Raw genomic sequence first — 195,787 nt, 5'->3', positions numbered from 1 at the left:
GTTCTTATAACCCTGATGAGTGAGCCCATGACTAGTAAGACTGCGAAAGTGCTAGCTTGTGCAGATGTTGCATTGGTACCGGAGTGGTGCAAAAGAAAATTTTCACTGTGTCGCAGTTTCTATCAACTACGTATTAGATCCAACCATTGATAATGAACGTGTTCTAAACATCCTATCCTGTTATTATTCATCTTTTAAAGTGGAAAGTTCTAGTTATGTCCCAAACTCTTAACCCGCAAAAAAATTGCCCCAGAGATCGTAAGCAAAAACTTACGACCAAAGAGGCAACCTTCTCCTTTACAGCCTATTTATCATTCAACATTGATAAATAATTTTCCTTCAGCTGTTTTACGTGATTCATTACCGAAGTCATCAACAACTTTCACTTCGATAACAGCACCCTCTGCAACAACATTATTAGTCGCTGTATAATAGCCGACATAATGTCCATCAGACATCTCCATCATCGGAAGTTCCGTTGCATTAGATACTTGTGCAACCGCATTTGTAAGTGGCATATGGATAAAGAATGTAGCTCTTTGGCCAGGCTCACTATCAAACTCGATTCGCACACTCTCGCCTGCTTCCAGGTTTTTATCCTCGGTAGGCGTCAGGTTTTCAACCGTTGGTGCAACAAAGTCTACATCAATCGTTATAGTCTCTGTCTGAACGTTTCCTGCAAGGTCCTGGGCGATTACTTCAATCTGGTTTTCGCCGTTATCAAGCAGAATTCGTTTTGAATACGTACCATCGTCGGCAACAGTCGCTTCTCGACCATTCACATCAACAAAGTCAAGATTAGCATCGGAAACTGTACCTTCAACAGTAACTGTTTCACGATTGGTTTTATCCCCATCTTCTGGGCTATCAATGGTTAATTCAGGACTCATTGTATCCAGGGTTACTGTAACAGTCTCAGATTCACCTGCTACACCACCATTCATCATGGACAATGCTTTAAATTCATTTTCGCCTTCTGAAAGTTCAGTTGGAATGGCAAACTGACCATCTTCACCAATTTCAGCAGTCCCAATTTCTTCTCCATTATTTAACAATTGAACCGTAGTTGTAGGAGATGCAGTCCCCTCAACCGTCATGTCTGGTTCACTTGTGATTGAATCTTCGCTAGGTGAAGTAATAACTGGATCATTTACTTCATAGCTTACTCGTGAACGAATCATATAGTTACCTTCAGAAGCAGGAGATGGTGACCAAGCTCCAGCTACATACTGATAACTTCGTTCTGCGTTCGTTCCGTTTTCATCTGTAGCCAATCCAGGTGCGTTTGGATTTGGATCTTTTTGGATATAAACCATATAGAAATCGTCTTCAACAATAATGTTATGCTCACGTAAATCAACTACAGTCCATTCATTTAAATCTCTTATTGCTTCAGCATCAACTGGACCTGCAATCTTTTCTCCAGGTGTTCCATCGGGACCAGATGAATCCCATACTTCAACCGCAAATTCCGTACCACCTGGTGTTGGCCAATCAGTACCATGGAATTGGAAAACACCATCTGTTACTACAGCTGAATCTTTTTCTTCAGGTAAAGACATTTTTACTGCCCACCCATTACCGGCATCATAAAATGCACGAGCATTCTCGGCAGTACCATCGTCATAACCGATTTCTCCACCAGGATACGTATAAAATGGTTCAAGAGCGATGTCTTGTTCAACATCTTCGTCAAGGTTTACTTCCACTTCCTGACTATAATAGTCTCTTGCCATTACTTTTAACGTGTAGGTTCCTTCATATCCTGTGATAGAGTAATTACCATTTTCATCAGTCTCAACAGGTGTAACGTTAGCATCCTCTACCAATAACATAGTAGCGCCTTCAATTGGGGCACCTGTTGCTTCATCAGTAATTGTCCCACTCACTGTCGCTTGAGGAATTTCATCAAGCGTGAAATCAGCTTGTGCCGTTCCATCCGCTTCAAGTGTTACAGATTGTTCCTCAGACTCAAATCCATATGATTCAGCTTTCAACGTAAAAGTTCCTGCTGCATGGCTTAAGGAATATTCACCAGTTGCTGGATCAGTCATTACCGAACGACCGCTTTCCAATACACTTACTTGCGCGCTCATCGGTAATAAGTTAGGATTAATTATGTCCTCTTCGGCAGGAGGATTATCTTTTGGTAAATCTGGCTTAATTTTAGCTGGATTTACCTTTTCTTTCATTCCAGCTTTTTCATCTGCTTTGATTACTCCTAGGCCATTATTACCCCGAACTCCGTTATTGTTTCCTTTTTTCCCTAAAGATGCTTCACTGCTTTGTGACGTATCAGATAATGCTACATCATCAATATACCAGCCTTCTCTTGTTACACTGCCATCTGTTGTAACATTAAATCCAAGATAAACTCGTTGGCCGCTATATTCTGATAAATCAACTTCAGTACTTTTCCAGCCATCTGTTTCACCCTTTACTTCCAACAGCTGTGTCCACTCTTCTTGATCAGTCGAGACAAAGATATGACCGAAATCGTAAGCTGTTCCTGAAGCATACATCTCTAAATTGTGCCATTGATTAAATTGCAAATATGCATTTCCTTCTGGTAAATCAACTGGCGGCATTACAAGCGTTGCGTTCATATTGTTTTCATATTCACCATCAAGGTTTGTTGCATATACATTTTCTCCTGATGCTGCGTTTCCAGGTCCAGAGGTTGGTGCTCCCCATTCCCAGCTGTTCATTTCACCAAAAGATGTCCAGCCTATAGGATTAGCTTCAAAGTCTTCTGAGTAACCTATAGAAATTCCTGGTTTCACTTCAATATAATATTCTTCACTGACAACTTCATTTTCACCAAAGTCGTTTATTGTCCATTGATAAGTCAGTGAATCCTCAGCAATTTGTCCACCTGGAATGGTGGCTACAAATTCGCCTTCTTTATAATCACCAGAAACACGTCCGGCTTCGACAGTTTGCCATTCTCCATTTGTATCCAGGTAATCTAATTCAACCGATGCAACGCTGATATTATCACTAACTTGTACATTCAAATCAAGGTCCATGCCAGCGTAAGTTTCTGCTGGTGCAGTGTGATCGAATGTAGGTGCTTCATTATCTTCACCTGGTTTGGTCACTTGACCTTCGATTGTACCGATTCCATTCTGTAATGCTGATACTGCATCATACGCATTTACCAAACCATGACCAAATCCATTATTCGGGGATTCAGGATATACATCATCCGTTAATGGGATTGCAGTATCCATTAGAATTTGTTCCATTTCATCAACTGTAATACTGCTATCTACTTGACGTAACAGCGCTGCTACAGCTGATACTGCAGGACCTGACATTGATGTTCCATTCCAGCCACCTTCATATTGGCCACCTGGAACGGATGAACGGATGTTAACTCCAGGAGCTGAAATATCTGGTTTAATCTCATCATATGGTGAAGGTCCTTCTAATGAAAAACTAGCTAAATTATCATCGATATCTGTTGCCCCTGTTGCGAATGATTCAGGATAGTTTGCTGGTGTTGCAATTGATCCTGGCCCACCCGGGTTAAATAAAGTAGTGTTACCAGCAGAAAATTCAGGGAAGATTTCCGCTGCACGCCAATTTATAACAACATCGCGGTACCATTCATCAAGTCCTGGTCCACCGCCCCATGAGTTATTAACAACATCTGGCGCCATATCAACACGGGCATTTCCTTCTGAATCTGTTGGTGCTAAGATCCACTCTGCGGCAGCTAATAAGTCAGCATCTGTTCCACCTGCTGCAGTGAATGCTTTAACAGAAATAAACTGTGCTCCAGGTGCAACTCCAACTTGGTTAGATCCATCTGGTTCACCACCAACCATTGTTCCAATTGTGTGTGTACCATGTCCTTGATCATCGAATGGTTCTGATTGCCCTGCTGTAGCATCGAACCAGTTAAAGTTATGATCAACTTCACCAGTAGCTGCATCATAGCCGCGATATTTTTCCTTAAGAGCAGGATGATCCCACTGAACACCTGTATCAATACTTGCTACAACTGTTCCAGAACCATCAATCCCCATGTCCCAAACCTGAGGAGCTCCAACACGCTCAACATTCCACTCTATATTAGCAGTTTCAGACTGTGGAGCATTTTTTGCTTCTTTTGTAACCGGTGTTAACAGTTCACGGGTTTCATTCGGTAATATTTTATCAACTTCAGCAAAGCTAGCTACCTTTTTCGCTACTTCTTTCGTAGCTGTAACAGCCATCCCGTTAACTATATAATACGACCTAATATTTTCAGCATTTCCCTTATCTGCTTCCTGCTGAAGATATTGCTTTACTTTTGACTGTGATTCAAGAGAGGTAGATTTTAATTCAGATACTACAGCAGAACGTTGTACAAATTCAGCTTTTTTTGCTGTCATATTTGCAGATTCAGCACTTTTTCTTGCTTCTTTAGCAATTTTCTTCGTGTCTGCTTTTTCATTAAACTTAATTAAAAACGTCACTTTTTCATCATTCTTAAATTGATCTAATAAACGATTATTGACCTTTGCTTTTGCAGCAGTTTGCGTATCTTTTGCCGAATGATGTATGTTACCATTCGTCTTTGCATAAGACATTCCGGGAACTACCAACGAAAACACCATTAATAGGGCTGCCGCAATACTAAAAGCTCTTGTTTGACGCTTTTTGCTTAGCAATTTAATTCCTCCTCCTGATTTTTTATACCGTAATAAAACAAAAAAACTCCCCCTCGCCTCCTTTACTAAAAAAATTTAGTGCAGGTCTCAGCTGTAGTGGAGCTGTTTTGTAATTCTTTTGTTGTTATTGTAACTGTACTGTAATAATTATGAAAAATCTGTCATATTTTGTCGGCAAATATCATGAAATTAGGATTTGATTACTAAGTACCATGTTCGATGAATTTTTGTTAGATAAAAGAACTATATTTTAATGATTATTTATTTCAAAAAAGTACCCTGGACAACCCTTGCGTGTATAGAGATATTAAGTCGATGGAAATATTTCCTAATTCTGTAAAAATAAATGCGTAAATTAACCTAGATTACTAAGGATTTGACAAGATATCTTCACCTGAGTGTCATATAAGCATTACTTTATTCATAGTATATTGCTAATATTAATCCCATCTGAATACAAAGTCACTTTCCTAGTAAGTACAAACAGTTACTTTCGGCCTATGATTTAGAATACAATACTTTCTTAACTGCAAAAAAATCCCAACCCATAATAATGGATTGAGATTTAATAACCAACTACAATTTTAGTCTTCCAGTGGATTAAGGCTTTCTTCACCAGTAAGATCAGCAATCATCGTTACAAGCAATTCTATTTCTTCATCAATGTCTCTTAAACTTGAAGTTTCCACAGGTGAATGCATGTAACGTAATGGTAACGATACTAATGAGACAGGCACACCAGGACCTGTCAAACGCATTCTGTCTGCATCTGTCCCAGTCATACGTGGTGTCAACTCGTATTGCACTGCCATATTTAATTTTCTGGCTGTTTTTTCAAGCAATCTATTAATTTTAATATTGATTGGTGCACCTTTTGCAAATACTGGACCACCGTCAAGAGTTATGTCTCCATGCTTATTTTTATTGACACCAGGATAATCAGTCGAGAATGTTACATCACAAGCAATAGCCATTGTAGGTTCAACACCGGCAGCGGCAAAATAAGCACCACCCATGTTTGTCTCCTCATTTACAGTGCTTGCTGCATATACACCCACACTGCACCCTCTTTCTGAAAGTCGCTTTAATACTTCAGCAACAATGAATGAACCAGTACGGTTATCCAATCCACGTCCGGCCACGTAACGATCCATCAATATTTCCGGCTCTGTTTTATAGACAGCCAAATCACCAATCTGAACAAATTTTGCAGCTTCATTTTTCGTTTTATAACCACAATCAATAAACAGATCCTCTAAGCTAAAGTCATCTTTTAATCCACCATGGTGCTGTGCATTAACACCAATAACGCCTGTTACTTCTTCGTTGAATCCAAGTACAGTAACCTTCATTCCAACAGCGGCCTTTGGGTTTATCCCGCCCATTTTATCAAAATGTAGAAATCCATCTTCGTCAATTCGATTAATGACTAATGCTATTTCATCGCAATGACCTGCAAGCAAAACTTTAAATGAAGCATTTGGATTAATTACTCCAATAGCATTTCCAGCGTTATCAGTTCTAATCTCATCCGCAAATTCTTTTACATAATTAATCCACTTTTTTTGTATTGCCATCTCATTACTTGATGGGGATGGCGTATGTAATAACTCCAACAAAAAATCCCTGTTTGCTTGTTCCATTTAAACTACCTCCTTAAAGTCTTTCACACCAATCATAACAAAAAAACATGTATAAGAGCACTTTTGTTTACGCTATAGGAAATATTGGGTACACTTTTATAAGAGACAGACAAAGGAGTGTAACGTCAATGAATTTAAATCATTGGTATGAAAAAGGTATGACACCAGATACATATATTGAGTCAATGGAAAAAAATAAACAAAATTTATTACATATTTATGATCATTTCACACCGCCAGCAGACACAAAATTCTTCCAAAAACTGGCTGAAATGAACATCCGTGTAATTGTATTGACGGAGGACTGGTGTGGCGATGCTATGTTAAATATCCCAATCTTAATTCGTATTGCAGAACAGGCTAATATTCCAGTGAAAATGCTTTTACGAGATGATAATCTGGAGTTAATGGATCAATACTTAACAAATGGAAAAGCGCGTTCTATTCCTATCTTTATTTTTATTGATGAAACTGGCAATGAAGTTGCAAAATGGGGACCTAGGTCTAAAGCAATTCAGCAATATTTGGATGATGCACGTGATAATCTTCCACCGAAAGAAGCAGATGATTATGAGGAGAAATCAAAAGAAATGTATCTGTTTATGACCAAGTCATTCCGTGACAATAAAGATATTTGGCAGGATGTATATACAAGCCTTAAACACAAGTTAGAACAAGTCTAACCTGTAAAACTCACCTCCTATCGGTGAGTTTTTTTATCGTGTATATAATATTAATACCTTTGCCCATACTAGTATGTAAAATAATTAATGGATTAAGGTGCAATATATAATGAGTATTGAATACTTTAAACATATCTATTTCAGACTACCTGTTATTGTTAGGCTTCTAATATCTATATTTGTGGTAATGACTTTTTTTGGGGTTATTATTCACCTTGTTGAACCGTCTGCTTTCCCATCTGTATTTGATGGAATTTGGTGGGCTTTTATTACAGGAGCGACGGTTGGTTACGGTGATTTTGTACCATTAACAGCTCTTGGAAAAGTTATTGCAATACTGCTTATTCTTTCTGGTGGTGGGCTTCTTACATTTTACATAATGACTTTATCAGCTGGAACCATTCAGCATGAGCAGGATTTATCAAAAGGAAAAGTAAAATTTAAAGGTGAAGATCACATTGTAATAGTTGGGTGGAATGAACGAACTAGACAACTAGTAAATATGATCGAGACGAAGGATTCTAAAGAGGAAATTGTCCTGATTGACAGAACTCTTGATCATCTTCCATATCAGCATTATCCTATTCACTTTATCCACGGGGATCCAAGTGAAGATTCAACATTAATACAAGCTAATATTCAGGAGGCCAAGTCAGTTATTTTAACTGCCGACATCACGAAAAAAGAACGCCAGGCTGACATTACAACTATTTTGGCAATAGTTGCAATTCGTGGAAATAATCAACATGTATCAATTAACGCAGAAGTTCTCTCTATTTCACAAATTGAAAACGCAATTCGTGCTGGAGCGAACACTATTATCAGGTCAAACGATTTCATGAGTACTTTATTTTATCATGAGCTTTATCACCTTAAAAACACAAGACCATTTGAAACAGTACTGAATGTCTTAAACAACCAGCAATTTTCACACTTAGCCCTTCCGGAACAACTGGAAAATTCCACATTTAAAAATGGAATAGTTTTTTACTTGGACAAAAAAGAGCTTTTGTTTGGTTTTATACGCGATGACGATTGGGTGATCAACCCTCCAAAAGATACGACATTAAATAAAGGGGATATCCTTCTGACATTAACTTCCTGGTAAGAGAAGTCGCTCTACCTTTTTCATGATTTCTTTTCCAGTTGCAACATAGTCATCAGGTACATCGGCATCCGCGTTTACTGGCGTCTGGAACTGGTCAAATGCACCACGTAACGCCCCGCCAGCTCCTTCTTCATCAAACCCTCGTTGATACTGATGTGCGAGTAAAAATGGCTGATCAACTCGCACTGTTACACCAGGATAATCAAGAGATCCCGCCACAGCATAGAATGGTATCCTTAAAAAATAATAAATACCATCATCGTCAATTTTCATATCAAAATACCCTTTATCATAGTCCCAGTTTGAACCAATCACAAACCCCTCAGGCTTTAATCGTTCTTCCAAAACATACAATGGATATATTTTATTTTCAACTTCTGAATTTATCGGAACCATTTGCTCACTCCTCAGTAAATTTCTATTATTTTTTGCTTGGAATCGAAATTTATGCTAAAATATTTTATTGTGTGAAAAGAATCGAATAGAGTATAGGAGTTGTTCAGCATGTCAGACAAGTTTGAGACTGGTCAGATATTAGAAGGAAAAGTTACAGGAATTCAGCCATATGGTGCATTTGTTGCATTAGACGAAGAAATCCAAGGGTTAGTGCATATTTCTGAGGTAACACATGGGTATGTTAAAGATATTAATGATCATTTAACAACCGGGGACGAAGTAAAAGTGAAAGTTTTGAATGTAGATGAAGAAAATAATAAATTTTCGTTATCTATTCGTGCTACAGAAGAACCACCTAAGAACCGTCCAAAGCCTCAAAAGAATCAAGCACCAAAGCAACAAGATAACGATAACGCTGGATTCAATACATTAAAAGATAAACTGGAAGAATGGATTGAACAGTCAGAAGGATCTTATAATAAAAAATAATGATTGAAAAAAGAGGCTTTCTCAAGTATGTTTTGACATAGTCAACAATACTTGGAAATGCCTCTTTTTTGTTTTAAGTATCTGTACGTGGTTCTGGGCGATCAGCAAAAGCTTCATCTGGTTTGAATAATAATGACAATGTTACCAGACCACTTATGCCAACTAAAGTATAAATAACTCGTGCAAATGCTCCACTCTGTTCACCACCACCAAAAACTGCAGCGACTAAGTCAAATTGAAATAATCCGATAAGTCCCCAATTTATTGCACCAATTATTGTTAATGCTAAACATGCTCGTTGTATACCACTCATTTCAACAAACCTCCTTTACTGATGTACTATTCACTAGTTTTTCACTTTTATTAAAATATATACAAGCTCATTCTTGATTTCACAATATCACTTCGGTAAAGTAAAAAATGAAAGCTTATTGAAGGAGGAAAACATGACACATATTAATTTTTCATACAGTAAAGCACTAGATTTCTTCAGTCAAAACGAAATTAATTATTTGCAAGAGTATGTAACGTCAGCTCACAACGCATTACATAATAAAACTGGACCAGGAAATGACTTTTTAGGGTGGACTGATTTACCTGAAACATATGACAAAGAGGAATTTTCCCGAATTAAGTCAGCAGCAGACCAAATAAAACAAGACACTGATATATTACTTGTCATCGGGATTGGTGGATCGTATCTTGGTGCACGTGCAGCGATTGAAATGCTTAACCATTCCTTTCAAAACCTTCTATCTGAGGATAAACGGCAGGCACCCCAGGTTATTTTTGTTGGCCACCATATGAGTTCAACTTATATGGCGGAGTTATTCGATTTACTTGAAGGCAAAGATGTATCGATTAATATCATTTCTAAAAGTGGAACGACAACTGAACCTGCTATCGCATTTCGGATTTTTAAACAATTTCTAGAGGAAAAATACGGTCAAGATGCAGCCAAAAAGCGAATTTATGCAACAACTGATAAAGCGAAAGGCGCATTAAAAACAGTTGCCGATGAAGAAGGCTACGAATCTTTTGTTATTCCAGATGATGTTGGGGGCCGTTATTCTGTTCTAACTGCAGTTGGATTGTTACCTATCGCAGTTAGTGGCGTATCGATTGACGAAATGATGCAAGGTGCACAAGCATCCATGAGCGATTTAGCAGAGCCATCACTCGCGGAAAACCCAGCATATCAGTACGCCGCAGTCCGAAATGTACTATATAATAAAGGTAAAACAGTTGAAATGCTTGTCAATTATGAACCACACCTCCAATATGTTTCTGAATGGTGGAAACAATTGTTTGGTGAAAGTGAAGGTAAAGATCAAAAAGGTATTTTTCCAGCATCAGCCAACTTTACGACAGACCTTCACTCGATGGGACAATACATCCAGGACGGAAGACGTGACCTTTTCGAGACAGTCTTACATGTCAATAAGTCCAAACAAGATATAACACTGGAATCAGATGAAGCAAATTCGGATGGGCTTAATTATCTTGCTGGTAACACAATTCACGACATCAATGAGAAAGCATTTCAAGGAACATTACTGGCACATACTGACGGGAATGTCCCCAACCTTATTATTGAGTTACCAGAACTTGATGCATACACATTCGGTTACATGGTTTACTTTTTCGAGAAAGCATGTGCAATTAGTGGTTATCTGTTAGGGGTTAATCCGTTTGATCAGCCTGGTGTAGAGGCTTATAAGAAAAATATGTTCGCACTACTTGGCAAACCAGGATATGAGGAAGAGAAAACTAAATTAGAGAAACGATTGTAACTAGTTAGGCTGTAATGTTTTGGGGACAAACAGTAGGATAGAGCGTTGAATTGCTGAGCAATTTAATGCTCTTTCTTTGTTTCACATGTGTTATTGCTGAATAGACGGGAATTTGCTCACTCTTCTGTCGATTCTGCACCTTCTTCTGGTGATTCCGTTCCCTCTTCTGGTGATTCAGCACCTTCTTCTGGCGATTCAGCACTCTCTTCTGTTGATTCTTCCATTTGCCTTCTTCCTCCCTGCCTCGTAATTATGAAATGAAACAAATAATGTTATATATTTCATTCATTGGAAAAAATTAAAGTTTTTTTGTCATTTTATGTTTATATTTCTATGCAGGGGGTAATACTAAAAATGTAAGACTTTCTCGTATTCCCCCTGTAAGCAAGGCGTATAAGCGCTTTGCTTTTTTTTTGTGTTTAATCCGATATAATTGAGTTATTGATTAGTAGGAGGTTTTACAATGGGAATATTTGAAAAAGTTCACGACCGTAAAAATACACGTTCAGTAAAATGGGATATGCTGAAGCCTGTATTCCAGACAGAAGATGTCCTGCCAATGTGGGTAGCTGATATGGATTTCCAAGCCCCACAAGCTGTAAACGATGCATTAAAAGATCGTGCTGATCACGGTATTTACGGATACACCATTATTGACGACGATGTGAAAGACTCAATCATAAACTGGGTTACGAAGCGACATGATTGGGAAATCCACTCAGACTGGCTTTCATTCAGCCCGGGTGTCGTAACAAGCTTGCATATGGCGATTCAGGCATTTACTGAGCCAAATGATAAGGTTTTGATCCAAACACCTGTATACACACCATTTTACAGTGTAATAGAGACACATAACAGAGAAGTTGTTAAAAACCCACTTCGACAGAAAGATAATTATTACCATATTGATTTCGATGACTTTGAAAATAAATTAAAGCAAGGGGTTAAGGCATTTGTTTTATGCTCCCCACATAATCCTGTAGGTCGTGTTTGGACAAAAGAAGAGTTACAGGAAATGGCACGACTTTGCCTGAAATATGATGTATTAATTTTATCAGATGAAATCCATGGGGATCTCATTTACCCGAACGAGAGGCATATTCCGATAGCATCACTTTCTGATGAAATCGCCGACCAAACAATTACTTGCATGTCTCCATCAAAGACGTTTAATCTTGCCGGACTGCAAGCATCGTATGTTATCACTACAGATAAGGAAAAGAGAGATACACTAAACAAACAGTTGAACAGTCAAGGGCATCATATGCTAAATACAATGGGTAATACAGCAATGGAGGCTGCTTACTTACATGGTGAAGAATGGCTAGATGAACTAAGGACTGTACTAAAGGAACATCAGGAATATGTAACAAAACAGTTTGAGGAAAATACCGATGTTCTTAAAGTCATCCGTTCAGAAGGTACTTATTTACTTTGGATTGATTGCAGTGCCATGAAAATGGACAGCGAACAACTAAAGAAATTCATGATTGAAAATGCCAAAGTTGGACTTAATACAGGTACTGATTATGGCGAAGAAGGAAAACCATTCATGCGCATGAACATCGCATGTCCTAGAGAAACGTTGGAAGAAGGAGTTAAACGGATAATAAATGCAGTGTATAAATTATAAAAAAATTGCTCTCTCGACTAATGTTGAGAGAGTAATTTTTTATTACAATTAGCCAAAAACACTAATAAACTTTTATTCCTCTTGCTTTTCATTAAACTTAGTAGGGTCTGTCGGAGCCTCTTTTGTCTCATTGGGCTCTTTTAATATTTTGCCACATGCTATCCTTGCACCGGAATTTCCACCAGGCTGACTTACCCCATCATCCTGCCCTTCATGAATAATTAAGGATGTCCCTTCGCCTTTAAGAATAGATTTTTTCCCTTCCATAATTGTTGCACCAGCAAGCATTAATTCAGCTTTAACAAGCCCACCAGAATCTGCTTCAATATTTGGTAAATCACCTAAATGAGATCCTTCTGGATGCATTAATCCGTGCTCTTTCCCATCTGGATTGAGGTGGTTTCCAGCACTAATAAATTCAGGTCCCTCACATTTAGGATACTCATGTACGTGAATTCCATGATACCCAGGCGCTAACCCCTCAAGCTTAAGTTTTACTTGTACACCCTCAGGCCTTTCCAATAACTTTGCTGTACCGATCATATCCCCAGATGCGTTGTACATGTCAACGGTTCTTACCGTTTCTTCATTTGATTGACATGAAGCTAGAATAAGTAATAATACTATGATGAAAACCCTCATGAACGCTACTCCTTTACAGACGCTTTACTAAAAGTATCTGCAATTAAGCAAAAATTAAACGAGCCTATTTTAATAAGCTCGTTACTCTTTATCGTCGAAAGACTTTTCCTGATATTGTTCATTAAACTTTTTCTCTTCTTTTTTAGACACTTTGTAGAAAAAGTACATAACCACTGCCGCACCAATCATAAAAATGACTAGCTGTATAATAGCAGGAATATATTCAGTTTTATCTTCTGGAAAATATAAAAATTCCATCATTGCTGCTCACATCCTTAAATTATAGTATATCACTTTTAAATACCCAGCTAAATAGAAAAAACCTTAATGATTGCTCAAGCGACTAATATTTTGGCACAATAGAGTAAAGGGAGGCTAGTAAAATGACAACAATTACTGTTGGAGATACAGTACGTGCTAATTATAATTCAGGAAAATACATAGGAGAAGTAATGGAAGATCGTGGCAAACGATTTTTAATTAAAGTTCTTGCAGTTGAGAAACATCCAATGCAAGGCGACCTTCATAATCCTGGTCAAGTGGATGGCGTATTTTTTCATGAGCGAAAGGCTCTGGCGCATTATGAAAAAATGAATGTAGTTAAATCAGCTGTACATCCATTTGAAGGAGAAGTACCTGATTACAATCAATCATTACATGAAGCAATTGATAATCAAAAGCAAAAGCTTGCCTTAAAAGATTCAGAGTTCAATCAAAAGGCACTGGAATGGATAAAAGGATTGGAAGAAAAATATTATACCAAAAGCTATTATAAATAGCAGGCAGTCTCACAACTATTGTGAGACTGTTTTTATTACGCAGTAGGGACTTTCAGGTTTTTCTTTTTCTTCTCTGGTTGCCCATAAATTTTCCTTGTTATTTTGGGAGCATAATTAAACAGAACCATCCCTAAAAATGCTGTTATTACGATATAAACACCGCTGAAAATTTTAATCGATCCAACAGCAACTCCTGCAATAACAACTGAAAATTCTCCTCTTGCACACAGGGATAAGCCCGCGCGTAATGCTACACGCTTTGACAAACCATATAACTTTCCGCCAACAATCCCGACTGTTATTTTAGCTACAATTGACCATATAATCAGCACAATTAGCAGTACTGGCATTGGAACGCCTTGACCTAAATCAACTGTTGTTCCAAAATAGACAAAGAATGTTGGTAATACAAGATTCTTAATTGGGGATACCGTACCTTCAATACGATCAATTTTACCAATTTCGGCTAGCATAACACCGGCTAAGAATGCACCCAGCACTTCGGATAGACCCAAATATAATGCCAATCCACCATAGGAAACTGCGATCCCCACTAATAAAGCAAATTTGAAATCTTCATCATCGATACGCTGCAGAAACTTTTCAAAATGCTTGAATAACGTTTTTCCTAAGATAATTGCTACAAGTGACAAACCAACAATTTTCCCTAACAGTATTGCAAAATCCAGACCACCAAAAGCGTCTCCTGAACTCATTGCGATTAAAATGGCGACTACTATTGGCGCTACTAAGTCTTCAAAAATTAATATACCTAAAATATACTCCGTCTCTGAGTTTGCCATCCTACCCTTATCATCAAGCAGTTTCGCTGTGATCGATGAACTTGTCGCATATGTAATACCACCAATGAGAAATGCTGTGAACCAGTCCATGCCAAAGCCAAATGCAATTACAGTAGATACACCAAGGCTTAGAATTACATCCAAAAGACCTGAACTCCATATTTTCTTAGCTATTCCGCCTAATCGTTTTGTACTGAATTCCAACCCAAGTACAAAGAACAATAAAACGATGGCAATTTCACTGGAGAAATGTAATATTTCATTTCCTTCCAAAAATCCAGCGAACGAAACACCTAATAAAATATACAATATTACGTTAGGAAACCTTATTCTGAATCCGATAAACCCTAATACAAATATACCGAGTAATACTATCCCGGCACCTAATAGTGTTGGAAGATCAGTGAACAAAACTCATCATTCCTCACCCTTACATAGCTTTGATAAGGTGGAAATCTGATCTTCTTTTCCAACCGACATCAAGATATCCCCTGGTATTAATGTTGTGTCTGCTTCAGGTATCGCAGTAACATCATCACCATGAACAATTCCAATTATAGTTGCACCACTTTTATTACGAACATCTGATTCTTCAATTGTCTTATGTGCAAGTGAGGATGCCTCTTCTAAAGTTATATAATCAATAATAATCTGGCGTTTAAACATACGCATCTTATCAATACCAACAGGCTGATAGGTTGCACCAAGTAATTGAGCAGCAATTTCTCTCGTTTCATCCGGTGTAAGATCCATAGCAAAATCTGCTTCATCACTATCAGCGTCATCAAAGAAATATAGCTCTCTTTTACCTGTATGGTGGACAATAATTACCAGCATGTCATCTTCTGCAGTCTTCATTGAAATTTTTTGACCAATTCCAGGAAGCTGGGAAACAGAAATGTTCATTTAAGTCACCTCTTCTTAATTGTTATAATTATGTGGCTAATCGCCAGATTCAGTGGCGAAAGTTGTAGTTGCACTTATACTTATTTTTGAAAATTCCATATATTCCATCAGTGTAAAATAAAAAGCTAGAGAATAGAATCCCTAGCTCGATTAATTATTCACCTAAATGTTCTTTAAGTACTTCTGTTACACCTTTAATTGCTTCGTCTTCATCGCTTCCTGTTGCAGAGATTTTCACTTCTGCTCCTTTAGGAATTCCCAATGACATAACACCCATAATCGATTTAAGGTTAACACTTTTTTCATTATATGAAATTTCAACCTCTGATTCATATTGTCCAGCCTTATTTACTAATAGTGTAGCTGGACGTGCATGTACACCAGTATCTGCTGTAATTGTAAATGATTGTTCTTGCATTATAACTCATCCTTCCAACAATAATATCCTTTATTATGTATCTCCATTTTATGAAATACTTAATTACATTATATACAATTATTATCTCGATTGAAACAAAAAAGCAATAATTACCGATTTATTTCACTTATTTGTTTTTGTATATCCATTATGATAACGTTACTTTTGTATCATTATCTAATATAGGAGGAAACATTCACATGAGTGTGCATATTGGAGCAAATAAAGGCGATATTGCTGATAAGATTTTATTACCTGGTGATCCCTTACGAGCAAAGTTTATTGCAGATACGTTCCTAGAAGACGTGACACAATATAATAATGTGCGAGGAATGTATGGATATACAGGAACTTACAAGGGTGAGCGTATATCTGTTCAAGGAACAGGAATGGGTGTACCATCCATCTCAATCTACGTAAACGAATTAATCCAAAGTTATGATGTTCAAAAATTAATTCGAGTAGGTACGTGTGGCGCCATTCAAAAAGATGTTCAAGTCCGGGACGTAATTCTAGCTCAGGGAGCAACAACTGATTCGCAAATGAATCGGATGATATTTAATGGTATTGATTATGCACCATTAGCTGATTTTGATTTACTAAAGAATGCATATGATGTAGGTATTAATAAAGGCATGAATTTACGTGTAGGAAATGTATTTACCAGCGATACATTTTATCGTGACAACGCACAAGAGTTAAATGAATTATTGGCTAAGTATAAAGTGCTCGCAATCGAAATGGAAACAACAGCATTATATACACTTGCCGCCAAGTTTAATCGCCAAGCCCTTTCGGTTCTGACAGTTTCTGACCACATACTTACTGGCGAGGAAACTTCTTCAGAGGAGCGACAAACAACATTTAATGAAATGATGGAAATAGCACTTGATGCAGCGATAAAAGAATAACTGAACACAGCCTTTCAATTATGAGAGGCTGTTTTTTAACTTTATATGTTAACCAATATAAATTATAGTTGACAATGGAAGTCTATTTTTATATTATCTATATTGAAGGGAGCGATCGAAGTGAAAAGTTTACGTCCTATTGATCTAACATTCGGTGCAGTATTCGTATGTCTAATGGCTGTGGGAGCAAACATATCGGTGTGGTTTCCGATGCTAGCAGTTCCAATTGGAGGCGCGTCTGTACCATTATCACTCCAAACATTCTTTGCAATTCTTGCAGGACTAATGCTCGGAAAAAAATTAGGCAGTATCTCCATGATTACATATATTTTGGTTGGTGTGGCCGGAGTACCAGTCTTTGCAAAGATGTCTGCAGGCCCCATGGCGCTTGTCTCCCCTACTGGTGGTTTCATAATTTCATTTGTATTCATAGCATTTTTTGTAGGTTTCATTGCAGAGTTCAGCAGAAAACCATCCATTCCAGTGTATACGGTAGCAGCTCTTGTTGGATTAATAATTAATTATGGAATAGGTGTAAGCTATATGTATGTTGCAATGAATACATGGCTTGAACTACAGATTTCTTATCCAGTAGCATGGATTGGTATGATTCCGTTTCTCGTAAAAGACACTGCTCTGGCATGTTTATCTGCTGTATTTATGGTAAGTTTGGCTAAGCGGGTTCCATCAAGATGGACTTCCGTTGCAAGGACATAATACGTGAAAGTTTGGCAAGGATATTCCTTATGGAGTATCCTTTTTAATTAAATGAAATGTTTCTACATATGTGATAAAATTACAAATTATAGTCTTTAAAACTTTACCACAACCGATTCATGACTAATAAAGTTAAAGCAACAGAGAGGATGTTCACACATTCATGGGTTTCTTTGCAAATTTTCCATTATGGGCAGCATTGTCTGCAATTGTTTTTGCACAGGGGGTAAAAGTCCCTATTCGCTTCTTTGTGACAAAAGAATTCAAACCTGGTTTAGCCTTTAGCAATGGTGGTATGCCCAGTAGTCACTCAGCAGCAGTAGCAGCATTAACCACCGGTGTTGGAATTTCAGAAGGAGTTCCCTCCACTATGTTTGCTATAGCATGTGTCTTCAGTATTATTATTATGTTCGATGCCTCAGGAGTACGCAGGCAAGCAGGAGAACAAGCGATTGTTTTAAATCAGCTAGTTAAGGACTTTCAATATTTTATGGACGGGGCAAAGGACTGGAGTAAAAAGGAAGATTATGAAAAGCGTAAGGAGTTAAAAGAGTTGCTGGGACATCAGCCAATCGAAGTGTTTTTCGGTGGCTTATCAGGGATCGCAATTGCATTTATAATTTATCAATTATATTAAGACTTTTTTATAAAATTTTATCCCTCACAGCTAATTTTTAGAATAAAGTGAGCATAACCCAGCGCAGGAAATACACGAAGACTCCTGCGGGAGGAAAAGCTTCGGCGAGAGCCCGCGTGCGATGCAAGCGGGCTCTCGACAGCCGCCCTAAGGTGCGCGAAGTTTATTCCAGAGCGGTGTCATAGCACTCAAGTATTTTTCCGCATTAAGTCACCATTTATATCAACTAATTCTTAAGATTCAGTGCTTGGGCCTATTTTAATAAACGTCCACAATAGAGCATTAGTTTGCCGAGCAATTTGCTTCATAAAGTCATAGTGAAATAAAGAGTTATTGCAATCGTTATGTAGATTGAATGCTTTCCATGCCTAGCGTGGCGTATGAGGTTTCAGAAAGGAGCGATTACGCCATCAATACATATAAAGACGATAGTAAATTCATATAAAAAAGCAGTTCAATTAAGAGTACAAATTGCGTTTTTGTATACCGTAACTGAACCACTTTATAAAGGGGAAACTTCTTTTTTGATTTTAACTTTTGGTTATTTGATTCCTGAATACCTGTAATGCTTCATTTTCATTTAATTTGTTCAATTCTTTTTCTGTTAACTTACCATCGCCACGTTCAATGATGTATACCTCTACTTGCTTTTTACCCCACTCTGAATATACATCTTCCACTGTTTCATAATAAAGATCGATTTTATTTCCGTTAATGGCTCCACCTTTATCAGCAACAACACCATATCCATAACCTGGGATAAACATAACAGTACCAATCGGATAAACACTTAAATCAGCAGCAATAGTAGAGTATAAGTCTCGTTTAACGGTTACACCAGAATACGTTACTCCATATTGCGGATGATCAGGAGTCTTCCCAGTTGATTCTACACCAGCAGTATAACCAGTTGCTACAACAGTACTACTAGGAAACTGCTTTTCAATGAATTCCTCACTATATTCTTTCAGTGTTTTTGGGCCTTCTACTTGCTCGCTTGAAATATATCTTTTCTGCTGTTTAGCAACATTTAGTTTCTTCTCTTTTAATGCAGTCTGCCTATTTTTGGCTGTACCATTTGCATCTTTATAAGAAACTTCAGCTCCATCTGCAACCCACGCATGTACATCTGTGATTGTGATATTTGAAATAGACGATAATGTTACAAAAAACGCTCCCAGGAATAATAGAAACATACTAGTTCTGCGAAAAATTTTAGTTTTAGTCACTAATAACACCTTTCTGGTAGCATGCTAATTTAATATAACAGTTTTAGGCACGATATACCCTACCTCAGCAAACTGCATCCTCAAATAGCTACCTATCTTGACAGTGTTACCAAAAAACAAGTTATTATACACATAAACTAATGAAAAATAATGAATTCTATTAAATATTCAAAAAAGTAGAAAGCATTTTTTTTAGAACTCCCATTGAGTGTATTATGTGTGATAAAATAAATTGTAAGATTATTAGCTAAATGAAAAGGAGCATCATATTTGGAAGCTTACCACAAACTCACACTGGCAAAAGAAACGATTAACCATGTAATTTTAGGACAAGAAGACGTTATAGATTTACTGTTTACAGCACTCTTGAGTAATGGACATGTCATACTCGAAAGTATTCCAGGATCGGGTAAAACTAAATTAGCAAAAGCATTCGCTAAAATCTTTGACGGCGAATTCAACCGTATTCAGTTTACACCTGACGTGCTACCTAGTGATGTAACGGGGATCAGATTCTTCAATCCAAAAACACAGGAGTTTGAATTGTTAACAGGTCCTGTCAAAACAAACATTTTATTGGCTGACGAAATCAACCGAGCAACACCTAGAACACAATCAAGCTTGCTTGAAGTCATGGAGGAGCACCAAACGACAATCGATGGTACAACAATAAAAATCCCTTCACCTTTTTTTGTTATTGCTACTCAGAATCCCATTGAGTCCAATCATGGAACATTCCCATTACCTGAAGCTCAACTTGATCGCTTTTCATTGAAAATTACTCTGGATTATCCAACGTTTGAACAAGAAAAGGAAATTTTATCAAATCAACGCCTAAGTGACCCAATAGAAGAAGTCACGTCAATTCTGTCAATAGATGAGATTATTTTATTACAGCAAGAAGTACGACATGTTGATGTTTCAAATGTTGTAATGGATTACTTATTGCAACTCGTCCATAAAACTAGGGAGCATAAGGATATTGAACTTGGTGTCAGTTCACGAGCTGCATTAGCTTTAATGCGTGCCGGACAAGCTCGCGCATTTATAGACGGTCGTGATTTTGTCACCCCTCAGGATATCAAATCTATTGCAAGATATGTTTTCGAACATCGTATTATACTATCCATGGAAGGTGCAATACGTAATGAAAAAACAGAAGTCGTGCGAGAATTAATTCAGTCTATTGAGGTACCTGTTGAAGCGAGGACAACAAGATAATGCAATGGAAAATAGTAAAAACAACAGAAAACGAGGTTTACCACCAACTAACATTAGCATTTCTCCTTTTGCTGACAATCGTCAGTCTATACCTTGATAGACCTCTCGTATTTTTGTTGGTTGGTATAATCGCTATTTATTATCTTGGATTGCATTTATATAATCGTCAGATTGGGAAAAATTTAACTCTGGAGATTCCCGAGCAATTCAAGAAGGCATTTCCCAGTGAAACATTAAACCTATCAATTAAGATAAAAAATAACTCACTGCTCCCTTATTTAAATGGATATATATCCTTTAAAATGAAAGATCACGTTTTGAATGAGGATTATTTGCAAACAACCTGGAGGGGCTTAAATTATTACCAAATCCCTGTTTCACTCCCTGGGAAAAGTGAAGTATCATTAACAATCCCATTTAAGACTGTAAAGCGCGGTGTTGGTCGTCTTAAAGAATTCAATTTTACATTTTCCCACCTGCTAAGTTTTGAACAATTGATGCTATATCCTATAGGAAAGAATTTTAATGAACTGATTGTCTTTCCTGAATTACAAGAAGTAAGTAAGCTGCGAGAAATACGGAACCAAAACCCTGGTACGAGTGTTACAATTCATTCTCCATATGAAGACGTCCTGCAGCCTTTGGGAACAAGAGATTATGTAACTTCTGATCCGTTTCAGCGAATTCATTGGAAAGCAAGTGCCAAGACACAAAAGCTGCAAACAAAAATATACGAACGAAACCGTTACATCGCCTGGACGATTATAATTAACATATCCGAAAGAAGTTCGTTGGGTAATTTATACACAAGTCCAAAACTGGAAAAGATCTTATCTGAAGCAGCGTACATAACCCGTAATATTATAAAAGACGGTCATGAAGTAGAAATCTATCTGAACAGTGATAGTCTTGTTCATTTACCTGAGGATCATGACATCCGACACTTGAAGAAAATTTTGGAACTGCTGACTCGTGTTGGTAATGGAAGTTTGATAATTCCAGTAAAAAATATTTTGTATCGTCTGCACCAGTCCCAAACAAAATCGCGGCTGATAATAATGATTGGAGAAAATGATGAATCGAATAACTACTATATTAATAAGCTAATCAGCCAAGGTAATCACCTATTCCAAGTTAATGATTCTCATATTATTCCAGTTACAAAAGGAAATGATATGTATGGATAATAACAATCGTATAGTCAAGTTCATGCAATTATTTTCGGAATCAATAATGTTTTACTTTATACTAATTCCTATTTTCACTTTTACCCAAGACCCATATCCATTTTGGAGCTATCTGCTTATTACAGGGCTAACTTTAATTTCACTTGATATTTCCCTGCGGATGATAAAAAACTACGCAGTTTATGTACCGGTTATAGCATTAGCTTTTTCGTTCATGAATTATATTTTTAGTTATCCAATGCTTACAATAGCACTTTGGCTAGGATTTATTACTTGGCGATATGCTCATACTGAAAGGAATGGTCCATCCGACAATCAGTTCACAATCCTAACTTTAACGTTCGTTATGTTTTTTCTTGAATTCATGTTTATTAATCATCCCAACCTTATATGGTTTGGTATTTTACAATTCATTATTATTCTTTGTGGGTATTGGCTGAAGCTGATGAACAATATGGAAAAACATAGTAAACTAAAGACAATTTTAACGTTTAGCACCTTCGGAATACTCCTTTTAGCTGGAGGTATAATTACTTATGGCCTTTATCCATTAACCAAAGGGCTTATCAGCTTTATTTTGTCAGGCGTTGGTTTCTTGTTCCAATATATCGTGTTCGGTATTGTTAATATGGCGAACTTTTTAGGTCTTGACTTTCGATTTTTGCTCAATCTTGTGGATGAAAAAACCTTTGATCAAGCGACAAGCAGTTTCAAAGAAAATATGGATGAATTGGACGAAATGGCTAATACTGACAGTTCCTACGATGGCGGGATGGAGATTATTAATTGGTGGACTATTATAATTGCACTAGCCTTACTTATTCTTATCGCAATTTTTCTTTTCAGGAAAAAAGTTGTTCAAGAAAATGTCCCTGATGGAAAGCAGAGCAGCATCTCAATCGTTACTCCGCTTATGTCCTCCCCCGATAGTAACAATGGCTTACGGAAGTACTTCTCATCCTGGAAAACAGTAAATCCTTTGAGAAGAAAAGTACTCAAGCTTGAACAGAGAGCATATACGAATGGATTGGGGAGACAGCCTTCGGAAACAATTGAGGAATGGTTTTCCCGTCTGCATATAAATCCTTCTTATCTTGATTTATATCAAAAGATCAGATATGGAGATAAGAATCTAACTCATAAAGAAAAAGAGAGATTTATTCACCTACTGGATGAATTAATGAGCAAGATTTGAAAACTTGGCTTATCGCCACTCCTTAGTATAGATAAGCCTTAGTTGCACTAGTGTAGAAATATTCTTCTAACTGATAAAAAAAGCGTTAACCCATTGAAGATATAGGGTTAACGCTTTTTTTACTATACACTAAAACATTTGATAGCCACTCTTACGTAAAAATCGAATAACAATTCCTGATACGATTGTCCCCAGAAAACCAGCTCCCAGAATACTAATATCAGCAGCTGTTATATCCATTAATTTAGAAAATGCTATTGAAAAAGAGCCACCTGGATCTTTAAAATATTCAAGTGATGACATATCATCAACTATCATCAAAACAATAACCGGATAAATAAGTGCCATTAACCAAGTTCGTCTTAACAACATATTTAAAATAAAGGCCAGTCCAAAAAATATCACAAAGAACAATAATATAGAAACTACAAACTGTATCACTGTTGTATCTCCCTTCACACTTTCCATACAAAAACTATTTTATAACAAACAAGCAGAAAAGCAAAGGCATCACATTTGCCTTTGCTTGGCAGTAGAAAAGTATAGATACTTTCCTACTGCATAAGTGCAACTACTGCTTTGCGATAAGCCAAGTTTTTCATTTGTTCTTCTAATCTAGTAAAATATATTAAATTTTCCTTTTCTTATTAATAACCCTGGCCCTCCCAATTTTAAGAGATAACGGTTATCAATGACTTTTTTCATAACGGTTGCACTCCAGCCGAATATTTTGCGCTGGTTTAGCACAACTCCAATAGCATCCGTATGACCAAGTGAAGCTACTGTCCCAAGAATTTTCGGCTCAAAAGCTTCTAGTTCATCTTTTCCTTGAACTAAGGACTTTACATTATGTGCAACAATTCCAGATTCCTGAATTGCTATTTGTGCTGTTGGAGGATATGGCCTTCCAGTTTCTTCGTTCATAATTAGTGCACAATCACCAATAACAAATACATCATCATAATCTGGTGCACGCATATCCGGACGTACTTCTGCTTTTCCACGATTTGTCTGAAACCCTGAAGCTTCAACAATTGAATTAGCACGAACTCCGGCAGCCCAAACTGTAGTCTGGGTCGGGATTTCTTCGAGTTTATCATCCTTCTGGTAAACAATACTGTCTGGCTTACATTCTTTTAACATTGCACCAGTGATAAATTCAACACCTCGTGACTCCAAGGAGTTCATAGCATATTCTACAAGCTGTGGATCAAACCCTGGTAATACAGATGGTGATCCTTCTACATTAATGACGCGTACAAGTGCTTTGTCTATATCGTATTCATTACAAAGCTCTGGAATACGGTTTGCTAATTCACCAACAAATTCAATCCCTGTAAATCCCCCACCTCCAACAACAATATTGAGACGGCCTTGATTCTTTTCTTTTTCATTATGATACATTGCGAAATTATACTCAATATGTTCTTTTATTAGTCGGGCACTGTTTATGTTTCCAATCGTAAATGCATGTTCTTCTAGTCCTGGAATTCCGAAAGTTGCTGCTTCAAAACCAAGACCAAGCACCAGAATATCATAATCTAACACACTATTTTCCAATTTCACTTTTTTTTCATCAGGCTTAATAGAAACAACTGTATCTTCTATAAAATTGACTTTACTCATATTAACAACATCTTTAACCGGAATTCGTGTACGATCATGATGCAAAGTTCCAGCTGCGTTTTCATGCAACCAAGTTGATTGGTAATGATAGTCATTTTTATTTACAAGCGTAATAGTAGCTTCATTAATATTTAGTGACTTCTGCAATTTTACAGTAGTCATCATTCCCCCATAACCTGCACCTAATATGACGATATTTGGCTTGTTCATCTCTCATCACTTCCATTTGAATTATTTCGATACGTATGTGACTTATTTCACGTAAATAGACATTAGAAAACTTGGCTTGTGGCCAAGTGCAAATAGTTTATTTCATTTATATAACTTTTGTTACACGATTGTAATATAAAATATCTATTGATTATATTAGATGTTTTTTCGACAATTTTCAACCTTTATTTTTTATTTATAAAAATTGTATTTTTCAAACTATGTTAAAGTATCCTTGCTTGTGTGCATCAATACACATATAATAATTGTTTATGATAATATAGGAATGGTACACATACACGAAAAAGATAAATGGGGGATTTCCATGTCAGATAAAGTATATGACGTAACAATTATCGGCGCTGGACCTACTGGCTTATTTACTGCCTTTTATGGTGGGATGAGACAAGCTAGTGTTAAGATAATTGAAAGCTTACCACATACTGGCGGGCAATTAACTGCCCTGTATCCAGAGAAATATATATATGATGTTGCAGGTTTTCCGAAGATCCGTGCACAAGACCTGGTAGACAACCTTGAGGAACAGGCAAATATGTTTGATCCAACAATTGTTCTTGAACAGTCCATAAATGAAATTGAACGTATGGAAGATGACACATTCAAGCTGATTTCAGATAAGGAAGTCCATTATACCAAAACAATCATTATCACAGCAGGCAATGGTGCATTCCAGCCACGTCGCCTAAACGTTGGAGATTGTGATCAATTTGAAGGCGTCAATTTGCATTACCATGTAAAAGATATGAATCAATATAAAGATCAAAACGTCATGCTGCTGGGTGGTGGCGACTCAGCTGTCGATTGGGCATTAATGCTTGAACCAATAGCTAAAAAAGTAAGTTTGGTGCACCGTCGTGACAAATTTAGAGCACACGAACATAGTGTAGAAAAATTAATGGATTCAAATGTTGATATTTTGACACCTTTTGTTCCAACAGCTATTACAGGTACTGAAAAAATTGACAAAGTTACATTGGAAGAAGTAAAAGGTGATAAATCAATAGACATTGATGTCGACTCCGTTCTATGTAACTATGGATTTGTATCAACACTTGGTCCAATTAAAGATTGGGGATTGGAAATAGAGAAGAACAGTATCGTTGTTAACTCGAAAATGGAAACCAATATTCCAGGGATATATGGTGCCGGAGATATTACTACTTATCCAGGCAAAGTAAAACTAATCGCCACTGGATTCGGTGAAGGTCCAACAGCCATAAACAATGCAAAACAATATATCGATCCGAAAGCCCGAATTCAGCCAAAGCACTCAACAAGTATGTTTTAAATAATAAGCCTAAACACCTTATGAACGTGTTTAGGCTTATTTTTTTGAAAATCCTGAAGATGATCAACCATCATCCTGGAGTGAATGCTACCCTCCATTTTGGGAAGACTTTATTTTCGCTCACCGGACACAGGAGCCTCTATTTCGGTTAAAAAGTGCCTTTTGAGGGATACGCGGACACAGGAGCACTTATTTAACATATATCCAAATGAAATAGGGCTACTTTTAGCAAATAAGGTACCTGGTGTCCGCTTAAACCTTAATATTGCTTGTTTTCCATAAAATAAGGTCCCTCATGTCCGCTAAAGTTGTTTCAGGCATTTCCTCGCTATTCTTTTGCTTTCGTTCAACAATGACAATAGTAGTTACCAAGCGATTATCTACTACAAGACGATTAAATCCTATATATATATGAAAACGGCAGTCATTTTTATCTTATGGTCATATGACATTTGATGTTGTTTGTATTATTTTTTTCAAAAATAATACTTTGTGTAACTATATTCGATTCTCAATCCTAATAAGTGGCAACATAATATCGACAATTTTGTGGAAATTTAAAAATACTGAGGTAATCGCTGAGGTGGGGTGCATTTCATGATGCATTGATTTAATTAAGGAAGTCTATTCTTAGAAAACTAGGCAATTGCCTTAGTTACACTTTTGCAGCAAGAAAAATAGTTATACTTATCTAATAAAAAAAACCAAAGCGCCTTATTTCCTGCGCTTTGGCTTTTTAATTAGCACTTCTCTGGTGAACCTTCCCGTTCTTTTGCTTTAAATGAAGATCCACAGCCGCATGATACCATTGCATTCGGATTGTCGATACTAAATCCGCCGCCCATCATGTTTTGCTTAAAATCTATCGTTGTTCCTTCTATAATAGGTATATCCTGTTTATAAATTACAACAGGGATGCCATTAATATCGTCAACCATATCAAGTTCCTCATTAACTTCATAATCAAAGCCTATTGAGTATGATAGTCCACTGCATCCGCCACCTTTAATTCCGAATCGCAGACGGACACCCTCTTCTTCTTCTTTCATCATTTCTTTCACCTGGATTGCTGCTTGATCTGTAACCGTAATAGCCATCTTAATTCCCTCCTCATTAATTCAGACGGATCAATATAATATGTTACCTACCAGTATACAAACTACAAGGAAACTATTCAAATATTATCGGCTAAAAAATAAGTTCCAGTTGCGATTACATCTGCTCCACCAGTCATCCAGACGGAACCTTTATCATCCCATTTAATAATTAAATCGCCACCTGCCAGATGAACAGTAATGTCCTCGTTTCGCTGTACACTTCCATTTAAGACGGCAGCTACTACTGAGGCGCATGCCCCCGTTCCACATGCTTGTGTTACACCAGAGCCACGTTCCCAAACCTGAAAATTAAGCTCTCTTGGAGAAATCACTTCAATAAATTCTACATTTACTCCATCTGGAAAGCGTTGGTCCTTCTCTATTACCGGTCCGAGTTCATACAATGGCGTTGTATCTATAGAGTTTACGAAAAATACTGCATGCGGATTTCCCATTGATACTGCGGTTACATCCAATTTTTCATCTCCAACAGTAAATGGCTCAGCAACAACCTGAGGGGCATCTTCACCCATCATCGGAATCGCCTGTCGTCGTAATATTGGCTCACCCATATTAATCGTGACTTCCTGTACCAGACCTGCTTCCACATTCACTTCGGCTTTAACTGTATTGGCACGTGTTTCAATTTGAAATTTCTCACGCTGGATAATCCCATTCTCATATGCATACTTTGCTACACAGCGTAATCCATTCCCACAGCTCTGTCCTTCTGAGCCATCCTTGTTAAAAATCCGCATGCCAACATCCGCAGCATCACTCGGCTGGATCAGAATCACGCCATCTGAGCCAATCCCTGTATAAACATCTGATACACTTTTCGCAAGACCTGATAGTTGCTCCTCCGCAATAGTAAACTTAAATAAATCAATATAAATATAATTATTTCCTAGACCATGCATTTTCGTAAAAGGGATTTCCATGTCAAAACAAACCTCATTCCATTTATGGTTGAAGAACTGCTCCATTTTTATCTAATTCACTATATATCGTCTTAAGTCTTGGAATGCCTTCAGCAACCAATTCATCATTCACAAATACAATTGGATAAAATAAATCTTCTTCAAAAATTCGTTCAACAAATTGCTGATGTTTCTCGACATCAGGAGGCTGATTTATGTCAATATATTCATATTCAATGACATCATCAATATACTTTCTCCCTATTGCAGCCTGCAGCCATTCATATGTGTCCAAAGACCCAGGTGCTCCAACACAGCTTGCGCAAATCTGTTCTGCTCCGTAAACCGATATCAAGATACTTTTTCCCATTGCGAAACCTCCACATCTTAGTTACTTATATTTTACAAAATCTTTAATAAAAGATAAAATAAAAATATCTACTATACACAAATGAAATTTTGGATAGATTTTTTTCCTAATCCGTTTTATAATGATATCAGAAAGGAGAAGATGGATAATGCAAGAGCAAGTACAGGAAGTTTTAAACAAATTACGCCCATTTTTACTACGTGATGGTGGAGATGTGGAGCTAATTGATGTTGATAACGAGGGCATTGTACTTCTTCGTCTTATGGGTGCTTGCGGTAACTGCCCAAGTTCTACAATCACGTTGAAAGCTGGAATTGAACGTGCTTTAATGGCAGAGGTCCCAGGTGTTACAGAAATCGAACAAGTATTTTAAAATATAACTTATTAAAAGCAGACTGAGGATAGTCTGCTTTTTTATGAATTTTTCACAGGTGTTATTGGGCCTTCTCCATTAAAGGTTGCTAGAAGGTTATCCATGCAAAGATGAAGCATTTTAGTCCGCGTTTCTACACTTGCTGATCCGATATGGGGCAAACAAACAACATTGTTCAGCTTCACAAGTGGGTGATTTGCGTCAATCGGTTCTTCCTCAAATACATCCAGGCCGGCAGCATGAATCGTATTCTCATTTAGAGCATGATACAGAGCCTTTTCATCCACTACTCCTCCACGTGACACGTTGATAAAGATAGCAGATGTTTTCATTTTCTGGAAAGCGTCCTTATTGAACAGCTTTCTTGTCTCAGTTGTTAAGGGAATAACTGAAACAACAAAATCAGCCTCACGAAGCAATTCGTCAAAGTCCATATAGGTAGCTCCAAGGTCGTTTTCAGCACTAGGCTTTCGTGAACGATTGTGGTACATAATTGGCATGCCAAACCCTTTTGCACGTCTGGCAATAGATTCACCAATTCTTCCCATTCCAACGATTCCAACTTTCTTCCCATGGATATCAGAGCCTGCCATTAAGTATGGCGACCAATGATTCCACTTGCCTTCACGAATATAATCATTTGCTTCTACAATTCTGCGTGACGTAGCAGTTAATAAAGAAAAAGCTAAATCGGCAGTTGTTTCGGTTAACACATCAGGTGTATTTGTAACGATAACATTCCTTTCCTGAGCCGCTTCTAAATCAATATTGTCATAACCCACAGCCATATTTGCAACAACTCTTAACTGTGGGGCATTCTCAAATAATTCACGATCCATTTTTTCAGTAAGCAAGCATAACACACCATCAGCTTCCTTTACCTCTTCTAAGAGCACATCTCTTGGAACAGGAATATCCTCTTCCTCCCACATACGAAAGTCAAGGGAATCCTGATAAGGCACTAAAATCTCATCCGGAATTTTCCGTGTTACATAAATAATTGGCTTTTTCATAATTATCCGCTCCTATATCAAGCTTATAGCCAGTGTAACATAGGAATTTGTAATTCTTTACTATCAATACCTAAATGGTCAAAAAGATTACCTAACCGCTCCTCGTATATAGACTGATTTTCTAGCATTTCATCCAACTCATCATAGCGTTGCTCATACTGTTGTTTTGTGAAACCTCGTTCGATAATATCAAACAAATGAATTGGATACAGTAATCGTGCGTACAATAAACGCCAGCTGAAAATAGAGAGTGTCCGTACCTGTTTATATTCATCCAGAAAATCTTTAATCCCATTCATTGGATCTTCATGCTTCAGTAATTTAAACCTGATATATTCCGCTAAATCACGAACAGGGTGGTCATATACGAGGTCAGTAGTCCATATGGTTGATTCAATCTCTCCATGGTATCTTCTGAAGGCAATAGTACCTTGATCAACTTCATGAAACCGTGATTCATACTCACTCTCCTGCATATACTGGATTGCATTTTCACTTACTCCAATTATATATGGTAAAGCATCTACTAAAAGTCTGTGGTATTCATTAGGATATTCAGCTGAATCCACCTCAATCTGCTTTTCAAAAGCGGTTAACTTATCAATCCATAATTGTTTCCATTGACCATAGCTTGAAATAGTCTGTGGCTCATATTGATACCGTGAACCAATTTGATGAAATTGAGCTAGAGATACTCCATGTACCACACTGCTGTCAACAGGATTATCTTCCAATTGAAATACCATGTGATTCTCATTTTGGTATTCTGTGTACCACTCGCCCTTCCTATTTGGAACGGGAATAGCTGTTTGGGTGTAATTATTTTCATATAGATAATAAGCAAGTGCTGCCTGCTCCATATGTATAATTTCCCTCTGTTCAGCAGAAATGGTAAAATAAAATAAGTTATTATGTTTGAGTCCTTCTACCCCATTCCAAACAGTTCTTTCATTTGCTTGAATCCCATAATATGTTGCGAGTAAATCCCTCATGTTGGTCTCCCCTTTCATGACTATTATTAGTGTATGTTTGAAAAAGAAATATCTTAACAAATTTCCGGAAGAAAAGGTGATATTAAATGGATGAAAATACGAATCAGAGTGAACTGGAACAAAAAGCAAGAGAATGGTTAACAGAACGTGGTGTTACATTAGAAGATATTGCGGAGCTGGTGTATTACCTGCAATCAAAATATCATGATGAATTGAGCATGGATGATTGCTTGCATAACGTGGATCGTGTATTAACAAAAAGAGAAGTGCAGAATGCTGTTTTAACAGGAATACAACTGGATAAGCTTGCTGAGCAGAATATGCTTGCCCAGCCACTTCAAACAACAATTGAAACCGATGAAAGCTTATATGGAATCGATGAGATTGTGGCATTTTCCATTGTTAACGTATATGGTTCCATTGGTTTTACGAATTATGGTTATATTGATAAACAAAAACCAGGCATTTTAAAACGATTGAATGATAAATCGACAGGGGAATGCCATACATTTTTAGATGATATCGTAGGGGCAATTGCCGCTGCAGCATCAAGTCGCCTAGCGCATGCCACTGGTGATGACCAGCTAATTGATGATTAACAAACAATAGCCCAGCATTTGCTGGGCTATTGTTTGTTATAAGTGTGTTTAAATGTGGTCAATCCATTCGGTTAAATTATGTACATAATAGGTTGGTTTTTTAACAAGCAGTGGATAATCTTTATATGGAGTTACACCTGTAAATACCATTAATGTATCCATACCAGCATTTATACCAGCGAGAATATCAGTATGATAATTATCACCAACCATAAGTGTTTCGTCTTTAGAAAAACCAAGTGTACTTAATGCTTGTTCCATGATAATTTCTTCAGGTTTTCCGATAAAGATCGGCTCTTTACCAGTACTAACAGTCACAACTGATGTTAGAGCCCCATTTCCTGGCTCAAGTCCTCGCTCGGTGGGAATTGCCACATCACTATTTGTTGAAATGAACGCAGCACCCCCACGAACTGCAATACATGCTTTAGACAGCTTGTCATAGTTAATTTCATGATCAATCCCGAAAACGACAAAATCACAATCCTTATCTGTAACAATATGACCTTCCCGCTGTAAAGCATCATACAGTCCTTCTTCTCCAATTACGAAACAGCGTGCATTATGCTTTTTTTGCTTAATAAATTTCGCTGTAGCCATACTCGATGTAAAAACATGTTCAGGAGTTGAACGGATATCCATACTTTGTAATTTATCGGATATTTGTAACTGCGTCCTAGAGGAATTATTCGTCAAAAATAAATACGGAATACCAAATTGATCAAGCTTGGAAACAAAATCAGCAGCTTCGTCAAACCGTTCATTACCCCGATACATCGTACCATCCAAATCGATTAAATATCCTTTATATCTTCTCATCTATCTAATACCTCTTCACTATTCTTTTGCAAATGCATTTGCAACGCCTAACTCATTATCCAAGTAATTTCTGATGTAAGAACTGAACTGATTTAACTTGTCCTTATTTTCCTGAATTGTTCGATCCAATAACGCATGATCTACTTCAATATAATCTTTTACTACGATTTTCCGTAATTGAATTACTTCCTTAAAGCCTGCCTCATCATTTTCAGGCATCACTTTCTCATCTACAAGAATATCGATGATGTCTTCATAACTTCCTGGGTCACGCATAATAAACCCATCGATCATCATATTCCCAACATCAAGTATCGATTCAATTACCATATGTACAGTACGTTCCAAGTATAACTTTTCCATAAATGTTTCATACTTATGGCGGGAAACTTCGTTAAGTAATTTTTCCATATATATAAGTGTCTCTTCAATTTTTTTTCGTTCAACAAAATACATGAATTCACCCTCCCAAAATACTGCTACATACAACTATACCATATTTAAAATGATTGAATAACCAATACATGTTATAGTATTAGTAAACCTGGCATTCGTTAAAGGGATTCTTATGAAAGCGTATCTTGCTTTCATAGAACCCCTTATACTCTGGAGTGCAAGCCTTAATATAGATAAGCCTTAGTTGCACTTATGCAGTGAGAAAGTATTTAATACTTTCTTAACTGCGAAAAAATACTAAAATTGTTCGAGGTGAAATAACATGGGAGATAAGTTTGATTACCTGAAAGATGAAACAGTAACAAAAGAGGTTCGCTACATAAGCTTTATGGGGAAATTACAACGCTATGACTTTGCCTTCATGCAACATGAAGAGAACCCAAAAAAACATATCGTCATTTATTTACAGAAAAACCGTTTTGCTCTACTTGGAAAAGACGACCTTTACAAAAAGGGGGAAATTGAGCATATATTTCATGAGACTCAAATGGAGGCAGATGAGATTCGGGAGTTTTTGGAAGAAATTTTATAATTTATAACCACTGTTTGCTCAACGAATTGGAATGCTTCTATTGGATTGTAAGATAAAACAACGTATTCTAAACAGATAAGTGAGAGTCGTAAGCACTCTTGCTTGCATTGTTTAGTTTCCACTACCATCCTTTTATAGTTTAAAGCCAGTTATTAGAAAACTCGGCTAATCATCAAGCCTTTATGACATAATTCTTAGTTACAAATTAGAGAACTACATACGTAGCAAACAAATACATTGCCCCAGTAATTAAAGCAGTGTAGAGAAATGTCTTTCGTGTATAGACTTCCCAAGCATTGCTAAATGATTAGTATTCTCCCTGTCAGCTTAATCGTAAAATATTCAAGAATTTTCTTATGCTTCTTAGCTTCTTTATTAACCTATGGATCATCATAATTCATAGTTATCACTCTTTTCAAGATTGAATTAAAATTAACAGTGACAGTGCTGATTATTTTATATAAAAAAGTCATACATATAGACAGCAACTCACTTTAACTACCATATTTTCTCTTAATATGCTGTCTTTTTCTCTATCATCCTTTACTTTAATTAGGGTTTTCTTCACTATTCAGACCATAATCCGGATTTTCAACACGAACCCAGAGCCCATGAAAACCTACAATAAATAAGATTCCAAAAGGTATTAAGCATGCTGTTATTACAAAAAGGGCAGTGTTATAACCTTGGAAAACCTGTAGCGAACTTGAAAATCCATAGGATCCGCCTGCAGTAAAGATAACCAAGAGAAAGGCCACAGTCCAATACACTTTCCCGAATAGTGTTTTCCTCCATCTAGCTGAAAGTACTCCTTCCGCAACAACATACCGAAAATGATGTGTAAGTATTAGACATAAAACATAGACACCTATTAGAACAAGTAATAACCATAAAGGTTCACCTACTACGCGCCAACACGTGATAAGGAAAAGAATGCAGTTGTGTCATAAACAAAGATGCCTGTCAAAGCATGCCACCTGTAATCAAGAAGTTTTTGCTTTAAATACCCAAAAAAACTCTTAAGACAAGTAATGCTATTATTAATCCCCATATTAGAAAATATATGGTCGACCAGTGGGGTATTGCTACAACTCCAAAACCAACTATCCCAGGATTAAGTGGACTCTTATATACATTTCTAGCCAATTGATCAGTTGCAGTCTCTTCTTCACTTATTTTCAAGTTTCTCTCACCCTTTTTTAATCTAAAAATAATTTACTTTTTATATAGGTTCATACCAATTTTTATCCTCCATCTGGTAACGGCTCACATTGTAACGCCATAATTATCCATAGACTTATAAGAATAGCTATAGAAAAAAATGAAATTTAAATCGTCCTCCATAATTTATACTTTACTGTTCAAAATACCCCCCTTTGAAGAACCCCATATTTTCACCTTAATAAACATAATACACCCTCAGCAGAAACTTCTTGAAGGTGTATTTATAGAATCGTTATGTCTTTTAACGTTGCATCACTATAACAAGGTTTAACTTTCCCCTAATTTAGGATGACTCTTTCCCTTCTTTTTCCCATATGGTATTAAGATGATTTTTACGTAATAATGGTATAGCAAAACCTAACACAAGAGCTGTATATGGAATGCCTCCTGAACCGGATATCCACTCAAATGTCTCTATAGGTATATAGAAACAATAAATAAAAATCATCATAATCATATAGAACCTTCGCCAATTTTTTTCTGATTTAGACAAAAACGACATCCCCTTTCAACTAGCAAAAATAATATAAAAATGATTATTACATTACTTTTATTCCTCTAATTCAAGACCATGTTCATCTGCCGATTCAAGGAATTTATTATCGGCTTTCTTACCCAATTCCATCGCATCTTTTAATATTCTATTTGACTCTTCAATGATATCCTTCGTTTCCTGTTGGCTAACTGACTGATTTCCCATTTTCTTTACTGCTTGAAACTTTAATTGAATCCCTTCATGCCACAATTTAAATTGTTCCAAACGCATCTGATGCAATTCTTTCACTATATCCGTTTTAGGGTCTTGCGAATTAATATATTCTTCAACCTCTTTTACAATAGGCATAGCCTTTTCTTTTTGTAACTGATATGCCTCTGTCGGCGTTGAGGTATTTAATGACTTTTTTATTATTTTATCTAACTCTTGACCTTTACTGTTTACATTATTCAGATAGCTATTATGATATTCAACTAACTCTTTTGCTGTCTCAGATGCACATGCAGTGAGCAAGAGTATGATGAATAAACCTGTAATGAAAAAGATCTTTTTCATTTTCAATTACAAAACTCCCATTCACGTTATAAATATTATGGTTATTAATCTAATGGCACTGTACGCCTTCCATCCCATATCACATTTATAAAATCAATTTTCGGCCCTGCAGATTCCTGATAAATATTCTCTTTAATACCTTCCATATACCCGTCATAGGAAAAGGCTTCCATATCATTCGCTGCTCTTACATAAATTCTATGGTCTCGGATATACAGTTTTGCTCCTTCCAGAACACCGTCATTTTCCAGGATTGTTTCTTTAACTTCATCGATTACCTTAGACTCAATGTTCTCATACTGCAGTAAGTCCTCCAACTTTTCTCGTACGACAGACCTGTTCAACTCATCCTTCAAAACTTGATCAAAGGCTTCTATGTGTATTTCATTTGCTGTCCAACCATTATAGGAACTGTTTGAGGTTAAAGCATCTGCTCTGACACCAACTTTTTCCTCGATATCTTCAAAAAAGGCCTGCAACGCTCCTTCCAATGTTTCATCTTCATAATCATAGATAATTTGACGTACCTCTTCGTACAAAACACTGGAACCTGCAAGACTCGCTTGCTGAACAGTTGTTGCAGAACTTTCTTTAACAGCTAAAGCTCCCCCTAAATTCACAACCAATATTAAAAGAATCATAATAATGCCCAACATTCCCAGAACGAACAGTGCAATGTTTCCTTCCTCATTTTGAAGGGTTTTTTTCATCATTTAATCACCCTACCATGTGCTGCTGTAGAATATGGAATAGAAGGAATTTGATTACCAAAAAGTTCCTCAGGTAAAAAAACTAAGTTAATTCTGACCTTCACACTTGCCAAAAAATCCCTGCCACCTTCACTTGATCCATTAATAGAAACCGTCTGTAAGTAATTGCCTGTGGAAGATAAAATTTCAGAAGCAGCCTGTTGTGCTTCATTCGAATTTTGAGTAACGGAATAGACCGTAGCATACTCATTTGCTGCTGACTGGGCGATTAGGACACCATTCACTCCTACGATAAACTGCCAGATTATCATTAGTAACAGTAAAGCTAACGGTAGAATACCCAAAAATTCAATTGTAGCTGAACCATTTTCATCTCTGAATTTTTTCTTCCACAGTTTCATCATCTTACACTCTCCTACCTATATGTATATAGATCGAACCTAAAGTTTCGGATGTCGAAGGTCCTTTTTCATAGAATCCATTTAATGATGCAAAATGATAGAAGTATAATAACAAGTGGAGAGAATACTAACCTTAATATCATCTGAGCGGCAAATGATCTTGTGATATCCTAAAACTATCTTTATATGTATTTGCTTGAATTCTATCGGTTTTGGCTACAACTTTTTATATTATCTGGGTTAGTCATTTTGATACTCTTAAATGATTGCAGCAATAATAATTTTCAAATTTGTCTGTATATGTTTCCCAAGTGTATTTTAATGATTCTTCAAGGTACTCTCCTAACCTAGAAATATTATTGCAGGTAATATTCATCCCTGCAATCCAGTGGTATCCTTACTGTCTACTTCTAGTACATCCTCCGATTCACGCCATTTAATAATCAGTGAAGTTAGATACACTATTACAAAAGGAAACACTATTATATTTAAGGCTATTTGCGATATGATTTGTGCGGAATAGGAGGATGTAATATTAAATATTTGTGCGGATAGCGTCACACCTATTACAGCTTCCAACAATCCAGTGAATAAAATAAGTACCATGGTTTTAAATAAATGCTTTTTACCAATCCTCATTCCTTCCTTCAAAGACTTCCAAGTAGACTTTTCGTCAAACATGCTTAGGTATGTAACTGGAAAGAATAAAGATAACAAGATCAATCCAGGAATTAAAAACAACATAAATCCTATTGTTGAGAAAAAAGATAGCAAACAAGCAAATATAAATACGGTAAACCCATTGGCCAGAAATTGATATAATGCATCTTTCAGACTATCTTCTTTTCCGACATATTCGTTATACACATAACGGATATATGGTATCTGAGCATATAAAAAAAACAGTACAGTTAAAAAACCATAATATATATCCGCATAAGAATAATTCACCAAATAGCTTGGTGTTATCGCATAAATATAATTGGTTACGAAGGAATGAAGCAGCAATAATGGGAATGTAGTTGTTATCATCAACATAAACATTTTCTCAAACTTGCCTGTATATAGTTGCCATGTATATTTTAATGGGTTTTCCATAGTTATCTCCTTCTAACTTATAACAATGATATGTAAGTATCGAATCTTTAATATCTATTCTTCTCAAGGATAACGTAATAGCTTTATATCCTGTTCAATGCGGACATCTATATCCCGAATTAGAGCATTATACCACTTATCATAAAGTGCATTGTCCGAGTCATAATCATTTCCCACCACAATGTTTTTGGTCAATTCATTGAGCGACCTTTCTAACCCAACTTCCGAAACTTCACTTCTCATTTCCTTTAACATTCTATTTTGAATGAGTGATCCATATTTTTTTAGATTATTACGGTTTTCGTAAATAACATCAAAATCCTTACGAAAATCATACCTTGGTTTTAATTGTTTGTATTGTATTAGGTTAAAGGAGGGAATAAGCTTTTTTAATCTTTCTATTTCCTCATCCGTAAAGTATCCGTTCTCTTTAATACAATCGAGAAGTTGTTTTGACTCCTCCCATAATTCAATCAGTTCATCTTGAAGCTTTAACATTGAATCCATAATATCGTAAGCACGTTGATAATTTATTTGTTTCTCGTTATCTAAAACGCCATCATCTAATATTGACTTTAAGTATTCTTTCATTTTACTGTGGAGTTGAAAGTTTAGACCCGCCCTAAAACTACCATAATCCTCTATATTGTTCGCAGTTAACGCATAATACGTATGAGCATTTAGTGCATTAATAGCTTCATCTTTATTGAATTTGTTAGGTGATATTATTGAAAAGCCTTTTTGCTCAGAGCCCCATTTTTTTGTGTAGAAAACATAATAAAACAATATATTATTTGTCTTATATGCCTGACCGTTTACATTCTCATTCTCAAACATTTTCTTGTTTTTCTTTGCCCATTTTAAAAGTTTTTCTTTATTAACTTCCATTATTAACCCCTCGCTTAAATAATATAATTAATGAATAACTGATTTTTAATAAAAGAATAGAGTAATTACTCTATTCTTTTATTAAAACCATCCAGTCACAGTATCCCAAGCTTTCTTCGCTGTATCTTTAACCGCATCTGCAGCCTTTGTAACTTTATCCCAGTTTTTTGCAACAAGTTTAACCCCTTTTGACACAGCATAGAGTCCAGCACCAGCGGCCATTATTCCTGCCCCTATTGCCTGGCCACCTGGTATCGCTAGGGCCACTCCTCCAGCACTCATAAGAGTTTCCCCTATGTTTGCACCAATATCTGCCCCTGCAGAAACTTTATCTGTTCCTGACGCACTGTCATTTAAAGACGCGAAGTCCGCAATACTATCCCCAGTTTTATAAGCAGAAACAAACGTATTCACAGCTGATAAACCAGCATTAAATTTAGACAATGCCCCCATACTTTTCCATGTACCTTTAATAGCTGATATGTCGGTGTTTTTAAGTAATTTAGAGCTAGAGTCCTTAAATAATACTTTATACTTGTCAATTTTAGAAGTATTCGAAAGAACATCTCTTCCACTAGAATTATTTTGGATGTCTCCAAAGTTCTTCGCCATACCCTGAATGGCTTTCACGGAATCATACGAATCATATGCCTTAAATCCCGCATCGGCGGCATTTACTATGTCATTGTTTCCCAATACTAATTTCGTGCTGTTAAGCAAAAAGTTGGAAGTAAACTTTCCTGGCCGGAAAGGAGCACCATCAAGACCAGATTTTTTGTCTAACCCATTATTAATAAAATTGGCAGAAGAGTTTAATACATCATTCGTTAAATAATGGGTTACTTTGTATGCACCTGTGTCATAAAAAGGTTGATCTCCTGATGTGCCATTACCATCGGTTCCTTCTCCTGACCAGGAATCAGCCTTTGTTCCATCACTATTGAAGCCATCTTCCGACCACGACTCACCTTTTGTTCCGTCACCATTGAACCCGCCTTCTGACCAGGGGTTCCCCGTGGTGCCACCACCATTGTAACCCTCTTCTGACCAGGGATTTCCTGTGGTTCCATCACCGTTGAAGCCGTCCTCTGACCAACCTTCTATATACCATGGTATACTGGTCCATTCATAGCCCAGCCAGTCAGAACCTTCAGTAACTGATCCATCAGTACCCTTACCATCCCAGGTACTGCCATTCCATTCCAGGTCAGAGCCATCCCAAGAATTTCCTTCCCAGGTATCACCCTCCCATGTATCACCTTCCCACGTATTACCCTCCCACGTGTCTCCTGACCATGAGCTCACAGCATAGACGGTGGGGGTAATTACAGGAAAGAAGGCGATGAATATTATTGTTAACAAAACTAATAGTTTCTTTATCCATCTACCAATTTCCATCACCCCGTTATTCTATTAAAATGTACACTGGGTGTTAATTCTGAGTTTGTTTATTAAACTTTTCGTTGATAGATTTCTTAGTCTTTTTTATATTTTCCGTACTTATGTTCTTTAGGTTTTCTTCGATTTCACCATCCAATTGTTTTACCATATCATTTACTTTATGAGCCCTTTTTTGTAATTTTTGCTCTTGTTCAAAAGTTACTATTCCCGCTTCTTCTGCCAAATTTATTGTAGCTAATAAATGATTTCCCTGTGATAGGGACCTAAAATGCCAATTGTTGGATAGTTCCATAATATCAAAACCGTTATTAACACTCATTGCATCTAAGTCTTGCAATGCATCTTCTTTCCATTCCTTCCACAACTCTAAAACTTCTTCCGCACGGTCGAATTCTTCTTCTAATTCATTTTGATCATTCGCAGTTGTATAAACGCCATTTGACGCTTCAGCCATTTTTTGTAATTGTTCCTGTGCTTTTCCATCTGCCTGGTAACCAATTATATTAATAACTGGTTTCGCGTTTGAATTGGAAAGGGATTTAGCAACTTTTACCGGGTCTCCATCACAAGTGCTTACACCATCACTAACCAAATAAATTAAGTTTGAATTATTCTTAGCTTCAAATTGTTTCAGCGCTTCTTTGGATTGCTTGAGTGCTGCAGCTATTGGTGTCCAGCCCTTAGGAGAAAATTTGTTCAAAGCTTGTTGAATTTTATTGGCATTATATGGTGCGAACCCGTATACCTGCTCAATTGCGCTACATGACATATCTTTATCTGCATCGGAACCAGACCCTTTATGACCATAAACTCGCAACGATACGTTAGCTTTCTCAGGAATGTTCTTAAGAAAGTTATTTATAGTTTCCTTTGCGAGTTCCATACGGGTTTTGCCAACGGTAGTAACTGCAGCCATGCTTCCACTCGAGTCAAGAATAACTTCGATATTATAATTTTCTTTAAAGTGGTAACGTGAGTCAGGTAAATCCGGATTTCCAAATGAAGAAAATTCCCATTTTTTAATCATATCTTTAGGATTCGGCAAATCCTCTGCAACTAGCCAATACATATAGGCTAAATATTTTTTCAACTCTTTTTCAGATGCATTTTCACTCATAGGCGGTAACTTTTTTAATTGTTTTTTGACTTCTTTTTCATTGTCATAGACACTCTTATTGGCAAACATTCCTGGCTGTTGAGATATAAATCCAGATATGTTCGTTGGAATTGGCTTCACCTGTTCCAGAATATCATTGTTATCTGTTTTAGCATCATCTTGTGATGTCAAATCATTATTATCGCCAGTATTTTCTTTATCAGATGTTATTGATTCTTCTTGCTCAGTTGCTTTCTCTTCCTCATTCAACGCTTGGTTTTCTTCTTCATTTTCATTGCAACCTGAAATAACTATTAGGACAGCGATGATTGAAAATACATAGCAAAACTTCTTTAACATGAATTAAAGTCCCCTTACTTATCGATTATATTTTGATCATCTATTAATATCCTCAGTTACCGCCGCTGCCAATTTTATTAATTAGATCACTAAATTTTTGAACGAGTGTAGTCCCAAAATCTCCACCACTAAATGCCTGTGAAACAACACCAACAATTATAACTATTACAGCCGCTATTCCAATCCATTCCAACGTCTGTGAACCTCTTTCATCCTTTTTTAAAGTCTCAAACCCGTTCATTGCCTTTACATAAATTTTTTGAATAAAGTTCATTTAAATCCCTCCTAATTTTTAAAATAAATTAAAAATACTATTTTCACCCATTAACATATTCATGATCATTAATCCAGCAATCATCAATATGGATACGGGTGCGATTAAAAATGTGGTCACTAATGTTACTTTTGGAGATGCTTTAGCTGCCAATTCCTTCACTTGTTCCTGTCGTATTTGCCTCAAGTCATCCGCTTGTATCTTAAACGTCTTAGCTATCGGTATTCCTAGGTCCATCCCTTGTATTAATGCTTTGATTAATGATTGGAATTCCTCATTGTCATTCCGCTGTAATAGTTCACGATATGCTTTCTCCCGAGGAACACCAAGATGAATTTCCTGATTAAATCGAGAAAATTCCTCTCGAATTGGACCATCGAAATATCGAATCACCTCCCTTAATGCATGGTCTAAACTAACCCCTGCTTGTAGGCTGGTACTTACCGTATCCATGAAGTCAGGTAAGTCCATTCTGATTAGTTGTTGACGCTTTTTTGCTTCCCTTCTTACTAGAATTATAGGTATAAAGTAACCAATAACTGGGTTAAATATAATCATATATTGCGAGAATGGCAGCCCAATAATCATTGCTAATATGCCGGTAAAAAAACCTGCAATAAATAAAAATATTTTCAAGCCTTGGAAACGGGCAACAGTTAACTGTAATGGATTACCGGACCTTCTCAGCCATTCTTTCACCATATGGTTTTCACTAAAAAAGTTAATACGCTGACCTAAATCAGCAAAGTCATCTGCATAATTTGTAACTCGACTGAAAATCTCTGCTCTTCTGTTTTTTTTCTTCACCTTTTTTTCAAATGGATCAACATGCGTTACCTCAGAAATATGGTCCAATGCAACACGTTTTTCCTGAATGAAAGACCAGAAATGTTTCATCCCGATAAGGCAACAGAACCAAAAAGCTATGATTGATAATATTATTAATGCATCCATATACTACACCTTTATATTCGTAATTTTTCGTATCAGGAAAAATGATAAAACAATCGATACTATAAATATTATTAATATTATTAATCCAAATCCGGAAAACAATGGATCAATAAAGCCATCAATCACATTATTCATAACAAGCAACAAGAATACAGGCAGTGCAGGAACAATAAACGAAATATATTTTTCTTCCGAGGTCATTGTCTTGATTACTTGATCTAATACTTTTCTTTCTTCAAATGTATCTGCCATTGTGTCAAGCGTTAATGCTAAGTTCCCACCGGTTTGCTTTTGTATTAGAAGTGTTGCAATAAACAGATTAAATTCACGTGACTTATTTCTCTTTTGTACGGAAAGAAATGCAGCTTCCATCGTGACACCCAGCTTCAGCTCATTGGAGATGCGTTTGAATTCATCTCCCGCTGGTGCTACAATTTCTCTTGCTGCTATGTCAATCCCCTGATTGATTGTTAACCCGGACCGTGCAGCATTTCCAAGAATCCTGCAAATTTCCCCAAGTTGTTCATTAAATCGTTTTTCATAATTATTTTTTCTAAAATAAAATAGTAAGTAATTTGCTATTAGAAGTAATAGTATTGGCAGTAACATTGCTACGTGGAATGGCATCCCGAATATGGAAAAAAACATTACAAGTAATGTAATATAGCCAGCAACCAATATTCCTAAATACTCCGAAGGCAACAATTTCAAATTTGCATTTTGCAGTTTATTCCGTAATGCTTGAGAGGATTCCTGTTCATCAAAACGATCCCCCCATTTACTAATAAAGCTTTTCCGCTCTTCTTCTGGGTACCACTGTCTTACTATTTGTTTCCATTCTTTCTTTTGGGAGCGATAACCTAAGTAAAAATACACAAACAGTAAAAGTGACAAAACTGCTAAACTATAAAGTATAGACACCGCTATGTTCATAGTCCACTTCCTCCTTTGGGGTGAAGAAATCCCTCTCCAATTCTATTCCAAAGATCTTAAGATGTGGTAAACATTTTGGGATTATCCCTGTTGGTGTATAATCACCCCTTATATTTCCATCACTGTCTACACCTGTTCGTTGAAATCTGAATATGTCCCTTACTTCTATTTTGTTACCTTCTATTTTTTCAAGTTCTGATATGTTCGTGATCTTACGAGTTCCGTCAGTTAAGCGTTGAACCTGGACGATATAATCCAATGCTCCGACAATATAATCGCGAATGATATGTGTAGGTAAATCCATTCCTGCCATAACTACCATCCCTTCTACACGATTAATTGCATCTATTGGAGTGTTTGAGTGAACAGTTGTTAACGATCCTTCGTGACCAGTATTCATTGCTTGGAGCATGTCAAATGCCTCTGCTCCACGAACCTCTCCAACAATAATCCGGTCGGGCCTCATCCGTAACGAGTTTTTGACCAAGTTCCGAATGGTTATTTCCCCACTGCCTTCAACGTTTGGGGGGCGGGATTCCATTCCAACAACATTGGATCTGTCAAGTTTAAGTTCTGCAGAATCTTCAATTGTTATTACCCTTTCACCATGTGGGATTGATTTTGCCAAAGCATTTAGCAAAGTAGTTTTACCACTTCCTGTTCCACCAGAGATTAATACATTTAATTTCGTTTCTACTAATACCTTCAAGAAGATAGACATTTTATTTGTGAACGTATTGTATGTTTCTAGATCATCCATAGTAAATGGGGTTTTTCTGAACTTACGAATGGATATTATCGTACCCGCTAGGCTAATTGGTGAAATTATTGCGTTCACACGACTACCATCAGGCAATCTAGCATCAACCATTGGAGAGCTTTCATCAATTCTTCGACCAAGTGGGGCAACAACCCGGTCAACAATGTGACGCACATGGGATTCATCCTTAAAAGAAACGTTCGTCCGCTCAAGTCTACCGTTTCGTTCAACATAAACTTCTCTTGGGCTATTTACCAGAATTTCGGTAATGGAATCATCCTTTAAAAGGGGTTCCAACGGTCCGAATCCAATACTTTCATCAATAAGATTGGAAAGAAGTTTTTCTTTATCCTGTCTTGGTATGACTACTTTTTCCTCAGCCATAAACTGACTAACATATCGTTCAATTTTCAAACGTTTGTCTGACTCTTTTAAACTAGTAATTTGTTCCAGGTTAACTTCAGTTAAAAGTCTGGTTTTATAGTGTTCTACCAATTCATCTATATATCCGGAATTGGCGACAAAGCTAGCATCAATATCATTACGTGCATTGGCTTCTCCTTTATTTTGAAAAAGAGACATGATACCACCTCACCTGTTTATTATTTCAACATCGAATTTACCCATTTATGTATATCTTTAGCAACAGGAGTCAATTTCTTCTCTTGTGCCTCCTTACGCAGTGTTTCACCTTGATTAATATATGACTGAACATTTTTAATATCCTTTCTAATTTCTGCAGCAATTGTGTAGGATACAAAACGGTCCATATCTTTCTTCGTCAATTCCTTATCTTTACCTTTAAAGTTCATTACAAGTTCAAGTCGATCATCTGTTATAATTCCTAATCTATGAAACAGATTTTCAACACCTTTTAAGACCCTAATAGCTACTGTATCAATATCCATTACATAATAGATTCGGTATGCCTCTTCCAAAACGGTAAAAACCCGCTCATCAATCCAATTGGGTAAATCAACAATAATAAAATCATAGCTACGTTTACTGGCTCGTAAAAGTTTTATAATAAATTCATCATTGATTTTCTCGGCCATCTCGGCGTCTCTTGGACTTACCAGCACATTTAAGTCGGAGTGTTCTTCCTTTTCAGCAATGTTTCGCAAATGTGGTTCATTTAATTCATCAATTACTGGAAGCAAGTCGATTATTGATCGATTACTGTCTATGCCCAAAAATGTCTCAGCACCACCAAATTGTAAATTTAAGTCGATAAATAATACTTTTGCTGTTGACTCTAATTTTAACGTCTGCGCAAATGTAGTACTTAATAGTGACTTTCCTGTTCCCCCGCTTCCGCTATAAAAGGCAAATATCTTACCTCCACCGCGTTTGAAGCTCTCAGTTTCATCAGCCTTTTCAATTCGTTGTTTCACTTCTCTTGCTAATATTTCAAGATGTTCTTGAAATATCAACTCCTCACCGGGAAATACATAATAATCAGAAATGCCCAGCCTTATTAATCCTCGCAGCAATTCAAAATCCTCTTCATCATTTAAACATATGATGGATGCATTAGGAGAGTCTGATAACACAACCTGTGCATCATCGACGGCTGAATTATTACTATTTAACAAAATGACAATTTGTGCGTTGTATTTTTTTAAATCTGTAGCAGTTATAAAATGCACCTGAAATGATTCATTTATATGTTCACCTAAAGCCGAAATCAATTCTTCATTCTTTCCAATAACATAAATATCATTTACTTTAGCCATCCTCTTCCTCCAAATACTGAAATAAATACACTATTCTTTTCTTATTCTTTATTATCCTTTTTTTCTTTTTCTGCATTTTCTTTCTTTTCTTTATCCTTCTCCGGTACTTCCTCTATTACTTGTTTGTTTTCAGCCTCAGCTTCTTCTTTATCTGCTTGCTTTTGCATTTGGCCAACATTTGATTTCACAATTCTTAGGCTATCGGCATAATTTTGCATATGTATGAGTTCCGGTACCTTTTCAAAAGGAATCTCTAACTGCACGCCAGAAAATTCCTTTTTTTGGGTCGCCACCCTGGCAACTTTTACGTCTTTCATGAAAACCTCAGTTAGCGGCTCTTCTCCAAAGCTGTTTGAAATGATAATATCCACACGATCCAGCGCAAATAACTCTTGGTCAAAAAAAATCTTTTCGGAAGAATTCAACAATGTTATCAACCGATTATCTGTTTCCGTGATTGTTGAAGTTTTTTTCAATATACTTTTAGTAATAATTTCTCCAGATGACAGTGGTACAACTGACACTATATTTTTCAATGATTCAATATTCGTAATATGTTCATCACGTAAATATTTCTTTGGTATCTCGTCTGTAGTAATATCTTCTGGCTTAATCATTGATCTTGAAGGAATATCGTTGTTAGCAACATAAACCTCCACAATGGTTCCAAGGTTACTGTTTAAGGCTTGAACTTTTTTTAATACAAGAAATCCAGAAACTAATGCTAATACAAGTGCGATCAGAAAAAATATAATTGCCTTCCGTTTCGATTCAAGCATTTATTGACCCTCTTTCTCTCTTCAATATATACGATTAAACATAAGTAATATATACAATACATCATTACATAAATACCAATTGTGTCAATATTGTTACAAATAATAAGCGTTACTACTGAGTAATTAATGCCTACAAAATTAGTAAAAATTTCCAACATTTAATAAACGATTAAACGAGTAATAAGTATAATTACCTAAGAAAATCAATTAAATGTAAATAAATGTTAATTAATTAGGTACTATTATTTATTTTTTCAAATTATTAAATAATTGTCCTTTATCTTAAATTCAAAATATTTTCATAGTCGAAATTAACCATTTATATTGGATGAAATTAACATGATATTTTTGTGCTAGTTGTAGAAATTAATAAAGAAAGGATGATGTTGCGTGTCAAAAAGAGATAAGAAGAAGTATAGTAATTTTTCAAATGTAAATAGTCAGAATAACTTAATACCTGAAGAGTTTCCTGAAGGACCTTTTGGATCGGCTATTAATGATGAGGAACCAGTTTTTAGTAAGTCGACACCCTGGGAAAAGGGTCAACGCCGTCAAAGTGCGTTTGTTTATCCTGATAAAGAGCGCCATGATGATTTGCCAAGACAAGCGTCTGGTGCGCATCCTATTCATGATGAACCAGGCGATGTTCACCCAGAAGAAGAAAAGCAGTAGTTCAAAGAGAACTACTGCTTTTCTTAATCAATTTTTTTTATAATAAAATAAGCACAGCCAAAATTACAATACTCGTACAAATAGTCATCCAACGTACTTATTTTTGTATCAAATGCTGCTTTTGAGTTTTGGTCATCATAAAAGCCCTTAAGTCGGAGTTGCTCATATCCCCAGTCCCCAACAATAAAGTCGTATTTTGATAATATGTCAGAAAATCGTTCATTAAATTTTTCCTCTTGGTAAGCATCTTTTATATTTTCTATAATTTCGTATTTTTTTCCTTGAATTTCAATCAATTAAGTCACCCCTCTTGTGCTGACTATAGTTTATCACATCAAAGCAATTAACAACCACCAATTTTCACAATAATTTAATGAATGAATTCATCACAATACAACAAACTAAGGTCATGTGAAATTACTTTAGGAGGAAAATTATGAACAAGACACTTTTTCTATCATTATTAATTGTAACTGTCACACTTGCCGGATGTGCAAATACAGACAATGCAACAGAAGATGAACAACAGCAAATAGTGGATGAGCTTGATCCTTCTCAGGAAAACCAACCAGATAACCCTGCTGGAGATAACAAATTAGGGTATGTTCGATACACGAAAGATCAATTGAACAATGATCCTGAAAAATATAATTCTGTCACCATCGATCGAACAAAAATGGCCAATATGATTACTCGGATCATATTGCGTAATGATGGATTTGAAGAAGTCGCTACTTTAGTTACTGATGAAGAAGTTCTTATCGCGTATTCTAAAAATGAGGAAATGGATTCCACCAAAGCTGCGGATATGGCTAAAAAATCAGCTGTTTCTGCAATGCCTGGGTACTTCGAGGTTTATGTATCTGATAATGAGTTACTGATGCAGGATATTCAAAGTCTCCATAATTCAAGTGTTCAGGAAAATGATTATGACAATACGATCAACCGGATAATTAATGAAATGAAGAAATCACCACAGGGTATGGAAGAATAAACAACTACTGATCTCTATAGTGGAGAACTGAGGAGGTGAACCGTCTATGTCAGTAAAACTTTATACGCTACTAGTTCCAATTTTAATTATTGGATTATATTATGGAGGACAAGAGGTACTGGCGAAAGAGCAGTTATACGATGAACGTATGGCATTATACAAAAAAACCGAGGCGTTAACACAAGTACCCTGGTATTATATAGCAGCAATTGATCAATATGAACGAAACAGCAAGAAAGACGAAGCCGATGAAAAGGTAGTATCAATAACAATCCCAAATGAACTCTGGTATGGTCTTGGAAATAGTTCCTTGATTCAAGATGAAGATATTATACAATTTTTTCACGGTGATGGAAAAGATGGAAATGGCGATAATAAAGCTGATCCAAAACAGTCTGAGGACGTTCTCTTTACAATGGCAAATATAATTTTGGAATACGGACCAGCTAAAGATGAAGTGAAAATTGCTCTTTGGAATTACTATAAACGAGACCTTACTGTTAAAACTATTATGAATACAGCTAAAGTATTTCGAAAATTCAAGAGCATTAACCTGACAGACCGTGATTTTCCTGTTTCATTAAACCACAACTACAGTTACCGAAGTACATGGGGAAACAGACGGGGTTTTGGTGGCTTACGAATCCACGAAGGCACTGATATTTTTGCTGGATACGGAACCCCTGTTAAATCCACCACATACGGAGTTGTCGAATTAAAAGGTTGGAATCTATATGGTGGGTGGAGAATCGGGATTCGTGATATATATAATATTTATCACTACTATGGTCATTTAAGCGGTTATGAGGATGATATTAAGGTAGGACAGGTAGTGCAACCTGGAGATGTTCTTGGAAGTGTTGGATCGACTGGATATGGCCCACCTGGAACCTCAGGTAAATTCCCACCACATTTGCACTACGGAATGTATAAAGATAATGGACATAGCGAGTGGTCATTTGATCCATATCCATACTTACGTAAATGGGAAAAAATGGCGAAAGATAAAGACTAAGATAAGTTGTAAGATTAGAAAACTTGTCTTATCCCCAATCCTAAGTTTCACTTGAGCAGTAAGAAAGGATTTATACTTTCTTAACTGCATAAAAAAGAGCCTCTACCAAACAAGGTACAGGCTCTTAATAAATTTATATACTTATTGTTTGGATTTCTTCACAGCGTTTGTGATACTAGCTGCTAATCCTCCCCAAATAATTACCATACCAAGGATCATAACGAATATTGCTCCACCACTCATTTAGTTACCCCTCCCCAGTTTTCTTTGATTCTTCTTCTGCAGCTTCTGATGATTTCCATTTCGTTAATGCTAACAGGACACCTATTACCAATGCACCAGCAGCAACGAACCATCCTCCAAACAAGATAAACGTATCTGAATAGTTTCCATAGTTACCAGATTCCGTTTCAAATAGTTTCAGCAGATTCTGCTTAAACAAGCCGTACATTGTATATCCTAGCACTAATGGTGTAATAACACTTAAACTTAGTGTCCACCACCAGCCAAGCTTAATATCTGAAATTTCATTTGCATGTTCCTTGAAATCTCCTAGTTTACGCAAGAACCACGCTATTACTACTACTTCAACAAGACCAACGAAAGCTACACCAAACTGGTTAATAAAGTAATCAGCAGCATCCAGGAAGCTTAACCCGCCCTGTGTTGCAAATAATAATGAGATAACTGCGGCAGTTCCGCCACCGAATAATACTGCCTTTGAACGTGATATTTTGAATTTATCCACCAAACCAGCGACGTAAGTCTCAGTAATTGACATAAGTGACGATAAGCCGGCAAGCACCAGCGAAGCGAAGAACAAGAATCCGAATAACTCATTTAGTGCAGGGAATTCATTAATGATTGCCGGGAATACGACAAAAGCCAACCCAACCCCACCAGAAACAACTTCATCTACTGGTACTCCTTGTTGACTCGCCATAAAACCTAAGATTCCAAATACTCCAATACCAGCAAGTAATTCAAAACTAGAGTTTCCGAAACCAACAATGAAAGCATTATTTGTTAAATCAGTTTTCTTCGGTAAATAACTTGAGTACGTGATCATAATCGCGAATGCAATAGATAAACTGAAGAATATTTGCCCGTAAGCAGCTACCCAAACATCAGGATTCCCAATTTTACTAAAATCAGGTGCAAAGAATGCCTCAAGACCATCAATTGCTCCAGGTAAAGTAATTGCACGGATTACAATAATAAGAAAAATAATTACCAATGCTGGTATAAAAATCCGGTTTGCAGTTTCAATACCCTTTTTAACACCCTTGAACAGGATACCTAGTACAACTGCCCAAACAATGATTAAAGGAATTAGCACTCCTGGAACAAAACTGCCTGTCTGACCAGGGTCAACAGTTAAGTTCAAATAATCGGTAAATAAGAATGCCTCTGTGTCTGAACCCCAATTCAAATTAAATGAGAATATTGAATAAGATATTGCCCAGGCAATAATAACAGAGTAATAGGTCGATATGACGAAGGCAACTAATACTGCCCACCAACCAATAAATTCTGATCCTTTACTCATTTTCTTATAGGTTAACGGTGCAGACCCACGGTATTTGTGACCCATAGTAAATTCCATAATTAAAATTGGAATACCTGCTGTTAATAATGCAATTAGGTATGGAATAAAAAACGCACCACCACCACTTTCATACGCTGTTGCTGGGAATCGCCATATATTACCCAGACCAATTGCGGATCCAACAGCAGCAAAGATAAAACCTGCTCTTGTCCCCCATTGAGAACGATTTTCCATTTGAAGACCTCCCCTTTTTCTTCCTTATTACATCCTAAGTATATGTATGAGAGTAACAAGGAATGTTTACAATCTTTATTTTATTCTGATATTGATGTTTGTATTATAACGGTACTTTTTGACTATGTCAAAGTAATATTGAAATTTTCTGTATTCACTTTATTTTCGTTAAATAAAATTCTCTATAAATATGAAGAAATAGGCCATCACGAAAGTTATTTATACTTATCATAATGACCTATTTTTCCTGGATTTTCTATTTTGTTTTGTTGAAAAACTGAATAACGAATCCAACCAAAACTACTACAATTAATGCAGCTAACAGAGCAAAAACTACTTGATTGGTTATACCAATTATTAAGTAACCAATTGCTGAAGCAAATGCTGCGATAAGAGCATATGGAAGCTGTGTCAAAACGTGATCAATATGGTTACTGCCTGCACCTGTGGATGATAATATGGTTGTATCTGATATTGGTGTACAGTGATCACCAAAGACAGACCCTGCCAATACAGCAGATAGAGCTGGAAGCAACATTGAAACGTCTGTTATAACTGCTACTTCCGCTGCAATTGGCAGCATAATCCCAAATGTTCCCCACGATGTACCTGTTGCTAATGCCATCAGGCCTGCAATAATAAAGAACAACAGTGGCAAAAATGCTGAACTGATTGAAGCATCGCTAACAATCTGTGCTAGATATTGACCTGTTTCAAGGGTCCCAATTACAGAACCAATCATCCAGGCAAGCAGCAATATATAAATGGCAGGAAGCATTGTTTTGATACCCTCGAACAGAATTTTTTCCCAATTAGCTTTTGGTTGTCCTTGCTGGAGATGGAATACTAAGGCGGTTAATACTGACGCAATTCCTCCCAAAAATAATGAAAGGTTAACATTCGTATTTGCAAAAGTTGTTAAAATCGTAACCTTAGCTCCACTTGCATTCATACCTGTTAAAACCATTGCCGTAACAGTAGCAACAATTAAAACACCAATCGGAACTAATAAATGGTAAATTCTTCCCTGTTGATGTGGTTCGAAAGCATCACTAAGATCTCCCGGTACATTACTTTCACCGGGTTTAAGCAACTTCCCTTCCGTTTTAGCCCGATCTTCATGTTTACGCATTGCTCCTATATCCATTTTAAGAAATGCAACTAAAAAGACGAGCAATATTGCGGTAAACGCATAAAAGTTAAGTGGGATCATTGTAATAAATGCTTCAAGGGGTTGAATATTGGTTATTTCGTTTGTGGCAAGCAGCCCTCCAATAATACCAATAATATAAGCGCCCCAGCTTGATATTGGTGAAATTACGGTCACCGGTGCTGATGTCGAATCAATAAAGTATGCAAGCTTTGCCCGAGAAATTTTATGCCGGTCTGTTAATGGTCTCGCAATTTGCCCTACAGCCAGACTATTAAAGTAATCATCTATAAAAATAATTAGCCCCATAATTGCTGTCATTACTTGAGCACCATTACGTGTCCTAACCCTATTAATCATCCAGTCTCCAAAGGCTCTGCTTCCTCCTGACGCTGTCAAAAACGCTGTCAGCATCCCTAGAAGCAATAAAAAGCTCAATAAGTAAATATTACCAATGTTAATCGAGCCATCCGAAATAAAAATATTATAAAAAATTATACCTATTTCCTGAATAGAATCGACTACTGCAAAATCATGAATAAATAAAGCTCCGACAATTATTCCTGCCCCTAAAGACACCAATACCTTTCTCGTTAGTAATACAAGTACTAACATAATAACTGCTGGAATTATTGAAAAAATTGTTCCTTCCATGTTCTTTCCTCCATTTCTTTGATGAAGTGCATGATGAAAGAGATTCGATGTGAGTATATTAGCTTATCACCAGAAATTACTAGTGAAAGCTCTCGTTATACTGTTATATCTTCTAAAGGTAAGGCTATTTACATAGCTTTTGTTGCTTTTTAATCTTCACAGTTGATATAAACTACGACACAGACTAAGGGTAACCGGTCTTGTAGTATTTAATGCGGCTCCCTGACCACGCAGTGCGCAGCACGAGGAGGCTCGACAGCCGCCCGCGGAAAGCGTAGTGTATTTCCGGAGTGGAGTCATAGCACTAAAATTTTTTCAACATTGTGTCGCAGTCTATATCAACTACGTAATGATTTCATTGCTTTGATAAAACAACAGTCTTTTAGAAAACAGCCTAAAGTAAAAAAAAGACACAAAAAAGCAATGATAGAAAATAACCTACCATTGCTTATACAGTATACGTTATCCTCCATTTCGATCAGTAGTTCTCCATGCACTAAGTATTAGCATGGCAGTATATCTTTTATTCAAAAACATACCAGCAATAATGACTTGACTATCATTACACTTCGGCAAAAAACCCTTTCATCAGCCTTCATTGATGGTCAACCTCCAACTGACTACTCATGTTTTCTGCACCTCTACCTCACCGATCTGATAAGGTTAGCCATATTAAATTTTCTTAACACATTATAGCAAATTATTCATCTTCTAGCAATGAGTCCTTATCTATGGAAATTGATGGATCTCCATCGCCACTACCACTGAAAAATTCTGGTACATCACCCATAACAACTCTTGAATCAATATAAATTTTTGTTGAAACTCTTGTAAGGTCAGTAGTGAATGGGATAACTATTTGTACGTCTGCCTCTACAATAATATAAATTGTTACTAACGCGCCATTTATTCCAAGGTCTTTTATATCACGGACAACATCCGTTTGTACATTACCAACAAGTTCCAGATTAACAGGTATTTTCGGGCCCAAGTTGGCAAGTACAGAATTACCAGTAGCCTGACCAAGGGGTATCTCCACTACGGTCGGATCTTTTTTTGGAAGATTTTCTGCACCGCCATCATACTCGATAGGATCATTCAATGATTCCTCATATCTTGGCTGCCTTCCTTCATTCATACTAATAAAGAACTCTTCTACACGATCTGTTGACACCCTATTTATTTCACTAACTACTGCTGAATTCCAGCCATATGTAGTTATATTCCCTTCATTATCCTCAGTCATTGAAATAAGGTCTTCAAAATTATAATTTTCTGCAAATCGTACAGCAGTATTTATAGCTCGGGTAGCAAATTCGGTTGTTTTTACCTCGGCTATTCTCATCAAAGTTGGTTTAATCCCTTTATCTATTACCCATATACTAATCGATGTCATGAAAACAAATAATATCAAAGTAATTATAAAAATATTTTTCACGGGAGGTGGTGTCCGTGGATTCCTTTTTCTCCTGATGATGGGCTGCCTCAACATAAAAACCCCCTTATAAAACAACTTATGCTTGTTTAAAGGAGGTTAGAATTCAATATTTTGCAATTATGATTCCAGATTACACGACGTAATTGTCACATTAAGTATTGTTGCTAAATCAATTTCATATGGTTCAACTTCCATGCCATTTTCCTTAAAGACTCGAATAATAGGGCGATCACATAGATGGTTATTCTGCTGCGAAACAATACCATTTCTGCCATCACTTAATTTAACAGTCAGTCCATTCGGATATACAGCTACACTTTTCTTAAATGCTTCAACTATCTCTTTATCAAATAACTTTATTGCACCAGCATATAACACTTCTAAGCCTTCGTGCGGCAGCTTCGCATCCCGATATACTCGATTACTTGTAACAGCATCGAAAACGTCAGCGACACCGATAAGTTTAGCATACTTATGCAATTGGTCTCCCTCAATACCACGCGGATAGCCTGATCCATCCAAACGTTCATGATGTTGGTATGCGCAATGGGCTACTAATAATGGTAGATCAAGTTGCTTTCTTAAAAAATCGTATCCTAGCTGTGTATGGCTTTTAATAATTTCAAATTCATCACTATCAAGCTTGTCAGGTTTCTGCAATATATCCTGATCGATAAATACTTTACCAACATCATGCAGCATTGCACCAGTACCAATTTCGGATAACTCTTTTTTGGACAGACCTAATTCAATCCCTATTGCAATCGAGTAAATAGTTACATTTATGGAATGCTGAAAAATATAATCATCTGTCACAAAGATATCAGCAAGTAATGATACAGTATCTGAATTGTTTTGTATCTCTTCCATAATCTGCTGAACTATATCTGTCAGTTTTTTTCCTTGTTTATTCAATATATGTGAGTTATTCATATATCCATCCTGTCTCATTTTAGAGAAAGTTTCTTTTATAGTATTGGATGCCTCCATCCGTAGTTTTTCTGAAATTGGCGATTCAATATGAATATCATCTGTTAATTCATCTTTTATGTAAACATATGTTATACCTAGGTTAATAAGTCGCCTGATAACTCTCTCTGTTAAACCTAGACCTTTTTGTATTAATACCTGACCATTATCATTATATATGGTTTGTGCAAGAGTGGTGCCAGGTTGAATAGATTTCGTGCTTACAAGTCTCATAATGTGCTCCCTACTTCACCTTGTCCGACATTTTTCGTTATAATTCGACAAACATCCATTAAAATAATATCAAATAATATCTAAAAATGCTATAAAAAGTTTAGAAAACTTGGCATTTGCCAAGCCTTTAGGCGAATGCCTTAGTTGCACTTATGCAGTAAGAAAGGATTTATGCTTTTTTAACTTCATAAATAAAATGCCTTCCGCTTTGGAAGACATGTCGTTATGATATTTTGTCTAGTGCTTCTTTCCCTATCATCCCTGATTCCCATCCGTATACTTTTGAGGCATCGGTAATCTTTTCCAGTGGCGCATTTAATAATTCATCAATGGTTTTGACACCTACTGCACGCCCCGCTATTACTTTTCTATCCGCCAGCACATTGTTTAATAAATCTACATCCAGTGCGCCGCACATGATGTATCCTACCTCATTGGAGATCATTAATAAATTTGTTTTAGGTAATTCTACCGTAATCGCAGTAAAAAACATACCGTTCACTTCCAAAGGATTTACAGTAATCATTTAACGTTTATTCCTCCCTCATAATGTACACAATATCTTATGCACTGGGGAGGTTATTTGTCACACAAAATCATTTCGCAGCGTCTGTGCTAATAAATCACGAAGAAATTCAGGTAAAAAATATTTCTTTGTTTTCGATTTGGCTACTTCTGGCAGCAAACGTCCAAACGTAAACGTATCTGCTGTTGCAACTGTATAGGATTTATTTTGATCTAGGGCCTCACCATTCCAGGTAACCTGTTCAACGTATTCATGTCCATCTTCCCGATAAAATGTATCTACTTTCAAACCAGAATAGATCATTCTTCCAATTACCTCACCCCGGAAACCGAATCCTTTCAATTTAAGCTCCGTTAATTCTTTTGTAAAGGAGGCCCGAACTACCTCAAGCAGTTCATCTCCCTTTAATTCTACAACACACGGATTTATCGGATGTGGGCATATCCGATGAATATCCTTGTAGGTAATGTTACCGGCTGGCAATTGGTCTAGCAGCACACCTGCATTTAGCATCGCAACATCCGCTTTAGTCCATTCACGTAATGTGTCAGTTAGTTTTTGCATCACATGTGTATGTCTGAACCACTTTATTTCAACTGGGTTATCAAGATGAACCACTGTTTCACCAAGGATTTTATCAGCTTTCTCTGTCAGTTCAATTAAGGTCTGTTCCGTGTGTAGATCCTTCGCCATATGTGTTGTATCTTTTGTATATGCTTCCTTGTTTACCAGTTTTTGAAGTGAATGATCCCATGTTAAGATAACTTCACCAACAAATGTACAATGTTTACCAGCAGCAGTTATGATTGTATTGTTAATCATTTCTCCAGTACGCAGTAAATGATGTGTATGACCACCAATAATAATATCAATATCATCGAACCTGCGTGCAATTTCCTGATCTTCCGTAATGCCAAGATGAGATAACAAAATGATGACATCAGTAGATTCTTTTAATTTTGTTATATGCTCTTCCAATGCTTGAAGAGGTATAGATATATGCCAATCAAGCAGCTCATAAAATGCATTAAATGGAGCAGTCAATCCAATAATACCAATCCGAACACCATTAACTGACTTAATTTCTACAGTTGGCTGCAGCCAATTTGGTTCAGTGCCAGTAAGACTTTGCATGTTCGCACAAACTACCTGAAAATTAGCATCATCATATAAATGGTGCAAATCATCATGGGCCAAAGTTATGCCTTCATTATTGCCGATTGTAGCTAGGTCATAACCTACATCGTTCATTAAGCTTACATTTGCCTTCCCCATAAAGGCTTCTGCAATCGGATTTACACGATCTACATGATCTCCTATATCGATTAACCAGCATGAGTTTCCTTCAGCTGTTTTCCGTTCCTTTTCTTCTTTCAGATATCCGGCAACACGGGACCAATTTTCAAAGTAACTATGTAAATCGTTTGTATAATAAAAATAAAGTTTCTCCTGCATGTTATATACTCCTTACATTATTCCATCAATAATAAGCCGAATTCCTATTACAATTAAGATAATCCTTAAAAACCATTCAAGTATATTACCATTAATTTTCTGATTTATTTTAGCACCAATTGTACCGCCTATCCATGCACCGGGAATAAAAAAGAATACATACTCCCAAGCAACATGGCCTAAAGCAATGTGCGTGCTTGCACTAATAATACTAATGAATAATATCATAAACATTGATGTCGCTGTGGCTATATGCACGGGTAATCCAAATAAAAGAATCATCGCCGGGACCATTATTGAGCCACCACCTATACCAAACATGCCTGATAATATACCAACCCCTAAAGAAATTATAAACGCTGGCCAAATAGATACATTGTATTGATATGTATCACCTGATTTAGATTTAGGCTGTTTTCGCTTTATTAGAAATGATAGTGATAAAGTGATCATCAATAATCCGAAATAGAGGGTGAATTTATCCGAATCGACAAACTGATTTAGCCATGACCCAAAAATACCACCAGGAATACTCCCAGTCAAAAGCAGCAATCCTAATCGATAATCAACCCTTCTCTCCTTATAATAGGAGATTGTGGATGAAAACGCAGTAAATACCATGGCAATTAATGATATACCAACAATCATCTGCGGGGTTGCCCACGCAAATGAATCAAAATTCTGATACATGATTAACAGGCTGGGGATTAAAATGATTCCACCGCCCAGTCCAATAAGACTTCCAATAAATGCTGATATAACAGCAATTAAAACACAAATAATATAAACCAAATACTACCCCCTCAATCTTGTTCGCTTCTACCACAATAGTAGCACTGATTAAGGATGAAATACATCATAATGCTGTTGATTTCTGTTGGAATATCTACTTATCATTAATGTCTTCCTTCTACTACTATTATCGAACCTAAAGTGAAATAGGTGTCATATGAAAAGTTTATTTTGATGCCACTTTTTGGCTACGACATACGATTGTAGTTGTAGAAGTGGTATAAGTGGACCTAAGAAAACAAAATACGTTTTCATGACAATGTTATATTAAGGTGCAGTTAATAAAATATATACTTTATATCTGCATAAGTGCAACTAAGGTGTTTAATCTATAAAGATAGTTCTATCTCTTCGGATTAATACTCCCTTTACTCAATATGAAAAATCTATTCCCCGTTATAAAGAATAGCCCATTTCTTGAAGAATCGATATCAATATACTGGCAATTATTCCAACCGAACAGAGTATCTTCGCAAAAAGTAACATTTCTTATACAAGTTCAATTAATTTCTTATTCCTATCACAAGATTTATATAAATTTATTTACACCAGAATATTCTATTCCCATATCTATACTTTAAATTTGAATATCTGTCATCTTTTTCTTTTATAGCTTCAAAAGAAAGTAAAACTACAACGTTAAGGAATTTTTAATATTATAAGCCTAATTTCTCAATTTAACGTTAAAAAAGTAAGCTTTATTCGTTGCACCATTAAGTTTGTTTTGCTGAAGATCTTTATTCACAATCCACGAATTATAAGCTTATGATATCCTCTATCACGGACCACCATTTAAGAAAAAATTTAGATTTTCTTTAGAGAGAGTTTATAATTTTATTTTATGCTAATTTAAGACAAAACATATATTAAAAAGGAGGATGTATTAGATGAAAACAAAAACTTCTGTACTCATCATTGGCGGTGGATTAAGTGGATTGTCAGCTGCATTGTTTTTAGCCTATCGCAATATAGACTGTATTGTTATTGAAAAGCATCAAACGACTACCATTCAATATAAGTTCAGCGGGATTTCTGCACGGTCAATGGAGTTGTACCGTAATGTAGGAATCGAATACGCCATTAGAAAGCAACGTCCAAGAAGAGAATCCAATATTGTAGTCATGGCAAAAAATCTAGCCGATGAGGATCACAAAATCATGGAAATTGAACAGGCCGATACTAGCCAGATTAGTCCAACACGCCATGCAGAATGTGAACAGGACCGATTAGAACCGATTTTAAAGAAAAAAGCAGAAAAACTGGGAGCGGATATCAGATTTAATACAGAGGTTACGGATATTAGACAGGGTATGGGTAAGGTTAAAGTATTGATTAAAAATCAATCTACTGAGCAAACTTCGGAGATCCATGCTTCCTATGTCATTGCAGCAGATGGAACAAATGGCAAAACGAGAGAAAAATTAGGTGTAAGTCGACAAGGACCTGGTATCCTTCAAAATTGGTTAAATGTCATTTTTGACACAGATGCACTACCAGCAATAAATGGTTGCTATTTCACTGCCTCAATTCTTGAGGACATTAATGGTACCTTGGTACCTAGAGAAGGAATAAAACGCTGGTCGATGTCAGTTCAGTATTTTCCTCAAGAGGGAGAAAAACCAAGTGACTATACAGATGAACGATGTAAGGAATTAATTAAAAGAGGATTAGGAAAAGATGATGTAAACTTAAACATTGTAAATATAAAACCTTGGGATGCGGCAGCTTTTATATCCGACAAGTTTGTGTATGAAAGGGTCTTTTTTATTGGTGATACTGCTCATGTCATCCCTCCAACAGGTGGATTTAGTGGAAATACTGGAATTCATGATGCTTATAATCTTGCTTGGAAGCTTGAGTCTGTTATTAAAGGAATAGCAGGAGCAGAATTATTAAACACGTATGGACAAGAACGACAACCAATTGCCTATCAAACCATGCAACAAGCCTTAGCGCGACTTCAAGCCTGGTTTAAAGACCCAAGTAACAAACTGCCCCCTGTAGAGAAAATCATTCCCGACAATAATGTGGTATTTGGATACCGTTATCAAAACGGTTGTCTTATCCATAAAACCGGGCAAACCAATCAGGAAGTATTTGAGGATGTAAATAATCCTACAGTTCGACCTGGAGGGCGTGCACCTCACCTAAATTTAGAGAATAACGGTCAAATTGTTTCAACAATTGACTTATTTTTGGATCAGTGGGTTGTTCTTACTGGGGTAGATGGTGAAAAATGGGAAAATACAATCCAGCAATCCAAATGGGCTAAGCAAGTGAGATGCTATAGAATTGGTCAAAACGGAGAATTGAAGGATTATAGTAATAGTTTTAGAAAGAAATATGACGTTGGTATGGAAGGAGCAGTGCTAATACGTCCCGATGGCTTTATTGCCTGGAGATCAAAGGAGATGACAGAACACCCAAATGAACTTATCCACGAGGTATTTAATCGATTGTTATTTGTACATTAATTCGGTGATTAATGTACAATAAACAATAACAATAATCATTTAAATTAGCTTACTGAGTGACTTTCTCGAAAACAAGTGCCCCTTATAGTATTATCTAAAAATAGGATATAAAGGGAAATGACAAGTAATTCATTTAACTCTGGAGGACTTGCTTTAGATGCTATTTATATATTATTCCTTAAACCTGATCACCATTTTCAATAAACTGAGCTAAAAAGTGTATCTCAAAATTCTGGTTCTGCACGAACGAAAAAAGCCTTGATATGACAAAGTCATATCAAGGCTTTCTACAGTTTAGCCGATTGAACCTTCCATTTCAAATTTGATTAGGCGGTTCATTTCTACGGCATATTCCATTGGAAGTTCTTTTGTAAATGGCTCGATAAAGCCCATTACAATCATCTCGGTAGCTTCTTCTTCACCAAGTCCTCTACTCATAAGGTAGAACAACTGCTCTTCAGAAACTTTGGAAACTTTTGCTTCGTGTTCCAAGGAAATATTGTCATTATTAATTTCGTTATATGGAATTGTATCGGATGTTGATTCGTTATCCATAATTAACGTATCACACTCAATGTTAGAACGTGCACCGGATGCTTTTCGTCCAAAATTAACAATACCCCGATACGATACTTTACCACCTTGTTTTGAAATTGACTTCGAAACGATAGTGGAAGAAGTATTCGGTGCAAGGTGATGCATTTTAGCACCAGCATCCTGGTGCTGGCCACGGCCTGCAATTGCAATTGAAAGTGTATTACCACGTGCACCTTCACCTTTTAAGATGATAGATGGATATTTCATTGTCAACTTAGAACCGATGTTACCATCAATCCATTCCATTGTTGCATTTGCATCAGCAGTGGCACGTTTAGTAACCAAGTTATAAACGTTATTTGCCCAGTTCTGAATTGTTGTATAACGGCAATATGCATCTTTATGAACAAAGATTTCAACGACCGCACTGTGCAGTGAATTCGTTGTATAAACTGGTGCTGTACAACCTTCAACATAGTGTACAGATGAACCTTCATCAGCGATGATAAGTGTACGTTCAAACTGTCCCATATTTTCCGAGTTTATACGGAAATATGCTTGTAGAGGTGTTGTCGTTTGCACACCCTTTGGAACATAGATGAACGATCCGCCAGACCATACTGCTGAATTTAATGCGGAAAATTTGTTATCTGACGCTGGAATAACCTTTCCAAAATATTGTCTGAAAAGATCTTCGTTTTCCTTGAGCGCAGTATCCGTATCCTTAAATATGATACCCATATCAGATAAGTCTTGTTTTAAGCTGTGGTATACTACCTCAGATTCATACTGTGCAGATACACCAGCAAGATATTTTTGTTCAGCTTCAGGAATACCTAATTTATCAAATGTCTGTTTGATTTCATCAGGTACTTCATCCCATGATTTCTCTGTTCTTTCGGATGGCTTAACATAGTAGATAATCTCATCAAAGTTCAATTCAGAAAGATCTCCACCCCATTGTGGCATTGGCATCTTATAGAATTGATTCAATGCTTTCAAACGATAATCCAGCATCCATTGAGGTTCTTCTTTCATTCTTGAGATTTCTTCAACTACCTCTTGCGTAAGTCCTTTTCCAGAGCGGAAAACCGAAACGTCTTTATCATGAAAGCCATATTTATACTCTTCCATTTCTGGCATTTGCTTTGCCATGTAAAAAACCTCCTTCAGGTGTTTTGGGACGTACTAGTACCGATACGGCATTGCGTATAACCGGCAATAACTCCATCATCCGTTAGCTACCTACTATTCTTGAACACCTTTTTCCATTGCTTTCCAAGCAAGAGTTGCACATTTAATTCTTGCTGGAAATTTTGAAACACCTTGCAATGCTTCAATATCACCAAGGTCTGTATCACCTAAATCCATCTCTTCACCAAGCATCATTTGTGAGAAAGCTTTCGACATTTCCAACGCGTCTTCAAGTCTTTTTCCTTTAACTGCTTGGGTCATCATTGATGCAGATGACATACTGATTGAACAACCTTCACCATCAAACTTGGCATCTTGAACAACTCCATTTTCTACTTGCAATTGCAGCTGAATCCGATCACCACATGTTGGGTTATTCATATCAACAGTTAGCGCGTCACCTTCAACTGAACCCCGATTTCTTGGATTCTTATAGTGATCCATGATTACCTGTCTATATAATGTATCAAGGTTGTTAAAAGACATCACCAAAATACTCCTTTGTTTTCAAAAGTCCATCGACTAAGCGATCAATATCTTCTTCTGTATTATACAAATAAAAGCTGGCACGTGCTGTTGCTACTACCTCAAGCCATTTCATCAGTGGCTGTGCACAATGATGTCCTGCACGAACAGCTATTCCTTCTGCATCAAGTACAGTGGCTGTATCGTGTGGGTGTACATCGTCTAAATTAAATGTAACTAATGCTGCACGTTTTTCAGGACCATATATAGTAATACCATCAATAGATCTTAAATTTTTGAGAGCATAATCAGCTAACTTTTGTTCATGTGCTGTTATATTCTCTAATCCAACATCATTCAAAAAGTCAATGGCTGCACCTAATCCGATTGCACCAGCAATGATAGGCGTTCCACCTTCAAACTTCCAAGGCAATTCTTTCCATGTTGAATCGTAGAGATTAACAAAGTCTATCATCTCTCCACCGAATTCGACTGGCTCCATATCTTCAAGAAGTTCTCTCTTACCAAACAATACCCCGATACCAGTTGGCCCACACATTTTATGACCAGAGAACGCATAAAAATCACAATCCAATTCCTTCACGTCAACTTTCATGTGTGGTGCACCCTGCGCACCATCAACTACAGTAACTGCACCATTTTGATGAGCAATTTGTGCAACTTCTTTAACCGGGTTAACAGTTCCAAGTACATTGGATACATGTGTAACAGCAACTACTTTTGTATTACCTGTTATTGTCTCACGTACATCGTCCAATGTAAACGTTCCATTAGGTTGTAATGGTATATATTTTAGTGTTGCACCTGTAGCTTTAGCTGCTTGTTGCCAAGGTATTATATTACTGTGATGTTCCATTGGAGTGATTACAATTTCATCTCCAGCTTTCAAATTGGCACGTGCATAACTGTAGGCAACTGTGTTGATTGATGTAGTTGTACCACGTGTGAAAATAACTTCTGCAGTACTATTTGCATTAATAAAGCGTCGTACCTTTTCACGAGCACCTTCATATTTGTCAGTAGCCCGTGTACCCAGTGTATGAACACCGCGATGCACATTGGAATTATCCTGTCGATAATAGGCATCAACGGCTTCTATCACCTGCAACGGTTTTTGCGATGTTGCAGATGAGTCTAAATATACTAAAGGATGTCCATTAACTTCCTGATCTAAAATAGGAAATTGCTGCCTTATGGCTTTTACATCCATTAGTATACCTTCCTTTCAATTACTTGTGTCAACTGTTCCTTAACTGAAGCAATTGGCAGCCTATTTACTACTGGAGCAAGGAAACCGTGAATGATTAAACGCTCTGCTTCTTTCTGTGTAATTCCACGGCTCATCAAATAGTATAATTGAAGCGGGTCAACACGACCAACAGACGCTGCGTGACCTGCTGTAACATCGTCTTCATCGATTAGAAGAATTGGGTTAGCATCACCACGTGCTTTTTCACTTAGCATCAAGACGCGTGATTCCTGTTCAGCATTTGATTTTGAAGCACCATGTTCAATTTTTCCAATACCATTAAATATAGATGTTGCACTGTCCTTCATAACACCATGTTGTAAAATATGTCCCTCAGATTCTTTACCAAAGTGAACAATGTTTGCTGTGAAGTTCTGTATTTGCTTTCCGCGACCAACTGAAACAGTTTTCGCATTTGATTCAGAATTGTCACCAACTAAATGTGTAACGTTTTCCGAAACAGTATTCCCATCATTCATTTGACCTAAAGCCCAGTCAATTTTTGCATCACGATATGCGACACCACGACGGTTAATATAAGAAGTTGTTCCAGCAGCAAAATTGTCAACCGCTCCAAACGAAACCTGCGCATTGTTATGCGCAATAACTTCCGTAACGATGTTTGCCACAGTTTCTTCTTCTTTATTTTGTGATACATAATTCTCAACATATGTTAAAGAACTATTATCATCAGCAACTACCAATACATGATTAAACATTGCCGCTTCAGGATCTTCCTGCCAAAAAATCACTTGCAATGGTTCTTCCAGCTGTACATTTTTAGGTACATATACGAATACGCCACCGTTCATCAATGCTGTATGAAGTGCGGTCAAACGATGTTCATCAACAGAAACAGCGTCCTTCATATAATAACGTTTAACCAAATCTTCATGCTCACGAAGTGCCGTAAAGATATCAGTAAATATAACGCCTTTACTTTTCAGTTCTTCATTTAACGAAGCATATGCAACCGTATGATTGCGCTGTATTACAAGGTTTTCCTGTTTATTTTCTTTATCAAGAAAATCCTGGATATCTGCTGGTAAATTATCTAATGACGAAATCTCCTCACCTTTAGCTGCATCATGTTTGAATTTACTGAAATTCCATCTGCCTATTTTCGTTTTATCAGGCTTAGGCATTTCCAGTGTATCAGCTTGTTCTAAAGCTTGAAGGCGTAATGATTTCATCCATTCCGGTTCATTATTATCTTGTGAAAACTGGCTGATATAATCTTTATCGTATGGTAGCTTTGTCTCAACAGTCATATTACCCCTCCTAACTTTTACGCTTTTTGCTCAAGAGATTCGTCTTCGATGCCTAGTTCTTCTTTGATCCAGTCATAACCTTCAGCTTCAAGACGTTTTGCTAGTTCAGGTCCACCTGATTTAACAACACGGCCTTGCATCATAACATGAACTTTATCTGGTGTGATGTAATTAAGTAAACGCTGATAGTGTGTAATAATTAAGCAACCAAAATTATCGTCTCGTAGTTTATTAATTCCTTTGGACACTACTTTTAATGCATCAATATCCAAACCTGAATCAATTTCATCTAAAATTGCAATTTCTGGTTTAATAAGCATTAATTGAAGAATTTCATTACGCTTTTTCTCACCGCCTGAGAAGCCTTCATTTAAATAACGCTGTGCCATGTTTTTGTCGATTTCAAGAAAGTCTAATGCATTATCCATTTCTTTAATAAACTTCATTAAAGAAATCTCATCGCCTTCTTCACGGCGAGCATTTATAGATGAACGAAGAAAATCAGATGTTGTTACACCACTAATTTCACTAGGATATTGCATTCCAAGGAAAAGACCTGCACGTGCGCGCTCATCTACTTCCATTTCCAATACGTCCTCACCGTCTAAGTATACATTTCCTTCAGTGATTTCGAATTTTGGATGACCCATGATAGCTGATGCAAGTGTTGATTTACCAGTACCATTTGGCCCCATTACTGCATGGAACTCGCCACCCTTTATCGTAAGGTTTACACCTTTTAATATTTGGTTACCTTCAATTGAAACATGAAGATTTTTAATTTCTAGTGTTGATCCTGCCATGTCGATACCTCCAATTACTATTTTGTGCTTATTTCTTTCAAATGGATATTACATCCATTCTCAATTTATTCTCATTATAATCTTAAAGCATTTCGAATTTATTATCAACTCATTCATACTAATAAAAACGTGTATTTCTAGCTGATTAAATATGTTTGGTTTTGAGAAAAATTGTGAATTTCTTCACTCTATTATATGCAATAACTGAGAATGTACTTTCTAATTTAATTTCTAATTATTATTTTTTTAAGAAAAAATGCTGGTACCCCACACTAGGATACCAGCACAATTAATATTATTAATTATGAATGTGACTATCAATTTCAGCTACCATATGTTTACATTGTTCATACTCTTGTTGTCGTCTTTTTTCAACAGCAATGCGATTTTCTAAATTTCTTTCATACTCCGCATAACACATCTTATGGGTTTGCTGCATTCCCTTTTCCATCTCTGGAGTATAACTCATCTTAATCCCACTATAAATAGTGAATCATCCTTTCGATTTGATTACAATATTAAGACTATCATAGGGACGATACCCAACACAAAGTGCATTTAAACGTTTAAAATCGTAATGAATAATATATGGAAGTGTTAAAAATGGATAGCAACTTTTACTTTAAACATAGAGCAAATTACTGCTGTTTACTATGAATTACTCAAAATTCGCTACAAAATTACTTAGCTTCTCCATCTACTGGAACTACTGCACCATCAAACTTTTCTAGAATAAAGTTCTGGATTTTCTCAGAGTGTAGTACATCAACTAATGTGTTTAATGATTCACTACCTTTATTTCCTGTTTTAACTGCAACAACATTTACATATGGCGATTCTTCACCTTCTAAAATCAAGGCGTCTTCCAATGGATTCAAGTCTGCTCCAATTGCATAATTGGTATTAATCGCCACTAAAGTGTTTTCTTCTGACTCATATAGTTCTGGTAAGAATGCTGCATCATAATCATAGGAGAATTTTAAATCTTTTGGGTTCTCTACAATATCTTCCGTAGTAGCCTCTACTTTGTCTACTTTTTCAGAAAGCTTAATAAGCCCTTCCTTTTCTAACAAGGATAGTACTCGTCCATGATCAGCGACAGATCGGCTCATAAGTACTTCAGTTCCTTTGGCAACTTCGTCAACACTGTTAATTGTTTTCGAATATATTCCAATTGGCTCAATGTGAATTCCACCAATATGTGTAAAATCATATCCAATATCTGCAATTTGCTTATTTAAATAAGGAATATGTTGGAAATAATTTGCGTCAAGTTCACCACTTGAAAGGTCTTCATTTGGTAAAACATAGTCAGTATACTCTTCAATCTTTAATGTTATTCCTTTTTCCTTAAGAATAGGCTTAGCTTTCTCTAATATTTGTGCGTGCGGAGTACTGGATGCCCCAACCTTAATAACATTATCATCTGAACTGGACTCATCACCGCCACAAGCTGCTAACGTTACTACAAAAAATATAGTTACAAATACCAAGATCTTTTTCATTTTATCTCTCTCCTTTATCTTTTATCTAATTTGTTAGTAATAAAATCCCCAATGAATTGAAAAATAAATACAATGATTACGATTAATACGGTACAAACAAACACGACATCAAACATACGTCGCTGGAATCCAAAAAAATATGCATAATTTCCTAAACCACCAGCCCCTATAACACCAGCCATTGCAGTATAGCCAATCAAGGCAATTGCAGTGACAGTAAGTCCTGATACAAGTGCTGGCATTGATTCTGGAAGTAATACACGAAAAATAATTGTGCGAGTCTTTGCACCCATAGATTTCGCTGCTTCAATCACTCCCTTATCAACTTCCTTCAATGCAATCTCTACAAGTCGACCATAAAATGGAGCCGCACCAATGATTAAAGCTGGTAATGCTGCATTTGGTCCCCGAATGGTTCCAATCAGAAAGTCAGTAAATGGGAACAAAAGTAATATTAAAATTATAAATGGAATCGCTCTAAATACGTTTACGATTGATGCCACGATTAAATTAAGAAGTTTATTCTGCCAAATACCCCCTTTCATCGTCAGATAAAGTAGTAACCCTAATAGTATTCCGAAAATAAATGTTCCAAATAATGAAAGGATGGTCATGTAAAAGGTTTCGTACGTGGCAACCCATAAATCTTCCATATTCAAATTTGGGAAAAGATTAGTTAGCATCGCGAACCACCTCCACTTCAACTGAGGTCTCATTTGTTATAAAGTCTATAGCTTTATTGATTTCACTCAACTCACCATCAGCCTGAACAAATAGTGTTCCATACGCACCACGCTGCGTTTGGGTGATCTTACCTTGCAGAATGTTAATATCAATTGCAAATCTCTTAGCAACTTGACTAATTAATGCCTGGTTTGTTGTCTCACCAATGAAATGAAGCCGAATAAGCTTACCACTATCATAAGTATCAATTAAATGGGCAACTCCATCATCTTCATCATTGGTTCCCATAACCTGCTCAACGAATTTCTTTGTAACAGGCTTCTCAGGTCGTAAAAAAACATCCAGAACATCGCCTTGTTCAACGATTCTTCCTTCTTCCATTACTGCTACCTGATTACATATTTTGCGAATCACATGCATTTCATGAGTAATTAGAATAACTGTTAAACCAAGCTTTTTATTGATATCAACTAACAAATCTAATATCGAGTTGGTCGTTTCCGGATCAAGTGCTGAAGTTGCTTCATCACACAGCAATACTTTTGGATTATTTGCAAGTGACCTCGCTATCCCAACACGCTGCTTCTGCCCACCACTTAACTGAGAGGGATAAGCACTTTCTCTTCCTGCAAGTCCAACTAATTCGATTAATTCTTGAACACGTTCTTCACGTTCAATTTTTGATACGCCTGCAATCTCCAATGGAAATGCAATGTTATCTTTTACGGTCCGTGACCACAATAAATTAAAATGTTGAAAAATCATGCCTATTTCCTGACGTGCCACTCGAAGTTGTTTTGAATTTAATGCAGTAATTTCCTGCTGATCAATGACGATTTTCCCACCAGTAGGTTCTTCCAGCCGATTGAGCAATCGTACAAATGTACTTTTACCCGCACCACTGTAGCCAATGACACCAAAAATCTCACCTTCATTTATATCAAGGGTTAAATCATCCACTGCTGTAATGTTGCTTTTATTTGATTTAAAAATTTTATTTAAACCCTCTATTGAAATCACAAGTATTCCTCCTTTGCCATCCACTATTATGTCCTACTTAATAAGAAAAACGCCTTTCTGTAAGAGAACAGAAAGACGTAATATATGTAGTCTTTACGTTCCCTTATCTGTCAAAGCAGCTGCTTTGCAGGAGTTGGCACCTTTCAAATAAAAAAACATTTGAGGTTGCCGCGGTTTCATAGGGCCAGCCCCTCCACCGCTCAAGATAAGAGATATAAACTATTTAATTAAAATTCGATAATCCAGATAATAGCACGCATATTATCATGTGTCAATAAAATTATTTATCTGAAAATAAAGCTGGTTCGTAGTCCATTAAGTAGCTATATATATTGGCAATTGATTTAAATGCGTAAATTTTTTCCTTGATCTCGTTACCATCCTTAATTAAAAGACATGGTACACTTTCAATTTGATTATCCTGCATAAACTCCGGGTGCAGCGAGGCATTCATGTCATAAAAAATATCCTGTTTATGAACCGATTCAATCTTATCAAGCATTGATTTTGCCAACGCGCATGTACCACAAAATGGTGTATAAATATATAATAAATAATGATCTTGTTCTAATTGTTCCTCATTAATCTGTTGCAATACTACCACCCTAAATCAAGAATATGGGATTAACCTCGATTCGTTTGCCTACCAATGCCGTTGCAAGAATATTTTCAGGGGTTGTTGCTACTTCACGAAACTCACTGCTCACATAAATGTGTTCAGCATGCGGAAGCTCACGCGTTAACTGTTTGCGCAGTTTTATCCCTGAACTATCCTCATCAACTAAAATAAAAACATCCCTATTATCCAAATCATACGTTTCCAAAAGCTCGTCAAATCGTTCAACACCGAGTGTCCCATTCGTGCAAATTACTTCAACATCATCTGTTATCACCCGTTTGACCTGCTTTTTATCAGTTAGTCCCTCAACAATGATAACTTTTTCTACGTCATTTGTCATCATTACATGCACTCCTTACATTAAATTAACTGAATGCATTAATCATATATTTTACTACTTTTTTCAACCCACATCCAATAATTAATATTATTGCATTACGAATTATTCATATTAGATAGTTTATGCTTAAACCGAATTATTAAGTATGAATATAGATTTTTTAAAAGATATAAAGTGCGACACAACACCAAGAGCCTACTACGCAAAGGACGTGCGAGTGCAGACGTTCATCCATCTTTCCAGGATATTGTGAACATATCTAGTGCAGGTAAATACTAGGAAGTGTTGCATTAACTTACCTGTTAAGACTCATTGATCGGAAAAACAACTATTTCTGAAAACAGCCAAAAAAAAGTAACGGGTTCACTTGTGAGGTGCAAAACAGTAAATCTCAAGTGAAATCTCAGCTATAATCTCATAGTTTTCACTAGACAGACTGGTGTCCACGGATTTGGCGGATCCTCATTCCGTTATTTCCTTAAAAACGCCTATTTTGGTCGTGTTATGTAATCCTCATTCCGCTATTTACCCTTTTCAGCCATATTTTTCAAAGTTATTAGGTAAATAACGGAACCAGAAACCGATTCAACCTTCTAAGACGGCTTTTTCACCCATTTAGCGGAACCACGATTCACTTTACCGGTTTGTGTGATTCACATTCCGCTTAATTCACACCATAAATCACATTAAAATCACGTACACTACAATTTCGTTGTGAATTACATTATAGCAATAAAAAAGACCGACTTCACAAGATCGATCGCAGTGTGCAGTCAGCCTTATTAATAGGATTAATCTTCCTCGATTATTTCCTGATATTGCTCAGCAGATAGTAAATTATTTAGTTCTGAATCGTCAGATGGCTCCAAAACAACCATCCATGCTTTTTCATATGGTGATTCATTAACAAATTCAGGGCTATCCTCTAATTCTTCATTGATTTCTACAACTTTTCCGCTGATTGGGGCGTACAACTCGGAAACCGTTTTAACAGATTCAACGCTGCCGAATGGCTCATCTACTTCAACCTCTTCACCTACTTCGGGAAGTTCAACAAATACAATATCCCCTAATTCGGATTGTGCAAATTCTGTAATCCCAATACGTACATTACCATCTTCTTCTTTTACCCATTCGTGTTCTTCTGAATATAATAAGTCTTTTGGTAAGCTCATCTAAATCCCTCCGTTAATTAATTGCAATATTACTATACTAGGTATATGGACTTTTTTCTAGCATTTTTACTTTTATTAAAGCCAACTTTCAGTGAAGGTTTCTTCCTTGAATCCAACAATCACTTTTTTTCCGTCGGTTGTAATTGGTCGCTTAATTAGCATACCATCAGATGCCAGAATATCAGCCATTTCTTCAGTAGTCGCATCTTTAATTTTATCCTTAATATTTAATTCACGATATTTCTTGCCGCTCGTATTAAAAAACTTTTTGGGTGGTAATCCACTCTTTGCAATTAGGCTCTGAAGCTGATCACTTGATGGTGGCTCGTCCACAATATGTATGCTAGTATAGTCGATTTCATGCTCGTCTAACCATTTCTTCGCCTTTTTACAAGTTCCGCAATTTGGATACCAATAAAACGTTAATCCCACTTCATCCCTCCTAACAATTTCAGATGTTAATTTTATTATAGCAAATATAATGAAGGTCGGTCGATGAAATTGTGAAATTTCAAAGACTTCCTACAAAAGATTTATATGATTGGCTAATGTGCTATAATACTGGCAGATTAGTTAATAAGGGGAATAATCGATGCATTATATAAACGCTTTACCGGTATACTCTATCCTCCTATCCCTTGTCATTTTCATTTCTATAAGATTCATAATTTTAAGGAAAACCGATCGAAAAATTGTCCTATACCAAGAATTCATTTACAGTTTGTGGATTATTTATATGGAAAGTTTACTTTATCTGACAGTGTTTCCTTCTACAGATGCTACTCGAAGTGATTGGGTTGGCATAAATCTGATACCATTTAACACGATTGAAAATTATTTATTTTTATTCTTCCAAGGCGAGATATCCGTTGCTTCTGTTAATCTATTAGGAAATACTGTTGTATTTGTTCCAATGGGAATATTGCTTGTATTAGTAAACAGCAAAATTAGTTTTAAAAAGATGTTTCTAATAGGTATTGGAACATCTTTAACTATTGAAGTAACACAACTTGTTCTTTCTTTACTCAATGTCCTTTCAAGAAGTTTCGACGTTGATGATCTTATATTAAACACAACCGGCGTTATTATAGGATTTGCACTTATGAAAATTGGATTATTTTTTATTAGGTTGAAAAAGTAAGGCTCTTTTAATAACTTTTTACTTATTCTAACAGTTAATTATTTCTACGACAGAAACTAGAGTAACCTATGTAGTACTAAGTGTGGCTCTCTGACTACGCAGCTGGAATCGTTAAAATCTTGTTTTAATCCATCTTTCCAGGATATTGTGACCATACCCAGCAGAGGAAATACACGGTGACTCCTTCGGGAACAACAATCTCTTAAGAAACTGCCAAATGTAAAACCACCCTCACAATAAATGTAGAGGGTGGTTAATTATTTTTAGACTAGATATTTTTCTTCTTCAATTATCTTAGCAGCAATTTCACGTTTTTTCCCAATCACATCTGTTGGCGTGTGACGAGTCAGCTTACGTAATGATGAAAGCATCATACGGAGAGTATCGCCTGATTCAACAGCAATTAGAGTTTCTTTTGCATCTGCCTCAATGCGATTAAATGCTTCCTGCACATATACTTGTGTGTAAAGAAGTTTTTGTTTATTCTTTTCTTCTCCAGACTTAGTAATAGCTTTTTCTGTACGAAGAATTGCTGATTCCATGTTATATACTTCAGCTGTCATATCGGCAAGATTTACAAGAATCTCCTGTTCATTTTCAAGCTTTTTCCCATATTTCTGAGCTGCCAGCCCAGCACCAAGCAATACCATTTTCTTCGCATTTTTCAATAGATATTTTTCCTGTTCTAACGTTTTATCGCCAACTTCTTCAGGCATCATCATCATTAGTTCTTCCTGAAGACTCTGCGCTTGTTGAAGTAATGGCAATTCACCTTTCATTGCTTTTTTCAGCAATGTTCCAGGAACGATTAACCGGTTAATTTCATTTGTTCCTTCAAAAATACGGTTAATTCTTGAGTCACGGTATGCACGCGCAACTTCATATTCTTCCATAAAGCCATACCCACCGTGTAGTTGAACAGCTTCATCTGTTACATAATCAAGACATTCGGTTGCAGTGTATTTATTCATGGAGCACTCGATTTGATATTCTGCAATTGCCTTAGCAACTTCACGGCCATCTTTTAATTCCTCATCCGACAAAGCACCCATACGTTGTTCAAATAATCCTACTGTACGATATACAGCACTTTCGTTCGCATAGGTTCTTGTTGCCATTGTTGCTAATTTTTCCTGTGTTAGGCTGAAACTTGAAATTGGCGTATTAAACTGCTTACGTTCATTCACATATTTTGTTGCAACCTCAAGTGCACGTTTTGATCCACCTACACCACCAATTGCAAGCTTATAGCGGCCAACGTTCAGGATGTTAAATGCAATAACATGACCACGGCCTTTTTCCCCTAATAGGTTTTCAACTGGTACTTCTGCATCTTCCAGAATCAATGTACGAGTTGACGAGCTCTTAATACCCATTTTCTTTTCTTCTGGTCCAGTTGATACTCCAGGGAATTCACGTTCAACAATAAATGCTGAGAAATGTTCGCCATCAATTTTTGCATAAACAATGAAAACATCCGCAAATGCTGAGTTAGTGATCCACTGTTTCTCACCATTTAAAATATAGTGTGTACCTGCGTCATTTAATTTTGCAGTTGTTTTTGCTCCCATTGCATCTGAACCAGAGCTTGGTTCGGTTAATGCATAAGCAGCCAATAATTCACCTGTGGCAAGTTTTGGCAAGTATTTTTCTTTTTGCTCATCATTACCGAAGAATACAATTGGCAATGAACCGATACCAACATGAGCTCCGTGTGTTACCGAGAATCCACCAGCACGTGAGAACTTCTCGGTAATTAGTGATGAACTGATTTTGTCTAGTGCAAGACCTCCATATTCTTCTGGAACATCAGAACCAAGCAATCCTAGTTCCCCAGCCTTTTTCAATAAATCTACTGAATGTTCAAATTCATGGTTTTCCAGATTATCAATTTTCGGTACGACTTCGCCTAATACGAAGTCTTCTGTTGTCTTTGCAATCATTTTATGTTCTTCAGTAAAATCCTCTGGTGTGATGACATCTTCACCTGTTAAATCTTCTGTTAAAAATGCTCCACCCTTAAAAATTTTCTCTTTTGTTTCACTCATTAGAATCGTTCCTTTCCATTATTGGATGGCGCCATAATTTGTGCGCCCTTATTGCTTACTTCTGATAGATAAAATTATGAAGTCCGGCGAATCTGCAGCGAACTACGGCATTGCTAGCAATTTTATAGTAGTTCAAATACTCCAGCAGCGCCCATTCCACCACCGATACACATTGTTACGACACCATATTGTACGTTGCGGCGTTTCATTTCATGAATAAGACTTAACGTCAATTTTGTACCTGTCATGCCAAGCGGATGGCCCAGCGCAATTGCTCCACCGTTTACATTTACAATGTTCGGGTCTAGATCAAGTGCCTGGATTACTCGAACAGATTGTGATGCGAATGCTTCATTTAACTCGAATAATCCGATATCAGATAGCTCAAGACCAGCTATTTTCAAAGCTTTTGGTACTGCTTCAACAGGACCAACACCCATAATTTCCGGTTCTACTCCTGCTACTGCGAACGAACGGAACTTAGCAAGCGGCTTTAACCCTTCTGAATTTGCTTTATCACGGTCCATCAGAAGTACGGAACCAGCCCCATCACTCATTTGCGAAGAGTTACCTGCTGTAACAGAACCTGTTACGTTAAACGCTGGGCGAAGTTTTCCCAATACTTCCTTAGTTGTTCCAGGACGGACCCCTTCGTCCATTTCAAACATGAATTTCTTTTCTTCAATTTTATTCTTTTCGCCAACAACTCGATTTGTCACTTCTACCGGGACAATTTCATCCTTAAATTTACCTTCTTGTATTGCCTTGCCAGCACGTTCATGACTTTGTACAGCAAAAGCATCCTGGTCTTCACGGGAAATACCAAAGCGATTTGCTACTTCTTCTGCCGTGTGACCCATTCCCATATAATATCCTGGTGCATCCTGGACAAGCTTTGTGTTTGGCTTAATAACATGACCACCCATTGGGATCAGGCTCATTGATTCTGCACCACCAGCAATGATCGAGTCACTTGCACCAACCATAATACGTTCTGCTGCATATGCAATACTTTGTAAACCTGATGAACAATAGCGGTTGATTGTAATTCCTGGCACATCATTTCTTAGTCCTGCCAGACCAGCGATGTTACGAGCCATATTCATACCCTGTTCTGCTTCTGGCATCGCACATCCAATAATCACATCATCAATATTTCCGTCGTAATTCCCTGCACGCTTCAATGTTTCTTTTATTGTTAATGCTGCTAAATCATCTGGTCTTGAATTTGCCAGGGATCCTTTATTTGCTCTTCCTACAGGGGTTCTTGCACCTGCAACAATTACTGCTTCCTTCACATTTCTTCCCCCTCTTCTATTAGTTACGTAGTGGTTTTCCTTTTAATAACATGTGTTGCATACGCTGTTGTGTTTTTGGCTCAGCAATTAAGCTTAAGAAAGCCTCGCGCTCTAAATCAAGCATTACCTGCTCATCAATTAACGTTCCTTCTTTAATACGTCCACCTGATAAGACATAGGCAAGTTTTTCAGCAATTTTCACATCATAATCTGATGCATATCCGCCAAATCGCAATGTCTTTGCACCCAATAGCATTGCTGCATATCCAGCTTCGCCTACTACAGGAATCTTTTCGCGTTTCGGTGCTTGATAGCCGGCACTAGCTAGCGCCAATACCTTTTCTTTTGCATCGTGTAACAAGTGATCCGGATTTACACTAATAGCATCATTACTATTCAAAAATCCATTTTCACGAGCTTCAGCGGCTGAAGTTGATACTTTAGCCATCGCTACTTTTTCAAAAACATCGTTCGCTACTTTTGTCAGGTCAAGATCTACTCCCTCTGGCAGATTACGAAGTTCTTTCAGATAAAGTTCTTTCGTTCCGCCGCCACCTGGGATTAATCCGACTCCAAACTCAACAAGACCCATGTAGGTTTCAGGAGATGCCTGGATAGAAGCTGCCGGCAATGAAACTTCAGCACCTCCACCAAGCGCCATATTGAATGGTGCCGTTACAACTGGCTTTTCTGAATACTTAATATTCATCGCCATCTTTTGAAATTGACGGACAACCATGTCCAATTCAAAGAAATTATCGTCTTGAGCTTCCATTAGCATCATACCAAGGTTCGCGCCAACACAGAAATTTTTACCTTGATTACCAATTACAAGTCCTTTATAATTTCTTCCTACTTCTTCAATTGCAAAGTTTACCATTTGGATGATATCAAGACCGATTGCATTACTTTGTGAATGGAATTCCAGTCCTGCAACACCATCACCTAAATCTATTAAACTTGCTCCCGTATTCTTTTTAATGACCCCATTAACATCTTTTAAACGCTTTAAATTAATCTCTTTTTCATTAAAGTTCTGTTGCTTGTATTCACCGTTATCATAGTAATAAACATTGCCATTTTCGGTTTTATAGAAGGACTCGTTTCCATTTTCCAGTAGCTCAAGCACCCATTCAGGTACTGTTTCGCCCTCTTCCTGCATCCGTTCAACAGATTTACGCAAGCCAATTGCATCCCATGTTTCAAATGGACCAATTTCCCAGCCGAATCCCCATTTCATTGCCTGATCAATTGATACGATATCATCAGCAATTTCGCCTGTAAGCTCTGCAGAATAAATTAAAACTGGCTTCATTATTGACCATACCAAGTCACTTGCTCGGTCGCCTTTGGCTGATACAAGCGCTTTCAATTTACGACGAGATCCTTTTTCCTGCTTCGCCGTTTCCGTAGCAGCAGTTTTTAGCTTTTTACGATCCTCGTATTCTAGTGTTTCCGGATTCAATTCATAGATTGTACTTCCGTCTTTCCCTTTTTTCTTAAGGAAAAACCCTTGGCCACTCTTGGCACCAAGCCAGCCGTTATCCTGCATTTTCAAAATAAAATCAGGAACATCGAATACTTCTTTTTCTGCACCTTCAACTTGATCGTAAACATTTTTAGCAACGTGAATAAATGTATCTAAACCAACAACATCCAATGTACGGAATGTAGCACTTTTTGGACGTCCAATCATTGGCCCGGTAACAGAATCTACTTCACCAACACTGTACCCGCCTCTTAACATTTCCTGCACTGTCACAAGCAATCCATATGTACCGATACGATTGGCAATGAAATTTGGTGTGTCTTTTGCTTCAACTACACCTTTGCCCAGCACATTTTCACCAAACGTTTTCATGAATTCCAGTACTTCTGGATCTGTGTGTTTTGTCGGAATAACCTCAAGCAATTTCAAATAGCGTGGCGGATTGAAAAAGTGTGTCCCAAGGAAATGCTTTTGAAAATCCTTTGAGCAATCAGCAGCCATATCCTCTACCGAAATACCTGAAGTATTGGAAGTTATAATACTTCCTTCTTTACGATATTTATCCACATTTGCAAATACTTTCTTCTTAATATCCAGGTTCTCCACAACGACTTCAATAACCCAATCTACATCTCCCAATTTTTCCATATCATCATCCATGTTGCCAACTTCGATTAAGTCAAGACTTTTTGTTGAGGTAATTGGTGATGGATTTTGTTTACGCAGCGCTTTTTTGCTTTGTGCAGCAATACGATTTCGTACAGCGCGATCCTCTAGTGTTAAGCCCTTCTTTTCTTCATCTTTTGTTAACTCTTTTGGTGCAATATCGAGCATAATTGTCGGTATTCCAACGTTAGCCAAGTGGGCAGCAATTCCAGACCCCATAACACCTGAGCCTAACACTGCAGCACGCTTGATTGTTTGCTTCATGTTTTGTCCCCCTATCTTCATTTGAATGAATACTCATTCATTTTTAACTGTAAAAATAAAAGATAGTCTCCTATCCATCTATTTATTAGTATAAATTATATTCTGATATTTCGCAATAAAAAAAGAGTATATTTTTTTCTATTTTGGCTTTAATGACTTGTGAAACTGCGTTAAACTATTAAAGGCTTCATATACAGAAAGGACCTGACAGTTATGAACAAGAAACTTGTAACCGAATACTTACAAATTGTTATTGGTGCTTCACTCGTCGCACTTTCATATAATATATTCCTATTACCTTCAAAACTAGCAGCCGGTGGTATTTCCGGGATAAGTACAATTCTTTTTGAACTATACGAATTAAGTCCTGCATACACGCAGTTTTTAATTAATCTTCCCATTTTTATAATCGGCTGGCTTGCAATGGGTAAAGATTTTAGTTGGAAGACATTATTAGGAACATTTTGGGTACCTTTTGTTATTTTCCTAAGTGCTGATTTTCCTTACACAATTAACAACCCGCTACTAGGCGCAATCTATGGTGGTATTGTTTTAGGTGCCGGTCTTGGAACTGTTTATAAAGGAAATGGATCTACCGGTGGTACCGCCGCAATTGCTCAAGTTGTAAAGAAATTTACTGGACTATCAAGTGGGTACTCTCAGTTAATTGTAGATGGGTTTGTTGTTGTATCTTCTATTATCGTGTTTAATCTGGAGCTTACACTTTTTGCTTTAATGTGTATTTATGTCACAAGTAAAACAATTGACATCGTTCAATTACGCACATCTGCATCCAAATTAATTCTGATTATCACTGAAGATGAAGACAAAATCCAAGGTCTTATTGGAGAACGGATAGATCGTGGATTAACTAAGGTTCGAACTATAGGCGGCTATTCAAATGAAAATAAAACAATGATTCTTTGTGTTACTGAACAACAAGAAGCAGTTCAACTGAAAAAAACATTGCAAAAAGAGGTACCAACATCCTTTGTCATATTCCTTAATGCATCAGAAGTACTGGGACGAGGATTTTCGCTGGATAAATATTATGGGCAGAAGTTTTAAAAAATGGCTTCTTTATAGCAATTAGCAGCAGATATAGTTATTTAGTTATTAAAATAACAGATGATGCATTTAAATTATGTTGCAATGCTACACGGAGACTCATGCGGGAACAGCGGCCAGGTCAAGATCCCACAGCGAATGGTTTTGGTTAGCGAGGAGCCTCGACGGTCGCCCGCGGAAAGCGTAGTGTATTTCTGGAGCGTATGTTATGTTGAAGTTATATCAATAGCGACAAATTATATAAAATCCCTCGTATCCAATCTGATACGGGGGATTTAATTGATCTATTATTTTTTAAAGATACCCTTTAAGACAAACATTACATTAGCCGGACGTTCTGCCAGGCGACGCATGTTGTAACCGTACCAGTCTTTACCGTATGGCACATATACACGCATTTTATATCCTTGTTTTCTCAGCCTGTTCTGTAATTCAATCCGAATACCAAACAACATTTGAAATTCAAATTGTTCACGTGGAATATTATGTTCTTGTTCCAGTTGTTTCACATAATCGATAATTGCATCATCATGTGTTCCAACAGCAGTGTAATTACCATTTAATAAATTCATTTTAATTAGCTTTTTATAATTCTCATCAACGTCTTTCTTATCAGGGAAAGCGACTTCAGGTGACTCTTTGTATGCCCCTTTTACAAGACGAAGATACGGATTATATTCATCAAGATCTTGTAAGTCCTCTTCTGTACGATATAAGTACGCCTGTAATACTGTACCAATATTTTCATACTCACTTCGCAATTCTTTGAAAATATCCAATGTTTTGCCACAACGTTCGTAGTCTTCCATATCAATCGTCACGGTTACATTATGCTGCTTACCTGCATCAAGAATTTTTCGCAAACTATCCATTACTAATTCTTCCGATATATCCAGTCCCAGTGATGTCAGTTTTAGAGACAACTCAGAATCCAAACCTTTATCTGCAATCTTCTTTATTGCATTAATACATTCATCAGCAGATTCTTTAGCCTCTTGCTCATTATCGACAAACTCTCCAAGATGATCGATCGTAACGACAAATCCATCATTGTTTATTTCCTTGATCTTTCTTGCTGCATGATCAATATCTATACCTGCAACAAAACGGGATGCACCAAATTTGAACCCGTATTTTTTCGCCAATTTTGTAAGCGTTTTATTTTTTGATAAAAATAAGAAGAAGTTACGCATAAGTTGTTCCACGCTGATTACCCCCAACTAAAAAAATTTTCTGTATTACATATTCTGTGCACAATTAATATCATATCATGTATTTCTTGAAAAGAGTATCATTTTTTACGTTTTATGAGTGATTTCAGCCTTTTTTGGCGAAATTAATCGATTTATTTCGTTTCTTCTCGCTTTTATGGATAGTAAATCCAGTTTCCGCTATATTGTAAGCAATTATATAAGAGAAGCTGAATTCCATTTTAAGGAATACAGCTCATATCTCATGCTACTATATCATAGCCTTGGTCTTCTATTGCTTCCCGCATATCAGCTACGCTAGCTTTTGCATCATCGTAGGTTACGTCGACTTTCCCAGATCCAAGGTTAACCTCCACACCAGTAATTCCATCTAATTCTTCCAAAGCACCTTTTACTGAACTTTCACAGTGTCCACACGTCATTCCTTTTACCTCTAAAGTAATCTGCATATAAATAACCTCCTAATAATTGAGCAAATTAAAATTAATATCTAGAATTGGGAATTACCATAGGATTATTGTCCTATATAAATATAATAACTTTTAACTACTTTTCTTACAATTAATTGATCCCTCATCACTAATCGAAATCATTCCTATTTACAAATCGTAATCATTACGATAATATAATATAACAAACTATAAATGAGAGGGTTAAATTCATGAGAAGAACACATTACGCATTTATCTTAATTACTATTATAGGAATCATTGCGTCAGGATGCTCATCCTCCTCTGATTCTAAAAATAACAATGATTTAACACTATACACATCAATTTATCCAATACAGTATGCCGTTGAAAGAATTGGCAGCGAAACGGTAAATATAAAATCGATTTATCCTCCAGGTGTTGATGCGCACACATATGAACCTACCTCCAAAGAAATGACGACTATAGCAGACGGAGATGCATTCATTTACCTCGGTGCAGGGATGGAAGGATTTGCTGAAACTGCTGCATCTGCACTCGATTCCCAGGATATTAGATTGATTGAAATAGGGTCACAAGAAGAATTATTTCATCAAGATGCAAATAATAACACTGAACATGACCACAGCGATCGTAATCCTCACATTTGGTTAGATCCAAAGCGTATGCTTAAAATGTCCAGTTATATTAAAGGCAAGCTTATCGAAATGGATCCTGAAAATAAACAGGCATATACAAAAAACTTTAATGATCTAAAAGAAGATCTATTAGCATTAGATAAACGTTTTGAAGAAACACTACAACCAAAAGTCAAAAAGGAGATCCTCGTATCACACGCAGCATACGGATATTGGGAAGAGCGTTATGACATCGAGCAAATTGCTATAAGTGGATTGTCTTCGAGTGACGAACCATCACAAAAAGAATTAACCGAAATTATTGACCTGGCAGAAGAGAAAAAGTTAAATTATGTTATTTTTGAACAAAGTGGCTCTGATAAAGTTTCCAAAATTATTCAGGATCAAATAGGTGCAGAAGCATTGTACATCCATAACCTTTCTGTATTAAACGAAGAGGATATTGAAAATGAAGCAGATTATCTATCTTTAATGAACAAAAACCTTGAAGTACTTGATAAAGCTACAAATTAGGAGGATTCCCCTATGAATGAACCAATCATTTCTATGAAAAATATTGAATATGCATATGAAAATAAAAGTGTCCTGAGTAATATAAACTTTGAAATTCCGCAAGGCTCTTTTATGGGGTTAGTAGGACCAAATGGCGGGGGAAAAACAACGTTAATTAAGCTCATTCTTGGACTACTAAAACCGGATAGTGGCTCCATTGACCTTTTCGGCCAGCCAATTGATAAGTTTAAAGCATGGGATAAAATTGGCTTTGTATCTCAAAAATCCAATTCATTCAACAAGGGGTTTCCAGCAACTGTTTTTGAAGTTGTCTCAATGGGACTGACTGCAAAAGTCGGATATTTGAAGTTTTTCACTACAAAACATAAAAAGAAAATCTTGCATACCATTGACCAAGTGGGTATGGGGGAATACGCTTATGAGAATATCGGTAATCTCTCAGGTGGTCAGCAACAGCGCATCTTTATTGCCCGATCATTAGTTAGTGACCCGGAGTTACTCATTCTTGACGAACCTACTGTTGGTGTCGATTATGAAAATGTGCAGCGTTTTTACGAGCTATTGCATCAGTTAAATAACGAACAGAACATTACTTTACTCCTTGTTACGCATGACACTGGAACAATGACTGAGCATGCGACAGATATTGTTTGCTTGAACAAAACACTGCATTTTCATGGAAATCCTAAAGAGTATTTATCGTTATCAGAGAAAGATTTATCACAGTTCTACGGTCATCCAGTAAATATAGTTACACACGATCATTAACGTTGGGGGAAAGAATATGCTAGCTGATTTTATACAATACGACTTTTTGCGAAACACATTTTTAACCGGACTATTAATTGGAATCATCGCACCACTGCTTGGTACTTTCATTGTAGTCCGTCGTCTTTCCCTTATCGCTGATGCGTTATCACATGTAACTTTAGCCGGTATTGCATTTGGTCTATTAATAGAGAAAAAGTTCGCAGCCGGACTTATTACTCCATTGTATAGTGGGATGGCATTTTCCGTACTTGGTTCAATTTTTATTGAAAAGCTACGAGGCGTGTATCAAGCATATCAAGAACTGGCAATTCCAATTATTTTATCTGGTGGTGTCGGTCTAAGTGTTATATTTATTTCACTTGCAGATGGTTTTAATACAGAGCTTTTCAATTATTTATTTGGGTCTGTATCTGCAGTAAGTCAAAATGATTTTTATTCTATCCTGGCAATTTCCATTGTTATCATTCTAGTGATTCGGTTATTTTATAAAGAACTTGTCACCCTATCATTTGATGAAGAACATGCAATCGTCTCAGGAATTCATTCCAAACGGATTCATTTACTTTTTATTGTTCTGACCGCATTAGTAATTGCCGCATCGATACGAATTGTTGGTGTCCTACTCGTATCAGCATTAATGACATTGCCTGTTGCAGCAAGCATGCGAATTGCTCGTGGTTTTAAACAAATGATTATATATTCCATTGTCTTCGGTGAGCTAGCTGTTATCATAGGTTTAATATCCGGCTATTATTTCAGTATTCCGCCGGGGGGTACGATTGTCCTTGTATCGATTGTTATTTTACTGCTTTCAATTGGATTGAAACGCTTTACCTATACTCCGAAAAAAGAGAGGGAAGTCGAATGAAGTTACAGGAAGCACTTGAAAAACTTAAAAGCCAAGGCTATAAAACTACTGCAAAACGTCAAGACATCTTGGCCTATTTTGATGAAACTGATGGTTATCGAACTGCAAAAGACTTACTTCAGCACATGGAACCCACATATAAAGGAATAAGCTTTGACACCCTTTACCGTAACTTGCATTTATTTGACGAGGTTGGCATTCTGGAAACTACTGAACTGAACGGGGAAAAACATTTCAGAATTACATGTACCCATCATCATCACCATCACTTTATTTGTAAAGATTGCGGCAAAACAAAAGAAATCGATGTATGTCCAATGAATGAGGTACAGAATTCACTTGGAAACTATGCAATAGAAGGACATAAGTTTGAAATTTATGGTTTATGTCCGGTGTGTCAGGACGCCTAATTGATGAAGATCTATTTAGCTGTCGGTATCGGGGGTATGGTAGGCGCCTCAGGGAGATATGGAATATCTATTTTATTTTGGACAAATACAAGCTTCCCCTACGCTACTTTAATTGCTAATTTGCTTGGATGTTTTCTGCTCAGTTTCTTACTTCATCATGATTCCATTAAACGTAAGTTGAGTCCAGAAGTGTTTGCAGCACTTGGAACTGGAATGATTGGTTCGTTTACAACTTTTTCAACTTTCGCAGTCGAAACAGTTGAGCTGTTTAATAGTAGCTTCCTTTTAGCTGGTAGCTATATAGTACTTAGTATTATTGGCGGGCTTCTATTTTGTTATCTTGGTTTCAAGATGGCATTTAAAAAGCGGGTGAGAGTATGAATATTATCCTAGTTGCACTCGGCGGTTTTCTTGGAAGCATAGCCCGTTATTATATTTCATTAAAAGCAAATAAACGCCTGATTGGAACTTGGACTGCTAATATTACTGGTTCCATTGTTCTAGCATTACTTTTTCGATATTACTTAGATAATAGCATTTCAGAATGGCTATGGGTGTTTTTAGGAGTTGGCTTTTGCGGGGCGTACACCACATTTTCTACGTTTGGAAATGAAACAATAAAGCTCATATTAGAGAAAAGATATTGGCTGGCAATAGGGTATGTACTTAGCTCACTTACAGTATCAGTGTTGTTTGTTTACCTTTTAATCTAAAACTTATTTAGGAAACTATTAAAAGAACTGTACCACGATTAAATATGTGGTACAGCTTTTATATATATGAACCGATTTTAACACAACTTGATAATCGGAATAATTTCGGATTAACTTTTTAATGTTCGCGCTCTTCTGTTGATGTTCACGCTCTTCTGTCGATGTTCGCGCTCTTCTGTTGATGTTCCCGTTCTTCTGTTGATGTTTCCACACTCATTCCGTAATTTCATACTCAGCTAAATACTTCTTCCAGAACCTTTTCTTCATCATGGTCAAGCATATTTTTTTGAATAACTTGATCGGCTGATTTGTTCATTTGGTCTTCCAGTTCGTGTGATGCATCAGACTCACCTACTACATAAATCTTCTCCCATTTACGGTCTTTGGCTTTCTTGTCTAATTTTGGTGCAATACTTTTATACCAACGTTGTTTGTTCGCTTCATATCGATCCTTGAAATTTTCCTGTTGCAGACTTTTACCACCTGATCCCATGGATGCGTCTGCTTTATGTGGACCTGAGAATTGACGCCAATCATCTGTATTAATATCAAGTTCGTAGTAAATTGTATCCTCAATCTCATTAAGGTGTGTTTCCATTACTTTTATTTGATTTTGCTGTACAAGAATAATTCCGGATTTCGGAAAGTTATCATTAAGTGCTTTAAGTTGATCAACTTTTGCAGTTTCTTCCCAGAAAAACTCTGTCTTCAATCGCATTTGCACACGTGCTGCATACCAAACATCTTCATTAGCGGTTGCAAATAAGACAATGCCCTTTCTAAAATGCTGTTCATTAGCATGGACGTACTTTTCAACCTTTTGCTTAATCAGTTGAAAATTCTTAAGTTCTTCTTTGTTATCATCTTCTTCTAAATAGCTTTCAAAATTCCGCAACCCATTTTTAAGATGAATTTTCCACTCCCCAGCCTGCTGCTCCGGGTCAGAAGGATCTGTATTCAGATACATGGAAAACACCTTGTTTGCACCGTCTTTTCTAACCTTCTCTAGCTGTTTAATTTGCTCATTTAGATTCATTAGATATCGGCACTCCTTTCAATTTCTTAATTTACGTTTATCCGGTATCAGGCAGAATTAAACATACTATGAAGTCAGTTTCAATCCAACTGCAGCCGAAAGAACCATGCTAATAAATAAAAGACGGCGCCAATCCCTTGATTCCCCATATACAATCATTCCAATTAAAGTACTCCCAGCTGTCCCAATTCCTGTCCATATCGCATAAGCCGTACTCATTGGAATAGATTCCATTGCAAGTGCCAAAAAAATAAAGCTAATTGTAAATCCACCAAACAACCACCCGAATGTCAGAAAGTTCATCTTCCTATTCACTTTATTAATGCCCATAACTCCCGCCACTTCACCAAATCCGGCAATTAGTAAAAAAATCCAACTCATTATGAACCCTCTCCTTCATACTCAGTTGTAATTGTTTTAAGTCCGATAACACCAGTTAGTAATAGCAGAATCAATATGATTTTCACCAAATTAAATGGCTCACCAAACAACACAATTTCTAATATAACTGTCCCAGCAGTACCCATTCCAGTAAAAACTGCATATGAAGTACCTACCGAAAGCTTTCTCGAAGCAATAATTAATAAATGCATACTCAAATAAATTGCAATGGCAGTTAGTACCCATGTTCCCACATTCGACGCATGCTTTAAGCCAATCACCCATCCTATCTCAAAAATTCCAGCCAATAATACAATATTCCAGCTTCGTTTCATTTTACTCAACTCCTCCAATTAAAAAAGCCCGGAAAATATCCATCTTTAAGATATCCTCCCGGGCTTTTATCCCTCCGTGTACACGTTCGTGCGTCTTCTCTCGGACCAGTCCAATAATTGCGGAACCCTAGAAAACTTTTATTAATTAAGTATTAAAACATGTTTATAATTAATCTAGAAAAAATACGTAAGCTAATACTTTATTATTTTAACTTTTTTTATTTGGTAACCATCAATTTCCTCAACAATAAATTGATATCCTTCACCTTCAACAACTGATCCTTTTTCAGCATCTACGTTATGAGTTATAATCCAGCCACCGATTGTGTCAACTTCATCGTCCTCCAGTTCTGTCCCAAAATACGAATTAATTTCATCCAACAGGACTTTTCCTGCAACAATTGCTGTATCATCACTTACTTTTTCGATCATTGGCTTTTCATTAGCATCAAACTCATCACGAATTTCACCAACGATTTCTTCAAGTATATCCTCAACTGTTACAAGTCCTGCTGTTCCTCCATATTCGTCAATTACAATCGCCATATGAATACGTTCTTTTTGCATTTTAACCAATACTTGTTTAATCGGCGTGATTTCAGATACATGAATTATCGGCCGAATGAACTTTTCAATAGAGTCATAACTCTGATTTATATGACCAGTAAAGATCTCCTTCAAGTTCACCAAGCCGACAATGTGATCCTTGTCTCCATCCGCAACTGGATATCTGGTGAATTGCCCCTCCTGTATTACCTTAATATTTTCATCAAAACTATCCTCTTTAAAGAAACAGATCATCTCGGTACGAGGAATCATAATTTCTTTAGCAACACGTTCATCAAATTCAAAGATATTATTCACATATCTCATTTCTGATTGATTAATTTCACCACTCTTGTAGCTTTCGGACAAAATTAATCGTAACTCTTCCTCAGAATGAGCAACCTCTTGTTCATTCATTGATTTAAAACCAATCATTTTAGTAAGATACCGTGCTGCACCATTTAATAGCCAAATAAATGGGTACATAACTTTATAAAAGAAAATAAGCGGTCTTGCTAAGGATAATGTCACAGCCTCGGCTTTTTGTATAGCGATAGTTTTAGGTGCCAATTCTCCAACAACTACATGTAAAAAAGTGATGATAAAAAAGGCAATTGCAATTGATACACCATGTGAAACCGCCGCATTTATTTCTAGTTCGTCAAAAATCGGCTGCAACAGACTAGCTACAGCAGGTTCACCGAGCCAACCTATACCTAACGCTGTAACTGTTATCCCTAATTGACATGCAGATAAATAAGCATCCAAATTATTAATCAGTTTCCTTGCATGCACAGCTTTCTTATTTCCTTCTTCAATAAGGTGATCAATACGTGTTGTCCGAACTTTTACAATAGCGAATTCGGTTGCTACGAAAAACGCAGTCATCATTATTAAAATAGCTACTAATAACAAATTTATAATTGTCATTGAGAATCTCCTCACGTTTTAAGGATAAATTACTCTATTAATACATACCTTTTCATAAGGATAAATTATGGACAAGATATGTGGTGAGATTTTGAGTATGTTTAAAAAAATAATATCTATCTTAGCTGGGAGTGTATTCATAGCAATTGGTATTAATTATTTTGCTATTCCACATCATTTAGTAGACGGTGGAATTATTGGGTTAGGACTTATTGCCAAATACACCCTTGGGCTTAAACCAGGACTTACAATTATTGTTTTAAGTCTGCCATTATATATATATGCATGGTTTCATTTTCGATCCTATTTCTATAACGGGTTACATGGTTTATTGGTAACCTCACTTCTTATCGACTATTTTCATCCATTATCATCATGGGATACAGCTCCGATACTAGTCAGTGCAATTACAGGTGGATTTATGATTGGGACTGGTATCGGAATAATGTTATTAACCAAAACTAGTACTGGCGGTGTTGACCTTTTAGCATTAATGATTGCAAAATCAACCACACTTAACGTGGGGATCATTATCTTGATTATTGATTCCATCGTTATACTGTTTGGCTGGATTATCATTCAGGAAACAACTATTATTTTTTCAAGTTTAATGGTAATCATGATTGGATTAACAACATTTACGATTACAAAGTATTATACTGAATAACGATAAGTAGCTAAAAGATACCTTTTAGCTACTTGTTTCTATTTATCATTTTCTTTAGGTAACGGTTCTTTTTTAATCATTTTAATAAAGGATACAACAATTATTAGCAATATAATTGTGAACGGCAGTGCGGATACGAGTGATGCAGTCTGTAAAGCATCCAATCCACCTCCACCTGCAAGCAATAGCACAACCGCTATGGCAGTGATTAGTATTCCCCAAATTACTTTTACAGTTAATGCAGGGTTCAAGCTACCTTTCGATGTCATACTACCAAGAATATAAGTTGCTGAGTCTGCTGATGTAACCAGGAACGTAAAGATTAGAAATATTGATAGCAATGATAATATGGTCGCAAATGGTAAATCACCAAATGATTCAAATAATGCCACAGCTAAATCGGCATCTACAGCTTCAGCTATTTTGGTGCCATTAAATAAATCACTGTGAATTGCGGTACCTCCAAGAGCTGCTATCCATAGGCAAGCAATTAACGGTGGAACTACTAATACACCGAATACAAATTCACGAATTGTTCTGCCTTTCGAAACTCGTGCAACGAATGCACCTACGAATGGTGACCAAGCCGTTGACCATGCCCAATAGAAAATCGTCCAATCACGGATCCAGGTTTCACCTGAATATGGTGTTAATCGCAAACTATATTGGACAAAACTTGTAATGTAATCACCTAAACCTAATACAAATGTATTTAAGATGAAAACTGTCGGGCCAACAGCAAATACAAATGCTAGTAATACTAAACACAAAGCCAAATTTAAATTACTCAGCCATTTTATCCCCTTATTTAATCCCGTACTGGACGAAATTAAGTATGTTACAAGCATGACTCCAGCAATGGCCATTTGAACCCATATTGAATTTGGGACATCAAAAACACTCTTCAAACCACCATTCATCTGCATTATACCGAGCCCTAAAGAGGTTGCTACACCCATAACAGTTGCAATAACTGCTAACGAATCAATAGTCCCACTTAACCCTTTGTTCTTACCGACAACCGGTTGGATTGCAGTAGAAATAAGACCTTTCTTTTCCTTCTTAAACTGCAGAAATGCAATTACCAGACCTACTATAGCGAAAACGGACCATTGACTAACCCCCCAGTGAAAAAAGGCGTAGCCCATTGCAACTCTTGCAGCTTCCTCCGATTGAGCTTGAATCTCTGGAAATGGGGTGGAAAAAAAGTGACTCATTGGCTCAGCTACGCCCCAAAATACTAGGCCTGCACCGAATCCGGCTGAAAACAACATTCCAATCCAGGTGAAAAATGGATATTCAGGACGAGAATCCGGTGCACCAAGGCGAACTCTTCCATATTTACTGAATGAAAGGCCAACTAAAAATATTACAAAGATAAATACAGCCAAAGAATAAAACCATCCAAAATTGATGGTCGTAAAGTTAAATAGTTTACCTGCTACTTCTCCAAATTTAACTGGCATTGTAGCACCCATAATTACTAATAGTGTTACGATAATTGCTGATACGAAAAATACAGGGTTTTTATATGTATGTTTTTCCATAATTGTTCCTTTCTCACGATAGTATTTTGTTAACATTGGATTGAGAATAAATAAGGGAAGAAAAATAGGTATATCATTTGTAATTTAACCCGAAAAGGGTAACTCTAAACTCCTTATTTTAATTACAGCAACTCCTTTTTAAGATAATAACATTTTTTACAAAAGTAATGGAACTTGAAAAAGTTCTATTTTCATTTTTTATTTAGGCTGTTTTCGTAAGTTTTATTGCTTTCTAATCTTCGTAGTTAACATAAACTGCGAACTAACTGCTGGAATAATCTCTATAAACTTTCGTCCCGCCGTCCGGGGTCGCTACGGGCGGATGCGCACCTTAGGGCACGACCTCAGCCTCCGTTGCGAAAACCACTCTGCTGGGTCTTCGGACACGTGCTATTCCCGCGTAGTCACCGCCCTCCGCTCACCCCGACTAGTGTAGTGCTGTCACACATTTCTTCTATAGCGATTGCTACTCCAGTCAACAGCGGAGGAAATACACGTAGACTCCTGTGGGAGCTGAGGCCTAGATGAGACTACGCAGCGACGTAGGAGCGAGGAGGCTCATCAGCCGCCCACGGAAAGCGAAGTGTATTTCCGTAGCGGCATAATAGCACTCAAACTTTTTAAAAAGTACTTCGCAGTTTATATCAACTACTGCTAAGATTCACTGCTTGGAAAAAGAACAATCTTTTAGAAAACTCCCTATTTCATAACTGTTTATACGTAAAAATGGCCTCCACATATTGGAGACCATCTTTGTTTGTTATAACTTTTCTGCAAAAGTTCCCTCCGAAATGAATGTATCCACTTCGTTACGGTCGGAAGGTTTTTCTCGTTCCTGTAATTGCTGCTGCAAGTCTTCTTTCTCACCCTGATAACCAATCGCAACAATAGCATGAACCATATAATTTTCAGGTATATTTAATACTTCTTTCGCTTTTGATTTGTCAAATCCACCCATAGCGTGTGTTGCCAAGCCATTTCGAGCTGCTTCTAAGGCTAGATAGCCCCACGCAGCACCTGTATCAAAAGCATGTGAAGGATTTTCTCCCCCCATAAATTCTGCATCAGTTTTTGAAACGACAGCTATCAATACCGGTGCTTTTTCGCACCATGCTACATTACCATCAAAGATAAACGAATGAAACCTTTGATGATCTGCTTCTGTACGCGCTACTACAAACCGCCATGGCTGAACATTTGCCGCTGATGGTGCCCATCTTGCTGCCTCAAAAACTGTGTTCAATACATCTTCAGGAACTTCCTTATTTAAAAATGACCTTGGTGACCATCTCTTAATAAAGATAGGATCTATATCGTGAGATGCTTTCCGAAACTCTTTTAATTCATACATTGGTATGTGTGCCTCCTCTGTTCTATATCTGTTGTTAATGTAATAGTTTCGAAAACCATTATACAATCCATACTTACTTTTTGTAACTAATATGCTCGCATTAGAAAACTTGGCTTCTTGCCTAGTCTGGTTGCGCTTATGCAATAAGAAGGGATTTATACTTTCTTATTTCGAACAAAGGGCGCTAGTCGCTGGCCGGTGAGAAAGTTACGTCCTGTGGCGTCACTGGCACTATTACGTCTTATCCGTATCCGTGGGATCTGGACGTGGCTGATTCTGTAGTCCAGTTATCCATAGCACTTAAATTTTAGAGTTTCGCTAGACACTAAAAAAGATCTACCCTCAAAGGATAGATCTTTAAATTTAAAATTATTTTATACGGCGTACATGTCCGGCAAAATGACTTTTCCAATAGCTGTTATTCATACTTGCGATTGCCAGCCCAGTACTATTTTGTGAACCAATAAATTTACCATTTCCTAAATATATACCAATATGACCATTAGTTTTATAAGTATTAAAGAATATGAGGTCACCTGGCTGAATATTACTATAGGAAACTTTACTGCCAGTATATTGCAATTGAGCAGTACTGGAAGGTACTGAAATTCCAGCCTGCGAGAATGCCCATGATATAAATCCAGAGCAATCAAAACCGCTTGGTGAACCTCCACCCCAAACATAAGGGGTTCCAAGATATGGCATCCCGGCATTCATCACTTCACTAAGACTCCCGCTTGGAGCTTTCTCTTCTTTTTTACTTAGAGTTGTCAGATTACCCCCATCAGAACTTGATGATGAACCTGAACTGCTATGTACATTTCCTGAACGCTGCTCAACTTCTCGATTGATTGTCACAAGACTTCTTCTCTTATCCTGCAAATTAGACTTTAATGCTCTAAGTTTCTGCTCTTTTTCTTTTAATTCTTTCTTATCAGCCTCATTTTGTTCCTTTTGGGCCAAGATGGTTTCCTTCATGCCTTCCAGTTCCACTTTCATATCATTTAATCCGTCAAGTTTTTCTTGGACAGAAGCCTTTTTATCTTCCAATTTGCCAATATCTTCCTTTTGTTGTTTCATAAGCTTATTGTCTGATTCAGCTATTTTAGTAACTGCAGAAACTCGACCGATCAAGTCACTAAAACTTTTTGATCCAAAAATTACCTCTAGATAGTTAACATCCCCACCGCTTTTCTGGTAGGAAACAATACGACTTTTCAAAATCTCATTCCGTACCTCAATATCTTCTTCCAGATTTTTAACATCATTTTCAATTGTATTTATTTCTTCCTTAGTATCTTTAATTTCACTAGTAGTTTCACTCATTTTATCCTTATTTTGTTCCAGGGCATTGTTGACACTGTCTATTTTTTCGTTTAAGTCTTCCAAATCTATCATTACATTGGCTATCTTCTCCTCTGCTTCTGATAGATTGGCATTTAATGTTGAACGTTCAGATTGTGAATTATCTGGTGTCTCTGCATGAACAGAATCAGTTAAAAACGCACTTCCCAAAATAACCACACCTGTTGTGGCTATTATACTGATCGTTTTTTTCATCTTTCTATTCCCCCGCTTCCCCTTATCTTTATGTAAATTCTTTCTCGATTTTGTGAGTAAATTGTAGTAATATGATAAATTACTTAAAATTATGTATCTGCCTTTTTAGGTAATTCGTATTATATCATCTAAAAATGACATGAATGTAATAGAAAGATTACAATTGTATTTCAATTTAAAAAGTATCCCTTATAAAATCAGATGAACCAGTAACTGTCAGTCAAGCCATTCCTCTTTATTCAACCTAAAAAACAATGCAGATACTTAACCAGTCATGACTATCCATACTGCAAAATACCCATATTTTCATCTGATTCTGACATATATGAAAAATTTACTCGGTACATTTTCTGTGATTTCCTTATCCTTCTTTTGCCCTATTACAATTTCATAATAAAAAGGACACTCTCCTAAGAAAGTGTCCTTCTCAATATTATTTCGTAAATTGTTCTTCTTCCGTTGACCCCTTTAACGCTGCAGTAGAAGACTTTCCACCAGATATTACCTGAGCCACCTCATCAAAATATCCCGTTCCGACTTCCCTCTGATGACGTGTGGCACTATATCCAAATTCTTCACTGGAAAATTCCGCTTGCTGCAGTTCAGAATATGCTGCCATTCCATTATCTTTATACTTTCTGGCAAGTTCGAACATGCTATGGTTTAACGCATGAAACCCAGCCAACGTTACAAATTGAAATTTATAGCCCATCTGAGCAAGTTCATCTTGGAAACTGGCCATTTCCTGCTCCGAAAGTTTTCGTTTCCAGTTGAAGGATGGTGAACAATTATAGGCTAACAGTTTACCAGGATATTTTTCATGAATAGCATTGGCAAATTTTTGTGCCTCCTGCAGGTTTGGTTCTGATGTTTCACACCATATTAAATCTGCATATGGTGCATAAGCAAGTCCGCGAGCGATTGCTTGGTCGATTCCTGCATTTGTTTTGAAAAATCCCTCCGATGTCCGTTCACCAGTTATGAAGGAAGCATCATATGGGTCGACATCACTTGTGATTAAATCTGCCGCATTTGCATCTGTCCGGGCAATAATTAATGTTGGTGTTCCCATTACATCAGCTGCTAACCTAGCTGAAATTAGGTTCCGCACTGCTGTCTGAGTTGGTAACAACACTTTTCCACCCAAATGACCACATTTCTTTTCCGATGATAGTTGGTCCTCAAAATGCACAGCTGACGCACCTGCTTCAATCATGGACTTCATCAATTCAAAAACATTTAACTGCCCGCCAAAACCCGCTTCCGCATCAGCGACAATAGGTGCAAACCAATCAATTGAATCATCACCTTCAGCATGATGAATTTGATCTGCACGTTGTAATGCCTGATTAATTCGCTGCACAACATTCGGAACACTGTTGACAGGGTATAAACTTTGATCCGGATACATTTGACCAGACATATTGGCATCTGCTGCTACCTGCCAGCCGCTCAAGTATATAGCTTTCAATCCTGCTTTAACTTGCTGTACCGCTTGATTACCTGTTAGTGCACCTAATGCATTCACATAGCCATTATCACTATTAACCAAATTCCATAATTTCTCTGAACCTTTTTTTGCTAGCGTATGTTCAATATCTATAGATCCACGTAGTCGAACAACATCCTCTGCCTCATATGGTCGTTCTACATTAACCCACCGTATATTCTGGTCCCACTCATTTTTAATTTGCTCCACCCGGTTACTTTCCATTATTAATTTCCCCTTTCATTAATCGTTTATATGCTGGTATTGTTAAAAACTCCACGAATTCATCTTGCGCGATAAGATCCCTGAATAAACTGGAAGCTTCTTTATAATTTTCGTCTTTAAATTCTTCTTGTAATATTTCATCTATCATTTTCAATGTAACGTTCCGCTGATCTTCAAGGACTCCCTTCGGATGACGAATCCATTGCCATAATTGTGCACGTGAAATTTCTGCTGTAGCAGCATCCTCCATTAAATGATTGATTGGAACTGCGCCACGTCCTTGAAGCCAAGCTGCTATATATTTAATACCTACCGTTATGTTTGTCCGCACTCCTTGTTCCGTTATTTTTCCTTGAGGTACTTCCAGCAAGTCTTCGCGTGAAACAACTACATCAGCACGTTTCCTTGAAATTTGATTGGGCTCTGGCATTCCTTTATCAAATATATCTTTTACAAACTGAACCATCCCAGGATGTGCAACCCACGTTCCATCATGTCCATCCGTTACTTCACGTTCCTTGTCTGCACGAACTTTCTGAAATGACGCTTCATTTGCTTTTGGATCATTTTTTACTGGAATCTGCGCAGCCATTCCACCTATTGCCGGTGCGTTCCGCCTGTGACAAGTCTTAATCGCAAGTAAGGAATAGGCACGCATAAATGGAACATCCATTGTTACAGTAGAACGATCTGGAAAGATAACCTCGCGATGACTTTGAAATTTCTTAATAAAGCTGAAAATGTAATCCCACCTGCCGCAATTGAGCCCTGCTGAATGCTCACGTAATTCATATAAGATTTCATCCATCTCAAACGCCGCAGTAATCGTTTCTATTAGTACAGTTGCCCTTATCGAACCTTGTGGTATAACCAACTCATTTTGTGCGAAAATAAATACATCGTTCCAAAGCCGTGCCTCCAGGTGATTTTCAAGTTTCGGCAAATAAAAATAGGGTCCAGATCCACGCCTTAACAATTCTTTTGCATTATGAAAAAAATAGAGTCCAAAATCTACTAAACTAGCAGAAATCGGTTTTCCATTGATTGTAAGATTCTGCTCTTCAAGATGCCAACCACGTGGACGCACCATTAAAACTGCTGTACTATCATTTAATTTGTAATCTTTGCCATTGTCTCCCTGAAAATCGATTTCTTTACGGATGGCATCCTTTAAATTTATTTGGCCATTTATAACATTCTCCCATGATGGAGATGTTGCGTCTTCAAAATCTGCCATGAACGTCTTTGCACCTGAATTCAGTGCATTAATGACCATTTTTCGATCAACCGGTCCGGTGATCTCAACCCGACGATCCTGTAAATCAGTTGGCAATGGTTCAATTGTCCAATTGCTTTCACGAATCGTACTTGTATCGGATAAAAAATCAAGATCCTGTTCGCTTTTCTGTAACTCATTCCGAAGTTCCAACAGCCTTTTTCTACGTTCCTCAAAATGAATATGAAGTTTTGCAATAAAGTTCAGAGCATCATCTGTTAAGACTTCATCAAATTTATCACCCCAATGATTATTTATTTGTACTTTTTCACTTTTCATCAGCATCAAATTCACACCTTTCTTGTTATAATACAATAACTAAAATTATATATTGTTATATAACAATATATCCAAAAAAATTTATTCTTCCCTTTTCGATAGACAATAATCACATTCTAATGTATAGCTGCGATCGTCAATTTGCTTTCCACATTCCGGGCAGATTGCATTATTCAATGTACTTCCCTCCCCTCTTTTATATAACAGTATTAGTTAGTATTTAATTGTTATAATACAGTCTATGTGTTTTTCTTATAAAATGCAACCCTTTTTTAAAAAAAAGATTTGCAAATTGAATAATCTATGGAAGAATATGATATGAGTCATAATTTGGAGTGAATCAGAATATGAAGCATTTTAATTTTCCTGGAAGCCGAGTTGTCAAAACAGGCGTAGCGATTTTCATAACTGCCTGGATCTGTGTATTATTAGAATGGCCTCCTGTATTTGCCGTTATAACAGCAATAGTTACGATTGAGCCCACTGTTTCGGATTCAATAAGAAAAGGACTTATTCGTTTTCCGGCATCTGCAATTGGGTCGGCATATGCAGTCCTTTTTATATCTATTTTTGGTAATTCACCACTTACCTACTCACTTGCCGCAGTTTTTACGATTGCAACGTGCTTCAAGTTTAAATTGCATGCGGGTTTGCTAGTTGCAACGCTTACCGCTGTTGCAATGGTTGAAGTAATTCATAGCAATTATTTAATATCATTTTTTATTCGATTGGGTACTACAACTACTGGATTAATCGTCTCGACTGCCGTTAATATGTTTGTTTTGCCGCCAGACTATACCAAGGACATTATCCAGAAGATACAAGGGATTAGAAAAAAGACAGGAATTGTTATAGAAAAAGTATTTCAGGACATATTGCAGGAAAATGATAAAGAATTAGAAACTACAGAGCAGAATCTGGTCGATCAACTGGAAAAAACAATTCATCAAACAGAAACACTAATTCGCTTTCAAAAAGATGAAACAAAATACCATCCACTGGTCGGAACGGAAAAGGATCAATTCCAATCTGCACAAGATCATTTATTTAAATTAAAACTTATTCATTACCATATCGATAATCTTATTAATACACCGCTAAAAACTATCTCTTGGTCAAAAGAAGAGCGAACAATCATATTAAAAGCTGTGTCAGAGTTAGCTTATTCATTGCAAAATAAAACCAACTATACATCTGGAAAACATCAGCAGCAGCTTAAGCAATTAACAGAGATTTTTTGGGATGACAATGAGGATATAACTAAAAACAATGATAACCACCCTACTACTTTTCCTCCCGAGTTAATCATCTTGTACGAACTCGTTTCCGTTTATAACTTAGTTGAGAGGTACTACAAAAAAACTGCGGATTCACTTCAAAGGTAAAAACACAATAAAAATACACACGAGATTTCGCTTGTGAAACCCCGTGTGTATAGTGTATTGCTATATCAAGGCTAATTCTCAAGAGTGTAGTGGATGTGATTTATGGTGTGAGCGGAATGAGGGTCACACAAACCAGTGAAGTGAATCGTGGTTCCGCTAAATAGGGTAAAAAGCCTTCATGTAAGGTTGAAACGGTTCCTGGTTCCGTTATTTACCCAATAACAATGAAAAATGGGGCTGAAAAGGGCAAATAGCGGAATGAGGATTACATAACACGATCAAAATAGGCGTTTTTAAGGAAATAACGGAATGAGGATCCACCAAATCCGTGAAAGTAAACTCAAAAAGAAAAAATGGCTTGGTGAAATATCCAATCCATTTAGGTGAGATTTAACTTGTAATTTACTGTTATACCTCACAAGTTAATAATGTTATTGTGGTTTTTTAACGTTAGAAAACTAGGTAATGGAATTCTTATATTATACTAAATTATTTTTAAAGGCGTATATAACTGCTTGTGTTCGATCTTGTACTTCCAATTTTCCCAGAACATTACTAACGTGAACCTTTACTGTTTTCAAGGCAATAAATAACTGATCAGCAATTTCCTGATTTGTTTTACCTTGTGCAACAAGCATTAATATCTCCATTTCACGATCAGTTAATTGATCATGTGGACTATCGACAGGCTTTTCGCGCATCCGATTCATTATCTTACCTGTTACTTCAGGCTCCAAAATAGATTGACCTTGATAAGTTGCCCGGATTGCTTTGGCGATTTCGTTTGCCTTTGAGGTCTTCAGCATATAGCTTGTTGCACCTGCTTCAAGTGCCGGGTACACCTTTTCATCGTCAAGAAAGCTTGTCACAATAATAATCTTTGCCTCAGGCCATTGCTCGATAATTTTCGTTGTTGCTTCAATTCCGTCCATTTCTTCCATTACCAGATCCATTAAGATGATATCAGGCCTTAAATCCAGGGCTAATTCAACTGCCTCTCCACCATCATCAGCCTCAGCGATAACATCAATATCTTGTTGGGCTGACAAGTAGGCTGCGACACCTATTCTAACCATCTCATGATCGTCAGCAAATAGTACGTTAATCATTACTTTCACCTTCTTTTCTAAAGCTTGGGACTTTCACTTCCAGCCTTGTTCCTTCGTCAGGCAAACTGATAATTTTAAACGTTCCGCCCACTTCAAATGCACGTTCACGCATATTTTGGAGTCCGTATGAACTAGTTTTAACCTGTTCCATATCAAATCCAATTCCATCATCAACTACTCGCATAATTACAGTTTCATCACGTTCGATTAACATGACATGGAAGGAAGATGCCTTGGCATGACGAAGGGTGTTTGAAACAGATTCCTGCAGAATTCGAAATAACTGGTCTTCCACACCTTTATCAAGGGTGAGTGCTTCTACCTTCCAGTCAATCTCCATTGGAACTTTTTGTGTAAGTTCAACCAATAACTCTTCTACACCTTCTTGAAGAGATTTCCCTTTAAGTGCAACAGGACGCAAATGAAGTAATAATGCACGCATCTCAAGCTGTGATTGATGGATCATCTTCTCGACCATTTGCAGTTGTTGTTTAATCGATACATCATCAGGTGGATTCGATTCATTAATGGCTGACATCATCATGGAAGCTGCGAACAGCTGCTGACTAACCGAATCATGTAGTTCTCTTGCCAATCGATTCCTTTCCTGGACGACGACTTCCTGTAAACTCTTCTCACGTTCATTCGCTCTTTCTGTAACCAATCGTTGTGCATTTTCAGTTTGGATTCGTATTTTTTCCTGTATTTGTTCCATGTAATGTTGAATTTTATCAAGCTCTTTATAGGCTTCATCATCAGTAGATATTTTTTGACCTTTTGCAATTTCATCCAAATGCTTTGAAACACGCTGCAGCCGTTGTCGCCAGTACCATCCCGTAGTTACACCAATAATTGCACCTGCAACGGTTGGTACTCCAAGCACAAAAACTAGAAATGGCACATCATAAATCGTTCGATCGATTATTAACGACCAGTTATCAAGTGGAAAAGCTGCCATTGTAATCCCAATCATTATTAGCGTGATTAGCAAGGTAAATAAAATCGCGGTGAAGACGTGACGTAAAATAGGACTCATATCCGCTTCACCTCAATATCTCCGGAGAGTACTGATGTTACAATTTTCACACGTGGAAATGTTGTATCATAGCCTTCTGTTTGATAGAGAAGCGATTGATTCATCAACTTCCAATGATGCTTTCCCAGAATATGAGCACGCCCAAAAATGGCACTATGATGTATGCTAACTTCTACTTCGTAAGGAACATGTATTTCAACGTTACCAATGATATGACGTAGCGAAATAACTACAGTATCATTAGGAAGAACGGTATTACTTAAATCAATTACCCTGTCTCCAAAAGCTGCATGAATATTAATATCACGCCATTGATATGCTGTATCTTCCGTACGATGGTCACCGAAAAATTTATGGTTAAACAATGGCTTCAATTGTGTAACAGTTTCACTTTCCATCTCTTCGGTTACAGTTAATCTTGGATTTATTTGTTCCGATTCCTGTTTTGACTTGGAATAGTTTATGATGAATAAAACGATAGCTGCCAGAATTAAAAAACGGACTGCCAGCATATTTAAAACTGCAAAAACTAAACCAACTACTCCAAGCCAGAAAAAGATCTTTCCCCATAGTCGATAGAATTTTTTCCAGCCGATATAGATAAAAAAGCCCGAAAATAAAGCTGAAAAAATCATCCCACCATGAAAAAAGGCGACTTCTATTACAAAAAGAATCACTCCAATTATCAATATCCAGTTAAATGTATCTGTCGACAAACGTTGAAACATGAAGTGATCCTCCTCTCACTTATTTATATTTATGTAGAACAGACGCAGAAGGACTACGCCTGTTCAGTATATCATTTTTTTATATGTTGATACATAATGCTGTTAATTTGCTTTCTCCTGCATTTCCTTTTCCAGTTTGGCAATTTTGCTGTCAAATGTACTTCTATAATAGGAAGTGTTTACTTTGTTTTCTAGTCCTTCAATGTACTGCTCCATTTCAGCAAAACGGGAAAAAGGTATTTCTGATGATTCTTCCACTACCTTATTTATTTGATGGTTCGCGTGTGCAACATTTTCACGACCCATTAATTCCATTCTGCGTAAATGCATATCTTTCAGTTTGTGCTTCATCTCTTCATATTTCTGTTCTAATGTTTCCAACTGCTCCACTACTTCTTCACGTGATGCTTTCATACGATCTGCACGTACTTGATACTCTTCATGCTCTCTTACTGCAAATTCATGCATTTGCTCTTCTCCTGCTTTTTCTGCGGTACCTGCTTGTTTCAGGCGTTTATCGGCAAGATCCTGTGCCTTATGATATTCTTTGGTAAATTCATCTTTCAGTTTATATTGACGCTCAACAAGCTTGCGTACTTTTTCTTTTTCCTGCTCGCTTTGGCGTAAATATTGATTTAAGGCTGCAATTGGATTTTTCTGCTCCTTTTGATCCATCATATTATGAAGATCTGACGAAACTGAATCTTTTATCCGAGTAAATATATTTGTCATCATAATTCGCTCCTTTTCAATTTATCGATTTATTTCTGCCCATTGGCGTTCAAAGTTTGTGAATGGATCATTATCTTCCACAACTTGTCCAACTGATTGATCATCATCATCTTTCCAGCTTGTGTAAATCAAGTACAACACGTAAGCTGCTGCAACACCTATTACTGCATAAATGTTTGATAGGCCAATACCTAATACAAATAAACCAGCGATTATCCAGCCAATTTTTCCCGCTGTAGAATCACTTTTGATGAAATTTTTAAAGATGATATACAGCAGCCATACACTAACGCCCAACAAAATCATCGGACCAAGATTAGCCAGCAAAATAAAAAATGCAAGCAATCCTCCGACGAACAACATAAATTTTTTCATGCATCCCGCCTCCTTTCATAAATCAATCATACCGATTAATTGGCGCCTTGGTAATGATCCACAGCCATATTTTGAACTAGGTCTCAAGGCGTATACTGCTTTAAAAAAAGGGTGTACTATCCCTGAAGAGGAACAGCACACCCTGATTCTTTATCGTTTTGTTGTCGAACTTTATTGTTTTAGCTTCCACCTTTATCGATTCGATGTCGATGTTTATCGCTTCAATGTCGAACTTTATCGATTCGTACCTACCAAAGCACCAACACTTTCAATCACACTTCGAATCTCCTCTTCCGAAACGTCAAAATGCGTGACAAAGCGGACCGTATTTGGACCAAATGGCACTGCTAGAATACCGGATTCCTTGAGCATCTCTATAAACTGTTCTGCACGTAAACCAGCATCTTCAGTATTTACAAGCACAATATTTGTATCGACGTTATTTTCGATTATTAAGCCGCTTACTTCTTTCAATCCGTCTGCCAATAGCTGCGCATTTTCATGATCTTCTGCTAATCGGTCAACCATTGTGCGTAATGCGACTAAACCTGGTGCAGCAATGATGCCAGCTTGTCTTAATCCGCCTCCCAAGCGTTTACGCCACTTTCTTGCTTTTTTGATAAATGCGGAGGATCCTGCAATTATCGAGCCTACAGGTGCACCTAACCCTTTAGACAGGCAAAACTGTACCGTATCTGTATATGCCGCAAATTCCTTTACATCATTTCCTGTAGCAACTGCCGCGTTAAACAAACGTGCCCCGTCCAGATGAACAGGTATATTTTGCTGCTGGGCCATTTCAAAAATTGCTCGCATATTATCAAGTGAAACCACTGCTCCACCCGCACGATTATGCGTGTTTTCAAGGCAAATCAGCCCTGTCTCCGGCAAATGTATATCATCTCCGCGAACAGCCGCTTGAACTTCACCAGGATCCATTGCACCATTCTTTCCAGATATGGTTCTTGGCTGGACACCAGCCAGTGCTGAAATGGATGCACCCTCATATATAAAAATATGGGAATCTGCTTCTAATATGATTTCCTGCCCTGGCTGACAATGCGTCAATACGGCAATCTGGTTCCCCTGTGTTCCACTTGGGACAAACATTGCAGCCTCTTTGCCTAGCTTTTGAGCAGACAACTCCTCCAATTCTATTATTGTTGGATCCTCCTGATATACATCGTCTCCAACTACTGCATCGAAGGCAGCTTGCCGCATTTCAGGTGTTGGTTTAGTCACTGTATCACTTCGTAAGTCAATCATCGTTTCCCCTCCATATTATTTATCAGCTAAAATTTCATTTGCAATTAACTCGTACGATTTCGCTCTTGCCTCATAATTGTGTGTAATGGTAACAAGCATAAATTCATCTACCTGATAAAGTAGCTGCAGTTGTTCAAGCTGCTGTTTCACTTCTTTTGGATCACCTATAATCATTTTGCGTTCCATTTTCCTAATTGTTTCTTTTTCTTCATCCGAAAAAGAGTATGACTTAGCCTCTTCATCAGACGGAATACGTCCGTTGCCCTCACCTTTTGCACGCTGCACACTCCAAAGCTGACTGCTTAATGCCAATTCATTAGCTTTATCTGTTGTTTCTGCACAAATGACTGACACTGTTACAATCGTTTCTGAGTGTTTTTTTGTATATTGCTTAACGATTGAAGGGCCGTCCGCATCACTCATAAAATGTCCGTACACATATGGAAGACCTTTTTCAGCAGCCAATATTGCACTTTTTTCACTTGTACCAAGTAACCACGGCTCTGGTGAATATGTTGGGACAGGAGACGGCTTTATTTTTGAATACATGTGATTCTTTGGAAAACTATTATGTAAAAACCGCAGGACTTCATCAATTGAATCAGAAAATTGATGTACCTGTTTTAAAAAGTCACCTGATAACGCAATGCTCGCCTCAGCAGATCCACCAGGAGCACGTCCAATCCCGAGGTCGATACGATTCGGAAATAGAGTGGCAAGCATATTATATCTTTCTGCAACATTAAAAGGCTTATAGTGAGGTAACAGTACAGCACCAGCACCGATTCTGATACGACTGGTTTGCGCTCCAATCATTCCAAGGATAAGGTCTGGTGCAGGACAAGCTAATCCTGGCAAATCATGATGTTCTGCAATCCAATAACGCGTATAACCCAAATCATCACCAGTCTGGGCCAGTTTTATCGATGCTGCTAATGCTTCATTTGCTGTTTTACCATTTGATATTGGAGCCTGGTCGAGAATACTTAACCTCATTTTGCAGTACCTTCTTTCAGTTCAAAATATACTAGCTTCTTAAAAAAATCCTTGGAGAGCCTCTACCAATAATCATTGACTACATATTAACATACATATATCATCGTCATATAGTTTCTAAAACTACATACTAGTTAAGAAGGTGTTCATAATATGGGGATTTATATACGTGAGCCAATTAATGGTCTGACACATTTGTTTGGCGCTATTTTATCGTTTGTGGGATTGCTTGCCTTGGTCATTAAAGCAGCAGCAACGACAGATTCTATGTTAGCAATCATGGCCGTGATAATTTTTGGTGTTAGTATGATTTTGTTATATGCAGCGTCAGCAACATATCACATGGTTGTTGCAAAAGATCATGTCATTGCCTTTTTAAGGCGAATTGACCATTCCATGATATTTGTACTGATCGCTGGTACCTATACGCCACTATGCTTAATAAGTTTACAGGGTGTCACCGGCTGGGTTTTATTTGCAGTAATCAGCAGTATCGCAATAGCCGGAGTAACATTTAAATTAGTTTGGTTTCACTCACCCAGATGGCTGTCGACAGCATTATACATTGTGATGGGGTGGATTGTAGTATTTTATAGTCCTGCACTTGCGCCAATTATAGGTATGAACGGAATGACTCTGCTAATCCTAGGAGGTCTTTTTTACACGGTGGGTGCATTTATCTACTGGCTCAAGCCGAAGTTTCTATCATTTAAACATATGGGCTTCCACGAGATTTTTCATATATTCATCCTATTCGGAAGCCTATTTCACTTTTTTTGTATATATCGATATGTACTGTAAAGGTAAGAAAAGCGCAAGCGCCCGTTTAGCAACGTACAAACTGGAGCACTTCGCAATGAGATAAAGGAAACACGGTGAGCTGTAAGCGAACCGATGTTGACTTATCGTAGTGAGGAGTGTGAAGTTTGCTAGTTGCTGGGCGCTGGAGCTGGACATAGCTTGTTCCACCTGAGAACGAAATAAGGCTTAAATTTTATACTTTCTTACCCTGCTAAAAAGAAAAAGCCACCAATCAGCGTTGGTGGCTTTCCCTTTTCTTATACCGTCTCCACGACTTCCTTCGCTTTTTCACCTCGAACAAACACAAGCGTATATAGCAGCAACAATACTAGCAAACTAATGATGGAAAAGCCATAAATGAAATGATAGCTTGTAAGGGATGCAAGCACACCAAGCCCCGTTGATCCAACTGCAATACCCAGATCCATCGATGAAAAGAACATGGCGTTGGCAGTTCCCTGCTTTTCTTTTTCCACGAAACCAATAGCGATTGCCTGTAAAGTTGGTGTCATAATACCATAAGAAAAACCGTATAATACCCCAGCAATAAGCAACGTTATCGTATTCTGGGTAATAGATAAAAGAAATAATCCTCATACTTTAACTAGTATATATTAAAATATTATTTGTATAAATATATTTTGTAGACAAAGTATTTTTATTTAAAAAAATGACCCAGCTTGTGCCGGGCCATTGGATTATTAATAGGATACAATTTCAGAAAGGACATATTGATAAAGAAGTTGTTCTGTATAATTTAATGACGTCTCGTGTGTTCGTTCATATGCATGGGATGAATCAATTCCCGGTCCGATAAGTCCATGGATAATATCATGCCCAGCCCTGATAGCAGCTGATGCGTCGGAACCGTAGTACGGATAAATATCCAATTTATGCCCGATGTTGTTTGATTTAGCAAGCTCTACAAGATGCTTACGCAATCCATAATGATATGGTCCGCTGGCATCCTTCACACAGATCGAAACGGTATATTCGTCAGTGGTTTGCCCATCACCCATGGCTCCCATATCGACAGCCAGGTATTCGACCGTTTCAGGATTTATATTGGAGTTACCACCATAGCCAATTTCTTCATTGTTTGAAATTAGAAAATGTGTCGTATGAGGTAATGTGATATTTTCTTCCTTCACTCTTTTGATAAGTTGCATGAGGCCTGCAACACTTGCTTTGTCATCTAAATGGCGTGATTTGATAAAACCGTTATCTGTTATTTGAACACGAGGGTCGAAGGAAACAAAATCCCCTACTTCAATACCAAGTTCACGAATGTCATCAGCATTTTCAACCTTTGCATCAATACGGACTTCCATATTCTCCTGATTACGCTCAGCTTTTCCTGCATCCTTATAGACATGGACGGAAGTTTGATGCATTAGGATTGTTCCTGTGTAAACGTTGCCGCTGGTGGTTTGGATTTCACAGTACTCACCTTCAATAGCGTTATATTTGAAACCACCGATAAGGTCGAGACGCAGGCGGCCGTTACTTTTCACTTCTTTAACCATAGCACCTAGTGTATCAACATGTGCGGTTAACATTCTGTGTTCCTTGTCATTTACCCCAGGTAATGTCGCAATTAAGCCACCTTTACGGTTGCGCTTTGTTTCGACCTGCAGATTATGTAAAAAATCCTCCACATATTGAATCACTTTCTCAGTGTTACCTGATGGGCTTGGTATTGAAACCAGTTGTTTAATAAGTTCTTTCGTTTCGTTTACGTTTGGATATGTAGTCAAAATGATTGCTCCTTCCTTAACTATAAATATACTTCTTACATTGTATCGTTAATTATGGGAGCTAACAACTAGCCTTCTAAAAAACTCACACTTTAATCATATATATGTTGGCTTACTAATTATGATTATATTACGTTTAATAAACATCTCATTTTAAATGAATACTAAATCAAAAAATTAATTCTACTCCTTAAATTTAGTAAATTAGCTTTTTTTGGATATAATTCTAACGGCTTCAAACTATAAACCTACTTGGTGGTATCATTTTATTTAATGTTTACCTGGGATTAGGAAGATGACATAATGATAATTATGTGATCTGCTTTTTACTATCTGTGAATATTAAAAAAATTGATTTGTTTGTTACATCATGCCGCCCGTAAGCTCTGAGAGTGTAATATCGTTAACAAGAGGTGCAAAAAGTGCGATATATCAAGGTGTTGTTAAATTATTACTGTAACATCTTTAACATGAATTTACAGTTTTTCACTGCATTGCGTTAGCAAAATGTTAGCATTTTGCTAACGCAACAGCATTATTAAATGTTTATTTTTTATTCTGTTGGAAAATAAAATGGGTTAAAGCCGGTTTTATTTTCCGCAACTAAATTCTCAAAATGATCAGGTACTAAATCTAATTTCTCGTATTCTTCATCATCAAACATAAATAATTGTAGATTCTCTTTTCCGATTGATTCATACACAGTAGTGATCACTTTACCGATTGCTTTAGAATTACCTTGATCAAAAGGCTTAGAAATATGGTCAATAACTAATATTGGAATAAGTGGATACTTATCCTCCTTCAATAACATTTTTAAAAAACCAAAGTAACCACATAATTGTATAAGTGTATGTCTCGCCATACTTCCAATATAGTAGTTTACTTTTTCGTTAATTACATTTGAATTTTCATTAATTACTGATTCAGTTATCATAGGTTGTAATATATTACCTTTCTTATAATACTGTATATGAAACCCTTCTTTGTTTGTATCATCTTTAACAACAGAAGAAATGTTACTAGCCGATTTATAAAGTTCTGAAATATAATTAGATAAGTCCTTTATTTTTTTGTGATCATCTGAGTTCTGTAATATCTTTAATTCCTCACGAATTGTTTTGATCCTTTTCCTTTTCTCTTGCAGTTCTTCTTCACTAGAACTTATGTCTGAAGATAAATACTCCTCTATCACCGTAATTGCTTTTTCCTTTTCTTCCATAGTAAATAACCTAAATCTCGAATCATTTCTTCTGATTTCAGTTTTTATAAGGTCTCGTTGTTTTCTAAGTTCATTTATTGTTTTGTCACTTATAGTGTATTTACTAAAAGAAATTGTTGAATCAAGCTCAGATATCAGTTTTTCAAGCGGTGATACTAAATATTCGAATACACTATTCTCATCTAATAAGTTATTTAACTTTTGTAATAGAAGCTTTCTATTCTTATTGTCTTTTTCAAATTGCTTTGAATCAGTAATACTATTTTCATATATCTTTATTTGCTCTGAAATATTATTATACATTACTTCTAAATCAGCAATGTTTTTATCATTTTTCTTTCTAACTACTGCCTGCATATCTTTTATTTCATTAAGCTGTTTTCTTATATCATTTGCATTTTTTCCAGTATACCAAGTATTAGATCCTAGCTTTTGAAGATTATTATTCACTTGATTACAAATAAAATCATATTTTGCAGTATTTTTTTCTAATTCCTTAACTTTTTCTAATAAAATCTCTAATTCCTTTTTTAACTCATAAATTTTTTCAAGATTGTTGTTAAAAATAAAATTTAGAATAGGCGATAATTTTATTGAATATTTTATATCACTACTTTTATCTAGAAAGTCATGTATAGCACCTTGCCGTTTTTCACCAAGGAAATTAAACATTGTAAACGTACGGTAGGTCAATTCTTCATCAGTAAAGTTTCGTAATTCTCTTAAAGATTCAACGTCACTTGCGAATATTGAATTCAGTCTATCTTTGTATTCTCTTAAACTTATATAATCTTCTTCAGGCTCATTAGAGTATTGCAAATAGTTTATATTCGGATCTCTAGTTCTAGCAATCTTATATTCAATGTCGTTATATTGAAAGATCATTGTTACCCTTTCTAAAGAATCTACATACCAAGGCTTTTTTCTAATGTCCTCCGAAGACCCAAACATAAAGTCGATAAAGTAATAAAATTCTGTTTTCCCAGAGCTATTTTTACCTTTATAGTAATTTATACCCTCAGAAAAGTTATATGTATATTTTTCACCATTAGTGCCTTTCATCTCTAATGAATTTATCTTAAACATTATGAATTACCTCTTTCATAAATTGCTTATCTGTCATACTTTTACTAGCTTCTATTGCTTTACCAAGAAAGTTACTCTCCTTGTATATGGTTTCTTCGTTATTATTTTCTAAGGGACCATAAATCATATTTTTTTTAATAAGGACCAATTTATTAGTATGAAGAAGGTGAATTGCTTTTAAAATAAACTCTATATTATTACAATACTCTTCATAATCACCTGTAAGTTGCGAAATGCATTTATAAATGATATCTTGTATATTATTAGCGTTATAAATTGCTTTTGGAAAAAAACGCTCTTTTTTAATTAGATATGCAAAAACAAGTATCTTATTTACGCTTAATTTTTCGTGAGTATATAACATTTGCAAAATAATATCACAATATATACTTACTTGAATTGTTTCCGCTTCAAGTTTCAAGTTTTTCATTTTCTTCGTCCTCCCAAGAAATCTGTATATCCTTAATTCCATCCTTTGTTAAATATATTCCTGAACCAAAACGAATTTGTTCACTGTCTGCATACGAATTACTAAGCCTTTTTGTTTCTTCTAAACGATTATATGGTATATCTCTTTTATTCATTTGCAATTGAAACTTAGCAGTTTCAAAATTTTCGTATGTAGTTTCTTCAATGTCCTTTATTTTCCCTAACTTATTTGACTCCATATACAAGTACCTTAGATTTTCATAGTATGAACAAACTCCTAAGTGTTGCTCTACTAAGAAAGAAGGCATCTTGCACGCAAGTAATTGCTTGTATTCTCTAGAATTAGCAACTTCTAAATCATTAAAATCTATCGTGTGAAGCTTTTTAAAATCTGCATAAAGAGGTTTAGTAACTTTCTCTGTAATTCTGGTTGTTATGTCTTCAACTGCCATCATAAAATCATTAAATGTTATTATATTAGGTTCTTTATTATTAATACTTTCCATTACTTGAACAGTAACGTGTTGAAGCAACTCTTTTATTCTATAATAATAAACTACGCTATTGACAGCGGCTCTCCTAAAATGTAATGTGCAACGCTCCGCAATTTTTTGATCTAAACCCATTAAAGATACAAATTCATATTTATCTTTAATGGAAAGAATTATTTCTTCAAATTCATCAAATCTATCCTTGAACAGATTTTTCACTTTAGTAATTGTAGCTCTAGAATCCTTTTTGGATTCACAAATAATACGAAACATCTCTTTTGCGGATTTGTTAAACATTATATCTTTATTCTCATATTCATCATCTGTAAAAAGAACATATCTATTAACCTTATTACTTGAGGACTCAAGTAGAATCCAATTTAAAAGCACCTTATTTGCTACTCCTTCGGTAATATTAGTCCTCTTAACCTGAATTGCTGTATTTGAATCTTTACCTATAATTTTGTTACCGAAATTATCCTGATAATTGTCTATTTCATCAGGTTTAATTTCTTTTATATTTACATCATCGGTGGTCTCAAATTCTATTTGCATGCCTTCCTGTAGCGTAAGCATATAGTAAACATATACTCTTATTTGATAGGAAAAGCCAGCTAAACTATTAATTCCACTTTTGTCTTGCGCAAATACATGCATTAATTACACCCCATAACCATAATCTGCTTTATATATTATAAAATAATCACTTCTTTATGTATCTATTTTCTTATTACTAATTCTACAATACTTTATGATTTTTTCCAATATTAGCTAATTTCGTATATTCTAATAGAAGTTATATTGGTATTTGGCAATTGGTTTTAAAAAATACAATCTTTCACATATACAACATATAATATTGTCGAGAGATGGAGAAAAAGCATTTTCATTTCGGTTTAAATCGTACTAGTTTGATAAAAATGCACTTTCTATTCTGTTGTGTAAAGCAAATGGTGATTTATGAAAGTTCCAAACTATATGGGGTCAAACCCTGTCGAAAAACAGAATAATAGATTTATCTATCAGGGGAGGACATGGAGAAATGGAAATTCACGAAAAGGCTTCATTTACTGTTTTACCCAAGTATCAATTTGATACAAGCAAGAGTGTCACCTACAAAGTGGACAGCTTCTCGACGATTAAGTTTGACTACAATTACTACTCCGTTCCAATGGATTACGTTGATAAAGACGTTAGTATTAAAGGATTGTGACCATGCACTCACTAATTCCTCCTCATTGTACTAACCTAAGTTGGTGAAATAGACTTGCATTTCCATATAAAATTATCACGATCTTTCTTGATTTTCCGGCATTAAGAAGCAGTAAACCTTGATGATTTACTGCTTCTTAATGCTTATTAATTAAATTGATATCGTTGTTTATTTGAATATTTATAACTAAAATTAGTTTTTAAATCCATAGCCCGATATAAGGACAAAGAAGATATCTGTAAATTCCTTATATTTATTGTCATCATGAGAATTAAATATAGAGTTGAAAATCCTCTCAACATCAAGAACATTTTTGGCAATATCAAATTTTTCTATATTTTCATATAAAAGATTGATATTTCCAACAAATTCATCATACTGACCATAGGTAATTATTTTATTACTTTTTTGTTCTTCTAAAAATGACAGACTTTTAAGATATTCACCGCTTTTAAGATACGCCATTGATAATTTGTCAATTACAACTGTATTCTTTTGTCCATCATTAAATATTTCTTCTAATATATATACTCTATTTTTGGGCGGTAATGCTGATAACCATGTCAAAACAGGGAATTGAGAACCAACAGGATTGGTCTTAAAATAATTTACCAACATTTTTTCTATAATATGTGTTGCTATTTCAATTCCTTCTTCTAGTTCTTCTGACGAGACCACATTTCCATAGTGAGAACCTTTATTCCCAATACTTTTAATTTTATCAAAAGAACGCTCTATATCTTTGTCATAATATTTTCCTACAGCTTGAATTTTATTGTTTAAATTATAAGTATTCCATTTCTCAATACTTATATAACCTTTTTGAATAATCTTATCTTTTAATAATAAATCTATAGCCCCCTCTAAATACCGTCTTAAACAATTAGCTCGAAGTACTTCTCTCAAATCTGAATTAACAAAATCATTATAGTCCTCAAGTAATTTGAGTGGTATTAATGGCGAAGTCTCCGCTGATAAAATTTGCTCATATCTTGAATTCATAATATTCCTCCAATGATTGGTTTATGCAGGATAGCATATCTTCCTTACTATCAGTGGAGGTTTTGCATGACTGCTACTGTTACGCAACACTTCAGAAATAGTAGTTTTACCTGACCCATTACTTCCATAAAAATAATTTACTTTCCCTAAATTACTGAGTTTAACACCATCACTATCATAAGTTGCTACATTTCTTATAACAATTTCATCTATCATATAATCTATAATCCCCCTTTAAAAATGCAAGACAACTCTATTAACTCACATTTTATCATACATCCTCCTCTGAAGAGTTTGACTATTTCGATGTTTATCCAAAAATATTGCCCTTAAGATACTATATGTTTACTCCACAGTATGGACCGATTGCTTAACATCTGGTGTATAAAATGTATATTAATGAGTTCATATAATCGATGTTATAAGAACTACTCTAACTTAGGGTTGGTCTAGATCCTTACACGCCTAAATGTTTTATCACGGAAAAGTAATATACTTGATTTACAGTAACGGCGCTTACTTCCGAACTTACTGCCTCACCATTTTCGCGTCTCAGGTAAAAAGGGTGCACTTTTTGAAAGTATTATAATCTAACTTTCTTTCTGTGCTAAGTTTACTGGATGGAGTGTGATCAAATGCTTTGTTTATCAAGATTATGGTTCCGTCTGTAGAAGCCGAGAACCAGACAGGTACTTTTTTTGTTTTTGGAACAGTTAGCAATTCAACCCTCCTGCCTTTTAATCTACGGATTATACTATTCCATATATGTAATGATTTCATTATATCCCCTCCACTTAACACTTATTATGCATTAACCTAAAGCACAAAATAATAAAGCTATTTCTTGTATTATTCGACGTTAACTGTTAAATTCCTCCAATAAACGCTAAGAAAACGAAAATCTCTTTAAAGTAAAGGCATTTTAAATATCTTACTTCTTTTAATCATAGTATCAGGTTTCCCTTCATGGAATATAATAGTTATGAAAAAAACACGATTTAACTTGTGGTTAAATCGTGTTTTCAATCGAGTCAATATTGTGTCTAATTAGGTTACAAGGATTATTATGTGAAAATTTCAGCCTGTAACCTCTAACGTTAATTATGTTCAGATATCTTATAACTTACGGTATTATAGTATCTTTCATTATATTAAATATTCTAAAGTGGTAAAAAAATTAGAGAATGTCCTATTTCCATAAGCATCAAAGTCTACGGTAATGGAATCACCATCTTCTAACTCAACAATTTCCTCTGCATACTTTTCTTGTTTCACGTGTTTTGGGTTACTATCTTCTTCTGGCTCTTCTTGATCTATATGTCCAGTTTCTTGACTTTTTGCCATTTTCATTGATTTTCTAGAACCTCTTTTCTGATCTGAGACTTCAAGCAAAATTGAAAGCTTATGCTTAAAGTCTCAACAAATAAAAAAACCACCAAATATGTATTGGTGGAGACGGTGGGAATCGAACCCACGTCCAGAGATATCGCCACTCAGGCTTCTACGAGTGTAGTTGGTATATTCTCATTCACTAGCACGTCAGCCTACCAACAGGCTTCCGTGTAGCTAGTCTGATTAGTTTCAACTATCATCCTCAGACGGTGAATGACAGTGTAGCCCGCTTCATTTGAGACCCTTCAATCTGCCACACGGGCGATAGCAGGAAGGATCGCTTTAGCAGTGCTTAGGCAGCTGCTAGAGCTGGTGAATTGTTTTCTTCGCCAGTTATATTTAGGCAATTAACGTTTTACGAGCCGTAACCTCGACGCGCGACCTGAGCTCAATCTATCCCTGTCGAATCCGTAACGTCCCCATTTAAAGGAGAATCGCTTGGAATAGAACGAGCAATTATCTAATTTGATGTCGTTTATCTTCTAACGACAATTCTTATTATACCATAAACAATGCTAAAATCAAGCCCTGGAAGGTTTTACCTCATGTTGTCCTTGATAGCACGATCAACATCACGTTTCATCTGTTTGCGTTTCAAGTCTTCACGTTTGTCATATTTCTTTTTCCCTTTTCCAAGTCCGATTAATACTTTCGCAACGCCGTTTTTGATATAGATTTTTAATGGAACAAGTGCATATCCTTGCTGTTGTGTTAACCCAATTAATTTATCAATTTCCTTGCGGTGTAAAAGCAATTTACGAGTTCGTGTTGGATCATGGTTATACCGGTTCCCCTGTTCATATGTTGCGATATGCAAATTAATCAGTTTTACCTCACCACGGTCAATTCTCGCGTGGGAATCCTTAATATTGATTCGACCGGCACGAATTGACTTGATTTCTGTTCCTTGTAAAACAATTCCTGCTTCATACGTTTCTTCTATAAAATAATCGTGTGATGCTCTTCTGTTTTTAGCAATTTCGTTTCCTTTTCCTTTAGGCATACCGAACTTCCTCCTACTCCTTGCGTGAACCTTATTTTATCAAACTATCTGTAATTATTCCAATTGTTTTAGGAGACGAAAAAAAAATCAGGGCTGTTACCCAATCGGCACAGCCCTCACAGCTATAATATCAATAGTAAACTAACTGCCATTACTGCCATTCCACTAATTAACCCATAAATTGAAACATGAGCTTCATCATACTTCTTTGCTGCCGGCAGTAGTTCATCTAGCGAGATAAATACCATTATTCCCGCTACGCCAGCAAAGATAACACCAAATGTTATTTCACTTAAGAACGGCATAAGAACTAAGAAAGCAGTAACAGCACCGATGGGCTCAGCCAATCCTGACAGAAAAGATAACCGAAATGCCTTTTTCTTGTCATTCGTTGCATAATAAATTGGGACTGATACTGCAATTCCTTCTGGTATGTTATGAATGGCGACCGCAATTGCAATTGCCAAACCCAATCCTGGATCCTGTAAAGTAGAAACAAATGTAGCTATCCCCTCTGGAAAGTTATGAATGCCAATAGCCAGTGCAGTAAATACACCCATTTTTAGCAAGGCTGGATCATTCGCGGCACTGCCGTTTTTTCGCATATCCTCAATCTTTTTTAATTCATGCGGATTTGACTGTTTTGGAATAAAACGGTCAATTATTGCAATTAGTGCAATTCCAGCAAAAAAGGATCCTACTGTAAGCCAGCTTCCACTCTGTTCACCAAGTTCTCCAACTAATGATTCTTTTGCTTTAACAAAAATATCAACAAACGATACATAAATCATCACGCCTGCCGAAAAGCCTAAGGCAAAGGATAAAAATTTTGTATTCGTCGTTTTTGCAAAGAATGCCAACAAACTTCCTATACCTGTTGCCAGACCCGCAAAAAGCGTAAATAGAAATGCTAATATTAGATCATGTGACATTCAGCTTTTCCCCTTCTTTGTTGTCCTGATTAATAAATGTTTACCTAAGGAAACATTTATAGTAACAGTTACATTTTATTCTATTGGGTAACAAAATGCAACCAGAATTGTTCGACCAGTAACCCCGGCATTCGACAAACCTTTATAGTGAATGTCGCAGTTGCACTTATGCAGTAATAAAAAGACTGTTACGGAGCAACATTCTGCCCCATATCAGTCATTGTTCTAAGCTATTCCCTTACTTTTGCGCTTTTTTAGCTTTAATTTTTTTCTTATTTTTCTTCTGAGGTTGCTGTGGTTGACTTGTAGCCAGTTCAAAGTCAATAATCCGTTCATCCAAATTAACTTTTACAACTCTTACTTCGACTTCTTCACCTATCTTATAGATGTTTCCAGTTCGTTCACCAATCATTGCGTAATTTCGGTCGTCATAATGATAATAATCATCTGTCAGATTACTGACGTGCACAAGTCCTTCTATAGTGTTCTCCAATTCTACAAATAAGCCAAAATTAGTAACTGAGCTTATTACACCCGTGTACTCCTCACCAATCTTATCCTGCATAAATTCTGCTTTCTTAAGATCATCTGTTTCTCGCTCGGCATCGACTGCGGCTCGTTCTCTTCCTGATGTGTGACGGGCAATTTCCGGCATGGATTCTTTCCAGTGTTTAGTTGTTTTCGCATCGAGTTTCTTATCAATCAAATATGTTCGAATTAACCGATGTACAATCAGATCCGGGTACCGTCGAATTGGTGATGTGAAATGCGTATAAAAATCAGTCGCTAACCCAAAATGTCCAACACTTTGCGGATCATATTTTGCTTGCTGCATGGATCGCAGCATGAGCTTTGATACTATCATTTCCTCCGGCTTATCTTTTACTTCCTCAATTACTTTTTGCAATGCCTGTGGGTGAATTTCATTTGCTGTTCCCTTTACAACATAACCTAGTCCAGCAATAAATTCGAAAAAGTGCTGGAGTTTTCCTTCATTAGGATCTTCATGAATCCGATGTATGAACGGTACATCCATCCAGTGGAAGTGTTCAGCAATTGTTTCATTTGCTGCCAGCATAAATTCTTCAATTAATCGTTCTGCTACTGAACGTTCACGTAAAACGACATCGCTTGCTTTTCCGTTTTCGTCTACTAGTACTTGAGCTTCTTTGAAATCAAAATCAATAGCTCCACGATTAAATCGTTTACCACGCAGTATTGCTGCTAGTTGCTCCATCTGTTCAAACATTGGTACGAGCGTATTATATTTAACACAAACTTCCTCATCCTGATCGACTAATATTTTGTTAACATCACTGTACGTCATACGTGCGTTTGTTTTAATAACACTTTGGAAGATTTCATGATTTACGATTTCACCAGCATCAGTTATTTCCATCTCACAGCCAAGTGTAAGCCTGTCTACTTGTGGATTTAACGAACAAATTCCATTTGATAACCGATGCGGAATCATTGGAATTACACGATCAACTAAGTAAACACTTGTTCCACGCTCAAAAGCTTCTTTATCAATTGGCGAATTCTGTCCAACATAATAACTTACGTCAGCAATATATACACCAAGCTTATAGTTGCCATTATCCAACTTTTTGACTGTCACAGCATCATCCAAATCCTTGGCATCTGCTCCATCAATTGTGACAATGACTTCATCACGGAGGTCACGCCGGTTTTCGAGTTCTGCTTCATCAATCTCTTCTGGTGTATTTGCTGCTTGATCCAGCACTTCCTCTGGAAAGTCAATTTTAATTCCATGCTTATGAATAATGGATATAATATCAATTCCAGGATCGTTTTTATGACCAAGGATTTGAATGATTTCACCCTCAGCACTCTTTCTGCCTTCTGGATACTTTGTGATATGTGCAATAACTTTATGTCCGCTGACAGCTCCATTTGTCATACTTTTCGGGATAAAAATATCATTCGGAATCCGCTTATCATCAGCTATTACAAAACCAAATGATTTATTGTCTTCAAATGTACCAACTACAGCATGTGTTGCACGCTCTAGAACACGAATAACCGTACCTTCTGGCCTGTTGCCATCATCATTTTTCTTTTCCAATCTTACGAGCACTTTGTCATTATTCATTGCTGATGCTAAATCAGAGTGATGGATGTAAACATCTGTTTGCCCCTCATCATCAGGTATTAGAAACGCAAATCCCTTTGCATGCATTTGAATTCGGCCACGAACCAAGTTCATTTTTTCCGGCAATCCAAAGCGATTTTTACGTGTTCGAACAAGTTCACCAGTTTCCTCAAGTTCATTTAACGCTTTGACTAGCTCCTTGAAATCATCTGATCCTTTTAGGTCCAATGAAGCTTCTAACTCTTCGACGGCTAAAGGTTTCTCCCTATGTTCATTAAAAAAATTCTGTAAACGCTCTTTTATCGTTTCGTTCATATGCTCACCTTCTTTCTTTAGTATTGTTAACTTTTTAACTAAATTATAATCATTCTTTCCAATCAAGTGATTCTAAAAATTGAAATACATCCTCATGCAGCTGTTCTTTTTCTTTGTCCATTGTAATAACGTGGCCTGATTCTTCGTACCACTTAATATCTTTTTTATCTGCTTCAACGTTCTCATAGATGTATGTAGCACTTTCCTTATTGATCATTCCATCTTGTTGTGCTTGTACGACAAAGGTTGGTGTGTAAATAGTATCAATATTGTTCTGCACTTCCGTAATGAGCTCACCAAGATCCTTGAACATATCTTGTGAGTTCTCAATTAGTTCTGCTACTTCCTGCTGAATTGTATCAGCATTCTTGCCTTCTAATTGCTTAAATTCTTTTGCTTTAAATTTGTATCCTTTTGTAAGCTCTTCTTGATTGTCAAAAAACATTGGCGCACACATTGGTATTATCCCTTTTACCTGTTCAGAGTATGCCAGCCTTAGTCCTAAGACACCTCCTAGAGATAATCCAGCGACAGCGATTTCCTTATAGCCGAGCTCCTTCAAATGATTGAAAGCATTTTGAACATCCTCCCACCATTCATCAGCGCTCGCTTTCACCAATTCTTCAGGCTCCTGTCCGTGTCCACGGTAAATCGGAGCATGACTGGTGTATCCTTTCTTTTCCAAATAACGACCCATCATTCGTACATCAGCTGAATGTCCTGTAAACCCATGTAATAACAATACCGCACGAGGGCCTGCTTCAAACGTAAAAGGTTTTGGAAGTTTAACTTTCATTAGGTAACAACTCCTTATTCTATTCTGTTTATTCGTGTGTTGTTTTGCTTATTAGCACCACTTTGTTAATTCCCATTATTCACCATACCCTATTATTTAACACTTGAAAATAAATAAACCCTTATCACATCATTTGCGATAAGGGTTATCATTTATTGAAGGACATATGCACTTAGGAATGCTAAAATGAAAAATAGCGCTCCTGTAACCACTGTACCACGATGCAAAATCAGATCTGCACCACGGGCTTTTTGCTTACCGAAAAGCTGCTCTGCGCCACCTGAAATCGCTCCAGACAGCCCTTCACTTTTACCTGACTGTAATAAAACAAGTACAATCATAATAACTGCATCAATAACTAATACTATATTTACGAACTCTACCATATTCCAACGGCACCTCCTGTAACGCACAATTACCTATATGTACTTTAGCATAAATTTCGTTGAGATGGCAAGTAATTTTTTTGCAAAACTTTGGACGTTTCACTATTTTCATTCTATCATATGTATATAATAAATTTAGAATTGGGTGGTACATAGTGGAAAATACATTTTGGTTACAGATGCCGGATCATGTAGAAGTATATGTTAAAAAATGGTTTGATCATTCAAAAAAACCAAAAGCAATCGTACAACTAGCACACGGCATGGTAGAACACATTGACCGTTATAATGAGTTTGCTGATTTTTTAGTTGAAAATGACATCTTTGTATATGGAAATGATCACCGTGGACACGGTAAAACTGGAGAGAAACAGGGGTTATTTGGTTATCTAGCCGATAAAGAAGGATTTAAAAAAACGACAAATGATCTATTACAAATTACATCGGAAATAAAGCAGGAATACCCGGATACACCATTAATTTTACTTGGACATAGCATGGGCTCTTTTTTAGCTAGAAATTATATTCAGGAAAACAGCTCACTCATTAACGGCGTCATTTTATCTGGAACAGGCTACTATCCAAGGGTGACGAGCCAGGCAGCAATGCAAATAGCTTCGACACTTCCAGCAAAGGAAAAATCAAACATGATGAATACGCTGGCTTTCTTTTCTTATAACAAGCGAATCAAACAAAAACGGACTAACATCGATTGGCTGACACGTGATGAAGAGATTGTTCAAGCATTCATCGATGATCCGTACTGTGGGTTTATTCCAACTGCAGGATTCTTTTACGATTTAATGGACGGCATTACAACCATCCATATTCAAGAATTAAATAGGTACATTCGAAGTGACCTGCCAATGCTGTTGTTAAGCGGAATAGAGGACCCAGTTGGTGATTATGCAAAGGGTGTCTGGAAAACAGCAAACTTGTATAATGAAACAGGTCTAGAAAACGTTATTACAATGCTGTATGAGGATGGAAGACACGAATTATTAAATGAAATCAATCGGGACGAGGTGTATCAGGCTGTTTATCGATGGATTATGCAACAAATTTAGAAGGAAGCGTTTTCATTGTGAAACCTTTGTGGCGCCGACTGACATTGCTTGAATTGAGAAGACTAAAGGGTATAAAATGTAGAGTGGATAAATGAATTTTTAATGAAGGGTTGGTTTAATATATTATGATTCAAGGGATAGCAGCATCAAATGGTATAGCAATTGCTAAAGCATATCAGCTAGTTACACCAGATTTAAGTTATGAAGCGAAACCGATTCAAGATCCGAATCAAGAAGTTTCACGGCTGGAAAAGGCACTGGAAATATCCAAACAGGAATTAGAAAAAATCAAAGCACATACCAAAAAGGAAATTGGCGACGAGCACGCACAAATCTTCTCAGCTCATTTACTTGTTTTAAGTGATCCAGAGCTTATTAATCCTATTAAGGAAAAAATCAATTCGGATAATGTAATGGCTGAAGTGGCATTAGATGAAATAGCCAACATGTTCATCGACATGTTTAAAAATATGGAAAATGAATATATGCGTGAGCGCGCAGCCGATATTCAAGATGTTACAAAACGGGTGAAAGCTCATTTGCTTGAGGTAACATTCCCCGATCCTGCATTAATCGATGAAGAGGTTATTGTAATCGCAAATGACCTGACACCTTCTGACACAGCACAATTGAACCGAGAATTTGTAAAAGGCTTCGTTACAGATGTTGGCGGACGTACATCACATTCAGCTATCATGGCGCGTTCCCTTGAAATTCCAGCTATAGTCGGGACAAAGGAAATCACAAGTACTGTAAAAAAGAATGACATGATGATAGTAGATGGAATTGAAGGAAATGTTATTATCAATCCTTCTGATGAAGAGCTCGCAACATACAAGGAAAAGCAAGAAACCTATGCAAGGCAAAAAGAAGAATGGGCTAAAATGAAGAATGAGCCTACAAAAACCTCAGATGGTGAACAAGTCGAGCTTGCTGCCAATATTGGAACACCTGAGGATGTATCAAGCGTCCTTGACAATGGCGGCGAAGGAATCGGCCTTTACCGCACAGAATTTTTATACATGGGTAAAAACCAACTTCCTACCGAGGATGAACAATATGATGCATACAAATCTGTGCTGGAACAAATGGATGAAAAACCAGTCGTTGTTCGAACATTGGATATTGGTGGCGACAAGGAGTTAAGTTATCTTGACCTGCCAAAAGAATTGAACCCATTCTTAGGCTTTCGTGCCATTCGCTTCTGTTTGGAAAATGAAGATATTTTCCGCACACAATTACGTGCCTTATTACGTGCAAGCGTACACGGTAATTTAAAAATTATGTTCCCTATGATTGCAACACTGGAAGAATTCCGCCAGGCTAAAGCAATTCTTATAGATGAAAAAGAAAATTTGAAAAAAGAAGGCATAAGCGTATCGGATCAAATTGAAGTAGGAATTATGGTTGAAATTCCATCCACTGCTGTAATCGCAAAACAGTTTGCCAAAGAAGTAGATTTCTTCAGCATTGGTACGAATGATTTAATTCAGTACACAATGGCTGCTGACAGAATGAATGAACATGTTTCATATTTATACCAGCCACATCATCCAGCAATTCTAAACCTGGTTAGCACCGTTATCGATGCCGCGCATAATGAAAACAAATGGGTTGGCATGTGTGGTGAAATGGCCGGAGATCCAATTGCAATTCCGATCTTGCTGGGACTTGGCTTAGATGAATTCAGCATGAGTGCAACATCAATCCTGCAAGCTCGTACACAAATTCACGACCTATCAATAGAAAAACTAGCTTCGTACAAAGATAAGATATTATCGATGGGAACTACTGAAGAAGTTGTAGAATTTATTAAGGAGAAAACAGAATAAATCTAGTTGATTGCTCGGACCATGTGTTTGGTCCGAGCAATTTTTTGTAAAGGTAATCTGATGCTACCTCTGGTTGATATATCTATTTTTAGGTCGATATATTCACTTTTCGGTTGATATCACATTACTCTAGTCGATATATCCAGTTTCAGGTCGATATCACGTTACTCCAGTCGATATATCCAGTTTCAGGTCGATATCACGTTACTCTAGTTTGATATATCCAGTTTCAGGTCGATATCACGTTACTCTAGTTGATATATCACCCACATAACGTATGTTACTCCGAAATTATCTCCATTTTATCCTCAATACTATTCCGGCCTCTATTTCTGGGAACACGCTCCGGATATCCAATCTGCATGACAGCTGCAACTTTTATTCTTTTACTATCCAAGCCAATATCCTCTACAAATCCATCATCATGCATGTACGGCGTAATCGTCCAAAGCATACCAACACCATACTCCCAAGCCGCCAATTGTGCATTTTGGATAAATGCACATACTGCCGCATATTCCTCTTCATAGCGCACAGGATCTTCTTCTTTTTCGAAATAAATCAACGCATGGTGTGGAATCGCCAGCAAAAAGTCCCGCATGGAGATAATCATTTTCTTAGTCTTAGGATCATCATCCGTCTTAAGCATCCCTATCCGTTGATAACTTGCAATAATAGCATCTATAAAAGCTTGTTTACCTTTTTTCTGATATAGTTTAATATTCCACGGCTCTTTCATATAATGTGTAGGGGCATAGGAACCATATGTGAAGATCTCTTTTAGTATACTTTCATCAACTTCTTCGTCTTTGTAATTATGAATAGATCTGCGTTGCTTGATCGCTTGTAAAATATCGATGGGGTTCACCTCACAAAATTATTCAAACCGCTGCCCCGTCATTACTGTCATAAAATTTGTATAAAATTTCTTATAATCCAGTTCAAAAGCAATGCGGTGTAATTTCTTTTTTTCTGTTTCTGTATTTGCAAATGGTCGATTATCTGCGATGCTCTGTCCTCTTGCTACTCCATTCTGCACCTGTACTATTTGCACTGGTAATTTACGATATCCTAGCATATCTTCATGAATAGTTGCCATTAAAGTAAGTACATCATGCAGCGGGCTCCCTTGAATATTTGGGTTTCGTTCTTTATAAAAACTATAATAATAATCTAGTAACGATTTAATTATCTTGGTATCACCAACCCTGTCAATGTAATCAACCATACGTGGAGTAGCAATTGCTTCGGAAGTTACATTTAAAGGAATGATTGCTAAGTTATGGGCATATTTTAACACAATCTGGGCTGCAATAGGGTCACCATGAAAATTTGCCTCAGATACAGCAGTGACATTCCCGGGAACCCAGAATGCCCCTCCCATTATATAAAAACCTTTTACATTACGCATACGTTCCTGATATAAAATAAACATTGTAGCGAGGGAAGTTAGTCTTCCAATGTTAACAATAATGAGTTCATCCTGATATTTCTCAATAATATCAATAATCCCAAAAAAGTTTTCAATGACTTCACCATCCTCAACTTCAGGCGGGATAATAGGCCCAAGTCCGTATTCCCCATGAATTTCTGGGAAATATACCGGTGTCTCTCCAGTCATTGGGATCTCTGCCCCGCCAAATACTTCTATCACTTCAGCAACATTATAAAGATTTCTGATGTAGTGTACATTCGCTAAGGCCTTTTCCCTTGCGATATTTCCATAGTCAGCGACAACCCCAACCACATCAATTTCATCATTAAAATAAGAGTAGATAAGTCCAACGGTATCATCAATGCCAATATCACCAAAGACTAATACTTTTTGCGCCAACAGTATCCCCCCCTTTGTAAATATCTGTTAATTACACCTTATTCCAGTAGGGTTTTGTCCTATGTTCAAATTTTTTTATTAGAAAACTTGGCACTCGCCAAAAAAAAGTACTTTCTTAATTGCTTAAAGATGCCACCTTTTCACTATTACAATCGATTATGGTAGTAGAAAGGTGGCATAGTTTTTTTAAATTATTGAAGTTTTTCATATCCGTTCGAAGTTGACTATAATGAGTTGAAACTCACCTGACTTGTTTGTGATAAGCAAATTAAAAAACTTGGCTTATCACCAAGCTTTAATGGCGTACACTTATGTAGTAAGAGAGTATTTATATCAAAAAAAGAGACGGAATTATTCCGCCTCCCATAAAGTCATTTATTTATTCAAATTATAAAACGCGCTCAGCCCGGCATATTCGCCCATGCCTGCCAATTCGTCTTCGATACGAAGCAATTGGTTGTATTTTGCAACTCGGTCTGTACGTGATGGTGCGCCTGTTTTAATTTGCCCAGCGTTTGATGCCACAGCTATATCAGCAATTGTCGCATCTTCTGTTTCACCAGAACGGTGTGAAATGATAGCAGTATATCCAGCACGTTTAGCCATTTCTATTGCTTCAAAGGTTTCAGTCAATGTGCCTATTTGGTTAACCTTAACTAAGATGGAGTTGCCAACACCTTGTTCGATACCTTGGGAAAGCTTACTTGTATTTGTAACAAATAAATCGTCACCAACAAGCTGTACGCGATCTCCAATTCGATCAGTTAATAATTTATGACCTTCCCAATCATTCTCGTCCAAGCCATCTTCAATTGAGATAATTGGATATTTATTTACCATATCTTCATACCAATCAACCATCTCAGCTGATGTTCGCACGACACCTTCACCTTTTAGATTATATTTGCCATCACTGTAAATTTCAGAGGCAGCTACATCCATTGCCAGCTGAACTTCTTCACCTGATTTATAACCAGCAGCTTCAATGGCTTCAACAATGGTTTGCAATGCTTCCTCGTTGGACTTAAGGTTTGGTGCAAATCCACCTTCATCGCCAACACCAGTGTTGTAGCCTTTTGATTTTAATACTTTTTTCAGAGAGTGGAATATTTCTGCACCGGTACGAAGTGCTTCCTGAAATGTTGCTGCAGCTACAGGCATTATCATAAATTCCTGAATGTCTACATTATTATCAGCATGCTCTCCACCGTTCAAAATGTTCATCATTGGTGTTGGAAGTGTTTTAGCGTTAAATCCACCTAAGTAATTATAAAGTGGGATTTCCAGGTAGCTTGATGCAGCATGTGCAACTGCCATCGAGACACCCAAGATTGCGTTGGCACCAAGGTTACCTTTATTTTCCGTGGCGTCCAGCTCCAGCATAATTTGGTCAATGATATTTTGACGTGTTACATCAACACCAATTAATTCAGGACCAATAATATCATTAACGTTCTGAACAGCCTTTTGAACACCTTTGCCTAGATAACGTTCACTGTCACCGTCACGGAGTTCTACCGCTTCATATTCACCAGTAGATGCACCACTTGGTACTAATGCAGCACCAAATGCACCTGATTCTGTAAAAATTTCCACCTCAACAGTAGGGTTACCGCGGGAATCTAACACTTCTCGTCCATAAACATCTGTAATATATGGCATTAAAATCGCTCCTTTTGTTTTTAATTTTACTTAATGGTTAAAAGCAAAAAATACTTACCTTTTAATTAGTGATTCGCCAGTCATTTCTTTTGGTTTTTCAACATTTAACAAGTCCAACAATGTTGGTGATAGATCGGCTAAGATACCACCATCACGGAGTTCTACATCTTCCCCTGTAACAATAACGGGAACAGGGTTTGTCGTGTGAGCAGTCATTGGATCACCTTCCAAAGTTGTAACTTCATCGGAATTACCATGATCCGCTGTAATGATCGCATTGCCACCAAGCTCGATAATTTTATCAACTACTTTACCTAAACATTCATCAACTGCTTCAATTGCTTTAATTGTCGGTTCCAGCATGCCAGAATGTCCAACCATGTCCGGGTTAGCAAAGTTTAATAAAACTGCATTGTGCTCTTTGGAATCAAGTTCTTCCAGCAATTTATCAGTGACCTCATAAACACTCATTTCAGGCTTTAAGTCATATGTCGCAACTTTTGGAGAATCGATAAGGACACGTTTTTCACCCGGGAATTCACTTTCACGTCCGCCACTCATAAAAAAGGTGACATGCGGGTATTTTTCCGTTTCGGCGATTCGGAGCTGCTTCATATCATTCTGTGCCAGTACTTCACCAACAGTATTATCTAAATTAACAGGCTTATATGCAACATAACCATCAACTGATTCACTGAAGTTCGTAAGCATTACGAAATCCAGATTTTTTGGAACGTTTTCTCCACGGTCAAAGTCTCGAAAATCTTCATTTGCGAATGTACGAGAAATTTGAATTGCACGATCAGGACGGAAATTGTAAAAGATAATCGAATCCTCATCCTGAACTTTTCCAACAGGTTCATCATTATCATCAGTAATAACAGATGGAATAACAAACTCATCATGTATTCCATTTTCATAGGAATCGTCAATCACTTTATACGGGCTCTGATATTTAGGACCTTCACCATAGACCATAGCATCATAAGCTTTCTTAACGCGCTCCCATCGTTTATCACGATCCATGGAATAATAACGTCCGGAAATTGTAGCAATTTTTCCGACACCGTATTCTTTCATTTTTTCTTCTGTTTGTTCAATGTAGGTTTTAGCTGTTTGGGGACCGACATCACGACCATCCAGAAATGCATGGACATATACGTTTTCCAGCCCATTATCCTTAGCCAGCTTCAACATTGCGAAAAGATGGTTAATATGGCTGTGCACACCACCGTCTGATAACAGACCAAAAATATGCAGTGATTTACCTTTATCCTTCGCATGCTGCATCGATTTAAGAAATGCTTCTTTTTCGAAAAAGTCGCCCTCTTTAATCGATAAATTAACGCGGGTTAAACTCTGGTAAACGATTCGTCCAGCACCTATGTTAAGGTGACCCACTTCTGAGTTACCCATCTGACCTTCAGGAAGTCCAACAGCTTCACCACTAGCCTGTAATTGATTATGAGCAAACTTTTCCCAGTAACGGTCAAAATTAGGCGTGTTTGCTTGTCTGACTGCATTACCCATCTTTTCATCACGGATACCAAATCCGTCTAAGATGATGATTGCAGCTAAATTTCCTTGATTCATTTTGTACCGGCCTCCACAAGCGCTAAAAATGATTCTGCTTCAAGGCTGGCTCCTCCAACTAGTGCACCATCAATGTCAGATTGCGTTAACAATTCATCAATATTGGCGGGTTTGACACTTCCACCGTATTGAATAACAACTTTTTCAGCAGTATCTTCTGATGCAGCATCTTTGATTACATTACGAATGTGCGTACACACTTCATTCGCATCCTCACTTGACGCAGTTTTTCCTGTACCAATTGCCCAAATAGGTTCATAGGCAACAATCGTTGAAGCTACCTGTTCTTCTGATAGTCCCTCAAGCCCTTTACGAACCTGTTTTTCAATATGTTTCATCGTTTCGTTTGCTTCGCGTTGTTCAAGTGTTTCACCAACACAAACAATCGGTGTAAGGCCATGTTTAAATGCTGCATGGGCTTTCTTATTGACCGTTTCATCGGTTTCAGCAAAATGTTCACGACGCTCCGAGTGGCCAATAACAACATGAGTCACACCAAGGTCTTTCAGCATAACCGGACTTACCTCGCCAGTAAATGCACCTTTCTCTTCAAAATGCATATTCTGCGCACCGATTTTGACTTTTGTTCCTTTTGTTTTCTCAACTAAAGATGATAAAAAGGGAAATGGTGCACAGATAATGGATTCAACATTATCATTACTTGGTACCTTTTTTACCACATCATCAGTGAATTGATTTGCTTCTGCTAAAATTTTATTCATTTTCCAATTTCCTGCGATTACTTTATTGCGCATCCTCTCACCTCTAACTTCAAATTTTGTTATTTATCATCTAACGCTTGTACACCTGGCAACACTTTGCCTTCCATAAATTCAAGAGAAGCTCCTCCACCTGTTGAAACATGGTCCATATCTTCAGCAAAACCAAATTTCTCAACTGCTGCAGCTGAGTCTCCGCCGCCAATTACAGTATAACCTTCTGTGTTCGCTAATGCCTCTGCCACTGCTTTAGTTCCACCAGCAAATGCATTATATTCAAAAACACCCATTGGCCCATTCCAAATTACAAGTTTTGAGTCAGCAACAATTTGTTCATAGATTTCACGTGTTTTTGGTCCAATATCTAATGCTTCCCAATCTGCAGGAATTTCATCTATGTTTACAACTTTAGTGTTAGCTGTTTCTGAAAAATCATCGGCTACGACAGCATCCTTTGGCAAAATAAAGTTTACACCTTTATCCTCTGCCTTTTGCATGAATTCTTTGGCCAAATCAATTTTATCTTCTTCCAGCAACGACTTACCAATTTCATGACCTTGCGCTTTAATAAAAGTATATGCAAGCCCGCCACCAATAATAAGATTATCGACTTTGTCTAATAAGTGGTCAATTACATTAATTTTATCTTTTACTTTAGCACCACCGATAATTGCTGTGAACGGACGCTCCGGATTTTCGAGGGCTTTACCGAGTACATCAATCTCTTTTTCCATTAAGAAGCCTGCAGCAGCTGGTAACTTTTCAGCAACACCAGTCGTTGAAGCATGCGCGCGATGTGCTGCTCCAAACGCATCATTTACATACAAATCAGCCATCTCTGCAAAAGCCTGTGCTAAATCCTGTTCATTCTTTTCCTCACCAGCTTCAAAACGAACATTTTCAATTAATAAAATATCTCCGTCGCTAATTTGTGAAATGGCTTCATGTACTTCTTTTCCATAAACGGAATCAGTTTTCACAACATCTTTACCAATGAGTTCACTTAGACGTTCCGCTACAGGATCCAGACGCAATTCCTCTTTAACCTCTCCTTTTGGACGACCAAGGTGGCTCGCCAAAATAACAATTGCACCTTTTTCCGATAAATAATTAATCGTTGGTAATGCGGCCTTGATTCGTGTATCATCCGTAACTTCACCATTTTTCATTGGCACGTTGAAGTCTACGCGGCAAAACACTCGCTTACCTTCTACATCAAGATCATGAAGTGTTTTTTTGTTCATGGCTATACCTCCTGCATTTAAACTTATGTATCTTATTAAATTCCCCGGAATTGCTCCCATTAATCATTATATTGGAAAACTTGGCTTGTCGCCAATCACTAATATAGATATGCCTTTGTTGCATTTATGCAATAAGAAAGGATTTATACTTTTGTATGAAAAACACCTCTCTAGCTCTATTACAAATTCATTCTCATAATAGATGGTTGCTGCGCATTGCGGAGCCAAGGAAGTTATTATTTAGCGGACACAGGTGACCCTATTTCTATAAAAAGTCGCCTTTTCGAATTTATCCGGACACAGAAGCCCTTATTTTACATATATCATGGTTAATAGAGGTGTTTTGTAACAAATAAGGTCCTTGGTGTCCGCAAACATCAACATTTTCCTGTATTTCAGTCAAATAAGGTCCCTAGTGTCCGCCAAATCTCTCTACATTATTTGTATGAAAATTCATGATAGATTGTGGCTGCGCACTCGGCAGCCTTAACTGCAAAGAAAGGGAAGAGGATTGCCCTCTCCCCCTTATAATATATTTTTATAGGCCTTGCTTTTGGATAAATACTGCCATGTCCACACAACGTGCAGAGTAACCCATTTCATTGTCATACCATGAAATGACTTTTACCATGTTATCTTCAAGTGTCATAGTTGATAAGCTATCAAAGATAGATGAATGTGGATTACCAACAATATCAGATGAAACGAGTGCTTCATCACTATACTCCAGCACATCTTTCAAATCTCCATCAGCTGCTGCTTCTTTGAATGCTTTATTTACTTCTTCTTCTGTAACGTTCTTATCCAGTTCTGCTACCAAGTCAACTAATGAACCATCTGGTGTAGGAACGCGTACTGCCATGCCATTCAATTTACCATCTAATTCAGGTAATACTTTTCCAACTACTTTTGCTGCACCAGTTGATGTTGGTATAATATTTTGTGCTGCAGCACGTGCACGACGATAATCCTTGTGTGGCAAGTCAAGAATTTGCTGGTCATTCGTATATGAGTGAACAGTTGTCATTAGACCGCGTTTCAATCCGAAATTTTCCTGTAATACTTTTGCTAGTGGCGCAATACAGTTTGTAGTACAAGATGCATTGGAAACAATGTGATGCTCGCTAGGATTATAATCCTGTTCATTAACACCCATAACCATAGTTAAATCTTCTTGTTTTGCTGGTGCTGAAATGATAACTTTCTTCGCGCCTGCATCAATATGTTTCTTGGCATCCTCGCGTTGAGTAAATCGTCCAGTGGATTCAATAACAATTTCGACTCCAAGATCTCCCCAGCCTAAGTCAGCAGGATCTCTTTCAGATAGTACCTTAATCTCTTTTCCGCCAACAACGATATTGGATCCGTTTACTGATACTTCCTGTTCCAATTTTCCGTGTACCGAGTCATACTTCAATAGATGTGCAAGCATATCAGCATCTGTTAAGTCATTTACTGCAACAACCTCTACCTCGTCGTTCTTAAGTGCCTGACGAAAAACATTACGTCCAATACGTCCAAATCCGTTAATTCCCATTTTTACTGTCATGTATAATTCCTCCTATGATTTTGCAAAATTTTATTCTATTTAAAGAGACTCATCCCTTAAAATCTGTTCAGCTGCTGCTTCATCTGTTATAAGCAGATCACTTTTACCTTTCTTAAAATAAGAAGCGATTGCGTTAGCCTTTGAATGTCCTCCAGCTATTGTGATCACTTGATTAACTGTCGATAAATCATCCAGCTGTATGCCAATAGTCCTTACCTTGTGGACAACATCACCGAACTTATCAAAATAATAACCAAATGCTTCACTTATCGCTTTTTTATCCTTTAATTTCTCCATAACTTCTTCTGATGTCTTTCTTCGTTTAGCCATTGTTAACGCATCGCCTATTCCATGTAAAACAATATTGGAATCTTTAATAAGCTGGAGCGTATCATTAATGGAAGGTTCCTTGATGATGTTCTGATACGATGTTTCACTTAATGGGTCAGGAACATAAAGTAATCGATAATCACCTCTTACCTTTCTAGCCATCTTGGCAACAATCGTATTGGCCTGATTCTCCTCTTTCTCACCGATACCACCTCTTGCTGGAACAAATAAGCTGCTTGCCGCATTATCAAAAGGAACCATCATATTGGCAACTGCAGCCATTGTTGTGCCACCAGTAGCGGCAATCGTCTGAGGAGATTTCACTCTTTCCTTTAAAAAAGATGCACAAGCTTTACCCATCTCTTGTTTTACCCAATTATGATCATCGCTATTACCTGGGACAATCATAATATTACTTACATGTAATTTATCCTTTAATTGCCTTTCTAAAACGCTTAAACCCATAGCTTCATGCATGAACTCGCCCAATTGTTCTATAACTATTTTTCCCTCTTTTGTAATTTGCATTCCTTTTGTTGTGATATCAATTAAACCTTGTTCATGAAGAAAATCGATTTCACCACGCACATTACGTTCGGTTAAGTTTGTGTTTTCAGCCAAACCACGCCTCCCAATCGGTTGCAAGAGTTCGATATTCTGCAAAACAACGTAGCGATGCTGCATAATTTCCAAGAGATCAGGATATAATTTCTTCTGTACATCAATCAAAGCTCGCATGAAAATGCTCCTTCGTGGACACAATTAGTCCCGCCTGGCAATTTTTCGTCCCACCTTAGGCAAAAAAATATGTGATGGTTTTACTCTTCTTAATTATTTTACCATACACACATTTTTATTCAATCATTTTGATTCTTTTAATACTCTTTCCAATTCTTCGTAACTAATTTCCTCACAATCAAGTGTAGTATCATTTACTTTAACAACCGGAATCATCAATTGATATTTTTCTAGCCATTCATCTTTTGAATAAATATCCCGCTCTTCCAATTGAAAAGGATAATCATAATTTAATAAGTCAAGTAAAGATCGTGCATCATCGCATAATGAACAATTTTCTTTTGTATAAAAAATAACGTTTTGCATGAATTATCCCCCTATTACTTTCTTTTCGTTGATGAAGCTATCCCTAACTGTTCACGATACTTCATCACTGTTCTTCGCGCAATCGAAATACTGAACTCTTCATACAGACGATTTTTAATCATCTGATCGGACAACGGCTTATGCTTGTTTTCATGTTTAAGCAGTTCAAAAATTAACTGCTTAATTACAAACGACGACGTCTGCTGTCCGTCCGATTGCTTCACCCCTGACTGAAGGAAAAATTTCAGCGGGATGACACCATGCTTTGTCTGAACATATTTATTGGATATCGCACGGCTGACAGTTGAAATATGAAGCCTTAATTCTGTGGCAATATCCTTTAAGGTTAACGGCTGCAGCATAAAAGAACCATGTTCAAAATACATCTGCTGCTTGTCCACAATATTCCGGATGACATTCTCTAATGTATTTGACCTAAATGAAATTGCATGCTTCAGCCAGTCCACTTGTTTAAATTTTTCTTTTAGATAGTCCTCTGCTTCTTTCTCGTTTGCCATAAGGTTAGTATAGGATTCATTTATTTCAATCGCGGGTGAATTCCATTTATAAAAAGAAATCTTCCATTTTCCATCTTCTTCATATATGTTTGCTTCTGGAATAATATATTCCGTGCTGGTTTGTGATAGCAATTTACCAGGCTTTGGGTGACAGGATTTTATTTCTTCTAACATAACACTAGCTTTATCCTCAGTTAATTGATATTGAACGCTTATAGCAGAAATATTTTCTTCAGCTACCCAATCCAAATGTTCTTGTAACAATTCTCCAATATATGGATAAGATTTATCCATTTGTAACTGGATACATTCCTGCAATGTTCTAGCTCCAATTCCGGCAGGTTCAAGTGATTGTATTAATGCTAATGCCTGTTCAACCTTCTCAATTGTTGTATTGCAATTTTCGGCCCAAATATTCAATTCAATATCCAAATAGCCATCATCATTCAGCGAATCAATCCCAAACGAAACAACTGGCTCCAGATAACTTGGAACATTCAGCATATACAGCTGGTTTTTCAATTGTTCGTACATTGATAATGTTGCCTGATTTATCTCTCCGATTGAAGGCTGGTCCGCATTCGAATTTTTATATTTTGTTATTTCATAATCATAGTTGACCTCTTCAATTAACGGGTTCTCTTTGGAAATTTCTTTAATATATTCAATTATTTCAATCCCAGTAAATTGTAGTAAATGGATTGATTGCAGTAGGGATTGGTTCATTTTTAATTGTAATGTCTGTTCTTGCTTTAGTTTTTGCTGCACCATAATCCCTCCAGTCTATCTTCTATTTTATTAGAAAACTTGGCATTCGCCAAGCCTTTAATTGCGAATGCCTTAGTTGCACTTATGCAGTAGGAAAGTTTTATACTTTCCTATCTGCCAATAAAAACTGGAATAAGTGAAAAAGAACAAGGCGAAGTTTATCAGCCCTGTTCTTTTGCTTATTTTATCCTCACTTTTTCATCCCCGGTAATCCAATTTGGAAAAAACTCCAATTCAATTGATATAGGTGATTTCAGTTGATCAGAACCTTTCATATTAAAGCCAATTTCCGCCATACCCTTATCAGGCCTATACCCATAGGTAAATGAACGCTCCGTTGTTACCTCTTTCCCAGTATTATCACTCATTTTCCCAAACATAAAGTAGGAAAATCGCTTTTCGGTATGCAAACTAAGACTAACCCTATTTCCATTAATCTCCAGGTTTCTTAATTTATTTCCGTTAGGCTGATTCAAGATGACTTCTTCCTCAGTATCTACTACAAGCTTACGCTTATCTTTATCAATGGCTTGCATCCTGCTGAATACCAAATACAACCTCTCAGGGTCGTGAAAATAGTTACTTTGCAAGTATATAATTTCCTCATTTTCAGCAATTTCGGATCCAACAACCCCATTTGTTTTCCCCCATGTTTCTCCACGTTCATCAACTAGCCGCATATCTTCAAAAGCTAGGATTTTCTTTGTATTGCCGGGATCCATTTTGACGTGAACAGCAACTCTCAGCGGGTAAACCGTAGCATCTAAGATCGTCATATTTTGTCCTTCGACGGTAACATCCTTGTTAAGTTCAAATGTTTTCTTTTCTCGAATATCTTCTTTGATTTTAAAAGGAAAACTAAATTCTTCGTTGAATGAGTCACCAGTAATTTTTAGGTCGATTTCAAATTCTCTTGACTTAAATGGCTTTTCAAAAAAGTATTCGATTGTCCCGCTATACGTTTTTTTCCCTTCTTCAGAGTTATGTGGCATTCCAAAGGATACACTAGAAAGATCTAATACTTCGCCACTGGAGCTCTCCAAGTGGGTTTCTCCAATTGAAATCTCTTTCTGTTTTTTATCTGTATTTAATGTGTAAAACAAGACTATCCCGTTTTCATCTGCAATCGCCCCATCTATGACAACTTCCAGACCATCCTTTTCTTTCGAAACAGCAATTTCCTGGTAGTAATCGTTTTTAACAGCTGACATCATCCCTTTATCTTCCCGGATCAATTCTACAATCTTTTCCATACCAGGAATTGATGTTACATACTGTGCAAAGACTGGAGAAACCCGGATTGATGTCACAAATGTAATTACTATAATAGCCACCATTGCAACGCTCATTATCCATTTCATTTTACGCGGTTTTTGTTTTGCCGATTTAGCCTGTTGGAAACCTGATGATATTGCATTATCTAATGCATCAAGAGGGGTTGAGATATCGTCGTACGCTTTTTTAAAATCATTCAGTTTATCCTCTTCTTTTTCGTACATGAAGATTCCCCTCCTTTTCATCAAGCAATTCCCGTAACGATTTTAATGCTTTGTTAAGCCATGTTTTGACTGTTCCTTCCGGGCATTCCATATCTGCTGCAATATCTTTTATTTTTAAATCATGGAAATATTTAAGCATGAGAACTTCGCGTGACTGTTCATCCAAACTTTGCATCGCATCCTTCAGTTCTATCCTGATATGATTGTCTGTGACTCCATGTTCCAATATTTTTTCGTTATCAAAAACGATGCGCTTTTTCCTTCTAAGCTGGTCATTACAATAATTAATCATCACCCGGATAAGCCAGGTTTTGAAATAAGAGGGTTTCCTGATTGTATGTATTTTTTTATATACGCGGAATGTTACCTCCTGCACTGCTTCTAATGCTTCATTTTCATTTTTAAGGTAGGATAGTGCTGTTTTATATAAATCAATTTTATAATGTCTTATTAGTTTTAAAAAAGCCTCATCACTTCCTTTGATGGCTTCTTGTACTAATCTGCCGTCCTCATTCAACCTTCTACCTCCTGCCTGTTTCTTTTTCTATGTATTAGACTGCTGGAACATGAAAAAGTTTTTATTTTTTTCAATTATAGACGTTTTGGTGAAATGTTTTAAAAGTATTCACCATTTCATTCAATTTAGTGACATATATCACATTATTACATGGATCAGGGGATTACAATATATGTAAATATAGCAGGGTGGTTGATCGTTATGCCATGGGAAGTCCGGCAAATTATATTAGGGATCCACATATTTCTGGCGATAAATTGGATTGGCGGGGTTATGTTCATTGGTTGGGGTGTCTTTCCATCAGTTAGAAATATGGCATTTGCTCAACAAAGAAAATTCTTTCTGGCACTTATTCAATGGTCACACAGATTCCTAACAGCAGCAGGAACTGGTGTAATTTTGACAGGTATAGTACTTGGAACGATTGGTGGCCCGATTAAAAATTTAGATGACATATGGCATACATCATACGGAAACATTTGGCTAACTGCACTGCTAATCGCACTTATCACTTTACTATGGGGGGTTTTTATTGGGTATAGGCAATCCATAAAGGTATTTTCAGATGTTGCGCTTTGGGAAACTGCAGATTCAGGTGATAAAAAGCCTCTTTCAAATGCTCTAAGGATAACAATACTTTTAGAATCGGTGGAGGTTAGCGGCTTTATTGCTTTAATTATTTGTATGGTATTACTATAAGAAGGAGTGTTACACATGACACAAATTGCAATGGATCATGGACAAGTAAGATACTATTATCGTTCTTCATGGCTTCAACTTGTTAGACCGATGACACTCACAGGCACATTAACTCCTGTACTAGTTGGGACAGGGATAGCTGCGTCAAAAGGGCCTATTCAGATTGATGTGTTTTTTGCCCTGTTATTCGCAGCACTGCTAATACAATCAGCAACAAATCTTTTCAATGATTATTATGATTTCCGGAATGGGCAGGACCAGGATAAATGGACTCTTAATCCATCCGATGCACACGGTCCATCACATACAATCGTTCCTTATGTTGCAAGTTCAATGCTCGGCATCGCCATCATAATTGGAGCATGGCTTGCTTTTACGAGCAGTTTTTGGGTTATACTAGCAGGGATTTTAGGGATCACTTTTGGATATCTCTATTCAGCTGGTCCACGTCCATTATGTTCGATTGGATTAGGTGAAACAGTAGCATTTATTTTTCTTGGCCCCGTTATTACAATTCTTGGCTACAGTGTTCAAGGACATGCGGTAGATACTCAGATTGCTGTAATTTCACTACCCTTTGCTATGCTTATTTCCTCGATGATTTTAACAAATAATATTCGTGATTTGGAAAAAGACAGCGCCTTCCGAAAAACTCTCCCAGCAATATTAGGGCGCGCCACAGCAATCAATATACTCGTTACACTGCTTTCGATTGCTTATTTAACAGTACTTGGTCTAGTTTTATACAACGTTATCGCTTGGCAGTCGCTAGCAGTCATACTAGCATTACCGCTTGCCTTTCGATTACGGTGGTCTTTGCGGCGTGGTGATAAACGTTCTGAAGAGATTAAAGGCATGAAATGGGCAGCATGGCACCATTGGGCATTCGGACTGTTATTTTCATGCGGGGTTTGGATTGGTTTTTTTATTAATTAAGGCTTCTTTCAAAGTCTAAGGTTAATCAATTCGTATTATGTAGTGTGGCTCGCCAGCCTCCCTAAGGTGCGCGTAGTGTATTTTCAACATTATGTAGCAATGCATATTCTTAATGATAAAAACATCAACCTTTTAAAGTTCATTCTAAAAAAAACGACAAGGGACTATAAATCCCTTGTCTGCAATCATTACTTTATTTTATCCGGACCACTTTTTTTATCTTTTTGCAATGCTTTATAAAAGGAAAATACCATAAGCAGCATAATTACCGAAAACGGGAATGCTGCTGAAATCAGAGCATTTTGCAAAGCTTGCAATCCTCCAGTGTATAAGAGCACAGCTGCTATTGTTGATTGGGCAAATCCCCACACAAACTTAACCGTTGTTGGAGGAGATAAAGAACCATTTGTTGTTTGCATGCCTAAAACAAATGTAGCTGAATCCGCTGATGTAATAAAGAAAGTTCCAATTAGCATTAAGGCAATTATCGATAAGACGACACCTAATGGAATTTCACCAAACATTCCAAACAACGCCTGCTCATCAGGAAGTCCAGCAATATCTGCACCTTTATTCTGTTCATCAATGCCAGTTATGCCAAATGTTGAAAACCAAAGGAAGCTGACAACGGAAGGTACAAGGAGAACACCCGCCAGGAATTCACGGATTGAGCGTCCTTTTGATACCCGGGCAATAAAGATTCCAACGAACGGTGCCCACGCTATCCACCAAGCCCAAAAGAAAACAGTCCAGTCCAAAACCCACTGCCTCTCCTCATCATCATGTGGAGCGATACGAAAACTCTCAGTTGGTAGTTGTTGAAGATATGCGCCAATTGTATCTGTAAATGAATTAAAAATGTACAGTGTTGGTCCCAATATTAATGTACCAACCAATAATATTCCTGCTAAAATCATATTAGTATTGCTTAAGTATTTGATACCTTTGCTAAGACCTGTATACGTAGATAACATGAACAATACAGTTACAATAAGGATAATAACAAGCTGAACCCAAAATGAACTCTCGATATCAAGGAGATAAGTAAGCCCTCCATTAATCTGCGTCGCGCCAAAACCAAGGGTTGTAGCTACACCAACTATGGTGGCAAAAACTGCAATAACATCAATTAATCTTCCCCAGCCTCCATTCATTTTATCCCCAAAAATCGGTTCAAGTGTAGCACTTATTAAACCTGGCTTTCCGTGACGAAATGTAAAATAGGCTAACACTAAAGCAATCACAGCATATATAGCCCACGCATGAATACCATAGTGGAAGAATGTGACACGCAGTGAATCCTCTAGCGCTTCTCTTGTACCAGGCTCTGCTGTAGGAGGGGTATTAATATAATGTGAAACAGGCGATGCTACACCATAGAATACAAGACCTATCCCCATTCCAGCACTGAAAAGCATGGCAAGCCACGTGGGATAGCTGAACTCCGGCTTTTCTCCCGGCTTTCCAAGTCTAATCTTACCAAAAGGGCTGAAAATTAAATATAAACAAAACAGCACAAACAACGTTACAATCAGTAAATAATACCAGCCAAAATTAACAGATATATAATTCATAATTGTTTTTGAGAAATTTTCAAACCCTTCAGGAGCCAAAACCCCCAAAAAAGACATACCTAATGTTATTGCCAATGTAATCCAAAAAACGGAAGTTACCTGTTTCATTCCAATCCCCTTTCTGCGTTCTTTTAAGCACCATGTAAACTCTAGTTTTAGTATCTCTGAATTTTATAGTGGTATTCAGAAAGAGGGTTGTTATTGGATTATATTTTTATTGTTTTAAAACATATTAGGAGCCATCACTTCCTTCGTCTTTTGAGTTAACACCTTCAAGATCAAGCCAAGAGAGCATTTCCCGTACAACCGTATTGATTTTCTCATTGACTGCATCATCGCCAAACTTAATCTTTGCTTTTTCAATCTGGTTCACGACATTTTGGTCAAAACCTATCAACTCAGTATCATCTTCCATTTCATTAAATAAATCAATCATAGCATCGTTCCCTTGTTGAATCTGATCGATGGCATCGCTGTATTTTTGGTAGTCTTTTTCATTTGCCTTCATATGTATCACCCATTATTAGAATATCCAAAAAGTATTACAATATTAGAAGTTAGCATAGTTCTATGTCCACGCCAATAAGAACTGTTTGCTTTCATAGAATACCTTATACTTCGGATGTCAGGACCGGCTGCACACTCGCTTTCTTAGCTGCTAAAAAGGCAAGGGCTACATTAACTGTAACCCTTGCCTTTTTAAGTTTCATTTAAGTGCGCCCAGAGGGATTCGAACCCCCGACACTTGGTACCGGAAACCAAAGCTCTATCCTACTGAGCTATGGGCGCATATTATAAAGTATTTTTGACACATACGATATTATAACGCCACATCCCCTTAGAAACAAGTCTTTTCATATAATCTATCCTTCTAGAATATATATTTTAAATATTATTATTTTTGAGAAAAAAGAGAAAAACCCCAAAATGTCTTTTTTCATTGTATACTGAAAGTTAATTCAAAACAGTCAAACTATTACAAAATATAACACAACAAAGGAGGCTACATATGACTCAGGATACTCCACTCCTCGAAGTGAAAAATTTACATACACATTTTTTTACCAAAGCAGGGGTTGTAAAAGCAGTTGATGGTATTGATTTTAAAGTCAACCCTGGTGAAACACTCGGTATTGTTGGAGAATCGGGTTCAGGTAAAAGTATTACAGCGATGTCGATACTTGGATTGATCCCTTCCCCACCTGGAAAAATTGTTGAGGGTGAGATAAATTTTAAAGGCGAAAATCTGCTTAACAAATCGCAAAAGCAGATGCGTAAAATTCGCGGCCCTGAGATTGCTATGGTGTTCCAGGATCCAATGACATCACTTAACCCTGTATTTACTGTTGAGAAGCAATTGCTAGAAACCATTTTAGCACACGAGAATATGTCGAAAAAACAAGCAAAAGAACGTGCGTTGGAATTGCTCAATTTGGTTGGTATCCCTGACCCAGAAAATCGACTGAAAAACTACCCACATGAATTTAGTGGAGGAATGCGCCAGCGCGTAATGATTGCAATAGCATTATCGTGTAACCCTTCTCTTCTTATCGCTGATGAACCAACGACAGCACTAGATGTGACGATTCAAGCTCAAATACTGGAGTTATTTAAACGAATGCAAAAAGAACTTAATATGGCGATTGTCATGATTACACATGACTTAGGTGTTGTATCTGAAGTTTGCGACCGTGTCATGGTAATGTATGCAGGCAAACCGGCTGAATTCTCAGAAACAAAACATTTATTCAAAAAGGGCAAGCACCCATATACGCTTGGTCTCATAAATTCAATTCCTAAAATCACTCCCGACAAACAAAAGCTTGAAGCAATTGATGGTGTTCCACCTGATTTGAGATCTCTGCCTAATGGGTGCAGTTTTGCACCAAGATGCAAACACGTAATGGATAGCTGTCTCTCTAACGATCCTGACATAAGAGAAGTTGATGATGACCATTTTGTACGTTGCTTACTATACGAGGATTCCAAAAAGGCGGTTACAACATGAGTACATTATTAGAAGTAAAAAATATAAAAAAACACTTTCCATTAAAGAGCGAAAACTTTTTTTCCAGAGAAAAGCCGGTATTAAAAGCGGTTGATGGAGTTTCCTTTTCAATCGAAGCGGGCGAAACACTGGGTCTGGTCGGTGAAAGCGGATGCGGCAAATCCACCGCAGGCAGGGTTATGCTTAAACTTTTGGAACCAACTGAAGGTGAAGTATTTTTTAAAGGAGAAAATATTACATCTTTTCGTGGAGAACAGCTTCGTAAATTGCGGAAGGACATGCAAATTATTTTCCAGGATCCATATGCATCCTTGAATCCCCGTAAAACAATTGAACAAACGATTACAGAGCCAATGAAAATTTTCAATATACCTAAAGAAGAGAGACAGAAAAAATTAAAACGACTGCTGGATGTTGTTGGTTTAAGTTCTTATCACAAGTCCCGTTATCCACACGAATTCAGTGGTGGACAACGGCAACGAATCGGAATCGCAAGGTCACTGGCGCTCGAGCCTGAACTGGTCATTTGTGATGAACCCGTTTCTGCACTTGACGTATCCATCCAAGCACAAGTCATTAATTTAATGGAAGATCTGCAGGATGAATTTAACCTTACATATCTTTTCATTGCACATGACCTTAGTGTTGTTCACCATATCAGTGATCGGGTAGCGGTTATGTATTTAGGTGAACTCGTTGAAATAGGTGAAGTTGCTGAGGTTTATCAAAATCCGAAACATCCTTATACACAAGCTTTATTATCGGCTGTTCCCGAAGTAAATCCAAATCAGGAAAAGCAGCGCATTATATTATCTGGTGACCTGCCATCACCTGCAAACCCACCACAAGGCTGTAAATTTCATACACGATGTCCTTATGCAGAAGAAATATGCCGCACCCAGGAACCGAAGCTTAAAAAAGTCTCTTCAGATGGACAAATGGCATCGTGTCACTTCGTTAAGGAGGTGGTTGATTAAAAAACCACTGGAACTGTACCTTTTATCAAAATTATTCAAAGGGGGACCTTATGTTGAAGAAGCGTAATTTCTTATTGTTGTTTACTTTACTTTTTGCAGTAGTATTCTTTTTAGGAGCTTGTACAGAAGATGCTGGCACAGGCTCTACTGATGATAATCAGTCAGAAGATGACTCGTCCGATTCTTCAGATGATTCATCCGAGGATCAGGCTACCGAGGATACCGGTGATAAAACACTCGTATTTGGTCGTGGTGCTGACTCGATTCAATTAGATCCGTCAAAAGTTACTGATGGTGAGTCCATTTATGTTACCAATCAGATTTATGACACACTTGTAAGATATAAAGAAGAAAATACCGAAGTGAAACCAGCACTTGCTGAAGACTGGAATACAAGTGAAGATGGCACAGTTTGGACATTCAAGCTCCGTGAAGATGTTAAGTTCCATGATGGAAACGACTTTACAGCAGAAGATGTTGTATTCAACTTCGAACGTTGGGCAACGTCTGGTGAATTTATTTACTATGGTTACATGTTCGGTGCATCAGAGGAAGATCTTGGTGGAATTATTGAAAGTGTTGAAGCAACTGGTGACTATGAAGTGACATTCACTTTATCAGAGCCGAATGCACCATTCCTTCAAACACTGGCAATGCCTCCATTTGGGATTGCAAGCCCTGCTGCTGTTGAAGAGCATGGAGAGGATTATTTTAAGAACCCTGTTGGAACTGGACCTTTCGTATTTGAGGAATGGGTTCCAGATGACAGTATTACTGTAACAAAAAATGAAGACTACTTTGGTGAAGCTGCTAATGTAGATAAAGTCATTTTCCGTACAATACCAGATAATGGTGCACGTTTTCTGGAATTACAGGCAGGCTCCATTGATTTGATGACTGGATTAAATCCACAGGATATTGGAACTACTGAAGATGACTCAAACTTACAAATAATCCGCAGACCTTCTATGAATATTAGCTATATGGCTATGAACACTAGTAAAGAAGGTCCAATGTCAGAAAAGCTGGTTCGTCAAGCTATCAATCTAGCAATTGATAAAGAAGAGCTTTTAACATTATATGAAGGTATTGGTAAGCCAGCTAAAAACCCTATCCCACCTTCTCTATGGGGATATAATGATGAAGTAGAAGATTATGGGTACGATGTTGAGAAAGCAAAAGCATTACTAGCAGAAGCAGGCTATGCAGATGGCTTTGATATATCACTCTATACAATGGCAAATCCAAGACCTTATATGCCACAGCCAAAAGTTACTGCACAAGCTATTCAGCAAATGCTAAAAGACATAAATGTAAACGTGAAAATTACTGAAAGTGACTGGGATACACACTTGACAGCAACTGAAAATGCTGAACATGATATGGCATTCCTTGGCTGGACTGGTGATAATGGTGACCCTGATAACTTCATGTATGTTCTTTTGGATAAAGACAATGCAAAAGTAGGCTCTGCAGGAAACATTGCATTTTATAAAAATGATGAAGTGCACGACCTATTAAAAGAAGCACAAACAGAGATGGATCAGGAAGTGCGTACGGAGCTTTATATGGAAGCACAAGAACTAATTCATGAAGATGCACCATGGTTCCCAATTGCACATACGACACCGCCACTTGCGGCTAGTCAAAATGTTACTGATTACGTTCCACATCCAACAGGCAGTGAACCATTTAATTTACTAGATATAAAACAATAGACTAGTAACTTATGTTTTATAATTCACTCATGTAGTTAGAAGTTATATTCTGGAGGCTGGTTAGTTAATACAGTCTCCGGATGTAACTTTAGGATTATAGCAATACATATTTTTTAACGGGAGGTACAACGATGCTAAAATACATTGTCAGACGACTATTCATGCTTATCCCCGTATTAATTGGCGTCTCGATCCTCACCTTTTCTCTAATTCATCTAATTCCCGGAGATCCTGCGAGAAGTATGCTCGGTGATAAAGCAACTGAAGCACAATTGGAATCCCTGCAGGAGGAATTGGGCTTAAATGATCCATATATTGTTCAATATGGTAGATTCTTAGGTGATATTGTACAAGGTGATTTAGGGACGTCGATTCAATCTAAGGAAGATATAGCTCTCCAATTGCTACATAAATTGCCAGCGACCATTGAACTCACAATCTTTGCTATGATTTTAGCCGTCGTTGTAGGTATTGTTGCTGGTGTAATAGCAGCAGTTAAACAATATTCCTGGTTCGATAACATCAGTATGACAGGTGCTTTGTTTGGAGTTTCCATGCCCATTTTCTGGCTCGGATTAATGATGATCTTCGTCTTCTCTGTCCAGCTTCAACTCCTGCCTCCATCGGGGAGAATGTCATCCAGTATTGAATTGGAAACTATTACAAACTTCTTTTTACTGGATAGTATTCTAACCTTGAATTGGGCAGCATTTAAAGATACATTTTTCCACTTATTAATGCCCGGAATTGCTCTTGGAACAATTCCAATGGCAATTATTGCCCGCATGACACGCTCAAGCATGCTTGAGGTAATGAAGCAGGATTACATTCGTACTGCTGACGCCAAAGGACTGAAGAAGCATTTAGTTATATTCCAACATGCATTAAAAAATGCCTTTTTGCCTGTTTTGACAGTAATAGGTCTGCAGTTTGGTTTATTGCTTGGTGGTGCTGTTTTAACTGAGACAATCTTTTCATGGCCTGGTGTGGGAAGATACGTATACTTGGCTGTTCTTGGACGAGATTATCCAGTTGTTCAAAGTACAATTTTAATCATAGCAATTATCTTTGTCATGGTTAACTTACTTACTGACTTACTTTATAAATACTTCGATCCAAGGATTAAATATGAATAATAGATCTCTAGTGAAAGGATGTGCATCCGATGTCATTGCAGCCTAATCCATTACCAGACCCTAAATTAGCAGAAGCACAAGAAACTAACCAGTCAAAATCAAGTAGCTTATGGGGTGATGCTTTCTCCCGTATTGTTAAAAGTAAAACATCATTAATTGGGTTATGCATCATTCTCATCTTGATTATTACTGCCATATTTGCACCATTAATTGCAACACACAGCCCAACCGATTATGCCTCGCTAACAGATCGATACCAATCACCATCATCTGAGCATATATTAGGTACCGATGAACTTGGTCGTGATATTTTTAGCAGGATTGTTTTTGGGTCTCGAATTTCAATTCAAATCGGGGTAATAGCAGTTGGGATTTCCATGATCATCGGTGTACTTTTGGGTGGAATTGCCGGTTACTTCGGCAGATGGATTGACCAGATTATCATGCGTTTAATCGACATTATGATGGCTTTTCCAAGTATTCTATTAGCTATCGCGCTAGTAGCCGTATTAGGCCCTAACCTCAGAAACGCCATGATTGCAGTTGGAATTGTAGGTATTCCTCAGTTTGCTAGAATTGTCCGTTCAGCCGTCTTATCTGTAAAAGAAACAGAATATATTGAAGCTGCTCGAGCAATTGGGGCCAAACATGGAAGAACTTTAATGCAACATGTACTGCCTAACTGTCTTGCACCAATAATTGTGCAAGCGACGTTAAGTATCGGTACGGCCATTTTGGATGCAGCTGGACTTAGTTTTCTAGGATTAGGAGCACAACCGCCCAAACCAGAATGGGGAGCCATGTTAAGTGATGGCCGTGCTGCATTACAAAACGCGCCATGGGTAGTTGCATTTCCAGGCATGGCTATTTTTCTTGTTGTACTTGGATTCAACTTATTCGGCGACGGATTACGTGATGCGTTAGACCCAAGATTAAAGCAATAATTACAATAGTAGCAATTTGTAGTATGATAAGGTGAAGCAACTGCTTCACCTTATTTTAATTTCTAAGGGGGATATTCAAGTGTTTAAAAAGTATATTCCTGTAATTGTCTGTTTTTCTATTGTCATTCTTTTTACATTTAGTTCAATAGGAAAGTCACAATCAAGGCATATTAATACCTACCCCAACCTCCCAGCACCGATTGCAGAAGAAAAAGTGCTTATCACTTCAGCCGGGCAGGCTACAGAGAGCAGCATTATGTTAAGTATTGCAGATAACCTTAATTTAGAAGCAGATTACCGCCCTAGGGCTCTGGGGACAGATTTATATGATTATAAAAGTGTTGTCATTATACTTGGATTTAGTGCTAACGGACTCTCGCATACTAACAGATCCTTTCAAGAAGAATTGACTCGAACAAAACAACTGGTTAGGGAAGCGAAGTTAGAAAAATTACCTATTATTCTAGTAAATATTTCAGGTGTATTTCGTGATAATATTCAAACATGGCAATTATTTGAACAAACAGCTCCATTCGCTGATTATTTTATCGGGTTAAAAAATATGAAAAAAACAGATAGTTCTATACAGATGCTGCGGGAAAATTCGGTGCCGGTTACCCTAGTGACTGAATTGGACGATCTGCATACCCCGTTTAATTCCGTATTCCGTTAATATGCTGTCAGAAAGGCTGAAATCAGATGACTAATAGAAAAAGCTACTTATTTATCGGATGTTTGGGCTTGTTGTTGGTTACATATGGTGAGATCCTCCCCCCGTTTCTTGATAACTGGTCATTATTCATTGTTGATAGCATTAATGAAAGCATCATAAAACCTGACAGTGGATTACTTTTAATTACATCTTTTGCTTATATTGCCAGATATCTTTTGGTTTTCTTCCTGATTTACTTTGGCTCCATGTTAATAGCACATGCACTTTCAAAAGATTTGGAGTCGATGTCTTTTTCGGTAACGTATATTGGTGTTATTTTATTAACGTTATCTTTATATAGTCAATTTTACCTCGAGCATTTTTCGTACCTTGGTCATATTTTTTCAATAGGAATTATTGTACTTCTGCAATTATACATACCTAAACACAAGCATTTTCACTTCATATTTTCTATTATCCTATTTCTAGTATTACTAGCGGTACAATGGCTACATCTCATTCCAGCACTTACCGAATTTGGCTTTGGAGCAAATGACATAGCTGCAAGTATTAAAATAGCCGATAATTTCTTAACCGGTAATAGTCTTTTTAATACGATTGCAACAATTTTCTTTATCGCTTTCCTTACAATTGCTATAATTTTTACTTTTTTAATACACCTAGTAAACAAACAAACTCATACACTCAAAAAATATCAGGTTCAAGAAGAAGAATTAAAGGAAACACGAACAGCTTTAGTAGAATCAAAGGTTTATGAAGAGATAAATATGCTGGTACACGATCTTAAAACACCACTCGTAACAGTCGAAGGACTAATCTCCCTAATCACTATGAAAATGCAACCAGTAGATGGGTCAGCCTTACACAATTATTTTACACGAATGGATCATTCAGTTGAGAAAATGAAAGATATGATTACAGAAATCCTTTATGAAAATATTAAACAGAAGCTCCCCGTAAAGGAGTTGCTTGAATACGTAACAAGTCATCTAAGTCTGGATGAACAGCTTGTACATATGGAAGTTGAAATTGAAGACAACCTTCCTGCTATTCAAGTAAATAAAATTCGCTTTTCCCGTGCAATATCAAATATTTTGGAAAATGCAATAAGTTCATTTGAAGGAAAAAAAGGATTTATACATATCAATGTCAAAAGTATAGATAATGGTATTTTGTTTCAAATTCAAGACAATGGTCCAGGGATAAAAGAAGAGCATATAAATGATATTTGGCTTGATGGCTTCAGCACGAAAAATTCATCAGGGATTGGTCTTTCCTTTGTAAAACGAGTAGTAGAGAATCACAGTGGTACTATAACGGTCAAAAGTATACGAGGCAGCCATACCCAAATGAACATCACTCTGCCAACACTAAAAGTAGGTGACGAAATCGATGAGCATTACCATATTAATAGTTGATGATAATGAAGACATCCGCTTTACACTTAAAGAAATTTGTGCGTATGCTGGATGGAGCGTAGTAGAAGCATCTACAGGAAAGCAGGCTATTGAACTATTTAAGACGATAGAACCTGACCTTGTTTTACTTGATTATCATATGCCTGATTGGGATGGTCTTAAAACAACAAAGGAATTGCGAAAACATAATACTAGAATTCCAATAATTATTTTAACGGTTGATGAGCGACAAGAAATTGCAAATACCTTTTTACATGCTGAGGCAACTGACTTTGCATTAAAACCGATTAAGGCACCAGATCTAATTTCGAGAATTCGAATCAACTTAAAGGTTGGAAAATTAATTGGTGATAAAGATAACGTGTATGTTGAGAAAGGAATTAGCCAATCTACATTAAATTCGATAAAAAGCTTTTTGATCCAGCAAGACACACCTTCATCCATTAATGAAATTCAACAATCATTACCCATTGCCTATCAAACGGTTCACCGTTATCTAAACTATTTAGAAAGCAAAGGCGAAGTTGAAGCCATCTCACAATACGGTAAGCAAGGGCGTCCGAAAAATAAGTATAAACTTGTTTAGCTGAAACGTTTATATTCTATTGTAAAGGGAAAGATGGGGAAAGAGATTTTATTGCAAAACTTGTGGAACGTTTTTGTTTGACCTTTTTTGACCTATTAGTTATGATAAAAATATCCAACATTTATGGATGAATACGAGATGAAATAAGGAGGATTTTCACATGAATTTAATACCTACAGTTATTGAACAAACAAACCGTGGAGAACGCGCATATGATATCTATTCACGCTTATTAAAAGATCGCATTATAATGCTTGGCAGTGGGATTGATGATAATGTTGCAAACTCAATCGTTGCACAGTTGCTTTTCTTAGAAGCAGACGATCCAGATAAGGATATCTCATTATACATTAATTCACCAGGAGGATCTATTACTGCTGGAATGGCAATTTATGATACAATGCAGTTCATCAAGCCTAATGTATCAACAATATGCACTGGTATGGCTGCATCAATGGGAGCATTCCTGCTAGCAGCTGGTGAAAAAGGTAAACGTTATGCACTTCCAAACAGTGAAGTAATGATTCACCAGCCTTTAGGTGGAACACAAGGTCAAGCAACAGATATCGAAATTCACGCAAAACGAATTGTTGAAATGAAACGAAAAATGAATCAAATTCTTGCTGAACGTACAGGTCAGTCACTTGAAGTTGTAGAGCGTGATACAGATCGTGATAATTTCATGTCAGCTGAGAAATCTGTAGAATACGGCTTAATTGATAAAATTTTGGAAAGAAACTCAGATAAGAAATAAATTGAAACATAAAGAGGTTATCCCATTTTGGGATAACCTCTTTATTTAACTTTAATGGTAATTTTAGTTACTTATCTTTCATTCTATGTTTTTGAAACGAATGCAGTTAAATGATTTAATGCAATCTCTTCATCTGCACCCTCTGCAAGCAATGTAATAGTCTCTCCAGAAGTAATAGCTAAGCTCATCAAGCCCATAATACTTTTCGCATTAACCCGTTTTCCATTCTTTTCAAGAAATAAATGTGCTGAATAGCGATTTGCTTCCTGAACGAATTGAGCGGCTGGTCTCGCTTGCAGACCTGCATCTAGCTCAACTTTCACCGATTTCTCAACCAAATCTCTCATCCTCCTCATCTGAAATCGTTTTCAAAATAATGTTAGAAAACCCGGCTTATCGCCAAGCCCTTAATGGCGAAAGCCTTAATTGCACTTATGCAGTTAAAAAGTATTTTATACTTCCTAACTGCTAAAAAAAGACAGCAGCATGGTAAATATTTCTTTATCTAGCTGCTATTGTCTCCAAAATAGTATTATATTGATGGATAGTATATCATACTGCGAATAGTTCTGTAACTTATTCACTCATTCCGAAAACGTTCCATCATGTTGAATTTTTTCAGCGAATTCATCAATCTTTTTTAGACGGTGGTTGACACCGGATTTGGATATTTTCCCACTAGAAACCTGTTCTCCCAATTCTTTTAGAGAGATATCTTGATGCTGAACACGTAATATCGCAATTTCACGTAGTTTTTCCGGAAGAGCGTCAAGTCCGACTTCCCTTTCAATTAGCTTTATATTCTCGATTTGACGAAATGCGGCTCCAATTGTTTTATTCAAGTTTGCAGTTTCACAATTAACAAGTCTGTTAACGGAATTTCGCATATCTCGGACAATCCGCACATCTTCAAACTTAAATAGCGCATTATGAGCTCCAATAATACTTAAAAACTCTGTGATTTTTTCTGCTTCCTTCAAATATGCAATATAGCCTTTTTTACGTTCCAATTCTCTAGCTCGAAGATTGAAATTATTTAACAAATCACAAAGTGCAGTATTGTGCTCCTGATACGAATTAAAGATTTCTAAATGGTAAGAGGATGTTTCCGGATTATTAATGGAACCACCTGCCAAAAAGGCTCCTCGCAGATAGGATCTTTTACAACAATCCTTTTTCAAGTATTTAGTTGGAATTGTTCGTACAAATGAATGAGAATCTTCTAATATACCCAAATCGTACAAAAGATCTTGTACTTCTTTTTTCATACGTACAATATAAACATTATTTTTTTTCAGTTTCATTTTCTTACGTACTAACAATTCTACTGGAATAGAATATAATGATTTAATTAGCGTATAAATACGGCGTGCAATTGCAGCATTTTCGGTTTGGACATCAAGTGTGTAACTTTGCCTTGACATGGATATAGCACCATTCATACGCACCAAAGCAGCAAGCTCTGAGTATTTACAGCACGTATCCAAGTCGATTCCTGTCAGTTCTTTTTTTATTTCCGATGCAAATGACAACCCCACACCTCCTCGTTAAACCGGCTTATGATTTATTAATTATCGAATAAAGTAATTCAGCTATCTTATGTGTATCATGACGTAAAGCAGTTCTGGATGGATTAATTATATCACTTTCAATAATCTGTAATCCCATCTCCAGTAAACGATCTGTATCATAAACAACAGGTGCTGCATTTTCTTCTGCATATACATCACGTACATTTTCGTTAATCGGTTCATTATGCACAACAATCGAATCGATACAATTACCAACGTGCTCATGAATTGCCTGCACATGATCTGCAGCACTATATCCGGTAGTTTCTCCAGCCTGGGTCATCACATTGCAGACATATACAACCTTACCTTTAGATTGCTGAATCGCTACATCTATTTGTGGAATAATCATGTTTGGCAATATACTGGTATATAGGCTTCCGGGTGCAATTACGATTAAATCAGCCTTTTCTAATGCTCGTACGGCATTTGGAAGCGGCTGTACCGGTTGAGGGCTTAAAAAAACACGATTTATCTTCTTATTGGCTAAAGGGATATTAGATTCCCCTGAAACGACCATTCCGTCAGTCATTTTTGCATGCAACGACATACTTTCATTAGAGATAGGATAAATTTTCCCTTTCACATTTAACACACGTGATATCTCTTTAATACCCGTATAGAAGTTCCCTGTAATGGATGTCATCGCTGCCAAGAGTAGATTCCCCATTGAATGCCCCGAAAGGCCATTACCCATCGTGAATCGATGTTGAAACAACTCCAATAACATAGGTTCGGCATCAGACAATGCCGCGATTACATTCCGAATATCTCCAGGTGCAGGAATTGACATTTCGTTACGCAATCTTCCAGTACTTCCACCATCATCAGCCACTGTCACAAGCGCTGTTAAATGGATGGGCAAATTCTTTAGTCCCCTTAAAAGTACTGGCATACCTGTACCTCCACCAATTACGACGACTCTTGGCTGTTGATTATCACTCATATTAATGTCCCTTTCTTTTATCGATATCTCGATGACTAATATGGGTAATGTAATTGGAAGAAAGCTGTTTGGCAAAGTATTCAGCTATTGCGACCGACCGATGTTGTCCACCAGTACAGCCAATCGCTACAACAAGCTGAGACTTACCTTCCTTCTTATATTGAGGAAGCATAAACTGTAGTAAGTCCAGTACTTTTTCATTAAACTTTTTGGTATCTCCCCACTTGAAGACATAGGATGAAACTTCCGGATTCAGCCCTGTTAACGGCTGCATATGTGACACATAGTGTGGATTCGGCAAAAACCGTACATCAAATACTAAATCCGCATCAATTGGAACGCCATATTTAAATCCAAAAGAGACCATATGAACCGAAAAAATCTCTTGCTTATCTTCTGTATATGCCTTAAGTATTTTGTCACGCAATGCTTTTGGCTTTAAATTACTCGTGTCGATTATACGTTGCGCTCTTCCCCTTAATTCATCTAGAATTTTACGTTCCTGCTGAATCCCATTTAGCGGTAATCCTCCAACAGCAAGTGGATGTGAACGCCTCGTTTCTTTATATCTTGTTACCAATGATTCATCCTGGGCATCGAGAAATAGAATATGTTCGTCGAGCCAATCTTCTTTACCTAAAATATCCAGTGCTTCAAATAATGAATCAAAAAACTCCCGACCACGCAAATCCATTACAAGCGCCACTTTATGAATGTTGTTTGTAGAATCTTTCATGAGCTCCAAAAATTTTGGAAGCAAAGCAGGCGGCAAGTTATCTACACAGTAATACCCCAAATCTTCAAAGCTGTGAACTGCGACCGTTTTTCCCGCTCCTGACATTCCTGTTATAACAACTAGCTTTGTTTCTTGTTCATTATGCGACATTACGTATTTCTCCCCTCAAGGTCTGGTTGGATCAAGGCGTAATTTAATTAGCTCATAATTTTCAGTATATGAAAAAGATCCATATAGCATTGCTTCTGAGGACAGTACATGCTCAAATATCTTCCTATCCCCTTCAGCCATTGGTAAGTATTTAATATTATCTAACGCAACCCATTCCAATTCTCCTTCATTACAATGTTCCGTCAATTCACCAGTGAAATTCTTGCAAATAAATGTAAACATCATCCACTCATGAACAACAGATTTGTCGTTAAAAACAGAGAAAGTGAATGCGCCAGCTAATGATGGCTTTATCAATTGAAGTTCAGTTTCCTCCTGATACTCCCGAACTACTGATTCCTTAATGGATTCACCTTGTTCCATTTTACCACCAGGTATTGCGTACCAACCTCGACGTGGTTTTTTAAGTAATAAGACTTTCTCTTTATCTAATAATATGCAATTTGTAACACGTTGCATTCCTAATTCACCCCAATCGTTAAGAGGAATTCGTCCATATCATCCCTATTATACAATGAATAAATTAAAACCAACAAGGAAATGATTTCTATTCGACAGGTTTGGACAAGTATTTACAAAAACTCTTTATCATTAGAAGGACTCAACTTGTCGCTAAGTACAAAAAAAGGCGCAGGTGAAAGTTCACCTGCGCAATAAACTAATTTATCTATTAAAAGGGGGTCAATTAGTTAACTACATTGTAACTGATAAATATTTCGTGCGTGTTACAACAGCGTTAAGAAGTAATTACTTTCTGAAAAGTTACTTTTTATAATTACCATGTCAGGATTTTGTCGCTTTTAATTCTTCCATTAACTCTTCAATATATTTTTGTGCAGATTCTGCAGCAATACTTCCATCACCAGTAGCTGTCACAATTTGTCGAAGTGTTTTTTCACGGATATCTCCTGCAGCAAAAACGCCTGGAATTGATGTTTCCATATGCTCATTTGTTGGTACATATCCTTCTTCATTTGTGATACCGATTGATTTAAATGGTTCACTCAACGGTACCATGCCGATATAGATAAAGACACCGTCAATTGGATAATCATATTCCTCACCAGTCTTATTATTAACTAAGGAAACACTGCTAACTTTCCCATCTGGGCCATTAATTTTTTCTGCTTCTGTATCCCAGATAAAGTCAATTTTATCGTTATCAAATGCACGTTGCTGAATGATCTTTTGCGCACGAAGTTCATCACGGCGGTGTACAACTGTTACCTTGTCAGCAAACCGTGTAAGATAGATCCCCTCTTCAACAGCAGAGTCACCACCACCGATTACAACAAGATTTTTCTGCTTGAAAAAGGCACCGTCACATACTGCACAATAAGAAACACCTCGGCCACCTAATTCATCTTCTCCAGGAATGCCCAGTTTCTTAAATTGAGCACCTGTCGTTATTACCAGAGTTCTTGTATTATACTCTTTCTTGCCAGCAATTACGGTTTTATAATCACCATGATCAACAACATCTTTAATATCACCATACGCATATTCTGCACCAAATTTTTTGGCATGTTCAAACATTTTATTTGATAAATCCGGTCCTAATACATGTTCAAAACCCGGAAAGTTTTCAACATCTTCGGTATTTGCCATCTGGCCACCCGGAATTCCTCTTTCAATCATTAACGTGTCCAGATTTGCACGTGATGCATAAACTGCTGCCGTCATGCCAGCAGGTCCAGCACCCGCAATAATTACATCATACATACGCTCTTCGGACATTAAAATCAGCCCTTTCTTCACTATTATATTTAAGCCACATCAATCGTATAAAAAGTTAGCGAATTAGTCTATTTTTCTGCTCAGACTAGACATTCCACGGACCTTCCTCTTGTGACAAGTTAGGATGCTTTTTACAGCCTTCTTCCCATAATGATAGTGACTTGGAAGGTTCGCCGAGCTTGTAAGCTGTTACGCTATACCATTTATAATAGGATAAGTGATTTTTAACAATACTTTTTGAAAGTTTACAGAAACGTGCATATGCTTCATGATATACACCTGTTCTTGCAAGTGTAACCGCTATTCGCAATTTTTGTTGTTCATGCATTGGATATACATTTAGTAGTCCCTTAATATGGCGTTCATATTCCTGTATGCGACCCAACTCATAGAAAAAAACTGCTAAATTCACATGACTGTGCAACGAATCTGGCTGATCATTTAATATGTCCAATTCCATTTCTACCGCATCATCTTTATACCCAGAAAAGAATAAGGCGTGTGTGTAGTCATGTTTTGTTAATTTATGTTCTGGAAATAGTGTCATCATTTCTTCAAGTAATGGAATTGCTTTGTCCCATTCCATGTTGTCCATATGGTAAAATATTGTTTCCTGATAAATTAGCAGTTCATCTTCTTCCTCAAGATCCCAATCGTTATTTTCATCTTCATCGAAATCGATTAATTCCAGTAATTGTTCTGCTTCATCACAAAAGTCGCCATCCGGCTCTTTATCAAGATATGATTTCGCATATTTTTTTGCATCATTTAATAACCCTAAATGTGCGTAATTGTTTGCTAATAAATAATAGCAATCCGTATATTGACCATCTGATGATTGAAGTACTTTTGTTAAAAGCTGATTTGCTTCATGATAAGAACCAACTTCAGTATATATTATTGACAATTGACATTTATACAAATTATCTTTCGGTGTCATTTCAACCGCTTTAACAAGCCATTTTATAGAAGAATCGAACTTCCTTTTCTGAAATGCTTCTACACCTTTTGTGAAATAAAATTCGCCATCTGGTATAAAAGGGATAACATTATGTTGTCTTCCATCTGATTTATTTTCAATATGATGCATGTGTATCCCCCCAATTTGTCGAAAACTTACCGAACAAAGTATATCACAGTTTTCAGGAGATTTATATATGTAATAAATAAAGGTTGTTTCTATTAGATATAACTTCAGCGTGTGAGGAAAAATAATAGAAGTTAAGACACCGTTCAGGATACCATCGGTGCCTTTAGCGCCTCCTCGCTCGCAGAACGCTCACTGTGGAGTTTTATGATTCTTCATCCGATTTGCTGCTTGATACAGTCTTTTCTGTTACATCTTCTCTTACAATCAAATCAAAATAATCAAGTGGTAATGCATCCTCTTTGGTTTCAAATGTCATATTTATGAATACTTTTGCAATGGCCATTTCACGTGCTTGACTCTTCCCTGAACCATAGGCTTCTATCACTGCATTTATTCCCTCAAAAATTGCTGCCATTTTTTTGGCAATTTTTTTAGGATACATAAGACGGGTTCGTTCATCCATCTGTTGAATTTTATTCATGAATTTTTCCAAATCATATATTGCAGTAAATAATGGCTCTGTTAGGTCCCCATTTGGCAGTGTTTCCAGCTGCTCCTTCATCTCCTGTATGAACACTTCGTGAATACGGAATTTCTCCATAAGTCGCATGACTTCTAATCCAAGTATGTTAGCAGTTCCCTCCCAAACAGTCAGCACTTGGGCATCACGCAGCAGTCTTGGTGTCACAAAGTCTTCAATATATCCATTACCTCCATGCATTTCAATCGCTTCATGGCAAAAAGCAATTGATTGTTCCGCTGTTTCTTTTTTCAAAATAGCAATATACAAACGTAAGAGAGCCTGTTCATTTGTTGTCGCACTTGAATTTTTTTGCATAACTTTATCAAACAAATTAATTAGCTTGAAAGTAGAACTTGTCTCAACTTCCAGTTTTACCGCCAGTTGGACTAAGGTTTCCTGAATCATCGGGTATGCAATCAGTTTATTTCCAAAGGCCTCCCGCTCCATCGCGTAATCTCTAGCCTCTGTGAATGCTCTGCGCATGATGCCTAGTGATGCTACAGCATTACAGACACGTGACAAATTCAGGGCTTCCATCATATACTTGAATCCCTTTTTGGCATCACCTACTAGATACCCCTTTGCGCCATCAAGTTCAACTTCAGCTGACGGTACTGCTCTTACACCAAGTTTATCTTTTAACCGGCGAATGGCTATATTGTTATCCTTCCATGGTACAAGGAATAAACTTAATCCTTTTGTTCCTGGCTGTGCTCCGTTCACTCTTGCAAGCACCATTGCTACGCCGCACATCCCGGCATTACTTGCAAAATACTTTTCTCCTTGAAGTGTGTAATAACCGTCTTGTTCAATCGCTTCCACCTCGTTTGCACCTACATCTGATCCACCTTGACGTTCTGTTAGAAAAGTGGCCCCTTCAAACAATTCCACGTCACCCGTTGCGAGAACATGTGGAAGGAATTTATCCTTTAATACCTGATCAGCATAATGATCAATCAAATAAGCAGTAGCCATTGTTAGTGTGACAGGACAATAAAACCCTGGTTCTGCCTGTGATAATAAATATCCTTGTGCAAATGAATATAGATAATTACCCTGATGACCCAGTTCCGGAATTTCTTTATGAACATACCCGACAATACCAGTGTTATAGGTTTCTTTCACGGTTTGCTTATAACCTTCATTCACCCAAACATGTGAAATATCATTACCCATTTTGTCATATTTGACTAATCTTGGCTGACCCTCACGATCCGTGTGGGCAGCACGTTCATCGATGGCTGTAGCGACCCTTTCTCCAAAATTAGTTAACGATTCATTAGCATGCCGAAAAAAATCCGCAGGCAAATTACTTTTTAGAATGGCCTGAATTTTTTTATCAGATGTGTAAAAATTTTTCACTTAACTTACCTCCCCGCTATTGTGTTTACATAGCTTTTTCTTCAATAATTTACCGGTCACATATCGTAGCAGCGCTTCCAATTTTTCATATAGTTATTCTGTTTGACACATGAAAAATATGCAGCCGTATATGCCTTTTCCTTCACTCATATAAACACAATATTCTCTAAATTTAGTTTACCATTAATGTTAACGTAAAGCGCAACAAATCTTAGAGGAATTTCTAAGGTTTTTATTAGTTGTGGCGGTAAAGTGTTGCTGAAGTTGTTAGTTTTTACTCCTTCTGTTGATTCACTCCCTTCTTCTGCTGATTCACGCCTTCCTTCTGTTGATTCACGCCTTCTTCTGCTGATTCACGCCCTCCTTCTGGCGATTCACGTCTTCCTTCTGTTGATTCACTCCCTTCTTCTGCTGATTCACGCCTTCCTTCTGTTGATTCACTCCTTTCTTCTGTTGATTCACTCCCTTCTTCTGTTGATTCACTCCCTTCTTCTGTTGATTCACTCCCTTCTTCTGCTGATTCACGCCTTCTTCTGCCGGGTTTATTCATTTCACGTTCATATTTTAGACACAAATTACAGAAGGAAATTGCATTTAGATGGAGAAAATCTATTATTAGGAATATAAGGAGTGAGCAATTTGATCGAAAATTATAGAAAAAAATCATACGATCTGTTAATTTACGAGGCATTGCTGAGACGGCTTAAAGGAGATCTCTGGTTTAATGAAAAAATCATTGCTGGGTATAAAAAGGAAAAGGCAGGATATGATGGCGAAAGCGCTGTTGACTATACAATTTCCACATTTCGGCGTAATGACTTTGTTATTCTTAGAGGGTTACGTTTGAAAAATCCCCCATTTTATTTTCAAATTGACACGCTTATCCTCACAAAAAAATTTATTTGTATCCTGGAGATAAAAAACTATAAAGGCATATTCAGCTATGATTCCAAACAGCATCAGTTAACTCAAAAAGTAAATGGCCGGATAAATTCTTATAAAGATCCTATTCTGCAGGCAGAAGCTCAAAAAAACCATTTGAAGACATGGCTTGTACATCGCGGGTTTTTTAACATACCAATTGAAACACTTGTCGTAGTTGCGTATCCTTCCACAATCGTTGAAAATGTTCATCAGGATACAACGGTATATAATAAGATCATTCATACAGCAAGTTTGCAACTCCAAATAGAGAGACTGAATAACCTTTATTCAAAGGATTCATTGACCATGCCAACAGTACAGGAAATTGGTAGACAACTTCAACAGGCAGATGAGCCACTTAGAACAAATATCCTGCAACAGCTCGGTTTAGCTGAGCATCATTTTATAGACGGGATTCTATGCACGAAATGCAACAAGTCTCCTATGAAAAGGTTGTATAAAAAATGGCTTTGCTCAGGATGTAAAAACACAGATACAAAAGCCCATGAACAAGTCATATATGATTATTTCCTTATTCATGGAGACACTATTACTAACAGCCAATGCCAGCAAATTCTTAAGATTAAATCGCCGCGAACGCCTTATACATTACTAACAGGTATGGAACTTAGACAGTCGGGCAATAACAGGACAAGGAAGTACCATGCCCCGGCCTCCCAAGGCTACCCACAGAAATCTTATATACCAGCAAACAGACTCATGAGGTTACAACAGGAATATTCCATTTGAAGAAACTCCAAACTTATACTAGATGACAGAACCAGTCACTTTTGGTTAGCTACCGTCACTCTTTCAATCCAGGCCGTTATATCGCAAAAAAACCGGCTGAGTGAAATTTACTCAACCGGATTTACTGCTTCATCTAATAACTGTTCTAGTTCGGCCGTATAGCTTTCTTTCTGGGCTGCACCCCAGTGCAATGCTTCTGCCATATAATCAATAACCCTATCCTTATGTGCCCACACGAAATCAATATCGAAAAATAATGCTCCAGTCCGCCGCACGAAGAAGTCAACTGGTTTAAATATCATTTCATGCTCAAGAGCATATGTTAGTTCCGCAAAAACTACGTGATCAATCCCAGCTTCATCCGCAGTTGGCTTTTCCCCTTGATAAAATTCAAAAACTTTATCAATATTTGCTCCATATTTTTGAATTAAAAATAATGCTGTTTCTTCATCAATTCCCAATGCTATTGCTTCAGCAACTTTTCGATCCTTGAAGCGTTGGAAACCTTTTGAGCCGCCAACTTCACCACCAGAAATAGGAAGATGTTCTGTATCAGAATAAGAATAAAGGATTCCATCTTCATTTTTCAGCTGTTCAACAATCGTATTAACAGCCTCTTCCGCCATTTTACGATACCCAGTTAATTTTCCACCAGCCATTGAAATAAGACCAGAATCAGAAATGAAAATTTCATCTTTCCGGGAGATTTCACCCGGATCTTTACCTTCCTCGGCAATTAATGGCCTTAACCCTGCATAACTTGATTCCACATCATCTTTTGTCATATCTAACGAAGGGAACATAAAATTAATCGTATTAAGCAAGTAATCACGATCATTTACCGTCATAGTTGGATGTGATATATCTCCTTTATAGCTTGTATCGGTAGTTCCTACATAGGTAATTTTATTTCGTGGTATGGCAAATATCATTCGTCCATCTGGTGCATCAAAATAAATAGCTTGTTGTAAAGGAAACCTGTCTTTTGAAAATACTAAGTGGACCCCTTTTGTTAACTGCAGTGATTTCCCCTGTTTGGAACCATCTATTTCACGTAGGTGATCCACCCACGGTCCACCAGCATTGATTATTTTTTTAGCATATACATTATGTGTTTCGCCACTAATTTGATCCTCAACTATTGCACCTTCAATTTTTCCGGATTTATAAATAAAATCAACGACCTTAGCATAATTGATGGCATATGCACCTTTTTCAACTGCTTTTTTCATTACTTCAATCGTGAGCCGTGCATCATCCGTTTTATATTCAACGTAGTACCCTGCACCTTTAAGACTTTTTTCCTTAACAAGTGGTTCTTTTTCCAGTGCTTCACCAGGCTTCAACATTTTCCTGCGCTCGTCTTTCTTTACTCCTGCTAAAAAATCATAAACACGTAACCCAATACTTGTTGTAAACGGTCCAAAGTTACCATCTTGATAGAACGGGAGCATCATCCACTCAGGTGTGGTAACATGTGGGCCGTTTTCATAGACAATCTCCCGTTCTTTTCCAACCTCAGCAACCATCTTAACTTCATACTGTTTTAAATATCGAAGGCCGCCATGAACAAGTTTGGTCGAGCGGCTTGAGGTGCCAGCGGCAAAATCCTGCATTTCGAAAACCGCAGTATTCAGCCCGCGTGTCTTCGCATCAAGTGCGATTCCCGCTCCAGTAATACCACCACCAATAACCAGGACATCAAGTTCATTCCCTTTAATTTGCTGAAAGTTTTCTTCTCTATGATAACTTGAAAAAGTTGTCATATTACTACACTCTCCTTATAATCCATGCTATTACTATCATTATAAAGGCCATTACATATATACTAGAAAAAAAAGAAACCACAAAAATAAACTAATGAACTCTACTAATCATCAGCAATTTGTGGTTTCTCCATTTCTCCGACACATCTATTAACTTAATTATATTGTAGCACAATTCTTCAAAATAGGTAAAGCAATTTAATCTTTTACTTCTCCGGTATTATGTTATCCAAACTCCTTCATTATAGCGGAATACACATTTTCAATATCCTTACCCATGCCGGATTCCACAGCTGCCACATATGCTCCTTCAAGTAATGGGGCTTCTATTATTTTGATATTATCTATTCCCGTCATTTCAAGAGCTACTTCAGCATTCATCTTTGCACTTCCAATATCATAAAAAAGCAATACTCCATTCCCGTCATTCGCACGATCTATAGCCAGCTGTATCTTATCAATGCTTGTTCCAATATCATTTTCGTCCGTACCACCAGCAATTTCAATAGGTACTTCTTTAATGACTTGGCGGATAATATCTTTTATTCCCTCAGCCACTTTATTACTATGCGAAATCAATACGATACCAACGTAAGACATTACTTTTCACCTGCTTTAATCACTTCAGATAATGCCTCAAACATATAAAAGGATGTAGCCGCTCCTGGATCGATGTGTCCAATTGATTTTTCTTTGAAATAAGCTGCTCTTCCCTTAGTTGCCATAATATCCTTTGTGTTTTCCATGGCTTTCTTTGCTTCACCTGCTATTTCACCTGCTTTAAAACGATCGACTCTTTTGAAGTACTCAACCATTGGCGACCAAACATCAATAAGTGTCTTCTCACCTTCCACAGCCTTTCCTCGCTGTTTGACACCATTAACCGCTTCTTCTAACATCCTTGTAATGTTATCATGATTGATCGTATCACTCCCTTTTGCTACTAAGGACATTTTTAGAAATGCCGTCCCAAATAATGGCCCGGATGCACCACCGACTTTAGACATTAATGTCATAGCTACATCCTTTAATAAATCAGCGACATTTTCATAATTCTCCATCGTAATTTTATTGCTTACTTCCTGAAATCCTCGTGCCATGTTTATCCCATGATCACCGTCACCAATTGGTTGATCAAGTGATGTTAGATATTCCTTATTGATATGGATTTTTTCATTAATTCTTTTCATCCATTCAACTGCTTCGGTTACTTGTAATCCCATGTCATACACTCCTTTAGATACGAAAAGCAGGTGCTGACGACTCCGCATTAAGTAATGACTTTATTTCGTCATCTAGCTTTAATAATGATACTGAACAGCCTGCCATTTCTAATGATGTCATATATTCACCTACAAATGTTTTGTAAACCTTGATTCCTTTTTCTTTCAAGATTTCTTGCACGCTTTTATTCACAATATAAAGTTCCATTTCAGGTGTCGCACCTAACCCATTTACCATGACTGCAACATCACTCCCTGAGAAATCTCTATCATTTAAAACTTTTTCGGTAAGTTCTTTCGCAATTTCATGTGCAGTAGCCATTTCCTTTCGCTCAATACCTGGCTCTCCATGGATACCAATTCCTATTTCCATTTCATTATCTTCCAGTTGAAAACTGGGTTTCCCTGCAGCGGGGACAATACAAGATGTAAGAGCCATACCCATAGAACGAACATTTTCAACCACTTTTTCGGCAACAGCTTTTACTTCTTGTAATGATCCTCCTTGTTCAGCTATCGCGCCTGCAATTTTATGAACAAATACAGTTCCCGCAATCCCTCTTCTTCCAGTAGTAAATGAACTATCTTCAACTGCAACATCATCATTGACAACTACTTTTTCAACTTCAATTCCCTCCGCCTCTGCTAGTTCTGCAGCCATATCAAAATTTATCACATCACCGGTGTAGTTTTTAATCACTAAAAACACACCCTTCCCACTATCAACTGCTTTAATTGCTTCAAGCACTTGATCAGGGGTTGGAGATGTAAAAACTTCTCCAGATACTGCTGCATCAAGCATTCCCTTTCCAATATAGCCAGCATGCGCGGGCTCATGACCACTTCCTCCACCACTCACTATCCCAACTTTATTAGATACAGGTGCATCTTTCCTGACGATTACAGTAGTTTCAGGTAGCTGTTTAACTTCGTTTGGATATGCTGCTGCAATTCCTTCAACCATCTCTTGCAAAGCCCGATCTGGGTTATTAATAATTTTTTTCATAATTTACACCCTCCACTATTTTGATAAAAAAAGAGAGAAATTCACATAGCCCCCTTTGGATATTATGACTTCTCTCTTTTTACAAATTACTTAAATTTCCTTGTTGCTTCTACAGCTTTTTGCCAACCACCATATAACTTGTCGCGTTCTTCTTTTTCCATATCATGATTGAAAATTTGATCTGTCTTCCATTGTGAGGCAATTTCCTCTTTGTCTTTCCAGTAACCCACTGCCAAGCCAGCTAGATATGCTGCTCCTAAGGCAGTAGTCTCCTGAACTACAGGACGTTCAACTGGTACACCTAAAACATCACTTTGGAACTGCATTAGGAAATTATTTTTCACTGCTCCTCCGTCTACTCGAAGTGTTTTTAGATTGATCCCAGAATCTGCAATCATCGCATCCAATACATCTTTTGTTTGATATGCAAGTGATTCAAGTGTTGCACGAACAAAATGTTCCTTTGTAGTTCCACGTGTTAAACCAAAAATAGCACCTCTTGCATCACTATCCCAATATGGAGTACCTAGTCCAACAAAAGCTGGTACCATATAGACCCCATCTGTTGAATCTACTTTTTTTGCTAATTCTTCAGTCTGTGGTGCATTTTCAATAACTTTTAATCCATCACGTAGCCATTGTATTGCCGAACCCGCTACAAAAATACTGCCTTCCAACGCATATTCCACTTTACCGTCAACGCCCCAGGCTAATGTTGTAAGCAAACCATTGTCAGATTTCACACCTTCTTCGCCAGTGTTCATTAACATGAAACAGCCTGTACCATATGTGTTTTTCGCCATACCTTTATCAAAGCAGGCCTGCCCAAATAATGCTGCTTGCTGATCCCCCGCAATCCCAGCAATCGGAACTTCATGTCCAAAAAAATGATAGTCAACTGTTTTGGCATAGACTTCAGAAGATTGTTTAACTTCTGGCAGCATACTTTTAGGTATATTTAGAATCTCAAGTAATTCATCATCCCATTTAAGATCATATATGTTGAACATTAAAGTTCTGGATGCATTCGAGTAATCAGTGATATGTGCCTTCCCACCAGAAAGTTTATGGACAATCCATGTATCCATAGTACCGAACAACAGATCACCATTTTCCGCCTTCTCCCTTGCACCTTCTACGTTATCCAAAATCCATTTTACTTTTGTACCAGAGAAATATGGGTCTAACAGCAAGCCAGTTTTTTCTCTGAACAAGTCGTTGTAATCCTTTGCACGTAATTCTTTACATATATCCTCTGTCTGCCGAGATTGCCAAACGATTGCTTTATAGATTGGCTTTCCAGTATTTTTATCCCAAACAACCGTTGTTTCTCGTTGGTTTGTTATACCAATACCAGCAATTTGGTTAGGATCAACTTCTGACTTTCGTAGTACTTCTGCAATACAAGCAAGAACTGAAGTCCATATTTCATTTGCATCATGCTCTACCCACCCTGGTTTTGGAAAGAACTGTTCAAACTCTTTTTGAGCTGTTTCAACAATTGCACCATCATGATCAAATAGAATTGCTCTTGAACTTGTCGTACCTTGATCTAACGATAAAATATACTCTTTTTTCATTGTAAAATTCCTCCTTAGCTAATTTTCTTCTCTACATTGTCTGCAATTGTATTCCCTTTTTTCAGTTCTGCGCTAGTAGCTCCGAATAAAATTACAGCAATAATTGCACTTAGAACCCAAAATAATACTGAGTATTCACCTAAAAATATTGCTCTATAGAATACTGCACCATAAACACCGCCAAGAATTGGTCCTACTATTGGAACCCAGCTATATTTCCAATCAGAGCCGCCTTTTCCTGGTATAGGAAGTAGTGCATGGGCAATTCTTGGACCCAGGTCACGTGCTGGATTAATAGCATACCCAGTAGCTCCACCTAGTGACATACCAATCGCAACAATCAGTAAACCAACAATTAGTGGGTTCAAACCTTCTGTAAATTCGTTAGCACCAATAAACATTAGTCCCATTAGTAGAATAAAAGTTCCAATTATCTCACTAACTAAATTGGAAAAGGGACTTCGTACAGCAGGGTCGGTTGAGAATACTGCTAATTTTGCGCCTTGATCCTTTGTTTCTTTCCAATGTGGTAAATAATTTAAAAAGACAACAACTGCACCAATGAACGCTCCAACCATTTGAGCTGATATATACATTGGAACCTTAGACCAAGGAAACTCTCCTACAGCCGCAAATCCAAGTGTAACTGCAGGATTTATGTGTGCTCCAGTGAAACTACCAACAGCATATACCCCCATTGTTACACCAAGACCCCAGCCAATTGTAATAACTACCCAACCTGCGTCTTCTGCTTTTGATTTCTTTAATACAACTCCACCAACTACTCCTCCCCCCAGGATTATAAGAATCATCGTACCAATTACTTCCGCTAAAAATTCCGGCAATTTTAAACAACTCCTCTTTATTAAATTATTAAGCTAAAAAACGTGGAGTGGTATTGAGTAGATTAATAGATAGCACGAAAAAGACCCACACTGCATAAGCGTACTTCTTTCAAAGTACTGCTGCAGCGTGGGTCTCCATGTCTCCACCACGTTCTTAACTTGTTGAATATAATAATACATCAATATGTAAACGCTGTCAATATTTTTTTACAATTTAATTTAGAGTAATTATGGTTATGGCCAATCCATCCTATGCGGATCAATAACTAACTTTCTAGATGCCTCGCCATCAAACTGCTTGTAACCATCCGAAGCCTGATCAAGTGAAATTAATGTAGCGTTTACTGCCTTCGTAATTTGCGCGTTACCACATAAAATCGCCTTCATCAAATCCCTGCGATACTTCATCACAGGTGTTTGCCCAGTTACAAAGTATGCGCCTTTGCAAAGCCTAAACCAAAGCGAAATCTTTATTGTTCTTCCTTGGTATCCACATCCTTGTAACTAGGCTCTTCGTTTACATATAGTTCTTGAATTCCTAGACGTCCTCCCGCCCTTGTTGCTTGTTGCTCACATAAAAGAGTTCAACACCACCGCTCTGTTATTCGCCATAAGTGCCTTCATAAGTTATATAAAGACGCCTTTTTTGTTGGTCTTATCAATTTTTGTTAAATTTAAGCACTCATAACATAATTTTCAGAAAACTTAACAGATAAAATTAACAAGTCCATAGTTTAGTATTCGAAGTGGATACTGCAATAGCCCCTGCCTCCAATACTTCAGATACTTCTTCCTCTTTATTTATAAGACCACCTGCGATGACAGGGATATTACTTTCCTGACTTATCTTTTCAACGACACTTGTCATAAGGCCTGGCAGTACCTCAATGCAATCAGGCTTAAAACGATCAACTAACTTAAGATTATGGTCTAGTGCCATACTATCTAGTAAAAACATACGCTGGATAGCGAGTAACTTATGTTTCTTTGCAAGTTTAATAATGTTTCCCCTAGTTGACAATATTCCATCTGGCTTTACTTCGCGTAACAAATATTCCATTCCATATTCATCTGCTTTTAAGCCTTGAATTAAATCAAAGTGTACTAACACCTTTTTATTTGAGCGCTTCGTATAATCCACTAAGCTCTTTAGTTGGGATAGTCGAGTTTCCAGTAAAACAATAAAATTATGGCTTGATTCCAACGCCTTATCAAAGTCTTTCATATTTCGAATCGCTGGTAAGACACCTGTAGGCATTTCCATTCTATACACCACCATCGACATTATTCTTTATCCATCTCTTCCTTCGTATAAATAAGCTGCATAGGATTACCCCCAACAAATGCACCAGCCGGAACATCCTTATTTACTAGCGTTCCTGCTGATACCACTGCTCCGTCACCAATTGATATGCCTGGAAGAATTGTTGCGTTTGCCCCTATCAACACCTCATCACCTATGATAACTTCACCAATACGATATTCTTTTATCAGGTACTCATGCGCTAAAATAGTAGTATTATATCCGATTACACTATTAGCTCCGACTGTTATTTTTTCTGGAAACATAACGTCAGGCATGACCATCAATGCAAATGCTGTTTGTTTTCCTACCTTCATTCGTAAAAACGTGCGATAAAGCCAATTTTTCACACCTAAAAAAGGCATGTATCTGCCAAGCTGAATAACAATAAAGTTTTTTGTCACCTTCCAGAAGGACACTGTCTTATATATTTGCCAGAGTGAATTGGCATTTTTAACTGGGTATCGATTGGTTTTACGCATATCTACACTCCCAAAATTTTAAGCAGGTCCCGCATCTCATCTAGCATATATGTTGGCTTATACTCGGATAACTTTTCCTTACCTTTCAAGGACCATGCAACCCCAGCTGTTTGAACACCTGCATTTTTTCCTGCATCAATGTCATGATGGTTATCCCCGACCATAAGTGTTGAATCGACCGATGCTTCTAATTCTTGCATTGCTTTCAGAACCGGCTCTGGATGCGGTTTTGCATGGACAACATCATCTAATGTAATAATAGTTTCAAAGTAATTAGACAAACCAGTAACTTTCAGTCCCATTTCTACTGTTCGATTCATTTTCGTTGTAACGATTCCGAGCTTAAAATTTTTCTTTTGTAATTGGTCAATCGTTTCGACAACATTTGGAAAAGCTGTTACATAGTTATCATGGTGGTACAGATTATGCTCTCGGTATGTTTCAACCATTGCCTCAACCTGATCAGGGTCAACCTGATGGAATGTGTCCCTTAAAGGAGGTCCGATAAATTCGATTGCTTCTCTACGGGAAAGCTCTCTTCCATATTGTTCAAATGTATGCATGAACGATGAAATAATCAATTCATTTGTGTCTATTAAAGTGCCATCAAGATCAAAGAGTATTGTATGAATGTTCATGAGATGCGTCCTTTCTTTTCCGATTATCAATACGCCGCCAAATAAATGCTACAGTCATTGTTAATAGTATTGCCGTGACCAATCGAATTAAAAGTAATGGCAGGACAGGAATACCAAGCGGAATAAATATTAACGTATCCTCCACTACCGCATGACAGGAAACAAGAAAAATTAGCGCCAAATACATATCGCGCCGTGACACACCATCTTCTTCCACCGCTTGAATCATTAGCCCGGCACCATAGGCAAGGCCGATTGTAAGTCCAGCTACAAGCGTCATAGAAGTATTTTTTTCCATGCCCAGCATTCTAGTAAATGGTGCAAATTTATTTGAAAAAATAGTTAACCAGCCTTTTTCACGTAAATATTGCATGACTATCATTAACGGAATGACGATTAGTGCCAGCTGTGCCACACCAACGACAGCGGTTTGGAATCCTTGCAATAAAATCTCGCTCCATCCATTCAATTCTGGATTTGACGTAGAAATGAGACCGTATTGCGCTTGTTCAGCCCCTCCACTCCATAAGAGATTAATCGTTATTGCCGAAATGAGCGCTAATGACAACCGAATTCCCGAAATAAACCACCAGCTAACGCCTACCCTAGCAGCCACAGTCGATTCGATGAATAAGTTATGGGAAAACGACAGCATCACAGCTAATATAAAGACTTCTTTTACTGTAAAATCAAACGATACTATGGCAGCAATTCCAGCGTATAAATTCAGTGAATTCCCTAATACCAATGGCACTGCAGCCTCTCCACTTAATCCAACCAAACCCATAATGGGACTAATCTGGTCAATAATCCATGGCAGTACCGGTGTATGTTGTAATATGGTCACAATCAAAGTAATTGGAAAAATGACTTTTCCTAATGTCCATGTGACTTGAAGGCCTTGTTGTAAACCACGCTTAAAAATCCCTGCCAATCGTTCATCCCTCTTTTCAGTTACTTCTTCTTAGTTACTTTTTTACCATTATAATGCTTATTTGCCTGCCCTGTTTTACGGCGATAAACAATTACCGCTAATCCAATCAGAATAATAGCAATCGAGATTAGCTGCGCCACACGGAAAGGACCGAAATATAGACTGTCAGTACGCATACCTTCAATGAAGAAACGACCAACTGAATATGCCATTAGATAGCTTACGAATACTTCACCACGTAATGGGTTTTTACGACGTAGTATAAGTAGGATAATGAGTACAACTATATTCCAAAATGATTCATATAAAAATGTTGGGTGATACATTACGCCATCAATACACATTTGATTCATAATGAAATCAGGTAAATATTGATGAAAACTATTATATGTAGCTTCAGAGATCGCTCCTCCGTGTGCCTCCTGATTCATAAAGTTTCCCCAACGACCTATAGCCTGTCCAAGTATTAAGCTTGGGGCAGCAATATCAGTCAACTGCCAGAATGAAACTTTTTTAACACGAGCGTAAACAATTGTCGTTAGCACAGCGCCGATTAAAGCACCGTGAATTGCTATTCCGCCCTCCCATATTGCAAAGACGTCCCACCATGTTCCACCAGTATAACGTTCCCATTCAAAAATCACATAGTAAATGCGAGCAAATATAATCGAAATCGGGATAGCAAACACAATCAAATCGACCATTAAATCTTTCTGTAAACCTAGTCGATCCGATTCCTTAGTGGCCAGATACAACCCTATAAATGCTCCCGCTGCAATAATTAACCCATACCAATAAATAGTCAGTGGACCAATATCCAGAAAAACACGGTCCAATGCTGGTGCACTACAACTCAATCCAATCACTCCTATTCATCTGTTTCATCTTTATCCTGATCAATCATCGTTGTAAGACGATCAGAAAATTCCTCTGCTGCATTAACGCCCATTCGTTTTAGCCGGAAGTTCATCGCTGCAACTTCAATAATTACAGCTAAATTTCGCCCTGGACGAACAGGAATTGTTGCTTTTGGAAGATGAACATCCATTATTTTCATCGTTTCCTCATCTAAACCTAAACGGTCATATTGTTTCTGCTGATCCCATAATTCCAAATTAATAATCAATGATATTTTTTTAAAACTTCGTACGGAACCTGCACCAAATAGAGTCATGACATTGATAATACCAAGTCCGCGAATTTCCAATAAATGCTCAATTAATGGTGGGGGATTACCAATTAGACTATCATAGTCCTCTTGACGAATTTCAACACTGTCATCAGCAACTAGACGGTGCCCTCGTTTCACTAACTCAAGCGCTGTCTCACTTTTACCAACACCACTTTGACCCGTTATCAGCACACCCACACCATAAATATCGACTAATACGCCGTGAATTGCAGTGAACGGGGCAAACTTTGCTTCCAAATAGTTGGTAAGTCTGCTTATGACTCGAGTCGTTTTGCGTGGGGAGTGTAAAATTGGTACTCCGGATTCATTCGCAGCCTCAAGTAAGACCTCTGGAATATCCATTCCGCGTGATACGACGATTCCCGGGGTTATATCCGTGCATAATTGTTTCGCACGACTCCTTTTATTATCATCTGTTAAATCAAGGAAGTATGCCATTTCTGTCTTGCCTATTAGCTGCAAACGTTCCTTAGGATAATACTTAAAATAACCTGTCATCTCAATTCCTGGACGGGAAATATCGCTTGTAGTAATTTCTCTATGTATGCCATCTTCCCCGGCAACCAAGGTCAGATTAAAATTTTCCAGCAAATCTTTCGTACGAACTTTTACCATCTATATAAACCTCCAATAATATGCACAATTACTGATTTTCATTGTAGCATATTTTGGCGTGTTGAAGTATCGGGAAGGTTTGATAAAGACCGTTTATTATAAGTGAACGAAAAAATCGCAGGATAGCACCTGCGATCTCAAGTTTTATTTCATTGTATCCTTCACTAACCTGTTTAATAATAAATTCAATATCGAAATAATTACAGCAGCAATAATTGCTGTGCCAAAGCCTGTGATAACAAAAGAAGCATCCATTATGGCTTGGGTAATCATTAACGTTATAGCGTTTATGACAAACAGGAATAAACCAAGTGTTAAAAAAGTAATTGGTAGAGTCAACACTACTAAAATTGGTTTGACGATCATATTTAAAATTGCCAAAATAACACTTGCCAAAATAGCTGTGCCGAAGCCTTCGAGCTGGAAGCCTTCAAATAGCTGTGCTACTGCAATTAATGCAACTGCATTTAATAATATGGATAAGAACCAGCGAAGCAGCATTAACGCACCTCCCCTTCTTTCGGAATAACAATCATTCCTATTAAGTAAATGAATATTGCCGCCGCACCTACAAATACACCCGCAACGAATAATAGGCGGACAATTGTAGAGTCAATATTAAAGTATTCGGCAAGCCCACCACAAATTCCTCCAATCATAACATCGGATTCTGAACGATATAACTTCTTACTCATTATGGACCCTCCTTTATTAGTGGTTATTCATATTTCCAAATATAAAAATGCTCTTTCCCTAAACGTTTTTTCGCTTCCTCTTTAAGGTCATCATCCAATTCAGGATTTTCCTTGAATTTGCTTAAAATTCCACTTGCTTGAGACTCATGAGCTAATATCGCCTCCATCTTCTGGTCAAAAAATGGGGTTACATCATTATTGATATCTGGTTCCCCCAGTTCCTCAACATAATTATTTGTGATAGGCTGAACCCACACTGTTGGGCGATTCTCAGGTTCCATCAATTTAACAGCTTCAACAGCAGCCGCCCCAAGTGCATCATGGTCAGGATGTACTGCTCTTTCTGGGTAATGCGTAATTACTATACTCGGATTAATCTCTTCTAAAATACCCTTTAAATGACTTGCAACCTCAAGCCTATCTTCAAACTCAAGTGTTTTGTCACGATAACCTAACATTTGTAAGTCAATATCAAGCCTCTCACAAGCATTAATTAACTCATCTTTTCGAATTTCCGGTAAAGTTTCTCGATTAGCAAAGGTTGGTGAACCCATGTTTCTTCCCATTTCACCTAGCGTTCCACATAAATATGTCACTGGAACACCTTGCTCACGATATTTCGTAATCGTCCCAGCCGCACCAAATGACTCATCATCAGGATGCGGATAAATTACAACAACATGTTTTTCCATTTTAAAATCACCTAGCCCTTAAATTAATAGCGAAATGGAGTTTCACTGATTTGTAGCGACACCATTAACCGACCTTCACGATCATGTCCTGCAAGTAATAGCTGATTAGCACCATGAATTGTCCAATCTGTTAATCCTTCCGCATAAATCCAGCCTATTTCCATTTTTAATCCCACACGGTACGTCTTTCCATTTCCAACAATTTTCGCTTGAGAAAACTTAACTTTCGCATTACGGATGTACGCTCCGACATTATAAGCCTTATCATCAAAATGGCTAGCATAAGCACCATTAGTTGTTTCTAAATGAACATAAACATCTTTATTCGAATAATTTTCTAATAAATTTTGCATTTTTTGAATCTCAATTGGTTTCATTAAAATGTTTCCTCCCTAGCACCTTCTCATTTAACCTTACCTAAACGACAGGAATGCGTCAAAAATTTTGACTACAAATTTGTCTCATTATATGGAGGGGCGCACTTTTTCTCCTTTTACATGTTGATGTTGTTCTTGATTTGTTTTTCGTCTCTTTTGATACTATTTCCGATTCGCTACTGTTATTCGTACTTGCCCCTTGCAAATAAGTCTCTCACCCCATTCAGGAAACTTGGTTTATCGCCAGTTTGGAAGTGAAACCCTTAGTTACATTATACGGTAAGAAAATATTTATGCTATCTTAACTGCAAAAAGAGGATAGCCAGCCCATTCCAGACTCACTACCCTCCTTATTTATTTCGATCCAACTTTTCCAAGTTTCTCGACATCTGCTTCCATACGTTTTCGATCGCGTTCCAATACTGGCTTCAAATATCGTCCAGTATATGATTGCTCGGTTTCAGCAATTTCTTCAGGTGTTCCGGTTGCAATAATCTCTCCGCCACGATCGCCACCCTCTGGTCCGAGGTCAATTATATGATCAGCCGTCTTCACCACATCCATATTATGTTCGATAATCAAGACAGAATCACCATTATCGACCAGTCGTTGCAGTACACTTAACAATCGTTTGATATCATCAACATGTAATCCAGTCGTCGGTTCATCCAGAATGTAAAATGACTTGCCATCTGACCGCTTGTGGAGTTCACTCGCCAATTTAACCCGTTGTGCTTCACCACCGGATAATGTTGTTGCAGGCTGCCCCAGCTTAATATAACCAAGACCCACATCATAAATTGTTTGCAGTTTCCGTTTTATTTTCGGGATGTTTGCGAAAAAATCCAATGCTTCTTCAATAGTCATCTCAAGCACTTCTGAAATGTTTTTCCCCTTATATTTCACTTCCAATGTCTCCCGGTTATACCGCTTCCCATGACATACTTCACAAGGTACATATACGTCCGGCAGAAAATGCATTTCAATCTTTATAATGCCATCGCCGCGGCATGCCTCACAGCGACCACCTTTCACATTAAAACTGAAGCGACCCTTTTTATAACCACGAACCTTAGCCTCATTTGTTTGCGCAAAGACATCACGGACATTATCAAATACACCTGTATATGTTGCCGGATTCGAACGTGGTGTCCGTCCAATAGGTGCTTGGTTAATGTCGATAATCTTTTCAACCTGTTTAATGCCATTTATTTTTTTATGGCTTCCAGGTTTAAGTTTCGCACGGTTAAGCTGTTTTGCTAACGATTTGTATAGAATATCATTTACCAGCGTACTTTTACCAGATCCAGATACCCCTGTCACAACAGTCAATAGTCCAATCGGGAATTTAGCTGTAACATTTTTCAAGTTATTCTCTTCAGCACCGACTATTTCGATATTGCGTTTTGAACGCTTGCGTCGCTTTGATGGCAATGGAACATACTTATCACCTGCCAAATACTTTCCAGTCAATGATTTTTTATTTTTCATTACCTTGTCAGGTGTACCGCTCGCAACTATCTCACCACCATGTTCTCCAGCGCCAGGACCAATATCAATCAGATAATCGGCGGCAAGCATCGTATCCTCATCATGTTCCACCACAATCAGCGTATTATCTAAATCACGCATTTGCTTTAATGTGTTAATTAAACGATCATTATCACGCTGATGAAGCCCAATTGATGGTTCATCCAGGACATAAAGAACACCTGTAAGTGCAGAACCGATTTGAGTTGCTAGTCGAATCCGCTGCGCCTCGCCTCCAGACAATGAGCCGGCTGAACGAGACATCGTTAGATAATCCAGGCCAACATTATTCAAAAAGTCCAATCGATCACTTATTTCCTTCAATATCATGCGAGCAATTTTTTCTTCCTTCTCAGTTAGGTCAAGATTCTGGAAAAAGTCCTTAGCTTCCATGATAGAGTAGTCGGTCACTTGGCTGATATGCCTGTTATTAACCATTACGGCAAGGGCACCCTCTTTTAAGCGATATCCATCACATGTTGGGCAGTTTGTTTGAGCCATATATTTTTCCAATGTTTCACGGATAAAATCAGACGATGTTTCCCGGTACCGGCGTGCTATATTTTTCAAGACACCTTCAAACAGGATATTATTATCACGTATATTTCCAAAGTCATTTTCATAATAAAAATGGATTTTCTCTTTGCCGCTTCCGTGAAGTATTTTATCCATTTGACTAGATGGAATTTTTTTAACCGGTGTATCCATATCGATACCATAATGATTGCAAACACTCTTCAGTAATTGCGGGTAGTATCGGGAACTAATAGGTTCCCATGCTGCAATCGCATGTTGGTTTAATGTCTTATCCCAGTCCGGAATGACTAGTTCCAGGTCAACCTCCAAATTGGTCCCTAATCCATCACATGTCGGGCAAGCTCCAAATGGACTATTAAATGAAAATAGCCGAGGTTCCAATTCACCAATGGAAAAGCCACAAATTGGACATGCATGATTTTCATTGAACAACAATTCTTCTTCACCAATGACATCGACAATAATTTTCCCTTCACCTAACCCAAGAGCTGTTTCGATGGAATCACTCAATCTTCCGGTAACACCATCCTTTACAACGATTCGGTCAATTACCACTTCAATTGAATGTTTTTTATTTTTTTCCAGTTGAATATCATCGGTTACTTCACGCATTTCATTGTCAACGCGAATCCGAACATATCCTTCTTGCTTCAGCTTTTCAATTACCTTGACATGCTCACCCTTGCGTCCGGAAACAACAGGGGCCAATATTTGCATTTTTGTACGATTCGGGTATTCCAAAAGTCGGTCAACCATTTGCTGAACGGTTTGTGAGTTAATTTCAATACCATGTTTTGGACATGTTGGCCGTCCTACACGAGCATAAAGTAATCGTAAATAATCGTATATTTCTGTAACGGTACCAACTGTTGAACGGGGATTCTTGCTCGTAGTTTTCTGATCAATTGATATCGCTGGTGATAACCCCTCAATTGAATCCACATCCGGTTTATCCATCTGACCTAAAAATTGGCGTGCATATGCAGAGAGTGATTCTACATAACGTCGTTGTCCCTCTGCGTAGATCGTATCAAAGGCAAGCGATGACTTACCTGAACCAGATAAACCTGTTAAGACCACAAGTTTATTTTTAGGAATGGTTATATCTACATTTTTTAAATTATGTGCACGAGCACCTTGCACTTTTATCGATTTACTTGGCATGAACAGGTCATCCTTCCGCTTTAAGTTCAAGTATTATATCACGTAATTCAGCAGCTTTCTCAAAATCAAGTGCTTTTGCTGCTTCCTTCATTTCTTTATCCATATTTTCGATAACTTTAGATTTCTCTGTTTTAGATAATTTTGCAATACTCTTCGTTTTCTCTGAATAACTTTCCTCTTCCTCAGATGCAACAGTTGCCTTGATAACATCACGTACATCTTTCCGTATTGTTGTCGGCCTAATATTGTACTTTTCATTATAAGCTATTTGCTTTTCACGACGTCGGTTTGTCTCATCAATGGCTAACTGCATCGAATTTGTTATACGATCGGCATACATAATAACTTGACCATTTTCATTCCTCGCTGCACGACCCATCGTCTGGATAAGTGATCGTTCAGAACGCAGAAATCCTTCTTTATCTGCATCCAGAATAGTTACCAATGAAACCTCAGGTATATCTAAGCCTTCACGTAATAAATTAATACCTACAAGAACATCAAATTTACCAACACGTAAATCACGAATAACTTCAATCCGCTCTAGCGTTTTTATTTCTGAGTGCAAATAAGCGACTTTAATTCCAATTTCCTTCAAGTAGTCCGTTAAGTCTTCTGACATTTTTTTTGTCAGTGTCGTCACCAGAACACGTTCATTTCGCTCGGATCGCTTATTAATCTCCTCGATCAAGTTATCAATTTGACCCTCAATTGGTCTCACATCAATTTCTGGATCTAATAAACCGGTCGGACGAATAATTTGCTCGGTCACCCCAGGTGAATGCTCAATCTCATATGGCCCTGGCGTTGCCGAAACATAAATTAGTTGATTTGTCGCCTTCTCAAATTCATCAAACATCAATGGACGGTTATCTAGCGCTGACGGCAGGCGAAAACCATGATCAACTAACACCTGTTTACGAGCTCTGTCCCCTTTGTACATTCCACGGACCTGAGGAAGTGTAGCATGTGATTCATCAACTACAGCTAAAAAATCGTCCGGGAAGAAATCAAGTAATGTGTAGGGTGTTGCCCCTTCTTCACGAAATGTTAAATGCCGTGAGTAGTTCTCAATCCCTGAGCAGAATCCCATTTCATGCATCATTTCCACATCGTAATTCGTGCGTTGTTCCAATCGTTGCGCTTCCAATAATCTATTTTCTGCGCGGAGTTGCTTTAAGCGTTCTTCTAGTTCTTTTTCTATATTAACAATTGCCTTTTTTAGTTTCTCTTCACGTGTGACGAAGTGGGAAGCCGGGAAAATCGCCACATGTTCACGGTCACCTACAATTTCACCAGTTAAAGCATCCACTTCACGGATTCGGTCAATTTCATCGCCGAAAAATTCAATCCGAATACAGTGTTCTTCTTTGGAAGCAGGGATTACTTCAACAGAATCACCACGAACACGGAAAGTTCCGCGCTGGAAATTAATATCATTTCGCGCGTACTGTATATCAACCAATTCACGTAACAGTTGATCACGGTCTTTTTCCATGCCCATTCTTAATGAGAGAACCTGACTTTCATAATCTTCCGGTGAACCTAGGCCATAAATACAGGAAACACTCGAAACAATCAAAACATCACGTCGTTCAAACAATGCCGATGTTGCTGAGTGGCGCAATTTATCGATTTCATCGTTAATACTTGCGTCCTTTTCAATAAAAGTATCAGTTGATGGTACATATGCTTCTGGCTGATAATAATCATAATAGCTAACAAAATATTCAACTGCATTGTTTGGAAAGTATTCCTTGAATTCACTATATAATTGACCTGCCAACGTTTTGTTATGTGCAATTACAAGCGTTGGACGGTTAATTTCCTCAACTACATTTGATACCGTAAACGTTTTCCCGGTACCCGTTGCTCCAAGTAACGTCTGATGACGCTGCCCAGATTTCACTTTTTCTACTATTTCTTTAATAGCTTGTGGCTGATCGCCACTTGGTTCATATTGTGCAACAAGATCAAATTGATTTTCCACAAAGCAAACCTCCGTTCATCACTCTGCTTACTAGTTTACCATATTTATTATCTAATTTTAACATATAAGCGAACAAATATTCGATTATTATGCTTCTCCCTCTCTACTGCTACATTTTACCCGTTTTAATTTATGGAAAATCATTCACAAAGGTTTCACACGTATATATTGTTTCGCTTAGTTGAATGTCTTATAATCGGAGTAACATAGCTCTAGAGAGGATTTTATACATGAAAAAAATGATGACATTATTATTCATCATAATAGTTCTGGCAGCATGTGGTCAAAGTGAAGACACTGAAAATGGGGCAACTGATAATGTTGTTAAGGCGATTGAAGCTAATTTGGAAGTTCCTGAAATAGGTGATAAAGATCAGGAAATAACCTTTTCTGTAACAGTTACACAGGACAGCGAACCAGTTGAGGATGCAAGTGAAGTGGAGTTTGAAATATGGAAAGATGGATTCAAAGATGATAGCGAAATGATCAGGGCAAAACATGTTGACGACGGCACATATACTATAGAAAAATCATTTAAAGAAAATGGTCTATATCATGTTCAGTCACACGTTACTGCCCGTACCATGCATACGATGCCTAAAAAGGAAATAACCATTGGCGATCCAAAAGCTAGTACCACAACAGGCAAAAATCAGAAAGAAGACGACATAAACCATACACACTTATCTATAGATTTACAACAGCCCGATACAGTTAAAGCGACTGAGGAAGCTGAGTTCACAGTCAAGGTGCTAAAAGAAGAAGAATTACTAGAAAAGGCTTCCGTAACGTTGGAAACCTGGCAAGAAAATAAAGAGAACCATGAATGGACCGATATGATCGAGACTTCTTCTGGCACGTATCAATCTACTGCAACCTTTAACAACAGCGGGACATATAATGTTAATGTTCATGTTAAAAAAGAGGATATCCATGGCCATAAAGAGTTCACTGCAAATGTGAAATAAAGTAGAAAATTATGACCAAAAAACATTTGCTGAAATTGCTAATGTTTTTTTTGTATTATTTCCTCAATTAACAGCGACAGTGGTCTTTCGTCTAAGTTCCGATGATATGCATCAACCTTCTGCCTGTAAATACACTTTCTTCTTTCATCACAAAAAAAATCAAGGATTTGCTGTTCCAATAAATTATTTTCTAAATCAACAGTAGATACCACACCTATTTGAATCAACTGATTAACGTTGATTTTCTCCTGTCCAGGTAATGGGTCATAAACAAATATTGGCTTTCGCTTCATTAAGCATTCACTGACTGTCACCCCACCAGGCTTTGTTAAAACCGCATCCACTTTATTATATAATATATTCATTTCTTCTTTACTTGTTATATATGGTAGCGGAGTAACGGTTGGTTTGTCTTTCCGTAATAATTGTTCATAAAGTACTTCATTTTTTCCGCATAATACATAGTAATGAATCCTGTCCGAATGGGAATAGTTAAGCAACTTCCTTATAGCACCAACCCCTAGACTTCCACCAGTAACTAATACTGATATTCCTTCATCTTTCGATTGTTGTTCTTGTCCCGAGTGAAATACCTGATGAATTGGAATTCCTGTGATGAAAATCCGTCTTTCTGCAACACCTTTTTCTAACAAGTATTCCTTTACAGAAACGGTTGGAACCATGTGATAATCAATTCCATCTATTCCCCATATTCGGTTTATAAAAAAATCCGTGTACACGTTTACCGTAATAGATTGCAATTTATTCTTCTTTTTTAAGACAGCGGCAATATTCGATGGAAGTGCATGTGTACAGAATAGAACGCTAGGATTTTGTTGATTGGTTAGTCGTTTTAAAAAATAAGTAAACATTGTTTCATACAGATATTGACGGTTATGTGGTGATGTTTTCTTATACGCTGCTTGTTTATACAGCCAGTCATATACATCTGGAAACTTTCTAATCCATGCTAAATATGTAGACGAAACGACTTTCTCCACTCCTCCATAGCTATATGATAAAATATCTACTTTATCACATACGATATCCTTATGAGTCGTTTTAATCTCATTTATTAATGCATCCGCCACATGATGATGCCCTGTAGGGATTTGCATAAAGGGTAGAAATAAAGCTTTTTTCTGATCCATTTTTCATTGCCTCCATTTGGCTTCAATTACCAATGATAGAGTCACTGTCAGCATGATATACTTTTATTCGTGAGAGAAAGGAGTAATCGCGATGACATATCTATTCATTACTACTATTATTATATTTTTCATTTGCTTTCTGCTTTTTAAAGCCTATAAAAACACCCAAGATATTAAAATAAATAAAATTAACGTAGCTTCAGAATCAGGCATAAACAATGACTCGACATTATCGATTCTTCATCTATCCGACTTACATCTCGAAAACATCTCGTTAAGCCCCATGCAACTGGAACGTAAGCTAGAGAATGAATCTGTTGATCTCATTGCATTAACCGGTGATTTCCTAGACCGGAAGCGTTCTATACCGAAATTACTTCCGTATCTGAGAGTGTTGAATCGCCTTGAACCCACACATGGCACCTATGCGGTATTTGGAAATCATGATTATGTGCTAGAAGGTGACGACTTGAATGAGCTCAAAACATTGCTTGAGGATAATAATGTTCACGTATTACAGAATGAAAGTTCAACTATATCAGTAAACGGAGAAGCTATAAATATAATTGGGATTGATGACTATAGTACAAACCGAAGCAACTTATCCCTTGCATATAAGCATATCGAGCAAGGCAAAAATATTGTGCTAACACACGATCCTACTATTGTACTTGATATGCATGAATATGCGTTTGACTATTTAATGGCTGGGCATTTTCATGGTGGACAAATTTGTTACCCTAAGGCATATCACCTTGCAAAAATGGGGAAACTTGCGCGTAAAAATGTTATAAAAGGGTTGCATTCGCATAACAGCACACCATTTTATATAAGTGAAGGTCTTGGTCAAACAGGACTCAATATCCGTATTGGCAGCAGACCCGAAATAACATTTCATGATGTAACTGTTGGAGTAAAAGCTAGTTAATTTATTTCACATTATATTTTTCATGCAGTGTCTCTTTCGACATAAATAAATAAGCAGGTAATGCGTGGTATGATGTATTTGCTATGTGATTAATAGGAAGAAATGTCACCTTCTTATACAGACGATAATAAGGATTTCTTATAGGAACTGTTTCAAAGCCAAGTCGATTTGCACCTCGATACAATGTCGTAATTCCTATTATTCCTTTTATCTCATTATTTTTTTCATGAGATAAAACATATCGGGAAAGGATGGGCAAAGTATCTTTAATCATGTGGTAAAAAAGAACTGCTCGCTTTATATCACTTCTGATTGGCAATAAATCGCTTAACATCCTTACATTATGCAAATGTATCTTTAATAGCAGGTCATTTTTATAAATAATTGTTCCATCCTTAAGTATAACCGTCGCCCCTTTGTATCTCGTAAGTCTGACTCGAAATAAGGTATTGCGCTTATCGTTATCAGGTACGTAATGAAGTCTTGAAACATTATAATAAATAGGGTCAATCGCATTCCATACACCCAATATATAGCTCTTCATCTTATTTCCCCTTCTTTTTTATCTAGTTTGCTTAAATAAAAGCAATATTATAGAAGGAATTTTAATCCAATGAAGAAGGCTCCTACTCAACTGAGTAGGAGTCTTTGCATAACCAATATTTGTTAACTATTATTCAGTAACTTCAATTTGTCCTAGTGCTCCTTTTGTAACATGATCAAACGCGTGTGTTACGAAAGGATAAATACCTGCTTCCTTAACTGTGAATTCAACAACCATAGAGCCAGAAACCGGAACCATTGCTGTTTGTAAGCCATTAAGTACATTTCTAGGGTCGCCATCAATATAAACCGTTTCAAGCTGAGAACCAATTACATGGAAGCTAGAAACTTCGTTTGGCCCAGCATCAAGGAAATTGATACGTATTTTATCGCCAACTTTTGCTTGAATCATTTCCCCTTTTACGGCTTGCGTACTTCCGTTAAATAATACATATTCAGGCTCACCATCTAACATGTCACTGTAGTTACCATCTTTATAAAACTCACTTTGAACAACTGTAATTTCTTTATCAATTTCATTATCTGTTGGATAACCATCTTTAGGCTCTACAATCATTGTTCCGTACATTCCATTTGCGATATGCTGTAAAACGGGCTCTGTTGCACAATGGTACATGTAAACACCAGGAGAGCCCACTTCATAAGTAAATGTTCCTGATTCATCTGGTTTTACGTCTGTGAAGTCTTTATTTGGAGCAGCATATACAGAATGAAAATCAACTGAATGATCTACTTTAGGGTCCATGTTTTTGAGTGTGAATGTAAGTTTATCACCTTCCTGAACACGAATTACTGGTCCAGGAACAGTTCCGTTGAATGTCCAAGCTTTATACATTTTTCCTTTATCAAGTTCAATATCGGTAATCTGAGACGTCATTTCAATATTTACTTCATGTTCACCAACGCGCTCTACTTTAATTGGTACTGGTTCTTGGTCAATACCTTCATGTGGTCCGATGTTTTCAATTTCTGGTGTTTTTGCCTTTTGTTTAGCTGCAGCTTGAACAGTTATGTCCTCTTGTTGTTCCACATCTGATTCATCATTTTTCACTAGATCTGACCCACATGCAGTAATTAATAAGGATAAAACCAGTACAATAACAATTGCTCCAAACTTTTTCAAAAACATTCAAAACACCCCTCTTAAATTTTATTGTTTTAGTATATGGAGTGACTATTCACTTTTCATTCTGTGACTATCTCTCCCTTACAATTTAAGTTTACGATAGACCTAAAATCCTACATGTGATTCAAATCACTAATCCTTGTGAATTTGTGAACAATATATGTCAATAGTAAATATAGTGTAAATCCTTTGTATGAAAGTATTAATAATAATTATTACAAGCTTAATTTGTGCGTAAATGAGCATTGATGGAAACGCGTATAAAAATATAAAGGCTATTGTCTACAAAATTGTTGTTTCTGACAGAAAAGGTATTAACTGCGACACAATACAGAGAAATACTCGACCAGGTCCTTTCGTCCTATGAAGACGCGTTTTATTCTATTTAAACAGCTTTTGCGTTCTCATAACCCTAATGAAGACGCGTTCCATTCGATTTAAACAGCTTTCGCGTTCTCATAACCGTCGCAAATTTAAAGAGCAACAAAATCAACGAACAGAGCCTAAATAAAAAATATCCCGACAGGTCTATTATTGATAGTCCTGCCAAGATATTTTCCTAGTTATGTGCCTTCCGAATGATCGGTAAACACATTTTGAAGCATATACAAAACAATGCTCACTGTAATAATTAAAAATCCCCACCCAAGCACTTTTTGCTCGACCTCCAAATAGTTATTACATAAGCGTACAGGAGCATCAATATATAGCCATGCCATTAAACCAGACATGGGGATAAAATTAAAAATAATAAAACTTCTGCCAAGAGAATTAAGTTTCTTCCAGCTATCCTGAAGCGGAATTCCAACTAAAAATGGTAAACTGACAAATTTGAATAGCTCAATATACCACACATTCAGTGCTTCGTCCAATGTACGCGGGATCATCCAATAGGTTATAAGACATACAACCAATATAATTCCCGGAACACCATTACTATTCCACTTAGAAAAAAAGCCTGGAAACTTGCACTTAAAATAGCCGTATATCAACCAACCAGATATAATCAATAACGGAATTTGCACAAGCATATGGACTACCATTACCGATTCCATCAAATTTCGTATAGGCGGAATGATTAATAATACGAACAATAGAAACCCATACTTTGTCTGTAACATCAGATCATTCCCCTCCTACAAGTCACGCCAATTTCTTATCTTTCAAATCTTCTTTTGCGTTCACTTTATTTCGCTTATTAATATAACGAATAAAGTGAATAACAAATACGGTAACAGATAGAACAGCAAACACACCCGCAACTGCTCCAAATACAGCAGGAGCCATCCATTCAGGAATGTGCGTTGCCCATCTTCTTGGAGTGCTTAATGCCCCCGATACAAGGAAAGATCCACTTAACCCAACAATAGATAGGGTAAAGGCAATAAACGCAATTTTATCCAATATATATGTCTTCATGTTACTATCTTCCTTTGCAAGAAAATACATAAATCCAAAAATCATTGCACATGCTCCGAGTGCCATATACATGTGAAAATGTCCCGGAACCCATTTTGTGTTATGCATAACATGGTTAACGACAATTGTAGCGTCGACGATTGCAGGTACAACTCCGACTACCCAACCAAACATAGACATGTAAATCAAACCAGATGCCATATCCCATTTAATACCTGATTTGTAGACAATCATTAATGCACCATAAGCTGTGACAACAAGTACTGGCAGTCCATTTGCGTACGATAGAATCTGTCCCATAATTAACATCCAATTAGGCATTACCGAGTCCATCAACAAGTGGTGTGTATATATTATTAACGTGAATACCGTTGACATTGTCCATGCAATCAAAAATGCTTTACTGGATTTCCAAGGACGATTTGTATATCGTGGCAGTATTTCATATACCGCTATTACACCCATGTAAATAATCGAGTTAGCAAAAATATGTCCGAATGCATATGTCAGGTTTTTCGCCAATAATGGATCAAATGTAATCGCAGGATTAATCACATTGATTATATTCATAATTAGTACGGTTGCACCTGCTGTTAGAGCTGTTATGTTAACGATTGTTACCATTGTACTTGCCACAACGGCACCTGATGGAGCATCTTTCTCCGACTTTTTACCAGAGATAACATCCCATCCCAAACCTTTTGCTAGGCTTCCGTGTTTTTTTATAATAGCTCTACCAGAATCCAAATAAAATAATAAGAAACCAATTCCCAATATAAGCATACCGAACAAGTAAAGCAATGCTCCGACAGTCCCCCAGGCACTTGCAGAAAGCGCTGGTAATGGGTATAAAAATGTCCATGAGCTAGCATACTTAAATGAAAATACTCCAATGATAACCATAACTACTCCTACAAGGAACAGTACTAAGTTAATTGACATAACCTTTTTTGATAGATCTACATAATGGCTAAGAAAATACCACATAACACCAGCAGTTGCTAATGCCGCAGCACCAACCATACCAGTCCCGTGAATTGTCAGAAACTGATAAAATGAAGCAGCAGGTAAATCCAATACTCCACCCTGAGCTAATAGCATTAAAATTCCAAAAATCATCATGACTATAATTACAATTCCACCAACAGTTATATAACTTACAACCAAATTACTACGAGACTTCATTGTTGTTTCCATCTTTTTGCACCTCCACCTTTTTATTACTTAACTTCAATTTTTGTTTTCATTAAATGATGGGCTGTACCACAGTACTCCAGACAAAGAATTTCATATGTTCCGGGTTCATCAAATGTAATATACACTTTGTTGGTATAGTCCGGCATAGCTTGTGTCTGAGCAATCATATTCATCTCTTCATCATAAATCCCAAAACCGTGATTAACATCTTTACTTGTTACGTGAAATTCAACAGGTTCACCTACTGAGAATTCTGTTTGACTCATATTCCAGCCAAATTGAAGTGCTTCTACATCAACTATTGTTGGATCATTTCCAGCACCATAAACTGGTTGATTATAAGGTAGTTCTCTTAACGTATAAATAGTGATGATCAACATTAAGGATACTAAAGTGATTCCATAAAATGTACGAGCCTTATACCATTTCTTCTTAATTGGTTCATACTCTCGCTTTTCCTTGGACTTCCACGCTACAAAGCTAAAAACCGCTACAACCATAAGCATGAAGAATAAACTAACAATCCACGCAACTGTTTGCACCATATTAAATAACCTCCCGTATATGTTACCTAATCATAAAGGACTAAATCATTAGTTTTATGATCTGGTTTATCATACGAAAATTTAAGACATTCACGAGTGATTCAAATCACTGATTTTAAACTATTTTGTGAATAAACAGTTATCTTTGTTTTTACTGTTATAATAGTGTTTAACTCTTATTTCATTAGAAATCCTAGCATTCTTTAACCGGGTTTCTTATAAGATCAATTCTGCTTTCTTAGAACCCCTTATACATTGGAGTGCAACTCTTAATGGCGATTTCCTTCGTTCACTTATGTATTTACTAAAAAAAAGAGGTAATGAAGTACTTGCACATATACTTCATTACCTCTATTAAGATTTAACTAAAAATCAATTTGCTTTTGTTTGATTGTCCTGATAGCGATTACTTGTACTAATAATTCCTAATTCATGATGATCCTCTTCATATAATGCACTTTGCACATATCTTATTTCTCCATTATCACCAATAATCTCTAGCTTAAAAAATGCGCCACTATCCTGCAACCCGTAATAGAATTCATCCTTATTATTAATACTTTGGCGATTCACTTTAACAATTGTCTCACCAACTAGGATTCCTAATCGATCAGCAGGAGTTCCTGGAATGACTGCCAGCACTTTTAAACCACGCTCATTTTTATTAAAATAATTAGGTTTTTCTTTATCTGATATGCGATGCCTGTAATTGATATACTCTCTTCCTAATATCGCCACTACCACTGCAACTAACGATAGCCAGCCTACATATATACTTCCAACTGCAAGCATCAATACAAACAAACTCAGAATGTGAATTGATCTCGCTATATGTACTGCAGCTTTTTCTGGAATATTTCCTCTTACAATATGATCAAAGCCCAGCAAAAACGGTACAAGCAACAAACTATATGTCTCACCATTCATTCCAAAATATGGCCAAAATGGTACGATTGGTGTAATGAGTCCAGATGGTATCACAACAAAAAATGGAATTATACTTAATTTCTTAATATGATGCATACCTGCCCATACACCACGACGCCCAAGTTCCAGATCCGGAAAGGTCGTATTGCGGGTGTTACGTTTCAAAAGAAGTGCTTCAACAGTTAGAAGAATGGCAACTAGTAAACTTAAACCGACGAAATTTGTATTTGAAAACATGTCATCATCTACAATATTTTGTTGTTCAAGAATAAATGGCATTAACAAAAGAATCATATATGTAATACCAATTGTATAACTTGCTGACAGCATCGAGAATCGCAATGTTATACTTAACCCAATCGTCACTATACTCAAAAGAAGAATTGTCTCATAGGAAAAGATCATACCAGAACCAACAAGGACGATGGAAATAAGTAATCCTGAGATAATGGATAGGAACCACGTATTTTTCCATTCTGAAAAAACGTCAAATAATTTAAAACCAAAATTATTCCGCTCTCTGCGAATCCGTTTGTATCCGGCTAATAAAACCAATATGAATGTCCAGTAGAACATTGGATTCAAAAAAAGCCTTCCTATACCTTTCGCTAGTTCTATAAACCAAGATTCTGCCAATATAATCACCTTCCAGCACGGATGCAATACATAGTCTTCTTTAGCTATATTCGATATTTGTCGATTAAATTCCTGCTAGAATTAAATCTTTGTTAAAAAAGGAAATCCGCGGGCATTACCCGCGGACAGCATATCTATTCATATAACACGTTTAATGCTTTTTCCTTTTGTCGATCGTCATCACCATCACGAACTTTCTCAACTATTTTTGCCTGTATTTGCCCAGCAGTCTTTTCATTTATTTCACCAGTAACTTCCAAATCATTGTCAGCTTGAAAAGCTTGAACAGCCTTTTCAGTTTCTTTACTGAAATAACCATCTGTTCTGCCTGGTTTATAGTCTAATCCTTTAAGCATTACCTGGACATTCTCCACCTTATCACCCGTATGGTTGTAAGCAATAGAATCTTCAACTTGAACAGGATTTGTGAAATAATAATCTGGTTGCTCCACTTTCTCTGTTGGTTTAACACCTTTTTCATGGATCCATGTGCCTTTTGGTGAGAGCCACTTGAAGAAAGTCAGTTTAATTGTACTACCGTCACCCATAGGAACTGCTTGTTGAACAGTCCCTTTCCCATAACTTTTAGTACCAACTACATCATAGCCTGCTTCCTTCATCGCAACAGCAAGAATTTCAGATGCTGAAGCACTTCCTTCATCAATAATTACGCTAATTGGATATGGTTTTTTCTCTTCTAGTTCCGAAAATGACTTAGACTTTTCACCTTTTTGATTTTCAACTTGTAAGTAAGGCATATTCTTAGGAATAAAGTTCTTTAGAATATCCTCAACAGCTGTCAATAGTCCACCAGGATTACCTCGAACATCAATAACTAACCCTTCTATGTTCTTATCTTCCAGTTTTTTTAGCTCTTTGGAGAAATCTTTTGCTGTATTTTCAGAGAAAGTTGTTATCTCAATAACACCAGTCTTCTTGCCATCAACTGTTTTCACCTCTGAATATACTGTTTCCACTGGAATATCATCGCGAACAATTTTCACATCAAATGGGTCAGATACACCAGTACGTTGAATTTCAAGTACAACTTCTGAACCCTTTTCTCCCCGTATTTTTTCTACAGCTTCATATAAATCCATACCAACGACACTTTCGTCATCAACGCTTAGAATCTTATCATTTGGCCTAAGTCCAGCTTCTTCCGCAGGAGAATCCTTAATAGGGGCAACAATTGTTACCTTCCCATTGACTGTACTAACTTCAGCACCAATACCCTCAAATGAAGATTCAATCGTTTCGTTAAATCGTTCCATAGTTTCCACATCCATATAAGAACTATATGGATCCTCCAACGTTGTAAGCATGCCTTGTATAGCACCTTCAATTAATTGTTTATCATCTACGTCATTCAGGTAGTTGTCTTTTATTAAATTAAAGGCCTGTGATACCTTTTCGATGTTTTCTGGTGGTGCACTTGAATCTTGAGATGTATTTGGTTCTTCTTTATTAGTCTCTTGTATCTGTTCCGGCAAAGTATCAGGCTGTGCTAATTTAACACCGAAATATGCACCTGCAAAACCTAAGAGTAAGGCGGCAAATAAAATAATTATAATATGTTGCTTACGAAGATTCATTCCTTCACCCCAACTTGTATGTATTTGATGATGGGTCTTTCCAGTAGAAATATAAGACTGCCATAAATAAATCACATTAATAGTACAGTCAATTTTTTCAATGTCGGCTTATCCTTTTGATATCTAAAAAGGCATCACACCGTAATGTGCGATGCCTTTAATATTATAGTTTATTCAATCAAATTGCAAATACATTCATAAAAATTACTTTAGAAATGGCATTGGATTTATACCACCGTGTTGGCTCCACTCTCCATTATGGACCTCAAAGTGAAGATGAGCTCCGTATGACCTCCCAGTATTACCTATTTCTCCCAACTTCTGTCCTGCTGATACATTTTGGCCATATCCAACAGATCGACTTGACATATGCGCATAAACAGTAGACTTATTATATTGTGGATGGTAAACATACACAACATTTCCATAGCTAGTTGAATAAGCAGATCTTGTTACAACACCCGCAGCAGCAGTTATTATGGTAGTTCCTGTCGATGCAGCAATATCCAATCCATAGTGATACCCCAGACTTCTTGAACCGTACGTGGAAGATAGTCTACCTTGTGATGGCCAACTGAAAATTCCACTTCCACCCGCGCTTAGACTTGCACCACTAGATGAGGAATTTTTATTCTTTTCTTTTGCAAGTTGTGCAAGAGCTGACTTTTTAGCTTTTTCTATAACAGCAGCTTGATCATTTAAAACTTGTTTTTGCTCAGCTAAACTCATTTTATATTCTTCCAAATGATTATGTTCTTCTTCAAGCTCAGCCATTAGTTTCTCTTTCTCTGCAGCCTGATCGTCTAATGTTGATTTTAACGACTCTAACTCACTCTTTTGGTTCACAAGTGAAGCTTTCTTCTCCTCGACTTCTGCTTTCTTTTGTTCTATTTCATCTTTCTTTTGTTCCACTTCTACTTTCTTTTCTTCCATCAATTTCTTTTCTGCCATGTGTTCTTCCATAATATTTTTGTCCTGGTCCATTATCGTGTTTACTGCTGAAGTTCTGCTGATAAAGTCACCAAAGTTTCGTGATCCTAGAATAACTTCCATATACTTCATGTTTCCACCATTTGACTGAATAGCACGAAGACGGTCTTTAAGCATCTTCTCACGTTCTTTAATCCGCTCTCTCATTGCTTTTATTTCCTCTTTTAACTGATCAATCTTTTGGTTTATTTCTTTTATTTGTTTTTCTAGATCTTTTATTTCATTATTTGTTGCAGTTATTTCACTTTCCTTTGACTTAATTTTGTTTCTTGTTTCACTAAGCTGTTGATTGATGGCATCTATATCATTACCGACACTTTCCTGCTTATTAAGATTGTCTTCAATCTTTTCTTCTGTATTATTCTTCTTACTGTTAAGATTATTTTTCTTGTCATCCAATTCGTTTTGTTTTTCTTCTAATTCATCAATTTTTTGACTAGCTGATTCTGCAGACACTTTCTGCCAATCTACTAAACCTGAACCTATTATCAATACAGCAATAAACATGTAAACAGTTTTTTTCATTCTTTTCCTCTTCCCCCTCTGAAAATGTACACGTTGGTATAAATCTTTAAACTCTAAGGAATTTACGAACACTCATGACGCTACCCCAAATTCCGATGAAAACGCCAATAGCTAGTATAATGAGCGAAAGTTGCCATGCAAATGGATTAAACGGCAATAAGTCTACAAAACTATAGGTAATCTTTTCACTAACATTATTTACAAGGTAGTAATAACCAGATAGAACTCCAGCTATTGGAATGACAGCTCCTAATGCTCCGAGCAACATTCCTTCAATGAAGAATGGCCAGCGAATAAATCCATTCGTAGCACCGACAAGCTTCATAATTCCAATTTCTTTACTGCGAGCCATTATCGTAAGTTTTATCGTATTGGAAATGAGAAATATGGCAGTAAATAGTAAACCAGCAATTAATGCTAAGCCTATATTTCGTGCATATTCATTGAACTGAAATAAACGATGGACAACGTCTCTCCCATAATTCACTTCCTGTATATTGTCCAAGGAATTAATTTTCTGTGCTAATGCCTCTGTATTGGTTGGATCTTCAGCTTTAACGATGTATGCGTGACTTAAAGGATTTTCCTGCTTATATAGTTCCCACGATTCTCCTTCTTCCCCCATACCTGATATTAATTGTTCAAGCTGTTCATCTTTTGAGGAAAACTCAACACTTTTAACTTCTTCCATTTCTTTAATGGATCCTCTGATTTCCTGGATTTGTTCTTCATTTGCAGTACGTTCAACTAATGCATCAATTTGAACTTCTTCTTCAAGACCTTCAGCCATAAAATTAAGATTAAGCATCAGCGCAAGAAAAGTTCCAACAAGTAGTAACGTTATAGTTACTGCACCAACAGAAGCTACTGTCATCCAGCCATTACGGAAAATATTCTTAATTCCTTCTCTTAAATGCCTTTTCATTGTTCTAAACTTCATAGCCGTATTCACCTCGTTGCTCGTCACGCACGATTAACCCGTCTTCTACAGCAATAACGCGTTTTTTAATCGTGTTAACAATTTCTTTGCTATGGGTGGCCATGATAACCGTTGTACCCTTGGCATTAATTTCTTCAAAGATCCGCATAATTCCCCATGATGTCTCCGGATCCAGGTTTCCAGTGGGCTCGTCCGCAATAACAACCTTTGGATGATTAACAATAGCTCGTGCTATTGAAACACGTTGTTGTTCACCGCCTGATAATTCGTCAGGAATAAAACGTGCTTTATTCTTTAAGCCAACTAGTTCAAGAACATCCATGACACGTTTTCTAATATTTCGAGGTGATTCTTCAATAACCTCCAACGCAAATGCTATATTCTCATAGACTGATAGTTTTGGTAACAGCTTAAAGTCCTGGTAAATAACACCTATGTCCCTTCGTAAATACGGAACTTTCTTTTCCTTCATGTTATTTATATCAATTTCGTTTATAATCATGGTACCGTCCGAAGGTTTAACTTCGCGGTACATGAGTTTTACAAAAGTAGACTTGCCGGCACCACTTGGCCCGACAATATAAACAAATTCGCCTTGGTCGATATCTATATTAATGCCATTAAGTGCAGTTACACCATTCGCATATGTCTTGTATACATCTTTCATTTTAATCATTTATGTATCACCTTTAACCTTTATTTAGTCATTCTTGTTGTCGATTTTTGCTTTATTTTTTCTGTACTACACACCCTTTTTTCTATCTCTAGTATATAATTATATATATTATAACATTTTTCAGCAAAAAATTTAGAAAAAAATTATTACATTTTCATTTCAATTCATTAACTTATTAAATAACTTATCCATATAAGGTATCTTTTCTAAAGAGTTCTGTGAAATAAACGCAAAAAAAAGCTTGTTCCTTGGAAACAAATCCAGTAGAACAAGCTAGTAGTAGCTAAGTAACTACGTTATTTCTTTTCTGCCAACCATGAAGAAAGTGTTGTTATATCTCCTTCAGATAGCTGACCTTCAAATGCTGGCATACCGTTATTTTTACCATTCTTAAGGATATCAGCAATTTCATCAACAGAATATTTTGAACCAATTGCTGACAACTTAGGACCAGCTCCGCCAGAAAGATCGCCACCGTGGCAAGAAGCGCAATTATTTTGATATAGTTCTTCGGCAGCGGCAGTATCTACTGAGCCACCACCTTCATCCCCTGTTGATTCTTCGGTATCGGTTCCACCATTATCAGCTGGTTCCTCGTTACCGCCGTCATCTCCGCCACCGCCACAAGCACCGAGCACTAGCGCTGAACCAAATAGCATTGTGAATAACCATTTTTTCATGCATAAATCCCCCTAACATAATTTAGTATAAAGGTTATCAGCATTAGTATAACCTAATTACAAAGAATTAAAACCATTGGACATTACCATTTTTATACAAAATTATACAAACTTCATAGCGGGCAATGACTTTGCCAAATTGTGTCAAATTCATGAAATTCTAAAGACTTATCCTATTGGAAATTAGTCTAATTGAGCATGTAAGTAAGCATCTATGAATGGATCGAGATCACCATCAATCACACCTTGTGCATTACCAACTTCCTTGTTTGTTCGATGATCTTTTACCATTGTATATGGATGGAAGACATAAGAGCGAATTTGACTTCCCCAGCCTATTTCTTTTTGTTCACCACGCAGTGCATCGACTTCCTGCTGCTGACGTTCTATTTCTTTCTGATATAACTTGGATTTTAACATTTTCATCGCTTGTTCTCGGTTTTTTATTTGTGAACGCTCAGATTGACATGTGACGACAATTTTTGTAGGTAAATGGGTTATTCGAACAGCTGAATCTGTCGTGTTAACATGCTGTCCACCAGCACCACTTGCACGATACGTATCAATTTTTATATCCTCAGTTTTAACCTCAAGGTCAACATCATCTGACGTTTCTGGCAGTACGTCACAAGATGAAAAAGACGTATGTCTTCTTCCAGAAGAATCAAATGGTGAAATTCTTACTAATCGATGTACTCCTTTTTCAGCTTTCAGATACCCATAAGCATTGTAGCCTTTAATTAATAACGTAACACTCTTAACCCCTGCTTCATCACCAGGTAAATAATCGAGGGTTTCTACCGAGAAGTCCCGGCTATCAGCCCACCGTTGATACATCCGCAGCAACATACTGGCCCAATCCTGTGATTCTGTACCACCCGCACCAGGATGTAATTCCAAAATAGCATTATTTGCATCATATGGTTCGCTTAAAAGCATCTGCAACTCAAATTTATTTATATCTTCAAGTACTGTATGAATTTCCTGTTCAAGCTCAGCAAAAAGCTCGCTATCATTCTCTTCCTTCACCAGTTCAAAAGATACTTTCAGATTATCTAACTTCTCTTCTAATTCGTCAAAGCTATCGACATAGCTTTTCAAACCGTTTGTTTCAGCTATCACTTTTTGTGCAGCATTCTGGTCATCCCAAAAGTCTGGGAATGTCATCATTTGTTCCAACTCTTCAATACGTTCCCTTTTTTCATCTAAGTCAAAGAGACCCCCTGAAATCTTCAATCCTGTTTGTCATTAATTCAATTTTATTTCCAATTTCCGCTAGTTCCATATCATTCACCTCATTAATTTTATCGTGTAATGAAAACACTCCCATACTTAGGGAGTGCCTGCTTTCATTACTACTTTCCATGACAATTTTTGTACTTTTTGCCACTGCCACATGGACAAGGATCATTACGTCCAATATTTTCCGACTTTACATATGGTTTGCGACTCTTTTTCTTGTCATCCTGTCCGCCCGATACTGCTTGCGTGTTTTTGGCAACTTCCTGACGCTGCAAATTATCACGTATTTGTGCTTTCATCACGTATTTAGCAACTTCCTCTTCTATTGCAACAACCATTTGCTCAAACATATGGAAGCCTTCTGCCTGGTACTCCTGTAATGGGTCATTTTGTCCGTACGCACGCAGGTGAATCCCTTGGCGAAGCTGGTCCATTTGGTCAATATGGTCCATCCATTTCGTATCAACTGTACGGAGTAAAATAACTTTTTCAAACTCACGCATCTGCTCAGTAGTAAGCTCTTCTTCTTTTTCATCATAGCGTTTTCTCACTTTTTCCATAATGAACTCTGTTATTTCTTCAGGTTCTTTACCCTTGATGTCTTCTACGGATATATCGTCATAGTCCAATAAGTTTCCGTGGACATACTCCACAATGGAATTAAGTTCCCAATTTTCATCGAGCTCATCTTGTGTATTTGCACCAACCACGCGCTCTAGTGTTGATATGATCATTGCTTCAATAATATCGCGTAGATTTTCGTTAGCATCTATTACATCAAAACGCTGTTTGTAGATAATTTCACGTTGCTGACGTAAAACATCATCATAAGATAATACTGTCTTACGTGCATCAAAGTTGTTACCTTCAACACGTTTTTGGGCTGATTCTACAGCTCGTGAAACCATCTTACTTTCGATTGGCTGATCATCATCCATTCCAAGTCGCTCCATCATGGAACGAAGGTTATCAGAGCCGAAACGACGCATCAATTCATCTTCCATTGATAAATAAAATTGTGTCATACCAGGATCACCCTGACGCCCTGAACGTCCACGCAATTGATTATCAATACGGCGTGACTCATGACGTTCTGTACCAATAACAGCTAGACCGCCGACATCTACAACACCTTCACCAAGTTTAATATCGGTACCACGGCCTGCCATGTTTGTTGCTATTGTAACTGCACCTTTTTGACCTGCATTCTCTATGATTTCTGCCTCTCGGTAGTGATTCTTTGCATTCAGCACATTGTGTTTAACACCAGACTTCTGTAACATATTAGCGATTAGTTCTGACGTTTCAACTGCCACCGTACCAACTAAAACCGGCTGACCTTTTTCATATCTTTCTTTAATATTATTTACAACCGCGCGGAATTTACCTTCCATCGATTTATAAATCATATCTGCCTTATCATCTCTTATAATGGGCTGATTAGTAGGAATTGCAATAACATCCATATTATATATATTACGGAACTCTTCTTCTTCTGTCTTGGCTGTACCAGTCATACCAGAAAGTTTATTATACATGCGGAAGAAGTTCTGGAACGTAATAGAGGCAAGCGTCATACTCTCGTTCTGAATCTGTAATCCTTCTTTCGCCTCGATTGCCTGATGGAGTCCATCACTATAACGGCGCCCCTTCATCAAACGTCCAGTGAACTGGTCAACTATCACTACTTCGCCTTCCTGTACCACATAATCTGTATCAACATGCATCGATGCATGTGCTTTCAATGCCTGGTTAATGTGATGTGTAAGTGATACATGATCTAGGTCAAATAAGTTCTCTATATTATAATAACTCTCCGCCTTATTAATTCCTTCTTCTGTTAACTGCAC

192 protein-coding genes, 1 tRNA gene, 1 other RNA gene, 2 pseudogenes and 3 riboswitches (1 of these 199 running past the window's edge) are annotated in these 195,787 nt (G+C 37.1%); of the genes and pseudogenes, 48 read left to right on the top strand and 148 right to left on the bottom strand.

The features are described from left to right. Positions 1 to 311: 311 nt before the first annotated feature. Complete coding sequence (locus BLS02_RS06650; protein ID WP_092492252.1) at positions 312 to 4,607, bottom strand: S8 family peptidase; 4,296 nt, start codon at positions 4,605 to 4,607, stop codon at positions 312 to 314. Positions 4,608 to 5,245: 638 nt separating this feature from the next. Then, positions 5,246 to 6,304: a M20/M25/M40 family metallo-hydrolase gene (locus tag BLS02_RS06645; RefSeq protein ID WP_092492158.1), complete on the bottom strand. Its 1,059-nt coding sequence runs from the start codon at positions 6,302 to 6,304 to the stop codon at positions 5,246 to 5,248. A gap of 128 nt (positions 6,305 to 6,432) precedes the next feature. Here BLS02_RS06645 and BLS02_RS06640 point away from each other — a divergent pair, with 128 nt between their 5' ends. Next, positions 6,433 to 6,987 (top strand): thioredoxin family protein, encoded by a 555-nt coding sequence (locus BLS02_RS06640; protein ID WP_092492157.1) that lies wholly within the window; start codon positions 6,433 to 6,435, stop codon positions 6,985 to 6,987. 109 nt (positions 6,988 to 7,096) lie between these two features. Further along, complete coding sequence (locus BLS02_RS06635) at positions 7,097 to 8,095, top strand: potassium channel family protein (RefSeq protein ID WP_092492156.1); 999 nt, start codon at positions 7,097 to 7,099, stop codon at positions 8,093 to 8,095. Here BLS02_RS06635 and BLS02_RS06630 read toward each other — a convergent pair. After that, entirely contained in the window at positions 8,081 to 8,491 is a 411-nt protein-coding gene (locus BLS02_RS06630) for a YugN-like family protein (protein WP_092492155.1), read from the bottom strand. The genes BLS02_RS06635 and BLS02_RS06630 overlap by 15 nt on opposite strands. 108 nt (positions 8,492 to 8,599) lie before the next feature. Here BLS02_RS06630 and yugI point away from each other — a divergent pair, with 108 nt between their 5' ends. Then, positions 8,600 to 8,980 carry a S1 domain-containing post-transcriptional regulator GSP13 gene (gene yugI, locus BLS02_RS06625; protein ID WP_092492154.1) on the top strand — a complete coding sequence of 127 codons (381 nt, stop codon included), beginning with the start codon at positions 8,600 to 8,602 and terminating at the stop codon, positions 8,978 to 8,980. A 73-nt stretch (positions 8,981 to 9,053) separates the two neighbouring features. Here yugI and BLS02_RS06620 read toward each other — a convergent pair whose 3' ends face one another. Beyond that, a complete protein-coding gene (locus BLS02_RS06620; protein WP_092492153.1) occupies positions 9,054 to 9,293 on the bottom strand; it encodes a DUF378 domain-containing protein in 240 nt (79 codons plus the stop codon). Positions 9,294 to 9,426: 133 nt separating this feature from the next. Here BLS02_RS06620 and BLS02_RS06615 point away from each other — a divergent pair, with 133 nt between their 5' ends. Then, a complete protein-coding gene (locus BLS02_RS06615; protein WP_092492152.1) occupies positions 9,427 to 10,773 on the top strand; it encodes a glucose-6-phosphate isomerase in 1,347 nt (448 codons plus the stop codon). Positions 10,774 to 11,236: 463 nt separating this feature from the next. Then, positions 11,237 to 12,406, top strand: coding sequence for a MalY/PatB family protein (locus tag BLS02_RS06610; protein WP_092492151.1), 1,170 nt, complete (start codon positions 11,237 to 11,239; stop codon positions 12,404 to 12,406). A 72-nt stretch (positions 12,407 to 12,478) separates the two neighbouring features. Here the strand turns inward: BLS02_RS06610 and BLS02_RS06605 are convergent, their stop codons facing one another. Both BLS02_RS06605 and BLS02_RS06600 read right to left on the bottom strand, forming a co-directional pair. Beyond that, positions 12,479 to 13,048: a superoxide dismutase family protein gene (locus BLS02_RS06605; protein ID WP_092492150.1), complete on the bottom strand. Its 570-nt coding sequence runs from the start codon at positions 13,046 to 13,048 to the stop codon at positions 12,479 to 12,481. An 81-nt stretch (positions 13,049 to 13,129) separates the two neighbouring features. Beyond that, positions 13,130 to 13,309, bottom strand: coding sequence for a hypothetical protein (locus BLS02_RS06600; RefSeq protein ID WP_092492149.1), 180 nt, complete (start codon positions 13,307 to 13,309; stop codon positions 13,130 to 13,132). A gap of 122 nt (positions 13,310 to 13,431) precedes the next feature. Between BLS02_RS06600 and BLS02_RS06595 the strand changes: the two genes are divergently transcribed. Next, complete coding sequence (locus tag BLS02_RS06595; protein WP_092492148.1) at positions 13,432 to 13,827, top strand: kinase-associated lipoprotein KapB; 396 nt, start codon at positions 13,432 to 13,434, stop codon at positions 13,825 to 13,827. Positions 13,828 to 13,862: 35 nt separating this feature from the next. Here the strand turns inward: BLS02_RS06595 and BLS02_RS06590 are convergent, their stop codons facing one another. From BLS02_RS06590 to BLS02_RS06580, 3 genes are all read right to left on the bottom strand, one after another. Next, positions 13,863 to 15,041 carry a cation:proton antiporter gene (locus BLS02_RS06590; protein WP_092492147.1) on the bottom strand — a complete coding sequence of 393 codons (1,179 nt, stop codon included), beginning with the start codon at positions 15,039 to 15,041 and terminating at the stop codon, positions 13,863 to 13,865. A 6-nt stretch (positions 15,042 to 15,047) separates the two neighbouring features. Further along, a complete protein-coding gene (locus BLS02_RS06585; protein ID WP_092492146.1) occupies positions 15,048 to 15,536 on the bottom strand; it encodes a cation:proton antiporter regulatory subunit in 489 nt (162 codons plus the stop codon). Positions 15,537 to 15,690: 154 nt separating this feature from the next. Then, positions 15,691 to 15,954 (bottom strand): phosphocarrier protein HPr, encoded by a 264-nt coding sequence (locus tag BLS02_RS06580; RefSeq protein WP_092492145.1) that lies wholly within the window; start codon positions 15,952 to 15,954, stop codon positions 15,691 to 15,693. Positions 15,955 to 16,154: 200 nt separating this feature from the next. Between BLS02_RS06580 and deoD the strand changes: the two genes are divergently transcribed. The 3 genes from deoD to BLS02_RS06565 all read left to right on the top strand — a co-directional run bounded on the left by deoD (position 16,155) and on the right by BLS02_RS06565 (position 18,219). After that, a complete protein-coding gene (deoD, locus tag BLS02_RS06575; RefSeq protein ID WP_092492144.1) occupies positions 16,155 to 16,865 on the top strand; it encodes a purine-nucleoside phosphorylase in 711 nt (236 codons plus the stop codon). A 120-nt stretch (positions 16,866 to 16,985) separates the two neighbouring features. Next, positions 16,986 to 17,582 carry a biotin transporter BioY gene (locus BLS02_RS06570; RefSeq protein ID WP_092492143.1) on the top strand — a complete coding sequence of 199 codons (597 nt, stop codon included), beginning with the start codon at positions 16,986 to 16,988 and terminating at the stop codon, positions 17,580 to 17,582. A 163-nt stretch (positions 17,583 to 17,745) separates the two neighbouring features. Further along, a complete protein-coding gene (locus tag BLS02_RS06565; RefSeq protein ID WP_092492142.1) occupies positions 17,746 to 18,219 on the top strand; it encodes a divergent PAP2 family protein in 474 nt (157 codons plus the stop codon). 530 nt (positions 18,220 to 18,749) lie between these two features. On the opposite strand, the gene BLS02_RS06560 is transcribed toward BLS02_RS06565, so the two are convergent. Then, positions 18,750 to 19,448 carry a 3D domain-containing protein gene (locus BLS02_RS06560; protein ID WP_281243659.1) on the bottom strand — a complete coding sequence of 233 codons (699 nt, stop codon included), beginning with the start codon at positions 19,446 to 19,448 and terminating at the stop codon, positions 18,750 to 18,752. A gap of 270 nt (positions 19,449 to 19,718) precedes the next feature. Here BLS02_RS06560 and BLS02_RS06555 point away from each other — a divergent pair, with 270 nt between their 5' ends. The 3 genes from BLS02_RS06555 to BLS02_RS06545 are packed head-to-tail and all read left to right on the top strand — an operon-like array spanning position 19,719 to position 23,051. Then, a complete protein-coding gene (locus tag BLS02_RS06555; RefSeq protein ID WP_092492141.1) occupies positions 19,719 to 20,669 on the top strand; it encodes an AAA family ATPase in 951 nt (316 codons plus the stop codon). Further along, positions 20,669 to 21,856, top strand: a complete 1,188-nt coding sequence (locus BLS02_RS06550) for a DUF58 domain-containing protein (protein WP_092492140.1) — start codon at positions 20,669 to 20,671, stop codon at positions 21,854 to 21,856. The genes BLS02_RS06555 and BLS02_RS06550 overlap by 1 nt, the downstream gene beginning before the upstream one ends. Further along, positions 21,849 to 23,051, top strand: a complete 1,203-nt coding sequence (locus BLS02_RS06545; protein WP_092492139.1) for a hypothetical protein — start codon at positions 21,849 to 21,851, stop codon at positions 23,049 to 23,051. The genes BLS02_RS06550 and BLS02_RS06545 overlap by 8 nt, the downstream gene beginning before the upstream one ends. A gap of 129 nt (positions 23,052 to 23,180) precedes the next feature. Here BLS02_RS06545 and BLS02_RS06540 read toward each other — a convergent pair whose 3' ends face one another. Both BLS02_RS06540 and BLS02_RS06535 read right to left on the bottom strand, forming a co-directional pair. Further along, the gene (locus BLS02_RS06540) at positions 23,181 to 23,492 is read right to left on the bottom strand and encodes a YuiB family protein (RefSeq protein ID WP_092492138.1); all 312 of its coding nucleotides are present in this window, start codon (positions 23,490 to 23,492) and stop codon (positions 23,181 to 23,183) included. Positions 23,493 to 23,666: 174 nt separating this feature from the next. Beyond that, positions 23,667 to 24,887: an NAD(P)/FAD-dependent oxidoreductase gene (locus BLS02_RS06535; RefSeq protein WP_092492137.1), complete on the bottom strand. Its 1,221-nt coding sequence runs from the start codon at positions 24,885 to 24,887 to the stop codon at positions 23,667 to 23,669. Positions 24,888 to 25,212: 325 nt separating this feature from the next. On the opposite strand from BLS02_RS06535, the gene BLS02_RS06530 reads away from it, so the two are divergent. Then, positions 25,213 to 26,196, top strand: a complete 984-nt coding sequence (locus tag BLS02_RS06530) for an NAD(P)/FAD-dependent oxidoreductase (RefSeq protein ID WP_092492136.1) — start codon at positions 25,213 to 25,215, stop codon at positions 26,194 to 26,196. A 740-nt stretch (positions 26,197 to 26,936) separates the two neighbouring features. Here the strand turns inward: BLS02_RS06530 and BLS02_RS06525 are convergent. The 3 genes from BLS02_RS06525 to BLS02_RS06515 all read right to left on the bottom strand — a co-directional run bounded on the left by BLS02_RS06525 (position 26,937) and on the right by BLS02_RS06515 (position 28,583). Continuing rightward, positions 26,937 to 27,293 (bottom strand): HesB/IscA family protein, encoded by a 357-nt coding sequence (locus BLS02_RS06525; protein ID WP_092492135.1) that lies wholly within the window; start codon positions 27,291 to 27,293, stop codon positions 26,937 to 26,939. Positions 27,294 to 27,370: 77 nt separating this feature from the next. Then, positions 27,371 to 28,234 (bottom strand): diaminopimelate epimerase, encoded by an 864-nt coding sequence (dapF, locus tag BLS02_RS06520; RefSeq protein WP_092492134.1) that lies wholly within the window; start codon positions 28,232 to 28,234, stop codon positions 27,371 to 27,373. Positions 28,235 to 28,256: 22 nt separating this feature from the next. Then, positions 28,257 to 28,583, bottom strand: coding sequence for a YuzD family protein (locus tag BLS02_RS06515; RefSeq protein WP_092492133.1), 327 nt, complete (start codon positions 28,581 to 28,583; stop codon positions 28,257 to 28,259). A 121-nt stretch (positions 28,584 to 28,704) separates the two neighbouring features. On the opposite strand from BLS02_RS06515, the gene BLS02_RS06510 reads away from it, so the two are divergent. Further along, positions 28,705 to 28,956, top strand: coding sequence for a NifU family protein (locus BLS02_RS06510; RefSeq protein WP_245736036.1), 252 nt, complete (start codon positions 28,705 to 28,707; stop codon positions 28,954 to 28,956). A 41-nt stretch (positions 28,957 to 28,997) separates the two neighbouring features. Here BLS02_RS06510 and BLS02_RS06505 read toward each other — a convergent pair whose 3' ends face one another. Both BLS02_RS06505 and BLS02_RS06500 read right to left on the bottom strand, forming a co-directional pair. Continuing rightward, on the bottom strand, positions 28,998 to 29,969 hold the full coding sequence (locus tag BLS02_RS06505; protein ID WP_092492131.1) for a 2-hydroxyacid dehydrogenase: 972 nt from the start codon (positions 29,967 to 29,969) through the stop codon (positions 28,998 to 29,000). 23 nt (positions 29,970 to 29,992) lie between these two features. Beyond that, the gene (locus tag BLS02_RS06500) at positions 29,993 to 30,961 is read right to left on the bottom strand and encodes a protein kinase family protein (protein WP_092492130.1); all 969 of its coding nucleotides are present in this window, start codon (positions 30,959 to 30,961) and stop codon (positions 29,993 to 29,995) included. 86 nt (positions 30,962 to 31,047) lie between these two features. Between BLS02_RS06500 and BLS02_RS06495 the strand changes: the two genes are divergently transcribed. Next, positions 31,048 to 31,560: a phosphatidylglycerophosphatase A family protein gene (locus BLS02_RS06495; protein ID WP_092492129.1), complete on the top strand. Its 513-nt coding sequence runs from the start codon at positions 31,048 to 31,050 to the stop codon at positions 31,558 to 31,560. Positions 31,561 to 31,608: 48 nt separating this feature from the next. Here the strand turns inward: BLS02_RS06495 and BLS02_RS06490 are convergent, their stop codons facing one another. Then, positions 31,609 to 32,379 carry a TIGR01457 family HAD-type hydrolase gene (locus tag BLS02_RS06490; RefSeq protein WP_092492128.1) on the bottom strand — a complete coding sequence of 257 codons (771 nt, stop codon included), beginning with the start codon at positions 32,377 to 32,379 and terminating at the stop codon, positions 31,609 to 31,611. Between the two features lie 18 nt (positions 32,380 to 32,397). Beyond that, complete coding sequence (locus tag BLS02_RS06485) at positions 32,398 to 32,835, bottom strand: DUF86 domain-containing protein (protein ID WP_092492127.1); 438 nt, start codon at positions 32,833 to 32,835, stop codon at positions 32,398 to 32,400. 262 nt (positions 32,836 to 33,097) lie between these two features. Here BLS02_RS06485 and BLS02_RS06480 point away from each other — a divergent pair, with 262 nt between their 5' ends. Continuing rightward, on the top strand, positions 33,098 to 33,367 hold the full coding sequence (locus BLS02_RS06480; protein WP_092492126.1) for an SAV0927 family protein: 270 nt from the start codon (positions 33,098 to 33,100) through the stop codon (positions 33,365 to 33,367). 1,507 nt (positions 33,368 to 34,874) lie between these two features. Here BLS02_RS06480 and BLS02_RS06465 read toward each other — a convergent pair. From BLS02_RS06465 to BLS02_RS06400, 14 genes are all read right to left on the bottom strand, one after another. Then, the gene (locus tag BLS02_RS06465; RefSeq protein WP_092492123.1) at positions 34,875 to 35,084 is read right to left on the bottom strand and encodes a hypothetical protein; all 210 of its coding nucleotides are present in this window, start codon (positions 35,082 to 35,084) and stop codon (positions 34,875 to 34,877) included. A gap of 57 nt (positions 35,085 to 35,141) precedes the next feature. After that, entirely contained in the window at positions 35,142 to 35,648 is a 507-nt protein-coding gene (locus BLS02_RS06460) for a hypothetical protein (RefSeq protein WP_092492122.1), read from the bottom strand. Positions 35,649 to 35,686: 38 nt separating this feature from the next. Then, positions 35,687 to 36,355, bottom strand: a complete 669-nt coding sequence (locus BLS02_RS06455; RefSeq protein ID WP_139180772.1) for a pilus assembly protein TadG-related protein — start codon at positions 36,353 to 36,355, stop codon at positions 35,687 to 35,689. Further along, positions 36,352 to 36,756 carry a TadE/TadG family type IV pilus assembly protein gene (locus BLS02_RS06450; RefSeq protein ID WP_245736035.1) on the bottom strand — a complete coding sequence of 135 codons (405 nt, stop codon included), beginning with the start codon at positions 36,754 to 36,756 and terminating at the stop codon, positions 36,352 to 36,354. The genes BLS02_RS06455 and BLS02_RS06450 overlap by 4 nt, the downstream gene beginning before the upstream one ends. A gap of 369 nt (positions 36,757 to 37,125) precedes the next feature. Then, positions 37,126 to 37,851, bottom strand: a complete 726-nt coding sequence (locus tag BLS02_RS06445) for a hypothetical protein (protein ID WP_092492120.1) — start codon at positions 37,849 to 37,851, stop codon at positions 37,126 to 37,128. A gap of 63 nt (positions 37,852 to 37,914) precedes the next feature. Next, positions 37,915 to 38,739: a hypothetical protein gene (locus BLS02_RS06440; RefSeq protein WP_092492119.1), complete on the bottom strand. Its 825-nt coding sequence runs from the start codon at positions 38,737 to 38,739 to the stop codon at positions 37,915 to 37,917. 81 nt (positions 38,740 to 38,820) lie between these two features. Then, complete coding sequence (locus tag BLS02_RS06435; RefSeq protein WP_092492118.1) at positions 38,821 to 40,137, bottom strand: hypothetical protein; 1,317 nt, start codon at positions 40,135 to 40,137, stop codon at positions 38,821 to 38,823. A gap of 34 nt (positions 40,138 to 40,171) precedes the next feature. Further along, positions 40,172 to 41,596 carry a vWA domain-containing protein gene (locus BLS02_RS06430; protein ID WP_092492117.1) on the bottom strand — a complete coding sequence of 475 codons (1,425 nt, stop codon included), beginning with the start codon at positions 41,594 to 41,596 and terminating at the stop codon, positions 40,172 to 40,174. Positions 41,597 to 41,648: 52 nt separating this feature from the next. Continuing rightward, positions 41,649 to 41,870 (bottom strand): hypothetical protein, encoded by a 222-nt coding sequence (locus BLS02_RS06425; protein ID WP_092492116.1) that lies wholly within the window; start codon positions 41,868 to 41,870, stop codon positions 41,649 to 41,651. Positions 41,871 to 41,888: 18 nt separating this feature from the next. Then, positions 41,889 to 42,824: a type II secretion system F family protein gene (locus tag BLS02_RS06420; RefSeq protein WP_092492115.1), complete on the bottom strand. Its 936-nt coding sequence runs from the start codon at positions 42,822 to 42,824 to the stop codon at positions 41,889 to 41,891. 3 nt (positions 42,825 to 42,827) lie between these two features. Beyond that, positions 42,828 to 43,757: a type II secretion system F family protein gene (locus tag BLS02_RS06415; protein WP_092492114.1), complete on the bottom strand. Its 930-nt coding sequence runs from the start codon at positions 43,755 to 43,757 to the stop codon at positions 42,828 to 42,830. Further along, positions 43,729 to 45,099, bottom strand: coding sequence for a TadA family conjugal transfer-associated ATPase (locus BLS02_RS06410; RefSeq protein ID WP_092492113.1), 1,371 nt, complete (start codon positions 45,097 to 45,099; stop codon positions 43,729 to 43,731). The genes BLS02_RS06415 and BLS02_RS06410 overlap by 29 nt, the downstream gene beginning before the upstream one ends. Positions 45,100 to 45,119: 20 nt before the next feature. Continuing rightward, entirely contained in the window at positions 45,120 to 46,253 is a 1,134-nt protein-coding gene (locus BLS02_RS06405) for a CpaE/TadZ family protein (protein ID WP_092492112.1), read from the bottom strand. Positions 46,254 to 46,294: 41 nt separating this feature from the next. Further along, entirely contained in the window at positions 46,295 to 47,032 is a 738-nt protein-coding gene (locus tag BLS02_RS06400; protein ID WP_092492111.1) for an SAF domain-containing protein, read from the bottom strand. A gap of 390 nt (positions 47,033 to 47,422) precedes the next feature. On the opposite strand from BLS02_RS06400, the gene BLS02_RS06395 reads away from it, so the two are divergent. After that, positions 47,423 to 47,704, top strand: coding sequence for a hypothetical protein (locus BLS02_RS06395; protein WP_092492110.1), 282 nt, complete (start codon positions 47,423 to 47,425; stop codon positions 47,702 to 47,704). Positions 47,705 to 47,727: 23 nt separating this feature from the next. Here BLS02_RS06395 and BLS02_RS06390 read toward each other — a convergent pair whose 3' ends face one another. After that, positions 47,728 to 48,000, bottom strand: a complete 273-nt coding sequence (locus tag BLS02_RS06390) for a YutD family protein (RefSeq protein ID WP_092492109.1) — start codon at positions 47,998 to 48,000, stop codon at positions 47,728 to 47,730. A 140-nt stretch (positions 48,001 to 48,140) separates the two neighbouring features. Between BLS02_RS06390 and BLS02_RS06385 the strand changes: the two genes are divergently transcribed. After that, positions 48,141 to 48,698, top strand: coding sequence for a YhcN/YlaJ family sporulation lipoprotein (locus BLS02_RS06385; protein WP_092492108.1), 558 nt, complete (start codon positions 48,141 to 48,143; stop codon positions 48,696 to 48,698). 46 nt (positions 48,699 to 48,744) lie between these two features. Continuing rightward, the gene (locus BLS02_RS06380) at positions 48,745 to 49,713 is read left to right on the top strand and encodes a M23 family metallopeptidase (protein WP_092492107.1); all 969 of its coding nucleotides are present in this window, start codon (positions 48,745 to 48,747) and stop codon (positions 49,711 to 49,713) included. A gap of 141 nt (positions 49,714 to 49,854) precedes the next feature. Here the strand turns inward: BLS02_RS06380 and BLS02_RS06375 are convergent, their stop codons facing one another. The 9 genes and pseudogenes from BLS02_RS06375 to BLS02_RS19490 form a co-directional block, all read right to left on the bottom strand. Further along, positions 49,855 to 49,956: a methionine/alanine import family NSS transporter small subunit gene (locus BLS02_RS06375; protein WP_092492106.1), complete on the bottom strand. Its 102-nt coding sequence runs from the start codon at positions 49,954 to 49,956 to the stop codon at positions 49,855 to 49,857. 4 nt (positions 49,957 to 49,960) lie between these two features. After that, on the bottom strand, positions 49,961 to 51,496 hold the full coding sequence (locus BLS02_RS06370) for a sodium-dependent transporter (RefSeq protein WP_092492105.1): 1,536 nt from the start codon (positions 51,494 to 51,496) through the stop codon (positions 49,961 to 49,963). A 256-nt stretch (positions 51,497 to 51,752) separates the two neighbouring features. Next, positions 51,753 to 53,300 (bottom strand): Na+/H+ antiporter NhaC family protein, encoded by a 1,548-nt coding sequence (locus tag BLS02_RS06365; protein WP_092492104.1) that lies wholly within the window; start codon positions 53,298 to 53,300, stop codon positions 51,753 to 51,755. Between the two features lie 474 nt (positions 53,301 to 53,774). Beyond that, a riboswitch (Lysine riboswitch) is annotated at positions 53,775 to 53,952 on the bottom strand. Positions 53,953 to 54,000: 48 nt separating this feature from the next. Beyond that, the gene (gene yunB, locus BLS02_RS06360) at positions 54,001 to 54,792 is read right to left on the bottom strand and encodes a sporulation protein YunB (RefSeq protein WP_092492103.1); all 792 of its coding nucleotides are present in this window, start codon (positions 54,790 to 54,792) and stop codon (positions 54,001 to 54,003) included. A gap of 63 nt (positions 54,793 to 54,855) precedes the next feature. Continuing rightward, entirely contained in the window at positions 54,856 to 55,941 is a 1,086-nt protein-coding gene (locus BLS02_RS06355; RefSeq protein WP_092492102.1) for an HD-GYP domain-containing protein, read from the bottom strand. 223 nt (positions 55,942 to 56,164) lie between these two features. Then, complete coding sequence (locus tag BLS02_RS06350) at positions 56,165 to 56,467, bottom strand: YunC family protein (RefSeq protein WP_092492101.1); 303 nt, start codon at positions 56,465 to 56,467, stop codon at positions 56,165 to 56,167. A 60-nt stretch (positions 56,468 to 56,527) separates the two neighbouring features. Continuing rightward, the gene (locus tag BLS02_RS06345) at positions 56,528 to 57,922 is read right to left on the bottom strand and encodes a bifunctional metallophosphatase/5'-nucleotidase (protein WP_092492100.1); all 1,395 of its coding nucleotides are present in this window, start codon (positions 57,920 to 57,922) and stop codon (positions 56,528 to 56,530) included. A 12-nt stretch (positions 57,923 to 57,934) separates the two neighbouring features. Next, positions 57,935 to 58,714, bottom strand: coding sequence for a sulfite exporter TauE/SafE family protein (locus tag BLS02_RS06340; protein ID WP_092492099.1), 780 nt, complete (start codon positions 58,712 to 58,714; stop codon positions 57,935 to 57,937). Positions 58,715 to 59,212: 498 nt separating this feature from the next. Beyond that, positions 59,213 to 59,310: pseudogene (locus BLS02_RS19490) on the bottom strand (IS200/IS605 family transposase); the annotation flags it as partial. Positions 59,311 to 59,601: 291 nt separating this feature from the next. Here BLS02_RS19490 and BLS02_RS06335 point away from each other — a divergent pair. Next, positions 59,602 to 61,188: an FAD-dependent monooxygenase gene (locus tag BLS02_RS06335; protein ID WP_092492098.1), complete on the top strand. Its 1,587-nt coding sequence runs from the start codon at positions 59,602 to 59,604 to the stop codon at positions 61,186 to 61,188. A 294-nt stretch (positions 61,189 to 61,482) separates the two neighbouring features. Here the strand turns inward: BLS02_RS06335 and sufB are convergent, their stop codons facing one another. The 13 genes from sufB to BLS02_RS06275 all read right to left on the bottom strand — a co-directional run bounded on the left by sufB (position 61,483) and on the right by BLS02_RS06275 (position 72,503). Continuing rightward, positions 61,483 to 62,880, bottom strand: a complete 1,398-nt coding sequence (gene sufB, locus BLS02_RS06330; protein WP_092492097.1) for a Fe-S cluster assembly protein SufB — start codon at positions 62,878 to 62,880, stop codon at positions 61,483 to 61,485. Between the two features lie 93 nt (positions 62,881 to 62,973). After that, positions 62,974 to 63,405: a Fe-S cluster assembly sulfur transfer protein SufU gene (gene sufU, locus BLS02_RS06325; protein ID WP_092492096.1), complete on the bottom strand. Its 432-nt coding sequence runs from the start codon at positions 63,403 to 63,405 to the stop codon at positions 62,974 to 62,976. Next, positions 63,395 to 64,615 carry a cysteine desulfurase gene (locus tag BLS02_RS06320; protein ID WP_092492095.1) on the bottom strand — a complete coding sequence of 407 codons (1,221 nt, stop codon included), beginning with the start codon at positions 64,613 to 64,615 and terminating at the stop codon, positions 63,395 to 63,397. The genes sufU and BLS02_RS06320 overlap by 11 nt, the downstream gene beginning before the upstream one ends. Then, a complete protein-coding gene (gene sufD / locus BLS02_RS06315) occupies positions 64,615 to 65,925 on the bottom strand; it encodes a Fe-S cluster assembly protein SufD (protein WP_092492094.1) in 1,311 nt (436 codons plus the stop codon). Before sufD ends, BLS02_RS06320 begins: the two co-directional genes overlap by 1 nt. Before the next feature lie 17 nt (positions 65,926 to 65,942). Next, on the bottom strand, positions 65,943 to 66,728 hold the full coding sequence (gene sufC, locus BLS02_RS06310) for a Fe-S cluster assembly ATPase SufC (protein ID WP_092492093.1): 786 nt from the start codon (positions 66,726 to 66,728) through the stop codon (positions 65,943 to 65,945). Between the two features lie 298 nt (positions 66,729 to 67,026). After that, positions 67,027 to 67,197 carry a YuzK family famiily protein gene (locus BLS02_RS18925; RefSeq protein WP_175559448.1) on the bottom strand — a complete coding sequence of 57 codons (171 nt, stop codon included), beginning with the start codon at positions 67,195 to 67,197 and terminating at the stop codon, positions 67,027 to 67,029. A 211-nt stretch (positions 67,198 to 67,408) separates the two neighbouring features. Next, positions 67,409 to 68,233 carry a MetQ/NlpA family ABC transporter substrate-binding protein gene (locus BLS02_RS06305; RefSeq protein WP_092492092.1) on the bottom strand — a complete coding sequence of 275 codons (825 nt, stop codon included), beginning with the start codon at positions 68,231 to 68,233 and terminating at the stop codon, positions 67,409 to 67,411. A gap of 14 nt (positions 68,234 to 68,247) precedes the next feature. Beyond that, complete coding sequence (locus tag BLS02_RS06300; RefSeq protein ID WP_092492091.1) at positions 68,248 to 68,916, bottom strand: methionine ABC transporter permease; 669 nt, start codon at positions 68,914 to 68,916, stop codon at positions 68,248 to 68,250. After that, entirely contained in the window at positions 68,906 to 69,937 is a 1,032-nt protein-coding gene (locus BLS02_RS06295; RefSeq protein WP_092492090.1) for a methionine ABC transporter ATP-binding protein, read from the bottom strand. Before BLS02_RS06295 ends, BLS02_RS06300 begins: the two co-directional genes overlap by 11 nt. Positions 69,938 to 70,037: 100 nt before the next feature. Next, a riboswitch (SAM riboswitch) is annotated at positions 70,038 to 70,149 on the bottom strand. Positions 70,150 to 70,217: 68 nt separating this feature from the next. Further along, complete coding sequence (locus tag BLS02_RS06290) at positions 70,218 to 70,532, bottom strand: thioredoxin family protein (RefSeq protein WP_092492089.1); 315 nt, start codon at positions 70,530 to 70,532, stop codon at positions 70,218 to 70,220. A gap of 10 nt (positions 70,533 to 70,542) precedes the next feature. After that, positions 70,543 to 70,896, bottom strand: coding sequence for a toprim domain-containing protein (locus tag BLS02_RS06285; RefSeq protein WP_092492249.1), 354 nt, complete (start codon positions 70,894 to 70,896; stop codon positions 70,543 to 70,545). A gap of 791 nt (positions 70,897 to 71,687) precedes the next feature. Next, entirely contained in the window at positions 71,688 to 72,071 is a 384-nt protein-coding gene (gene gcvH, locus BLS02_RS06280; RefSeq protein WP_092492088.1) for a glycine cleavage system protein GcvH, read from the bottom strand. Positions 72,072 to 72,146: 75 nt separating this feature from the next. Next, complete coding sequence (locus tag BLS02_RS06275; protein WP_092492087.1) at positions 72,147 to 72,503, bottom strand: arsenate reductase family protein; 357 nt, start codon at positions 72,501 to 72,503, stop codon at positions 72,147 to 72,149. A 304-nt stretch (positions 72,504 to 72,807) separates the two neighbouring features. On the opposite strand from BLS02_RS06275, the gene BLS02_RS06270 reads away from it, so the two are divergent. Continuing rightward, positions 72,808 to 73,212, top strand: a complete 405-nt coding sequence (locus tag BLS02_RS06270) for a VanZ family protein (RefSeq protein WP_175559447.1) — start codon at positions 72,808 to 72,810, stop codon at positions 73,210 to 73,212. Between the two features lie 263 nt (positions 73,213 to 73,475). On the opposite strand, the gene BLS02_RS06265 is transcribed toward BLS02_RS06270, so the two are convergent. From BLS02_RS06265 to BLS02_RS06255, 3 genes are all read right to left on the bottom strand, one after another. Then, positions 73,476 to 75,260, bottom strand: coding sequence for an acyl-CoA dehydrogenase family protein (locus BLS02_RS06265; RefSeq protein WP_092492085.1), 1,785 nt, complete (start codon positions 75,258 to 75,260; stop codon positions 73,476 to 73,478). Positions 75,261 to 75,382: 122 nt separating this feature from the next. After that, a complete protein-coding gene (locus BLS02_RS06260; protein ID WP_092492084.1) occupies positions 75,383 to 76,558 on the bottom strand; it encodes an acetyl-CoA C-acetyltransferase in 1,176 nt (391 codons plus the stop codon). Between the two features lie 19 nt (positions 76,559 to 76,577). After that, on the bottom strand, positions 76,578 to 78,977 hold the full coding sequence (locus BLS02_RS06255; RefSeq protein ID WP_092492083.1) for a 3-hydroxyacyl-CoA dehydrogenase/enoyl-CoA hydratase family protein: 2,400 nt from the start codon (positions 78,975 to 78,977) through the stop codon (positions 76,578 to 76,580). Between the two features lie 213 nt (positions 78,978 to 79,190). Between BLS02_RS06255 and BLS02_RS06250 the strand changes: the two genes are divergently transcribed. After that, complete coding sequence (locus tag BLS02_RS06250; RefSeq protein WP_092492082.1) at positions 79,191 to 80,045, top strand: YitT family protein; 855 nt, start codon at positions 79,191 to 79,193, stop codon at positions 80,043 to 80,045. Between the two features lie 287 nt (positions 80,046 to 80,332). Here BLS02_RS06250 and BLS02_RS06245 read toward each other — a convergent pair whose 3' ends face one another. Both BLS02_RS06245 and copZ read right to left on the bottom strand, forming a co-directional pair. Beyond that, positions 80,333 to 81,250, bottom strand: a complete 918-nt coding sequence (locus tag BLS02_RS06245; RefSeq protein ID WP_092492081.1) for a proline dehydrogenase family protein — start codon at positions 81,248 to 81,250, stop codon at positions 80,333 to 80,335. A gap of 248 nt (positions 81,251 to 81,498) precedes the next feature. Further along, positions 81,499 to 81,705, bottom strand: a complete 207-nt coding sequence (copZ, locus tag BLS02_RS06240) for a copper chaperone CopZ (protein ID WP_092492080.1) — start codon at positions 81,703 to 81,705, stop codon at positions 81,499 to 81,501. Positions 81,706 to 81,917: 212 nt separating this feature from the next. On the opposite strand from copZ, the gene BLS02_RS06235 reads away from it, so the two are divergent. Genes BLS02_RS06235 through crcB (BLS02_RS06210) form a run of 6 tightly spaced genes read left to right on the top strand, consistent with a single transcriptional unit; the run spans position 81,918 to position 85,600 of the window. Beyond that, positions 81,918 to 82,838: a metal ABC transporter solute-binding protein, Zn/Mn family gene (locus tag BLS02_RS06235; RefSeq protein WP_092492079.1), complete on the top strand. Its 921-nt coding sequence runs from the start codon at positions 81,918 to 81,920 to the stop codon at positions 82,836 to 82,838. A gap of 12 nt (positions 82,839 to 82,850) precedes the next feature. Further along, complete coding sequence (locus BLS02_RS06230; protein ID WP_092492078.1) at positions 82,851 to 83,606, top strand: metal ABC transporter ATP-binding protein; 756 nt, start codon at positions 82,851 to 82,853, stop codon at positions 83,604 to 83,606. 16 nt (positions 83,607 to 83,622) lie between these two features. Then, positions 83,623 to 84,477: a metal ABC transporter permease gene (locus BLS02_RS06225; protein ID WP_092492077.1), complete on the top strand. Its 855-nt coding sequence runs from the start codon at positions 83,623 to 83,625 to the stop codon at positions 84,475 to 84,477. Further along, positions 84,474 to 84,887, top strand: a complete 414-nt coding sequence (locus BLS02_RS06220) for a Fur family transcriptional regulator (protein ID WP_092492076.1) — start codon at positions 84,474 to 84,476, stop codon at positions 84,885 to 84,887. The genes BLS02_RS06225 and BLS02_RS06220 overlap by 4 nt, the downstream gene beginning before the upstream one ends. A 3-nt stretch (positions 84,888 to 84,890) precedes the next feature. After that, positions 84,891 to 85,268 (top strand): fluoride efflux transporter CrcB, encoded by a 378-nt coding sequence (gene crcB / locus BLS02_RS06215; RefSeq protein ID WP_092492075.1) that lies wholly within the window; start codon positions 84,891 to 84,893, stop codon positions 85,266 to 85,268. Further along, complete coding sequence (gene crcB / locus BLS02_RS06210; RefSeq protein WP_092492074.1) at positions 85,265 to 85,600, top strand: fluoride efflux transporter CrcB; 336 nt, start codon at positions 85,265 to 85,267, stop codon at positions 85,598 to 85,600. The genes crcB (BLS02_RS06215) and crcB (BLS02_RS06210) overlap by 4 nt, the downstream gene beginning before the upstream one ends. 232 nt (positions 85,601 to 85,832) lie before the next feature. Here the strand turns inward: crcB (BLS02_RS06210) and BLS02_RS06205 are convergent, their stop codons facing one another. The 4 genes from BLS02_RS06205 to BLS02_RS06190 all read right to left on the bottom strand — a co-directional run bounded on the left by BLS02_RS06205 (position 85,833) and on the right by BLS02_RS06190 (position 88,828). After that, positions 85,833 to 86,636: a VLRF1 family aeRF1-type release factor gene (locus BLS02_RS06205; protein WP_092492073.1), complete on the bottom strand. Its 804-nt coding sequence runs from the start codon at positions 86,634 to 86,636 to the stop codon at positions 85,833 to 85,835. A 66-nt stretch (positions 86,637 to 86,702) separates the two neighbouring features. Then, positions 86,703 to 87,017 carry a DMT family transporter gene (locus BLS02_RS06200; protein ID WP_092492072.1) on the bottom strand — a complete coding sequence of 105 codons (315 nt, stop codon included), beginning with the start codon at positions 87,015 to 87,017 and terminating at the stop codon, positions 86,703 to 86,705. Next, on the bottom strand, positions 87,017 to 87,352 hold the full coding sequence (locus BLS02_RS06195) for a DMT family transporter (RefSeq protein ID WP_092492071.1): 336 nt from the start codon (positions 87,350 to 87,352) through the stop codon (positions 87,017 to 87,019). The genes BLS02_RS06200 and BLS02_RS06195 overlap by 1 nt, the downstream gene beginning before the upstream one ends. A gap of 53 nt (positions 87,353 to 87,405) precedes the next feature. Next, positions 87,406 to 87,494: riboswitch (guanidine-I (ykkC/yxkD leader) on the bottom strand. A gap of 50 nt (positions 87,495 to 87,544) precedes the next feature. After that, positions 87,545 to 88,828: a hemolysin family protein gene (locus tag BLS02_RS06190; protein WP_092492070.1), complete on the bottom strand. Its 1,284-nt coding sequence runs from the start codon at positions 88,826 to 88,828 to the stop codon at positions 87,545 to 87,547. 97 nt (positions 88,829 to 88,925) lie between these two features. On the opposite strand from BLS02_RS06190, the gene BLS02_RS06185 reads away from it, so the two are divergent. Beyond that, a complete protein-coding gene (locus BLS02_RS06185) occupies positions 88,926 to 89,495 on the top strand; it encodes a YitT family protein (RefSeq protein ID WP_092492069.1) in 570 nt (189 codons plus the stop codon). Positions 89,496 to 89,533: 38 nt separating this feature from the next. Here BLS02_RS06185 and BLS02_RS06180 read toward each other — a convergent pair whose 3' ends face one another. From BLS02_RS06180 to aceB, 5 genes are all read right to left on the bottom strand, one after another. Beyond that, positions 89,534 to 91,042, bottom strand: coding sequence for a BCCT family transporter (locus tag BLS02_RS06180; RefSeq protein ID WP_092492068.1), 1,509 nt, complete (start codon positions 91,040 to 91,042; stop codon positions 89,534 to 89,536). 760 nt (positions 91,043 to 91,802) lie between these two features. Further along, complete coding sequence (locus BLS02_RS06175) at positions 91,803 to 92,393, bottom strand: nitroreductase family protein (protein ID WP_092492067.1); 591 nt, start codon at positions 92,391 to 92,393, stop codon at positions 91,803 to 91,805. 369 nt (positions 92,394 to 92,762) lie between these two features. Continuing rightward, positions 92,763 to 93,953: a C40 family peptidase gene (locus BLS02_RS06170; RefSeq protein ID WP_092492066.1), complete on the bottom strand. Its 1,191-nt coding sequence runs from the start codon at positions 93,951 to 93,953 to the stop codon at positions 92,763 to 92,765. 433 nt (positions 93,954 to 94,386) lie between these two features. Then, complete coding sequence (gene aceA, locus BLS02_RS06165; protein ID WP_092492065.1) at positions 94,387 to 95,667, bottom strand: isocitrate lyase; 1,281 nt, start codon at positions 95,665 to 95,667, stop codon at positions 94,387 to 94,389. Continuing rightward, complete coding sequence (aceB, locus tag BLS02_RS06160; protein WP_092492064.1) at positions 95,657 to 97,228, bottom strand: malate synthase A; 1,572 nt, start codon at positions 97,226 to 97,228, stop codon at positions 95,657 to 95,659. Before aceB ends, aceA begins: the two co-directional genes overlap by 11 nt. Positions 97,229 to 97,569: 341 nt before the next feature. Between aceB and BLS02_RS06155 the strand changes: the two genes are divergently transcribed. Beyond that, complete coding sequence (locus BLS02_RS06155; protein ID WP_092492063.1) at positions 97,570 to 98,607, top strand: FUSC family protein; 1,038 nt, start codon at positions 97,570 to 97,572, stop codon at positions 98,605 to 98,607. 479 nt (positions 98,608 to 99,086) lie between these two features. Here BLS02_RS06155 and BLS02_RS06150 read toward each other — a convergent pair whose 3' ends face one another. The 7 genes from BLS02_RS06150 to BLS02_RS06120 all read right to left on the bottom strand — a co-directional run bounded on the left by BLS02_RS06150 (position 99,087) and on the right by BLS02_RS06120 (position 104,849). Next, positions 99,087 to 99,716: a response regulator gene (locus tag BLS02_RS06150; protein ID WP_092492062.1), complete on the bottom strand. Its 630-nt coding sequence runs from the start codon at positions 99,714 to 99,716 to the stop codon at positions 99,087 to 99,089. Then, positions 99,709 to 100,752 (bottom strand): sensor histidine kinase, encoded by a 1,044-nt coding sequence (locus BLS02_RS06145; RefSeq protein WP_092492061.1) that lies wholly within the window; start codon positions 100,750 to 100,752, stop codon positions 99,709 to 99,711. The genes BLS02_RS06150 and BLS02_RS06145 overlap by 8 nt, the downstream gene beginning before the upstream one ends. Next, positions 100,749 to 101,480: a cell wall-active antibiotics response protein LiaF gene (gene liaF, locus BLS02_RS06140; RefSeq protein WP_092492060.1), complete on the bottom strand. Its 732-nt coding sequence runs from the start codon at positions 101,478 to 101,480 to the stop codon at positions 100,749 to 100,751. The genes BLS02_RS06145 and liaF overlap by 4 nt, the downstream gene beginning before the upstream one ends. A gap of 102 nt (positions 101,481 to 101,582) precedes the next feature. Next, positions 101,583 to 102,212, bottom strand: coding sequence for a PspA/IM30 family protein (locus BLS02_RS06135; RefSeq protein WP_092492059.1), 630 nt, complete (start codon positions 102,210 to 102,212; stop codon positions 101,583 to 101,585). 21 nt (positions 102,213 to 102,233) lie between these two features. Beyond that, positions 102,234 to 102,587, bottom strand: coding sequence for a lmo0954 family membrane protein (locus BLS02_RS06130; protein ID WP_092492058.1), 354 nt, complete (start codon positions 102,585 to 102,587; stop codon positions 102,234 to 102,236). Between the two features lie 234 nt (positions 102,588 to 102,821). Continuing rightward, positions 102,822 to 103,853 (bottom strand): low-specificity L-threonine aldolase, encoded by a 1,032-nt coding sequence (gene ltaE / locus BLS02_RS06125; RefSeq protein WP_092492057.1) that lies wholly within the window; start codon positions 103,851 to 103,853, stop codon positions 102,822 to 102,824. 15 nt (positions 103,854 to 103,868) lie between these two features. Further along, positions 103,869 to 104,849 (bottom strand): LLM class flavin-dependent oxidoreductase, encoded by a 981-nt coding sequence (locus BLS02_RS06120; RefSeq protein ID WP_092492056.1) that lies wholly within the window; start codon positions 104,847 to 104,849, stop codon positions 103,869 to 103,871. A 153-nt stretch (positions 104,850 to 105,002) separates the two neighbouring features. On the opposite strand from BLS02_RS06120, the gene trhA reads away from it, so the two are divergent. Continuing rightward, entirely contained in the window at positions 105,003 to 105,650 is a 648-nt protein-coding gene (gene trhA, locus BLS02_RS06115) for a PAQR family membrane homeostasis protein TrhA (protein ID WP_092492055.1), read from the top strand. 257 nt (positions 105,651 to 105,907) lie between these two features. Here the strand turns inward: trhA and BLS02_RS06110 are convergent, their stop codons facing one another. From BLS02_RS06110 to BLS02_RS06090, 5 genes are all read right to left on the bottom strand, one after another. Beyond that, a complete protein-coding gene (locus BLS02_RS06110; protein WP_092492054.1) occupies positions 105,908 to 106,225 on the bottom strand; it encodes an MFS transporter in 318 nt (105 codons plus the stop codon). A 126-nt stretch (positions 106,226 to 106,351) separates the two neighbouring features. After that, positions 106,352 to 107,407: a M42 family metallopeptidase gene (locus tag BLS02_RS06105; RefSeq protein ID WP_092492053.1), complete on the bottom strand. Its 1,056-nt coding sequence runs from the start codon at positions 107,405 to 107,407 to the stop codon at positions 106,352 to 106,354. A gap of 553 nt (positions 107,408 to 107,960) precedes the next feature. Further along, entirely contained in the window at positions 107,961 to 109,715 is a 1,755-nt protein-coding gene (locus BLS02_RS18920; RefSeq protein ID WP_175559445.1) for a hypothetical protein, read from the bottom strand. After that, on the bottom strand, positions 109,708 to 110,145 hold the full coding sequence (locus BLS02_RS06095; RefSeq protein WP_092492052.1) for a hypothetical protein: 438 nt from the start codon (positions 110,143 to 110,145) through the stop codon (positions 109,708 to 109,710). The genes BLS02_RS18920 and BLS02_RS06095 overlap by 8 nt, the downstream gene beginning before the upstream one ends. Continuing rightward, positions 110,126 to 111,292 (bottom strand): hypothetical protein, encoded by a 1,167-nt coding sequence (locus tag BLS02_RS06090; RefSeq protein ID WP_092492051.1) that lies wholly within the window; start codon positions 111,290 to 111,292, stop codon positions 110,126 to 110,128. Before BLS02_RS06090 ends, BLS02_RS06095 begins: the two co-directional genes overlap by 20 nt. Before the next feature lie 385 nt (positions 111,293 to 111,677). Here BLS02_RS06090 and BLS02_RS18915 point away from each other — a divergent pair, with 385 nt between their 5' ends. Further along, positions 111,678 to 111,848 carry a Mu transposase domain-containing protein gene (locus BLS02_RS18915; RefSeq protein WP_175559444.1) on the top strand — a complete coding sequence of 57 codons (171 nt, stop codon included), beginning with the start codon at positions 111,678 to 111,680 and terminating at the stop codon, positions 111,846 to 111,848. Positions 111,849 to 112,040: 192 nt separating this feature from the next. On the opposite strand, the gene BLS02_RS06085 is transcribed toward BLS02_RS18915, so the two are convergent. From BLS02_RS06085 to secG, 9 genes are all read right to left on the bottom strand, one after another. After that, complete coding sequence (locus tag BLS02_RS06085; protein ID WP_092492050.1) at positions 112,041 to 112,850, bottom strand: DUF4145 domain-containing protein; 810 nt, start codon at positions 112,848 to 112,850, stop codon at positions 112,041 to 112,043. A 21-nt stretch (positions 112,851 to 112,871) separates the two neighbouring features. Further along, positions 112,872 to 113,066: an AAA family ATPase gene (locus BLS02_RS06080; RefSeq protein ID WP_092492049.1), complete on the bottom strand. Its 195-nt coding sequence runs from the start codon at positions 113,064 to 113,066 to the stop codon at positions 112,872 to 112,874. Between the two features lie 930 nt (positions 113,067 to 113,996). Continuing rightward, positions 113,997 to 114,200 (bottom strand): hypothetical protein, encoded by a 204-nt coding sequence (locus BLS02_RS06070; protein WP_092492047.1) that lies wholly within the window; start codon positions 114,198 to 114,200, stop codon positions 113,997 to 113,999. Positions 114,201 to 114,297: 97 nt separating this feature from the next. Next, positions 114,298 to 114,663, bottom strand: a transfer-messenger RNA (tmRNA) gene (gene ssrA / locus BLS02_RS06065). Between the two features lie 117 nt (positions 114,664 to 114,780). Continuing rightward, positions 114,781 to 115,245 (bottom strand): SsrA-binding protein SmpB, encoded by a 465-nt coding sequence (smpB, locus tag BLS02_RS06060; protein WP_092492046.1) that lies wholly within the window; start codon positions 115,243 to 115,245, stop codon positions 114,781 to 114,783. A 122-nt stretch (positions 115,246 to 115,367) separates the two neighbouring features. Then, entirely contained in the window at positions 115,368 to 116,177 is an 810-nt protein-coding gene (gene zupT, locus BLS02_RS06055; RefSeq protein ID WP_092492045.1) for a zinc transporter ZupT, read from the bottom strand. Between the two features lie 238 nt (positions 116,178 to 116,415). After that, positions 116,416 to 118,608 (bottom strand): ribonuclease R, encoded by a 2,193-nt coding sequence (gene rnr / locus BLS02_RS06050; RefSeq protein ID WP_092492248.1) that lies wholly within the window; start codon positions 118,606 to 118,608, stop codon positions 116,416 to 116,418. 49 nt (positions 118,609 to 118,657) lie between these two features. After that, positions 118,658 to 119,404, bottom strand: coding sequence for an alpha/beta hydrolase (locus tag BLS02_RS06045; protein ID WP_092492044.1), 747 nt, complete (start codon positions 119,402 to 119,404; stop codon positions 118,658 to 118,660). Between the two features lie 152 nt (positions 119,405 to 119,556). Beyond that, complete coding sequence (gene secG / locus BLS02_RS06040; RefSeq protein WP_092492043.1) at positions 119,557 to 119,790, bottom strand: preprotein translocase subunit SecG; 234 nt, start codon at positions 119,788 to 119,790, stop codon at positions 119,557 to 119,559. Positions 119,791 to 119,945: 155 nt separating this feature from the next. Here secG and BLS02_RS06035 point away from each other — a divergent pair, with 155 nt between their 5' ends. Both BLS02_RS06035 and ptsP read left to right on the top strand, forming a co-directional pair. Then, positions 119,946 to 120,857 carry an alpha/beta hydrolase gene (locus BLS02_RS06035; RefSeq protein ID WP_092492042.1) on the top strand — a complete coding sequence of 304 codons (912 nt, stop codon included), beginning with the start codon at positions 119,946 to 119,948 and terminating at the stop codon, positions 120,855 to 120,857. 125 nt (positions 120,858 to 120,982) lie between these two features. After that, complete coding sequence (gene ptsP / locus BLS02_RS06030) at positions 120,983 to 122,689, top strand: phosphoenolpyruvate--protein phosphotransferase (protein ID WP_092492041.1); 1,707 nt, start codon at positions 120,983 to 120,985, stop codon at positions 122,687 to 122,689. A gap of 280 nt (positions 122,690 to 122,969) precedes the next feature. On the opposite strand, the gene BLS02_RS06025 is transcribed toward ptsP, so the two are convergent. The 12 genes from BLS02_RS06025 to BLS02_RS05970 all read right to left on the bottom strand — a co-directional run bounded on the left by BLS02_RS06025 (position 122,970) and on the right by BLS02_RS05970 (position 136,026). Then, positions 122,970 to 123,557 carry a nitroreductase family protein gene (locus BLS02_RS06025; protein WP_092492040.1) on the bottom strand — a complete coding sequence of 196 codons (588 nt, stop codon included), beginning with the start codon at positions 123,555 to 123,557 and terminating at the stop codon, positions 122,970 to 122,972. 9 nt (positions 123,558 to 123,566) lie between these two features. Continuing rightward, entirely contained in the window at positions 123,567 to 124,523 is a 957-nt protein-coding gene (locus BLS02_RS06020; RefSeq protein WP_092492039.1) for a nucleoside hydrolase, read from the bottom strand. A gap of 375 nt (positions 124,524 to 124,898) precedes the next feature. Then, positions 124,899 to 126,185 (bottom strand): phosphopyruvate hydratase, encoded by a 1,287-nt coding sequence (eno, locus tag BLS02_RS06015; RefSeq protein WP_092492038.1) that lies wholly within the window; start codon positions 126,183 to 126,185, stop codon positions 124,899 to 124,901. A 54-nt stretch (positions 126,186 to 126,239) separates the two neighbouring features. Further along, positions 126,240 to 127,778, bottom strand: coding sequence for a 2,3-bisphosphoglycerate-independent phosphoglycerate mutase (gene gpmI / locus BLS02_RS06010; protein WP_092492037.1), 1,539 nt, complete (start codon positions 127,776 to 127,778; stop codon positions 126,240 to 126,242). After that, positions 127,775 to 128,533, bottom strand: a complete 759-nt coding sequence (gene tpiA, locus BLS02_RS06005) for a triose-phosphate isomerase (RefSeq protein ID WP_092492036.1) — start codon at positions 128,531 to 128,533, stop codon at positions 127,775 to 127,777. The genes gpmI and tpiA overlap by 4 nt, the downstream gene beginning before the upstream one ends. Positions 128,534 to 128,559: 26 nt before the next feature. After that, on the bottom strand, positions 128,560 to 129,741 hold the full coding sequence (locus BLS02_RS06000; protein WP_092492035.1) for a phosphoglycerate kinase: 1,182 nt from the start codon (positions 129,739 to 129,741) through the stop codon (positions 128,560 to 128,562). A 538-nt stretch (positions 129,742 to 130,279) separates the two neighbouring features. Further along, entirely contained in the window at positions 130,280 to 131,290 is a 1,011-nt protein-coding gene (gene gap, locus BLS02_RS05995) for a type I glyceraldehyde-3-phosphate dehydrogenase (RefSeq protein ID WP_092492034.1), read from the bottom strand. Between the two features lie 39 nt (positions 131,291 to 131,329). After that, positions 131,330 to 132,358, bottom strand: a complete 1,029-nt coding sequence (locus BLS02_RS05990) for a sugar-binding transcriptional regulator (protein WP_092492033.1) — start codon at positions 132,356 to 132,358, stop codon at positions 131,330 to 131,332. 123 nt (positions 132,359 to 132,481) lie between these two features. Continuing rightward, positions 132,482 to 132,724 (bottom strand): glutaredoxin family protein, encoded by a 243-nt coding sequence (locus BLS02_RS05985; RefSeq protein ID WP_092492032.1) that lies wholly within the window; start codon positions 132,722 to 132,724, stop codon positions 132,482 to 132,484. 14 nt (positions 132,725 to 132,738) lie between these two features. After that, entirely contained in the window at positions 132,739 to 134,013 is a 1,275-nt protein-coding gene (gene rpoN, locus BLS02_RS05980; protein WP_254788734.1) for an RNA polymerase factor sigma-54, read from the bottom strand. 176 nt (positions 134,014 to 134,189) lie between these two features. Further along, positions 134,190 to 135,509, bottom strand: a complete 1,320-nt coding sequence (locus BLS02_RS05975; protein WP_175476718.1) for a DUF4179 domain-containing protein — start codon at positions 135,507 to 135,509, stop codon at positions 134,190 to 134,192. Further along, positions 135,487 to 136,026 carry a sigma-70 family RNA polymerase sigma factor gene (locus BLS02_RS05970; RefSeq protein ID WP_092492029.1) on the bottom strand — a complete coding sequence of 180 codons (540 nt, stop codon included), beginning with the start codon at positions 136,024 to 136,026 and terminating at the stop codon, positions 135,487 to 135,489. Before BLS02_RS05970 ends, BLS02_RS05975 begins: the two co-directional genes overlap by 23 nt. 201 nt (positions 136,027 to 136,227) lie before the next feature. Between BLS02_RS05970 and BLS02_RS05965 the strand changes: the two genes are divergently transcribed. Then, positions 136,228 to 136,725, top strand: a complete 498-nt coding sequence (locus BLS02_RS05965) for a hypothetical protein (protein WP_092492028.1) — start codon at positions 136,228 to 136,230, stop codon at positions 136,723 to 136,725. Positions 136,726 to 136,740: 15 nt separating this feature from the next. Next, the gene (locus BLS02_RS05960; RefSeq protein ID WP_254788733.1) at positions 136,741 to 137,661 is read left to right on the top strand and encodes a prenyltransferase; all 921 of its coding nucleotides are present in this window, start codon (positions 136,741 to 136,743) and stop codon (positions 137,659 to 137,661) included. 188 nt (positions 137,662 to 137,849) lie between these two features. Here BLS02_RS05960 and BLS02_RS05955 read toward each other — a convergent pair whose 3' ends face one another. The 3 genes from BLS02_RS05955 to BLS02_RS05945 all read right to left on the bottom strand — a co-directional run bounded on the left by BLS02_RS05955 (position 137,850) and on the right by BLS02_RS05945 (position 140,024). After that, positions 137,850 to 139,343 (bottom strand): glycine betaine uptake BCCT transporter, encoded by a 1,494-nt coding sequence (locus tag BLS02_RS05955; RefSeq protein WP_092492027.1) that lies wholly within the window; start codon positions 139,341 to 139,343, stop codon positions 137,850 to 137,852. A 124-nt stretch (positions 139,344 to 139,467) separates the two neighbouring features. Then, positions 139,468 to 139,743 (bottom strand): hypothetical protein, encoded by a 276-nt coding sequence (locus tag BLS02_RS05950; RefSeq protein ID WP_092492026.1) that lies wholly within the window; start codon positions 139,741 to 139,743, stop codon positions 139,468 to 139,470. A gap of 207 nt (positions 139,744 to 139,950) precedes the next feature. Further along, a tRNA-Arg gene (locus BLS02_RS05945) sits at positions 139,951 to 140,024 on the bottom strand. A gap of 220 nt (positions 140,025 to 140,244) precedes the next feature. On the opposite strand from BLS02_RS05945, the gene BLS02_RS05940 reads away from it, so the two are divergent. From BLS02_RS05940 to clpP, 9 genes are all read left to right on the top strand, one after another. Next, complete coding sequence (locus BLS02_RS05940) at positions 140,245 to 141,243, top strand: ABC transporter ATP-binding protein (RefSeq protein WP_092492025.1); 999 nt, start codon at positions 140,245 to 140,247, stop codon at positions 141,241 to 141,243. Beyond that, positions 141,240 to 142,220, top strand: coding sequence for an ABC transporter ATP-binding protein (locus BLS02_RS05935; RefSeq protein ID WP_092492024.1), 981 nt, complete (start codon positions 141,240 to 141,242; stop codon positions 142,218 to 142,220). Before BLS02_RS05940 ends, BLS02_RS05935 begins: the two co-directional genes overlap by 4 nt. A 50-nt stretch (positions 142,221 to 142,270) precedes the next feature. After that, positions 142,271 to 143,938 carry an ABC transporter substrate-binding protein gene (locus tag BLS02_RS05930; protein WP_092492023.1) on the top strand — a complete coding sequence of 556 codons (1,668 nt, stop codon included), beginning with the start codon at positions 142,271 to 142,273 and terminating at the stop codon, positions 143,936 to 143,938. 131 nt (positions 143,939 to 144,069) lie between these two features. After that, a complete protein-coding gene (locus BLS02_RS05925) occupies positions 144,070 to 145,074 on the top strand; it encodes an ABC transporter permease (protein ID WP_092492022.1) in 1,005 nt (334 codons plus the stop codon). 29 nt (positions 145,075 to 145,103) lie between these two features. Continuing rightward, the gene (nikC, locus tag BLS02_RS05920) at positions 145,104 to 146,018 is read left to right on the top strand and encodes a nickel transporter permease (protein WP_092492021.1); all 915 of its coding nucleotides are present in this window, start codon (positions 145,104 to 145,106) and stop codon (positions 146,016 to 146,018) included. A 79-nt stretch (positions 146,019 to 146,097) separates the two neighbouring features. Beyond that, the gene (locus BLS02_RS05915) at positions 146,098 to 146,691 is read left to right on the top strand and encodes a DUF6305 family protein (RefSeq protein ID WP_092492020.1); all 594 of its coding nucleotides are present in this window, start codon (positions 146,098 to 146,100) and stop codon (positions 146,689 to 146,691) included. A gap of 26 nt (positions 146,692 to 146,717) precedes the next feature. Then, positions 146,718 to 148,109: a sensor histidine kinase gene (locus BLS02_RS05910; RefSeq protein ID WP_092492019.1), complete on the top strand. Its 1,392-nt coding sequence runs from the start codon at positions 146,718 to 146,720 to the stop codon at positions 148,107 to 148,109. Then, a complete protein-coding gene (locus BLS02_RS05905; protein ID WP_217633934.1) occupies positions 148,084 to 148,695 on the top strand; it encodes a response regulator in 612 nt (203 codons plus the stop codon). Before BLS02_RS05910 ends, BLS02_RS05905 begins: the two co-directional genes overlap by 26 nt. Positions 148,696 to 148,855: 160 nt before the next feature. Beyond that, positions 148,856 to 149,449: an ATP-dependent Clp endopeptidase proteolytic subunit ClpP gene (gene clpP / locus BLS02_RS05900; RefSeq protein WP_092492018.1), complete on the top strand. Its 594-nt coding sequence runs from the start codon at positions 148,856 to 148,858 to the stop codon at positions 149,447 to 149,449. Positions 149,450 to 149,532: 83 nt separating this feature from the next. Here the strand turns inward: clpP and BLS02_RS05895 are convergent, their stop codons facing one another. The 9 genes from BLS02_RS05895 to BLS02_RS05855 all read right to left on the bottom strand — a co-directional run bounded on the left by BLS02_RS05895 (position 149,533) and on the right by BLS02_RS05855 (position 158,135). Further along, positions 149,533 to 149,787 (bottom strand): HPr family phosphocarrier protein, encoded by a 255-nt coding sequence (locus tag BLS02_RS05895; RefSeq protein ID WP_092492017.1) that lies wholly within the window; start codon positions 149,785 to 149,787, stop codon positions 149,533 to 149,535. Positions 149,788 to 150,033: 246 nt separating this feature from the next. After that, complete coding sequence (gene whiA, locus BLS02_RS05890; RefSeq protein ID WP_092492016.1) at positions 150,034 to 150,981, bottom strand: DNA-binding protein WhiA; 948 nt, start codon at positions 150,979 to 150,981, stop codon at positions 150,034 to 150,036. Positions 150,982 to 151,006: 25 nt separating this feature from the next. After that, complete coding sequence (locus BLS02_RS05885) at positions 151,007 to 151,966, bottom strand: gluconeogenesis factor YvcK family protein (RefSeq protein WP_092492015.1); 960 nt, start codon at positions 151,964 to 151,966, stop codon at positions 151,007 to 151,009. A 1-nt stretch (position 151,967) separates the two neighbouring features. Continuing rightward, complete coding sequence (gene rapZ / locus BLS02_RS05880; protein ID WP_092492014.1) at positions 151,968 to 152,852, bottom strand: RNase adapter RapZ; 885 nt, start codon at positions 152,850 to 152,852, stop codon at positions 151,968 to 151,970. Between the two features lie 15 nt (positions 152,853 to 152,867). After that, positions 152,868 to 153,332 carry an NUDIX hydrolase gene (locus BLS02_RS05875; RefSeq protein WP_092492013.1) on the bottom strand — a complete coding sequence of 155 codons (465 nt, stop codon included), beginning with the start codon at positions 153,330 to 153,332 and terminating at the stop codon, positions 152,868 to 152,870. A gap of 324 nt (positions 153,333 to 153,656) precedes the next feature. Beyond that, entirely contained in the window at positions 153,657 to 154,610 is a 954-nt protein-coding gene (gene trxB / locus BLS02_RS05870) for a thioredoxin-disulfide reductase (RefSeq protein ID WP_092492012.1), read from the bottom strand. Positions 154,611 to 154,695: 85 nt separating this feature from the next. After that, a complete protein-coding gene (locus BLS02_RS05865; RefSeq protein WP_175476717.1) occupies positions 154,696 to 155,700 on the bottom strand; it encodes a tetratricopeptide repeat protein in 1,005 nt (334 codons plus the stop codon). 202 nt (positions 155,701 to 155,902) lie between these two features. Beyond that, the gene (locus BLS02_RS05860; protein WP_092492011.1) at positions 155,903 to 157,585 is read right to left on the bottom strand and encodes an acyl-CoA dehydrogenase family protein; all 1,683 of its coding nucleotides are present in this window, start codon (positions 157,583 to 157,585) and stop codon (positions 155,903 to 155,905) included. Positions 157,586 to 157,859: 274 nt separating this feature from the next. Next, positions 157,860 to 158,135 (bottom strand): hypothetical protein, encoded by a 276-nt coding sequence (locus BLS02_RS05855; protein WP_092492010.1) that lies wholly within the window; start codon positions 158,133 to 158,135, stop codon positions 157,860 to 157,862. An 89-nt stretch (positions 158,136 to 158,224) separates the two neighbouring features. On the opposite strand from BLS02_RS05855, the gene BLS02_RS05850 reads away from it, so the two are divergent. Continuing rightward, on the top strand, positions 158,225 to 159,259 hold the full coding sequence (locus BLS02_RS05850) for a nuclease-related domain-containing protein (protein ID WP_254788732.1): 1,035 nt from the start codon (positions 158,225 to 158,227) through the stop codon (positions 159,257 to 159,259). Between the two features lie 107 nt (positions 159,260 to 159,366). Here the strand turns inward: BLS02_RS05850 and BLS02_RS05845 are convergent, their stop codons facing one another. The 19 genes and pseudogenes from BLS02_RS05845 to uvrB form a co-directional block, all read right to left on the bottom strand. Then, complete coding sequence (locus BLS02_RS05845) at positions 159,367 to 161,025, bottom strand: glycerol-3-phosphate dehydrogenase/oxidase (RefSeq protein WP_092492008.1); 1,659 nt, start codon at positions 161,023 to 161,025, stop codon at positions 159,367 to 159,369. 225 nt (positions 161,026 to 161,250) lie between these two features. Beyond that, complete coding sequence (gene dhaM, locus BLS02_RS05840; RefSeq protein ID WP_092492007.1) at positions 161,251 to 161,625, bottom strand: dihydroxyacetone kinase phosphoryl donor subunit DhaM; 375 nt, start codon at positions 161,623 to 161,625, stop codon at positions 161,251 to 161,253. Further along, positions 161,625 to 162,248, bottom strand: a complete 624-nt coding sequence (gene dhaL / locus BLS02_RS05835; RefSeq protein ID WP_092492006.1) for a dihydroxyacetone kinase subunit DhaL — start codon at positions 162,246 to 162,248, stop codon at positions 161,625 to 161,627. The genes dhaM and dhaL overlap by 1 nt, the downstream gene beginning before the upstream one ends. 13 nt (positions 162,249 to 162,261) lie before the next feature. Beyond that, positions 162,262 to 163,254, bottom strand: coding sequence for a dihydroxyacetone kinase subunit DhaK (gene dhaK / locus BLS02_RS05830; protein ID WP_092492005.1), 993 nt, complete (start codon positions 163,252 to 163,254; stop codon positions 162,262 to 162,264). A gap of 86 nt (positions 163,255 to 163,340) precedes the next feature. Further along, on the bottom strand, positions 163,341 to 164,834 hold the full coding sequence (gene glpK / locus BLS02_RS05825) for a glycerol kinase GlpK (protein ID WP_092492004.1): 1,494 nt from the start codon (positions 164,832 to 164,834) through the stop codon (positions 163,341 to 163,343). Positions 164,835 to 164,848: 14 nt separating this feature from the next. Continuing rightward, positions 164,849 to 165,679: an MIP/aquaporin family protein gene (locus tag BLS02_RS05820; protein ID WP_092492003.1), complete on the bottom strand. Its 831-nt coding sequence runs from the start codon at positions 165,677 to 165,679 to the stop codon at positions 164,849 to 164,851. A 234-nt stretch (positions 165,680 to 165,913) separates the two neighbouring features. Further along, positions 165,914 to 166,239: pseudogene (locus BLS02_RS19485) on the bottom strand (formaldehyde dehydrogenase, glutathione-independent); the annotation flags it as partial. A 158-nt stretch (positions 166,240 to 166,397) separates the two neighbouring features. Further along, positions 166,398 to 166,943: a glycerol-3-phosphate responsive antiterminator gene (locus BLS02_RS05815; protein ID WP_092492002.1), complete on the bottom strand. Its 546-nt coding sequence runs from the start codon at positions 166,941 to 166,943 to the stop codon at positions 166,398 to 166,400. Between the two features lie 20 nt (positions 166,944 to 166,963). After that, entirely contained in the window at positions 166,964 to 167,464 is a 501-nt protein-coding gene (locus BLS02_RS05810) for an acyltransferase (RefSeq protein WP_092492001.1), read from the bottom strand. Positions 167,465 to 167,466: 2 nt separating this feature from the next. After that, the gene (gene ppaX / locus BLS02_RS05805) at positions 167,467 to 168,102 is read right to left on the bottom strand and encodes a pyrophosphatase PpaX (protein WP_092492000.1); all 636 of its coding nucleotides are present in this window, start codon (positions 168,100 to 168,102) and stop codon (positions 167,467 to 167,469) included. Beyond that, complete coding sequence (locus tag BLS02_RS05800; protein WP_092491999.1) at positions 168,077 to 169,036, bottom strand: nucleoside recognition domain-containing protein; 960 nt, start codon at positions 169,034 to 169,036, stop codon at positions 168,077 to 168,079. The genes ppaX and BLS02_RS05800 overlap by 26 nt, the downstream gene beginning before the upstream one ends. A gap of 20 nt (positions 169,037 to 169,056) precedes the next feature. Further along, complete coding sequence (gene lgt, locus BLS02_RS05795) at positions 169,057 to 169,893, bottom strand: prolipoprotein diacylglyceryl transferase (protein WP_092491998.1); 837 nt, start codon at positions 169,891 to 169,893, stop codon at positions 169,057 to 169,059. A gap of 11 nt (positions 169,894 to 169,904) precedes the next feature. Next, on the bottom strand, positions 169,905 to 170,843 hold the full coding sequence (hprK, locus tag BLS02_RS05790; protein WP_092491997.1) for an HPr(Ser) kinase/phosphatase: 939 nt from the start codon (positions 170,841 to 170,843) through the stop codon (positions 169,905 to 169,907). Positions 170,844 to 170,987: 144 nt separating this feature from the next. Continuing rightward, positions 170,988 to 171,344 carry a phage holin family protein gene (locus BLS02_RS05785; protein ID WP_092491996.1) on the bottom strand — a complete coding sequence of 119 codons (357 nt, stop codon included), beginning with the start codon at positions 171,342 to 171,344 and terminating at the stop codon, positions 170,988 to 170,990. Continuing rightward, positions 171,344 to 171,538 carry a PspC domain-containing protein gene (locus BLS02_RS05780; RefSeq protein WP_092491995.1) on the bottom strand — a complete coding sequence of 65 codons (195 nt, stop codon included), beginning with the start codon at positions 171,536 to 171,538 and terminating at the stop codon, positions 171,344 to 171,346. Before BLS02_RS05780 ends, BLS02_RS05785 begins: the two co-directional genes overlap by 1 nt. A 23-nt stretch (positions 171,539 to 171,561) precedes the next feature. After that, on the bottom strand, positions 171,562 to 172,230 hold the full coding sequence (gene bshB2, locus BLS02_RS05775) for a bacillithiol biosynthesis deacetylase BshB2 (RefSeq protein WP_092491994.1): 669 nt from the start codon (positions 172,228 to 172,230) through the stop codon (positions 171,562 to 171,564). Between the two features lie 23 nt (positions 172,231 to 172,253). After that, entirely contained in the window at positions 172,254 to 172,607 is a 354-nt protein-coding gene (locus BLS02_RS05770) for a YojF family protein (RefSeq protein ID WP_092491993.1), read from the bottom strand. 354 nt (positions 172,608 to 172,961) lie between these two features. Continuing rightward, the gene (gene uvrA, locus BLS02_RS05765) at positions 172,962 to 175,838 is read right to left on the bottom strand and encodes an excinuclease ABC subunit UvrA (protein WP_092491992.1); all 2,877 of its coding nucleotides are present in this window, start codon (positions 175,836 to 175,838) and stop codon (positions 172,962 to 172,964) included. 7 nt (positions 175,839 to 175,845) lie between these two features. Then, positions 175,846 to 177,828 carry an excinuclease ABC subunit UvrB gene (gene uvrB / locus BLS02_RS05760; protein ID WP_092491991.1) on the bottom strand — a complete coding sequence of 661 codons (1,983 nt, stop codon included), beginning with the start codon at positions 177,826 to 177,828 and terminating at the stop codon, positions 175,846 to 175,848. 230 nt (positions 177,829 to 178,058) lie between these two features. On the opposite strand from uvrB, the gene BLS02_RS05755 reads away from it, so the two are divergent. Beyond that, positions 178,059 to 178,796, top strand: a complete 738-nt coding sequence (locus BLS02_RS05755) for a FixH family protein (protein ID WP_175559442.1) — start codon at positions 178,059 to 178,061, stop codon at positions 178,794 to 178,796. 38 nt (positions 178,797 to 178,834) lie between these two features. Here the strand turns inward: BLS02_RS05755 and BLS02_RS05750 are convergent, their stop codons facing one another. After that, entirely contained in the window at positions 178,835 to 179,947 is a 1,113-nt protein-coding gene (locus tag BLS02_RS05750; RefSeq protein WP_092491989.1) for an MGDG synthase family glycosyltransferase, read from the bottom strand. A gap of 91 nt (positions 179,948 to 180,038) precedes the next feature. On the opposite strand from BLS02_RS05750, the gene BLS02_RS05745 reads away from it, so the two are divergent. Further along, positions 180,039 to 180,875, top strand: a complete 837-nt coding sequence (locus tag BLS02_RS05745; RefSeq protein ID WP_092491988.1) for a metallophosphoesterase — start codon at positions 180,039 to 180,041, stop codon at positions 180,873 to 180,875. Position 180,876: 1 nt separating this feature from the next. Here the strand turns inward: BLS02_RS05745 and BLS02_RS05740 are convergent, their stop codons facing one another. From BLS02_RS05740 to secA, 13 genes are all read right to left on the bottom strand, one after another. Next, positions 180,877 to 181,419 carry a YkoP family protein gene (locus BLS02_RS05740; protein ID WP_092491987.1) on the bottom strand — a complete coding sequence of 181 codons (543 nt, stop codon included), beginning with the start codon at positions 181,417 to 181,419 and terminating at the stop codon, positions 180,877 to 180,879. A gap of 129 nt (positions 181,420 to 181,548) precedes the next feature. Then, entirely contained in the window at positions 181,549 to 182,568 is a 1,020-nt protein-coding gene (locus BLS02_RS05735) for a multicopper oxidase domain-containing protein (RefSeq protein ID WP_092491986.1), read from the bottom strand. A gap of 560 nt (positions 182,569 to 183,128) precedes the next feature. Next, the gene (locus BLS02_RS05730) at positions 183,129 to 183,686 is read right to left on the bottom strand and encodes a hypothetical protein (protein WP_092491985.1); all 558 of its coding nucleotides are present in this window, start codon (positions 183,684 to 183,686) and stop codon (positions 183,129 to 183,131) included. Between the two features lie 22 nt (positions 183,687 to 183,708). Next, positions 183,709 to 185,181, bottom strand: coding sequence for a cbb3-type cytochrome c oxidase subunit I (locus BLS02_RS05725; protein WP_092491984.1), 1,473 nt, complete (start codon positions 185,179 to 185,181; stop codon positions 183,709 to 183,711). Between the two features lie 23 nt (positions 185,182 to 185,204). After that, entirely contained in the window at positions 185,205 to 185,726 is a 522-nt protein-coding gene (locus BLS02_RS05720; protein WP_092491983.1) for a cupredoxin domain-containing protein, read from the bottom strand. Positions 185,727 to 186,098: 372 nt separating this feature from the next. Beyond that, complete coding sequence (locus BLS02_RS05715; protein ID WP_254788739.1) at positions 186,099 to 187,229, bottom strand: PDZ domain-containing protein; 1,131 nt, start codon at positions 187,227 to 187,229, stop codon at positions 186,099 to 186,101. Between the two features lie 194 nt (positions 187,230 to 187,423). Beyond that, on the bottom strand, positions 187,424 to 188,884 hold the full coding sequence (locus BLS02_RS05710) for a S41 family peptidase (protein ID WP_092491981.1): 1,461 nt from the start codon (positions 188,882 to 188,884) through the stop codon (positions 187,424 to 187,426). 204 nt (positions 188,885 to 189,088) lie between these two features. Continuing rightward, complete coding sequence (locus BLS02_RS05705) at positions 189,089 to 190,399, bottom strand: murein hydrolase activator EnvC family protein (protein WP_092491980.1); 1,311 nt, start codon at positions 190,397 to 190,399, stop codon at positions 189,089 to 189,091. Between the two features lie 46 nt (positions 190,400 to 190,445). Beyond that, the gene (ftsX, locus tag BLS02_RS05700) at positions 190,446 to 191,339 is read right to left on the bottom strand and encodes a permease-like cell division protein FtsX (RefSeq protein WP_092491979.1); all 894 of its coding nucleotides are present in this window, start codon (positions 191,337 to 191,339) and stop codon (positions 190,446 to 190,448) included. Further along, on the bottom strand, positions 191,329 to 192,015 hold the full coding sequence (gene ftsE, locus BLS02_RS05695) for a cell division ATP-binding protein FtsE (RefSeq protein ID WP_092491978.1): 687 nt from the start codon (positions 192,013 to 192,015) through the stop codon (positions 191,329 to 191,331). Before ftsE ends, ftsX begins: the two co-directional genes overlap by 11 nt. 296 nt (positions 192,016 to 192,311) lie before the next feature. Then, on the bottom strand, positions 192,312 to 192,695 hold the full coding sequence (gene cccB, locus BLS02_RS05690; RefSeq protein WP_092491977.1) for a cytochrome c551: 384 nt from the start codon (positions 192,693 to 192,695) through the stop codon (positions 192,312 to 192,314). Positions 192,696 to 192,878: 183 nt separating this feature from the next. Further along, positions 192,879 to 193,980 (bottom strand): peptide chain release factor 2 gene (gene prfB, locus BLS02_RS05685; protein WP_139180770.1). Its coding sequence is split into 2 segments (ribosomal slippage): positions 192,879 to 193,907 and positions 193,909 to 193,980, totalling 1,101 coding nucleotides; the frame shifts between segments, so codons are not numbered across the junction. Positions 193,981 to 194,050: 70 nt separating this feature from the next. Continuing rightward, positions 194,051 to 195,787, bottom strand: partial view of a preprotein translocase subunit SecA gene (gene secA, locus BLS02_RS05680; RefSeq protein ID WP_092491975.1) — the 3' portion only. It continues 777 nt past the right edge of the window; only the last 1,737 of its 2,514 coding nucleotides appear in the window; its start codon lies beyond the right edge, outside the window; its stop codon occupies positions 194,051 to 194,053.

The sequence above is a fragment of the Virgibacillus salinus genome (assembly GCF_900102415.1).
Lineage (GTDB): Bacteria > Bacillota > Bacilli > Bacillales > Amphibacillaceae > Lentibacillus > Lentibacillus subterraneus.
Note: the sequence above shows the minus strand (reverse complement) of the source record. Positions and strands in the feature narration are given on the sequence as shown.

What these genes read in the sequence shown, in the direction of transcription:
- BLS02_RS06405 (WP_092492112.1), bottom strand. Translation starts at nt 46,253, where the DNA reads ATGGCTAAAGTAAATGATATTTATGTTATTGGAAAGAATGAAGAATTG.
- BLS02_RS06580 (WP_092492145.1), bottom strand. Translation starts at nt 15,954, where the DNA reads ATGCAAGAACAATCATTTACAATTACAGCAGATACTGGTGTACATGCA.
- ptsP (WP_092492041.1), top strand. Translation starts at nt 120,983, where the DNA reads ATGATTCAAGGGATAGCAGCATCAAATGGTATAGCAATTGCTAAAGCA.
- BLS02_RS06180 (WP_092492068.1), bottom strand. Translation starts at nt 91,042, where the DNA reads ATGGAAAAACATACATATAAAAACCCTGTATTTTTCGTATCAGCAATT.
- BLS02_RS06080 (WP_092492049.1), bottom strand. Translation starts at nt 113,066, where the DNA reads ATGATAGATGAAATTGTTATAAGAAATGTAGCAACTTATGATAGTGAT.
- crcB (WP_092492075.1), top strand. Translation starts at nt 84,891, where the DNA reads ATGAAGATCTATTTAGCTGTCGGTATCGGGGGTATGGTAGGCGCCTCA.
- crcB (WP_092492074.1), top strand. Translation starts at nt 85,265, where the DNA reads ATGAATATTATCCTAGTTGCACTCGGCGGTTTTCTTGGAAGCATAGCC.
- BLS02_RS05940 (WP_092492025.1), top strand. Translation starts at nt 140,245, where the DNA reads ATGACTCAGGATACTCCACTCCTCGAAGTGAAAAATTTACATACACAT.
- BLS02_RS06595 (WP_092492148.1), top strand. Translation starts at nt 13,432, where the DNA reads ATGACAACAATTACTGTTGGAGATACAGTACGTGCTAATTATAATTCA.
- BLS02_RS06345 (WP_092492100.1), bottom strand. Translation starts at nt 57,922, where the DNA reads ATGCAGGAGAAACTTTATTTTTATTATACAAACGATTTACATAGTTAC.
- BLS02_RS06185 (WP_092492069.1), top strand. Translation starts at nt 88,926, where the DNA reads ATGTTTAAAAAAATAATATCTATCTTAGCTGGGAGTGTATTCATAGCA.
- BLS02_RS06305 (WP_092492092.1), bottom strand. Translation starts at nt 68,233, where the DNA reads ATGAAAAAGATCTTGGTATTTGTAACTATATTTTTTGTAGTAACGTTA.
- dhaM (WP_092492007.1), bottom strand. Translation starts at nt 161,625, where the DNA reads ATGTCTTACGTTGGTATCGTATTGATTTCGCATAGTAATAAAGTGGCT.
- BLS02_RS06415 (WP_092492114.1), bottom strand. Translation starts at nt 43,757, where the DNA reads ATGAACATAGCGGTGTCTATACTTTATAGTTTAGCAGTTTTGTCACTT.
- zupT (WP_092492045.1), bottom strand. Translation starts at nt 116,177, where the DNA reads ATGTCACATGATCTAATATTAGCATTTCTATTTACGCTTTTTGCGGGT.
- BLS02_RS05750 (WP_092491989.1), bottom strand. Translation starts at nt 179,947, where the DNA reads ATGGATCAGAAAAAAGCTTTATTTCTACCCTTTATGCAAATCCCTACA.
- BLS02_RS06500 (WP_092492130.1), bottom strand. Translation starts at nt 30,961, where the DNA reads ATGAGGGATTTACTCGCAACATATTATGGGATTCAAGCAAATGAAAGA.
- BLS02_RS06565 (WP_092492142.1), top strand. Translation starts at nt 17,746, where the DNA reads ATGGGTTTCTTTGCAAATTTTCCATTATGGGCAGCATTGTCTGCAATT.
- BLS02_RS06605 (WP_092492150.1), bottom strand. Translation starts at nt 13,048, where the DNA reads ATGAGGGTTTTCATCATAGTATTATTACTTATTCTAGCTTCATGTCAA.
- BLS02_RS06620 (WP_092492153.1), bottom strand. Translation starts at nt 9,293, where the DNA reads ATGAGTGGTATACAACGAGCATGTTTAGCATTAACAATAATTGGTGCA.
- BLS02_RS05785 (WP_092491996.1), bottom strand. Translation starts at nt 171,344, where the DNA reads ATGCTGCTTCGCTGGTTCTTATCCATATTATTAAATGCAGTTGCATTA.
- ftsX (WP_092491979.1), bottom strand. Translation starts at nt 191,339, where the DNA reads ATGAAGTTTAGAACAATGAAAAGGCATTTAAGAGAAGGAATTAAGAAT.
- BLS02_RS06585 (WP_092492146.1), bottom strand. Translation starts at nt 15,536, where the DNA reads ATGAACATTTCTGTTTCCCAGCTTCCTGGAATTGGTCAAAAAATTTCA.
- hprK (WP_092491997.1), bottom strand. Translation starts at nt 170,843, where the DNA reads ATGGTAAAAGTTCGTACGAAAGATTTGCTGGAAAATTTTAATCTGACC.
- BLS02_RS06145 (WP_092492061.1), bottom strand. Translation starts at nt 100,752, where the DNA reads ATGAGTCCTATTTTACGTCACGTCTTCACCGCGATTTTATTTACCTTG.
- BLS02_RS05715 (WP_254788739.1), bottom strand. Translation starts at nt 187,229, where the DNA reads ATGTTCTACTGGACATTCATATTGGTTTTATTAGCCGGATACAAACGG.
- rnr (WP_092492248.1), bottom strand. Translation starts at nt 118,608, where the DNA reads ATGAACGAAACGATAAAAGAGCGTTTACAGAATTTTTTTAATGAACAT.
- BLS02_RS05720 (WP_092491983.1), bottom strand. Translation starts at nt 185,726, where the DNA reads ATGGTGCAAACAGTTGCGTGGATTGTTAGTTTATTCTTCATGCTTATG.
- BLS02_RS06230 (WP_092492078.1), top strand. Translation starts at nt 82,851, where the DNA reads ATGAATGAACCAATCATTTCTATGAAAAATATTGAATATGCATATGAA.
- BLS02_RS05735 (WP_092491986.1), bottom strand. Translation starts at nt 182,568, where the DNA reads ATGTTTTTGAAAAAGTTTGGAGCAATTGTTATTGTACTGGTTTTATCC.
- uvrA (WP_092491992.1), bottom strand. Translation starts at nt 175,838, where the DNA reads ATGCCAAGTAAATCGATAAAAGTGCAAGGTGCTCGTGCACATAATTTA.
- BLS02_RS06085 (WP_092492050.1), bottom strand. Translation starts at nt 112,850, where the DNA reads ATGAATTCAAGATATGAGCAAATTTTATCAGCGGAGACTTCGCCATTA.
- cccB (WP_092491977.1), bottom strand. Translation starts at nt 192,695, where the DNA reads ATGAAAAAATGGTTATTCACAATGCTATTTGGTTCAGCGCTAGTGCTC.
- BLS02_RS06350 (WP_092492101.1), bottom strand. Translation starts at nt 56,467, where the DNA reads ATGATTACTGTAAATCCTTTGGAAGTGAACGGTATGTTTTTTACTGCG.
- BLS02_RS06410 (WP_092492113.1), bottom strand. Translation starts at nt 45,099, where the DNA reads ATGTCTCTTTTTCAAAATAAAGGAGAAGCCAATGCACGTAATGATATT.
- BLS02_RS06445 (WP_092492120.1), bottom strand. Translation starts at nt 37,851, where the DNA reads ATGGAAAACCCATTAAAATATACATGGCAACTATATACAGGCAAGTTT.
- BLS02_RS06435 (WP_092492118.1), bottom strand. Translation starts at nt 40,137, where the DNA reads ATGGAAATTGGTAGATGGATAAAGAAACTATTAGTTTTGTTAACAATA.
- dhaK (WP_092492005.1), bottom strand. Translation starts at nt 163,254, where the DNA reads ATGAAAAAAATTATTAATAACCCAGATCGGGCTTTGCAAGAGATGGTT.
- BLS02_RS05990 (WP_092492033.1), bottom strand. Translation starts at nt 132,358, where the DNA reads ATGCGAGCTTTGATTGATGTACAGAAGAAATTATATCCTGATCTCTTG.
- deoD (WP_092492144.1), top strand. Translation starts at nt 16,155, where the DNA reads ATGAGTGTGCATATTGGAGCAAATAAAGGCGATATTGCTGATAAGATT.
- BLS02_RS05950 (WP_092492026.1), bottom strand. Translation starts at nt 139,743, where the DNA reads ATGAAGGCAAATGAAAAAGACTACCAAAAATACAGCGATGCCATCGAT.
- BLS02_RS06320 (WP_092492095.1), bottom strand. Translation starts at nt 64,615, where the DNA reads ATGGATGTAAAAGCCATAAGGCAGCAATTTCCTATTTTAGATCAGGAA.
- BLS02_RS06640 (WP_092492157.1), top strand. Translation starts at nt 6,433, where the DNA reads ATGAATTTAAATCATTGGTATGAAAAAGGTATGACACCAGATACATAT.
- BLS02_RS06600 (WP_092492149.1), bottom strand. Translation starts at nt 13,309, where the DNA reads ATGATGGAATTTTTATATTTTCCAGAAGATAAAACTGAATATATTCCT.
- BLS02_RS06455 (WP_139180772.1), bottom strand. Translation starts at nt 36,355, where the DNA reads ATGATGAAAAAAACCCTTCAAAATGAGGAAGGAAACATTGCACTGTTC.
- BLS02_RS06380 (WP_092492107.1), top strand. Translation starts at nt 48,745, where the DNA reads ATGTCAGTAAAACTTTATACGCTACTAGTTCCAATTTTAATTATTGGA.
- BLS02_RS06525 (WP_092492135.1), bottom strand. Translation starts at nt 27,293, where the DNA reads ATGGCTATTACGGTTACAGATCAAGCAGCAATCCAGGTGAAAGAAATG.
- BLS02_RS05875 (WP_092492013.1), bottom strand. Translation starts at nt 153,332, where the DNA reads ATGCAACGTGTTACAAATTGCATATTATTAGATAAAGAGAAAGTCTTA.
- BLS02_RS06545 (WP_092492139.1), top strand. Translation starts at nt 21,849, where the DNA reads ATGGATAATAACAATCGTATAGTCAAGTTCATGCAATTATTTTCGGAA.
- BLS02_RS05985 (WP_092492032.1), bottom strand. Translation starts at nt 132,724, where the DNA reads ATGCAAAACGTTATTTTTTATACAAAAGAAAATTGTTCATTATGCGAT.
- BLS02_RS05930 (WP_092492023.1), top strand. Translation starts at nt 142,271, where the DNA reads ATGTTGAAGAAGCGTAATTTCTTATTGTTGTTTACTTTACTTTTTGCA.
- dhaL (WP_092492006.1), bottom strand. Translation starts at nt 162,248, where the DNA reads ATGGGATTACAAGTAACCGAAGCAGTTGAATGGATGAAAAGAATTAAT.
- clpP (WP_092492018.1), top strand. Translation starts at nt 148,856, where the DNA reads ATGAATTTAATACCTACAGTTATTGAACAAACAAACCGTGGAGAACGC.
- BLS02_RS06205 (WP_092492073.1), bottom strand. Translation starts at nt 86,636, where the DNA reads ATGAATCTAAATGAGCAAATTAAACAGCTAGAGAAGGTTAGAAAAGAC.
- nikC (WP_092492021.1), top strand. Translation starts at nt 145,104, where the DNA reads ATGTCATTGCAGCCTAATCCATTACCAGACCCTAAATTAGCAGAAGCA.
- trxB (WP_092492012.1), bottom strand. Translation starts at nt 154,610, where the DNA reads ATGTCCGAAGAGCGTATGTATGATGTAATTATTGCGGGTGCTGGACCT.
- BLS02_RS06495 (WP_092492129.1), top strand. Translation starts at nt 31,048, where the DNA reads ATGGATGAAAATACGAATCAGAGTGAACTGGAACAAAAAGCAAGAGAA.
- sufD (WP_092492094.1), bottom strand. Translation starts at nt 65,925, where the DNA reads ATGACTGTTGAGACAAAGCTACCATACGATAAAGATTATATCAGCCAG.
- BLS02_RS05905 (WP_217633934.1), top strand. Translation starts at nt 148,084, where the DNA reads ATGAGCATTACCATATTAATAGTTGATGATAATGAAGACATCCGCTTT.
- BLS02_RS06365 (WP_092492104.1), bottom strand. Translation starts at nt 53,300, where the DNA reads ATGGAAGGAACAATTTTTTCAATAATTCCAGCAGTTATTATGTTAGTA.
- BLS02_RS06645 (WP_092492158.1), bottom strand. Translation starts at nt 6,304, where the DNA reads ATGGAACAAGCAAACAGGGATTTTTTGTTGGAGTTATTACATACGCCA.
- BLS02_RS06200 (WP_092492072.1), bottom strand. Translation starts at nt 87,017, where the DNA reads ATGAGTTGGATTTTTTTACTAATTGCCGGATTTGGTGAAGTGGCGGGA.
- yugI (WP_092492154.1), top strand. Translation starts at nt 8,600, where the DNA reads ATGTCAGACAAGTTTGAGACTGGTCAGATATTAGAAGGAAAAGTTACA.
- BLS02_RS05885 (WP_092492015.1), bottom strand. Translation starts at nt 151,966, where the DNA reads ATGAGTGATAATCAACAGCCAAGAGTCGTCGTAATTGGTGGAGGTACA.
- BLS02_RS05780 (WP_092491995.1), bottom strand. Translation starts at nt 171,538, where the DNA reads ATGAGTAAGAAGTTATATCGTTCAGAATCCGATGTTATGATTGGAGGA.
- BLS02_RS06335 (WP_092492098.1), top strand. Translation starts at nt 59,602, where the DNA reads ATGAAAACAAAAACTTCTGTACTCATCATTGGCGGTGGATTAAGTGGA.
- BLS02_RS06155 (WP_092492063.1), top strand. Translation starts at nt 97,570, where the DNA reads ATGAAGCATTTTAATTTTCCTGGAAGCCGAGTTGTCAAAACAGGCGTA.
- BLS02_RS06095 (WP_092492052.1), bottom strand. Translation starts at nt 110,145, where the DNA reads ATGAAAAACTTGAAACTTGAAGCGGAAACAATTCAAGTAAGTATATAT.
- sufB (WP_092492097.1), bottom strand. Translation starts at nt 62,880, where the DNA reads ATGGCAAAGCAAATGCCAGAAATGGAAGAGTATAAATATGGCTTTCAT.
- BLS02_RS06630 (WP_092492155.1), bottom strand. Translation starts at nt 8,491, where the DNA reads ATGGTTCCGATAAATTCAGAAGTTGAAAATAAAATATATCCATTGTAT.
- BLS02_RS06120 (WP_092492056.1), bottom strand. Translation starts at nt 104,849, where the DNA reads ATGAGGTTAAGTATTCTCGACCAGGCTCCAATATCAAATGGTAAAACA.
- BLS02_RS05955 (WP_092492027.1), bottom strand. Translation starts at nt 139,343, where the DNA reads ATGAAACAGGTAACTTCCGTTTTTTGGATTACATTGGCAATAACATTA.
- BLS02_RS06135 (WP_092492059.1), bottom strand. Translation starts at nt 102,212, where the DNA reads ATGACAAATATATTTACTCGGATAAAAGATTCAGTTTCGTCAGATCTT.
- BLS02_RS05710 (WP_092491981.1), bottom strand. Translation starts at nt 188,884, where the DNA reads ATGAATCTTCGTAAGCAACATATTATAATTATTTTATTTGCCGCCTTA.
- dapF (WP_092492134.1), bottom strand. Translation starts at nt 28,234, where the DNA reads ATGGAAATCCCTTTTACGAAAATGCATGGTCTAGGAAATAATTATATT.
- ltaE (WP_092492057.1), bottom strand. Translation starts at nt 103,853, where the DNA reads ATGATTGACTTACGAAGTGATACAGTGACTAAACCAACACCTGAAATG.
- BLS02_RS06515 (WP_092492133.1), bottom strand. Translation starts at nt 28,583, where the DNA reads ATGGGAAAAAGTATCTTGATATCGGTTTACGGAGCAGAACAGATTTGC.
- BLS02_RS05755 (WP_175559442.1), top strand. Translation starts at nt 178,059, where the DNA reads ATGAAAAAAATGATGACATTATTATTCATCATAATAGTTCTGGCAGCA.
- BLS02_RS06505 (WP_092492131.1), bottom strand. Translation starts at nt 29,969, where the DNA reads ATGAAAAAGCCAATTATTTATGTAACACGGAAAATTCCGGATGAGATT.
- BLS02_RS06150 (WP_092492062.1), bottom strand. Translation starts at nt 99,716, where the DNA reads ATGATTAACGTACTATTTGCTGACGATCATGAGATGGTTAGAATAGGT.
- secG (WP_092492043.1), bottom strand. Translation starts at nt 119,790, where the DNA reads ATGGTAGAGTTCGTAAATATAGTATTAGTTATTGATGCAGTTATTATG.
- BLS02_RS06270 (WP_175559447.1), top strand. Translation starts at nt 72,808, where the DNA reads ATGGAAAGTTTACTTTATCTGACAGTGTTTCCTTCTACAGATGCTACT.
- BLS02_RS06000 (WP_092492035.1), bottom strand. Translation starts at nt 129,741, where the DNA reads ATGAACAAAAAAACACTTCATGATCTTGATGTAGAAGGTAAGCGAGTG.
- BLS02_RS06175 (WP_092492067.1), bottom strand. Translation starts at nt 92,393, where the DNA reads ATGTATGAATTAAAAGAGTTTCGGAAAGCATCTCACGATATAGATCCT.
- smpB (WP_092492046.1), bottom strand. Translation starts at nt 115,245, where the DNA reads ATGCCTAAAGGAAAAGGAAACGAAATTGCTAAAAACAGAAGAGCATCA.
- BLS02_RS18915 (WP_175559444.1), top strand. Translation starts at nt 111,678, where the DNA reads ATGGAAATTCACGAAAAGGCTTCATTTACTGTTTTACCCAAGTATCAA.
- BLS02_RS06285 (WP_092492249.1), bottom strand. Translation starts at nt 70,896, where the DNA reads ATGACAAATGACGTAGAAAAAGTTATCATTGTTGAGGGACTAACTGAT.
- BLS02_RS05725 (WP_092491984.1), bottom strand. Translation starts at nt 185,181, where the DNA reads ATGGAAACAACAATGAAGTCTCGTAGTAATTTGGTTGTAAGTTATATA.
- BLS02_RS06425 (WP_092492116.1), bottom strand. Translation starts at nt 41,870, where the DNA reads ATGAACTTTATTCAAAAAATTTATGTAAAGGCAATGAACGGGTTTGAG.
- BLS02_RS05855 (WP_092492010.1), bottom strand. Translation starts at nt 158,135, where the DNA reads ATGAATAAACCCGGCAGAAGAAGGCGTGAATCAGCAGAAGAAGGGAGT.
- BLS02_RS18925 (WP_175559448.1), bottom strand. Translation starts at nt 67,197, where the DNA reads ATGAGTTATACTCCAGAGATGGAAAAGGGAATGCAGCAAACCCATAAG.
- BLS02_RS05770 (WP_092491993.1), bottom strand. Translation starts at nt 172,607, where the DNA reads ATGAAACCAATTGAGATTCAAAAAATGCAAAATTTATTAGAAAATTAT.
- yunB (WP_092492103.1), bottom strand. Translation starts at nt 54,792, where the DNA reads ATGTTGAGGCAGCCCATCATCAGGAGAAAAAGGAATCCACGGACACCA.
- sufC (WP_092492093.1), bottom strand. Translation starts at nt 66,728, where the DNA reads ATGGCAGGATCAACACTAGAAATTAAAAATCTTCATGTTTCAATTGAA.
- BLS02_RS05705 (WP_092491980.1), bottom strand. Translation starts at nt 190,399, where the DNA reads ATGAAAAAAACTGTTTACATGTTTATTGCTGTATTGATAATAGGTTCA.
- copZ (WP_092492080.1), bottom strand. Translation starts at nt 81,705, where the DNA reads ATGCAGATTACTTTAGAGGTAAAAGGAATGACGTGTGGACACTGTGAA.
- BLS02_RS05965 (WP_092492028.1), top strand. Translation starts at nt 136,228, where the DNA reads ATGCCATGGGAAGTCCGGCAAATTATATTAGGGATCCACATATTTCTG.
- eno (WP_092492038.1), bottom strand. Translation starts at nt 126,185, where the DNA reads ATGCCATATATTACAGATGTTTATGGACGAGAAGTGTTAGATTCCCGC.
- BLS02_RS06530 (WP_092492136.1), top strand. Translation starts at nt 25,213, where the DNA reads ATGTCAGATAAAGTATATGACGTAACAATTATCGGCGCTGGACCTACT.
- BLS02_RS06250 (WP_092492082.1), top strand. Translation starts at nt 79,191, where the DNA reads ATGAACAAGAAACTTGTAACCGAATACTTACAAATTGTTATTGGTGCT.
- BLS02_RS06420 (WP_092492115.1), bottom strand. Translation starts at nt 42,824, where the DNA reads ATGGATGCATTAATAATATTATCAATCATAGCTTTTTGGTTCTGTTGC.
- BLS02_RS06400 (WP_092492111.1), bottom strand. Translation starts at nt 47,032, where the DNA reads ATGCTTGAATCGAAACGGAAGGCAATTATATTTTTTCTGATCGCACTT.
- BLS02_RS06450 (WP_245736035.1), bottom strand. Translation starts at nt 36,756, where the DNA reads ATGATGAAACTGTGGAAGAAAAAATTCAGAGATGAAAATGGTTCAGCT.
- BLS02_RS05910 (WP_092492019.1), top strand. Translation starts at nt 146,718, where the DNA reads ATGACTAATAGAAAAAGCTACTTATTTATCGGATGTTTGGGCTTGTTG.
- gpmI (WP_092492037.1), bottom strand. Translation starts at nt 127,778, where the DNA reads ATGAATCAAGGAAATTTAGCTGCAATCATCATCTTAGACGGATTTGGT.
- BLS02_RS05865 (WP_175476717.1), bottom strand. Translation starts at nt 155,700, where the DNA reads ATGCATCATATTGAAAATAAATCAGATGGAAGACAACATAATGTTATC.
- BLS02_RS06375 (WP_092492106.1), bottom strand. Translation starts at nt 49,956, where the DNA reads ATGAGTGGTGGAGCAATATTCGTTATGATCCTTGGTATGGTAATTATT.
- BLS02_RS05745 (WP_092491988.1), top strand. Translation starts at nt 180,039, where the DNA reads ATGACATATCTATTCATTACTACTATTATTATATTTTTCATTTGCTTT.
- gcvH (WP_092492088.1), bottom strand. Translation starts at nt 72,071, where the DNA reads ATGAGCTTACCAAAAGACTTATTATATTCAGAAGAACACGAATGGGTA.
- BLS02_RS05925 (WP_092492022.1), top strand. Translation starts at nt 144,070, where the DNA reads ATGCTAAAATACATTGTCAGACGACTATTCATGCTTATCCCCGTATTA.
- ftsE (WP_092491978.1), bottom strand. Translation starts at nt 192,015, where the DNA reads ATGATTAAAATGAAAGATGTATACAAGACATATGCGAATGGTGTAACT.
- BLS02_RS06510 (WP_245736036.1), top strand. Translation starts at nt 28,705, where the DNA reads ATGATATCAGAAAGGAGAAGATGGATAATGCAAGAGCAAGTACAGGAA.
- ppaX (WP_092492000.1), bottom strand. Translation starts at nt 168,102, where the DNA reads ATGAACATTCATACAATACTCTTTGATCTTGATGGCACTTTAATAGAC.
- BLS02_RS06650 (WP_092492252.1), bottom strand. Translation starts at nt 4,607, where the DNA reads ATGGTGTTTTCGTTGGTAGTTCCCGGAATGTCTTATGCAAAGACGAAT.
- bshB2 (WP_092491994.1), bottom strand. Translation starts at nt 172,230, where the DNA reads ATGGAAAAACATGTTGTTGTAATTTATCCGCATCCTGATGATGAGTCA.
- BLS02_RS06070 (WP_092492047.1), bottom strand. Translation starts at nt 114,200, where the DNA reads ATGAAAATGGCAAAAAGTCAAGAAACTGGACATATAGATCAAGAAGAG.
- BLS02_RS06490 (WP_092492128.1), bottom strand. Translation starts at nt 32,379, where the DNA reads ATGAGAAGATATAAAGGATATTTAATCGATTTGGATGGTACGATGTAT.
- BLS02_RS06235 (WP_092492079.1), top strand. Translation starts at nt 81,918, where the DNA reads ATGAGAAGAACACATTACGCATTTATCTTAATTACTATTATAGGAATC.
- BLS02_RS06195 (WP_092492071.1), bottom strand. Translation starts at nt 87,352, where the DNA reads ATGAAACGAAGCTGGAATATTGTATTATTGGCTGGAATTTTTGAGATA.
- BLS02_RS18920 (WP_175559445.1), bottom strand. Translation starts at nt 109,715, where the DNA reads ATGTTTAAGATAAATTCATTAGAGATGAAAGGCACTAATGGTGAAAAA.
- BLS02_RS06440 (WP_092492119.1), bottom strand. Translation starts at nt 38,739, where the DNA reads ATGGAAGTTAATAAAGAAAAACTTTTAAAATGGGCAAAGAAAAACAAG.
- BLS02_RS06535 (WP_092492137.1), bottom strand. Translation starts at nt 24,887, where the DNA reads ATGAACAAGCCAAATATCGTCATATTAGGTGCAGGTTATGGGGGAATG.
- BLS02_RS06190 (WP_092492070.1), bottom strand. Translation starts at nt 88,828, where the DNA reads ATGACAATTATAAATTTGTTATTAGTAGCTATTTTAATAATGATGACT.
- glpK (WP_092492004.1), bottom strand. Translation starts at nt 164,834, where the DNA reads ATGAAAAAAGAGTATATTTTATCGTTAGATCAAGGTACGACAAGTTCA.
- BLS02_RS05960 (WP_254788733.1), top strand. Translation starts at nt 136,741, where the DNA reads ATGACACAAATTGCAATGGATCATGGACAAGTAAGATACTATTATCGT.
- tpiA (WP_092492036.1), bottom strand. Translation starts at nt 128,533, where the DNA reads ATGCGCAATAAAGTAATCGCAGGAAATTGGAAAATGAATAAAATTTTA.
- BLS02_RS06090 (WP_092492051.1), bottom strand. Translation starts at nt 111,292, where the DNA reads ATGCATGTATTTGCGCAAGACAAAAGTGGAATTAATAGTTTAGCTGGC.
- BLS02_RS06255 (WP_092492083.1), bottom strand. Translation starts at nt 78,977, where the DNA reads ATGAAGCAAACAATCAAGCGTGCTGCAGTGTTAGGCTCAGGTGTTATG.
- BLS02_RS06370 (WP_092492105.1), bottom strand. Translation starts at nt 51,496, where the DNA reads ATGGAAAATCGTTCTCAATGGGGGACAAGAGCAGGTTTTATCTTTGCT.
- BLS02_RS06385 (WP_092492108.1), top strand. Translation starts at nt 48,141, where the DNA reads ATGAACAAGACACTTTTTCTATCATTATTAATTGTAACTGTCACACTT.
- BLS02_RS05730 (WP_092491985.1), bottom strand. Translation starts at nt 183,686, where the DNA reads ATGTTACAGACAAAGTATGGGTTTCTATTGTTCGTATTATTAATCATT.
- rapZ (WP_092492014.1), bottom strand. Translation starts at nt 152,852, where the DNA reads ATGTCGCATAATGAACAAGAAACAAAGCTAGTTGTTATAACAGGAATG.
- BLS02_RS06170 (WP_092492066.1), bottom strand. Translation starts at nt 93,953, where the DNA reads ATGAAAAAAACGATCAGTATAATAGCCACAACAGGTGTGGTTATTTTG.
- BLS02_RS06225 (WP_092492077.1), top strand. Translation starts at nt 83,623, where the DNA reads ATGCTAGCTGATTTTATACAATACGACTTTTTGCGAAACACATTTTTA.
- BLS02_RS06220 (WP_092492076.1), top strand. Translation starts at nt 84,474, where the DNA reads ATGAAGTTACAGGAAGCACTTGAAAAACTTAAAAGCCAAGGCTATAAA.
- BLS02_RS06550 (WP_092492140.1), top strand. Translation starts at nt 20,669, where the DNA reads ATGCAATGGAAAATAGTAAAAACAACAGAAAACGAGGTTTACCACCAA.
- rpoN (WP_254788734.1), bottom strand. Translation starts at nt 134,013, where the DNA reads ATGGTGCAGCAAAAACTAAAGCAAGAACAGACATTACAATTAAAAATG.
- aceB (WP_092492064.1), bottom strand. Translation starts at nt 97,228, where the DNA reads ATGCTGATGAAAAGTGAAAAAGTACAAATAAATAATCATTGGGGTGAT.
- BLS02_RS05740 (WP_092491987.1), bottom strand. Translation starts at nt 181,419, where the DNA reads ATGAAGAGCTATATATTGGGTGTATGGAATGCGATTGACCCTATTTAT.
- BLS02_RS06430 (WP_092492117.1), bottom strand. Translation starts at nt 41,596, where the DNA reads ATGTTAAAGAAGTTTTGCTATGTATTTTCAATCATCGCTGTCCTAATA.
- liaF (WP_092492060.1), bottom strand. Translation starts at nt 101,480, where the DNA reads ATGTTTCAACGTTTGTCGACAGATACATTTAACTGGATATTGATAATT.
- BLS02_RS05845 (WP_092492008.1), bottom strand. Translation starts at nt 161,025, where the DNA reads ATGACAACTTTTTCAAGTTATCATAGAGAAGAAAACTTTCAGCAAATT.
- BLS02_RS06265 (WP_092492085.1), bottom strand. Translation starts at nt 75,260, where the DNA reads ATGAGTGAAACAAAAGAGAAAATTTTTAAGGGTGGAGCATTTTTAACA.
- BLS02_RS05815 (WP_092492002.1), bottom strand. Translation starts at nt 166,943, where the DNA reads ATGGAAATGCCTACAGGTGTCTTACCAGCGATTCGAAATATGAAAGAC.
- BLS02_RS06355 (WP_092492102.1), bottom strand. Translation starts at nt 55,941, where the DNA reads ATGAGACTTGTAAGCACGAAATCTATTCAACCTGGCACCACTCTTGCA.
- trhA (WP_092492055.1), top strand. Translation starts at nt 105,003, where the DNA reads ATGGGGATTTATATACGTGAGCCAATTAATGGTCTGACACATTTGTTT.
- BLS02_RS06130 (WP_092492058.1), bottom strand. Translation starts at nt 102,587, where the DNA reads ATGAAAAAATTTATGTTGTTCGTCGGAGGATTGCTTGCATTTTTTATT.
- aceA (WP_092492065.1), bottom strand. Translation starts at nt 95,667, where the DNA reads ATGGAAAGTAACCGGGTGGAGCAAATTAAAAATGAGTGGGACCAGAAT.
- gap (WP_092492034.1), bottom strand. Translation starts at nt 131,290, where the DNA reads ATGACAGTAAAAATGGGAATTAACGGATTTGGACGTATTGGACGTAAT.
- BLS02_RS06615 (WP_092492152.1), top strand. Translation starts at nt 9,427, where the DNA reads ATGACACATATTAATTTTTCATACAGTAAAGCACTAGATTTCTTCAGT.
- BLS02_RS06300 (WP_092492091.1), bottom strand. Translation starts at nt 68,916, where the DNA reads ATGCTAACTAATCTTTTCCCAAATTTGAATATGGAAGATTTATGGGTT.
- BLS02_RS05935 (WP_092492024.1), top strand. Translation starts at nt 141,240, where the DNA reads ATGAGTACATTATTAGAAGTAAAAAATATAAAAAAACACTTTCCATTA.
- BLS02_RS06610 (WP_092492151.1), top strand. Translation starts at nt 11,237, where the DNA reads ATGGGAATATTTGAAAAAGTTCACGACCGTAAAAATACACGTTCAGTA.
- BLS02_RS06485 (WP_092492127.1), bottom strand. Translation starts at nt 32,835, where the DNA reads ATGTATTTTGTTGAACGAAAAAAAATTGAAGAGACACTTATATATATG.
- BLS02_RS06635 (WP_092492156.1), top strand. Translation starts at nt 7,097, where the DNA reads ATGAGTATTGAATACTTTAAACATATCTATTTCAGACTACCTGTTATT.
- sufU (WP_092492096.1), bottom strand. Translation starts at nt 63,405, where the DNA reads ATGTCTTTTAACAACCTTGATACATTATATAGACAGGTAATCATGGAT.
- BLS02_RS05810 (WP_092492001.1), bottom strand. Translation starts at nt 167,464, where the DNA reads ATGCGTAAAACCAATCGATACCCAGTTAAAAATGCCAATTCACTCTGG.
- BLS02_RS05975 (WP_175476718.1), bottom strand. Translation starts at nt 135,509, where the DNA reads ATGTACGAAAAAGAAGAGGATAAACTGAATGATTTTAAAAAAGCGTAC.
- BLS02_RS06045 (WP_092492044.1), bottom strand. Translation starts at nt 119,404, where the DNA reads ATGAAAGTTAAACTTCCAAAACCTTTTACGTTTGAAGCAGGCCCTCGT.
- BLS02_RS06480 (WP_092492126.1), top strand. Translation starts at nt 33,098, where the DNA reads ATGGGAGATAAGTTTGATTACCTGAAAGATGAAACAGTAACAAAAGAG.